The sequence below is a fragment of the Pseudomonas sp. CYM-20-01 genome, assembly GCF_023169845.1.
GTDB lineage: Bacteria > Pseudomonadota > Gammaproteobacteria > Pseudomonadales > Pseudomonadaceae > Aquipseudomonas > Aquipseudomonas azotoformans.
Genome location: NZ_AP025169.1, coordinates 3,384,802 through 3,613,390, shown reverse-complemented (window position 1 = coordinate 3,613,390; position 228,589 = coordinate 3,384,802). Strand labels below are relative to the sequence as shown.

General features: G+C 61.1%; 208 protein-coding genes, 2 tRNA genes and 1 pseudogene (1 of these 211 cut by a window edge). 119 read left to right on the top strand and 92 right to left on the bottom strand.

Annotation, left to right across the window (positions count from 1 at the left end; translation table 11 throughout):
• Positions 1-18 precede the first annotated feature (18 nt).
• Both M2497_RS16140 and M2497_RS30685 read left to right on the top strand, forming a co-directional pair.
• A complete protein-coding gene (locus M2497_RS16140; protein ID WP_248481554.1) occupies positions 19-507 on the top strand; it encodes a helix-turn-helix domain-containing protein in 489 nt (162 codons plus the stop codon).
• Between the two features lie 115 nt (positions 508-622).
• On the top strand, positions 623-1,978 hold the full coding sequence (locus M2497_RS30685) for a PAS domain-containing methyl-accepting chemotaxis protein (protein WP_282578161.1): 1,356 nt from the start codon (positions 623-625) through the stop codon (positions 1,976-1,978).
• A 50-nt stretch (positions 1,979-2,028) separates the two neighbouring features.
• Here M2497_RS30685 and M2497_RS16125 read toward each other — a convergent pair whose 3' ends face one another.
• Entirely contained in the window at positions 2,029-3,351 is a 1,323-nt protein-coding gene (locus tag M2497_RS16125; RefSeq protein ID WP_248481552.1) for an OprD family porin, read from the bottom strand.
• 493 nt (positions 3,352-3,844) lie between these two features.
• Between M2497_RS16125 and M2497_RS30680 the strand changes: the two genes are divergently transcribed.
• Positions 3,845-6,844, top strand: a complete 3,000-nt coding sequence (locus tag M2497_RS30680; protein ID WP_282578160.1) for a type III effector HrpK domain-containing protein — start codon at positions 3,845-3,847, stop codon at positions 6,842-6,844.
• A gap of 58 nt (positions 6,845-6,902) precedes the next feature.
• Here the strand turns inward: M2497_RS30680 and M2497_RS16110 are convergent, their stop codons facing one another.
• From M2497_RS16110 to M2497_RS16060, 11 genes are all read right to left on the bottom strand, one after another.
• Positions 6,903-7,898, bottom strand: a complete 996-nt coding sequence (locus tag M2497_RS16110) for a glycosyltransferase family 2 protein (protein ID WP_248481550.1) — start codon at positions 7,896-7,898, stop codon at positions 6,903-6,905.
• Positions 7,865-8,605, bottom strand: a complete 741-nt coding sequence (locus M2497_RS16105; RefSeq protein WP_248481548.1) for a glycosyl transferase — start codon at positions 8,603-8,605, stop codon at positions 7,865-7,867. The genes M2497_RS16110 and M2497_RS16105 overlap by 34 nt, the downstream gene beginning before the upstream one ends.
• Before the next feature lie 338 nt (positions 8,606-8,943).
• Positions 8,944-10,068 carry a UDP-N-acetylglucosamine 2-epimerase (non-hydrolyzing) gene (gene wecB / locus M2497_RS16100; RefSeq protein WP_248481547.1) on the bottom strand — a complete coding sequence of 375 codons (1,125 nt, stop codon included), beginning with the start codon at positions 10,066-10,068 and terminating at the stop codon, positions 8,944-8,946.
• Positions 10,061-12,097, bottom strand: coding sequence for a glycosyltransferase (locus M2497_RS16095; RefSeq protein ID WP_248481546.1), 2,037 nt, complete (start codon positions 12,095-12,097; stop codon positions 10,061-10,063). The genes wecB and M2497_RS16095 overlap by 8 nt, the downstream gene beginning before the upstream one ends.
• Positions 12,084-12,794, bottom strand: a complete 711-nt coding sequence (locus M2497_RS16090; RefSeq protein ID WP_248481545.1) for a 2OG-Fe(II) oxygenase — start codon at positions 12,792-12,794, stop codon at positions 12,084-12,086. Before M2497_RS16090 ends, M2497_RS16095 begins: the two co-directional genes overlap by 14 nt.
• On the bottom strand, positions 12,791-14,068 hold the full coding sequence (locus M2497_RS16085) for a polysaccharide pyruvyl transferase family protein (RefSeq protein WP_248481544.1): 1,278 nt from the start codon (positions 14,066-14,068) through the stop codon (positions 12,791-12,793). The genes M2497_RS16090 and M2497_RS16085 overlap by 4 nt, the downstream gene beginning before the upstream one ends.
• Complete coding sequence (locus M2497_RS16080) at positions 14,061-15,257, bottom strand: ABC transporter ATP-binding protein (protein ID WP_248481543.1); 1,197 nt, start codon at positions 15,255-15,257, stop codon at positions 14,061-14,063. The genes M2497_RS16085 and M2497_RS16080 overlap by 8 nt, the downstream gene beginning before the upstream one ends.
• A 64-nt stretch (positions 15,258-15,321) precedes the next feature.
• Positions 15,322-16,068 (bottom strand): ABC transporter permease, encoded by a 747-nt coding sequence (locus M2497_RS16075; RefSeq protein ID WP_248488215.1) that lies wholly within the window; start codon positions 16,066-16,068, stop codon positions 15,322-15,324.
• A 428-nt stretch (positions 16,069-16,496) separates the two neighbouring features.
• The gene (locus M2497_RS16070) at positions 16,497-17,366 is read right to left on the bottom strand and encodes an oxaloacetate decarboxylase (RefSeq protein ID WP_248481542.1); all 870 of its coding nucleotides are present in this window, start codon (positions 17,364-17,366) and stop codon (positions 16,497-16,499) included.
• Between the two features lie 181 nt (positions 17,367-17,547).
• On the bottom strand, positions 17,548-23,007 hold the full coding sequence (locus M2497_RS16065; RefSeq protein ID WP_248481541.1) for a WGR domain-containing protein: 5,460 nt from the start codon (positions 23,005-23,007) through the stop codon (positions 17,548-17,550).
• Positions 22,995-24,197, bottom strand: coding sequence for a M48 family metalloprotease (locus M2497_RS16060; protein ID WP_248481540.1), 1,203 nt, complete (start codon positions 24,195-24,197; stop codon positions 22,995-22,997). The genes M2497_RS16065 and M2497_RS16060 overlap by 13 nt, the downstream gene beginning before the upstream one ends.
• A 204-nt stretch (positions 24,198-24,401) precedes the next feature.
• Here M2497_RS16060 and M2497_RS16055 point away from each other — a divergent pair, with 204 nt between their 5' ends.
• Positions 24,402-25,016, top strand: coding sequence for a dTMP kinase (locus M2497_RS16055; protein ID WP_248481538.1), 615 nt, complete (start codon positions 24,402-24,404; stop codon positions 25,014-25,016).
• Positions 25,017-25,124: 108 nt separating this feature from the next.
• On the opposite strand, the gene M2497_RS16050 is transcribed toward M2497_RS16055, so the two are convergent.
• Entirely contained in the window at positions 25,125-25,874 is a 750-nt protein-coding gene (locus M2497_RS16050; protein ID WP_248481537.1) for a glucose 1-dehydrogenase, read from the bottom strand.
• A 100-nt stretch (positions 25,875-25,974) separates the two neighbouring features.
• Between M2497_RS16050 and M2497_RS16045 the strand changes: the two genes are divergently transcribed.
• Positions 25,975-26,334, top strand: a complete 360-nt coding sequence (locus M2497_RS16045; RefSeq protein ID WP_248481535.1) for a helix-turn-helix domain-containing protein — start codon at positions 25,975-25,977, stop codon at positions 26,332-26,334.
• Positions 26,335-26,393: 59 nt separating this feature from the next.
• Here the strand turns inward: M2497_RS16045 and M2497_RS16040 are convergent, their stop codons facing one another.
• The gene (locus M2497_RS16040) at positions 26,394-28,007 is read right to left on the bottom strand and encodes a methyl-accepting chemotaxis protein (protein WP_248481533.1); all 1,614 of its coding nucleotides are present in this window, start codon (positions 28,005-28,007) and stop codon (positions 26,394-26,396) included.
• 259 nt (positions 28,008-28,266) lie between these two features.
• On the opposite strand from M2497_RS16040, the gene M2497_RS16035 reads away from it, so the two are divergent.
• Positions 28,267-29,475 (top strand): multidrug effflux MFS transporter, encoded by a 1,209-nt coding sequence (locus M2497_RS16035; RefSeq protein ID WP_248481531.1) that lies wholly within the window; start codon positions 28,267-28,269, stop codon positions 29,473-29,475.
• A gap of 4 nt (positions 29,476-29,479) precedes the next feature.
• Here M2497_RS16035 and M2497_RS16030 read toward each other — a convergent pair whose 3' ends face one another.
• Positions 29,480-30,394 carry a tyrosine-type recombinase/integrase gene (locus M2497_RS16030; protein WP_093513243.1) on the bottom strand — a complete coding sequence of 305 codons (915 nt, stop codon included), beginning with the start codon at positions 30,392-30,394 and terminating at the stop codon, positions 29,480-29,482.
• Between the two features lie 108 nt (positions 30,395-30,502).
• Positions 30,503-31,315 carry a hypothetical protein gene (locus tag M2497_RS16025; RefSeq protein ID WP_248481529.1) on the bottom strand — a complete coding sequence of 271 codons (813 nt, stop codon included), beginning with the start codon at positions 31,313-31,315 and terminating at the stop codon, positions 30,503-30,505.
• A 458-nt stretch (positions 31,316-31,773) separates the two neighbouring features.
• Here M2497_RS16025 and arnC point away from each other — a divergent pair, with 458 nt between their 5' ends.
• From arnC to M2497_RS15965, 12 genes are all read left to right on the top strand, one after another.
• Positions 31,774-32,799, top strand: a complete 1,026-nt coding sequence (arnC, locus tag M2497_RS16020; RefSeq protein WP_248481527.1) for an undecaprenyl-phosphate 4-deoxy-4-formamido-L-arabinose transferase — start codon at positions 31,774-31,776, stop codon at positions 32,797-32,799.
• A gap of 2 nt (positions 32,800-32,801) precedes the next feature.
• Positions 32,802-34,793, top strand: coding sequence for a bifunctional UDP-4-amino-4-deoxy-L-arabinose formyltransferase/UDP-glucuronic acid oxidase ArnA (gene arnA / locus M2497_RS16015; RefSeq protein WP_058425883.1), 1,992 nt, complete (start codon positions 32,802-32,804; stop codon positions 34,791-34,793).
• A complete protein-coding gene (arnD, locus tag M2497_RS16010) occupies positions 34,793-35,677 on the top strand; it encodes a 4-deoxy-4-formamido-L-arabinose-phosphoundecaprenol deformylase (protein ID WP_248481525.1) in 885 nt (294 codons plus the stop codon). The genes arnA and arnD overlap by 1 nt, the downstream gene beginning before the upstream one ends.
• Positions 35,674-37,329 (top strand): lipid IV(A) 4-amino-4-deoxy-L-arabinosyltransferase, encoded by a 1,656-nt coding sequence (arnT, locus tag M2497_RS16005; protein WP_248481523.1) that lies wholly within the window; start codon positions 35,674-35,676, stop codon positions 37,327-37,329. The genes arnD and arnT overlap by 4 nt, the downstream gene beginning before the upstream one ends.
• Positions 37,326-37,673 carry a 4-amino-4-deoxy-L-arabinose-phosphoundecaprenol flippase subunit ArnE gene (gene arnE, locus M2497_RS16000; protein WP_248481521.1) on the top strand — a complete coding sequence of 116 codons (348 nt, stop codon included), beginning with the start codon at positions 37,326-37,328 and terminating at the stop codon, positions 37,671-37,673. Before arnT ends, arnE begins: the two co-directional genes overlap by 4 nt.
• Positions 37,670-38,083: a 4-amino-4-deoxy-L-arabinose-phosphoundecaprenol flippase subunit ArnF gene (gene arnF / locus M2497_RS15995; RefSeq protein WP_248481519.1), complete on the top strand. Its 414-nt coding sequence runs from the start codon at positions 37,670-37,672 to the stop codon at positions 38,081-38,083. Before arnE ends, arnF begins: the two co-directional genes overlap by 4 nt.
• Positions 38,080-39,471: a UDP-glucose/GDP-mannose dehydrogenase family protein gene (locus M2497_RS15990; RefSeq protein ID WP_248481517.1), complete on the top strand. Its 1,392-nt coding sequence runs from the start codon at positions 38,080-38,082 to the stop codon at positions 39,469-39,471. Before arnF ends, M2497_RS15990 begins: the two co-directional genes overlap by 4 nt.
• A gap of 3 nt (positions 39,472-39,474) precedes the next feature.
• The gene (locus M2497_RS15985) at positions 39,475-41,097 is read left to right on the top strand and encodes a glycosyltransferase family 39 protein (RefSeq protein WP_248481515.1); all 1,623 of its coding nucleotides are present in this window, start codon (positions 39,475-39,477) and stop codon (positions 41,095-41,097) included.
• A gap of 168 nt (positions 41,098-41,265) precedes the next feature.
• Entirely contained in the window at positions 41,266-41,499 is a 234-nt protein-coding gene (locus M2497_RS15980) for a hypothetical protein (protein ID WP_348984781.1), read from the top strand.
• A 175-nt stretch (positions 41,500-41,674) separates the two neighbouring features.
• Positions 41,675-42,385 carry an HPP family protein gene (locus M2497_RS15975; protein ID WP_248481513.1) on the top strand — a complete coding sequence of 237 codons (711 nt, stop codon included), beginning with the start codon at positions 41,675-41,677 and terminating at the stop codon, positions 42,383-42,385.
• 141 nt (positions 42,386-42,526) lie between these two features.
• On the top strand, positions 42,527-43,630 hold the full coding sequence (locus M2497_RS15970; protein ID WP_248481511.1) for an enoyl-CoA hydratase/isomerase family protein: 1,104 nt from the start codon (positions 42,527-42,529) through the stop codon (positions 43,628-43,630).
• 3 nt (positions 43,631-43,633) lie between these two features.
• Positions 43,634-44,785: an acyl-CoA dehydrogenase family protein gene (locus tag M2497_RS15965; RefSeq protein WP_248481509.1), complete on the top strand. Its 1,152-nt coding sequence runs from the start codon at positions 43,634-43,636 to the stop codon at positions 44,783-44,785.
• Positions 44,786-44,896: 111 nt separating this feature from the next.
• Here the strand turns inward: M2497_RS15965 and M2497_RS15960 are convergent, their stop codons facing one another.
• From M2497_RS15960 to M2497_RS15945, 4 genes are read right to left on the bottom strand one after another with little or no spacing between them, the layout of a single operon-like run.
• Complete coding sequence (locus tag M2497_RS15960) at positions 44,897-45,670, bottom strand: enoyl-CoA hydratase (RefSeq protein ID WP_017738134.1); 774 nt, start codon at positions 45,668-45,670, stop codon at positions 44,897-44,899.
• 11 nt (positions 45,671-45,681) lie between these two features.
• On the bottom strand, positions 45,682-46,809 hold the full coding sequence (locus M2497_RS15955; protein WP_248481507.1) for an acyl-CoA dehydrogenase family protein: 1,128 nt from the start codon (positions 46,807-46,809) through the stop codon (positions 45,682-45,684).
• 9 nt (positions 46,810-46,818) lie between these two features.
• On the bottom strand, positions 46,819-48,003 hold the full coding sequence (locus tag M2497_RS15950; RefSeq protein ID WP_248481505.1) for an acetyl-CoA C-acyltransferase: 1,185 nt from the start codon (positions 48,001-48,003) through the stop codon (positions 46,819-46,821).
• Between the two features lie 12 nt (positions 48,004-48,015).
• Positions 48,016-48,783 (bottom strand): SDR family NAD(P)-dependent oxidoreductase, encoded by a 768-nt coding sequence (locus M2497_RS15945; RefSeq protein WP_248481503.1) that lies wholly within the window; start codon positions 48,781-48,783, stop codon positions 48,016-48,018.
• A 198-nt stretch (positions 48,784-48,981) separates the two neighbouring features.
• On the opposite strand from M2497_RS15945, the gene M2497_RS15940 reads away from it, so the two are divergent.
• The 5 genes from M2497_RS15940 (at position 48,982) to M2497_RS15920 (ending at position 57,539) form a co-directional block, all read left to right on the top strand.
• The gene (locus tag M2497_RS15940; protein WP_248481502.1) at positions 48,982-49,875 is read left to right on the top strand and encodes a bestrophin family protein; all 894 of its coding nucleotides are present in this window, start codon (positions 48,982-48,984) and stop codon (positions 49,873-49,875) included.
• 70 nt (positions 49,876-49,945) lie between these two features.
• A complete protein-coding gene (locus M2497_RS15935; RefSeq protein ID WP_248481501.1) occupies positions 49,946-51,004 on the top strand; it encodes a tetratricopeptide repeat protein in 1,059 nt (352 codons plus the stop codon).
• A gap of 106 nt (positions 51,005-51,110) precedes the next feature.
• Positions 51,111-52,613, top strand: coding sequence for an ATPase domain-containing protein (locus M2497_RS15930; protein ID WP_248481500.1), 1,503 nt, complete (start codon positions 51,111-51,113; stop codon positions 52,611-52,613).
• Positions 52,610-54,280, top strand: a complete 1,671-nt coding sequence (locus tag M2497_RS15925; RefSeq protein WP_248481499.1) for an ATP-binding protein — start codon at positions 52,610-52,612, stop codon at positions 54,278-54,280. Before M2497_RS15930 ends, M2497_RS15925 begins: the two co-directional genes overlap by 4 nt.
• 184 nt (positions 54,281-54,464) lie before the next feature.
• Positions 54,465-57,539: a hypothetical protein gene (locus M2497_RS15920; RefSeq protein WP_248481498.1), complete on the top strand. Its 3,075-nt coding sequence runs from the start codon at positions 54,465-54,467 to the stop codon at positions 57,537-57,539.
• Positions 57,540-57,626: 87 nt separating this feature from the next.
• On the opposite strand, the gene M2497_RS15915 is transcribed toward M2497_RS15920, so the two are convergent.
• The 5 genes from M2497_RS15915 to M2497_RS15895 all read right to left on the bottom strand — a co-directional run bounded on the left by M2497_RS15915 (position 57,627) and on the right by M2497_RS15895 (position 64,200).
• A complete protein-coding gene (locus M2497_RS15915) occupies positions 57,627-58,004 on the bottom strand; it encodes a response regulator (protein ID WP_071488289.1) in 378 nt (125 codons plus the stop codon).
• 78 nt (positions 58,005-58,082) lie between these two features.
• A complete protein-coding gene (locus M2497_RS15910) occupies positions 58,083-59,276 on the bottom strand; it encodes a hybrid sensor histidine kinase/response regulator (RefSeq protein WP_248481497.1) in 1,194 nt (397 codons plus the stop codon).
• Positions 59,270-59,875 (bottom strand): chemotaxis protein CheB, encoded by a 606-nt coding sequence (locus tag M2497_RS15905; RefSeq protein ID WP_071495601.1) that lies wholly within the window; start codon positions 59,873-59,875, stop codon positions 59,270-59,272. The genes M2497_RS15910 and M2497_RS15905 overlap by 7 nt, the downstream gene beginning before the upstream one ends.
• Entirely contained in the window at positions 59,872-60,687 is an 816-nt protein-coding gene (locus M2497_RS15900; protein WP_028616189.1) for a protein-glutamate O-methyltransferase CheR, read from the bottom strand. Before M2497_RS15900 ends, M2497_RS15905 begins: the two co-directional genes overlap by 4 nt.
• Positions 60,688-60,702: 15 nt before the next feature.
• Positions 60,703-64,200 (bottom strand): response regulator, encoded by a 3,498-nt coding sequence (locus tag M2497_RS15895; RefSeq protein ID WP_248481495.1) that lies wholly within the window; start codon positions 64,198-64,200, stop codon positions 60,703-60,705.
• A gap of 195 nt (positions 64,201-64,395) precedes the next feature.
• Between M2497_RS15895 and M2497_RS15890 the strand changes: the two genes are divergently transcribed.
• The 3 genes from M2497_RS15890 (at position 64,396) to M2497_RS15880 (ending at position 70,409) form a co-directional block, all read left to right on the top strand.
• Positions 64,396-68,277 (top strand): hypothetical protein, encoded by a 3,882-nt coding sequence (locus M2497_RS15890; protein WP_248481493.1) that lies wholly within the window; start codon positions 64,396-64,398, stop codon positions 68,275-68,277.
• A gap of 218 nt (positions 68,278-68,495) precedes the next feature.
• Positions 68,496-68,861, top strand: a complete 366-nt coding sequence (locus M2497_RS15885; protein ID WP_248481491.1) for a response regulator — start codon at positions 68,496-68,498, stop codon at positions 68,859-68,861.
• Between the two features lie 147 nt (positions 68,862-69,008).
• Positions 69,009-70,409: a DUF1254 domain-containing protein gene (locus tag M2497_RS15880; RefSeq protein WP_248481489.1), complete on the top strand. Its 1,401-nt coding sequence runs from the start codon at positions 69,009-69,011 to the stop codon at positions 70,407-70,409.
• 59 nt (positions 70,410-70,468) lie between these two features.
• Here M2497_RS15880 and M2497_RS15875 read toward each other — a convergent pair whose 3' ends face one another.
• The gene (locus M2497_RS15875) at positions 70,469-71,137 is read right to left on the bottom strand and encodes a DUF3313 family protein (protein ID WP_248481487.1); all 669 of its coding nucleotides are present in this window, start codon (positions 71,135-71,137) and stop codon (positions 70,469-70,471) included.
• Positions 71,138-71,227: 90 nt separating this feature from the next.
• Positions 71,228-71,722 (bottom strand): hypothetical protein, encoded by a 495-nt coding sequence (locus tag M2497_RS15870; RefSeq protein WP_248481485.1) that lies wholly within the window; start codon positions 71,720-71,722, stop codon positions 71,228-71,230.
• A 166-nt stretch (positions 71,723-71,888) separates the two neighbouring features.
• Between M2497_RS15870 and ccoN the strand changes: the two genes are divergently transcribed.
• The 3 genes from ccoN (at position 71,889) to M2497_RS15855 (ending at position 74,310) form a co-directional block, all read left to right on the top strand.
• Complete coding sequence (gene ccoN / locus M2497_RS15865; RefSeq protein ID WP_248481483.1) at positions 71,889-73,316, top strand: cytochrome-c oxidase, cbb3-type subunit I; 1,428 nt, start codon at positions 71,889-71,891, stop codon at positions 73,314-73,316.
• A 1-nt stretch (position 73,317) separates the two neighbouring features.
• Positions 73,318-73,527 carry a cbb3-type cytochrome c oxidase subunit 3 gene (locus M2497_RS15860; RefSeq protein WP_248488213.1) on the top strand — a complete coding sequence of 70 codons (210 nt, stop codon included), beginning with the start codon at positions 73,318-73,320 and terminating at the stop codon, positions 73,525-73,527.
• A 90-nt stretch (positions 73,528-73,617) separates the two neighbouring features.
• The gene (locus M2497_RS15855; RefSeq protein WP_248481481.1) at positions 73,618-74,310 is read left to right on the top strand and encodes an aspartate/glutamate racemase family protein; all 693 of its coding nucleotides are present in this window, start codon (positions 73,618-73,620) and stop codon (positions 74,308-74,310) included.
• Here the strand turns inward: M2497_RS15855 and M2497_RS15850 are convergent.
• The 4 genes from M2497_RS15850 to M2497_RS15835 all read right to left on the bottom strand — a co-directional run bounded on the left by M2497_RS15850 (position 74,307) and on the right by M2497_RS15835 (position 78,336).
• Positions 74,307-74,819 (bottom strand): GNAT family N-acetyltransferase, encoded by a 513-nt coding sequence (locus M2497_RS15850; RefSeq protein WP_248481479.1) that lies wholly within the window; start codon positions 74,817-74,819, stop codon positions 74,307-74,309. The two genes, M2497_RS15855 and M2497_RS15850, sit on opposite strands and share 4 nt — an antisense overlap.
• A 61-nt stretch (positions 74,820-74,880) precedes the next feature.
• Entirely contained in the window at positions 74,881-75,945 is a 1,065-nt protein-coding gene (locus M2497_RS15845; protein ID WP_248481477.1) for a DUF1176 domain-containing protein, read from the bottom strand.
• 53 nt (positions 75,946-75,998) lie between these two features.
• Positions 75,999-77,138, bottom strand: coding sequence for a glycerate kinase (locus M2497_RS15840; RefSeq protein ID WP_248481475.1), 1,140 nt, complete (start codon positions 77,136-77,138; stop codon positions 75,999-76,001).
• Between the two features lie 91 nt (positions 77,139-77,229).
• Entirely contained in the window at positions 77,230-78,336 is a 1,107-nt protein-coding gene (locus M2497_RS15835; RefSeq protein WP_248481473.1) for a sugar diacid recognition domain-containing protein, read from the bottom strand.
• Between the two features lie 161 nt (positions 78,337-78,497).
• Between M2497_RS15835 and M2497_RS15830 the strand changes: the two genes are divergently transcribed.
• Entirely contained in the window at positions 78,498-79,808 is a 1,311-nt protein-coding gene (locus M2497_RS15830) for an MFS transporter (protein ID WP_248481472.1), read from the top strand.
• A gap of 13 nt (positions 79,809-79,821) precedes the next feature.
• Here the strand turns inward: M2497_RS15830 and M2497_RS15825 are convergent, their stop codons facing one another.
• Positions 79,822-80,526 (bottom strand): SDR family oxidoreductase, encoded by a 705-nt coding sequence (locus tag M2497_RS15825; protein ID WP_248481470.1) that lies wholly within the window; start codon positions 80,524-80,526, stop codon positions 79,822-79,824.
• A gap of 100 nt (positions 80,527-80,626) precedes the next feature.
• On the opposite strand from M2497_RS15825, the gene M2497_RS15820 reads away from it, so the two are divergent.
• The 3 genes from M2497_RS15820 to rarD all read left to right on the top strand — a co-directional run bounded on the left by M2497_RS15820 (position 80,627) and on the right by rarD (position 83,688).
• Positions 80,627-81,529 carry a LysR family transcriptional regulator gene (locus tag M2497_RS15820; protein WP_248481469.1) on the top strand — a complete coding sequence of 301 codons (903 nt, stop codon included), beginning with the start codon at positions 80,627-80,629 and terminating at the stop codon, positions 81,527-81,529.
• Positions 81,530-81,610: 81 nt separating this feature from the next.
• Positions 81,611-82,624, top strand: a complete 1,014-nt coding sequence (locus M2497_RS15815; protein ID WP_248481468.1) for an aldo/keto reductase — start codon at positions 81,611-81,613, stop codon at positions 82,622-82,624.
• Positions 82,625-82,806: 182 nt separating this feature from the next.
• Positions 82,807-83,688: an EamA family transporter RarD gene (gene rarD, locus M2497_RS15810; protein ID WP_248481467.1), complete on the top strand. Its 882-nt coding sequence runs from the start codon at positions 82,807-82,809 to the stop codon at positions 83,686-83,688.
• Positions 83,689-83,745: 57 nt separating this feature from the next.
• Here rarD and hppD read toward each other — a convergent pair whose 3' ends face one another.
• Entirely contained in the window at positions 83,746-84,822 is a 1,077-nt protein-coding gene (gene hppD / locus M2497_RS15805; RefSeq protein ID WP_071495569.1) for a 4-hydroxyphenylpyruvate dioxygenase, read from the bottom strand.
• A 246-nt stretch (positions 84,823-85,068) separates the two neighbouring features.
• Positions 85,069-85,992 (bottom strand): DMT family transporter, encoded by a 924-nt coding sequence (locus M2497_RS15800; RefSeq protein ID WP_248481466.1) that lies wholly within the window; start codon positions 85,990-85,992, stop codon positions 85,069-85,071.
• Between the two features lie 78 nt (positions 85,993-86,070).
• On the opposite strand from M2497_RS15800, the gene M2497_RS15795 reads away from it, so the two are divergent.
• Positions 86,071-86,958, top strand: coding sequence for a LysR family transcriptional regulator (locus M2497_RS15795; RefSeq protein WP_248481465.1), 888 nt, complete (start codon positions 86,071-86,073; stop codon positions 86,956-86,958).
• Here the strand turns inward: M2497_RS15795 and M2497_RS15790 are convergent.
• Genes M2497_RS15790 through M2497_RS15770 form a run of 5 tightly spaced genes read right to left on the bottom strand, consistent with a single transcriptional unit; the run spans position 86,953 to position 92,655 of the window.
• A complete protein-coding gene (locus M2497_RS15790) occupies positions 86,953-87,690 on the bottom strand; it encodes a molecular chaperone (RefSeq protein ID WP_248481464.1) in 738 nt (245 codons plus the stop codon). The two genes, M2497_RS15795 and M2497_RS15790, sit on opposite strands and share 6 nt — an antisense overlap.
• On the bottom strand, positions 87,687-88,715 hold the full coding sequence (locus tag M2497_RS15785) for a fimbrial protein (protein ID WP_248481463.1): 1,029 nt from the start codon (positions 88,713-88,715) through the stop codon (positions 87,687-87,689). Before M2497_RS15785 ends, M2497_RS15790 begins: the two co-directional genes overlap by 4 nt.
• Complete coding sequence (locus tag M2497_RS15780) at positions 88,712-91,285, bottom strand: fimbria/pilus outer membrane usher protein (RefSeq protein WP_248481460.1); 2,574 nt, start codon at positions 91,283-91,285, stop codon at positions 88,712-88,714. The genes M2497_RS15785 and M2497_RS15780 overlap by 4 nt, the downstream gene beginning before the upstream one ends.
• A 2-nt stretch (positions 91,286-91,287) precedes the next feature.
• On the bottom strand, positions 91,288-92,070 hold the full coding sequence (locus M2497_RS15775; protein WP_248481458.1) for a molecular chaperone: 783 nt from the start codon (positions 92,068-92,070) through the stop codon (positions 91,288-91,290).
• 27 nt (positions 92,071-92,097) lie between these two features.
• Positions 92,098-92,655, bottom strand: coding sequence for a fimbrial protein (locus M2497_RS15770; protein ID WP_248481456.1), 558 nt, complete (start codon positions 92,653-92,655; stop codon positions 92,098-92,100).
• 175 nt (positions 92,656-92,830) lie between these two features.
• Between M2497_RS15770 and M2497_RS15765 the strand changes: the two genes are divergently transcribed.
• Together M2497_RS15765 and M2497_RS15760 are read left to right on the top strand one after the other, a co-directional pair.
• Positions 92,831-94,372 (top strand): EAL domain-containing protein, encoded by a 1,542-nt coding sequence (locus M2497_RS15765; protein ID WP_248481454.1) that lies wholly within the window; start codon positions 92,831-92,833, stop codon positions 94,370-94,372.
• Between the two features lie 198 nt (positions 94,373-94,570).
• Positions 94,571-94,933, top strand: a complete 363-nt coding sequence (locus M2497_RS15760) for a histone-like nucleoid-structuring protein, MvaT/MvaU family (protein WP_248481451.1) — start codon at positions 94,571-94,573, stop codon at positions 94,931-94,933.
• Positions 94,934-95,045: 112 nt separating this feature from the next.
• Here the strand turns inward: M2497_RS15760 and M2497_RS15755 are convergent, their stop codons facing one another.
• A complete protein-coding gene (locus M2497_RS15755; protein ID WP_248481449.1) occupies positions 95,046-95,582 on the bottom strand; it encodes a DUF4946 domain-containing protein in 537 nt (178 codons plus the stop codon).
• Between the two features lie 195 nt (positions 95,583-95,777).
• On the opposite strand from M2497_RS15755, the gene gloA reads away from it, so the two are divergent.
• Entirely contained in the window at positions 95,778-96,299 is a 522-nt protein-coding gene (gene gloA, locus M2497_RS15750; RefSeq protein ID WP_012724171.1) for a lactoylglutathione lyase, read from the top strand.
• Between the two features lie 50 nt (positions 96,300-96,349).
• Here the strand turns inward: gloA and ahpF are convergent, their stop codons facing one another.
• The 3 genes from ahpF to M2497_RS15735 all read right to left on the bottom strand — a co-directional run bounded on the left by ahpF (position 96,350) and on the right by M2497_RS15735 (position 99,683).
• Entirely contained in the window at positions 96,350-97,915 is a 1,566-nt protein-coding gene (gene ahpF / locus M2497_RS15745) for an alkyl hydroperoxide reductase subunit F (protein WP_248481447.1), read from the bottom strand.
• A gap of 127 nt (positions 97,916-98,042) precedes the next feature.
• Complete coding sequence (ahpC, locus tag M2497_RS15740; RefSeq protein WP_010210361.1) at positions 98,043-98,606, bottom strand: alkyl hydroperoxide reductase subunit C; 564 nt, start codon at positions 98,604-98,606, stop codon at positions 98,043-98,045.
• Between the two features lie 144 nt (positions 98,607-98,750).
• A complete protein-coding gene (locus M2497_RS15735; RefSeq protein ID WP_248481445.1) occupies positions 98,751-99,683 on the bottom strand; it encodes a site-specific integrase in 933 nt (310 codons plus the stop codon).
• Positions 99,684-99,852: 169 nt separating this feature from the next.
• Between M2497_RS15735 and M2497_RS15730 the strand changes: the two genes are divergently transcribed.
• Positions 99,853-100,860, top strand: coding sequence for a DNA-binding protein (locus M2497_RS15730; RefSeq protein WP_248481444.1), 1,008 nt, complete (start codon positions 99,853-99,855; stop codon positions 100,858-100,860).
• Here M2497_RS15730 and gorA read toward each other — a convergent pair whose 3' ends face one another.
• Positions 100,861-102,219: a glutathione-disulfide reductase gene (gene gorA, locus M2497_RS15725; RefSeq protein ID WP_248481443.1), complete on the bottom strand. Its 1,359-nt coding sequence runs from the start codon at positions 102,217-102,219 to the stop codon at positions 100,861-100,863.
• A gap of 105 nt (positions 102,220-102,324) precedes the next feature.
• Complete coding sequence (gene galU, locus M2497_RS15720; protein WP_003212579.1) at positions 102,325-103,164, bottom strand: UTP--glucose-1-phosphate uridylyltransferase GalU; 840 nt, start codon at positions 103,162-103,164, stop codon at positions 102,325-102,327.
• Between the two features lie 310 nt (positions 103,165-103,474).
• On the opposite strand from galU, the gene M2497_RS15715 reads away from it, so the two are divergent.
• Together M2497_RS15715 and M2497_RS15710 are read left to right on the top strand one after the other, a co-directional pair.
• Positions 103,475-103,660 carry a hypothetical protein gene (locus tag M2497_RS15715; protein WP_012724166.1) on the top strand — a complete coding sequence of 62 codons (186 nt, stop codon included), beginning with the start codon at positions 103,475-103,477 and terminating at the stop codon, positions 103,658-103,660.
• 143 nt (positions 103,661-103,803) lie between these two features.
• A complete protein-coding gene (locus M2497_RS15710; RefSeq protein ID WP_058427877.1) occupies positions 103,804-104,085 on the top strand; it encodes a hypothetical protein in 282 nt (93 codons plus the stop codon).
• Between the two features lie 9 nt (positions 104,086-104,094).
• On the opposite strand, the gene M2497_RS15705 is transcribed toward M2497_RS15710, so the two are convergent.
• From M2497_RS15705 to M2497_RS15690, 4 genes are all read right to left on the bottom strand, one after another.
• Complete coding sequence (locus M2497_RS15705; protein ID WP_058427876.1) at positions 104,095-104,325, bottom strand: hypothetical protein; 231 nt, start codon at positions 104,323-104,325, stop codon at positions 104,095-104,097.
• A 76-nt stretch (positions 104,326-104,401) separates the two neighbouring features.
• Complete coding sequence (locus tag M2497_RS15700) at positions 104,402-105,253, bottom strand: c-type cytochrome (protein WP_248488212.1); 852 nt, start codon at positions 105,251-105,253, stop codon at positions 104,402-104,404.
• Positions 105,254-105,315: 62 nt separating this feature from the next.
• Positions 105,316-105,963 carry a c-type cytochrome gene (locus M2497_RS15695; protein ID WP_248481442.1) on the bottom strand — a complete coding sequence of 216 codons (648 nt, stop codon included), beginning with the start codon at positions 105,961-105,963 and terminating at the stop codon, positions 105,316-105,318.
• Between the two features lie 174 nt (positions 105,964-106,137).
• A complete protein-coding gene (locus tag M2497_RS15690) occupies positions 106,138-106,491 on the bottom strand; it encodes a hypothetical protein (protein WP_058427873.1) in 354 nt (117 codons plus the stop codon).
• Positions 106,492-106,704: 213 nt separating this feature from the next.
• On the opposite strand from M2497_RS15690, the gene M2497_RS15685 reads away from it, so the two are divergent.
• The 4 genes from M2497_RS15685 to ada all read left to right on the top strand — a co-directional run bounded on the left by M2497_RS15685 (position 106,705) and on the right by ada (position 108,998).
• Positions 106,705-107,007 (top strand): DUF1883 domain-containing protein, encoded by a 303-nt coding sequence (locus M2497_RS15685; protein ID WP_003191319.1) that lies wholly within the window; start codon positions 106,705-106,707, stop codon positions 107,005-107,007.
• 25 nt (positions 107,008-107,032) lie between these two features.
• Positions 107,033-107,200 carry a hypothetical protein gene (locus tag M2497_RS15680; protein WP_012724160.1) on the top strand — a complete coding sequence of 56 codons (168 nt, stop codon included), beginning with the start codon at positions 107,033-107,035 and terminating at the stop codon, positions 107,198-107,200.
• A 4-nt stretch (positions 107,201-107,204) separates the two neighbouring features.
• Positions 107,205-107,870 carry a DNA oxidative demethylase AlkB gene (gene alkB, locus M2497_RS15675; protein WP_248481441.1) on the top strand — a complete coding sequence of 222 codons (666 nt, stop codon included), beginning with the start codon at positions 107,205-107,207 and terminating at the stop codon, positions 107,868-107,870.
• 75 nt (positions 107,871-107,945) lie between these two features.
• Positions 107,946-108,998 (top strand): bifunctional DNA-binding transcriptional regulator/O6-methylguanine-DNA methyltransferase Ada, encoded by a 1,053-nt coding sequence (gene ada / locus M2497_RS15670; RefSeq protein ID WP_248481440.1) that lies wholly within the window; start codon positions 107,946-107,948, stop codon positions 108,996-108,998.
• On the opposite strand, the gene M2497_RS15665 is transcribed toward ada, so the two are convergent.
• Complete coding sequence (locus M2497_RS15665; protein WP_248481439.1) at positions 108,995-109,462, bottom strand: GyrI-like domain-containing protein; 468 nt, start codon at positions 109,460-109,462, stop codon at positions 108,995-108,997. The two genes, ada and M2497_RS15665, sit on opposite strands and share 4 nt — an antisense overlap.
• Positions 109,463-109,467: 5 nt before the next feature.
• Positions 109,468-110,061, bottom strand: coding sequence for an ABATE domain-containing protein (locus tag M2497_RS15660; RefSeq protein ID WP_248481437.1), 594 nt, complete (start codon positions 110,059-110,061; stop codon positions 109,468-109,470).
• A 174-nt stretch (positions 110,062-110,235) separates the two neighbouring features.
• Between M2497_RS15660 and M2497_RS15655 the strand changes: the two genes are divergently transcribed.
• Complete coding sequence (locus M2497_RS15655; RefSeq protein ID WP_248481435.1) at positions 110,236-111,114, top strand: alpha/beta hydrolase; 879 nt, start codon at positions 110,236-110,238, stop codon at positions 111,112-111,114.
• Positions 111,115-111,223: 109 nt separating this feature from the next.
• Positions 111,224-112,294: a nitronate monooxygenase gene (locus M2497_RS15650; RefSeq protein WP_248481433.1), complete on the top strand. Its 1,071-nt coding sequence runs from the start codon at positions 111,224-111,226 to the stop codon at positions 112,292-112,294.
• Here M2497_RS15650 and M2497_RS15645 read toward each other — a convergent pair.
• Complete coding sequence (locus M2497_RS15645) at positions 112,291-116,046, bottom strand: hypothetical protein (RefSeq protein ID WP_248481432.1); 3,756 nt, start codon at positions 116,044-116,046, stop codon at positions 112,291-112,293. The genes M2497_RS15650 and M2497_RS15645 overlap by 4 nt on opposite strands.
• 262 nt (positions 116,047-116,308) lie before the next feature.
• On the opposite strand from M2497_RS15645, the gene modA reads away from it, so the two are divergent.
• From modA to M2497_RS15615, 6 genes are all read left to right on the top strand, one after another.
• Complete coding sequence (gene modA, locus M2497_RS15640; protein WP_248488211.1) at positions 116,309-117,022, top strand: molybdate ABC transporter substrate-binding protein; 714 nt, start codon at positions 116,309-116,311, stop codon at positions 117,020-117,022.
• Positions 117,023-117,703 carry a molybdate ABC transporter permease subunit gene (gene modB / locus M2497_RS15635; RefSeq protein ID WP_248481431.1) on the top strand — a complete coding sequence of 227 codons (681 nt, stop codon included), beginning with the start codon at positions 117,023-117,025 and terminating at the stop codon, positions 117,701-117,703. It abuts the gene before it with no gap.
• 5 nt (positions 117,704-117,708) lie between these two features.
• Entirely contained in the window at positions 117,709-118,788 is a 1,080-nt protein-coding gene (modC, locus tag M2497_RS15630; RefSeq protein WP_248481430.1) for a molybdenum ABC transporter ATP-binding protein, read from the top strand.
• A gap of 78 nt (positions 118,789-118,866) precedes the next feature.
• Complete coding sequence (locus M2497_RS15625; RefSeq protein ID WP_248481429.1) at positions 118,867-119,904, top strand: DNA topoisomerase IB; 1,038 nt, start codon at positions 118,867-118,869, stop codon at positions 119,902-119,904.
• Between the two features lie 124 nt (positions 119,905-120,028).
• On the top strand, positions 120,029-121,651 hold the full coding sequence (locus M2497_RS15620; protein WP_248481428.1) for an ABC-F family ATP-binding cassette domain-containing protein: 1,623 nt from the start codon (positions 120,029-120,031) through the stop codon (positions 121,649-121,651).
• A 69-nt stretch (positions 121,652-121,720) separates the two neighbouring features.
• The gene (locus M2497_RS15615) at positions 121,721-122,425 is read left to right on the top strand and encodes a YoaK family protein (RefSeq protein WP_248481427.1); all 705 of its coding nucleotides are present in this window, start codon (positions 121,721-121,723) and stop codon (positions 122,423-122,425) included.
• A 145-nt stretch (positions 122,426-122,570) separates the two neighbouring features.
• On the opposite strand, the gene M2497_RS15610 is transcribed toward M2497_RS15615, so the two are convergent.
• The 4 genes from M2497_RS15610 to M2497_RS15595 form a co-directional block, all read right to left on the bottom strand.
• The gene (locus tag M2497_RS15610; RefSeq protein ID WP_058427861.1) at positions 122,571-122,924 is read right to left on the bottom strand and encodes a hypothetical protein; all 354 of its coding nucleotides are present in this window, start codon (positions 122,922-122,924) and stop codon (positions 122,571-122,573) included.
• Between the two features lie 176 nt (positions 122,925-123,100).
• Entirely contained in the window at positions 123,101-123,412 is a 312-nt protein-coding gene (locus M2497_RS15605; RefSeq protein ID WP_071488226.1) for an AzlD domain-containing protein, read from the bottom strand.
• Positions 123,409-124,104: an AzlC family ABC transporter permease gene (locus M2497_RS15600; protein WP_248481425.1), complete on the bottom strand. Its 696-nt coding sequence runs from the start codon at positions 124,102-124,104 to the stop codon at positions 123,409-123,411. The genes M2497_RS15605 and M2497_RS15600 overlap by 4 nt, the downstream gene beginning before the upstream one ends.
• A 71-nt stretch (positions 124,105-124,175) precedes the next feature.
• Positions 124,176-124,391, bottom strand: coding sequence for a hypothetical protein (locus M2497_RS15595; RefSeq protein WP_025856028.1), 216 nt, complete (start codon positions 124,389-124,391; stop codon positions 124,176-124,178).
• 177 nt (positions 124,392-124,568) lie between these two features.
• On the opposite strand from M2497_RS15595, the gene M2497_RS15590 reads away from it, so the two are divergent.
• The 6 genes from M2497_RS15590 (at position 124,569) to M2497_RS15565 (ending at position 128,939) form a co-directional block, all read left to right on the top strand.
• The gene (locus tag M2497_RS15590) at positions 124,569-124,925 is read left to right on the top strand and encodes a metalloregulator ArsR/SmtB family transcription factor (protein ID WP_058427858.1); all 357 of its coding nucleotides are present in this window, start codon (positions 124,569-124,571) and stop codon (positions 124,923-124,925) included.
• Positions 124,926-124,944: 19 nt separating this feature from the next.
• On the top strand, positions 124,945-126,228 hold the full coding sequence (locus M2497_RS15585; RefSeq protein ID WP_248481423.1) for an arsenic transporter: 1,284 nt from the start codon (positions 124,945-124,947) through the stop codon (positions 126,226-126,228).
• A 13-nt stretch (positions 126,229-126,241) separates the two neighbouring features.
• On the top strand, positions 126,242-126,712 hold the full coding sequence (locus M2497_RS15580) for an arsenate reductase ArsC (protein WP_248481422.1): 471 nt from the start codon (positions 126,242-126,244) through the stop codon (positions 126,710-126,712).
• 11 nt (positions 126,713-126,723) lie between these two features.
• Positions 126,724-127,410 carry an arsenical resistance protein ArsH gene (gene arsH / locus M2497_RS15575; protein ID WP_248481421.1) on the top strand — a complete coding sequence of 229 codons (687 nt, stop codon included), beginning with the start codon at positions 126,724-126,726 and terminating at the stop codon, positions 127,408-127,410.
• A gap of 50 nt (positions 127,411-127,460) precedes the next feature.
• Positions 127,461-128,252: an AraC family transcriptional regulator gene (locus tag M2497_RS15570; protein ID WP_248481420.1), complete on the top strand. Its 792-nt coding sequence runs from the start codon at positions 127,461-127,463 to the stop codon at positions 128,250-128,252.
• Between the two features lie 75 nt (positions 128,253-128,327).
• Positions 128,328-128,939 (top strand): LysE family transporter, encoded by a 612-nt coding sequence (locus tag M2497_RS15565; protein ID WP_248481419.1) that lies wholly within the window; start codon positions 128,328-128,330, stop codon positions 128,937-128,939.
• On the opposite strand, the gene M2497_RS15560 is transcribed toward M2497_RS15565, so the two are convergent.
• Positions 128,940-130,247: an MFS transporter gene (locus tag M2497_RS15560; protein ID WP_248481418.1), complete on the bottom strand. Its 1,308-nt coding sequence runs from the start codon at positions 130,245-130,247 to the stop codon at positions 128,940-128,942.
• Positions 130,248-130,268: 21 nt separating this feature from the next.
• Positions 130,269-130,535 carry a metal-sensing transcriptional repressor gene (locus M2497_RS15555; RefSeq protein WP_248481416.1) on the bottom strand — a complete coding sequence of 89 codons (267 nt, stop codon included), beginning with the start codon at positions 130,533-130,535 and terminating at the stop codon, positions 130,269-130,271.
• Positions 130,536-130,975: 440 nt separating this feature from the next.
• Between M2497_RS15555 and M2497_RS15550 the strand changes: the two genes are divergently transcribed.
• The 4 genes from M2497_RS15550 (at position 130,976) to M2497_RS15535 (ending at position 135,473) form a co-directional block, all read left to right on the top strand.
• The gene (locus tag M2497_RS15550; protein ID WP_248481414.1) at positions 130,976-131,269 is read left to right on the top strand and encodes a hypothetical protein; all 294 of its coding nucleotides are present in this window, start codon (positions 130,976-130,978) and stop codon (positions 131,267-131,269) included.
• Between the two features lie 236 nt (positions 131,270-131,505).
• Positions 131,506-134,220, top strand: a complete 2,715-nt coding sequence (gene mgtA, locus M2497_RS15545; RefSeq protein WP_248481412.1) for a magnesium-translocating P-type ATPase — start codon at positions 131,506-131,508, stop codon at positions 134,218-134,220.
• Positions 134,221-134,285: 65 nt separating this feature from the next.
• Complete coding sequence (locus M2497_RS15540) at positions 134,286-134,633, top strand: DUF2493 domain-containing protein (RefSeq protein ID WP_025999705.1); 348 nt, start codon at positions 134,286-134,288, stop codon at positions 134,631-134,633.
• Positions 134,634-134,651: 18 nt separating this feature from the next.
• Entirely contained in the window at positions 134,652-135,473 is an 822-nt protein-coding gene (locus tag M2497_RS15535; protein WP_248481410.1) for a hypothetical protein, read from the top strand.
• Here the strand turns inward: M2497_RS15535 and M2497_RS15530 are convergent.
• On the bottom strand, positions 135,470-136,162 hold the full coding sequence (locus M2497_RS15530) for a tellurite resistance TerB family protein (RefSeq protein WP_248481409.1): 693 nt from the start codon (positions 136,160-136,162) through the stop codon (positions 135,470-135,472). The genes M2497_RS15535 and M2497_RS15530 overlap by 4 nt on opposite strands.
• A gap of 125 nt (positions 136,163-136,287) precedes the next feature.
• Here M2497_RS15530 and M2497_RS15525 point away from each other — a divergent pair, with 125 nt between their 5' ends.
• Positions 136,288-136,815, top strand: a complete 528-nt coding sequence (locus M2497_RS15525) for a DinB family protein (protein WP_248481407.1) — start codon at positions 136,288-136,290, stop codon at positions 136,813-136,815.
• Here the strand turns inward: M2497_RS15525 and M2497_RS15520 are convergent.
• Positions 136,787-137,260, bottom strand: a complete 474-nt coding sequence (locus tag M2497_RS15520; protein WP_248481406.1) for a GFA family protein — start codon at positions 137,258-137,260, stop codon at positions 136,787-136,789. The genes M2497_RS15525 and M2497_RS15520 overlap by 29 nt on opposite strands.
• Positions 137,261-137,454: 194 nt before the next feature.
• Here M2497_RS15520 and M2497_RS15515 point away from each other — a divergent pair, with 194 nt between their 5' ends.
• Positions 137,455-137,736: a hypothetical protein gene (locus M2497_RS15515; protein ID WP_248481405.1), complete on the top strand. Its 282-nt coding sequence runs from the start codon at positions 137,455-137,457 to the stop codon at positions 137,734-137,736.
• Positions 137,737-137,836: 100 nt separating this feature from the next.
• On the opposite strand, the gene M2497_RS15510 is transcribed toward M2497_RS15515, so the two are convergent.
• Positions 137,837-137,923: transfer RNA gene (locus M2497_RS15510), tRNA-Leu, on the bottom strand.
• Between the two features lie 212 nt (positions 137,924-138,135).
• Between M2497_RS15510 and M2497_RS15505 the strand changes: the two genes are divergently transcribed.
• Both M2497_RS15505 and M2497_RS15500 read left to right on the top strand, forming a co-directional pair.
• Positions 138,136-138,462, top strand: coding sequence for a DUF2388 domain-containing protein (locus M2497_RS15505; protein ID WP_248481404.1), 327 nt, complete (start codon positions 138,136-138,138; stop codon positions 138,460-138,462).
• Positions 138,463-138,492: 30 nt separating this feature from the next.
• Positions 138,493-138,762: a hypothetical protein gene (locus tag M2497_RS15500; RefSeq protein WP_248481403.1), complete on the top strand. Its 270-nt coding sequence runs from the start codon at positions 138,493-138,495 to the stop codon at positions 138,760-138,762.
• Here M2497_RS15500 and M2497_RS15495 read toward each other — a convergent pair whose 3' ends face one another.
• Positions 138,763-139,092 carry a hypothetical protein gene (locus M2497_RS15495; protein WP_058427841.1) on the bottom strand — a complete coding sequence of 110 codons (330 nt, stop codon included), beginning with the start codon at positions 139,090-139,092 and terminating at the stop codon, positions 138,763-138,765.
• Between the two features lie 230 nt (positions 139,093-139,322).
• Here M2497_RS15495 and M2497_RS15490 point away from each other — a divergent pair, with 230 nt between their 5' ends.
• The gene (locus tag M2497_RS15490) at positions 139,323-139,928 is read left to right on the top strand and encodes a cysteine hydrolase (protein ID WP_248481402.1); all 606 of its coding nucleotides are present in this window, start codon (positions 139,323-139,325) and stop codon (positions 139,926-139,928) included.
• A 59-nt stretch (positions 139,929-139,987) separates the two neighbouring features.
• On the opposite strand, the gene M2497_RS15485 is transcribed toward M2497_RS15490, so the two are convergent.
• The 6 genes from M2497_RS15485 to pstS all read right to left on the bottom strand — a co-directional run bounded on the left by M2497_RS15485 (position 139,988) and on the right by pstS (position 145,106).
• Positions 139,988-140,578 (bottom strand): hypothetical protein, encoded by a 591-nt coding sequence (locus tag M2497_RS15485; protein WP_058427839.1) that lies wholly within the window; start codon positions 140,576-140,578, stop codon positions 139,988-139,990.
• On the bottom strand, positions 140,578-141,276 hold the full coding sequence (locus M2497_RS15480; protein ID WP_248481401.1) for a hypothetical protein: 699 nt from the start codon (positions 141,274-141,276) through the stop codon (positions 140,578-140,580). The genes M2497_RS15485 and M2497_RS15480 overlap by 1 nt, the downstream gene beginning before the upstream one ends.
• A 30-nt stretch (positions 141,277-141,306) precedes the next feature.
• Positions 141,307-142,068, bottom strand: a complete 762-nt coding sequence (gene pstB / locus M2497_RS15475) for a phosphate ABC transporter ATP-binding protein PstB (protein WP_217649954.1) — start codon at positions 142,066-142,068, stop codon at positions 141,307-141,309.
• Between the two features lie 76 nt (positions 142,069-142,144).
• Complete coding sequence (pstA, locus tag M2497_RS15470) at positions 142,145-143,038, bottom strand: phosphate ABC transporter permease PstA (RefSeq protein WP_058427836.1); 894 nt, start codon at positions 143,036-143,038, stop codon at positions 142,145-142,147.
• On the bottom strand, positions 143,038-144,003 hold the full coding sequence (gene pstC / locus M2497_RS15465) for a phosphate ABC transporter permease subunit PstC (protein WP_248481400.1): 966 nt from the start codon (positions 144,001-144,003) through the stop codon (positions 143,038-143,040). Before pstC ends, pstA begins: the two co-directional genes overlap by 1 nt.
• Positions 144,004-144,077: 74 nt before the next feature.
• Positions 144,078-145,106, bottom strand: a complete 1,029-nt coding sequence (pstS, locus tag M2497_RS15460) for a phosphate ABC transporter substrate-binding protein PstS (protein ID WP_058427834.1) — start codon at positions 145,104-145,106, stop codon at positions 144,078-144,080.
• 186 nt (positions 145,107-145,292) lie between these two features.
• Here pstS and ppk2 point away from each other — a divergent pair, with 186 nt between their 5' ends.
• Positions 145,293-146,210 carry a polyphosphate kinase 2 gene (gene ppk2, locus M2497_RS15455; RefSeq protein ID WP_058427833.1) on the top strand — a complete coding sequence of 306 codons (918 nt, stop codon included), beginning with the start codon at positions 145,293-145,295 and terminating at the stop codon, positions 146,208-146,210.
• A 25-nt stretch (positions 146,211-146,235) separates the two neighbouring features.
• Here ppk2 and treS read toward each other — a convergent pair whose 3' ends face one another.
• The 3 genes from treS to M2497_RS15440 all read right to left on the bottom strand — a co-directional run bounded on the left by treS (position 146,236) and on the right by M2497_RS15440 (position 152,562).
• Complete coding sequence (gene treS, locus M2497_RS15450) at positions 146,236-148,299, bottom strand: maltose alpha-D-glucosyltransferase (protein ID WP_248481398.1); 2,064 nt, start codon at positions 148,297-148,299, stop codon at positions 146,236-146,238.
• A 43-nt stretch (positions 148,300-148,342) separates the two neighbouring features.
• Complete coding sequence (locus tag M2497_RS15445; RefSeq protein ID WP_248481396.1) at positions 148,343-151,552, bottom strand: hypothetical protein; 3,210 nt, start codon at positions 151,550-151,552, stop codon at positions 148,343-148,345.
• A gap of 242 nt (positions 151,553-151,794) precedes the next feature.
• Positions 151,795-152,562 carry an AraC family transcriptional regulator gene (locus M2497_RS15440; protein WP_248481394.1) on the bottom strand — a complete coding sequence of 256 codons (768 nt, stop codon included), beginning with the start codon at positions 152,560-152,562 and terminating at the stop codon, positions 151,795-151,797.
• Between the two features lie 187 nt (positions 152,563-152,749).
• Here M2497_RS15440 and M2497_RS15435 point away from each other — a divergent pair, with 187 nt between their 5' ends.
• Genes M2497_RS15435 through M2497_RS15415 form a run of 5 tightly spaced genes read left to right on the top strand, consistent with a single transcriptional unit; the run spans position 152,750 to position 159,165 of the window.
• Entirely contained in the window at positions 152,750-154,369 is a 1,620-nt protein-coding gene (locus M2497_RS15435; protein WP_248481392.1) for an APC family permease, read from the top strand.
• A 14-nt stretch (positions 154,370-154,383) separates the two neighbouring features.
• Positions 154,384-155,310 carry a 4-hydroxyproline epimerase gene (locus tag M2497_RS15430; protein ID WP_248481390.1) on the top strand — a complete coding sequence of 309 codons (927 nt, stop codon included), beginning with the start codon at positions 154,384-154,386 and terminating at the stop codon, positions 155,308-155,310.
• Between the two features lie 33 nt (positions 155,311-155,343).
• On the top strand, positions 155,344-156,291 hold the full coding sequence (locus tag M2497_RS15425) for a dihydrodipicolinate synthase family protein (protein WP_248481388.1): 948 nt from the start codon (positions 155,344-155,346) through the stop codon (positions 156,289-156,291).
• A 60-nt stretch (positions 156,292-156,351) separates the two neighbouring features.
• Positions 156,352-157,923 carry an aldehyde dehydrogenase (NADP(+)) gene (locus tag M2497_RS15420; RefSeq protein ID WP_248481387.1) on the top strand — a complete coding sequence of 524 codons (1,572 nt, stop codon included), beginning with the start codon at positions 156,352-156,354 and terminating at the stop codon, positions 157,921-157,923.
• Positions 157,924-157,926: 3 nt separating this feature from the next.
• Positions 157,927-159,165, top strand: coding sequence for an FAD-dependent oxidoreductase (locus tag M2497_RS15415; protein WP_248481386.1), 1,239 nt, complete (start codon positions 157,927-157,929; stop codon positions 159,163-159,165).
• 133 nt (positions 159,166-159,298) lie between these two features.
• On the opposite strand, the gene M2497_RS15410 is transcribed toward M2497_RS15415, so the two are convergent.
• The 5 genes from M2497_RS15410 to M2497_RS15390 form a co-directional block, all read right to left on the bottom strand.
• Entirely contained in the window at positions 159,299-160,213 is a 915-nt protein-coding gene (locus M2497_RS15410; RefSeq protein ID WP_248481385.1) for an ADP-ribosylglycohydrolase family protein, read from the bottom strand.
• A gap of 36 nt (positions 160,214-160,249) precedes the next feature.
• The gene (locus M2497_RS15405) at positions 160,250-161,230 is read right to left on the bottom strand and encodes a GlxA family transcriptional regulator (protein ID WP_248488210.1); all 981 of its coding nucleotides are present in this window, start codon (positions 161,228-161,230) and stop codon (positions 160,250-160,252) included.
• A gap of 514 nt (positions 161,231-161,744) precedes the next feature.
• Positions 161,745-162,353, bottom strand: coding sequence for a LysE family translocator (locus M2497_RS15400; RefSeq protein ID WP_248481384.1), 609 nt, complete (start codon positions 162,351-162,353; stop codon positions 161,745-161,747).
• 269 nt (positions 162,354-162,622) lie between these two features.
• Positions 162,623-162,781, bottom strand: coding sequence for a hypothetical protein (locus tag M2497_RS15395; RefSeq protein ID WP_248481383.1), 159 nt, complete (start codon positions 162,779-162,781; stop codon positions 162,623-162,625).
• A 125-nt stretch (positions 162,782-162,906) separates the two neighbouring features.
• Positions 162,907-163,371 carry a hypothetical protein gene (locus M2497_RS15390; RefSeq protein WP_071495510.1) on the bottom strand — a complete coding sequence of 155 codons (465 nt, stop codon included), beginning with the start codon at positions 163,369-163,371 and terminating at the stop codon, positions 162,907-162,909.
• A gap of 207 nt (positions 163,372-163,578) precedes the next feature.
• Between M2497_RS15390 and gcvA the strand changes: the two genes are divergently transcribed.
• From gcvA to M2497_RS15375, 3 genes are all read left to right on the top strand, one after another.
• Entirely contained in the window at positions 163,579-164,484 is a 906-nt protein-coding gene (gcvA, locus tag M2497_RS15385) for a transcriptional regulator GcvA (protein WP_248481382.1), read from the top strand.
• Between the two features lie 75 nt (positions 164,485-164,559).
• Positions 164,560-165,387, top strand: a complete 828-nt coding sequence (locus tag M2497_RS15380) for a DMT family transporter (RefSeq protein WP_248481380.1) — start codon at positions 164,560-164,562, stop codon at positions 165,385-165,387.
• 29 nt (positions 165,388-165,416) lie between these two features.
• On the top strand, positions 165,417-166,178 hold the full coding sequence (locus M2497_RS15375) for an SDR family oxidoreductase (RefSeq protein WP_248481379.1): 762 nt from the start codon (positions 165,417-165,419) through the stop codon (positions 166,176-166,178).
• A gap of 14 nt (positions 166,179-166,192) precedes the next feature.
• On the opposite strand, the gene M2497_RS15370 is transcribed toward M2497_RS15375, so the two are convergent.
• Positions 166,193-166,906 carry a CerR family C-terminal domain-containing protein gene (locus M2497_RS15370; protein WP_248481378.1) on the bottom strand — a complete coding sequence of 238 codons (714 nt, stop codon included), beginning with the start codon at positions 166,904-166,906 and terminating at the stop codon, positions 166,193-166,195.
• A 99-nt stretch (positions 166,907-167,005) separates the two neighbouring features.
• On the opposite strand from M2497_RS15370, the gene M2497_RS15365 reads away from it, so the two are divergent.
• From M2497_RS15365 to M2497_RS15330, 8 genes and pseudogenes are all read left to right on the top strand, one after another.
• Positions 167,006-168,115, top strand: a complete 1,110-nt coding sequence (locus M2497_RS15365; protein ID WP_248481377.1) for an HlyD family secretion protein — start codon at positions 167,006-167,008, stop codon at positions 168,113-168,115.
• Positions 168,108-169,676 (top strand): DHA2 family efflux MFS transporter permease subunit, encoded by a 1,569-nt coding sequence (locus M2497_RS15360; protein ID WP_248481376.1) that lies wholly within the window; start codon positions 168,108-168,110, stop codon positions 169,674-169,676. Before M2497_RS15365 ends, M2497_RS15360 begins: the two co-directional genes overlap by 8 nt.
• Positions 169,673-171,074: pseudogene (locus tag M2497_RS15355) on the top strand (efflux transporter outer membrane subunit). Before M2497_RS15360 ends, M2497_RS15355 begins: the two are co-directional and overlap by 4 nt.
• A 39-nt stretch (positions 171,075-171,113) precedes the next feature.
• Positions 171,114-171,644: a GNAT family N-acetyltransferase gene (locus M2497_RS15350; RefSeq protein ID WP_248481375.1), complete on the top strand. Its 531-nt coding sequence runs from the start codon at positions 171,114-171,116 to the stop codon at positions 171,642-171,644.
• Entirely contained in the window at positions 171,645-171,899 is a 255-nt protein-coding gene (locus M2497_RS15345) for a hypothetical protein (RefSeq protein WP_248481374.1), read from the top strand.
• 530 nt (positions 171,900-172,429) lie between these two features.
• Complete coding sequence (locus tag M2497_RS15340; RefSeq protein ID WP_248481373.1) at positions 172,430-172,687, top strand: DUF3077 domain-containing protein; 258 nt, start codon at positions 172,430-172,432, stop codon at positions 172,685-172,687.
• A gap of 214 nt (positions 172,688-172,901) precedes the next feature.
• Complete coding sequence (locus tag M2497_RS15335; RefSeq protein WP_248481372.1) at positions 172,902-173,156, top strand: hypothetical protein; 255 nt, start codon at positions 172,902-172,904, stop codon at positions 173,154-173,156.
• Between the two features lie 261 nt (positions 173,157-173,417).
• Positions 173,418-173,690 (top strand): pepsin-like aspartyl protease, encoded by a 273-nt coding sequence (locus M2497_RS15330; RefSeq protein ID WP_248481371.1) that lies wholly within the window; start codon positions 173,418-173,420, stop codon positions 173,688-173,690.
• Between the two features lie 241 nt (positions 173,691-173,931).
• Here M2497_RS15330 and M2497_RS15325 read toward each other — a convergent pair.
• Both M2497_RS15325 and M2497_RS15320 read right to left on the bottom strand, forming a co-directional pair.
• Positions 173,932-174,005: transfer RNA gene (locus M2497_RS15325), tRNA-Cys, on the bottom strand.
• Between the two features lie 212 nt (positions 174,006-174,217).
• Positions 174,218-176,503, bottom strand: a complete 2,286-nt coding sequence (locus M2497_RS15320) for an acylase (protein ID WP_248481369.1) — start codon at positions 176,501-176,503, stop codon at positions 174,218-174,220.
• A gap of 237 nt (positions 176,504-176,740) precedes the next feature.
• Here M2497_RS15320 and M2497_RS15315 point away from each other — a divergent pair, with 237 nt between their 5' ends.
• On the top strand, positions 176,741-177,121 hold the full coding sequence (locus tag M2497_RS15315; protein ID WP_248481367.1) for a fe2+ zn2+ uptake regulation protein: 381 nt from the start codon (positions 176,741-176,743) through the stop codon (positions 177,119-177,121).
• A 6-nt stretch (positions 177,122-177,127) separates the two neighbouring features.
• Here the strand turns inward: M2497_RS15315 and M2497_RS15310 are convergent, their stop codons facing one another.
• From M2497_RS15310 to M2497_RS15285, 6 genes are all read right to left on the bottom strand, one after another.
• Positions 177,128-177,316 carry a hypothetical protein gene (locus M2497_RS15310; protein WP_248481366.1) on the bottom strand — a complete coding sequence of 63 codons (189 nt, stop codon included), beginning with the start codon at positions 177,314-177,316 and terminating at the stop codon, positions 177,128-177,130.
• Between the two features lie 122 nt (positions 177,317-177,438).
• Positions 177,439-178,185 (bottom strand): ABC transporter permease, encoded by a 747-nt coding sequence (locus tag M2497_RS15305; protein WP_248488209.1) that lies wholly within the window; start codon positions 178,183-178,185, stop codon positions 177,439-177,441.
• An 11-nt stretch (positions 178,186-178,196) separates the two neighbouring features.
• Positions 178,197-179,396, bottom strand: coding sequence for an ABC transporter substrate-binding protein (locus M2497_RS15300; protein WP_248481364.1), 1,200 nt, complete (start codon positions 179,394-179,396; stop codon positions 178,197-178,199).
• A complete protein-coding gene (locus M2497_RS15295; RefSeq protein WP_248481363.1) occupies positions 179,383-180,186 on the bottom strand; it encodes an ABC transporter ATP-binding protein in 804 nt (267 codons plus the stop codon). Before M2497_RS15295 ends, M2497_RS15300 begins: the two co-directional genes overlap by 14 nt.
• Positions 180,183-181,244 (bottom strand): acyl-CoA dehydrogenase family protein, encoded by a 1,062-nt coding sequence (locus M2497_RS15290; RefSeq protein ID WP_248481362.1) that lies wholly within the window; start codon positions 181,242-181,244, stop codon positions 180,183-180,185. Before M2497_RS15290 ends, M2497_RS15295 begins: the two co-directional genes overlap by 4 nt.
• Before the next feature lie 35 nt (positions 181,245-181,279).
• The gene (locus tag M2497_RS15285) at positions 181,280-181,840 is read right to left on the bottom strand and encodes a carboxymuconolactone decarboxylase family protein (RefSeq protein ID WP_248481361.1); all 561 of its coding nucleotides are present in this window, start codon (positions 181,838-181,840) and stop codon (positions 181,280-181,282) included.
• Between the two features lie 102 nt (positions 181,841-181,942).
• On the opposite strand from M2497_RS15285, the gene M2497_RS15280 reads away from it, so the two are divergent.
• Positions 181,943-182,848: an AraC family transcriptional regulator gene (locus tag M2497_RS15280; RefSeq protein ID WP_248481360.1), complete on the top strand. Its 906-nt coding sequence runs from the start codon at positions 181,943-181,945 to the stop codon at positions 182,846-182,848.
• On the opposite strand, the gene M2497_RS15275 is transcribed toward M2497_RS15280, so the two are convergent.
• Positions 182,845-183,756, bottom strand: a complete 912-nt coding sequence (locus tag M2497_RS15275; protein WP_248481359.1) for a LysR family transcriptional regulator — start codon at positions 183,754-183,756, stop codon at positions 182,845-182,847. The two genes, M2497_RS15280 and M2497_RS15275, sit on opposite strands and share 4 nt — an antisense overlap.
• A gap of 119 nt (positions 183,757-183,875) precedes the next feature.
• Between M2497_RS15275 and M2497_RS15270 the strand changes: the two genes are divergently transcribed.
• The 21 genes from M2497_RS15270 to M2497_RS15170 all read left to right on the top strand — a co-directional run bounded on the left by M2497_RS15270 (position 183,876) and on the right by M2497_RS15170 (position 210,151).
• Complete coding sequence (locus tag M2497_RS15270) at positions 183,876-184,871, top strand: aldo/keto reductase (RefSeq protein ID WP_248481358.1); 996 nt, start codon at positions 183,876-183,878, stop codon at positions 184,869-184,871.
• A 134-nt stretch (positions 184,872-185,005) separates the two neighbouring features.
• On the top strand, positions 185,006-187,000 hold the full coding sequence (locus M2497_RS15265) for a methyl-accepting chemotaxis protein (protein WP_248481357.1): 1,995 nt from the start codon (positions 185,006-185,008) through the stop codon (positions 186,998-187,000).
• 78 nt (positions 187,001-187,078) lie between these two features.
• On the top strand, positions 187,079-187,537 hold the full coding sequence (locus M2497_RS15260; RefSeq protein ID WP_248481356.1) for an SRPBCC family protein: 459 nt from the start codon (positions 187,079-187,081) through the stop codon (positions 187,535-187,537).
• A 97-nt stretch (positions 187,538-187,634) separates the two neighbouring features.
• Complete coding sequence (locus M2497_RS15255) at positions 187,635-188,081, top strand: DUF411 domain-containing protein (protein ID WP_058426721.1); 447 nt, start codon at positions 187,635-187,637, stop codon at positions 188,079-188,081.
• Positions 188,078-188,521: a YqaA family protein gene (locus M2497_RS15250; protein ID WP_248481354.1), complete on the top strand. Its 444-nt coding sequence runs from the start codon at positions 188,078-188,080 to the stop codon at positions 188,519-188,521. The genes M2497_RS15255 and M2497_RS15250 overlap by 4 nt, the downstream gene beginning before the upstream one ends.
• 56 nt (positions 188,522-188,577) lie before the next feature.
• Positions 188,578-189,579: an alpha/beta hydrolase gene (locus M2497_RS15245; protein WP_248481352.1), complete on the top strand. Its 1,002-nt coding sequence runs from the start codon at positions 188,578-188,580 to the stop codon at positions 189,577-189,579.
• Between the two features lie 26 nt (positions 189,580-189,605).
• Positions 189,606-190,559, top strand: a complete 954-nt coding sequence (locus M2497_RS15240; RefSeq protein WP_248481351.1) for a D-2-hydroxyacid dehydrogenase family protein — start codon at positions 189,606-189,608, stop codon at positions 190,557-190,559.
• Positions 190,560-191,080: 521 nt separating this feature from the next.
• Positions 191,081-192,634 carry a glycogen synthase GlgA gene (glgA, locus tag M2497_RS15235; RefSeq protein WP_248481349.1) on the top strand — a complete coding sequence of 518 codons (1,554 nt, stop codon included), beginning with the start codon at positions 191,081-191,083 and terminating at the stop codon, positions 192,632-192,634.
• Between the two features lie 20 nt (positions 192,635-192,654).
• Positions 192,655-194,400 (top strand): malto-oligosyltrehalose trehalohydrolase, encoded by a 1,746-nt coding sequence (treZ, locus tag M2497_RS15230; protein ID WP_248481347.1) that lies wholly within the window; start codon positions 192,655-192,657, stop codon positions 194,398-194,400.
• Entirely contained in the window at positions 194,397-196,481 is a 2,085-nt protein-coding gene (gene malQ, locus M2497_RS15225) for a 4-alpha-glucanotransferase (RefSeq protein ID WP_248481345.1), read from the top strand. The genes treZ and malQ overlap by 4 nt, the downstream gene beginning before the upstream one ends.
• On the top strand, positions 196,478-199,228 hold the full coding sequence (locus tag M2497_RS15220; RefSeq protein WP_248481343.1) for a malto-oligosyltrehalose synthase: 2,751 nt from the start codon (positions 196,478-196,480) through the stop codon (positions 199,226-199,228). Before malQ ends, M2497_RS15220 begins: the two co-directional genes overlap by 4 nt.
• A 24-nt stretch (positions 199,229-199,252) precedes the next feature.
• Positions 199,253-199,501: a DUF2934 domain-containing protein gene (locus M2497_RS15215; protein WP_248481341.1), complete on the top strand. Its 249-nt coding sequence runs from the start codon at positions 199,253-199,255 to the stop codon at positions 199,499-199,501.
• 119 nt (positions 199,502-199,620) lie between these two features.
• Positions 199,621-201,780 (top strand): glycogen debranching protein GlgX, encoded by a 2,160-nt coding sequence (gene glgX, locus M2497_RS15210; RefSeq protein WP_248481339.1) that lies wholly within the window; start codon positions 199,621-199,623, stop codon positions 201,778-201,780.
• A gap of 1 nt (position 201,781) precedes the next feature.
• Entirely contained in the window at positions 201,782-202,780 is a 999-nt protein-coding gene (locus tag M2497_RS15205; RefSeq protein ID WP_248481337.1) for an acyl-CoA dehydrogenase family protein, read from the top strand.
• Positions 202,777-203,535: a PIG-L family deacetylase gene (locus M2497_RS15200; RefSeq protein WP_248481336.1), complete on the top strand. Its 759-nt coding sequence runs from the start codon at positions 202,777-202,779 to the stop codon at positions 203,533-203,535. Before M2497_RS15205 ends, M2497_RS15200 begins: the two co-directional genes overlap by 4 nt.
• Positions 203,532-204,131, top strand: a complete 600-nt coding sequence (locus M2497_RS15195) for an SAM-dependent methyltransferase (protein ID WP_248481335.1) — start codon at positions 203,532-203,534, stop codon at positions 204,129-204,131. The genes M2497_RS15200 and M2497_RS15195 overlap by 4 nt, the downstream gene beginning before the upstream one ends.
• Positions 204,128-204,787 (top strand): glycosyltransferase, encoded by a 660-nt coding sequence (locus M2497_RS15190; protein ID WP_248481334.1) that lies wholly within the window; start codon positions 204,128-204,130, stop codon positions 204,785-204,787. Before M2497_RS15195 ends, M2497_RS15190 begins: the two co-directional genes overlap by 4 nt.
• A 178-nt stretch (positions 204,788-204,965) precedes the next feature.
• A complete protein-coding gene (locus M2497_RS15185) occupies positions 204,966-205,727 on the top strand; it encodes a PIG-L family deacetylase (protein WP_248481333.1) in 762 nt (253 codons plus the stop codon).
• A gap of 249 nt (positions 205,728-205,976) precedes the next feature.
• Positions 205,977-208,511, top strand: a complete 2,535-nt coding sequence (locus M2497_RS15180) for an autotransporter outer membrane beta-barrel domain-containing protein (RefSeq protein WP_248481332.1) — start codon at positions 205,977-205,979, stop codon at positions 208,509-208,511.
• A gap of 132 nt (positions 208,512-208,643) precedes the next feature.
• The gene (locus M2497_RS15175; RefSeq protein ID WP_248481331.1) at positions 208,644-209,672 is read left to right on the top strand and encodes an alpha/beta hydrolase; all 1,029 of its coding nucleotides are present in this window, start codon (positions 208,644-208,646) and stop codon (positions 209,670-209,672) included.
• Positions 209,672-210,151 (top strand): cytochrome P460 family protein, encoded by a 480-nt coding sequence (locus M2497_RS15170; protein ID WP_248481330.1) that lies wholly within the window; start codon positions 209,672-209,674, stop codon positions 210,149-210,151. The genes M2497_RS15175 and M2497_RS15170 overlap by 1 nt, the downstream gene beginning before the upstream one ends.
• 233 nt (positions 210,152-210,384) lie before the next feature.
• On the opposite strand, the gene M2497_RS15165 is transcribed toward M2497_RS15170, so the two are convergent.
• Positions 210,385-211,782, bottom strand: a complete 1,398-nt coding sequence (locus tag M2497_RS15165; protein ID WP_248481328.1) for an amino acid permease — start codon at positions 211,780-211,782, stop codon at positions 210,385-210,387.
• Between the two features lie 58 nt (positions 211,783-211,840).
• Entirely contained in the window at positions 211,841-212,875 is a 1,035-nt protein-coding gene (locus M2497_RS15160) for a histone deacetylase family protein (protein ID WP_248481326.1), read from the bottom strand.
• Positions 212,876-212,996: 121 nt separating this feature from the next.
• Here M2497_RS15160 and M2497_RS15155 point away from each other — a divergent pair, with 121 nt between their 5' ends.
• The 3 genes from M2497_RS15155 to M2497_RS30675 all read left to right on the top strand — a co-directional run bounded on the left by M2497_RS15155 (position 212,997) and on the right by M2497_RS30675 (position 217,488).
• Positions 212,997-213,488, top strand: a complete 492-nt coding sequence (locus tag M2497_RS15155; RefSeq protein WP_058426187.1) for an Lrp/AsnC family transcriptional regulator — start codon at positions 212,997-212,999, stop codon at positions 213,486-213,488.
• A gap of 172 nt (positions 213,489-213,660) precedes the next feature.
• Positions 213,661-215,823: a TonB-dependent siderophore receptor gene (locus M2497_RS15150; protein ID WP_248481324.1), complete on the top strand. Its 2,163-nt coding sequence runs from the start codon at positions 213,661-213,663 to the stop codon at positions 215,821-215,823.
• Positions 215,824-215,991: 168 nt separating this feature from the next.
• Complete coding sequence (locus tag M2497_RS30675; RefSeq protein WP_282578159.1) at positions 215,992-217,488, top strand: methyl-accepting chemotaxis protein; 1,497 nt, start codon at positions 215,992-215,994, stop codon at positions 217,486-217,488.
• Here the strand turns inward: M2497_RS30675 and M2497_RS15140 are convergent.
• Positions 217,485-218,249 (bottom strand): sulfite exporter TauE/SafE family protein, encoded by a 765-nt coding sequence (locus M2497_RS15140; protein ID WP_248481322.1) that lies wholly within the window; start codon positions 218,247-218,249, stop codon positions 217,485-217,487. The genes M2497_RS30675 and M2497_RS15140 overlap by 4 nt on opposite strands.
• Complete coding sequence (locus M2497_RS15135) at positions 218,234-218,896, bottom strand: FMN-binding negative transcriptional regulator (protein WP_248481321.1); 663 nt, start codon at positions 218,894-218,896, stop codon at positions 218,234-218,236. The genes M2497_RS15140 and M2497_RS15135 overlap by 16 nt, the downstream gene beginning before the upstream one ends.
• An 85-nt stretch (positions 218,897-218,981) precedes the next feature.
• Between M2497_RS15135 and M2497_RS15130 the strand changes: the two genes are divergently transcribed.
• Together M2497_RS15130 and M2497_RS15125 are read left to right on the top strand one after the other, a co-directional pair.
• Positions 218,982-220,442: a PLP-dependent aminotransferase family protein gene (locus M2497_RS15130; RefSeq protein WP_248481320.1), complete on the top strand. Its 1,461-nt coding sequence runs from the start codon at positions 218,982-218,984 to the stop codon at positions 220,440-220,442.
• Positions 220,443-220,565: 123 nt separating this feature from the next.
• Positions 220,566-221,903: an MFS transporter gene (locus M2497_RS15125; protein ID WP_248481319.1), complete on the top strand. Its 1,338-nt coding sequence runs from the start codon at positions 220,566-220,568 to the stop codon at positions 221,901-221,903.
• Between the two features lie 123 nt (positions 221,904-222,026).
• Here M2497_RS15125 and M2497_RS15120 read toward each other — a convergent pair whose 3' ends face one another.
• On the bottom strand, positions 222,027-223,193 hold the full coding sequence (locus M2497_RS15120; RefSeq protein ID WP_248481318.1) for an MFS transporter: 1,167 nt from the start codon (positions 223,191-223,193) through the stop codon (positions 222,027-222,029).
• A 94-nt stretch (positions 223,194-223,287) separates the two neighbouring features.
• On the opposite strand from M2497_RS15120, the gene M2497_RS15115 reads away from it, so the two are divergent.
• Positions 223,288-224,181: a LysR family transcriptional regulator gene (locus tag M2497_RS15115; protein WP_076955256.1), complete on the top strand. Its 894-nt coding sequence runs from the start codon at positions 223,288-223,290 to the stop codon at positions 224,179-224,181.
• On the opposite strand, the gene M2497_RS15110 is transcribed toward M2497_RS15115, so the two are convergent.
• Positions 224,176-224,949: an NAD(P)-binding domain-containing protein gene (locus M2497_RS15110; protein WP_248481317.1), complete on the bottom strand. Its 774-nt coding sequence runs from the start codon at positions 224,947-224,949 to the stop codon at positions 224,176-224,178. The genes M2497_RS15115 and M2497_RS15110 overlap by 6 nt on opposite strands.
• Before the next feature lie 116 nt (positions 224,950-225,065).
• On the opposite strand from M2497_RS15110, the gene M2497_RS15105 reads away from it, so the two are divergent.
• The 6 genes from M2497_RS15105 to M2497_RS15080 all read left to right on the top strand — a co-directional run.
• A complete protein-coding gene (locus M2497_RS15105) occupies positions 225,066-225,422 on the top strand; it encodes a VOC family protein (protein WP_248481316.1) in 357 nt (118 codons plus the stop codon).
• Between the two features lie 77 nt (positions 225,423-225,499).
• Entirely contained in the window at positions 225,500-226,138 is a 639-nt protein-coding gene (locus M2497_RS15100; protein WP_248481315.1) for a hypothetical protein, read from the top strand.
• A gap of 83 nt (positions 226,139-226,221) precedes the next feature.
• Entirely contained in the window at positions 226,222-226,770 is a 549-nt protein-coding gene (locus M2497_RS15095) for an adenylate kinase (protein ID WP_248481314.1), read from the top strand.
• Positions 226,771-226,836: 66 nt separating this feature from the next.
• Positions 226,837-227,457: a LysE family translocator gene (locus M2497_RS15090; RefSeq protein ID WP_248481313.1), complete on the top strand. Its 621-nt coding sequence runs from the start codon at positions 226,837-226,839 to the stop codon at positions 227,455-227,457.
• 30 nt (positions 227,458-227,487) lie between these two features.
• Positions 227,488-228,207, top strand: a complete 720-nt coding sequence (locus M2497_RS15085; protein WP_248481311.1) for an SDR family oxidoreductase — start codon at positions 227,488-227,490, stop codon at positions 228,205-228,207.
• 17 nt (positions 228,208-228,224) lie between these two features.
• Positions 228,225-228,589: the 5' portion of an ester cyclase gene (locus M2497_RS15080; RefSeq protein WP_248481309.1), read on the top strand. The gene runs 28 nt beyond the window's last position; the window shows 365 of its 393 coding nt (coding positions 1-365); its start codon is at positions 228,225-228,227; its stop codon lies off the right edge, out of view.

Below are 228,589 nucleotides of genomic sequence, written 5' to 3'. Positions count from 1 at the left end.
TGACCCACAGGAATCCCCATGCAACGCAAGTCCCTCACCAGCGACGAATGCCCCATTGCCCGCAGCCTTGAGCGGGTAGGGGAGTGGTGGAGCATCCTGATCATGCGCGACGCATTGCAGGGCTTGCGTCGGTTCGATGAGTTCTCGCGCAGCCTGGGCATCGCGCCGAATATGCTCACGCGTCGCCTGAGTGCCTTGGTGGAGGCGGGGATGCTGGAGCGCCGCGCCTACAGCGAACGACCGCCGCGCTACGAATATGTGCCGACGGCCAAAGGCGAGGATTTCCGTATGGTGTTGATGTCACTGGTGGCCTGGGGCAATCGGCATTACGCCGAGGAGGGCACCAGTGTCGAGTTGGTGGAGCGTGAAACAGGCAAGCCGGTGCAGCCCATGTTGGCCAGCGCGGATGGCCAAGTGGTGGGGTTTGACCAGTGCACGCTACAGGCCGGTCCGGCGGCCAGTGCCGGCATGCGCGAGCGCCTCGCTTTGCTAGGCGCAAAACCCTGATTGCGCAAGTATTTGACGCCAGAAAATAATCCCCTCAAGGCCTGTAAAGTCGCGTATTTCACAGCCGATAGCCCTCTATAAGACACGGGTTTTTTCGCGCCGCTGAGGGTACGTCATGTTCAATACAACACTGAAAACAGAACTGGCGGCCAGGACGGCCGAAGTCACCGAGTACAAAGGACTGATCAGTGCACTGGAGCGCTCCATGGCCGTGGTCGAATTCGACCTGAACGGCAAAGTGCTGCGGGCCAACGACAACTTCCTCAAGATCCTGGGCTACAGCGCCAGTCAACTGGCCGGCAAGTCCCATCGCGACTTTTGCCCGCCGGCGCTGACCAGCAGCCCGGCCTACAGCCAGTTCTGGAGTGATTTGAAAGCCGGCAAGTTTGTCTCCGGCACGTTCAAGCGCGTGGATGCCAACGGCCGGACCCTTTGGTTGGAAGCCAGCTACAACCCAGTGCTGGACGAGCGCGGCCAGGTGCTGAAAGTGGTCAAGTACGCGCTGGACGTCACCGCCCAGGTGGAGCAGGACGCGGCCACCCGCAGCAAGTTGACGGCCGTGGACCGTGCGATGGCCGTTATCGAGTTCGACTTGAGTGGCCAGGTGCTGGACGCCAACGCGAACTTCCTCAACGTAATGGGCTATTCCCTGGCGGAAATCAAAGGCAAGCACCACCGGCTGTTTTGCGAGCCTGCGCTGGTCAACAGCCATGAATATGCCGACTTCTGGCGCCGCTTGAACAATGGTGAGTTCTTCACCGGGCAATTCAAGCGCCTGGGCAAGCACGGGCGTGTGGTGTGGCTGGAGGCCAGTTACAACCCGGTGTACGACGGCGACGGCAAACTGATCAAGATCGCCAAGTTCGCCAGCGACATCACCGAGCGCGTGGAAAAATTCGAAGAGGACTCTCGTGGCGCCTCACGCGCCTACCATATTTCCTCCGAGACCGAGCGGTTTGCCGAGCATGGCACCCAGGTGATCCAGGAGACCGCCACGGAAATGCGCCGCATCGCCGAGAACATTGGCGCGTCTGCGCGGCTGGTGGGGCAACTGGGCGACCGTTCCGAACAGATCACGGCCATCGTCAATACCATTCGCGGCATTGCCGACCAGACCAACCTGTTGGCGCTCAACGCCGCCATCGAGGCGGCGCGCGCCGGGGACCAGGGGCGTGGTTTCGCGGTGGTGGCCGATGAGGTGCGGCAACTGGCCGGACGCACCAGCCGCTCCACGGCGGAAATCGCCGAGATGATCGGCATGATCCTCTCGGAAACCCGCGACGCGGTGACCAGCATGAACGCGACCCAGGAAGGCGCGCAACGCGGCGTCAGCCTGGCTGATCAGGCGGGTTCGGTGATCCTGCAGATTCGCACCAGCACCAGCGATGCGGTGCAGGCGGTGAGCATGTTCGCGTCGAAACTGGATGAGTCGGAAGTCATACCCAAGACTGCGGTCGGCTGGGTAGGCTGACGCTCTCCATTTGGAGGAGCGAGCAAGCTCGCTCCTCCAGTGGGCCTTGTTTAGAGCAGGGTAAACGGATAGTCGACGATCAACCGCAGCTCGTTCAGGTCACCATCGCGCTGGTCGGCATTCGACGCCACGATCGCATCACGCACACGCAACGACAGATTCTTCGCCGGGCCACTCTGGATTACGTACTTGGCTTCCAGGTCGGTCTCGTGGTGTGCGCCATCCGCACCGTAATTACCGACATAGGCGCTATGGGCCGGCGTGTGGGTGCCATCGATATCCGAGCCGTTGATATAGCGGCCCATGAAACTCAACCCCGGCACGCCATAACTGGCCATGTTCAGGTCATAGCGGATACCCCAGGACTGCTCGCCCGGGCCGTTGAAGTCGTTCCATTGCACCGAGTTGGCCAGGTACACCGAATCGCCGCCTTCGCCGGCGCCGTTGTTGCCGGTGCCGATGTAGTCGAACGGCGTGTCGCCATGCACCTTCTGGAACGACAGCGTCAGGGTGTGCGCCTGCAGGAACGAATACGCCGCCGCCACCGAGTAGGTGGTGTTGTTGATCGCCCCGGCCTTGGCGCTGCCAGTGTCGAGGGTGCGGTACAGGTTGCCGTCCAGCGTCAGGGACTGGTCATGCGCCAACGGGATCACGTAGTTGAGGTTGGTGTAGTACTGGCGCCAGATGTCTTCCAGTTCACCGGCATACAGCGTCGCGCTCAGGGACGGGCTGAAGCTGTACTTGCCGCCGACAAAACTTGCGCTGTTGGCGGCGATGTTGGCGTAGGTGGCGTAGATATCGTGGTCATGGTTGCTGGTCATGCCACTGTTGGTGCTGGTGAAATGCCCGGCTTCCAGGTCCAGGCCGGCGATTTCGCTGCTGGTCAGGTCAAACCCGGTGGCGGTCTGCGGCAACAGGCGAGTGCCGCCGGTGGCGAAGACCGGGGCGGTGGGCTGCATGTCGCCGAATTTGAGCTGGGTCTTGGAGACTTTGATCTTCACTGCGGCGCCGACTGAGCCGTAGGCGTCTTCGGGATCGCCATGGCGGTCGGTCGGCAGGTTGCCGGTGCCGGCGTCCGCATGGGTGGCATCGAGTTTCAGCCCGCCGTAGGCATAGGCGTCCACGCCGAAGCCGAGGGTGCCCTGGGTGAAACCCGAGGCGTAGTTGAGCATTGCGCCCTGGGTCCAGTCGATATTATCGGCCCGGCCGCCTTCACGGTTGCGGTTCATGTAGTAGTTGCGCAACAACCCGGTGACGCTGCTGCCCTCGACAAATCCCTTGGCATCCGCCTGGTCGCTGACCGACTCGGCAAAGGCCATCTGGCTGATACCGGCACACACCGCCAGTGCCAATAGGCTCGACTGTTTAATCATGTTGTGACTTCCCCGGAATAATGAACGCGCGCACAGAAACACCGCACTTATCGAATGGCGCATAACGTTGTTTGGGCAGATGTTTGCAGGTGAGCTGTTACGGTTTTTTATTGTGTTCGGCGTGGTTGCCGAGGTGGATTCCAGGCACAGTCTGCGCGGCCGCCAGCGGGCCAAGGGATGAAACTCAATTAATTAAACTTCACGCTGTTTAATTTCTTTCGGGTGTACGTTGAACCTGTCTTAGCCGCTCTGCTTCGACAACATCCTTTGGTTGCCGCCGCAGGCTCTGCGGCGGATTTTTTCACAACATTTCACAAGCCGGGTTTCATCCCTTCGGCATCGGTGCATCAGTGGCTTGCAAGGCGCGCGACGTCGACCCGATAGGTCGGCCTGTCATCTTTCAGTAACCCTCAAGGTCTTTGCTCTCCTGACCGGCCCGACATGATCGCCCATGACGATCATGCACTGGCCCCCGTCATCAAGGAGCACGCGCATGTCAGCACCGGTCAGCAATGCACCCGCGATCAAGACTGTCACGAATAACGATTCCAGCGCCGAATGGGGTAACGCGGTCGATCGGGCCAAGGCCAAGGACGCCGGTATCGAATGGCAGCGCCCCAAGGATGACCACCGCTCGGCCCAAGACATCATCGACGATAGCCCGCTGCTGAAGAACCTCGGCAACCAGAGCGGAGTGAAGGACAAGTTGCGCGAACGTGTCGGTGATTTTGAGCACGATGCGGACGCGGCTTATCGCGCCAACCAGGTGCTGGGCCACGTCGAGCGCTTCGATGAAAACGGTTCGCGCCTGGCTGGCAACACGATCGACAATGGTCGCGTGGACGGTTTCACCAAGGGCGGCGATGCCAAGCACGGCACCGAGGCCGGGCGCCTTCAAGACTTCGGCAAGTATGGCTGGGAGAACCTCAAGGGCGAGCTGCCGCACGCGGACACGGTGGGCCAGGACGATAAGCGCCGTGAGGCGGCGGACAAGGCTGGCATCGTCTGGGTGCTGCCGGAGGGCGACAAGCGTTCGGCGCAGGACATCATCAATGACAACCCGTTGCTGAAGAACCTTGGCAACCAGAGTGGGGTGAAGGATGCGTTGAAAGAGCAGGTCGGGGACTTCGACAAGGACCCGAACGCGGCCTTCCGTGCCAGCCAGGTGCTCGACCGGGTGGTGGGTTATGACGAGAAAGGCAACGCGTTGACAGGCAAGGATGTGGCCAACAGCAGTGTCGACGGCTTTACCAAGAGCGGTGAAGCGCGCCATGGCACCGAAGCGGGGCGCTTGCAGGATTTCGGCAAGTACGGTTACGAAGCGCTGGGCAAGCCCCCGTCCAACGACCAGATCGGTAGCTACAAAGACTTTCTCAAGACCCATCCGGAGGCCGACGCAGGCTCCAGGCAGATCGCTCAGTACGGCGCGATCCTGGATGCCAAGTTCGATTCGATCCGCGGCAAGACCGGCGGCGATGGCGCTGTCACCGAACAGAATATCAAGGACTACCTCAAGCAAAACCCGCAACTGAGCAAGGACGAGAAAGAGGCGCTCAACTTCTTCGCCCAGCCTGGCGCCTTCCGCAAGCTCGACACCGCCGGCAACAGTATCGGTGATAAGCCCGACGGCAAGGTCAGCCGCGACGACGTGCAGGCCTGGCTGAAGACATCCGCACCCACCGATGCCCGGAGTCTGGCCAGCCTGATCACCGACGTGGCCACCGGTAACCTCACGGGCAAGGTCGCCACCAGCAAGCTGGACAAGGACATCTTCGAGCATCCGGAAAAGTACTCGGCCGAGCAGAAGGCCGCAGTGCTGCTGGAACTGCAGGAGACGCAGAAACTTGTGGTCGACGGCGCCAACGCCGGGGTCTGGAACAGCGACTATGGCAAGGTTTCCATCGCCAACCGCTCGGGCGCGATCTGGGAGCCGCAAAAGCTGCTGCAAGACATCAACGACCACATGGCCATCTTGCAGGGCGACAAGCCAACTGCCGAGTACATCAAGAACGCCGGCGACCAGGCGGTGAAGACCCTGTTTGAAGAGAATCCCGGCCTGAAGGACGCCGTTACCAAGACCTATGAGGACCAGGTCAAGTCCGGCAAGGCCCTGGACGCCGCGTGGGACGCCAACACCAAGGACGGCAAGACCGACCAGCACACAGCGCTAGCCGGTTTCTACGCCACCGCCACCAGCCTGCAGTCGATTCTGGGTATCGACGATGCCAAGGCGATCCAGGGCGCGGTCGCCAAATCCACGCATAACGAAGACTTCAAGACCTTCTACAAGGATCAGTTGGCCAGTGGCGACCGCCTGCGTGAGTTGCTCAAGCACAACACGCCCGAGCAGGCCGCCTCGGAGTTCAGCCTGGAAGTAGCGCTTTATAACGCCGCGCTCGATCCGGCCTTCACGGCCCAGCACGACCAACAGCTCAACGAGAATTTCTCCAGCATCGCCCAGGAGAACCTGTTCAAGGGGGCTGGCTTCGACGACATCAAGACCGCTTTCGGCAAGGACGGCGGCGCGGAGTTGGACGAAGACAAGGTCCGCACGTTGATCGACCAAATGCGCAAGGAAAGTCCCGAGCTGCTGCTGAACCAGGACGGCACCGTGGCCACCACCGACCAGGTCCTGGCGGGTTTCCGTGGCAACTGGGACCTGCTCCGCCAGGGCACCAAGGCCCTGGACAAGATGGGCAAGTTGTCGGACTTCGACCCCAATGGCGGCGCCAAAGGCGCCTACGGCAGCGGTGTACTGCATGGTGTAAGCGGCCTGTTCCTGGCGGGTGTCACCATTGCACGCGGGGCGCAGAGCGGTGGAAAGCTGACCACGCGCAACATCGTCGACATCACCACCGGCTCCGTGCAGACCACCACCGTGCTGATCGAGGGCGGCACCAAGGGCTACCAGGAACACCTCGCCAAGTCGATCAAGAACGGTGAGCAGACCCTCAAGGATATGAAAGACGGCAAGGTCATGCTCGACCTGCTCGATGAGGTCAAGGACAACGTCAAGGATGGCAAGCACGCCAAGGTCGTGGCGAAGAACTTCGAGGAAGCCGCCAAAGGTATCGGCGGCCTGGCCGGCATCGTCGTCGGGGCGTATGGCATTTTTGATGGCGTCAACGCGTTGCGTCGTGGCGACAAGCTGAGCGGTGGCTTCGGCATTACCGCAGGCTCGCTGGGTGTGCTGGCCGGCAGCGCCTCGGCCGCGGAGGGCGGCCTGGGTTTACTCGGGGCGAACCTGCCACGGTTTCTCCCGGGCCTGGCGGCCACGGCGGGCGTGCTGGGCTTCCTGGCGGCTGGCGTGGCGGTACTGGCGGCCATCGTGCCCGGCCTGGTCAAGGAAGGACAGGCACAGGCCAAGTCGGATAAGTTCGGCGAAGTGCTGGGGGATTCAATCCAGCGTTATGGCATTGATGGCGTCAAGGATGGAACGATTGCCGATATTCCTACCAAGGATTGGCCAGGCGGGGAGCAATGGACTTCGTGAGATAGGCTCGCCCACCGGTGCCGGTGACCCGACATCGGTGGGCGTTCTGATTCTGGAGTCACTTGAACGTCACCCGCCATAGCCGCGTGACCAGGTGATACGTCACCACCAGGCTGAACCGGAACCAAACACCCACCGCCACCATCACCCATAACAGAAAGGGGTACTTGCGACGAAAGAACTTCCGATAGAAGTGCAATATGCCCCTGTGCTTATGCCATTCGACGAAGTAAGGCCGATGTTGGCTGCAGCCGCCCAATGCGTGGGTTACCCGGGCGTCCGGCACAAACAGGACGACCCATCCAGCCTGGCGCAAACGCATACACCAATCCAGGTCTTCGCAATGCAGGAAGTAGCGTTCGTCCCATAAGCCGATGTGCTCGATGGTTTCCCGCTTGATCAGCATACAGGCGCCGGAGATGGCTTCCACGGCAATGGGCGTGGAGGGCAATGGCTCCTGGTGCAATAAAAAATCAGAGAACAGCGACGGCATTACCCGCGCAAGGCGCGACAGGCCAAAGGCCCGCATGAATGCGCGCCGTGGGGTTGGGAATACCCGCCGCCCGCCCGGTTGCTCACGGCCGTCCAGGCCGCACAGTAACCCACCGACGGCGCCGACGTGCGGGGTGCTACGCAGTACGGCGAGTAAACGGGCTATCGCATCGGCGGCGATCACGGTGTCGGGATTGAGGAAGAGCAGGTTCGCCGCCGTGGAAAGGCGCGCGCCCTGGTTGCAGGCCACGGCGAAACCGAGGTTGGCCTCATTGCGCATGATGTGCAGTGAATCGCTGAGGAGAGGCTCGCCCTCCAACAGGCCCAGGCTATCATCGTGGGAAGCGTTATCAATGACGATGATCCGCGTCGCCCCCGCGTTGAAAACCGATGTGACACAGGCCAACAGCATCTGCCCTGCGTTGTAGTTGACGATAATGACATCGCACTCAGCCTGGGCTTGCGAGGTGAGCAACACGTGCTTTTGAGGTGTTTCCAGTACAGCCAACGTCGCCACTCCCTGTGTACTCAAGGTATTGCCGTAGAAAAACGAACCGTCCACGAGTTATCACGACGAAAACTCCGGGTCTGCTCATCTGATGGATTGAAACGCAGGGCTTTTTCCATCGCCGCGCCGACCCCTTCGGGGCCGTCCAGCAAAAACGTGCCAGGGCAAGCGCCCCGGTGCGCCATCTCGCCAAACACGGTGCTGATCACCGGCAGGCCGAGTGCGCGGTACTCGTAGTATTTGATGGGGTCGACAAACTGTGTCAGCGCGTCGCATTTGAAGGGGATCAGCCCGATATCGAAGCCAGCCATGGCGGCCATGGCATCCGGGTGCGAGAGCTCCCCGATCAATTGGATATTGCTAGGCAGATCCCCAGGCGGGCGTGTGTGTATTGGCCCGACCAAGCGTATTTGCGCCAGGGGAAATGCCTCGGCAAGCGCCACGACGATTTCCCAGGCGAACCACTTCGCAATAGTGCCGACATAGCCCACCACCAGCGGGTTGGCGTTTCCTGCGTGCCTGGTGATGCGGTAAGGAAGACGCTCTGTGGCACAGGCGTTGCCGAGTAATGTCACCCTGTCGCAATACGTCGACAATTGCGCGTGCAGCGCGGAGGAGGATGTCAGCACGGTGGAGACGGTTTGCGCTGTTGTCCGCTGGCGCCGAGCCATGGCCCGACGCGATAAGCCGGTATAAAACTCGCAGAAGTTGTCCATGGCGTCGTAGAAACTTGCTTCAAACAACGGTTCTCGCAGCAGCATTGACGCTAGGCAAGAGGGTTTTCCAATGCCCAGCATCGTGGGCTGCAGTGCCAATTGCCGCACGCGCGTGAACAGGGGTTGCCAGAGTAGTCGGTTGACCCACCCTGAACCCGCAATAGGCTCGATGGGTAGGGCGAGGGCCCGGTACACCGTGAGCCAGGGGGGGATTTCGGTGTGCCCGGGTGCTGGCTGGGGACGACGTAGATCGCTCAGAGCAGGGAGACGCGTGGGGTAGGGGTCTATCCAAAGCACGGGTTGTTGGTGTTTCTCATGGAAACATCGAACCAGCTCATGGGGACGCTGGCTGAAACTGTGCCAGGGGGTTGGGGAAAGGTAGATCAGGCGCATATGAAAAAATGCTCCACCAGCACCTGGACGATGCGCTCTGCAGCCCTGCCATCCCCATAGGGGGAGTGATCCTTGATCATCGCCGCGTAAAGGCTGTCGTTGTCGAGGAGCGACTGCACCGACTCGACGATGTCATCGGTGCGGGTGCCAATCAGTTGGACCATGCCATGTGCCACGGCCTCCTGGCGTTCGGTTTCATTGCGCAATACCAGTACAGGCACTCCCAGAGCCGGCGCCTCCTCTTGAATGCCGCCGGAATCACTCACGACCAGGTAGGCGCTTTTCATCACGCGGATAAACCTGTGGTAGCCCATGGGCGAGCACAGGTCGACGCGTGCATGCCGGCCCAAGGCAGTCTCTATCGGAACTTTCACATTCGGATTCGGGTGGACGGGAAGTATCACCCGAAGGTCCTCATTACGCTCCACCAGCGTATGAAGCGCCGTGCAGATGTCACGCAAGGGGGCGCCAAAACTCTCCCTGCGGTGCAAGGTCACCAGCAATACGCGCTGTCCATCAGACGGCCGCTCGCAGGCCACGTCGTCGCGGCTGAGGCTAAGGTGCAAAGCATCGATCACCGTGTTTCCCACGACATGGATACGGTGCTCGGCAATACGTTCGCCAAGCAGGTTGCTGCGTGCTGCCTGGGTGGGCGCGAAGTGCCATTTCGCGATTGTGCTGGCCAGGGTTCGGTTGAGCTCTTCCGGGAACGGGTTGCCAAGGTCGCCTGTGCGCAGTCCTGCTTCCACATGGCCAAAGGGTATTTGCAGGTAAAAGCAGGCGAGTGCGGTTGCGAACACCGTCGTGGTGTCTCCTTGCGCCAGTACGGCGTCGGGGCGCCACTCGATCAGTAACTGTTCAAGTTGGGTCAGCAGGCGGCTGGTGAGCGCGCTCAGCGATTGGTCGGCGCGCATCAGGTCAAGGTCCATATCCGGCACGAGGCCGAATTCGTGCAGCGCCTGGTCCATCAATTCACGATGCTGAGCCGTCGCTACCACACGGCAGTCGAACAGCGTCGAGCGCTTGAGCGCCTGGATGACCGGCGCCATCTTGATGACTTCCGGGCGCGTGCCCACCACGACCATCACTTTGCATGTCTGCATGACGTCATCCATGGCGATGGGGTATCCAGGTTCCCCACTTGCTTTCATAAATCGCTTTGTTGCGTTCAAACAGCGCTTGGCGTGCCTGCGTTCCCATCAGCTTGAAGCTGGCGGACAAGTGATGGTGAATGAATACATCCCGTGCGCAGGCGTTGAAATAGCCCGCTTGTTCGACCCGCCGACAGTAGTCGTCATCCTCGAAGAAGCCACAGCCAAACGCTTCATCCAGCGGCCCCACCTGAGCATAGGTGCTGCGACGCAACATGACGCAAAAGAATGCCAGGGTAGGCAGGGCAAACCATTCGCCCAAGTGCCTGTAGGTGTAAAGACGAGCGTGTCGCGGCATTTCGGCAAGCGAGTATTCGATGTTCACCTTCGCCTGGTTACCGATATTGTTCGTGACCGGGCCGATCAGCCCTATGCCGGGGTTATGGTCCAGGTGATTGCGCAGTGTATGCGCCCACCCCGGCGTGACCTGGGTGTCGTTGTTGAGCAGCACGAGGTAGTCACCGGTGGCGGCCGCGAGTCCCTGGTTGTTCGCCGCGGAAAAGCCGCGATTGTCCGGGTTGAGGATGACGTGGTGCCCGTGGACGCGGGCCCAGTGTTCGAGAAATGCGGGCGTGCCATCGCTGGAGCCGTTGTCGACCACGATAATTTCCAGTGCCGCGCTCTTGGGATCGGCAAGCAAACTACCGAGGCACGCCTGGGTGAGCGCCAGGTTGTTGTAAGTCACCACAATCACGCTGATATCACGGGCACGTCGTGCGGGCTCAGTGGCGCCCAGTAACGCCTCAAGTCGATGGGCCCAGGACTGGGACGCAGCGAATGCCCTGCGTTGGTTGCCTTGTATGCCTGGCGGTTCTGCGAGCGCCTGGGCGACGCCGTCGATGAACGCCCCGGGTGTTCGGGCGCGATAGACCCACTCGCCAAACTGGTGGGCCTCAGGGAGATCCACGGTCACCACGGGTTTCCCGGCGCTGAGGTACTCGTAGACTTTCAGTGGGTTGGTGGCGAGCGTCAGCGGTGTAACCCGAAAGGGCAACAGGCACACATCCATGGCATGCAGGTAGTCGGGAAGGGCGCTGTAGGCGACCTCGCCAGTGAACACGACATTGGGGTATTGGCCGAGCTTGTGTTGGACGTGGGCGGTGTCGGCACCGATCAGCAGTATCACATGGTGTGCAAAGGCTTGGGCCGTCGCTGCAACGAGGTCGCTGTCGAACCAGTCGGCGATTGCGCCGTAGTAGCCAATGATCTTGCGACCTTGCGGGTCTTGGTAGACCGAGGCGGGACGCCGCGAGAAGAACTCGTAGTCGGCCGCGTTCCGTACCACGATGCGTTGTTGCGACGCCACCTGTTCCCATTGTTGGGCAAGCCAGTCAGAGGTGAAAATAATGGCCTGGGCTTCGCGGACCAATTGTTGCTCAAGCCCTAGAATCCGAGCGTCGTTGTTGCCGAAACCTTGGTGATGATCGATGCAGTCATACACCAGTCGGTTGTTCGGCGCGGCCTTGGCCACTTCGAGCCAGAAAGGATGATGAACCAGTGAGACTGTCTCGGTGGGCTGAGTAGAGAGCAACAGCTCGCCGAGGCCTGTTCGCAATTGCGTCACCTGGGCCGGGGACGGCGCTGTCGAGTAGATGGAAGGTACTTTGCTGAGGCGCAGGCGAATTTCGAACAGGCTCCCCCGTTCATCAAGCGGGCGTATGGAAAACCCGGGGGACTGGGACTCTTGCAGGCTGCTCCCCACGTAGAAAACCCGCCGCCCGCTGGCACTGAGCGTACGTGCGAGCTGTTGTGGCCGCTGATGACGAAAATCCCAGTCGATCACCCCCCAGATGATGTAGTCGGGACCATTGGGGGCCGCTAGCATCACCTTGAGTTGCCGACGTGAGACGCTGCCATGCAGCGGTCGGCGTAACCACGTGAACAACCGGTTGTGGAGGCGCGCAGACAGCCACCGGCGAAGCGCCCTGGGTAACGGCAGCTGGCGATAACAAGTGCGCAGGCGCTCGATCAGCGTGGCTTTAGCGCCCGTCATGGCCGCGCACCTCGTATTCCGGGTAGTCATGTAACGGTGTGGTATCGCCCTGCGGCCACATGGAGCTGCTGGAGCCCGGTCGGTAGAACGTGACGGTGACACTGCGCCGGGACGTGGGGCTACTGTCTATCACTCGGGAAACCGCATGCCAGGAGTTATCGCTGCGAACCAGCACCGCTGAGTTACCGATCAAGGGCTGGACCTCCTCGATGATGTGGGTGGGGTCTTGGGAACCGAGAATTTGCAAGCATCCGCCCCGGCATGGGTGCCATGATTCATTGAAATAGAGAATATGGGTGACGACCTTGTCGGGCAGGTCGGGGTGGGGGCCGAGGTTGGCGCCCGGGCCATAGTGAAACAGGTTGGCTTCCATGGGGGCGTCGTGCAGATCGATACCGGTCAACAGCCCGAGTGCCCGTCGATAGGCCGGTAAAGTCAGGGTTTGTGCGAGCTGCAGCCACTGCGCGCTGAGCGCCTGGGGGTTAGCCACTTGGCCATTAGTCATTGAAACCAATTGCCTGGCTTCGTATTCGTAGTTTTTCTCGCCGCCATAGCCCTTGACCACTTTGAAGTGATCGCGAGGGTAGGTTTCAGCCAGCGCCGTGGCATTTTCGTGGCTATACAGGTTGCCGATTTGTGCCCAGTGGAACGGCTGGAGCTGTAACGGATGGTGGGCAATTTTTTCCAAGTCGATCATTGAGCATTCCTTGCCATAAACTTTTTGAATCGGTGAAAAACACCACGCCCATCTGCCTGGGCGAGTTGGCGTCTGGCGTCCCTGAGCTCACCTTGTTGTGTTTGCATGTTTTCGAATACTGCGGGCAAGGACTGCAAGACGCGGTTCATCACCTGCGGCTCACCCGCTCGACGGGTGACAATGAGTTCGGCCACCTGGTCCCAGTGCTCGTGTAGCTGTTTCACCGCAAGTTGGGTGGCTGGGGACAATGGCTGCCTGCCAAGTTGCGCAAAAAACCACTGCGGGTCGAGCGGATGGTCATGACGCAACTGGAAGACACGCCCGTAAGCCGGTAACGCTGTGAATTTCCCCGTATCCAGGTGCGCCGAACAAAACACCGGTAGACCAAAGGCGATGGCACTGATGGCTAAATGATAACTGTGGCCTATCACCCCAACCGAATGAGCGATCAGCTCAGCGAGCAGTAAAGGTGAGGGCCAGAACGGTAACGTCATCGAGCGATCAGGCGTCGGCCCTAGTGCCGACGCATGATCGCCAAGCACCGGGCCGATCGGCAGGATCAGCAACTGCACATGCGCCAACGCGGGACTGGCGCTGCGCCAAAGATCGAGGAATGTATGCAGGCCGTCTGCGGCGTGTACGACGAGGTAAGGTTTATCCAGCTCGTATTGGCTCAAGAGGTCGCGCAGTTGCGCAGATGGCCGCTGTACATCCACCAGTTGGGCCAGGCCGAACGCTGTATCCGGCAGCACCTCGATGCGCGCGTGTTGGCTCACTGACTGCAAGGCCGTTTGAGTCAAGGCATCACGCACTTTGACATGCGGGCTGTGTTCGATGGCAAGTGCCAGTAGCGGCCTGGCCCAGTCAGGGACGTCGTTGCAATGCATGCCTGGCGCGTTCCAGATCAAGGGAACGCCGTGTTGCAATGCCATCAGGGCGGGAACCAGCCAATAGCCGGTTGGGTGATGAATAGCGGGATCGGGCGGCAGGTAGCCGTCAGCGACAAATTTATCGAAGCGGATGATGAAGCCGCCGCCGATCAGCGTGGCATCCAGGCTATGCGCGATTGCTGGCAGTTCGGTCAGGGAGGTGACTGCATAGGGCCATTCTCCGACGGTTTTCCCGTGATAGGAAAACCGGTGCATCCTGACCGCGCCCAAGCGGCGCGACAGTTCCGCCTCGGCGATGATGGGAAACAACAGGTCGCCATAATTGGCCACGTCGAATGTGCCGTGGATCGCAATCTGCCAGGTTCTGGTCTTATCGTTAGCCAAGTGAAGTGCCATCCTTGAGATGCTGGCCCTGGGGTAGCCGTTCGACGCCGAGGTCGACGATGCCGAGAAAGTCGTTGCCGAGTACCAACGTATCGAACGACAAGAGCGCGACCTGTTTTTCGATCAGTTGGGCGCTCTCCTCGGTATGGCCATTCATGAGTTTCAAGGTGATGTGATATCGGCCGGCGGCAAAGCGCGAACGGAACCGAGCGGTAAGGGAGGCTTTGCACCAGCCGTCATGCGGCGGTTCGCGCAACAACTTCAGGTTGGCCCCGCCGATCACCAGTAAACGCGGTTCCTGAATAGTCAGGCTGATACTTGGCAAGGTGATCGATTCACGCACCATGGCCTCCACCCGCACCTCAATCATGTCGTCGTGCACAAAGGTGGAATGCACTTCCTGGGTATTAACGAAGTACGCCGTGAGAATGCGACCTTCGTCAGTACCAAAGGCGATCCCGTCTTTGTTCGCCAGGTGCGCCTTTGGCACCACGGCCACAGCATCAGCACTGGACTCGCGACGTTGCTCATCACGCACATCCAGCAAGTAGCGCTCGGCAACCTCCTCGGGCGGCCCGCTGGCGCGGATTTCCCCGGCGCGCAGGTAAACCGCCCGTTTGCAGAAGCGCTTGACCATGTTCAGGTCGTGGGACACGAAAAGTAGCGTGGTACCGCGTGCCGTGAGCGCCTCCAAACGTTGCAGGCACTTGAACTGGAACGAGGCATCCCCCACGGCGAGTGCTTCGTCGACGATCAGGATGTCGGGGTCCACCCAGACGGACACCGCGAAGGCAAGGCGCATAAGCATGCCACTGGAATAGGTCCTGGTGGGCTGTTCGATAAAGTCGCCGATGCCGGCAAAGTCGGTGATGTCGTTGAAGCGGCGTTCGATTTCGGCGCGGCTCAGCCCCAGGATGGCACCATTGAGGAATACATTTTCCCGACCACTGAAGTCGGGGTTAAAGCCGGAGCCCAACTCCAGCAACGCCGCGATCCGACCTTGGCACACAACGTTGCCGGTGGACGCGCTGAGCGTCCCGCAGATCAATTGCAGGAGCGTGGATTTACCGCTGCCATTGCGGCCGATGAGGCCTATTGCTTCACCTTTTTCGATGGTCAGTGTGACGTCCCTTACCGCCCAGAGTTCGCGGTAATGCGGGGCCTTTCCAGGCAACAGCAGTTGTTTCAATCGGTCCTGGGGCCGATCATAAATCCGAAAAAATTTCCCTAGGCCGGTGAGCTGCACCGCGATATCAGAGGACATCGGCAAACCCGCTGCGCATTCGCTGGAAACCCTGAAAGCCAAGCCACGCCACGCAGCAGGACATCGACAAACCCAGCGACCAGGTCAGCGGGTCGATCAACTTGCCCCAGAACAGGACATCCCGGACCTGCTCGATGATCAACGCGATGGGGTTGAGTAACAGGACCGCCTGGTAGGCCTCAGGCAATACGTTGATGGGGTAAAACACCGCCGAAACAAACAGCAGGGCCGTCGTCAGTGCCGTGGTCACTTGGCTGATATCGCGCAGATAAACGCCAAGCCCGGCCAAAAGCCAGGAAACCCCTAGGGAAAACAACACCAGAGGCAACAGTACCAACGGCAGGAGGAGGGCGGTGAGCGGGGGCGGACCGAGCAGAAACAGGTGGAAAACCAACCAGATGACCAAGCTCGCGGTTGTGTGAGCCAGGACGGAACCCAGCGATACCCAGGGCAGTATCTCCAGGGGGAATATCACCTTCTTCACGTAGTTTGCGTTCTGAACGATCAGGGTAGGTGCGCGCTGCATGCACTCTGCAAAGATATTGAAGACCAACAGGCCGGCAAATACCAGCAACGCAAATTCCCCTCGGGATTCGCTCGCCCCCAACCACTTCTGTTTGAACATCACGCTGAACACCAAGGTGTAGACCAGCAACATCAACAGCGGATTCAGGAACGACCACGCCAGGCCTATCACCGATCCCCTGTAACGTCCCAGGATGTCGCGCTTAATCATCGAACTCAGCAGTTCACGGTGTGCCCAGGGGCTGGAAAAAATCCCGTTCGATGCCTTCGCCACATCCCGTGATTGGCCTCGGATCGCGATTTTCATTTTGGCTTGCAAGTGTCATCCCTGATAAGTCGAGTACTGTTCATAGCGTGTGCCAACGAAACCTTGACTCTCAACCGAGGTGTGGGCTGTTACCGTTGGCACATGACTGAAAGTAGTTCAAAAAGGGGAATTTACAAATGGCGTGCGCAGCGGACGAAACCTTTGAAGAGAGGCTGGTCCCATTGAAGCACTGGGGGAGGGGGCGGGGGATAGCTGTGTATCGAGCCGTTCCCAAGGCTCTTCATTGCCTTATTCGGCGTCAATGCGGCACGAGCAGAGCCCTGTAGATCAATGGCTTACAGGGCTGCCGTGAGTGATGAACTGTGTCAGGGTTATTCTTTTACATCCATGAACTCTTCCGCCCACGCCACGTAGCTTTCCGGCAACGTGTACGTGTGCGTCAGTTCGGTGGCACTGAGGTTATCCGTGCTGTGGGTCAACTGACGTTGGGCACGCAGGCTGTCATACGTCGCCTTGATCGCGGCGAAGTAAGCCCCATGACCGGCAACCACTATGCGCACGCCAAGGCTGGCCAGACGCTGGGCGTCATTCAGTTTGGGGTTGGCGTAGGTCACCAGCATCAGTGGCACCGTCAGGTTTTCCGCGATCTTCTCCAGGTGCACGAAATCGGCCACACCGACCATGCAAATCCCGTCGGCGCCGGCTTTCTGGTAGGCCTGGGTGCGTTCGATAACGGCTTCGGTCGGCAACACGCCGGCATTGGTCCGGGCAATGATCGACAACTCCGGATCGACACGTGCTTCCAGCGCCGCGCGGACCTTGCCAATGCCTTCTTCAATGGAGATCAGGTCGGTGGACTTGCGCCCGAACTGCGCCGGCAGCAACGTGTCTTCAATGGTCAACGCGGCCACACCGGCACGCTCGAGCTCTTCGACGGTACGCATCACGTTCAGGGCGTTACCGTAGCCGTGGTCGGCGTCGGCGATGAACGGCAACTGGGCAACGCGGCCGATGCGGGTGGCTTGCTCAACGAACTCACTCAGGGTGATCAACGCAAAATCGGGTGCGGCCAATACCTGCAACGAGGCGACGGAGCCACCGAGGATGCCGACTTCAAAACCTAGGTCAGCGGCGATACGCGCCGACATCGGGTCGAAGACGGAAGCGGTTTCAACGCAGGTTGGGGTGGCAAGCAATTCACGGAATTTGCGGCGCAGGGCTGAGTGAGAAATCTTTGGCATGGGCTTTCCTGGTTCTGGGCATCGTCTTGTGACGATCAATGTCTATTCGTGGTGGGGCGAGATTAACATGCGGGCGGGGGGGAGATGATGACGTTTCAGCATTAGGGCAGGGGCTGGTGCATGGAGCGTGGGTTTACGGTTTGGGGGGGACAGGCGCCCGGGGCGGGCGCCGTCCTTTCCTTCATGCCTGTTCTTGATAGCCTTTTCGCAGTTTCTCCGCGATCAGTTTCTCTGCTTCACGCAACGCGCGTTCGGGACTCTCCAGGGATTTGATCAAGGTCTGGCCCTTGGTGCCGATGCGGCCGAAACTCACCACCACCTCAGCCTCCGTGACGCCGATACGCCAGAATTTATTAGAGTTGCCTTCGCCATAGGTGAACTCGCGCATCGACGGCGCCGCTTCAGGGGTTACCGCAGGCTCGGCTTCGATCTCGACGGTTTCCACGACCTGTTCCAGCGCTGGCAGTGCAGGCGCTTCTTCACCCCGAAGCAGCGCTTCGATGCGCTTGAGCACTTCCTCCGGATCGCGCAGCCAGTCATGGCTGAGCACGTCGATGATCCTCCAGCCGAAGCTGCGCAATACCGTCGGGCGAAAGATATAACGCTCACGCACGTCAGTCGCGGCTGCCGTGTCGCTGTCGAGCAGCACCCCCAGACTGAAGTATTCACCGCTGGCGTCACTGATCGCCAGGTCACAGCGGAACTGTGAACGCCCGACATATTCCTGCACCGAGTGCCCGCGTTGGCGCAACGCGACGGCGAGGGCGCTGCGCAGTTTGTCCCTGGGCAGGCTGACGGCAAAGGACTGCTTGGCGCCCGGGTTGAGGTTGGCCAGGATGCCCTGGGAGCGCGGTGCATCGCCGCTGGCACTGGCCTGGGCAAATTGCAGGAACGCGCGCAATGCAGCAGCGCCGTCGTTGTGGGTATTGGTGATGGCCTCGGACTCAATGCTGGAGACAATCGCCATGCGCTTGCGCGCACGACTGAAGATCACGTTAAGGCGTTTTTCCCCGCCGCGCTGGTTGATCGGGCCGAAGTTCATCAGCATCTTGCCGTTCGGTCCCGGCGCATAGCAGATGCTCAGGATGATCACATCGCGCTCATCACCCTGCACGTTCTCCAGGTTCTTGACGAACAGGCCATTGAACTGCCCGGCATCTTCACGCACGTACTCGCGCTCAAGGCGTGTGGCAAAGGCCGAATCATTGCTGGCCAGGTCTTCCAGAGCCTGCTCGATGGCGCCTTGCTGGGCCTCGGAAAAGGCCACGATGCCCAGGCTCAGGCCGGTCTCGCGTTGCAGCAGTTCACGCACGAGGTTGGCGATGTAGCGGGCTTCGGCCAGGTTGCTGCGGCTGAGGTAGACGCCATCGCTCATCTTCAAGAAGCTGATCGGGCTGTCGAGCAGCGTGTCGGCGCCCTGGATCACGGCCTGGGCGTCGCTGGAGTCCAGCGCGGCGTGGGCTGGGGCAGGGCGCTCGATACGCCGGTCGGGAATGGTGATCAGCCGCCCTTCGTAGAACGCTGCGTTGGAGAAACTGATCAGCGCCTCGTGGCGACTGCGGTAGTGCCAGGCCAGCAGGGTCGCCGGCAAGTTGCGTGCGGCCTGGCTCAGCAGGCTGTCGGCATCGAGGTTGATTGCGATCTGTTCCCCGTCCTCCATGGCAATCAGGTCGTTATCGTCCTGGTCACCGGCACTGGAGAAGAAGTTGGTCGGTGGCAACTGCATCTCGTCGCCCACCACAATCACCTGCTGCGCACGGCTCAGGGCGGGCACGGCTTCTTCGCTGGGGATCTGGCTGGCCTCGTCGAAAATCACCACGTCAAACAGGTCCGGGGTCAACGGCAGGGTGTCGGACACCGACAACGGGCTCATCAGCCAGATGGGCTTGAGGTCGTTGATCACCCGGCCACTGTCGCCACTGGCCATTTCGCGAATGGAGCGATAGCGCATGGTCTTGCCCAGCTCATGTTCCAGTTCGCGGCGGCCCTTGGCATAGGCTTTCTTGAACTCGCGGGCCTGGGCGTCCAGCTGGGTCACTGACATCGCCGATTGCTTCACATGCTCCAGAAATCGCTGGTGCAGGGTGGCGCTGAGCACGTGAGCGTTGCTCTTGAGCAGGTTGCTTTCGGCCTGGCTGACCTGGCGCGCGGCCAGGCTCAAGGCCGGACCGTCAAAGCGTGCCATCTGCGGATTGGCACGGTACAGGCGGGTCAGGTTTTCCTGGGCAATCAACCCGTCCAGCACGGGTTGTGGCAAAGCATACTGTTGCACGACCGCCAGGCAGCCGGGATCGGCCTGGTGCAGCTCGTTGAGCAGGGGCAGGGTGTCGGGTAGTTCGTCGAGTTCTTCACGCAGGTCGCGCAGGTATTCGGCCAGCTCGGCCAGGCTTGGCGCGGCGTCGAACACACACTGTTGGGCAACCAGCTCGGCCAGGCGCGCGATGGGTTGGCGCAGGCTGGCTTCCTGGCGCACAACGGGCAAGTTGCTCGGGTTGCCCCGCAGGCCTTCGACCCACTTGCGCAACAGCGGTGATGCGCTCAGTTGCTGCAGCAAGGCTTGCAGGTTGTGCACGAACAGGTCGATATCCTGGATGCCGTAGCGACCTTGCAGGCGTTGCTGCTCGGCGTGCAGCTCGGCGGTGGCGCGGTGTTCACCGGCCAGGTTGTCGAGCACACTGCGCAGGCTGGGGCGAATCGCGTGCTGACTGAAGTCGTAACGGCGTTGAAGTTCGCCACGCAGGCGCCACCAGCCGGGTTGCAACCAGCGCAGCAGCGAGCCTTCCTGGCGCTGTACCTGCTCCAGGGCCGCCTGGGTGTCCTGGGGCTCAAGTTTCTCGCGCCAGTGGCGGGTGGTTTCACGGGCGTTGTGTTGCTGCACGGCCAGTGCCTGCAAGCCGGCCTGTTCGGCGTGCAGCGCTTGGGAACCCGTTGAACCAGGTTCCAGCAGGTCGAGGTGAGCCGCCAGGTTGGCGCCGGTCAGTTGCTCGGCGGCTTGAGTCAGCACGCACGCATCCGTCAGGCGCGTGTCACCGGACAGCAGGCTGGAGGATGACTCCAGGAACGACTCGACGCTGTCCATCAGCCCACTGGCTTGCTCCAGAAACGCCTTGAGCTGGCCGTAGGCATGCTCGTGGGTGACCAGGCTTGAGGCCAGGTGGCTGAAGGGGTGACGCGCAAAACTGTCGAGGCCGAAGCGTTCCTTGATGGTCTGATACAATCGGCCGGTCAGCTCCTGTTGTGCCTGCCAGTGCCGCCATTCGGGCAAGCGTTCCAGCGCTTCGGGCGGCAGCTGTGCAGTAACGGGCGGCAGCTGTGCAGTAACGGGTGGCAGCTCGATCAAATGACGGACCAACTCACGCACCGAACAGGCCAAGGACTGCGGCACGCCGGCCATCGCCTGTTCAAAGCGCTCTATCAGGCCCAGTTGCTGGCTCAGGGTCGCCAGCGTGGCGTCACGCCGAGCTTGTAACTGCGATGATTGGGCATCACCGGCGATCCAGCGCTCATAACACTCACGCAGGTTGCCCACGAAGGCTTTCTTGTCGGTCTGGGAGTCGTGAATCAGGCAGCACAATTCGCCCAGTTCACTCTGTTGCAAGCGATGGAACACCACGTCCAGCGCCGCACGCTTTTCACACACAAACAATACGCGCAGGCCGCGCGCGGCGTAGTCGGCGATCAGGTTGGTGATGGTCTGGGACTTGCCGGTGCCCGGCGGCCCCTGAATGATGAAGTGACGCCCGGTTCGGGCCAGGCTGACAGCGGCGTTCTGCGTCGCATCACCGGCCACCACGTTCCACTGGTCGGGCAGCGGGATCGGGTCTGGAGTCTGGACTTCGACGTCTCGCGGCTCAATCGAGAACATCCGGTCAAACGCTTCGTTTTGCGCGGGCTCATCGATCAGCTGTGCGTAGTCACGCACCAGCGACATCTTGCGATAGTTGAAGTTGGCCAGGGTCACCTGGGTCAGGTCGATGTCCCAGGCGTAGCGGTGCCCCTGATTCTCGGGCATGGCGAAGGTGCTGTTCTCGGTGCTGCTGGCGACCATCTGCGGATGCTGGTTGCGCAGCACAGGTTTGGCGCCGACGGCCAGGCGCAACGGTAACTCGCTGGGCAGCACCTTTTGCTGGAACAATTGCAGGCCCAGCGGGCGGTAGTCTTCGCGGTCGTAGCTGAAATCCGGCCTGACCAAGGGCATCGCCGAACGCTGACGGGCGCGACGACGCTGGAAGTGGTGCAGATGCTGCACGGCCTTCTGGTGGATCAGTTCGATTTGCGGTTTGCTTTGCAGGCGCAACTCGACGCCGGGCTCGGTCAGTTTGATCTGGCGCGCAATATCGGCGTGGATTTCCTCCAGGGACGTCTTTTGCAGGTCGACGGTTTCCGGCAACTGGATATCGTAGAGCTGGCGCAGTTGATGCCGCAGTACCGGGTTGAACTCGGCTTCGGTCTCATCGCACTGCAACATGAACTGGTCGCGCACACCCTTTTTGCGGCTCAGTTCCACCGGCAGCCAGAGCAGGGGAGTGACGATGCGTTCTTCCGGCGTGTCCTTGAGGTTGTGCCAGCGCATGAAGGCCACGACCAGGCGCAGGTTGCTGAAGCCGAACTCGGCGCGGTCGCGGCGGGTTTCCTGGATGATGCGTTCCAGCGACGCCTGCAACCAGGTCTGGTCTTCAAACCGCAACCATTGCTGCAGGCCAACCGGTTTGCCGCTCAACACCTGCTCGGAGAAGCCACCGAAGGTAGGCTGCCAGGTGCACAAGGCTTCGGGGCGGATACTTTCAACGCGCATCACCAAGGGCACGCTGGCCACGGTCAAGTTGACGTTGGCTTGCGTTGGCCGGAAGTACAGCAGGCGATTGCGTCGCGAAAGGTCAAACAAGCGGTTACGCAGATGCTCCAGCACCACGGTGCGCCGTGAAGCCGGGCCTTCGGCCTGGGCCAATACACGCTCGACATCCAGGCTGGCCGGCTGTTCGCGCCAGGATTCCAGGCGCCGCACCAGTGAGCCGACATCCGTGGCGCGTTCATGGCGGTTCAGCTCGGTCATTTCAACGATCAAATTGGCCAGCACCGGGTTGAGCCGGCCGTTGAGCTGGAACAGGTTACGGCGATGCCGGGCAAAGGCCTTGAGGTCGTTGATATCGGCAAAATCCAACCCGCACGCCAGGCAGGCCAGCAACTGGCCGAGCTGGAAAATATCGGTTATCTCGTCGTGGTGCCCGAGGCGATGCTCCCAACTGTGCAGGTCGGTGAGGAACACCGGGTGGTCAATGGTCTGATGCGGGTCCTCCTGGACTTGCAGGTCGGTCACGGCCACGCCACTTTCCGAATCCCGGGTCAGGCGGACCTTGCCGACAATATTCAGTGCCGACTCCGGATTAGGCTGCACCTGCTTGATCGCTTCCAATGCCAGCCGTGGCGAGACGCCTTCGGGATTGCGCAGTTGCAGCGTGCGTTCCGGCCCTTGCAGCACATCGAGATAACTGAGTTGGGCGACACGTCCCAGTTCATGCAATTGCGCAACCTGGCGCAGTAACGGCAGCGCCAGGAACAGCACATCGTCGATGGGGACGGCGACGCCATCGTGGGTCTGCAGCAATTGCGTGAAATTGATGGGTTGGGTTATCGGGTCCATGTGTCGACCTCCGCTTTGAGCGCGCGAACGATCGGGTCGAGCTCACGTTTGGGTAATTTGATATCGCGCTTGAGCACGTTGATAAAGTCGTCGCTACTGCCGAGCTTCTTGGCGGTGCGCGCCGCGTGCAACAAGGCCTCATCCCGCAGGTCGCGGTCCACCAGGCTCAGGTCGAGCATGATGAAGTGCAGGTATTCGTGGATGCTTGCGTCGACACACTCGGCATTCAGCGTGCCCAGGTCCAGCGTGGTTTCGTTGTCTTTCCAGTCGGGAAAGAATCCACGTACCTGATTGAGCACCACCTCCGATTGCAGCACGGAGGTGCCGATGAAGCTGGCGATAAAGCTGCGGGTGAGGGCGGTCAGCTCGACTTGGCCGATCACATCCAAACGACTGAGCGCCAGCGGCCCGCGCAACCGGCCATGCAGCCAATTGTCGGTATCCGGCACCTGCCGCCACCAGCTGTCCACCGCCTGGGAGCGCAGAAACGTCTCCGGGTGCGAAACGCCTTGGGACAACGGTGCATCCTTGCCATCCAGCTCCTGGGCCTGCTTCAGGTAACTGGCGGCATCGACGCTGACGATCCCGGTGTGAATCTTGACCAGCGAGGTAATCGACGCTTCCGGCCCGCCGGCCACCAGGGCCGCGCCTCGGTCGGCATAGATTTCGGTGTGCAGGCTATATAAACGCGCGGTCTGTTCCAGGCTCGGAGGCGTATTCATATCAGCCATGGCGTGATTGAGAATCCGCTCGGCGGTGAGATAGTCACCACCGTGCTCAGACCATAAGCGGTAATGGGCCAGCTCATGCCCGAGCAGCGCCAGTAACTCCTGAGCGTCGAGCCGTTCAAGAATCGGTCCGTAGAACACCACATGCACTTCACCGGCCAGGTAATACAGACTGGCATTCATCGCGCCGTCGCCAGCCTGGTAAAGCGTCGCGGGCGCCTGGATCTGCAAGCATTGCAGCGCCTTCTCGCAGGCCTGATAGGCCTGCGGGTGGGTCTCGGGGCTCAGGCGATAGGTGTCCCGCAGCAACTGTGCGCGCACATCCTGGGCATGTTCCTGCTGAACGCCCAGAGACGAAGCCCATTCCCACACGACGGGTTCGTGGGTCTTCAGGTAATCGACCACACGCTGGTGGTAAGGCAAGGGGGTCAGGCCGCTGATATCCAGCGCGGGGGTACTCATCGTTCAAACGTCCTTGAGAGGATACGGCTCCATACACTGCGACTGTGCAGCAGAGACTTGGGCGGGCATCCCGGTATCAGTGATCGGCAATAAAGGCGGAGCATACCTAGGGGGTAGGAAAATTACTTGTGAAAGTGCTTGGATGCGTGGCCAGCTGCAAATGCAGTTAGAGTGGTGATGATTATCTTGATCGCTGTGTGAAAAATGAATGTTCCACTTTTTATTTCTCTAGATGGCCCCAAAGGCACCGGCAAAACCACGTTGTTGGAGGCTGTAACGGCGGCACTGAGGGCGGAAAACAAGAAAGTCATTCGGCTTTGCGAGCGAAAAAGCGACCCCTACAGAGGTGAAACCATGGCCCTGGTCAATGAACTTGCCAGAAATCCTTCACGGGATTTGGAATGGGCTGTGTGTGAGCGCTTTGCCGAGAGTCGCCGCTGGATATCCCGGAATGTCCTGACTCGGCAGCCGTTGGGCAGCATTATCCTGATTGATCGCTGGTATCCCTCTGAGGCTGCGTTTCGACACACGATACCGTTTGCAGAGATTCTGCAGTTGAACCTGGAGCGAAGCGTGCGAGTGCCGGATCTGCATGTCGGCGTTGTCACCGCGCCGGATATTTCATGGGCGAGAGCAACGGCACGATCACGAGGATTGGGCGGCACAGTGATTCAGAAGTATGCAGAGCATGTTGCGTGCACAGAGATGTTCGAGCGTGCGGTTACGGAGCATGGCTGGGTGATGTGTCGTAATGAAGGTGCGATTGAAGAGGCTGTGAAGCAGGTGGTTGCTGAGATCCATAAAGTAGCTGAGCGATAAGCATAGAGTAATACACGATTTAACATAATATACATTATGCGTAACATAATATTGCGTAATCAGGGGCAGTGCCCGTCAGATTTCAACAGGCAAAACCCCCTGTCAGGTTCAAACCTGAGCAAAGCCTCCATCGACAAACATTTCACTGCCCGTCATGAAGCTGCTCTCATCCGATGCCAGGAACAACGCGGCGGCTGCCACTTCTTCAGGCTGACCGATACGGCCCAGTGGCACCTGCGCCGTCATGTCGTCGATGATCGCCTCCTTCTGGCCTGTACCTGACAACGCCGAGTCCAGGCCTGGTGTCGAGATCGGTCCGGGTGAAAGTACGTTCACGCGAATGCCGGTGCCTTTGAGATCCAGCGCCCAGCTTCTGGCGAAATTACGCAACGCCGCTTTGGTGGCGCTGTACACGCTGAACGCCGCGGTGCCCATTGTCCCGGTGGTCGAGCCAGTCAGGATCACGGAACCGCCGGCCTGCATCAGTGGCAAGGCTTTTTGCACGGTGAACAGCGTGCCTTTGACGTTGATGCCGAACGTGCGGTCGAACGATTCTTCGGTTATTGACCCGATCGGTTGGAAATCCCCCAGGCCTGCGTTGGCAAACAGTATGTCAACACGACCCTTGGCGGCTTTGACCTGGGTGAACACACGGTCCAGGTCGTCCAGCTTGGCAATGTCGGCCTGGATGGCGATGGCGTCAGGCCCGATCAGCTCCAGCGCCTTGTCCAGCTCTGACTGTCTACGGCCTACAATCACCACCTGTGCGCCTTCAGCTGCAAAGCGAATCGCGGTGGCCAGGCCGATGCCGCTGTTGCCGCCGGTAACCACTGCAACTTTTCCGTTGAGCTTGCTCATGATGACTCCAAAAAAGAATGTTGAGGCGCAACTCTAGATCCGCTCTATTCTTTTGAATAGTATGCACCTTTTGGTAAGTACCCTTGGAGGCACCTCAATCATGGCCAATAACTCATTCAATTGCGGGCTCGAGGCGGCCCTGGCGGTGATTGGCGGCAAATGGAAGCCGCTGGTGCTGTTCAACCTGGCGCAGAATGTTCATCGATATGGAGAATTAAAGCGCGCGATTGGCGGTGTGACCGATAAAGTGCTGATCCAGCAACTCAAGGAGTTGGAGCGCGATGAGATTATTTTTCGCGTGGACTTCCAGGAAATACCGCCCAAAGTCGAGTATTCCCTGACGCCGTTCGGGGAGTCCCTGGCGTCGGCGTTGGGTGGGTTGTGCCAATGGGGTACGCAGCATATGCAAACGGTAGAGCGCATCGCCGCACGGCGGACGTCTGCCCTCTCCCAATCCTGAGTCCCTGCCCTGATGCCTAACTCAACTAAATGACTATTTAGTTGAGTTAAATCAATGGTTTACAACTGAAATCGATCAACCGACTGCGACAGCTTGCCGGCCAGGCTGGACAATTCGTCCGTTGTTGACGCTGTCTGGCCAATGACCCGGCTGTTGTTTTCCGACATGCCGGCAATCATCTCCACCTGGTGCGCAATTTCATTGCTGGCCAGGCTCTGTTCACCGATAGTGCGCGAGATATCGTTGACCATCTCCGTGGTGTTCAGGGTCGCTTGCAAAATCTCGCGAATCGCCCGCTCCACCTCGGTGGTTACCGCCATGCCCTTGTCCACCTGAGCCACGCCCTCCTCCATGCTGGTCACCGCTTCGCGGGTACTTTGCTGGATACGCTCGACCATGCTGGCGATTTCCAGGGTTGAGGCACTGGTACGGCCGGCCAGGCTGCGAACTTCATCGGCGACCACTGCGAACCCCCGCCCCTGTTCACCGGCGCGGGCGGCTTCGATCGCGGCATTCAGGGCCAGCAGGTTGGTCTGGTCGGCGATCCCCTTGATTACCTGGATAATGCTGAAAATTGCTTCGGACTCTTTGTCCAGCGTGCGGATCACCTGGGCCGACTGCTGCGCGGAGCGGGCAATGCCGCCCATGTCGTTGACCACCTGATGAATCACCCGGCCACCGTCCTTGGCCAAGGTTTCGGCCTGGTTGGCCATGTCCAACGCTCGCCCGGCATGCCGAGTGATTTCCTCGATACTGGCGGTCATTTCACTCGCAGCCGCGGCCATGGTGCTGGCCGCCGCACTTTGTTGCTGGCTGCTGCCGGCCACTTCATGGCAGCCGTGGCTCAGTTGCTCGCTCATGCCATTGACCCCGTGGGCGTTGCTGCGCACCACTTCGATCATGCCGCGCAGATCCCGTTGCATGGTGGCGAGGCTGCGAATCAATGTGCTGGCTTCATCTTTGCGCTGGGGTTCGACAATCATTTCGCTCAAGTTGCCCCGCGCAATGCTGGCGGCAATACGGCTGGCAGCCTGCAACGGCCCCATGATGCTGAGCATGACCCAGCGGCCCTGAGCCAACAGCAGTAAAAGGCTGGCGAGCAACACCACGCCGAGGGTTAAATTGGCGTTGCTGATGGTCTGCTGTGTACCGAGGCTGGTCTGCTGGGTGTTGGTCTCGATCAGCTCGCTCAGCGCGGCCATTTGATCTTCAAGCTGGGTGAAGGCGGTGTTGAACGTTCCCAGTTCATTGCGTGCGGCGTCGGGATTGTCCAGCGCCAAGGCGACAATGCGCTCACCGGCGGCAATGTAGTTGTCCAGGCTCGGTTTGATTTTTTCCAGGTTCGCCTTGAGCGTGTCGTCCAACGGCAGCTTGAGGTTGTCTGCCAGCACCTGCCGAAAGTGCTCAGCGTGATCCTTCAGGGAGCTGTTCACCTGCGCTTTGCTGCTGGTGCTTTTGCCCAGGCCCACCAGCATGGCTGACAGTACATCGGCACGCAGGGCGTCGTGCATCATGTCGGCTTCCATGTGATTGCGCAGCACCGTCATGCTCAACTCGTTGTCCTGCACGGCATTGCCCATCCGGGTATTTCCCAGGTAGCCGGCAAGGCTCATGATCAAGGCGGTCAGCAATCCGGTCGCAATCAACAACATCAAGCGCAGTTTGATCGTCATGCAGGTATCCCCATAGCCTGGACAGCCGGTTGGGAACCCAACCGCTTGAGCGTCTAGTACCGTTATCGGCAGCCGTTGCTTATTAGTGAAGCCCAAGTCAGGGAATCTGCGCGATTCCCTTGTGCTCGCGTGCAAGGGCAGCTCTTTGCCTCGGCGTTATCAGGGCTACATCGAAGTTGTAATGACTCTGTAAGCGTCATCTTGTACAGCCGCAGGCGGACCACTAAGCTGGCCGATCCCTTGAAGGTACCGGAATTCCATGTCTCGAAGCATTGCCCACCTCGCCCTCCTCCTGGGCTTGATCACCGCCGTCGGCCCGTTCGCCATCGACATCTACCTACCCGCGCTGCCAACCCTGGGCGCCAGCCTGCAGGCCTCGCCGGCGCTGGTGCAGATGAGCCTCACGGTGTTCTTCGTCATCGTCGGCCTGTGCCAATTGTTCTACGGGCCGATCAGTGATGTGTTCGGGCGCAAGCCGCCAATCTATGCCGGCCTGGTGATTTTTATCGTGGGCAGTGTGGGGTGTGCCTTGGCGCCGACCATCGAGACACTGATCGCGTTTCGTGCCCTGCAGGCGTTCGGCGCCTGCGCGGGCATGGTAATTCCCCGTGCCATCGTGCGGGACCTGTACACCGGGCATGAGGCCGCCAGGCTGATGGCGTTGCTGATGCTGGTGATGAGCGTCTCGCCGATCCTTGCGCCGTTGGCCGGCAGCCTGGTGATTGCGCTGTGGAGCTGGCGTGAAGTGTTTGCCGTGCTGGCGGTGCTGGCGGCGGCGTGCCTGGTGATGACCATTGTGCAACTGCCGGAAACCCACCCGGCCGAACGCCGGTTGGGCAAGACCCTGGGCAACGCCTTCAGCAGCTATGGCGCATTGCTGCGTGACCCGGTATTCATCGGCCTGTCAGTGGTCTGCGGTTTTGGCCTGGCGACCTTCTTCGTGTTTATCGGCAGCGCGCCGTTCGTGTACATCGAGTACTACGGCCTCACACCCACGCAGTTCAGCCTCGGCTTTGCGTTGAATGCTGCGTCGTTTTTTGCCATGAGCCAACTCACTGCACGCCTCAGTGCGCGCTTTGGCCTGGCGCCGCTGATTCGTTGGTCGGTAACGGCCGTGGCCGCCGTGATGGCCGTCCTGGCGGCCACAACACTGTGGCTCGACAGCCTGGCCCTGACCATGACCCTGCTGTTTATCGGCTTCGGCTTTCTCGGCTTGCTGCTGCCGGCCGCCGGGGTACTGTCCCTGGAGGATCATGGCGCGGTAGCCGGGTCTGCTTCAGCCCTGCTCGGCGCGATCCAGATGATCATCGGTGCCGTGTCCATGACCCTGATCGGCGTGTTCGCCGATCACACGCCGGCGCCGATGCTGATCGGCATAGCGCTGTGCGCTATTGCGGCGCTGTTGACCACGCTGTGGACCTTGCGTCGTTTGCCAGCGCATTTGGCCAACAACCCGCCCTCCCCCTGATTCATCACAAGTCAAACCGATCCACCGCCCGCCGCCGCTCATTGTCGTCACGCACGTCATAACTGGCGGTGGTCTGGATATTGGTGTGGTGCGCGAGCTTCTGCGCGATCGACAGGTCATGCTCCTCGATCACCCGGGTGATGAACGAGCGACGGAAGTCATGGGGCATGATCTTCACCCCCACCTGTTCGCCGCGCTGGCGGGCGATGTAGTAGATGGCATGTTTGGTGATGCGCTCGCGAGTGATGTGGCTGCCACGGCGGATACGGTTGAACAGGAAGCTGTCATCCTGCTCGCCCTCCTTGAGCTGCTCGCGCCGAAACGCCAGCCACGCCTGCAATTTGGCGAACGCCCAGTCCGGCGCGTACTTGATCAACTCCTTGTTGCCCTTGCCGATCACCCGCAGGCTGCGTTCTTCAAAGTTGATTTGCGCCAGGTCGAGGTTGACCGATTCCGACTTGCGCATGCCGGAGCCGTAGAGTATGCCGATCACCGCGGCATCCCGCAGGCCCTGGGGGCGTGGGTCGGCGGCGCAGACTTCCATCATTTCGCGGATCAGGCTGCGCCGCAGGTTGCGGCCCTGGCCCAGGCGCGTACCGGGTGCAGCCTTGACGGTGCGCATGCGCAGCAGGTGCTCCTGGCTGATCAGGTTCAGACGCCAGGCTTCATTCATCACCCCGCGCACCGCGTTCACATACAACGAGGAGGTATTCGGTGCATAACCGTCCTCGCGCAGGGCGGCGACCAGGGCGATGACGTGTTCGGGTTGCAGCAAGTGCCAGTCGATGTCTTCGAGGTTGATATCCTCGAAGCCCAGGCGGTCGGCCGCATCTTGCAGCACGTAGCGCATGGTCAATTGGCTGGAGGGGGCCAGGCGGGTGAGGTATAGGGTCAGTGGGTTGCGGATAGACTCAGTCAAGGTAGATCAGCCTTTGGATTAAATACCTCGAACAAGCCTTTGTTTAATCGAGGTATTTAGTGAATTGGCGAGGGCCGAGTCTAACCCAGGACCAGCCCCGGCACAAAATCACGGGGCCGTATCGTCGTCCTCGGTGGGCTCCTGAGGCTGGACCTGGGTCTGGCTCCACTCGCTGTCCTGCTTCTGCATCAATGCGAACCAGTGCTGGCGCATGAACGTCAGGTACGCCTCCGGCGCCTTGGCAAAGTCCTTCTCATCGCCATAACACCCCGGCAACGGCAACTCGGTGCCCTGCTCCTTGTACTGGCTGACCAGCGCCTGCTGAGCGGCCACGCTGCAGTCCTTTGGCAGCGGCATGCCGCGCAGGGCGCCGGCCTCTTCGTCCCACCAGGCCGCACCGACGCGGTCGACCCCACGCAGGCGGTACTTCTGCGACTTGCCGACGTGCATGATCAACTTGAATTCGTTGGGGCTGACATCACTGGTGCAGGTGCGCGAATAGCCCACGGTGGCCTGGGTGATGCCGTCGCCAGTGAGGTCGGTGACTTTGGTTGCAGCCCTGTCAAAGCGCAGGGACGCATCGAATTCGCAGTGCTGCACATCGTCGTAGAGCATCCACACGCGCTTGGGGCGGTTGCCGTCGATCAGGTACTGGGCCGCATACACGAATGCCGACTGGGTGCCGTCGTCATCGCGCTCGCTGACTTGTTCGGCGAGCACCAGCAGGTTCTTGCCTTGTTTATCGTCCCAGGTATACGCGGCGATCTGCTTGCCGCGCACTTCCACGCCGTCCGGCACCTGGTCGATGCTGGTCAGCGCCACCCCATCATCGGCGCATACGGTGGTGATGCACGCGACGCTCATCAACAACCCCATCAACACTGGCCGCAATTGGCCGCGTAAAAGCTGCACGCTATTCATCCGTTCACCCTGGCAAGAGACGGCTTACTTTACCGGCACTTGCAGGGCATTGCAGAGAATATTCTTCACTGAAAACAGGATTGAATAACATTGCGTCGCGATCCCCCCCGGCGCCTTGTGCAGCACCGCGTCCGCTTAGCTGAACCCTAGCTGTCTACCTGTCAAATAAACGAGTTTTTCATCTGCGTTTCATATTCGTACTACATTTTTACGCTTAATCTTGCCCTTGTTGACTTGAGGGCCATCCGCGCTTCTCCAACTAACCCATTGATTCCGCTTTACCTTTACGCAATATCGTCTTTACTGCAGTTCACCAGGAAGAACACACGGCCAGCGCTCAGGAATGTCGAATGAACACCACGCACACCACTGCCTTTTAATCAGTTGCCTGTACTTTCGCCCACTGATTGCTGCTGTTTCAGCGCTCCAAGTTGCTCTAACCCCGAGGTCATGAATCTTTGAAACCCTACCCTATTCATTGCGTGTCGATCGTTATCCCGGTCTACAACGAACAAGAGAGCCTGCCTGAATTGCTGCGCCGTACCACCGCAGCCTGCAAGCAACTGGCCTACGAATACGAAATCATCCTGGTGGATGACGGTAGCCGCGACAATTCGGCCCAACTGCTGGAAGACGCCGCCGCTGAAGACGGCAGCAACGTGGTCGCGGTGATCCTCAACCGCAACTATGGCCAGCATGCGGCGATCATGGCCGGTTTCGAGCAGTGCCGGGGCGAAGTGGTGATCACACTCGACGCCGACCTGCAAAACCCGCCGGAAGAAATCCCGCGCCTGGTCGAACAGGCCGCCCTCGGTTACGACGTGGTTGCCACCGTGCGCAACAATCGCCAGGACTCGGCCTTCCGCCGCTGGCCGTCGCGCCTGATCAACCTGGCCGTGCAGCGCTCCACCGGCGTGGCCATGACTGACTACGGCTGCATGCTGCGTGCGTATCGCCGCACCATCGTCGACGCGATGCTCGCCTGCCGTGAGCGCAGCACTTTTATCCCGATCCTGGCCAACGGTTTTGCCCGGCACACCACGGAAATCCTGGTGCACCACGCCGAGCGTGAGCACGGCGAATCCAAATACAGCGCCATGCGCCTGATCAGCCTGATGTTTGACCTGCTGACGTGCATGACCACCACCCCGCTGCGCCTGCTATCGATTGTCGGCTTCAGCCTGGCGGCGCTGGGCATGTTGTTCGCCTTTGCATTGATCATCCTGCGCCTGGCCTTTGGTGCCGAATGGGCCGGCGAAGGCATGTTCGTGCTGTTCGCGGTGCTGTTCGTGTTCACCGGCGGCCAGTTCATCGGCATGGGCCTCCTGGGTGAATACCTGGGCCGCATGTACAGCGACGTGCGCGCCCGTCCGCGCTTCTTTATCGAAAAAGTGCTGCGCAACCAACCGGCAGCACCGGCACCCGTGGTCGTCGTCGACGGCCTGGTGTCCTCCCATACCTCTACTTCTGCTGATCAGGTCTAATCATGAGTTCAAAAGCTGTTGTATTCGCGTACCACGATATTGGTTGTGCAGGCATTGAAGCGCTGCTCAGCACCGGTTACGAAATTGCTGCCGTGTTCACCCATGCCGATGACCCCAAGGAAAACAACTTCTACGGTTCCGTCGCGCAACTGTGCGCCCGCAACGGCATCCCGGTGCATGCCCCGGAAGACGCCAACCACCCGTTGTGGATCGAGCGCATCGCCAAGCTGAACCCGGACTACATCTTCTCGTTCTACTACCGCAACCTGCTCAGCGAGCCGCTGCTGGCCACCGCCGGCAAAGGCGCGTTCAACCTGCATGGCTCGTTGCTGCCGAAATACCGTGGCCGCGCCCCAGCCAACTGGGTGCTGGTCAACGGCGAGACCGAAACCGGCGTGACCCTGCACCGCATGGTCAAGCGTGCCGATGCCGGTGCGATCCTGGCCCAGCAGAAAGTCATCATCGAGCGCAGTGACACCGGCCTGACCCTGCACGCCAAACTGCGCGACGCCGCCATTACCCTGCTGCGCGACGCCCTGCCGCAACTGGCCCAGGGCAAACTGGCCGAAACCGCCCAGGACGAAAGCCAGGCCACCTACTTCGGCCGCCGCACCGCCGCCGATGGCAAGTTGGAGTGGAAAAAGCCGGCTGAAGAACTGTTCAACCTGGTACGTGCCGTGACCCAACCTTACCCGGGTGCTTTCTGCGCCGTGGGCGAGCACAAACTGATCGTGTGGCAGGCCGAAGTGGTCAAGGGCAACGAAGGCCTGGCCCCTGGCCGCGTGATCAGCGTCAACCCGCTGCGCATCGCCTGCGGTGAAGACTCCCTGGTGGTCAAGTTCGGCCAGCGTAACGCCGACGGCCTGTTCCTGGCCGGCCCCGCCCTGGCGGACGCACTGGGCCTGGTCGACGGTTCCGTACTGCGCGGCGCCGAGTCCGGCCGCAAGCCTCGTCGTACCCGCGTGCTGATCCTGGGCGTGAACGGTTTTATCGGTAACCACCTGTCCGAGCGCCTGCTGCGTGACGACCGTTACGAAGTCTACGGCCTGGACATCGGCTCCGACGCCATCGAGCGCCTGCGCAGCCACCCGAACTTCCATTACGTGGAAGGCGACATCAGCATCCACACCGAGTGGATCGAGTACCACATCAAGAAGTGCGACGTGGTCTTGCCGCTGGTGGCCATCGCCACGCCAATCGAATACACCCGCAACCCGCTGCGCGTGTTCGAACTGGACTTTGAAGAAAACCTCAAGCTGGTGCGCTACTGCGTCAAGTACAACAAGCGCGTGATCTTCCCGTCGACCTCCGAAGTCTATGGCATGTGCCAGGACCAGTACTTCGACGAAGACACCTCCAACCTGGTGGTGGGTCCGGTCAACAAACAGCGCTGGATCTACTCGGTTTCCAAGCAGCTGCTGGACCGTGTGATCTGGGCGTACGGTGACAAGGGCCTGAAATTCACCCTGTTCCGTCCGTTCAACTGGATGGGCCCACGCCTGGACCGCCTGGATTCGGCGCGTATCGGCAGTTCTCGCGCAATCACCCAATTGATCCTGAACCTGGTGGAAGGCACGCCGATCCGCCTGTTCGACGGCGGCGAGCAGAAGCGTTGCTTCACCGACATCGCCGACGGCATCGAAGCCCTGGCACGCATCATTGACAACGAAAATGGCGTGTGCGACGGCCAGATCGTCAACATCGGCAACCCGGAAAACGAAGCCAGCATCCGTCAGTTGGGCGAAGAACTGCTGCGTCAGTTCGAGGCGCACCCACTGCGTGGCAACTTCCCACCGTTTGCCGGTTTCCGCGACGTCGAAAGCAAGGCGTTCTACGGCACCGGTTACCAAGACGTGGCGCACCGCAAGCCAAGCATCGAAAACGCCAAGCGCCTGCTGAACTGGGAGCCGACCGTGGAGATGAGCGAAACCATCGGCAACACCCTGGACTTCTTCCTGCGTGAAGCCATGCTCGAAATCGCGGACAAGAAATAATGCAGGCAGGCCTCCGCATCGACGTCGATACCTACCGTGGCACCCGTGAGGGTGTACCACGATTGCTCGAGTCCCTGGATGAAGCTGGGGTGAAAGCGACGTTCTTCTTCAGTGTCGGACCGGACAACATGGGGCGCCACTTGTGGCGTCTCATCCGCCCGCAATTCCTGTGGAAAATGCTGCGTTCCAATGCGGTCGGCCTGTATGGCCTGGACATCTTGCTCGCCGGCACTGCCTGGCCGGGCAAACCGATCGGCCGCGACCTGGGGCACTTGATGCGCCAGGCCAAGGCCGCCGGGCACGAAGTGGGCCTGCACGCCTGGGATCACCATGGCTGGCAGGCCAATACCGGGCGCTGGAGCGAGGCGCAGTTGATCGAGCAGATCCGCCGTGGCGTCGACACCCTCAGCGACATACTCGGTGAGCGCATCGACTGTTCCGCCGCCGCCGGTTGGCGCGCGGATGAACGTGTGGTGCAAGCCAAGCAAGCTTTTAACTTTCGCTACAACAGCGATTGCCGGGGCACCAGCCTGTTTCGTCCAACCCTGGCCGATGGCAGTGCGGGCACCCCACAAATTCCGGTAGACCTGCCGACCTTCGACGAAGTCGTCGGGCCGGTGGTGGCTGCCAAAGACTTCAATGGGTTCATCCTCGACCGTTTTGCCGCGTCGAAACTCAACGTTTATACGATTCATGCCGAAGTAGAAGGGATTCTGATGGCCAACGATTTTCGCCAGTTGCTCGCCCAGGCCGGGCAGCGCGGCATCGACTTCAAACCACTGGGCGAGCTGTTGCCAGCGGACGTGACCACCCTGCCCCAGCAACAGCTGGTGCGCGGTGCGTTGCCGGGCCGCGAGGGTTGGCTCGGAGTGCAGCAGGCATGATCCGCCGTTGGGCCTTGCCCCTTCTGCTGTTGGCGTTTGGTGTGTTCTACCTGCTGCCGCTGGCTACCCATGGCCTGTGGATTCCGGATGAAACCCGCTACGCGCAGATCAGCCAGGAAATGCTGCTGACCGGCAAGTGGGCTTCGCCGCACTTCATGGGCATCCGCTACTTCGAAAAACCGGCGGCGGGCTACTGGATGATCGCGCTGGGCCAGGCGATCTTCGGGCAGAACCTGTTCGGCGTGCGGTTTGCCTCGGCCCTGAGCACGGGCTTGAGCATTCTGCTGGTGTACGGGGTGTCGCGCCGGCTGTGGAATGACCCGCGCAAAACCCTGGTCAGCACCGTGCTGTACATGAGTTTTGTCAGCGTGGCCTTGCTCGGTGGCTACGCCAACCTGGATCCGCAGTTCACCTTCTGGGTCAACCTGACCGGTGCTGCCCTGTGGTTCTGCTTCGACAGCACCACCCGCAACGGGCGCCTGGGGGCCTGGGCGTTGCTCGGCCTCGCCTGCGGCATGGGCTTCATGACCAAAGGCTTTCTTGCGTGGTTGCTGCCGGTGTTGATCGCCCTGCCCTATGCGATCTGGCAGAAGCGTGTGCGTGAGCTGCTGGGCTACGGTGTGGTCGCCGTGGTGGTGGCGATTGTCGTCAGCTTGCCGTGGGCGCTGGCGGTGCACCTGCAAGAGCCGGACTACTGGAATTTCTTCTTCTGGCACGAGCATATCCAGCGCTTCGCCGGTGACGATGCCCAGCATGCCGAGCCGTTCTGGTATTACCTGCCGCTGTTGGTTGCGTTCTGCCTGCCGTGGGTGGCGCTGTTGCCGTCCACCGTCAAACAGGCGTGGCGCGACAAACGCAGCGCAAAAATCGGTTTTATCGTGCTGTGGCTACTGATGCCCCTGGCCTTCTTCAGCCTGGCCAAAGGCAAGCTGCCGTCCTACATCATGCCGTGCCTGCTGCCCCTGGCCTTGTTGATGGGCAATACCCTGGCCGACAAACTGGCCCAGGGACGCAGCCGTGCGCTGCGCATCAACGGCTGGCTGAACCTGATCATCGGCGTAGTGGCATTGCTCGCGCTGACCTGGGTGCAATTGAAGAAACCGGTGTACGAGCACGGCCAGGAAACCCTAAGCCTGGTGCTGGTGTTCACCTTTCTGTTTGCCTGGATCCTCGTCAACCTGTTGCAGGCGGCCCGGCCGTTGCACCTGTGGGCCGCGCCGGTCCTCGGCAGTTGGCTGATGGTGGCATTGCTGCCCGCCGCGTTGCCGCACTCGGTGGTGTACAACAAGACTCCGGACCAATTCATCATCGACCACCTGCAGGAACTGCAACCGGCCACGGCCCTGTTGAGCAATGACCTGGGCGCAGCGTCGGCACTGTCGTGGCGCCTGGCGCGCCCGGACGTGACGCTCTACAACACCGTCGGCGAAGTCAAATACGGCCTGGCCTACGCGGACGCCACGCACCACAAGGTGGATACCACCCAAGTCCAGCAATGGATGAGCATTGCGCGCCAAAAGGGCCCGGTCGGCGTGGTCATGCGGGTCAAGGGCGATGACGAAATCGCAGAAGTCGACTTACTGCCCAAGGACGGCAAGCGCTACGAACAAGGCAACATCGTGATCCTGATCTTCCCGCAGGCTGCGCAATGATCACCTTGCTGCTGTTACTGGCCGCCTGCCTGTTCACCTGCATGGGCCAGGTTTCCCAGAAGTTCGCCGTGGAAAGCTGGCGCGACCTGCCGGATGGCTGGGCGCTGAAACTGCGCTCGCCCTGGTTGTGGTCGGCGCTGGTGTGCCTGGGCCTCGGCCTGCTGGTGTGGCTGCTGGTGTTGCAACGCCTGGAAGTCGGCATTGCCTACCCGATGCTCAGCCTCAACTTCGTGTTGGTCACGCTGGTCGCGCGTTTTGTATTCAAGGAACACATCGACACCCGCCATTGGCTGGGTGTGGCGCTGGTGATCGGTGGCGTCGTGTTGCTGGGGCGTCAGGTATGAGCCGGGTTCAGGGGTTTGCCCTGGCCCTGGGCAGCGTCGGCCTGGTCAGTGCCGCCCAACTGGGCATGCGCTGGAGCATGACGCGCCTGCCGCTGCCCAGCGAATGGCTGGACGCCTTCAGCCAGAACAGCATCGACCTGGGCGCCCTCGGCGTCGTGACCCTGGCGATCCTGGCCTACGCGCTGTCGATGCTCTGCTGGCTTGGCGCGCTCAAGCATTTGCCGCTGGGCCGCGCCTATTCGCTGCTGAGCATCAGCTACGCCTTGGTATACCTGCTGGCCGCCAGCCTGCCGGTGTTCAACGAACATTTTTCCGTTTCAAAAACCCTGGGGGTGGCGCTGGTCATCCTCGGTGTTCTGGTTATCAACTCTCGTCGTGCTAGCGCCACAAGTCCCAGGAATGCCCCATGAAAATCAGTGTATTTGGTAGCGGTTACGTCGGTCTGGTGCAGGCCACCGTGTTGGCTGAAGTCGGCCACGATGTCATTTGCATGGACGTTGACAAGAACAAGGTCGAGTCACTGCAAAAAGGCCATGTGACCATCTTCGAGCCGGGGCTGGCTGCGATGGTCAAGGAAAACCTGGAGAGTGGGAGGCTGCACTTCACCCATGATGAAAAGTTGGCGGTGGAACACGGCGAAGTCCTGTTCATTGCCGTGGGCACCCCTTCGGACGAAGACGGCTCGGCCGACCTGAAATACGTGCTGTCGGTAGGCGACGCCGTGGCCCGCCACCGCATAGAGCCGGTGATCCTGGTGGAAAAATCCACCGTGCCGGTCGGCACCGGCGACACCCTGCGCGCCCACATCGAAAAAGCCCTGCACCTGGCCGGCCGGCACCTTGAGTTCGATATCGTCTCCAACCCGGAATTCCTCAAGGAAGGCTCGGCCGTTGCCGACTGCCGCCGCCCGGACCGCATCATCATCGGTTGTGAGCGCGAAGAAGTGCGCGACGTGATGCGCGACCTGTACGCACCGTTCAACCGCAACCATGACCGCATCATTTTCATGGACCTGCGCAGCGCCGAACTGACCAAGTATGCCGCCAACTGCATGCTGGCGACCAAGATCAGCTTTATCAACCAGATCGCCGAGCTGGCCGAGCACCTGGGGGCGGACATCGAAGCCGTGCGCCTGGGCATCGGTGCTGACTCGCGTATTGGCTACCACTTTATCTACCCCGGCTGCGGCTACGGCGGTTCGTGTTTCCCCAAGGACATGCGCGCCCTGATCCACAGCGCCAAGCAAGCCAACTGCTCCAGCGACCTGCTGGAAGCGGTGGAAGCCATCAACCAGCGTCAGAAGAGCAAGTTGTTCGAACGGATCAATGCGTTCTTCAAGGGCGACCTGCGCGGCAAGACCTTTGCCCTGTGGGGCCTGGCATTCAAACCCAACACCGACGACATGCGCGATGCCCCCAGCCGCGTGCTGATGGAAGCCCTCTGGGCCGCCGGCGCCAACGTACGTGCATTCGACCCGGAAGCCATGCAGGAAACCCAACGCATCTACGGCGATGACCCACGGCTGATGCTCATGGGCACCCCGGAATCGACCCTGGGCGGTGCGGATGCGCTGATCGTCTGCACAGAATGGCAGCAGTTCAAGGCGCCGGACTTCGACCTGATCCACCAGCGCCTGAAAACCCCGGTGATCTTCGACGGGCGCAACCTCTACGACGGCGAGCGCCTGGCGCGCAAAGGCTTCCAGTACTACCCGATCGGCCGAGGCGATTCCTGCCAACTGCCGATTCCCCAGCAGCAATGGGTAGCCCTGGGTGCAGGCCAGGTCGTGGAAGCCTGAGACGTGAACAGAGTTCAACCGTCCCCGCTGAATGCGACGATTCGCCGCCAATCCCTCGGTTTGGGATTGCTGGCGTTGTTGCTGTTTATCGCCGGCAACTGGCACCAGGCGATCATTGGCTTCGACTCGCGCTTCGTGTTGTTTGCCCAGGAAATGCTGCGGCATGGCCCCAGCGTCTTCCCCACCACCTATGGGCAGCCTTACGCGGATTACCTGGCCACCTCGACACTGTTGACCTGGCTGGTTTCATTGCCCCTGGGCCAGGTCACCAGCCTCACGGCCTGGTTGCCCACGGCGATCGCCTCGGCGTTTATCGTCACCCTGGTTTATCGCCTGACGGCGCCCTACTCCCCGCGCTGGGGGCTGCTGAGCATTGCGCTGCTGTTGTTGAGCAGCAACTTCATCAGCGAAACCCGTGCGGTGTCCCTCGACCAGATGCTGGCCGCCATCGCCCTGGCGGTGTTCTACCTGGGTTATGCCCATGATCACTTCGGGGCGGCTAAACGCCTGCATTGGCTGTACCTGATGCTGATCCTGGGGTTTGCCGTGCGCGGGCCGATTGGCCTGGTGATTCCTACGGGCGTGCTCTGCAGCTACTACCTGATCAACCGACAATGGCGCCAGCTGTTCAGTTTCGGCTTGCTGGCCCTGGCGCTGCTGGTGGCATGCGTGGGCCTGCTGTTGCTGATGGCCAAGTTGAGCGGTGGCGAAAGCTTCATGCAGGACGTGATCCGCATGCAGTTCCTCGGTCGCATGGATGGCAGCGAAGGCTCGAGCGGCACGCTGTACTACTTCACCAGTTCGCTGGGCAACTACGCCTTGGCGTATCCGATGGCGCTGCTGGTATTGCTGGCCATGCTGCTCAGCGGGCGCCGCGCGCCGGGACCGGCATTGCAGTTGGTGTGGTATTGCGCCGCCGCGGGCTTGCTGGTGATGGTCGGCCTGTCGATTCCCCAGGCGAAAAAAGCACGTTACGTGCTGCCAATGTTGCCCATGGCGGCGATCATTGCGGCGTACCCGTTCCAGGTCGCACACGGACGGCTCTTCGCCGGGCTGCGTGGGCTGCTGCTGGTGATCTGGACGCTGCTGCCGACGCTGTTGATCATCGGCCTTTTATTGGCACGACCGCGCTACCCTGAGCAGTTGAGCCATCTGGGCTGGGTGTTCGGCGTGCTGGCGGGCCTGCAGGTGGTGGCCTTGGTGACACTCTTCAAGCGCCGCCTGCGTCCGGTCGGCCCGGCCTTTGCCGCGGTACTGGCGGTTTGGGCCACCTATATCCTGGTGGTCGAGCCGCTGGAGCGCAGTATCTACGACACCCGCACCTTTACCTTGCAGGTTCATGAGCAGGTGATGCAGCAGCGCGCGCCGGTGGTGCTGCATGGCTTGGGCAAAGACGCCAAGGCCATCAAGTACATGGTCAACCTCGACTGCGACCAGGTGCCGTTGTTCACTCAGCAAGCCGCCGACCTCAAGCCACTCCAGGGACCCGCCTGGCTGGTGATGAGCCAAGTGGATTACGAAGGTTTGCAAGACCCGCGCTTTCGGTCCATCACGCCGACCCTGACCGGCGAATTCGACCGTAACCCTTACGTGCTGCTGCACCTGGCCAAACCTGTGCAACCTTGAGCCTGCGCCGGCACTGCCGGCGCGGAAACTTCCCACACAGCTTTACGTAATAACTGCTGCCGTTTCTCTTTCCTGCGCCCAAAACCCGACGGTAAACTCGCTTGCCTGGTGCGGTATTCATGTACCGCCACAGGTCATGGGTGACCACAAGGACGAGAGGACAACGCCGTGCCAGATGATGCTTCGCTTGATAACCCAGCCTTGACCAGCACCGAAGTGCATGTCGGCTACGTTCCCCTGCCACCGCTGGACCGGCTGATGGGATTGCGCGACGCGTTGGTGGCGTTGAAAGGCCCGCTGGCCAGTGAACCCGGTTTGCAGGAGAACCTGCGCAAGCGTTTTTTCGATGAAGAACTCACTAATCGGGTGCTGGGTAAAGTCTGCTGTTCGATAGCCGTCTGAACGTATTCCAATTCATTATTTTTGCATTCAACCCTCATTAATATGCATTGGCGCCTCTGTTCCACGCGCGGCACACTGCATGGGTTCCTTCCCCCAAATGTTGGAACTTTCAAAGGGCTTTTCCGGGCAACCAGACAAGCCTTTTTTTTGCCCGCTGTTTATGGACTGCCTTCCAATGCTCGCTCGCTGGTTCCCCGCTGCTATCAACACCCGCCCCACCGAATGGAGCCGTGCCGCGATCGGTATGGCGCTTGGCACCTTGTTCAGCGTCTGGTTGTGCTCTCAGGTGTTTGGCATGGATGTCGCGCTGCACCTGCTTGGCCCGCTGGGTGCGTCGGCCGTCTTGTTGTTCGCCGTGTCATCGGGTGCCTTGGCGCAGCCCTGGTCGATTATCGGCAGCTACCTGTGCGCAGGCGTGATTGCCTTGCTGGTGACGCGTGTCCTCGGCCCGTCCCTGGGCTGCGCCTGCCTGGCGGCTGGCATGACCGTGGTGCTGATGTGCTGGTTGCGCTGCCTGCACCCGCCCGCCGGCGGCCTGGCCATGACGCTGGTCCTGGCAGACCCGGCGTCAGCGGCGCTGGGTTGGTATGAATTGGGCGCGGTATTGCTCGGCGCAGGTGCGCTGCTGGCCTGCGCACTGGCGTACAACAACGCCACGCGCACGCGTTACCCCAAAGGCGCGGCGCCAGCGCCGGCACCTCTCCCGTTCAACCCCAGAGCCGGCCGAGACCCTGCCATTACCGCCGCTGATTTGAAACTGGCACTGGCGGACATGGAGCAGTTCTACGATGTGGAGCCCAGCGAACTGGAAGAGCTGATCCACGCCGCGGAAACCCACGCCAGGCGCCGCAGCATCGGTGAAACACTGGCCAGCCGGGTGCCTTGAGCCCGGCGCGTGCCTACTGCATAAATGCAAAAACGACCTGCAGGATTGAAGGTTGTACTGGGCAAATTTGCACTGGTACGATCGCGAGAAGGTTCATCCGTGAACATCTTGATAAAGAACAATAAAAGCAGGGAGTTATCGATGACTGCTCAGGTTTCATCCGAAGCAAGCCACGCCGAAATACTTCAGGACGAAGTCCTCGCCGAGGTCCGCAACCACATCGGCCACCTCACCCTCAATCGCCCCGCCGGCTTGAACGCCATCACCCTGGACATGGTGCGCAGCCTGGCGTCCCACTTGCAGGCATGGGCCGATGACCCGCAGGTGTATGCCGTAGTCCTGCGTGGCGCCGGTGAAAAAGCCTTCTGTGCCGGTGGCGATATCCGCTCGCTGTACGACAGTTTCAAGAACGGCGACACCCTGCATCAGGACTTTTTCGTCGAGGAATACGCACTCGATCTGGCCATCCACCACTACCGCAAGCCCGTCGTGGCACTGATGGACGGGTTTGTCCTGGGCGGCGGCATGGGCCTGGTGCAAGGCGCTGATCTGCGCGTGGTCACCGAGCGCAGTCGCCTGGCGATGCCGGAAGTAGCCATCGGTTACTTCCCTGACGTGGGCGGCAGCTACTTCCTGCCGCGTATCCCCGGCGAACTGGGGATCTACCTGGGCGTGACCGGGGTACAGATCCGCGCGGCCGACGCGCTGTATTGCGGGTTGGCCGATTGGTACCTGGATAGCCACAAGCTCGCCGACCTGGACCAGAAGCTCGACCGCCTGCAATGGCACGACTCGCCGCTCAAGGACCTGCAAGGCGTGCTCGCCAAACTGGCCGTGCAACAATTGCCCGATGCGCCGCTGGCCGCTCTGCGCCCCGCCATCGACCACTTTTTCGCGCTGCCGGATGTACCGAGCATCGTCGAGCAACTGCAGCAAGTCACGGTTGCCGACAGCCATGAATGGGCGCTGACCACCGCCAACCTGATGCTGACCCGCTCGCCCCTGGCCATGGCGGTCACGCTGGAGATGTTGCGCCGCGGCCGCCGCCTGCCTCTGGAAGACTGTTTTGCCCTGGAGCTGCACCTCGATCGCCAATGGTTCGAGCGCGGCGACCTGATTGAAGGTGTGCGTGCCCTGATCATCGACAAAGACAAAAGCCCACGCTGGAACCCGCCCACCCTGCACGGGCTGGCCCTCAGCCACGTCGAGAGCTTCTTTCATCACTTCGAGAAGGTTGCGAAATAAGCCATGCAAGACATTGAATACACAGAAGAACAAGTGATGATCCGCGACATGGCGCGTGACTTCGCCCGGGGTGAAATCGCACCGCATGCCCAAGCCTGGGAAAAAGCCGGCTGGATCGACGACGCCCTGGTCGCCAAGATGGGCGAACTGGGCCTGCTGGGCATGGTGGTGCCGGAAGAATGGGGCGGCACTTATGTCGATTACGTCGCCTATGCCCTCGCCGTCGAAGAAATTTCTGCGGGTGACGGTGCCACTGGTGCACTGATGAGTATCCATAATTCAGTGGGTTGCGGGCCGATTCTCAACTACGGCACAGATGCACAAAAACAGACCTGGCTGGCCGACCTCGCCAGCGGCCAGGCGATTGGCTGCTTCTGCCTGACCGAACCCCAGGCCGGTTCCGAAGCGCACAACCTGCGTACCCGTGCCGAACTGCGCGACGGCCAGTGGGTGATCAACGGGGCCAAACAGTTCGTCAGTAATGGTAAACGCGCCAAACTGGCAATCGTATTCGCGGTGACTGATCCCGACCTGGGCAAGAAAGGTATCTCGGCGTTCTTGGTGCCCACCGCAACCCCAGGATTCGTGGTGGATCGTACCGAGCACAAGATGGGTATCCGTGCGTCCGACACCTGCGCCGTGACCCTGAACCAGTGCAGCGTGCCCGAGGCCAACCTTCTGGGTGAGCGTGGCAAAGGCCTGGCCATCGCGCTGTCCAACTTGGAGGGTGGCCGCATCGGTATTGCCGCCCAGGCGTTGGGCATCGCCCGTGCGGCGTTTGAAGCCGCGCTGGCCTATGCCCGTGATCGGGTGCAGTTCAACAAGGCAATCATCGAGCACCAGAGCGTGGCCAACCTGCTGGCCGACATGCAAACCCAACTCAACGCCGCACGCTTGCTGATCCTGCACGCCGCACGGCTGCGCAGTGCCGGCAAACCCTGCTTGTCGGAAGCGTCCCAGGCCAAGCTGTTTGCCTCGGAAATGGCCGAGAAGGTTTGCTCATCGGCGATGCAGATTCACGGAGGGTACGGATACCTGGAGGATTACCCGGTGGAGCGTTACTACCGGGATGCGCGGATCACGCAGATTTACGAAGGAACCAGCGAGATTCAGCGGATGGTGATTGCGAGGGAGTTGAAGAACTATCAGCTCTAGCAATGTGAGAGGGGGCTTGCCCCCGATAGCAGTGGGTCAGTAACAGGTAAGCTGACTGATCCACCGTCATCGGGGGCAAGCCCCCTCCCACATTTAGTACTGAGTGTCGGTTTATTTGTCTTTGAACTCCGGCGCGCGCTTGGCCACGAACGCCGCCATGCCTTCCTTCTGATCCTGCGTGGCAAATGCCGCATGGAACACCCGGCGCTCAAAGCGCACGCCTTCGGACAGGCTCACTTCAAACGCGCGGTTCACGCTTTCCTTGACCATCATGCTGATCGGCACTGACTTGCCAGCAATCAGCGTCGCGACTTTCAGCGCTTCTTCCAGCAATTCATCGGCCGGCACGATGCGCGCGACGATTCCGCAACGCTCCGCTTCCACTGCATCGATAAAGCGCCCGGTCAGGCACATTTCCATGGCCTTGGCCTTGCCCACCGCGCGGGTCAGGCGTTGGGTGCCGCCCATACCCGGCAGTACGCCGAGGTTGATTTCCGGCTGGCCGAACTTGGCGCCGTCACCGGCCAGGATGAAGTCGCACATCAACGCCAGTTCGCAACCGCCGCCCAGGGCGAAGCCGTTCACGGCGGCGATGATCGGCTTGCGGCGGTTGGCCACGCGGTCGCTGTCGCTGAACAGGTCGTCGAGGTAGATCTGCGGGTAGGTCAGCTCGGCCATTTCCTTGATGTCGGCACCGGCGGCGAAGGCTTTTTTCGAGCCGGTCAATACGATGCAGCCGATTTCCGGGTTGGCCTCCAGGCCGTCCAGTGCCTGGTTCAGCTCGCTGACAAGTTGCGCATTCAGAGCGTTCAGGGCTTGCGGACGGTTGAGGGTAATCAGCCCGACGCGGCCCTGGACTTCGAGCAAAATGGTTTCGTAACTCATGTATCGGCTCCTTAGAGATTGCGTGAGATGACCATGCGCTGGATATCGCTGGTGCCTTCGTAAATCTGGCAGACCCGCACGTCGCGGTAGATCCGCTCCAGTGGGAAGTCGCTCAGGTAACCGTAACCGCCCAGGGTTTGCAAGGCGGCCGAACAGACTTTCTCGGCCATTTCCGAAGCAAACAGCTTGGCCATCGAGGCTTCCACCAGGGCGGGCTTGCCGCTGTCGCGCAGTGCGGCGGCGTAATGCACCATCTGCCGGGCAACCGCGATTTGCGTGGCCATATCCGCCAGGCGGAAAGCGACGGCCTGGTGCTCGATGAGTGGTTTGCCGAAGCTTTCGCGTTCCCTTGCGTAATCACGAGCCGCTTCAAAAGCGGCGCGGGCCATGCCCACCGATTGCGAGGCGATGCCCACGCGGCCACCTTCGAGGTTGGCCAGGGCAATCCTATAGCCTTCGCCCTCCTCCCCCAGACGGTTGGCAACAGGCACCTTTACGTCTTCAAACAGGATCTGGCAGGTATCGGAGGCATGCTGGCCGAGCTTGTCTTCAACGCGCAACACGCTGTAGCCCGGCGAATCAGTCGGCACGATAAACGCGCTGATCCCGCGCTTGCCCGCCGCCGGGTCGGTCACGGCAAACACAATTACCACACCGGCGTTCTGCCCGGAGGTGATGAACTGTTTGCAGCCGTTCAGCACGTAATGGTCGCCTTCAAGGCGTGCGCGGGTTTTCAGGCTGCTGGCATCGGAGCCGGCCTGCGGCTCGGTCAGTGCGAACGCGCCGAGCATGGCGCCGCTGGCCAGGGGCTTGAGGAACTGCTCTTTCTGCTGGTCGTTACCGAATGTGAGAATCGGCACGCAACCCACCGAGTTGTGCACGCTCATGATGGTCGAGCAGGCGCCATCACCGGCGGCGATTTCTTCCAGCGCCATGGCGTAGGCCAGGTAGCCAGTGTCGCAACCGCCCCACTGTTCCGGCACCAGCATGCCGAAAAAGCCCAGCTCGGCCATTTCACCGATGGCTTCCTTGGGGAAGCGGTGCTCGCGATCCCATTCGGCGGCAAAGGGTTTCAGGCGCTCCTGGGCAAATTGCCGGGCGGCGTCGCTGATTTGCAGTTGTTCGTCATTGGGCAGCATGGTGATTCCTTAATACAGGCATTCGACAGCCATGGCCGTGGCTTCACCACCGCCGATGCAGATGGCGGCAACGCCACGCTTGAGGCCCTTCTGGCGCAGGGCCGAGATCAAGGTCACCAGGATCCGCGCACCGGAGGCACCGATCGGATGGCCCAGGGCGCAGGCACCGCCATGCACATTGACCTTGGCATGGGGGATCTCCAGCTTGCTCATGGTCACCAGGCTGACCACGGCGAAGGCTTCGTTGATCTCGAACAGATCGACTTCATCCAGGCTCCAGCCGGTCTTGCTCATCAGCTTGCGGATCGCCCCCACCGGTGCCACCGGGAACAGCCCCGGTTCGTCGGCGAAAGCCGCATGCCCATGGATCACCGCCAAGGGCCTGAGGCCACGTTTCTGCGCCTCGGACTGGCGCATCAGCAACAAGGCCGCCGCACCGTCGGAAATCGAGCTGGAATTGGCCGCCGTCACAGTGCCGCCTTCGCGGAACGCCGGTGTCAGGCTGGTGATCTTGTCCAGCTTGGCCTTGGGTGGCTGTTCGTCATGCAGGATGGTTTTCTGCTCTTTGCCCACGGTGACCTGCACCGGGACGATTTCTGCGGCAAAGCTGCCATGGGTAATGGCTTCTTGCGCCCGGGTCAGCGAAGCGATGGCGAACGCATCCTGGGCCTCACGGGTAAACCCGTTATGCAGGGCGCAGTCTTCGGCAAAGGTGCCCATCAGGCGTCCCTTGTCGTAGGCATCTTCCAGGCCGTCAAGGAACATGTGATCAAGCACCTTGCCGTGGCCCATGCGGTAGCCGCTGCGCGCACGGTCGAGCAAATACGGCGCGTTGGACATGCTTTCCATGCCACCGGCAATCACCACGTCGACGCTGCCGGCCAGCAGTGAATCATGGGCCAGGATCGCCGCCTCCATGCCCGAGCCGCACATCTTGTTGAGTGTGGTGCAGCGCGTGCCCTTGTCGAGCCCGGCACCCAGCGCGGCCTGACGTGCCGGCGCCTGGCCGAGGCCTGCAGGCAGTACGCAGCCGAACAGCACTTCATCCACGGCATCGGGGGCAATACCGGCACGCTCGACGGCGGCGCGAATCGCCGCGGCGCCCAGCTGAGGCGCGGTCAGGCCCTTGAGGTCACCCTGGAAGCCGCCCATGGGCGTGCGCACGGCGCTGACGATAACGATAGGATCGGTCATGGCAAATCCTCCTTACTTGGCCGCCATGCGCAAGGCACCGTCGAGACGGATCACCTCGCCATTGAGCATGCTGTTTTCAATGATGTGCCGCACCAGCGCGGCGTATTCGGCGGGTTTGCCCAGGCGCGGCGGGAACGGCACACCGGCGGCCAGGGAGTCGCGAACTTCAGGGGTCATGCCGGCCATCATCGGGGTTTCGAAGATGCCGGGGGCGATGGTCATTACACGAATGCCAAAGCGGGCCAGTTCGCGTGCGGCAGGCAGCGTCAGGCTGGCAATGGCGCCCTTGGACGCGGCATACGCCGCCTGGCCGATCTGCCCGTCAAACGCCGCCACCGAAGCGGTATTGATGATCACGCCGCGTTCGCCGTCGGCATTCGCTTCGGTTTCGGCGATGGCGGCGGCGGCCAGGCGCAGCAGGTTGAAGCTGCCGATCAGGTTGACGTTGATCACCTGGGCAAAACTCGCCAGCCCATGGGGGCCGTTCTTGCCGAGGATTTTCTCGCCACGCACCACACCGGCGCAGTTCACCAGCCCGTGCAAACCGCCAAACGCCGCAAGCGTCGCCTGCACCGCCGCTTCGGCAGCCGCTTCCTGGCTGATATCGGCCACGCAGCTGCGAGCGTTGTCGCCAAGTTGCCTGGCCTTGGCCGCCACGGCGTCGGCATTCAGGTCCACCAGCATGACCCTGGCACCGGCGCCAATCAGCATCTCGGCAGTCGCCGCGCCGAGGCCCGATGCACCGCCGCTGACCAGGAAGCTCTTGTTTTCAATCTGCATTGTTGTTTCCTTGAACGGTCCGAATTGTCGGAATAGTCGCCCCGCAGCCGCCACGCGGCAATGGTCAAAGCCTTCAACCTGCCTGACTGTTTTGGCCAGTCATCGACCGCACTGATCATCCGGTCGGCCCAAGCGATTGGACGCTGGCGACGCTTGCTTCTAACCTGATGGCCTGCGCCACCAAAGAAGCCCCCCTGCATGATAGTCCGCCCCAAACCCAATCTCCTTGGCATCCTGTTCTCGCTCAAGGGTTCGATTGCCAAGCGTATCGCCCTGCGCAGCCTGCTGGTCACGCTGCTGGCGTCGGTGATCGTGCTGGTGGAAACCCTGCACCCGGCGTACTTCTCCAAGGTCAATGCCACGCCGTTCACCTTGCTCGGGCTGTCGCTGTCGATCTTCATGAGTTTTCGCAACAACGCCTGCTATGACCGCTGGTGGGAAGGCCGCAAGCAATTGGGACAGATGATCATCGATGTGCGTTCGCTGATCCGCGAAACCCAGGTGCTCACTGACCCGGCTGAGCGTGCAGGCCTGCTGCGCAGCCTGTGCGGCTTCGCCCACGGCCTGGTTGCACGCTTGCGCCATGAGGATGAAGCCCGGGCCATCAAGCCGTGGGGCACGTTCCAGGCCAACCACCCCAACCTCCCCGATAGCCTGCTACAACAGCTGGGCGCGCGGTTTTCGATGCTCGCCGAGCAAGGTGTGATCAGCGAGTGGCGCTACACCCAATGGGAAACCCGACTGGTGAGCCTCAGCCAGGTGCAGGCGTCCTGCGAGCGCATCAAGAGCACGCCGCTGCCCTTCCCCTACACCCTGCTGCTGCATCGCACCATTTACCTGTTCTGCATTTTGCTGCCGTTTGCCATGGCCGAGCCGCTGGGCTGGTTGACGCCGGTGTTCACGGCCATTGTCAGCTACACGTTCTTCGGCCTTGATGAAATCGGCGATGACCTGGAGGACCCGTTCGGTTTCGATGAAAACGACCTGCCCTGCAATGCCCTCCTGCGCACCCTGGAACGCGAAGTATTGGCCGCCCTCGGCGAAACCGATCTGCCGCCGCCTCTGGAACCGGTGGACTACGTGCTCACCTGACGCGGGTTTGACACCCGCCGTGGTCTGACCGAAGCTGACGGCTTTGCTGCCCTCGCTTTCGGACGCCTGCATGTCAAAGTCACGCCGTTACTCCATCGTCGGCCTGTGCGCCCTGCTGTTGATTGTGCTGATCACCTGGTATTTCTCCCGCGCCACCCCGGTGGCCGTGCCTGCGGCCATTGCCCATGGGTATTCAAAAGCCTTGAAACAGGCGCGCAACGGTGAGCCCGGAGCGGCTCGCGTGCTGTATCAGCAACTTGGCCGGCCGGACCTGTCCCCCGAGCGTCGCGCTGCGTTGCATGCCGAACTGCCGAACTACCCAAGCCCCCAGGCCCTGAAACTGGCAGACAAGGACCTGGCCAGCGAATCACCGCTGGTACGCGAGGCCGCCATCCACAGTATTGTCGGCCTGGTGCCAACCGGCCAACGCACGCTGCTGCTCGGCCCGGTGCTGGATGACCCCGAGCAGGATGTGCGGTTTGCCGCCGCCAACGCCTTGCTTGGCCTGTCGCCCGACACCCTGGGCCTGTACTTCGGGCCGTTGCAGCAGGTGCTGGATGAATTCGTGAAAAAGCTCAAGGCCCAACCCGAAACGGCCGAAGGCTGGATTCAACTGGCGCGCCTGTATATCCACAGCGCCCTGTTGCCGGAGGCGCAAAACGCGCTTGAGCAGGCCATGCGCCTGCAACCGGATAACTTGCAAGCCGTGGTCGCGCAGATCGAGTTGCTGGACAAACAAGGCAAGACCGAGGAGTCGCGCCAACTGTTGGCACGCCAATTGGCCGCGCATCCGGAGTCAGCCTACCTGCAGCATGCGCTGGGCATGTGGCTGCTGCATCATGGCGAACGTCCGTACGCCCTGCTCGGCCTGTCCAAGGCCGTGGAGCTGGAGCCGGACAACCAGGATTACCGCTACGACCTCGCGACCACGCTGCATGCGCAAGAGGAACTGGAGGCTGCGCAACGCCAGTTGGAAGAAATCATCCAACGCCACCCGGCCAATCGCAAAGCCCGGGTTTTGCTGGTCAATTACTGGAAAGAGAGCGGCCAACTGCAGAACGTCCAGGTACTGCTCGCGCAGCTTGAGCAACAGAATCCGGACGACCCTGCATTGCAGCAAGGCCTGTAGGCCGACTCAGAATTTGTTGAACCGCCACAAAGCGCTACGGTCAAGAGAATATGGCACGTCCACATGGGCGTGCATCCTCTACTCGTATGTGACCTGAGGGCACTTCTTGTCTACATCCAAAGCGCAGTTATCCGAAAAAGCGGCCATCGGCATTGAAGGTCTTGATGACATTCTTGCCGGAGGGCTCTCGCGCAGCCACCTGTTCCTGCTGGAAGGTGAGCCCGGCACGGGTAAAACCACGGTCGCCCTGCATTTCCTGCAGGCTGGCGCCCGCAACGGCGAGCGATCGCTGTACATCACCCTGTCGGAAACCGAACGCGAATTGCGGCAAGGCGCCAAGTCCCACGGTTGGGACCTGGATGACAACATTCATATCTTCGAACTCACACCACCGGAGAGCCTGCTCAACGCTGACCACCAGCAGAGCCTGCTGTACTCCTCCGACCTCGAACTGGGCGAAGCGACCCGACAAATCTTCGAAGTGGTGGAACGGGTCAAGCCGACCCGGGTAGTGATCGACAGCCTCTCGGAAATCCGCCTGCTTGCGCAAAGCTCCCTGCGTTATCGCCGGCAGATCCTGGCGATCAAACACTATTTTGTGCGCTACGACGCTACTGTCCTGTTGCTGGACGACCTGACCACCGAGTCCCTCGACAAGACCGTGCACAGTGTTGCCCATGGTGTTATCCGCCTCGAAGAACTGACCCCCAACTACGGCGCCGAACGCCGGCGTGTACGGGTGGTGAAGTACCGCGGCCAGAAATACCGTGGTGGCTTCCACGACTTCACCATCATGCAGGACGGCGTCCATGTGTTCCCACGCCTGGTGGCGGCTGAGCATCGTGGCGGTTACAAGCGCGAGACCCTGAGCAGTGGCATCAAGGCATTGGATGCCCTCATGGGCGGCGGCGTCGAGACCGGCTCCAGCAGCCTGATCCTCGGCCCGGCCGGTACCGGCAAATCGCTGATCTCGATGATTTTCGCCGCCGCCGCCGTGGCGCGGGGCGAGAAAGCCGCGCTGTTTATCTTCGATGAAGAGCTGGGTCTGTTGTTCGAACGCATGAAGAACATGGGTATCGACCTGGCGGCCCTGCAGGCAACCGGTAACTTGCTGATCGAACAGGTCGATGCTGCCGAGTTGTCGCCGGGCGAGTTTTCGCACCGTGTAAGACGCTGCGTGGATGAGCGCGGGATCAAGACCGTGGTCATTGACAGCATCAACGGCTACCAGGCTGCCATGCCTGAAGAGAACGCGCTGATCCTGCACATGCACGAATTGCTGCTGTACCTCAACCGCAGGGGCGCGGCCACGTTCATGACCGTCGCGCAACACGGGCTGGTCGGCGACATGCAGGCCCCCGTCGACATCACTTACCTGGCGGATACCGTGATCCTGCTGCGTTACTTCGAGGCATTGGGCAAGGTGCGCCGGGCGATTTCAATCATCAAGAAACGCACCGGCTCCCATGAGGCCACTATTCGCGAATACCGGATCGGCAGCCAGGGCATGACCGTCGGCGAACCGCTGGATAACTTCCAGGGCGTACTGCGCGGCATCCCGACCTACATGGGCGCCGGCTCTCCCCTACTCAAGGATGAGGACGCGTGACGGGCCTCTCTCCAGTCTCCGAGCGAGCAATTGTATTGGCGCCGATGGGGCGTGACGGCTCATTGGCGCTGATGATGCTTAACGAAGCCGGCTACAGCGGTATCGTCGCCAGCAACCTGGGGGCGTTGTGCGAGGCGCTGGAAGACGGTGCAGGGCTGCTGATCATTGCCGCGGAGGCCCTGCGCGGGGTGGACCTGGAACCACTGTTGGAGTACCTGCATCAACAGCCGGCATGGTCGGATCTACCCATCGTACTGATGACCCATCATGGCGGCAGCGAGCAGAATGGCTCATCCCACCTGAGCGGCATGCTCGGCAACGTGACCTTCCTGGAGCGGCCGTTCCATCCGGTGACCCTGATCAGCCTGGTCAGCGCCGCCCTGCGCGGCCGCCGCCGGCAATACGAAGCTCGCGACCGCTTGATCGACCTCAGCGAAAGTGAACTGCGCCTGCAACGCACGCTGGAGACCCTTGAACAGCAAGTCGAGGAACGTACCGCCCAACTGCGCAGCAATGAAGAGGCACTGCGCCAATCACAAAAAATGGAAGCGGTCGGCCAATTGACCGGCGGTATCGCCCATGACTTCAACAATATGCTCACCGGCATCATCGGCAGCCTGGAGCTGCTGCGCAGGCGCGTGGCCCGTGGCAAGTTGGACGATCTCGACAGCCTGATCGACCTCGGGGTGACCTCGGCCAACCGTGCCGCCGGCCTTACCCACCGCCTGCTGGCTTTTTCCCGCCGCCAATCCCTCGATTCCAAACCCGTGGAGATCAACCGACTGGTGACCTCGATGGGCGAACTGCTGCAACGCAGCATCAACGAAAGCATCCACCTGGACATGCGCCTCGCGGACGCCCTATGGACGGCCGAGGCCGATCCCAACCAATTGGAAAGCGCCCTGCTCAACCTGGTCATCAATGCCCGCGACGCCATGCCCGGTGGCGGCAGCCTGTCCGTGGAGACCACCAACCGCCACCTCGACAGCGTGTTCACCGCCGCCTACGGCACCTTGAAACCCGGTGACTACGTTGAGTTGAGTGTCAGCGACACCGGCTGTGGCATCCCGGAAAGTGTGATGGGTCGCGTGTTCGACCCGTTTTTCACCACCAAGCCCATCGGCCAGGGTACCGGTCTTGGACTCTCGATGATCTATGGCTTTGCCCGCCAGTCCCATGGACATGTGACCATCCACAGTGAAGTGGGAAAAGGCACCACCGTGAGCTTGTTCCTGCCACGCTTCCTGGGTGAAATGGGCACTGCCAAGCCCCCTGACCCCGCGATGCCGCCGTTCGCCATTGCAGGGGAAACGGTATTGATCGTCGAGGACGACCCAGCGGTGCGCATATTGGTCAGCGCGGTGCTCAAGGAACTGGGGTATGCCTTTGTCGAAGCGGGCGATGCCGATACAGCCGTGCCTATCATTGAATCAGACCAGCGTATCGACCTGATGATCAGCGATGTCGGCCTGCCCGGCATGAACGGCCGCCAATTGGCGGAAATCGGCCGGCAGATCCGCCCCGCGTTGAAAGTGTTGTTCATTACCGGCTACGCCGAACATGCGGCGGTGCGCGGTGGGTTCCTCGACCCGGGGATGCAATTGATCACCAAGCCATTTACGTTTGATTTATTGACCACCAAGGTCAAGGAGATGATTCAGGCCTAGACAGGTCCATCTGATGCACAAGAAACAGGCAGTCGTAACAGGGTCTACAAAAGAGATCCCCTGGAAACAATGCGACATTCATAAGTAAGAAAACTTTGGAACGAAGTGGGGTGTTTTTCTCACGCAGTGCTGGCGCAAAGCGTACGAATAAACACCCGATCACTAGTTTTCACGGATCTTTCTTATGACTGTTACTTCTTATCTGCCCCGATCTCCCCATCCTGTCTACCCGCCGGTAACGCAGAGTGCATCGCCAATTGCCATGAGCCAGGCCCCGACAGCCGCTGCCACGCCACTTGCTGGCGAAACACCCCAGGCCAAAGGCGATGGGGAGTTAAAAAATGAGATTATCAAATCGTTAATTCAATATCAGTCGTCCTCTACTCCCAAACCCGTTCAGAGCATAGATGTAACCAACATCCCATCGCGCTCTTCCTACGGGCAACAGCTAGCACTGCACGACGGTATCGTTAATAGCAAGGCCTTCAAACGGTGGAAGATCGATAACCAACTGGATCAGGCAGACACGTTAACCATTGACACCCAAAAAGGGACCATCACTGGCATCACTTACGGTAAGAATTATCAGGTCAAAACCGTTGACCTTCACACCTTCGCCGGGTGGCCTTTGCTCCTGTCCGCCACCAAGGCACTGATGCCTGAAGAAGGCCGTTTGACGCTAAGTGGCGCAGGTGATGCAAAAACAACAACGGCCACTAAGTTGCATAACATAGCGCGCTTTTATGGCATAGAGTTCCCCTCTTTGGAGGAATATCTAAAAGAAGGCCCGGGCGCTCAGCTGAAGGCAGTCAGACTCCTGACCTCAAAACTCTCAACGGAAACTATCACACCCGCCAATGCCTCCGATCCCTTTAAGGAAGACTTGAGCCACCAAAAGACCCAGCTAGCGGACCTGAACAACCGTTTTCGAATGAGTACGGCGTTGGCTTCCCTGCCTCACACTACTCGCCGGTCCTCGGCAAACGATATATACGAAGATATGGTCGCAAGCAGAGTCTACGTAGAACCTGAATCGTCCTATGCTCCCAAGGTCAACCAGCCGTACACCCCGCAAGTGGACCTGGTCTCGTTGATGGAAGGTTATGGCATAACCCCTCCCAAATCGTATGAAGAGGTAGACACATTAACGAAAGCACTGCAAAGCCCACCCCTGAGAACGCCCGCTCATGGCAATTTGGCAGGTGCGCTGACGCACTTGAGCATTGAAGATCAGCGCGTGTTTCACCAGGTCATCAAGGAGGCCCTGAGCCCCGAGGAAGAAACGTCCTTACTGGACCAGTTGACCCGTGGTATTGAATGGGATGAGAAGGCGTTCAGCGACAGTCCTCGTCTCGCCATCGATGCAATGCTTAAGTCACCTTCCGCTCAAAAGTTAGCAAAAGCGGCTGAAGAGCGTCTGGGTAAACTTGCCTCGCCCGACGCTATCAGCGACTGGGTTTTGGCAGCGATTCACAGGGTGCTGGGTCCGCTTGAAGATTTGGAAAAATATACGACCCCCAAAACCCTCGGACCTGCAACGTTCATTATGTCCTCGCGTAAGTCCCCGGAAAGCCTGGTCAAGAATAAACCTGAGTTCTTGACCAAGGGCACTCATTCCGGGGTCAGCTTTGCCACCGCATTTGCACGTACCGAAGCCCAGGCTCCCGGAGCTACAAGCGACATGACGTATGCCGAGATCATGAAGCGCGCTGATCTCCCCCCCGTCACACTCGCAGACCGAATGATTGAGCAACAGGCCCAAAACACTGCCTTGAAAGACTGGGGTGTGATTAACGGTGTCCTCGTGGCGAATGATCAGGGCGAATATACCGAGTCGCAAATGGAACAGGTGCGCGATAGTTTCAGTCAACAAGTCTCCGAGTTGAACGCCGCTTCTGAGACGTTTTCAAAAGAAATCCCCGACCTTCATAAACGGGCCGTGGACGCAATAAAAAAATGGAACCCACACTTGACGGAAGAGCAAATCCTGAGCAAGTCGCTGGATGCAACCGACCCCGAATTACTGGCCTTTCCAGGACCGTATTCGCTTGTGGACGTGTTCCTCCAGAAGACTGATCGTTACGATACATACAGGAGGGACAAGTTTACCTCCCGCGAACCAAGCATTGATCTCGATACAGTTGTCATCCATGCCGATCAGGCATCCGTCATGAAAGGCAGCTTTAACACAGATATTAAATCCTACAGTGAAGAGCATGAGTCAGCGACACGTGCACAGACTAAATATTTGATTTCAAATTTAAGCCTGGACGACCGGCGCATTATTGAAAATGGAAAAATAACAGTCTCAAGAGAAGTCCAGGTCAGCACGAACAATTTTGGCGCCAGCGATGTAAAGCGTGTGTCACACAGCAGCGTGATCGTGCGCAGCGAAGTTCAGGAAGAAGGTCGCACTCGCGTCTACTCCTATGAAATCGACGGGGCCACCAATACCGTCCGAAAACGTGATGATTTGAAGGATATTACACCTGGATCGCTACCTGGCGAGTTCCCTACCGGCCTCACGTCGACTTACTTGGAGTCCATCATTCCTGATGGCGACTATACAACGGGTTTGCTCGACCAGCATCCGTCTGGCGCTTCTGACGGTGTACCCAATAGCTACTTTAGCGAACGGTCGAAGTACATCGCGGACGCCATGGTAAAAAGTGTCGATATAAAGGGTTATGAGGACTATTTGAGAGGGCAAACAACGTTTGATACTGAAGTTCCCTTTTATCAGAAGATCGTTGATTTTTTAAAAGGACTTATTCCGGGTTACAACGCCGTTGAAAACTTCGTTGCCGGCAAGTGGCAGGAAGGCCTTGTCGACCTGGCATGGGATGCATTCGGCTTTCTGCTCGCCGGGGCGACGGCGACGGTAAAAGCGGGTGCATCCGCAGCTGGCGGTGCTTCCAATACATTGCTCAAAGGGGGTAAGAAACTGGCGCGTGGCGCTATAGGCGCGCTCAACCCCTTGGATCCGCAAGGCTTGGGTTTGGCCGGTGTACAAGAAGTCATAAAAACAGTGCAAAGGCCAGGTGTCGCGGGCAGCAAGAGCTTGCCCTTCAGTGGCTTCAAATTTGACGTCGCGAACACTTTCAAGAACGTTTCCCACGCCACGATAGGAACTGCCGATCGTGGAGGTGAAAAACAAGAGGTCGCGGCGACTCAGTGGAATGGCAACTGGTATGCCCTCGACCCCGTCACCTATAAACCGTATGGTCTTCCCCTGAAGGATTTCGCAGCCAGTTCATGATGAACTCCGCCAAGGTTGTTCACTGCTCCCGGGGACAACCTTGGCGGTCAATGCACGGACCGAGCACATACGCATTGACTACTTTCATCACGCCAGTAACCGTTGGATATGCTCCTGCAGTGTATCCAGATCAAACGGCTTGGCCAGGATCGGCGCATTGCGCGTGATCGGGCTGTTGCAGTCGAGGATCTCCTGCGGGTAACCGCTGATAAAGATCACTTTCAGCTCCGGGCGCAACAGCAGCGCTGGCTCGGCGATCTGCACACCAGAGATCCCTCCCGGCAAGCGGTAATCGGTGACCATCAGGTCCAGGTGCGGCTTGGTGGCGAGGATTTCGAAGGCCTGCTCCCCGTCGATCGCCTTCAACACCCGATAGCCCAGGCCGGCCAGGTATTCACCCAGCACAAACATAATGGATTCGTCGTCCTCGACGATCAGAACGACATCTTGTGCATCTTCACTCATGGGAAGCCTTTGTCCGGTCAATAGCTGCAATTACGACCATGGGGTCACGCAGAGGTTGCGTCGAGGTGACGATTGAGTTCATGCCGTCGCTTGCAGCGGCAGGCACACCCTGAACAAGGCGCCCTCGCCTATCCGGCTCTCGACTTCGATGGTGCCGCCATGGGCCGCAACGATCTGTTCGGAAATAAACAGCCCCAGGCCCAGGCCCGCTGCGACCTGGCTGGCGGACACTCGCTCGAATTGCTGGAAAATACGCTTCTGGTTGTCTTCGCTGATCCCGATTCCGTGATCGCGCACCTCTACGCGGGCTTCGTCATGCTCGCTGTACACGCGCACTTCCACCGGGCTCTTGGCCCCGTAGCGCAGGGCATTGGTCAACAGGTTGGTGACCACTTGCTCGATACGGAACTCATCCCAGTGCCCCTCTACCGGGCCGTCGGCAACCAGCGTCATGGATGAGTCCGCCGCCGCGACCTGGGGCGCGAAGTTCTGCACCAGGCTGCTGACAAGCTGTGTCAGGTCAAAACGTGCCGGACGGATCGACAGTTTGCCGGTACGAATGCGTGACACGTCGAGCATGTCTTCAATCAGGCGGATCAGGCTCTGGATCTGTCGCTCGTCCCGGTCGACCATGGCGTGCATCTTCTCCAGGGTGAACGCGGCGGCGTTGTCCCGGGCCAGGTGCATCTTGCGCAACTGAGTTTCGAGGATCAGCCCATTGAGCGGCGTACGCACTTCGTGGGCGACGATAGACATGAAGTCGTCACGCATGCGTACGGCCTGTTCCAGCTCAGCCTGGGTGGCCTGCAGGCGCGTCAGCAGCAGTTCCTGCTCGCGCCGGCTGCGTTCCAAGGCTTCGACCTGCAGCTTCATGGCCTTGCTTTGGCGGTACAGGTCGACGAACACGTTGACCTTGCTCTTCACCGCATGGATATCCAGGGGTTTGTGCAGGAAGTCCACGGCGCCGCTTTCGTAGCCCTTGAAGGCATAATTGAGTTCGCGGCCGGCGGCGCTGACGAACACAATCGGGATGTTCTTGGTTTTCTCGGTACCGCGCATCAGTTCGGCCAGTTCGAACCCGTTCATCCCGGGCATCTGCACGTCGAGAATCGCCATGGCGAACTCGTGTTCCAGCAACAGGGACAAGGCCTCGTCGGCGCTCAATGCCTTGAATACCTGGCGGTCCTCGCGCTTGATCAGCGCTTCAAGGGCCAGCAGGTTTTCCGGCAGATCGTCGACGATCAGCAGTTTGGCCTGGACAGTACTTAACATGGGGAATATTCCAGCGAAGCCAGCAGTGAGCCAATGCGGCTCAACGTCAGAATGTGATCGGGTGTGTGCAGTGCCAGGGCCGCACGGGGCATGACGGCGACACGTGCTTCAGTGGGCTCTTGCACCACAGTGGTTCCGCCCTGCTGCTTGACGTGGGCCAGGCCACGGGCGCCGTCCTGGTTGGCGCCGGTCAAGAGGATGGCGAGCAAGCCCGTGCCGTAGGCATCGGCGGCGGATTGAAACAGGAAGTCGATTGCCGGTCGCGAATGGTGCACGCGGTCCTCCTGACTCAGGGACAGGCTGCGATCATGCTCCACCGACAGGTGATAACCAGGCCCGGCGAAATACAGCGTGCCTGGCTTGAGCACTTCCTTGTCGCGCGCCTCCACCACCGGCATGGCAACGCGGCGATCAAACACCTCGGCCAACTGGCTGCGGCGCTCGTCGGGCAGGTGCAGCACGGTGATGATTGGCAGGCCGAAGTCTGCAGGCAATTGGGCAAATACCGTCAGCAACGCCTCTACGCCACCGGCGGAGGCGCCGATGACAATAGCCTCTATGCCCCGGACCTGTGCCGGGCTGGCAGCCTCTTGATTCATAGCTTTCGGTAGATCCGTTCCTGTTTGACCAGCGGTTCGAATTGCTTGCCATACGCGGAGAAGTCCAGGGTCTCCTTGCTGCCCAGCACCAGGAAACCGCGATGACACAGCGACTCATGGAACAATCCAAACGCTCGATCTTGCAATTTTTTATTGAAATAAATCAGTACGTTACGGCACGAAATTAATTGAGTTTCTGAGAATACACTATCGGTTGCCAGGCTGTGATCGGCGAAGGTCACATTCTCACGCAGCGTTTTATCGAAGATCGCGTAATCGTAAGCCGCAGTGTAGTAGTCGGCAAATGAACGTTGCCCACCGGCCTGCTGATAGTTGGCTGTATAAGCGCGTACGTTCTCCAGCGAGAAGATCCCCTGCTTTGCCTTGTCCAGCGACGCCGGATTGATATCGGTGGCGTAGATGATCGTACGCTCCAGCAACCCCTCTTCCCGCAGCAGGATGGCCATGGAGTAGACCTCCTCGCCGGTGCTGCAGCCGGCGATCCAGATCTTGATCGACGGGTAGGTCTTGAGCAGCGGCACCACTTCCTGGCGGATCGCGAGGAAGTGCGACGGGTCGCGAAACATCTCGCTGACCGGGATCGTCAGGAACTGCAGCAACTGCATGAACGCCGCCGGGTCGTGCAACACGCGCTCCTGCAAGGCGGAAATGGTCGCGCAATCAAACTGACGCAAGGCATGCGCCACGCGGCGCTTGACCGACGCCCCGGAGTAATCCCGGAAGTCATAGCTGTACTTGAGGTAAATCGCCTCGATCAACAGGCGCAGCTCAATATCGCTGCTTTTTTCCAAGAAACTTCGCTCCACTTAAATGCGTTCCATCTTCGGTAGCCACACGCGGATCAGTGAGAACAGGCGATCCAGGTCGATCGGCTTGGCCAGGTAGTCGTTGGAACCGGCCGCGAGGCAGCGCTCCTGATCGTCTTTCATGGCCTTGGCCGTCACCGCGATGATCGGCAGCTTTTTCCAGCGCGGGTCCTGGCGAATCAAGGCAGTGGCCTCGTAACCGTCCATTTCCGGCATCATCACGTCCATCAGCACCAGGTCGATATCCTCGACTTCATTGAGTTTGTCGATGGCCTCACGGCCGTTACGCCCGATGACCACTACCGCGCCTTTGTGCTCCAGGGCGCTGGTCAGGGCGAAGATATTGCGCACATCGTCGTCCACCAGCAGGATCTTGCGCCCCTCAAAGACCTTGTCGCGGCTGCGGGCGGTCTTGAGCATCTTCTGGCGATCATGGGACAGCTGGGATTCGACTTTGTGCAGAAAGAGTGTGACCTCATCCAGCAGGCGCTCCGGCGAGCGGGCGCCCTTGATGATGATCGAGCGCGAATACTTGCGCAGTTCGGCTTCTTCATCGCGGGTCAGGTTGCGCCCGGTGTAGACGATCACCGGCGGGAACGAGCAGATGTCCTCGGTGGCCATGCGCTTGAGCAACTCGTTGCCGAGCATGTCCGGCAGCTTGAGGTCGATGATCATGCAGTCATAGACATTAGTGCGCAGCAGGTCCAGGGCGGCCTGAGCATAGCCAACGTCGGTGATCTCAATGTCATCGTCGCCGATCAGGCGGGCAATGCTGTCGCGTTGCAGGTCATCGTCCTCCACCAGCAGCACACGCTTGACCTTCTGGGTCAGCTTGGCTTCCAGGCGCGCGAACACGTCCTTGAGCTCTTCGCGGGTGGTGGGTTTGACCGCATAGCCGATGGCGCCCATGTGCATGGCGGCTTCCACGCGGTCTTCCACGGAAATCACATGCACCGGGATGTGCCGGGTATTGGCGTGTTCCTTGAGACGTTGCAGCACGGTCAACCCGGAATGGTCCGGCAGGCGCATGTCCAGCAGGATGGCATCGGGGACATATTCCTCTGCCAGGCTGTAGCCTTCGTCCGCGCCGTGGGCTACCAGGCAGTGGTAGCCCAATTCGTGGGCCAGGTCGAAGAGGATACGCGCAAAATTAGGCTCATCTTCCACCACCAGGATGCAACGCGTGGTAAACGGGGCCTTGTCGCGGTCATCGGCGAAGCGCGGGATCAGGCTGGCATCGGCCACCGGCAGCGGCGACACCTTGGCCGGAGCCGGTGCGGGTGCCACCACCACTTGGCGCGGCTGCTCGATCGGTGCCACGTCTTCCCCCGGCTCTGCATAATGTTCCGGCAGTACCAGCGTAAAGGTGCTGCCTTTGCCTGGGGCACTGGTCACGCTGATATAGCCACCCAGCAGGGCCGCCAGGTCACGGGAAATCGACAGGCCCAGGCCGGTGCCGCCGTAGCGGCGATTGGTGGTGCCGTCGGCCTGGCGGAACGCTTCGAAGATGCTTTCCTGCTGGTCCGGCGCAATGCCGATGCCGGAGTCGCGCACGGTAAAGGCAATCCCCTCCTCCGATGCACGCGACACCGACAGGCTGACCTCGCCCTGTTCGGTGAACTTGACCGCGTTGGACAGCAGGTTCTTGAGGATCTGCTCCAGGCGCTGGCGGTCGGTATACAGCATAGTCGGCGTGCCTTCCTGCACCTCGACCTGGAAGCCGAGCTTGCGATCAGCCGCCAGCGGCTCGAACATGCCGCGCAGGCCGTCGACAAGCCGTGCCACGCTGGAGTTTTCCGGGCGCATCTCCAGCTTGCCGGCCTCCACCTTGGAGATATCCAGGATGTCGTTGATCAAGTTGAGCAGGTCGTTGCCGGCGGAATAGATCGATTCGGCAAACTTGACCTGTTCGGCGCTGAGGTTTTCCTGGGGGTTCTCGGCCAGCAACTTGGCCAGGATCAACGAGCTGTTCAGCGGCGTGCGCAACTCGTGGGACATGTTGGCGAGGAATTCAGATTTGTATTTGCTGGAGCGCTGCAATTCTTCGGCGCGTTCCTCCAGTTCCAGCTGGGCCTGGTTGAGCTCGATGTTCTTGCGGTCCATGGCGTCGCGTTGTTCGGCCAGGGTCTCGGTCTGTTCGGCCAGTTGCTCGTTGGTCTGCTCCAGTTCGGCCTGCTGGGTTTCCAGGTGGGCCTGGGACTCCTTGAGGATGCGCGACTGTTCTTCCAGCTCTTCGTTGGCGGTCTTGAGTTCTTCCTGCTGCACTTGCAGCTCTTCGTTGAGCTGCTGGGTCTCGGCCAGCACTTCCTGCAGGCGCTGGCGGTAACGCGCGGCTTCGATGGAAGTGCCGATATTGCCGGCAATCAGCTCCAACAGCTCTTCATCGCGCTCTTCCAGCGGGCGCAGGAAGCCCAGTTCGACCACGCCATTGACGCGGTCATCATCACTGGTGGGCATGACCAGTACGCTGCGCGTCGGCCCTTCACCCAGGCCGGAACTGACCTTGAAGTAGTCCACCGGCACATCATCCAGGCGAATCAGGCGATCCAGCTGGGCCGCCTGGCCGACGATGCCTTCGTCGCTGTAGATCGCTTGTTCCCGCTGTTCCTGTTCGCGGGAGAAACCATAGGTGGCCACGCGCTTGAGACCGCCGTGTTCTTCACGCACATACAGCGCCGCAACGGCGGAGCCCATGTACTGGGCAAAGAACTGCAGGATATTGCGCCCGAGCATATTCAGGGTCAGTTGGCCGAGCACCTGTTCGGCCAGTTCGGTCTGGCCGTTTCGCAACCAGGCTTGTTGCTCAAGGCGTCGCGCAATCTTCTGTTGTGACGCGAGGTTTGAACTGTAACTATTTGATAATGAAACAAGATTTTTACGACCGATGTAGGCCAGAAAGCCACTCAATCCCAATACAAATGCCAAGTACAGGGTGACGCTGATCACCGTGGTGCGGGTGACGTCTTCATTGCGGGTGATGCGAAACTGCTGCTCCATCGCCACCGCGTCGTCGTATTCCTTGCGGATTTCATCGGTCAGGCGCTTGCCGCGGCCGGCCTTGACTGCGCCGCGGTAGTCACCACTGTTGCGCTGCATATCAATCATCGACTGGGCGTAGTTGTTCCACTCGGCCTGCAGGGCTTCCAGGCGCTTGAGGCGATCCACCTGCTGTGGGTTGTCCGCCACCAGCTCCTGCAGGTTACGCAGGTCGGCGATGATGCGCGGCTTGGCCACTTCATACGGGTCGAGGAAATGCTCGTCGCCGGTGATCAGGAAGCCACGCATGCCGGTTTCCAGGTCCACGGTCAGCTTGGACGATTCATTGAGGTTATTGATAACCCGGTCGGTGTGTTCAACCCATTGGATCACCGACAACAGGTAAGTGATCAGGCACACGAAAAACACCGCGCTGAGCACGCCCACACCCAGGGGCAATGCAACGTTTCGGCTCAGCAGATTACGAAAGCTCTTTTCATCGACGGACGAAGCGGGAGTCATGGGCATGCCTTGGCCAAGTGCAGAAAACCCAGGAGTTTGCCCCAAACTTGGGGTTGAACGCTATTTTTATGCCAAATACTGTCAGGTGACTCACTGCCGATTGTGAGACCCCACGTCAAATCAAGCCACTGTTTTGGCTGCTTACATTAGTGAACGCGGAGGCACAGGAACGCAGGTCGCAGGGCATTGCACTCAATGATGCGCCTTGAAAAAGGCAGCCTTGCGCAAGCAAATGCGCGGATAACGTCCAACTTCAAAGGGTATCCAGCCATGACCAGTCTCTACGCGGTGTCCACATCAGCCCTCAACCCACCCACGCATGCGGCCAATCAACTCTATCGACTGTCCCAACCCACCTCGTCCGAAAGCGTCGCAGAACAACAGGCCAACCCGGCGCCACAACCGACTTCTCTCACAACAGCCGACCTCTCCAACAAAACCCTGATTGGTAATGCCCGCAACCTGCATACCCTGTCGCAAGCGCTGCACAAAATTGCCAGGACACTGGGACACAACGCGTCTCCCCCGGCGGTGCTGAACGCACTCAAGACCACCGCAATGGACATCCACCCGCATTCATCCTTTCCAACGCAGCCTGACACCCTTGTCACACTGGAGAGCTTCATCCGCGGCATTGGCCTGGGTCTACCCACCAACCATTTTTCCTTGACCGCGTTAGCGGATGCCGTCAGTGAGAGAGCGGTGGCGAACCCGTTTGGGAACTTCGGGGGGGCACTGTCCTGGCCTGTACCTTTGAGTACTGACGATCAGCGAACGCTGCAGGCAGCGGCTCTCCAATACATCAAGGATCACGCGGAATCACCGGAGACGGGCCACAGCCTGGGAATCCTTGAGTTGCTCAATGACAACAAACCCTTGACGGATGAGGCCAAGGCAGACCCCATCAAAGCGTTGGAGTCGATCCTGAACAGCCCCCGAGGGCAGGCGTTTGGTCGGGCAATGCAAGCGCATATGAAGGGTATCGACACCGCCACCAGCGCCCATGACTACGCCCTGCCGGCGATCTACCTGGCCCTGAACCCCGAAGCTATTACCAACCCGCAGCGAAAAAGGGTTGAACCGCACCTTTGGGGCGCTAGCCCGTCAGCGGTGGTCGATGCGCAGGTCAAACCCCTGATAGACGATGGCCGGGTTAGCCCGGAGATGGCCGACGTTGCCGCAACGATAATATTCGGACTGACAGCGCCTGCGTTTAAGGTAAAAGGCCTTCCCGACAATATCACTTATGGCAGCCCGGCCTCGGCCCGCCTGCAGATCGCAGTGGATATCCAGGAAGCGCTGTCACCCGGGTCGGCGATGACCATGGGCTTCGACGAAATCATGATCAAGGCCGAAAAGGCCGCCCAGGTCGATCCAGCGGTAACCGAGCTCGCTCAGAAAACCGCACTGGTCGATTGGGGGGTTGTCAACGGCCTGATCGAGAGAAAGGATGACAAACACTACACGGACCTGGAACTGGATGAGCTGAGAACCCAATACAACCGCGAGTTCGCAGAGCAGATCGACGCACAGACGTTAGCCAATGCTGAAATACCCAGCCGTAAGGACATCGCCCTCGCCAAACTGAAAGAACGTTTTGGTGAAGGAATTCCGTTTGAAAAACCCCTGTTGAAACTCCAGACATCCGGCCATCAATCCCCCGCAATGCCGATCTACAATCCAAACTTGCGGCCTGAAGGGTATTTTTCGATGCTCGACATCGCGATGATGGAAAACCGTGGTTACACCTGGACGACCGCTGACCCGCGTATCCCCCTCGCCGCGATCAACGAAAATCCTGTTCTCGGTGTGAATGCAGCATTCAAGCAACAATTCGACGAGGCTATTGTTTCGCGAAAGAAAGGTCTGAGTGCGACCGTCAGGCACCTCATATCCAAACTCCCCTTGGATCAACGCAAAGACTTGGAATATGGAAAGCTGCGCTTCTTTCATGATTCGGCGTACAGAATAAATTTCATAGACAAAACACTGCTACACAAATACCTCACCTTTTCGATAAAAACCGAGCGTGACGGCGTGTCGTCTGTTTATGAGGTCGACATCAAGAAAGGCACCATCACCAAGCAACGCAGCGGCAAAAATTACGATGAGAGCACCTATGGCCCAGGCTCACGGCAAATTCATACAACCGAGTTCCGGCCGTCCCGCTATAGCCAGGCAAACCAGAAGGAAAACACGGGCGACAGCGCAGTCACGCCAAAAAGCTTCAGCAGCGACCGCAGCCAATACATTGCCGATGCGTTCGTTGAGCACCTGGATATCGATAACGCCGATGTTGTGAAAGCGGCCAAAGGCTCTACGCAGTTGGACAAACAGTTCGAAGCACAGGATCGCGCGGCCAACTTTTTCCTGGACCTGATCCCGTTCAGATCGGCCATTGTCAACTTCATAAACGGCAACTATGTGGCGGGCGGTCTTGATCTGACGATGGATGTCATGGGGTTCCTGACCGCTGGCGCAGCGACTGCGGCCAAGCTGGTCAAGGTGGGGGCGATCGCCGGCTCTGCTGCCACAAAGCTGGCCAAGGGCGCGCGCGTTATTGGAGCGGCGACCCTCAGTGCATTCAACCCGCTGGGGGGCGCAGACGACCTGGTATTTGGCGGCGCAAGGCTACTGGGCAAAAGCCCTCGGGCACTGGAGAAAGGCATACAAATGCTACGTGGCACATCAGACAGTTATGGGCTGCTGAAAAACCTCAGCCAGCAGTACGACATAGCCGCAATAGGCAGCTACAAGGTCGGCGAAACAAAGATCCAGACGGCTGCCGTATTCAACGATGGACAATGGTACCGCTACGACCCGATCAAGGCTCAACCCTACGGAGCCCCGCTGGAGAACTTCACGCCCTCTGTCGCGGCCTCCGCGGGGGAAATCAAAGGGTTGACTGAGTCGAGGAGCATCGAGTGGTTCACCAGTTGGTGGAGTTCCTCCCGTCCCGACGCCAACCCCGATTTCGCAAAGGAATTCGAGGACTTGCGGTTAAGCGCCTTGAAAACGGACGCCGAAGGATTCAACCATGGTTATAACAGCCAGACACCGCCGTCGATTACCGGGTACTCAACATCCCTGAGCGTTGAACAGCTCAAGACACTTTCACTGCAAGCCGGTCCAAGTGCGCAACAGTTGGGAAGCCTGATTCGCCGTATCGAAGACTTGGAAGAACTGCCGAATACGTTCTATACCAAAATGGAAAACCTCAAAACGCTGGATGCGGACAGTTTCAAGCAGGGTTACAAGTACGGAACGCCCGACTCGATAAAGGGGTACAAGGAGGGGTTGAGAGTCCCTGAACTCCAGGAGCTGGCTTTGCAACGTGGATTGACGACGCAACAAATGGGCTGTCTGTACCGACAGGTTGAAAAGCGTGCGATCACGCTCAACCTGTCCCTGGCCAAAAAATTCGGCGATAACATCAAGGCCGCGGGCGGAGCGTTCGTCCCGATGCCACAAGGTTTGTACCTCAGCCAAGTCAGTCCTATCTCGGGAGGGCAGTGCGCGGTGTTTGCTAACTCGATGGCCTATGCCATTCAGGAGGGCAAGCAAACCACGCTGTTGGAGAATCTTTTCACGGTAATGGCTCATCCCGAGCATCCCGCCACCCAGACATTTCAAAAGACTATGCAAAGTTTCCAGGCCAAGCTCAGGCATGACTTTCATGTAGGCCAATACAAACAGCAGCGGACGGCTGCGCAAATCATCGAGCAACTGGCGAATGCCAACACGTCGACCCGCCTGATGATAGGTAATACAACACACGGTATTACCGCAGGCGTTGTCGTAAAGGGCGGCGAAAAAGAATGGTTCTACTTCGATCCCAACTTCGGGTTGGCAACATTCAAGTCCGAGGCGTCTATGCGCGCCGGTGTGGAAAGTGCAATGAGCACCGGTTCAACGAGCGCATTATTCCGTCCGAATCCGGGGACCTTGACCTATTCTGTCTCGGACTTCAGTGAATTGAACCTGATGAACACCGTCGGCAGCATCAACGGCGTGCATGACCTAGTGGCCATCCCGCTATCAATTTCCTCCCCCAGATTGGCCTCAAGTGTCGCCTGACGTTTGACGGGGAGTACCGGCATCATCCGATTCCTGGAGATGCCGCAGTCCCTTGTGAGCCCGGTAGAAACCCGACCACAGACTCATACGGGACATTCCTTCCCAACACCGGCACAATACCGACCTCGGTGAGGGAACTTGCCGAGATCGCCGCGACTCATTAGAGGATGGCCTTTCCACCGCTCACGGCCAATCCTTTCACTCTCGGGAATTTTTTTATGTCCGCCACCGCCTCCACCATCCTTGTCGTCGAAGACGATGCCATCGTGCGCATGCTTATCGTCGACGTCCTGGAGGAGTTGGAATTCAACGTGCTGGAGGCCGGCGATGCTGAAGAAGCGCTGGCACTGGTGCAAAACACTGGCCAAGTGATCGACCTGATGATGACCGATGTCGGCTTGCCGGACATGGACGGCAAGCAACTGGCTGCCAAGGTCCGCGAACTGCGTGCGGACCTGCCGATTCTGTTCGCCAGCGGTTATGCGGAAAACATTGACGTGCCGGCCGGCATGCAAGTGATCGCCAAGCCGTTCTCGATCGATCAATTACGCGACAAAGTCAAATCGATGCTGCCCGCACTTTAATTTCGACCTGTACACGGTGCCGCCTGCATGGGCGGCATTTTTGCGTCAGGTGTTCAGAGATTAACGTGACCTTCGGTCAATAACATCGGAAACTCAACGCTATTCAGACGCTACCCTACAAAACGCACTCAGGAAGGACGCAACAACATGATTGGAAAACCGACGCGCCTGCTGTTGGCGAGCCTCTCGATACTCATGAGTACCGGCGCCTGGGCCGACTTCACGGCAACCCCGGCCGAAGCCCGGGCCATTGCCAAGGAAGCCTACCTGTATGGGTTTCCGGTGGTGGACATGTACAAGACGCTCTATACCCAGGCCGTTGACAAAGGCGGTGCCAACTTCAAGGCGCCGTTCAACCAGATCGGCAATACCGCGCAAGTGTTCACGCCCAAGGACACGGCCTTCGTCACGCCCAACGCCGACACGCCCTACTCGTTCGTCTGGATGGACCTGCGCCGCGAACCGCTGGTGCTGACCCTGCCCAGGATCGAAGACGACCGCTACTACTCGGTGCAGTTGATCGACCTTTATACGCAGAACTTCGCTTACCTGGGCACCCGCAGCACTGGTAACAACGGCGGCCACTACATGATCGCCGGCCCCGACTGGAAGGGTCAGCAGCCGGTGAATGTCGACCGCGTGATCTACAGCGAAAGCAATATTGCCTACGCCCTGTACCGCACGCAGTTGTTTGATGAAAAGGACCTGGGCAAGGTCAAGCAGATCCAGGCCGGCTATAAAGTGCAGCCACTGAGCAGCTACGTGAAACAACCCGCGCCAGCCAAGGCGGCCAAGGTCGAATGGCCAAAGCCCACGGCGACCATGACCGAAGGCCCGCAATTGTTTCGCTACCTGAACTTCATGCTGGCCTTCGCCGCGCCGCAGGACAGCGAAAAAGAGCTGCTGGCCCGCTTTGCCAAGATCGGTATCGCCCCGGGCGCGCCGTTCAAGGTCAAGGAGCTGACCACCGAACAGCGCAAGGCCCTGGATGAAGGCATTGCCGACGCCCATGCCGAATTTGCCGCGTTCAAGAAAGACAAAGTCGACACTCACCAGATCACCAGCGGTGATCTGTTCGGCAGCCGCGACCACCTGAACAACAATTACCTGTACCGCTATGCCGGCGCCAACATGGGCATTTTCGGTAACTCCTCCGACGAAGCCACCTACATGAGCTACTTCGTCGACAGCGAAGGCAAACCCGCCAACGGCGCACGCCACAGCTACACCGTGCATTTTGCCAAGGACCAACTGCCGCCGGCCGATGCGTTCTGGTCGCTGACCATGTACGACGCCAAGACCAAGCTTTTGGTGCCCAACCACAAGAAGCGCTACCTGATCAATTCGCGGATGCTGCCCAACCTCAAGCGTGACGCCGATGGCGGCCTGACATTGGCCTTGCAGCACCACGAGCCACCGAAGGCCGAGCAAAGCAACTGGTTGCCGGCGCCACCGGGTCCGTTCTACGCGGTATTGCGCATTTACCTGCCCAAGCCTGAGGTGGGTAACGGCCAATGGAAGCTGCCGCCGTTGACGCCGCTCAAGTAACGCCACGCGCCCGGTCGCAACAATGGTGAGGGCACCGCAGCCCTCACCTCTCGCAAGTTCTAGCGCGTAAGTTTCACGTACGACTGATGCAGGTCCGACGCCCAGCCATCAATCACGCTTTTCACGTCACCGGCCTTCATCACCTGCGAATCGTTGGACAGCGGCTTGCCTGTGCCTTTGCGCACCACCTGGGCGAGCACCTTGCCATTGGCGCCATCGAGGAACTGCGCCTCGGTGCCCAGGGTGGTTTCCTGATCACGGATCCCGGTGCCGGTGCTTACCGCCGCCACGACGAAGGCCACCGGAATATACTCATAGGGTTTGAGGCCTTCGGTCTTGCTGCTCACGGCGGTGATTGCTGCACGCACCACGATCACGCCTGGACCTGGCGCATTGGCCAGGGGCAGGGATTTTTCCAGCTCACGCTTGAGTGCCTGGTTGTAGTAGGTGTTGATGCCGTTGAGGGTGGTTAGCGGAATTTTCGCGGTGGCCTGGGGCTTAGGGTAGAACTGGGTCGGTTCGACGTACACCGCGTGATAGCGGCTCAGATCCAGCTCGGGATCGACCCAGCGCATCACCTCGGCCCCCGATGGAGACTTGGCTTCCTTGAGCCGGCTGTAGTCCGAGAGAAAGCCGGAATACTCATCCGGCGCGGTGATCTTGCTGGCACACCCCGCCAGCCCGAGCGAAGCGATGCACAACGTGCAGAGCAAATGCCTAAGTGTCATGTTTGAACTCCCTGGCGGTCGACGTTGGAACACTGAGTTGTAGGTATAGCCAATCCTGGCAAAATAACCCTGTTCCCATCATTCGACGTTTCAGCTGCGTTCGCGGGGGATCAGGCTTTGCAACTGCGAGGCCAGGAAGTTGGCGTCGAAACCAAAGGTGTCCGGGTCTTTGAGGCCATTGGTCTTCTTCCACAACCAGTCGTTCTTATCCACGGGTAATACCAACGACACACTGCCGTGACGTGCCGCGGTCAGGCCCATGACCGACACAGAGATCAAGCCACCCGCGCCCATGACATCCGGCACGAACTCCACCGGTTTGCCAGTGATCTGTACGGTCAGTTTCTCGGTCTTGAATGTCGAGGTCTCCACCGGCACGCTCGGGCCGCTGGCTACGTAAGCTTCACGGTGGACTTCAAGCAACCCCACCGTCTTCACCGGCTCAAGCCACTGCTCGATCTGCCCGAACAGCTCATCGAGCTTCTGCGCCCAACGGGCCGACTGCACGTCGAACTGCTGCTTCTTGTGCGCTTCGCTGTCGGCGTAATGACGAAGCATCTCGCCCAGTTGCTGTACATCGTCCATTGCGGAGTTCCTTGGGTGAGCCTGGTTGCGAAGCCTGATCATGGCAGATGCAGCCATTCGACGTACGGCTTAAAACTGATCCGCAACAATGAGGTTTTTCTGAGCCTGTTTTGTTTTACCCATGCTTCCTACAGTGCCGCCACTTGGAACCGTGGGAGGACTGAGCATGAGCAGCACAACAATCGGACAGGCGTATAACTATAAAGTCGTCCGCCAATTCGTTATCGCCACGATCGCCTGGGGCGTGGTGGGCATGGCCATGGGCGTGTGGATTGCCTCGCAACTGGTCTGGCCCGAGATGAATCTCGATCTACCCTGGACCACTTTTGGTCGGTTACGCCCCCTGCACACCAGCCTGGTGATTTTCGGTTTTGCCGGCAGCGCGCAGTTTGCCGCCAGCTATTACGCGGTACAGCGTACTTGCCAGGTGCGGCTGTTTTCCAACCGCCTCGCGGCGTTTACCTTTTGGGGTTGGCAGTCGGTGATCGTGATCATGCTGGTCAGCTTGCCGCTGGGTTACACCACCACCAAGGAGTACGCCGAGATCGAATTCTCCGGCGCGGTGTGGATGGCAGTGGTCTGGGTGGCGTACGCCATTGTGTTTTTCACCACCGTGGTGCGGCGCAAAACCCGGCACATCTACGTGGGCAACTGGTTCTTCGGCGCGTTTATTCTGGTGATTGCCATGCTGCATGTGGTCAACCACCTGGCGATCCCGGTGGACTGGTTCAAGTCCTACCCGGTGTATTCCGGGGCGACCGATGCCATGGTGCAGTGGTGGTATGGGCATAACGCCGTGGGGTTTTTCCTGACTACCGGTTTCCTGGGCATGATGTATTACTTCGTGCCGAAACAGGTCGGACGCCCGGTGTACTCCTATCGTTTATCCATCGTGCACTTCTGGGCGCTGATCACCCTGTACATCTGGGCCGGTCCGCACCATTTGCACTACACCGCCCTGCCCGACTGGGCGCAGTCACTGGGCATGGCCATGTCGCTGATCCTGCTGGCGCCGAGTTGGGGTGGGATGATCAACGGCATGATGACCTTGTCCGGCGCCTGGCATCAGTTGCGCACCGACCCGATCCTGCGATTCCTGGTGCTGTCCCTGGCGTTCTACGGCATGTCGACGTTCGAGGGGCCGATGATGGCGATCAAGACCGTCAACGCCCTCTCCCACTACACCGACTGGACCATCGGCCACGTACACGCCGGAGCCCTGGGCTGGGTGGCGATGATCACCTTCGGTGCGCTGTATCACATGATTCCCAAGGTGTTCGGCCGCGAGCAGATGCACAGCGTGGGGCTGATCAACCTGCACTTCTGGCTGGCCACCATTGGCACCGTGCTCTACATCGCGTCAATGTGGGTCAACGGCATTACCCAGGGCTTGATGTGGCGCGCGGTCAACGATGACGGCACCCTCACCTATTCGTTTGTCGAGGCCTTGCAGGCCAGCCACCCGGGGTTTGTGGTGCGGTTTGCCGGTGGTGTGTTCTTTCTGACCGGTATGCTGCTGATGGCCTACAACACCTGGCGCACGGTGCGTGTCGCGGACCTGAAAGTGGCGCAGCTTGATGCGCGGATCGCCTGAGATGTGGGGCCTGCTGATGGTGGTATGCCTGTATGGCGCGGTGGAGTATTGCTTGCGCGGTCAATCGGACAAAAGCCTGGACGACGCCAGCCTGATGCCCTTCGCCGATGACCCGGAAGTGGCTCGGCGGGTGGAGTTGGCGACCGGCAAGCAGGTGAACGCAGTGGCACCGGAAGAGGCCAAACCCGGGTGGACCAACCTGGACATGTGAAACTGCACCGGTCATTTCGTGGGCAACTGCGTATGACTAATCAATGGTCGATGGGTAAGGTGAAGCGACTTTCCTTGTCAGGAGCATCGCATGCGCACCATCGGCCTTATCGGCGGCATGAGCTGGGAGTCCAGCGCCGAGTACTATCGCATCATCAACCAACGTGTACGCGACCAGCTCGGCCCGCTGCGCTCGGCGCAACTGTTGATGTACAGCGTGGACTTCGGCCCGGTGGAACAGGCGCAACATGCCGGGCGCTGGGATGACACCGCACTGATCCTCGAAGACGCCGCGCGCCGTTTGCAAGCCGGTGGCGCCGACTGTGTGGTGCTGTGTACCAACACCATGCATTTGGTGGCACCGCGTATCGAGGCGGCGGTGTCGATTCCGTTCCTGCATATCGCCGATGCGGCGGGTGCGGCTGCCGTGGAGGCCGGCACGCTGACGGTCGGCCTGCTCGGTACGGCGTTTACCATGGAGCAGGATTTCCTCAAGTCGCGCCTGGCCGCCCAAGGCCTGACCGTGCTGGTGCCGGAGGCCGACGAGCGTCAGGCCGTGCACAGGATCATCTATGAGGAGTTGTGCGTCGGCGTGATCAGCGAAGCGTCACGCAAGGTCTACCAAGGAGTGATCAAGTCCCTGGCCGCACGCGGCGCCCAGGCCATCATCCTCGGCTGCACGGAAATCGGGCTGCTGATCAAGCCCGAACACAGCGAGCTGCCGCTGCTGGACACCACCGAGCTGCATGCGCAGGCTGCGGTGGCGTTCGCTTTGCAGGGCTAAGCCGACTGGCGCAGGCGCGCCATGCTCACGGTGTCGACAAACCGGCCGTCACGCAGGGCGTAATCACGCAATACGCCTTCGACCTCAAAGCCGAACTTGCGATACAACCGCTGCGCCGACTCGTTGTCGGCGTACACCGTGAGCTCCACCCGATGCAGGTTCATCCAGTTGTCGGCCACGTCCAGCGCGGCCGTCAACAGCCGCGAACCGACTCCCTTGCCCTGCCACGCCGTTGCCACGCCCATGCCGAACGAACCGACATGGGCCTGGCGCACACGCAGGTACTGTTCCAGGCCCAGCTGGCCGATCACCTCACCCCCATGCATCGCTACCAGTTGCAGGCGCCGCTCGTTGTCCATCACCAGGCGTTTGCGCCACATCTCGACCGACTGGAAAGGCATTTGCAGCACCTGACGGCACACGGCCGGTTCGTTGTAGAGCGCTGCGACGCCTTCAAGGTGGGCCTCGGTGAAGCGCTGGATCACGATATGGGGTTCAGGCGTGTGCATGGTGTTTCATCCTTTGAAAGACACGTGGTCGACCAGTGTAGGGGCGACATTAAGCCGATGGCTAGGGGGCTGGCACGGTTGACCACAACGATGGCCAGTCACCGTAGCCGACCCCGGTGCAACGCGGCATCCGGTGGAACTCACTGAGCTGAAAGCGCTTGCCGTCGAACACCCAAGTGGCCCCGCCGCCGCAGTCACCGATGCCACGCTGCTTGTAGAAATAACTCAGGGACCCGGAAGCCTCGTCATAGCCGACCGCGCCTTGCAATGCGGCGTCTTCCAAGGGCAGCGGCTGCAGGTCCATCAGGGTTTCCGTATAGGGCGCCTGGCGCTCACGGCTGCTGACATTGAACTCGCAGTTGTAGGCCGCACAGTCATAACGTGTCACGGTCATGGCCTGGCGCGCCGTCAGCGCCCCTGCTTTTGCCTCGGGCTCCCCCTCTTCCGGCGTGACGGCCTGCAAGGCGGCAGCCACCAGCCCGGCCTGCTCCTGCGCGGTCAACGGCGGTGCCGGCGAAAACTTGCGCAGTACCGGCGTTGGCGCCCGTGGCGGCACCTCGCTGGCCGCGCCCTTGCCGGGTCGAGCCAGGGCCGTCAGGTTGTCCACGCGACCCTGCACTGCATCCATCAACAGCAGCGCAGCACTCAACCCGCTCAGCGATACATGCGCCTGTTCATCACCCGGCAACTGCAGGCGCTGGCCATTGCGCAGACGCTGCAACCAGCGCCGCGCCCCTGCGTCATCAATCACCCCATACGAATGCACCTCGGGATCACCGCCCTGGTCATCCAGTTCAACGTGCAATTCCCGCGTCAGCTCCAGGCCCAGGGGCTGGCCGTCCAGCAGCAAGGTGGAAAGGTCCACCTCCTGGCCTCGATAATCAAAGCGCAGACGCGGATACCCTTGCGGACCCGCCTGATGCCAGATGTGCAACGTCAATGAGCTGTAGTCCTCTTCATCCACGCCGCTGGGTGCGCTGAGGACGTGACAATTGCGCAGGTTGTCGCAACCGACCACCCACTGCTTGATCTCACGCAGCAGCGGTACCGTTTCGGAGGGGGGTTGGGCGAAGACCGGGGTGGTGGCGCCGGTGAGCAACAGGGCCAGGAATGCGGGGCGCAGCATGGGGACTCTCCGTGTCGAAAAGGCGCGGATTGTCCCATGTTCGGGGTTGTTCGTCAGTGCTTGCCTGCGGTGCGCCACAGCCGCGCAATATCTGCTGCCCGTTCGCTGAGCAGACGCGGCGCCTCAGCGCAGGCCTGTTCCAGGCTCATCGGACCGCTAGGCAAGGCAAATGCCGCATCCACGCCATGGGCATACATCTGCTCGTAGCCCTCACCCAAGGTGCCGGCGATCACAATAACGGGCACGTTGTGCTGCCGGGCGATGCGCGCCACGCCGAACGGGGTTTTGCCGCGCAGGGTCTGGGCGTCGAAACGGCCTTCGCCGGTGATCACCAGGTCGGCGCCGCGTACGGCGGCGTCCAGGCCAACCAGTTCGGCCACTACCTCTACGCCAGCGCGGAACTGCGCGCCCAGGAAGGCCTTGGCCGCAAAGCCCAAGCCACCTGCGGCGCCGCTGCCGGGTTCGTCGCGCACATCTTTGGATAGCACGTTGGCGCAATGATCGGCGAAGTGGCCAAGGGCGGCGTCGAGTTGTTGGACTTGCTCGGGATTCGCGCCTTTTTGCGGGCCGAAAATCGCCGAGGCGCCATGGGGGCCGCACAGCGGGTTGTTGACGTCTGCGGCGATTTCAAAGCGTACCTGCGCAAGGCGTGGGTCAAGCTGTTCCAGGCTGACCCGCGCCAGGCGGGCCAGGGCCAGGCCACCAGGTGCCAGCGGTTGGTCGTCGGCGTCGAACAGTTGCACACCGAGTGCCTGCATCGCGCCAGCGCCGCCATCGTTGGTGGCACTGCCGCCAATCGCCAGGATGATGCGTTCAGCGCCGGCATCCAGTGCGGCGCGGATCAGTTCGCCGGTGCCATGGGTGGTGGTGGTGCATGCGTCGCGCAGGCCCGACGACACCAATTGCAGGCCGCTGGCCTCGGCCATTTCGATGATTGCGGTGTGGCTGTCGGCCAACCAGCCCCAACGCGCCTCAACCGCTGTACCAAGCGGACCGCGCACGCTGTGGCGGCGCAATTGGCCCTTGCACGCCGCCAGCACCGCATCCACTGTACCTTCACCACCGTCCGCCATTGGGCATTGGACCAACTCGGCATCGGGCCACACCTGGGTCAGCCCTTCGGCAATGGCCTGGGCGACGCCTTCGGCACTCAGGCTGTCCTTGAACGAGTCGGGGGCGATGATGATTTTCATGGGCTTTCTCCGGTTTTTATGACGCCCATGCTGCCAGTTGCCACCGCCGCTGACGCCGGTCCGATGCACAACTGCGGCGGTGCTTTGTTGTTCATTCCGACAAAGGCTGGGGCAGCAGCTGAACGCCGAGGTACAGGGCGAGCATGCCGTCCAGGGTCAACGGGTCGACGCCACTGAGCTCGGCAATGCGCTCCATGCGGTAGCGCAGGCTGTTGCGGTGAATACCCAAGGCGTCGGCACAGGCCTGGCTTTGCCCGTCGTGTTCGCACCAACTGCGCAAGGTGGCCAGCAGTTGACCATTGCCGTCCTTGGCCAACACTTTGCGCAGCGGGTTGAGCAGTTCATCGAGGGCGTCGTCGTTGCGATGGCGCCAGAGCATCACCGGCAGGCGATAGCGGTTGAGCGTGAGCAGCCGTGACTGCGGCAGCACATCGCGACCATAGGCGAGCAAATCACCGACGCGCCGATAGCAGCGGCGCAGCCCCGCCAGCCCATCCGCTTGCCCGCCCACGGCGACGCGCAGGATGCTCCAGCCAAGGCCTTCGAGTTTTTCCAGCAGGCGTGGGTTGTCGACCGGCACCGTGGCCGGCCGGCACCACAACAATGAATACTGCGCCGAGCTGACGCACCAGCTGTCCGGATAACGCGAGGTCAGCCAGGCACTCAAGGCCTCTGCCGATTGCCCCGCGCCGAGTTCGAACAGATACGGCGTGCGCGCCATCTGCGGCTTGAGCCCCAGTTGCTGGGCTTCGTCCACCAGCCGCGGCGAGTCGCCGCTTTCTGCCAGCAGCAGAGCCAGCAGGTCATCGCAACGCTGGCGCCGCCACTGTTGCTCGGCCTGCTGGTGGCGGTGGCTCACCAGCATCTCGGCGGTCATACGTACCAGTTCGGCGTAGGTGCGCAGGCCCTCCGGCTCGCCAGTGATGCCCAGCACACCGATCAGGCGGCCGTCATGCAGCAGCGGCAGATTGATGCCCGGTTGCACGCCCTTGAGGTGCTTGGCGGTCTGGCCATCGATTTCCACCACGCGGCCATTGGCGAGCACCAGTTGCGCGCCTTCATGGCGGGTGTTGATACGCTCGGGTTCGCCGCTGCCGAGAATCAGGCCCTGGCTGTCCATGACGTTGACGTTGTGGGGCAGGATCGCCATGGTCCGATCGACGATATCCTGCGCCAGGTCATGATCCAGCTCGAACATGCGGCTAAATTCCTTGAAAGGGGTGGTTGTTCATCGGCACAGCGCAAAGCAGGGTTCGCTGTGCGCAAGCACAAAGACAGCGGCCCGCCGGAGGGCCGAGACTCTTCAGGCGATCAACGTTACCCTCGCATCGCGAAAAATCATAATAAAGAGAGACTCCCATGTCACAGAGCGCCGCAGCCACACTGGCCACCGATGACGATAAAAACGCCATCTACAAGCGCATTACCCTGCGCCTGATCCCCTTCATCTTCATCTGCTATCTGTTCAACTACCTCGACCGGGTAAACGTCGGCTTTGCCAAGTTGCAGATGCTCGACGCGTTGAAATTCAGCGAAACCGTGTACGGCCTCGGTGCCGGGATCTTCTTTATCGGCTACGTGCTGTGCGGCGTGCCGAGCAACCTGGCGTTGACCAAATTCGGTCCACGCCGCTGGATTGCGTTGATGATGATCGTCTGGGGCACGCTGTCCACCTGCCTGCTGTTCGTCACCACGCCGACGCACTTCTACACCCTGCGCCTGTTCACCGGTGCCGCTGAAGCGGGCTTCTTCCCCGGCGTGGTGCTGTACCTCTCGCAGTGGTTCCCGACCTTCCGCCGTGGGCGGATCATGGCGCTGTTCATGTCGGCTATCCCGGTCTCCGGCTTGCTCGGCAGCCCGTTCTCGGGCTGGATCCTCAACCACTTTGCTGCCGGCCAAGGCGGCCTTGCCGGCTGGCAGTGGATGTTCCTGCTGCAAGGCATCCCGACCGTGATCCTGGGCGCCCTCGCCTACTTCCTGCTCAGCGACAGCTTTGCCCACGCCAAGTGGCTCAAGCCCCACGAACGCGCGGTGCTGGAAGCCGACCAGGCGACCGACCTGGCCAACAAGCCGAAAACCACCAGCGATTCGCTGGCCGAAGTGTTCAAGAACCCCGCAATCTGGGCGTTCGGTTTGATCTACTTCTGCATCCAGAGCGGCGTGTACGCCATCAATTTCTGGCTGCCGTCGATTATCAAGAACCTGGGGTTCAGCGATAACCTGGTGATCGGCTGGCTCAGTGCAATCCCCTACTTGCTGGCAGCGGTATTCATGCTGCTGGTGGGTCGCTCCGCCGACTTGCGCAAGGAGCGCCGCTGGCACTTGGTGATACCGATGTTGATGGGCGCTATTGGCCTGGTGATTGCGGTGAACTTCGCCACGACACCGGCGATTGCGATCCTCGGCCTGACCATCGCGACCATGGGTGCGCTGACCGGCCTACCGATGTTCTGGCCGGTGCCCACCGCCATGCTCAGTGCGGGCGCGGCGGCAGGCGGCCTGGCGTTGATCAACTCCATGGGCCAGATGGCCGGCTTCCTCAGCCCCTACATCGTGGGCTTTGTGAAGGATGCCACCGGGTCCACGGATGTGGCGCTGTACTTACTGGCGGCGGTGATTGTCGCCGGTAGCGTATTGGCGTTGCGGATGACGCGTACCCTGAAGGCTTAGGTCGCTGCGGCAATCAGAGCAGACCGCCGCCGTCGATATCGATCACGGCGCCGGTCATAAAGCCATTTTCCATGGCCAGCACATACCCCGCCGCCACTTCCTCTGCTTGCCCTACTCGCCCGACAGGCAACGCGGCGCCGGCCTTGGCAAACATCGCCAGGCGCTGCTCCTCTGCAAGGCCGGCATACGCCGGTGTATCGATCACCCCTGGGCTGACCACGTTGACCCGGCGCGGTGCCAACTCCTTCGCCAACTGTTTACCCAGCGCTTCGGTGGCGGCGTTGATGCCGGTCTTGATGAACTGGCCCGGCGCCAATTTACGTCCCAGTTGCCCGGAGGTCAGGCTGATGCTGCCCTGCTCATCCAGGAATGGCAGTGCCAGTTGGATCGCCCGCAGCGAGCCCCAGAGTTTTACGTTGAAGTTGTCCTGGGCCTCGCTCAGATCGGTTTCGATCAAGGTCTTGGCACGCACGGTGGGCCCTGAGGTGTAGACCAGGTGGTCGAACCGCCCCACGCGTTCGAACAAGTGTTGCAAGGACCCTGCGTCAGTGACGTCCACCGGTTCGCTGCGCAGGCCGTTTACCACGCCGCTGGTCAAGCGCCGCCCGGCCAGCACCACCTGCGCCCCGCGCGCAGCAGCGGCCTTGGCCACGGCCGCGCCAATTCCGCTGCTGCCGCCAATCACGATGACGGTTTTGCCGTTGAGGGAAGAAGTCATGGGGAAATTCCTGATTGAGAAAGTGAGGGTTCATCTTCCCAGCTTGGCAATCGACGAAAAATCCCGGTAAAACGACAAGATCTTTAAAGGATTTTTACAAATGAGCTCGACCCTCGACCTTGAAGTCTTCGTGCGCACCGCCGACACCGGCAGCCTTTCTGCCGCCGCCCGCAGCCTCGGCTTGACCCCGGCCGCCGCCAGCATTGCCCTCAAGCGCCTGGAAACCCGCCTGGGCATTCGCCTGCTGGCACGTTCCACCCGCAGCATGCGCCTGACCGAAGAAGGTCGCCGCTACCTGGAGAGCGTGCGCGTCGCACTGGAGGCGCTGTCCGAGGGCGAGCAGGCGATCAAGCAGCAGGGCCAGAGCCTCAGTGGCCTGCTGCAACTGGCGGCGCCCTCGGACTTCGGGCGCAATGTGCTATTGGGCTGGCTGGACGCGTTCAAGCTCGAACACCCGAATATCCGCCTGCAATTGCTGCTCAACGACACCAATGCCGACCTGTTCCGCGACACCGTGGACATTGCCCTGCGCTTTGGCGTGCCCCGGGACTCCAGCCTGGTGGCGCTGCCAGTGGTGCCCGACCACCACCGCATCGCCTGTGCCAGCCCGGATTACCTGGCGCGTCACGGCACGCCCCGGGTTCCGAGCGATTTAGCGCAGCACAACACGCTGCGCTACATGCGTCAGGGCCGCGCCAACAGCATCTGGTATTTCCGCCAGGGCGCGGTGTTGCAGGAGGTCGAGGTGTCGGGCGATTACTTGAGCGATGACGGTGAAATCGTGCGGCGCTGGGCGTTGGCCGGTCACGGCATCGCCTACAAAGCCAACCTGGATATCGCCCAGGACATCCAGGCCGGACGGCTGGTGCCGTTGCTGCCTGACTGGCAAGGCGAGCCGACGCCGTTCAACCTGATGTGCCCTCACCGTCTTCAAGTATCGGAACGGGTGAAGGTGCTGCATCGTTTTTTACAAGCGCGCTGCAAGACCCTGCTGAGTCCATGAAGAAACGCGCCCAGGGCTTGTCCCAGAGCGGCCGAGTCTGGTATTGCATGGGGTACGTTCCCCCGCCTTGAGGAGTTATCCATGATTTACCGCACATTGGGCCAGTCCGGGTTGAAGGTCAGCGCCTTGACCCTGGGCACCATGATGTTTGGCGAACAGACCAACACCGAGGACTCGCTGCGCATCATCGACAAGGCCTGGGACCAGGGCATCAATTTTATCGACACGGCAGACGTCTACACCGGCGGACGTTCCGAGGAAATCGTCGGCGAAGCCATCGTGCGCAATCGCCAGGATTGGGTGGTGGCGTCCAAGGTCGGCATCGGCCCGCTGGACGGTTTGCCCAACCGCAGCGGCTTGAGCCGCAAGCGCATATTCAACGCGCTGGACGCCAGCCTGACCCGGCTAGATACCGATTACCTGGACATCTACTACCTGCACCGCGAAGACCACAACACGCCGCTGGAAGTGACGGTGTCAGCGATTGGCGACCTGATCCGCCAGGGCAAGATCCGCTACTGGGGCTTGTCGAACTATCGCGGTTGGCGCATTGCCGAGGTGATTCGCGTGGCCGAACGCCTGGGTGTCGACAAGCCGATCATCAGCCAGCCGCTGTACAACATCGTCAACCGCCAGGCCGAAGTCGAGCAGATCACCGCGGCGGCCGCTTACGGCCTGGGTGTGGTGCCTTACAGCCCATTGGCCCGTGGCGTGCTCAGTGGCAAATACGCGCCGGACGTCACTCCCGAGGCCGGCAGCCGTGCGGCGCGCCAGGACAAACGCATCCTGGAAACCGAATGGCGCGTGGAATCGCTGCGCATCGCCCAGCAGATCCAGCAATACACCCAAGGGCGTGGCGTGGGGATCGTGGAGTTTGCGATTGCCTGGGTATTGAACAATTCGGCGGTGAGCTCGGCGATTGTCGGACCGCGCACCGAGGCGCAATGGGATGCCTACCTTGGGGCGTTGGAGGTGAAGGTCACGGCGGAGGATGAAGCGTTCATCGATTCGCTGGTGACGCCGGGGCATTCGTCGACGCCGGGGTTCAATGATGTCGGGCATTTTGTGTCGGGGCGCATCGCCCGCGGTTATTGAGCTAGACCGTTCATTGTGGCGAGCGGGCCCGCTCGCCACAGTTAGCCCGCCCCCGCAGCGGACTAACGCGAAATTTTGCTGAAAAATGCCCCAAAACAGCGCAACCCTCTCGCGGTAAAAGCACCATAATCCCCTGTTCAAATCCCCCTCTTTTCGTATCAATGGTTTTTCGCGAGGACAGCGTGTCTAAAGGTGTCGTGTTATCGGTCTTGGCCTCGGTGTTGTTTGCCGTGATGTATTACTTCACGTCGCTGCTCACACCCTTGAGCGGCCTGGAAATTTTCGGCTGGCGCATGTTGCTCACCGTGCCGTGCATGACGGTGTTCATGATGGTCAGTGGCGAATGGCGACGAGTGTGGGAACTGCTGCGGATGCTGGCTGCCAGGCCCGCATTGATTGGTGGTGTGCTGGTGTCTTCCGCCCTGCTGGGCGTGCAGCTGTGGCTGTTCATGTGGGCACCGCTGAATGGGCGTAGCCTGGATGTGTCGGTGGGTTACTTCCTGTTGCCGCTGACCATGGTCCTGACCGGCCGCCTGGTATGGGGCGAACAGTTGTCGTACTTGCAACAGATCGCTGTCTTTTTTGCAGGCCTGGGGGTGCTCAACGAGTTGTACCAGGCTGGTGGGTTTTCCTGGGCCACGCTGGTGGTGATCATCGGCTACCCGGTCTATTTCATCGTGCGCAAGTACCTCAAGACCGACCACCTGGGCGGCCTCTGGCTGGACATGGCGTTGATGCTGCCGGTGGCCTGGTGGTTTGTGCAAAGCGGCGAGCAAGGCTTTGCGGTGCTGGATGCGCACCCCAAGCTGTACGCGCTGATTCCGATGCTGGGCCTGATCAGCGCTTCGGCGCTGGTGAGCTACATCATCGCCAGCCGCTTGCTGGCGTTCAGCCTGTTCGGCTTGCTCAGCTACGTTGAGCCGGTGCTCTTGCTGGGCGTGGCGTTGATCCTGGGTGAGGGGATCAAGGGCGGCGAATGGTTGACCTATATCCCGATCTGGCTGGCGGTGATGGTGCTGGTATTCGAAGGCTTCAAACACCTGGTACGCCAGCGTAGAGCCTGATCGGCAGGCAGCAAAAAGCCCGGCCAGGTTACCCTCGGCCGGGCTTTTTTGTGTGCGTCAGTCGGTGGTCAATACACCACGACGCACCTGGTCGCGTTCGATCGACTCGAACAGCGCCTTGAAGTTGCCCTCGCCAAACCCATCATCGCCCTTGCGCTGGATGAATTCGAAGAACACCGGCCCCATCAAGGTTTCCGAGAAGATCTGCAGCAGCAGGCGCTTGTCGCCTTCAACCGAGGAACCGTCCAGCAGAATGCCGCGTGCCTGCAGCTGATCCACCGGCTCGCCGTGGTTCGGCAAGCGGCCTTCGAGCATTTCGTAGTAGGTGTCCGGCGGCGCGGTCATGAAGCGCATGCCAATCTTCTTCAGCGCGTCCCAGGTCTTGACCAGGTCGTCGGTGAGGAACGCCACGTGCTGGATGCCCTCGCCGTTGAACTGCATCAGGAACTCTTCGATCTGCCCGGCGCCCTTGGACGACTCTTCGTTCAGCGGGATGCGGATCATGCCATCCGGCGCGCTCATGGCCTTGGACGTCAGGCCGGTGTACTCGCCCTTGATATCGAAGTAACGCGCTTCACGGAAGTTGAACAGCTTCTCGTAGAAGTTGGCCCAATAGACCATGCGACCGCGATAGACGTTGTGGGTCAGGTGGTCGATGACCTTCAGGCCGGCGCCCACCGGGTTGCGCTCCACGCCGTCGAGGTAGACGAAGTCGATATCGTAAATCGAACTGCCTTCGCCGAAACGGTCGATCAGGTACAGCGGCGCGCCGCCGATGCCCTTGATGGCCGGCAGGTTCAGTTCCATCGGGCCGGTTTCGATATGGATCGGCTGGGCGCCCAGTTCCAGGGCGCGGTTGTAGGCTTTTTGCGAGTCCTTGACGCGGAACGCCATGCCGCACACCGACGGACCATGTTCGGCCGCGAAGTAGGAGGCAATGCTGTTGGGTTCGTTGTTGAGGATCAGGTTGATCTCGCCCTGGCGGTACAGGTGCACGTTCTTGGAACGGTGGGTCGCAACCTTGGTGAAGCCCATGATCTCGAAGATCGGCTCCAGGGTACCCGGCGTCGGCGACGCGAATTCGATGAATTCAAAGCCCATCAGGCCCATTGGGTTTTCGTATAGATCTGCCATGATTTGGCGCCTCATCATTCTTGTGTTTTGAAGGTTTCAATTGCCAGCAAGGATGAGGAGCACGGGCGGCGCACAGGAAAGGCCTCGCACACTGCGGGCGAGGAAGTCACCAAAGATGAGGGGGGAGCCGAGTAGCTTCATGGTGTCATCGGTCTCTGACGGCTTAGGCTTGCGTGAGCGCAAGTCCATATTCTTGTATGCGTAAATCGATTCTACACAGCGTAACCACGTTTGTCCGTACTCTTATCAAATCCCCATTACCCGTACCCGTGCAAGGGGTTTATTGCACAGGTAGATGCCCGCCAGGATCACGGCCCCGCCCAGCAGCATCGGCTGGGTGAAAGGCTCGTCCAGCAGCAAGGCGCCGCAGATCACCGCCGTCAGCGGATTGAGCGCGATGAATACACCACTGCGGGTCGCGCCAATACGCCGGATGCCATCGTAATAGCCGATATACGCCAGGGCCGAGCCCAGTACACCGAGGTAAAGCAGGCTGTACAACTGCGGCAGGTGGATAGCAGTGAGCGCATCCAGCGTCAGCCGTCCGCTCAGCAACGTGGTGGCCGCGAGCATCAGCGTTCCCAGCCACACCGACCAGGTGACGGTCTGCAAGGGGCCCAGGCTCTGGTTCAGCGTGCGTGAGCCCAATGAATAGATGCCCCACCCCGCCACACAGCCGGCGATCAACAGATCGCCGCGCCAGGCGTCGGTCGCGCCCTGCAGCCCCAGTGGGTCGCGGTTGACAATGACAACCGCCGCGCCCGCCAGGCACAACGCGATTCCCAGCGCCTTGCCAGGCCCCAGGCGCTCCTTGAATAACAGGCAGGATGCCAGGCCAATCACCGCTGGGTTCAAGGCGACGATCAGCGATGCCCGCGACGCGCCGATGTACTGCAAGCCATAGAAAAAGCACAGGTTGTAGAAAAAGATGCCGAAGAATCCCAGCAATGCCAGTCGCCCCAACTGCGGCAGGTTTGGACGGGCCAGGGGAATGCGCGCGAACGCCATGAACAGCAACAGCGCGACGCTGGCCAGCACAAAACGCAGGCTGGCCGCCAGCAGCGGGTCGACGGCACCGGACAAAGAACGCCCGGCGACGAAGGTGCCGCCCCAGATCATGGAGACGGCAGCGAGCTTCAGGTAGGTCAAACAATCGGTTGAAGGTTTCATCGGGGTATTGCTCTGGCGTTGGACGGGTTAGCCTAGTGTTTGCCCAATACCTGATCATCGTAAAATGAGTAAACACTCATGACCCTGACCCAACTGGAAATTTTCTCCCTGGTCGCTGAGCTGCAAGGCTTTACCCATGCCGCCAACCGCCTGGGTATCAGCCAATCGGCGGTGTCCCATGCCATCAAGGGTCTGGAGCAGGAACTGGGGGTGGAGTTGTTCCGTCGGCATCAAGCCCATGTGGCGTTGACCGACATCGGCGAACAATTGCTGTTGCGCGCCCGCGCCATGCTCGGCCTGGCCAACACCCTGGAGCAGGAGGCCGCCGATGCCCGGGGCTTGAAGCGCGGCACGCTGCGTATCGGCTCCTTCGGGCCAACGTCGTCCAATCGGCTGTTGCCGCAGATCCTGCAACCGTTTCGCCAGGCCTACCCTGACATTGAGGTGCATGTCGATGAAGGCCCGGACCGCCAGGTCATCCAATGGCTGGATGAGCGGCGCATCGACGTGGGCTTCGTGGTGCTGGAGCAGGAGCGGTTCGACACCTTCGCGTTGTTCACCGATCAGATGGTTGCGCTGTTGCCGGCCAACCATCCCCTGGCCGAACACCCTGCCCTGCGCCTTGAAGACCTGTGCGAGACGACCTTCATCCTGACCGAGGCCGGCTCGTCGGAGCTGGTCTCACGCCTGTTCGCCAGCGCCCGGCTGACGCCGAAGGTGCGTTATCGTTGCGCGCAACTGCTCAGCACGCTGGAAGCGGTAAGCCGTGGCGATGGCCTCAGCGTGGTGGCCCAGGGTTCCCTGCCGGTTACGCCAGATCCGCGTTATGTGGCGCGCCCACTGGCACCGGCCATTACCCGTTCGATCGGCCTGGCAGTACTGGATCGCCGCCAGGCGTCCCCTGCGACCCTGGCGTTCATACGCGTGGCGCAGGGCCTGGACTATGGGCATGTCTCACCGCTATAGCGACTGGCGATGATGGCGCAGCGCGCCGTTGTCATCCACGGTACTGAATCGCAGGCTGGCCGCACCGGATGGCGCCTTCAGGACCGTGTCGAAGGACAGGTGAGTGGCGGACCGTGGGGCAACCATGGGTGGGTTGTGATGGGGGTATTCGACGCCTTCGACAACCAGTACCACCGACGCCAGCGTCACGTGAAACGCGCTGGGGTTGCGCACTTGCACAACGGTTCGCTGCCCGCCGACCAGGCGCCAGGCCAATCCGCTCGCGGCATCCGCTGCGCCGTTGGCAAGCGCCAGCGGTCGCAGGAACAGTTTGATCCGCGTCCGAATCGCCCATTGCAAGGTATTGCCGCCCGTGGCGTCGGTGGCAGAGGGTCGAACACTCAGCACGTTGAGCCAGTACAGGGCTTCCTGGTCGGCAACCGGCACAGGAGCTTCGCTTGGCTGGTAGACAATACGCAACGCTGCACCTTTGCCCGCGTCAATGCGTTTGATCGGCGGCGTGAGGGTGAAGGGCACATCGCTGTATTCCGGTGGCAACTGCGCGTCACCCTTATCGATCCAAGCCTGGACCAGCCTCGGGCTGTCGGCTTGATTGGTCAGTTGCAGGCTCACTTCACGGCTACCCATGGGGTAGATGATGCGTGTACGGTCCAACACCACGTCACCACTGGCGATGGTAGCCCACAACATGCTGAAACACGCCGCCTTCCAGCAGAGCAAGCCCGTACTCATCGATAACTCAGGGTGAACGTCGCCTGCCCATTGGCCGTTCCGGACTGGATGCGTGCGGCCGTTTGCACGTAGCGTGCCGTGAGTGGAATGGTAAAGGTGCCATTATCGGTGGTGCCCGCCAGCCACTGGTTGGGCGTGCCGATTGCGCTGGAGTCGGGGCCGTAGCTCAGCAGCCGGTCCTGGTGCAGCAACTGCAGGGCCACGCCCCGAGCATTCGAATCGCTGGTAAGAGACAGGCGATTGCTACGGTTGGCTGGCGCGGTCTGGTCGGTCAGGGTCACCAGCACATCGAGGCTGGCACCGGTACCGCCGGCACATTGCAACACGATGGTCTCGGTGACGGCCCCTGCGGTGCTGCCGATGCCACTGAAATCACGCGCCGACACCGTCCCCAGGCGCATTGCCAGGCTGGGTGTCGAGACGGAACACGTCGGTTTGCGCGGCGGCCCGATCAACGTGCTGCCCAGGGTGATCATGTGCTCGCCCGTCGCCGAGCGCACGGCGAAGCGGGCGATCGGGCGGGAGGCAATAAGGCCGCCCTGGATAGGACCGGTGACAAAGAAAAACAACCGCCCCCGCAAGCCCCAGCTCGGTATCCCCGGGTATATGGGTGGATGCAAAACGTTGATACCGGTACTGACCGCCTGGGGTGACCTGTTGTCGCGATCTTCGGCAATCATACCCATCCCGACCCCCGCGACGCCGGTCCGGTAAATCGGCATCCGCACCCCATAATGAAAATAAAAGCTCCCTGTGAAGCTCAGGTCACTGCTCAGGGATATGTAGCTCCAATACTCACTGAATACATCGTCATATCGGCAAACCATCGCGTTGGGGACGTCGAACGTATAGCCATCCGGGTTGCCCAATACTTGCCCTGGACTGGGGTTAACGGGCAGCGGGTCGATGGCGGGCACGTTGATCAGTGTCGGGGCGGCGGCATCGCAGTCGCCACCCGCCCGGGCCACGGGTAATGTCAGTGCCGTCAACAGCAGCGCCAGGACACAGGCGGCAAGGCGCTTCATGGGATGGCCACGCATCGACCTTCCCACACCTGCGCGCTGCGCTGGCGCTCGGCGGAAGGTCTGGACGGCAATTGGTAGACAATGACGCAACGTCCATCCGCCGCAGCGCTCCAACGCACAGTCAGCCGGCCGCTGTCGCTGATACCCCTGACAAATGCCTTGCTCGCCTGCCCCACTACCCCGACTTCGCGCCCTTGTTCATCGAACACCTGCGCGGCAAACGGCAAGGGCTTGCCGTTGTCCCGGCGCGCCTTGACGATCACGGCGCGACCGCTGGCGACCTTGAAGCGCAACAGCGTCAATGCGCCCAGGGTGGGCACGACACTTTGGCTGGACTCCAGCAGCTCGACGTCCACGGGCATGCCATTGGGATCAAGCGTCACCACATTGCGCCGGAATGCTTGCAGGTTGGGCGCCACCGCATAACCACCCGCGCCGATACGCGCGTGGCCGTTGTTGAGTGCTGCCCCCTGCGCGTTTGGGGCGTGTACCAGGGCGGCGGATTCGCCCAGGCTCTGGGACAGGATCAATCCGTCGGAATGAGCGACCAGCGCGCCATCTGCGCTGAATGCCAGTTGCGCACCCTGGTTGGATTGGCCATAACCCAGGCGCATCGCCACTGCCTCACCGCGATAGCCGGTGTAAGCATTCACTGCGCTGGCCCGTGAACCTGCTGCTGCGCTACGGTTGGCCCAAACGCCATAATGAGCGCTGGCATCCTCCCCCAGCAGACCATTGAGACCCAGTTGCTGTTGGCTACCGCGCCGGTCGCCACGGTCCCAATGCTGGGTGCTGGTCAATGTGGGGGCGCGCAGTCCCGCACCCACCGGCATCGACAAGGTCAGGGTGATGCGGTTATCCAGCCGCCCGCGCTGGCCAACATCACCAAAGAAGAGCGCGTCGCTGTGTTCCCTCGGGCTGCGCCGCTGCTCGTCGCGCAGGCGAGTGTCTTCGACACGTGAACGCTGCATCGAGACATTCCAGCCCAGGCGTTTCCAGGTAGCCCCGTAGCTCACTGAAAAGGTGGTCTGGCGCCCCTGCTGCCGCCGCCAATAGGCGGTGGAACTGCCGGACAGAGTTAACGTTCCGCCGCCCAATTGCTGGCTGACATTCAGATCGATGCGGCTTTTCTGCCTGGCCAATCGCTCCGCGCCATAGCCTTTTCTCAGGCCTTCCTGTGCGCTCAAGGCATCGTACAAACTGAAATACCCCGGCGTGGAGTAACGGTACATGCCCAGTGCGAAGTGAGTACCGGAGGTCGGCACGCTTTTGTAATAACCCAGGCCCAGGCTGTGCCCCGAGCGGTTGCCCTGCCCGTCCAGCCGTGTGCGGGAGCCGGTGGCATCCAGGGACCATACGCCCAACGCAGTGCTTGCCGCGACGCCCAATTTGCCCTGGTGATAGCCCTGGGTGCCGGTGCCGCCACCGTACACCGTCAACCCGTCCGCCACACCGTGGGCAAGCGTGCCCTGCACCATCGCTGGCATGCCTGCGGACACGCCGAGCTGGTTCACCTGGCCCAGGCTCACCTGATAGTGGCGAGCCCCGCTGCGCAATAACAGCGGTGTTGCGGAGTACGGCACCGTGAACGTGTTCCGCCGCCCATCCACCTCGGTCACGCTGACGGTCAAGTCACCGCCATACCCGGTGGCTGGCAGGTCATTGATCTCGAACGGACCTGGCGCCACCGTCGTCTCGTAGAGCGTGTAGCCATTCTGGCGAATGGTAACGGTGGCATTGCCTTCTGCCACGCCACGCACCAGGGGCGCATAACCTTGACGGGACGGGGCCAGCATCCGCTCATCGCTGGCCAGGGTCACGCCCCGTACGCGTACGCCTTCCAGGATCTGCCCGCTGCTGAAACTGTCGCCGACTCGCAACTGCGCCTGCCATACCGGGAGGCTGCGTTGCGCAAAGGTCGAGGTGTTTTGATAGGGCGGCTGGCCGGTCGCCGAATCCCAGGTCTGCGCGCCTTGGTGCCGCAGGCGCCAGCGGCCGAGGTTGAGGCCCGCATTCAGGCCCAGATAAGCACGGTCGGTGCCCGCGCCCGCCATCATGCGGGTAGTGCTGAAGGTGTAATTGAGCAGGCCGGCGTTGATGCCTTCATCCCAGTAAGACGGGTCGATAAAGCCACGGGGGAGTTGTCTGACGTACACCTGGGGCAGGCTCACCGTCCACTCCAGCGCGGCGGCGTCTACACGGCTTGTCGCCGCAGGCAGCCAATCCGCCAGCGCGGGACACTCGGAAGCCGTGCGCAGCGTGCCGATGCGCTCCGGTGCGACACCAAGTTGCAGCAGCAAGTCATGGTCGACACAGGGCACAGCATCGGCTTGTGCGTCAGTGGTCATGAACGTTACTTCACGGCGGCCCATGGGCTGGCCGTTGACAATGATCTCCATAAGATGAGTGCCAGGGCTCATCAGGTCGTAGCGACTGAACCGAGACACATCGACGGCCGCGCCCTCGCTGGAAAAGGCTTGCAGGTCAAACACCGGCTCCGCGGCTGTCGCATGTTCAATCGACGTCAATGCTGCACTGATCAGCCCGGCAAGCATCGACTGCCTGTTCACGGTCAAAGCCTCAGCGCAGCACGCTGCGGCGGTGAGAACGCGCCATAGTCGTTGATGTATTGGAAATGCACCTGGGCATCGGCCGGAATGTGCGGGGCGGCTTCGTGGACCGCCAGGCGCAAGGTATCGCCCGGCGCAACCATCCCGGTGTCGCTGCGCAAGAGGCGAGCATCGGCCCGTGGCCCCAAGGCCAGCGCAACCTCTTGGAACGTGACATGAAAGGCCGACGGATTATGCACCTCCAGCCCCTGTCCCGTCGCCGTCTTGTAGAGCGACCAACGTAATTGCCCCGGAGCGTCATCGGGCTTTCCCGGCAGCTGGTCAGGACGGAAGAACACTTTGGTGCGGATGCGGAACGCAAACCGCAGTTGATTGCCTTGCTCGTCGTCCAGCGGAGCCGATGAGTGAAACCTTGGCGGTACCTCCAGCACATTGAGCCAGAACAGTGTTTCGCGGTCTTTGGGCAATAGCTCTCGGGAATACACCAGGCGCATGGCGTGGCCCTTGCCCGCGTCGATACGGAACACCGGCGGCGAAAGGCTGAACGGCACGTTGCTGTCTTCCGGACCGACCCGCCGATCACCGGGTTCGAGCCACGCTTGGACCAGGCGCGGTGCTGCGGCGTCTTCGTTGGTCAATTGGATGGTGATCTCAGCCTGGCGCTCAGGGTAGATATGGCGCGTTCCGTTGATAATCACGCCGGCATCGACCGTCACCGGTGCGCCGGGCAACAGTGCGGCCAGCAGAAATCCCAGGCAGCGCCGGGCCTTTGTCAAACACCCCATGGCTGCGCACTCCTGTTCCCGGCTCGCTCAGGGAAAGGTCACGGAGTACTGCACCGCCGCCTGGACTGGCCCATTACCGGCCGCGCCAGTAGCGATGTACCGCGCCGCAAATGGCAACGTTGCAATGCCATCGTCCGGAATTGCGGGGGTGGATGTCGTCCCCAGCCGCAGGTCGATGGGCCGGTTCACGGCCCCATCGATGATTTGCACCTCCACATTCGCCGCGCCGGAGGCGGCCGTGTTGAGCAGATTCCCCGTCAGCGGGTTGACCCCGGGGCTGGTGCTCTCGAACAACACCGCCACCGAAGACGCCGCACAAGGGGATGCCGTACCGCCCACGTAGATGAAAAAGGGCTTGCTGCCGGCCGTATCACCGACCGCCTTCAACGCGGAGGCCTGCACTTTGTCCAGCGCTACCGGAAAGCTCGCCCCGGTGCCCGGCCCTGATCCGGTCCCCCCGGTAATCGGGCACGTGCTGCCAACAATATCGCCACTGAGGGTGATGATGCCGTCTGCTGCCATGGCAGGCCCGACGATGATACCCATGAATGTGAGAAACGCCGCTGTCCGCCTTTTGCTTTTCATGATGCGTCCACCTTAGAAAAACCGACGTTTTGATCATAAGTAACGTGCGCAAGGCTGCCTACTGACCGAACGGCTAGGTATCCCGAGCTTATTGCGGCGACTGCAACTATCATCGAGACAAGTCCGACCTGCCGTGCCGGCGCCTCTCTCATCTCTCGTAACAGGCTTACATCCCATGCCCTTGACCGTCAAAGGCCCGCGCAGCCGTGCCACCCGCAACCTGATCAGCGTGTTCTGCGCCATGGTGCCGCTTGCATTGGGCGTGGTGATCCTCCATTGGCAAGCCGAACGTACCCTTGAACAAAGCACCGCCCAGACCGCACAGGAAGCCGTACGCCAATTCGACTTGATGCTCGATAACACCGCGCTCGCCGCCCAGGCATTGCTGCCGTTGGCAGGACAGCCGTGTGATAACGCCGCACAGCTGGCCTTGCGTGAACAGGTCACACGCCGCCCGTTCGTGCGGGCAACCACCTTGTCCTGGCAGAGAAACATCTATTGCAGCTCGCTGTTTGGCGACCAATACGCGTCACCGGTCAACCCGGATGATTACGTGGACGGCAAGTTATGGCTAATGAATGGCAACCCGGTGACGCCGGATACCGCTCTGCTGGTGTACCGGCTGGTCGAGGGCGACAAGGCCGCTTTTGCGTCGATCGACGGCTACCACCTGACCAACGCCCTGCGGCTGATCAGCCCCTACGCCGACCTGGTGCTGCAAGTGGGGACCCATTGGCTGGGGGCCGATGGAAAAGTGCATGACACAGCGGTTCCGGTATTTGCCGTGGCCCACCATCATCTTGTATCCGCGCGTTATCACTACAGCGTCGACGCGGGCATGCCGGCTGGCGAAGTCTGGCGCTACATGCAGGCACGATACCCGGCATTGTTCAGCCTGCTGGTGTTTTTTGGCGTGGCGGCGGGAGTGCTTGCGCATTGGCTGCAAAAGCGTTCTTCGGCCCCTACCCATGAACTGCGACGGGCCTTGGGCGCCAACGAATTCATTCCGTACTTCCAGCCCGTGGTGCGCGGCGATACCCGTGAATGGGCAGGCTGCGAAGTACTGATGCGTTGGCAACACCCCAAGGAAGGGCTGGTGCGACCCGATCTGTTTATCCCCCTCGCCGAGCATTCGGGCCTGATCGTGCCGATGACTCGTGCCCTCCTGCGCCAGACCGCCGCGCAACTGGCGCCTCATGCCACGCGTTTCAGCCCCGGATTCCATATTGGTGTGAATATCACCGCACGCCACTGCCAGGACCTGGCACTGGTGGAGGACTGCCGCGAGTTTCTCGCCGCCTTTCCCGTGGGCCAGGTGACCCTGGTGCTGGAGCTGACCGAGCGCGAGCTGATCGAACCCACCGACATTGCCCGCCGCTTGTTCGACGCGTTGCATCAATTGGGAGTGATGATTGCCATTGATGATTTCGGCACCGGTCATTCCAGCCTCGGGTATTTACGCAACTTCAATGTGGACTACTTGAAGATCGACCAGAGTTTTGTCGCCATGATCGGTGCAGATGCACTATCGGGGCATATTCTGGACAGCATCATAGCGCTGTCGGGCAAGCTCGACTTGGGCATCGTTGCAGAAGGTGTGGAAACGCGCGAACAGTGTGAATATCTGGCCGCTCAAGGGGTGGACTTCCTGCAAGGTTACCTGTTTGGAAAACCTTTACCCTGTGATGAATTTATTAAATCGCTGGCGCGTCATTGAATAGCCATGCACTACCTGCACTGAAATAGTTGGGTCTAGAGAAAAGACATGATTTACTCGTGACGCATTAACTACTACAATTTTTCCTGCCTGTGCAGAACTCGCGGGATGACTTCTTTCCTGGGTCGCCTTAAAGCGCTTGGCTTATAGCTTTGTCTGCAGTTGATATCAGCCAACTACACTATTGGAGTACAGATTTTGTCCAGACTCGCCGAATTTCGCGCAGCAGAAAAAGCCCTTCAAGAGCAGCTTGCCCAGCTGGAATCCCTGAAGAACGATGCTGGCCTGAAGAAAGAAATCGAATTCGAAGAAAAGCTTCAAGCCCTGATGAAGAGCTATGGCAAAGGCCTGCGCGACATCATTTCCATCCTTGATCCAAACCTGGGCAAGTCCAGCGCTGTTGCCGCCGCACCTAAACAGCGCCGTGCGCGTGTGGTCAAGGTTTACCAGAACCCGCACACCGGTGAACTGATCGAAACCAAAGGCGGTAACCACCGTGGCCTCAAGGCCTGGAAAGAACAGTACGGCGCTGCCACTGTAGATTCCTGGCTTCGCGGCTGATCGTACTGCACTTATAAAGAGCCCCGCTGACGCGGGGCTTTTTTATTTTATCGGTTCGAAATCGAACTTAAATAACATTTCACTTTGTTCAAAATCGACAGGCCTCACGCACTTAAAGTTTCAGGCTGTCGCGCACCGAACTGACTTCTTCCTTGCTTGCTTCGTACGCCTCGGCCTGACCTGCGTATGAAAAAACATACGCCTTATCGGTATCAACCGCGCCCACCAATGTTTGCGAGAGCACGTGCCGCCCGTTCTCGGTTATCACGCAAGTAGTTTCCAACGCGTCAAGACGGCTCAATGTTGTAGGGTGCATCTTGCTGCACACGCTTTGATAACCACCCTGGGCGAAATCCTTCTGGATGGATTTGCGCATCTCCAGCAGTACGCCTTGAAGATTAACCTTATGACCAACTTCAATCGGCGTCCCGGTCAACTCCATGACCATCAGGGTCGTACCGTTTTCATCATTCTTGATTGCCCGCTGCCGCGACACTGCCTGGGGCTTGGCAGGCGCCTGGTCATCCGCCATCACTTCTTCAACCTGCCACCCGCTAGGCCAATGAATTTCGGGCTCAGCGGCTACTACGCAGGAACTGCCCAACCACAAGCACAGCATGCTCAACAACGGTTTACGAAATTCGGTCATTACGAAAAACACCCAAGGTCCAAGGACCAAAGTTTGAGCCCCGGCACCCACAGGCCGCAAGGCCTGCGTGGCTTTTTCATATGGCGACCGGGCCGAGCCTTGCGTATCATGGCCCGGCTGCACGGATGCCAGCCGCAAGCCAAGGAACCGCTCACATTTCAGAGCCGCGTTTGCCCCATTTTTTCTGGAGGGCCCATGAGCCTGCACGAACTGAACACCTTCCCGGGCGTCACTGCCCAACCTGATACCGCCACCGCCAACTTCGTGTTCAACCACACCATGCTGCGGGTCAAGGACATTACCAAGTCGCTGGACTTCTACACTCGCGTCCTGGGCTTTTCCCTGGTTGAAAAACGCGACTTCCCGGAAGCCGAGTTCAGCCTGTACTTCCTCGCCCTGGTCGATAAATCCCAGATCCCGGCCGATGCTGCCGAGCGCACCCAGTGGATGAAGTCGATTCCAGGCATCCTGGAACTGACCCACAACCACGGCACCGAAAACGACGCCGACTTCGCCTATCACAACGGCAATACCGATCCGCGTGGTTTCGGCCATATCTGCATCTCGGTGCCGGATATCGTCGCCGCCTGCGAGCGCTTCGAAGCCCTGGGCTGCGATTTCCAGAAGCGCCTGAGCGATGGCCGCATGAAGAGTCTGGCGTTCATCAAGGACCCGGATGCGTACTGGGTCGAAATTATCCAGCCCGCGCCGCTGTAACGAAAAAACCCCATGATCGCTCATGGGGTTTTTCATTTGCGCGGCCGTCCTTACGCCGGGGCGGAAGTTCGAATCAGGTGGTCGAACGCACTCAGGGAAGCCTTGGCACCCTCGCCCACCGCAATCACGATCTGCTTGTAGGGCACAGTCGTGACGTCACCGGCAGCAAATACACCCGGCAGTGACGTCTCGCCACGCGCATCGACGATGATCTCGCCACGCGGCGTCAGTTCCACGGTGCCTTTGAGCCAGTCGGTGTTGGGCAACAAGCCGATCTGGACAAAGATCCCTTCCAGGTCGATGGTCTTGAACTCGCCGCTGTCGCGGTCCTTGTACGCCAGGCCGGTGACTTTCTGGCCATCGCCTTTGACTTCGCTGGTCAGCGCGCTGGTGATCACGTCGACGTTCGGCAGGCTGTAGAGCTTGCGCTGCAACACAGCGTCGGCGCGCAACTTGCTGTCGAACTCGAGCAAAGTTACGTGGCTGACGATACCAGCCAGGTCGATCGCGGCTTCCACGCCGGAGTTACCCCCGCCGATCACCGCCACACGCTTGCCCTTGAACAACGGACCGTCACAGTGCGGGCAGAAGCACACGCCCTTGGCCTTGTATTCCTGCTCGCCCGGCACACCCATTTCTCTCCAGCGAGCGCCGGTCGCCAGGATCACGGTCTTGGACTTGAGGGTCGCACCGCTTTCGAAGCGAATTTCGTGCAGGTCACCGGCGTTTTTCGCCGGGATCAAGGCACTGGCGCGCTGCAGGTTCATGATGTCCACATCGTACTGACGCACGTGGGCTTCCAGGGCGCTGGCCAGTTTCGGCCCCTCGGTTTCCTGTACCGAGATAAAGTTCTCGATGGACATGGTGTCCAGCACTTGCCCGCCGAAACGCTCGGCGGCGACGCCGGTGCGAATACCTTTGCGTGCCGCGTAGATCGCAGCCGACGAACCGGCTGGGCCGCCGCCGACGACGAGCACATCGAAGGCGTCTTTGGCGCTGATTTTCTCGGCGGCTTTTTCGATGCCGCTGGTGTCGAGCTTGGCAAGAATCTCTTCCAGGCCCATGCGGCCCTGACCGAAGTTCACACCATTGAGGTACACGCTGGGCACCGCCATAACCTGGCGCTCGTCAACCTCAGCCTGAAACAGTGCACCGTCGATGGCGACGTGGCGGATGTTCGGGTTGAGCACGGCCATCAGATTCAACGCCTGGACCACATCCGGGCAGTTCTGGCAGGACAGCGAGAAGTAAGTCTCGAAGCTGAACTCGCCTTTGAGGGCGCGGATCTGTTCAATCACTTCGACACTGGCCTTCGACGGGTGGCCACCCACTTGCAGCAGGGCCAGCACCAGCGAAGTGAATTCATGGCCCATGGGGATGCCGGCGAAACGCAGGCTGATATCGGCACCCGGGCGGTTGATGGAGAACGAAGGCTTGCGCGCATCGTTGCCATCAGTCTTCAGGGTAATCAGCGTCGTAAGGCTGACCACGTCCTGCAAAAGGGCAAGCATTTCCTGGGATTTCGCGCCGTCGTCGAGGGAGGCGACGATCTCGATCGGCTGGGTGACCCGTTCCAGGTATGACTTCAACTGAGCTTTAAGATTGGCGTCCAACATACGGGCGATTTCCTGTTCATTCGGTTTATTGCAGACAAAAAAACGCCCGAGCGAACCTCGCCCGGGCGTTTTGAGGGCGGATGCAGCTTACTTAAGTGCGGATTCCCGCCCTTGAGACTTCACAGACTTAGATCTTGCCGACCAGGTCCAGGGACGGAGCCAGGGTGGCCTCGCCTTCTTTCCACTTGGCTGGGCACACTTCGCCTGGGTGGGCAGCAACGTACTGAGCGGCCTTGATTTTGCGCAGCAGCTCGGAAGCATCACGGCCAACGCCACCGTCGTTCAGTTCAACGATCTTGATCTGACCTTCCGGGTTGATCACGAACGTACCGCGGTCTGCCAGGCCAGCTTCTTCGATCAGTACGTCGAAGTTGCGGGAGATGGTCAGGGTTGGGTCGCCGATCATGGTGTACTGGATCTTGCCAATGGCTGGCGAAGTGTTGTGCCAGGCCGCATGGGCAAAGTGGGTGTCGGTGGAAACGCTGTAGATTTCGACGCCCAGTTTCTGGAATTCGGCGTAGTTGTCAGCCAGGTCTTCCAGCTCGGTTGGGCAAACGAAGGTGAAGTCGGCTGGGTAGAAGAACACAACAGACCACTTGCCTTTCAGGTCAGCGTCGGACACATCTACGAAGTTGCCGTTTTTGTAGGCGGTAGCTTTGAACGGTTTTACTTGGCTGTTGATGATAGGCATCGTTGACTCTCCGTCAGGTTTGTAGAAGGGCTTAGTAAGTTGATGAGGTGAATCCTACCCACTCTCTACGCCGATGGCTCATTGGCAAACCTGATGCTGACGATTGGTTTTCCCTATCAGGTGACTGTATTAATAGAAGAAATCTCAAAGCAGCGGCTGGCTCGCCAGGCTCATGCCGAGAAAGGGCGTCGCTTCAACATAGCGCATGGCGGATTTCATGTCGCTCCAGCCGACGTAACTCATCAACGACTTCAAATCCCAGCCGCTGCGATGAGCCCAGGTGGCAAAGCCCCGGCGCAGCGAGTGGCTGGTGTAGTGCTCGGCGGGAATGCCGGCACGCTCCAGCGCCTGGCGCAGCAGCGGGATCACACTGTTGGGGTGCAAGCCCTCCTCCCCCAGGTTGCCCCAGCGATCAATCCCGCGAAACACCGGGCCACGTACCAAAGCCGAGGCACTGAGCCACTCGCTATAGGCCTGCACCGGGCACAGGCGCAACAGTGCCGGGGTGTGATAGGTCTTGCCGAGATTGTCGCGGTCGCTTTTGCTGCGGGGTAGGTACAGGCTGATCCCTGCACCGGGCATCGCTTGCACATGCTCGATAGAGAGACGACACAACTCGTCGCTGCGAAAGCCACGCCAGAATCCCAGCAGGATCAATGCGGTATCACGCTTGGCACGCAGCAATCGGGGCCGGTTCTGTGTTTGCGCCGCTTCTATCGCTTCAGCGTCAAGAGAAGCAACCACTAGCTCCAGATGCTTGAGCTGCAACGGTTCGGCTTGCTTCTCCCGCGCCGGGTGCACTGCACGAATGCCCTTGAGCACCTTGCGCACCACGGACGCCTTGGTTGGGTCAGGAAACCCCTGGCTCGTATGCCATTGCGCCAGTGCCGAGAGCCGCGACTTCAGCGTGTTGACCGCCAGCACACCGGCATGGGCGACCAGATACCGCGCCACGCTGTCGCTGGTCGCCGGCAGGAACCCGCCCCAGCTCACTTCGAAATGCTCGATCGCTGCGCGATAGCTACGCCGCGTGTTGTCGCGGGTGGCAGCGTTGAGATAACGATCCAGATCGCTCATGGGAGGCCTATTCGTACTGTTGACTGACGCATTAGCGGATTAAACCGTAATGACACGGGATAATACGCCAATATCCCATCTGTTAAATGATGAATTTAAACAAGTTTTATATGTGATATAGTATGTATATACATACCACGTACCACATTACGAAATCGACGGAGACCCCATGGCTCGCGGCGGCATCAACAAAGCAGTAGTTCAAACGGCCCGCTTGGCAATCCTCGCCCGCGGCGAGAACCCCAGCATCGACGCAGTGCGTATCGAGATGGGCAATACCGGCTCGAAAACCACCATTCATCGTTATTTGAAAGAGCTGGATGAAAGCGAAACCCGCACCACCATCACCGAAGCGCCAATCGACGACGAGCTTGGCGAACTGGTGGCGCGACTGGCCCAGCGCCTGAAAGAGAAAGCCCAGGAACCAATCGACCTGGCCCTGGCGCAGTTCGAACAGCAGAAGGCCGCCCTGCTCGCCGAGGTGCGAGCCCTTGAGGAGGCCCATGGCCAACTCCAGCAGCAGTTCGATATCCAGGCCGCCGCCCTGGCAGAAGAAAGCGCCGCCCTGCAAACCGCCAGCACCAGCCTGCAAACCGAGCAAACCCGCAACGCCGGGCTGAGCCAGGCGTGCAGTGACTACGAGCTAAGGATCAACGACAAGGACGAGCAGATTCGTTCATTGGAAGAAAAGCACCTGCATGCCCGGGACGCGCTGGAGCATTACCGCAATGCCATCAAGGAGCAGCGCGAACAGGAACAGCGCCGCCATGAAGGCCAGTTGCAACAGGTACAGGCAGAACTGCGCCAGGCCCAACAGAGCGCCATGGTGCGCCAGGATGAAATCACCCAACTGCATCGCGACAATGAGCGGCTGTTGATCGAGCATCGGGTGACAGCGAAGGAATTGACCGCACTGCAGGAGCAATCCCGCAAAGATCAGGCCCAGCAGCTCAAACTGACGGAACAGGTGAGCCTGATTGACAGCGAACGCACCCTGCTTCAGGAGCGCCTGCGGGTAGCGGCGCTGGAGAGCCAGTCACGCCAGGAAGCACTGGACGAGCACCAGCGCACCAATAAAACGCTTGAGCTGGCGCTGATCAAGGCTCAGGCCAGTGTCGAGGCGTTGCGCCTGGCTGCCGCCGTTGCAGCGGCGCCAGAGGCAACGCCCAAGGCCTGATCAACCCGCTACGGGCGTGCGCATGGTGACGAACTCTTCCGCCGCCGTCGGGTGCACGCCAATGGTTTCATCGAAATGCTGCTTGGTCGCGCCCGCCTTGAGCGCGATCGCCAGGCCCTGCACGATTTCCCCCGCATCCGGGCCGACCATGTGGCAACCCAGCACTTTGTCGGTGTCGGCGTCGACCACCAGCTTCATCAGGGTCTTTTCCTGGCACTCGGTCAGGGTCAGCTTCATCGGCCGGAAACGGCTTTCGAAGACCTGCACCTTGTGACCCTTCTCTTTCGCCTCTTCTTCGGAGAGCCCCACGGTGCCAATGTTCGGCAGACTGAACACCGCCGTCGGGATCATCTTGTAATCCACCGGGCGATACTGCTCAGGCTTGAACAGGCGACGCGCCACGGCCATGCCTTCGGCCAGGGCAACCGGGGTCAATTGCACACGACCGATCACGTCGCCGATGGCCAGGATCGAGGGCTCGGCGGTCTGGTACAGGTCATCCACCTCAACGAAACCACGCTTGTCGAGTTTGACGCCGGTGTTCTCCAGCCCCAGGTTGTCCAGCATCGGACGTCGCCCCGTGGCGTAGAACACGCAATCAGCCTCCAGCACCCGGCCGTCTTTCAGGGTGGCCTTGAGGCTGCCATCGGCCTGTTTGTCGATGCGCTCGATGTCGGCATTGAACTGCAGGTCCAGGCCGCGCTTGGTCAGTTCTTCCTTCAAGTGCGTGCGTACCGAACCGTCGAAGCCGCGCAGGAACAAGTCGCCGCGATACAGCAACGAGGTCTGGGCACCCAGGCCGTGGAAAATACCGGCAAACTCAACGGCAATGTAACCGCCGCCGACCACCAGAACACGCTTGGGCAATTCCTTGAGGAAAAACGCTTCATTGGAGCCAATGGCATGTTCGCGCCCCGGAATCTCCGGAATCTGCGGCCAACCACCTGTTGCAATCAGGATGTGCCTGGCGGTAAAGCGCTGGCCATTGATTTCGACCTGATGCGGGTCCACCAGGCGCGCATGCCCTTCATGCAGGGTCACGCCGCTGTTGACCAGCAGGTTGCGATAGATGCCATTGAGGCGATTGATCTCGCGGTCCTTGTTGGCGATCAAAGTGGCCCAATCAAAATTCGCCTCGCCCAACGACCAGCCAAAACCGCCGGCCTGCTCAAAATCCTCGGCAAAATGTGCGCCGTACACCAACAGTTTTTTCGGCACGCAGCCGACGTTGACACAGGTGCCTCCCAGGTAGCGGCTTTCCGCCACGGCCACCTTGGCACCAAAGCCTGCGGCAAAACGTGCCGCACGCACACCGCCGGAACCGGCGCCAATTACATACAGGTCAAAATCGTAGGCCATTTCACTCTCCTCGGCAGGACATCAGCATACCGACTTAGATGGGGCTGAAAAACGAAAAAGCCACCCGAAGGTGGCTTTTTTGGAACAGGCTGCCTACAGCGTGAATCAGTAAGCCTTGCCAGTCTTGTAGAAGTGCTCGTAGCAGAAGTTAGTCGCCTCGATGTAACCCTCGGCACCACCGCAGTCGAAACGACGGCCTTTGAACTTGTAGGCAATCACGCAGCCGTCTTTGGCTTGCTTCAACAGAGCGTCGGTGATCTGGATCTCGCCACCCTTGCCTGGCTCGGTTTCCTCGATCAACTTGAAGATGTCCGGAGTCAGAATGTAACGACCGATGATCGCCAGGTTCGACGGAGCATCTTCCGGCGCCGGCTTCTCGACCATGTCACGAACGCGGATCAGGCCATCACCGATGTCGTCGCCGGCAATCACGCCGTACTTGTTGGTTTCCTGAGGGTCAACCTCCTGGACCGCAACGATGGTGCAACGGTACTTCTGGTACAGCTTGACCATCTGGGTCAGTACGCCGTCGCCTTCCAGGTTCACGCACAGGTCATCCGCCAGGACCACGGCGAACGGTTCGTCACCGATCAGCGGGCGGCCGGTCAGGATCGCATGGCCGAGGCCTTTCATCTGGGTCTGGCGGGTGTAGGAGAACGAGCACTCGTCCAGCAGTTTGCGGATGCCGACCAGGTATTTTTCCTTGTCGGTGCCCTTGATCTGGTTTTCCAGCTCGTAGCTGATGTCGAAGTGGTCTTCCAGCGCGCGCTTACCACGGCCGGTCACGATGGAGATTTCGTTCAGGCCGGCATCCAGTGCCTCTTCGACGCCGTACTGAATCAGTGGCTTGTTCACCACCGGCAGCATCTCTTTGGGCATGGCCTTGGTCGCTGGCAAGAAGCGAGTGCCGTAACCGGCTGCTGGGAACAAGCATTTCTTGATCATATAAGTCCTTACAAAGGGCTGTGCGTACGGAATTCGGCGCAGTCTAATCAGGCCGCAGTCACCTTACAATGGGTCCTGCTGGCGTTGCGATGTCATCATAGAGAAAAAATGTCGGCGTAAGTTCCGCGCATCTTGCGAAGCGCATTTGCACCGGCACGGCCAAAAAAGCCTGCACCTCAGTATTTCCAAGGGCTACGACCTTTTTAGCATGCTTTTACGGCTGCAACACTGACCTAGAATAACTTGCGCGTTCCCGCGACATTTGGCGCTATCATTAGGCCCTTGAACCAGACCACGAGATACTTGATAGATGTCAGAACCAAAAGGCGTGAACGGCTACCTGATCACCAAGCGAGCGGACGGTTGGCACCTGATCAACTTCCACGGCGACAGCGTCGCCGGCGCATTCGCCAGCGAAAGCCAGGCTATCGCTGTAGCCGAAGTGTTTGTCGATGAAGCAGGCCACGCTTCGAGCAAGCGGCCCAAGGGCAAGTAAACGTCAACGCCCTGTGCAAAAGGCCCCGCTGAATGGGGCTTTTTTGTGTTTGTCTGTACGTAGATGGCAGTTCGCTATAATCTCGCCAGAACGCCCCACGACAGTGTCAGCGCGCCCTCCAACACCCTCGATGATGAACCTACATGAACAAGATTCTGGCACTGACTGCAGCACTGGCGCTCGCCGGATGCACCACCACCTCTGATGTCTACCTGAAAAACGGTGAGCAAGGCCTGACCATCGACTGCTCGGGCGAAGCCAACTCCTGGGCGAGTTGCTATGAGAAGGCTGATGCCTCTTGCGCAGGCACTGGCTACCGTATCGTCGGCACCGAAGGCACACCTTCGCTCAAGGAAAGTGAAAAGACCCTGGGCCAGGACGTCGGCAACTTCAAAAGCCGCAGTGTCGTGGTGGTCTGCAAGTAAGCGTCGCGGCTACAGCTGGATATCGGCGAACTTGATACCCAGGCCACGAATGGTCTCCACCAAGTCATCCAGCCGTGGGAACGACTCGACTTCATCCTGATCGTCCACCAGGAAAAAGCTGCGGCCGCCGCTTTTCTTGAAGAATACGATCCACTCCCCCAAGTCGGCCGGATTCTGAATGATATGAGTGGCCGATATCTGGCCTTCGGCCTGGCGAGCCCTGACGTGTTCACGCTTCATAAAAGACTTCCCGAAAAAACAAATGCCGCACAAACCGAGGGTTTGCGCGGCATTTTTGCATTGAATGGCCGAGAGTTTAACGGATGCCCTGCCCAATCAGCACGCCTTCTACGGTTTGGCCGTAGAGATTGATGCCGTCATTGGCGTGGAATTTAACCCGGGTCTTCTCCACCGAACCGTCAACTAGCCGCGGGTCCTGCGGTCGTTCGTGGCTGTTGACGTAGGCCGCAACGTCCCACGCTTGCTGGTCGCTCAGGCTGCCGCCCTTGCCCAATGGCATGTTGTGCTTGATGAAGGACGCCGCCGTATTGATGCGGTGCATGCCGGCCCCCCAATTGTAAGAATCCTTACCCCACAACGGTGGCATCACGTAGCTGTCACCGACCTTCTGGCCCTGACCTTCGACGCCATGGCAGACCGCGCATTGCCCTTTGTACACCTCGGCGCCTTGGGCGATGTCGTAACCCTTGGCCGGCTGTGCCACGTCGGGATAACCCCGGCCCGGCAATTCAACGCCTAACGGCGCCTTGCTGGCCAGCCAGTAGGCATACACCGAAAGCGCAGTAATTTCCGGGCTGTCAGCAGCCGGCGGCGTACCGCCATTCATGCTGAATTGGAAACACCCCTGCAATCGCTCGGCAAAGGTATTGACCTTGTCGTTCTTCTTTCGGTACGCCGGGTACATAGGGTAAGCCGCCCATAACGGCGCCGAATTGGCCAGGCGTCCCTGGTCCAGGTGGCAATTGCTGCAATTGAGCCCGTTGCCGACAAATTTCGGCGCCAGGCGCCGGGTATCCACGAACAGCGCATAGCCATCCTTGACCAACTTGCCGTAGGCGTTGTCGGGCAGCTCACTTTCCTGAGGTGGCTGGAATTGACTGACCGGTGCGTGGCCGGCGACAGGTTGCAACTGCGATTGGTCTTCCATAGCAATCGTCGCCGCCTGGGCTGACGATATGCCCAACAGGCCCAAGGCCAATATCAGCGGGCTCATGGCTTGACCTCCAACTTCAACGCTGCGAAATACTGGGCGACACCCTGCACTTCTTCCGGGGTCAGGGCTTTGGCGATATGCCCCATCAAGTCATTCGGATCATTGTGACGGGTTCCGTTTTGCCAAGCCGTCAACTGGGCAGCCAAGTAAGCGGCAGGCTGACCGGCCAACGGTGGAAACGCATCGCCGACACCCGTACCGGCCGGGCCGTGACAACTGGCACACGCTGGAATCTGGCGCTCCCACGCCCCCTGCTGCGCAAGTTTTTGCGCAGCGCCGACAGGCATCTCGCTGCGATGAACCATTTGCGGGACCGCGCCAGGCATCGCCGCCAGCGCCTGACTGACCGCGTCGATTTCAGCGTCGGTGAGCGCAGTCGCCAAGGGTTGCATCACCGGGTTGGCGCGACTGCCGTGCTTGAAGTCTTCCAGCTGTTTACGCAGGTAGGGTGCAGGCAAGCCCGCCAACCGGGGAAAACCCGCTGCGGCCAGCCCTCCACCATCGGCACCGTGGCAGGCGACACAGGGCATGGCGCCGGGCTGCGAACCGCCTTCGGTGAAGATCTTCTTCCCATCCAACGCGCAGGCATTGCCCAGTAGCAACATCAGCGCACTGCCCACCAGTACTCGTTCCAGAGACATCATCACGACTCCATTTTTATAGTTATATGCTTAGGCGTTTATGGCATAAGCCTACAAATGGTAGGGGAATGAGCCCCTCGCGACAACTCCCAAAACGCGCCATCAAAAAAAGCCCGGTCCCACAATGGCGGGGCCAGGCTTTTTGATCGGATTCGAAGTGGCTGGGTGAAACGGCGCTTATGAGCCGGAAATACACTCTTCGCCGGCCTTCTTCACATCACCGGGACGGATCGGCACATTGGACATGCTCTCGTAGAGCTTGATACTGCTACCACTGGAACGGTCTTCGATCTCGAAAATCGCCGACGGGTCAGCCGAGAATTTCTGCGGCACGATCACCTGCACACCGTCCTTATGGGGCTCGATCTGCGGCGGGCGGCGCGTGGCGGATAGTTTGCGCACGACACAGGCAGCATATTCCTGCGGCTTCTTCCCGGAAATGACCGCTAGGGTCGGCGGGGTCTGCTTGATATCTGCAACCGAAGCACACCCACCAATCGCCAAGGCCAGAACCAACACACTCCACTTCATACAAAACCTCCGATAAAGATCCTACGACAGCGGGGATGGTATTTTTCTCCCGCCCACGTAGGATTTATCCCTGATAACTCGGTAAATAACTGTTTTAAATTGTCGACGTCGTTGAAGACGGGCCGATAATAAACGCGCTGGGGCTGATAAACTCCATCTTAACCTACGTATCGTTCTGATTTTTCAGAAAAAGCCCTTCTGGAGACACCCCCCATGAAATTCATCCACCAGCGCGAGCACCTCAACGAGGGAGACATTGTTGTCATCGAATGCTCGCAGACTTGTAATATCCGTCTGATGAGCGATGCGAATTTTCGCAGCTTTAAGAATGGCGGCCGTCACACTTACCACGGTGGCGCATTCGACAAGTTCCCCGCCAAAATCACCGCACCGAGCACTGGGTTCTGGAACATCACCCTGGACGTGGTCACGCGCCGAGCCATCAGCGTGACCCGCAAACCTGCGCTGTCCCACAAGATCCGCATTGTGCGCCGTACCAGTTCCAAGCTGAGCTGACCCGAACACCCCACAGGAAATGACCGTGACCGCCACTACCAAATACGTGATCAAGTACAAGCTCAATGGCGAACGCCGCTTTGAGTTCGCACAACTGCAGACCAACAGCGTCGAAGAAGCCAAGCAAGCGCTGGCGAAAATTCACGATGCCAGTGATGAAATCACCGATATCAATGTGAGCAAGGCGCTGTAAGCCGATGTCCGGCCCCACCGAAGATCTGTTCGCCGACGACGCCTTGCAGCAACCCGCCGGGCGCGAGCAAATTGGCGAACAGTCCTGTGTATTGAAAGGCTACGCCCTGCCCTGGATTGAGCGTCTTCTGCCGGAACTGCGACGGGTATTGGCTCAATCACCGTTTCGGCAAATGGTCACACCGGGTGGTTTCACCATGTCGGCGGCATTGAGCAGTTGTGGCGACCTGGGCTGGACTACCGACACCTCCGGTTACCGTTACTCACCCGTGGACCCACGTAGCCAGCAACCCTGGCCGCAGATGCCGGATACCCTGCGCCAATTGGCCGTGCAGGCGGCTGCAGAGGCCGGTTTCCCTGACTTTGCCCCGGACGCCTGCCTGATCAACCGCTATGTACCCGGCGCAAAAATGTCGCTGCATCAAGACAAGAATGAGCGTCGCTACAGCGAACCGGTGGTGTCCGTCTCGCTCGGCCTGCCGGCGATTTTTCTGTTTGGTGGGCACGCGCGTAACGACAAGACCCGCAAAGTCTCGCTGTTCCATGGCGACGTGGTGGTCTGGGGCGGCGTGGACCGCCTGCGCTTTCATGGTGTGATGCCGATCAAGGAAGGCATGCACCCGGTAATGGGTGCGCAACGCATCAACCTGACCTTTCGCACCGCCGGCTGATTTGACCGCAAGCTTCAGAGTGCCAGGTGTTCGCGACCCGGCTAATCTGGCCGGGATCCGTCAAGAGTGCCCACCATGACTACCGAACAAGACCCGCGCTGGGCAGCCATACTGGCCCGCGACCCCAAGGCCGATGCGCTGTTCGTCTACGGCGTGAAGACCACCGGCGTGTACTGCCGCCCCAGTAGCGCGTCACGCTTGCCACGTCCGGAAAACATCGAGTTCTTCGACACCCCGGCGAAGGCCGAAGCCGCCGGTTATCGCGCCAGCAAACGCGCGGCCGGCGACCAGACCCAGCTCGCAGCGCAGCATGCACAACTGGTGGCCGACGCTTGTCGGCATATCGAACAGGCCGACACCTCGCCCAGCCTGAACACGTTGGCGCAGCACGCCAACCTCAGCCCTTTTCATTTTCACCGCGTGTTCAAAGCCGTTACCGGCCTGACACCCAAGGGCTATGCCAGCGCCCATCGCTCGCGCAAGGTGCGCGACGGTCTCAAGGGCGCGCACTCGGTGACGGATGCCCTGTATGACGCAGGCTTCAACTCCAACAGTCGCTTTTATGAGTCCGCTGACCAACTGCTTGGCATGAAGCCCAGCGACTACAAGGCCGGCGGCACCAATACGGCGATCCTGTTCGCCGTCGGGCAGTGCTCACTGGGAGCGATCCTGGTGGCGCAGAGCGCTCGCGGCGTCTGCGCGATTCTGCTGGGGAATGATCCGGACCAACTGGTGCGCGATCTACAGGATCAATTTCCCAACGCCGAACTGGTGGGCGCCGACCCGGGTTTCGAGCAATTGATTGCGCAGGTCGTAGGGTTTGTCGAAGCGCCCGCACTTGGCCTGGACCTGCCGCTGGACCTGCGCGGCACGGCATTCCAGGAGCGGGTATGGCAAGCCTTGCGCGAGATTCCAGCGGGCAGCACCGCCAGCTACGCACAGATCGCCGAGCGTATCGGCGCACCGAAGTCGTTCCGTGCGGTGGCCCAGGCCTGTGGCGCCAACAGCCTGGCAGTGGCCATTCCTTGCCACCGCGTGGTGCGCAGTAATGGCCAGCTGTCGGGCTACCGCTGGGGCGTGGAACGCAAGCAGCAGCTACTCGCCCGAGAACAGGCGTCGAAGACCTAGCGGATCCCGATGTGGATCAACGCCAGGTCGTCCGCCTGGTAAGCCTCGAAATCAGTGACAAAGGCACGGACCTGCGCGCCAGGCTGCTGGAAGTAGGTCCAGATCTGTTGCCAGGCGTTGATGATCGCCTCCGGCATGGGGCCTCGGGCTTCGAACACCAGGTAGCGTCCGGCTTCTATTACAAGGCTTTCAAACCCGTCCGCCGGCCCAGCGGTGGCAACACCCGCCGTTACGTCAAATTCGCTATGCGCGTCCGACTCATAGCCGCTGTACACCCCATAAATGGGAGACTCAGGCAGTTTTCCCGGGATGCCCTCGTACAGTCCCTCACTGAAAAATCGCTGCCACATCGGGCCGATCTTCGCACTTGACGGTGTCATCTCATCCGCGTTGCGCGTACGTACTTTCAAGCCCGATACGCGGATTGCCGCGATGTGTTGCTCCTGAATGTTGTGCAAAGCCATCTCCTTTAAAGCTTCAGTTTGCGTTTACGAAATTCAGCGACCTTATGCCGATTGCCACATAACGCCATGCTGCACCAACGGCGCTTGTGGGCCTTGGTGCGATCATAAAACCACAAGATGCATTCCGGATGCTCGCAGCGCCGGATCAGATTGAAATCCCCTTCCACCAACAGCGTGGCGGCCGCCTCGGCAATCGGCGCCAGGAACTGTTCCGCCGTCTGCTGCTTGCGCTGGCGCTCAAGCGTTGGCGTCTCGCCAGCACGCCACACCAGCTGCGGATGGCTCACTGCCTTGCGTAAAAAGCTGTTCAGCGCCGCCGGATTGCCGGGTTGTTGCGCCTTGCGTGCAGCCACCAATTCACGAATCACCTCGCGCAGCTCTCGCGCGGCGCTGAGCAAGGCGCCCGGTTCAAACAACGGGATGCCGTTCTGTTCAACCCACTGCAGGCGCACCAGCCAGGCGGCTACGTCGGCATCGGTCTGCCAGAAATCCCACGGCACGCCGTCGATATTCGCAAGAGTGTTGAGCATGTCCAGCACCGGATCGTCGGCCAGGACGTAAGGTTCCGAGGGGGCGGCAGTGGGTGGGGAAAGGGTCATGGGGCAATCCTCTAGTGAGCGGCCACATCGTAACCGCTGTTTCGACACCAGGATAGTTACAAAAAGCACAACGCTAACCTGAATAAATAGTTTGACAGGTTACAATATTCGGCGCAGCTTTTTAAAACGGTAACCCGTAAATCACCTCAATCAAGTTACAAAAGGCTCTCCATCATGACCACTCCAACCCCTGTCGTTCACTACCGCCACGTCGATGCCGATGGTGTGCGCATGTTCTACCGCGAAGCCGGCGCTGCAACGGCACCGGTCATCTTGCTGCTGCACGGCTTTCCCAGTTCGTCGCACATGTACCGCGACCTGATCCCCCTGCTCGCCACGCGCTTCCGGGTCATTGCGCCGGACCTGCCAGGCTTTGGTTTCACCGAGGTGCCGGCCGAGCGCGATTACGCCTACAGCTTCGACAACCTGGCAATCACGGTCGGGCATTTTGTCGATGCACTGCAGTTGACCCGCTACGCCCTGTATGTCTTCGACTATGGTGCGCCGGTGGGGCTGCGCCTGGCCGTGGCGCATCCGGAACGGGTCAGCGCGCTGGTGTCGCAGAACGGTAACGCCTACCTGGAAGGTCTGGGTGATGCCTGGGCGCCCATTCGCACCTATTGGGCCGAGCCGAGCCAGGCCAACCGCGAGGTGATCCGCAACGCAGTGATCAGCCTGGAAGGCACGCGCTACCAGTACCTGCACGGCGTAAAGCAGCCAGAGCGAGTAGCCCCGGAATCCTACATGCTCGATGTACTGCTCATGCAGCGCCCCGGCAATGACGAGATCCAACTGGACCTGTTCCTCGACTATCGCAACAACCTTGCGCTTTACCCGGCGTTCCAGGCGTTCTTCAAGGCCACGCACGTACCGACGCTGGTGATCTGGGGCCAGAACGACCCGTTCTTTATCCCGCCAGGCGCCCATGCCTATACAACCGACAACCCGAACGCGGTGGTAGAACTGCTCGACACCGGCCACTTCGCCCTGGAAACCCATGCAACCCATATCGCCGAACGCATTCACGCCGTGCTGGGCGACGCCATCGATTGATGATGCACCACGAAACGACGCGTTCCTCCAGTGAATAAAACAGAGTGGCCGGGGGCCATGGGCCCTGCTAAAACAGCGAAAAGCCTCACTAACGCTGGAGACGCATCCCATGAGCACCTGGCCAGACACCCGCCTTCTCGACCTGCTGGGCATTGAATTGCCCATCATCCAGGCTCCCATGGCGGTGGGCACGACCACCGCCATGGTTATCGCCGCCAACCAGGCGGGTGCGCTGGGCTCATTGCCGGCAGCTGCACTGAGTATCGAGCAATTGCGCGATGCACTGACCGCCATCCGCCAGGCCAGCCCGCGTCCGATCAACGTCAATTTCTTCTGCCACCAACCGCCCGCGCCAGACCCTGAGCGTGATCGTCGTTGGAAGGCACTGCTGGAGCCCTACTACCGCGAACTGGGCGCCGACTTTGATGCGCCAACCCCGGTTTCCAATCGCGAACCGTTCAATGACGCGGCGTGCCAGGTCGTCGAAGAATTGCGCCCCGAGGTGGTCAGCTTTCACTTTGGCCTGCCGGAAAAGTCCCTGCTGGACCGGGTTAAAGCCACCGGTGCCAAAGTGCTGTCCTCGGCGACCACTGTTGAGGAAGCCATCTGGCTGGAACAGCACGGTTGCGATGCGATCATCGCCATGGGCAGTGAAGCCGGCGGGCACCGTGGTTTGTTCCTCAGTGAGGACCTCAATACCCAGATCGGCCTGTTCGCGCTGTTGCCGCAAGTCGTCGACGCCGTCAGCGTGCCGGTGATTGCCGCCGGCGGCATCGGTGATGCGCGGGGGATTGTCGCGGCCTTTGCGCTTGGCGCCTCGGCGGTGCAGATTGGCACGGCGTATCTGTTTACTCCCGAAGCCAACGTCACGGCTTCACATCACTATGCATTGCGCCATGCCCAGGCCAGCGAAACCGCGCTGACCAATCTGTTCACCGGTCGCCCGGCACGGGGCATCGTCAACCGGGTGATGCGCGAGTTGGGCGCGATCAACCCGGCCGCACCGGCGTTCCCCACCTCCGGCGGTGCGCTGATACCGCTCAAGGCCAAGGATGAAGCGGGCTTCAGCAACCTATGGTCCGGCCAGGCACTGCGCCTGGGCAAAGACACCACGACCTATGAACTGACCCGCGAATTGGCGGAGCAAACGCTACAGCGCCTTGCCCGCTTCGGCCGCTAGGCCAGCACCGCGTCAACCGGCTCGAACCCACTGAGCCGGCTTTCGTGGGCCGGGCTCAGCACCGCAAAACGGTTCTGGCGCAGTGCGCTGATGCCATACACCACCCGCGCAAAGTGCTCGTTGTCATGGGCATAGGGCTGGCTGCGCAGGATCAGGGCAAAAAAGCACTCGGGCTGACGAGCAAGGTCCGCGCCGCGAATGGACGCCAGCCCTGTGGCGAACAACGCGCGGCCACTGGCGGCTGACAAGCGCCCGTAACTCACCGAACGGGAATGATGAAAGGCAAGCTCGGCGTCCGTCTTGGCCTGCTCGTACAACAGGTCCAGTGCTTCTATCGCGAAAAGACTGACGGAGGCCTTGTCGCCAGTGACATACCGCTGCACAAGTTGGCGCACGCCTTCGCGCCACTTGTCATCTTCCTGCTCGGCGCGCATGGCGATCCAATCAATGCAGTCCACTAACGCGTCACCGCCTGCGGTGAGGTTCGCCGGCAATCCTGATTGCAGCATTTCCAGGTGCATCAGCGCGTGTTGCACCATGGCAGCTTCTGCGCTCATGACCTCGCTCATCAGGTCGAGAATCTCCGGCTTCGGCTCCCCTTGCCAGGTTTGCAGGAGGCCCAACAGTTGCGCCCTGAGGTCGCGAACGGCTTCGACGCCAAGGGTACGGCGCAACAACTCCTCCGACTCGTTCACCAGGCTGGTAAGGTTACTGACCTGGCTCAACAGGTCAGCCTGGCTGAACGAATGGAGCGTTTCACGCCCGGGGGCGGAGGCATCGAACGGGCTGGGGCCGAACTGGTGGAACACCTCGTTCCACAACCGCTGGATCTGCCGGTGGATCTGTTCCGTATAACGCGACGGCAAGTTGATCACGCTGCAACTGCCTTCGTTGAAAAACCCTGCCCAACTGATGCCCAGTGCGAAGACGCCATCGACCTCATGACTGGCGTGTGCCATCGACTCATAGAACTTGTAGCAGACCACTTTATTCTGCAATCCAGGCAGCGCCTTGAGGTACTGCTCCCAACTACCCAGCGTGCCGAAATAGATGCGCTTGTCGGCGTCCGGATCAAGGTGGCTGAGGGCGCTGTCCATGATGGCGGTATCACCCTCGTGACGCAGGCAGAGTGCAAAGTGCTGTTGCGGTTGGCTGTCGTGAAGGTCGGAAAACACCAGCACACCAATGCCCTGGACCTCCCAACCATTCTTCAGCAGGTGTTCGGCGCAACGGCTGGCCTCGGTATAACCGCAGGTGGTGGAAACCTCACGGTAGCCTGTCAGCTCGGCCAACTCATTGTCACTGCGCAAAGTCTTGCGCAAACGCTCACGCATCGCTGCCAGCCAGGTGGGCGTAAGCAGGAACACACCCTGGCTGTCGTCATTGAGCGCTACGCTTACCGGTGTCTCGGCGGGCAGCGGTACGTTGAGCACGGGCACGGCAAACTTGGCGGCCAGGGTTGACTGCTTGAGCAGGACACGCAGCTTGCGGCTGGCGATAGTCACGTCCACCCCCAGATCGACCAAGCCGAGCAGTACCCCCAATTTGCACTCATGGATGTAGGCCGCGTACTCCTCCGGGCGATCACTGTTCTGCGCCAGTGCATAGTCAAAGCTCACGTCGCTGATGTTGGCGACGAACCGGATCATCCCTGACAGTAACAGCGCGCCCAATCCACCGGTGGGGCCAATGGACGCGATGACCAATGCCGACACCACCCGCACAAGGCTTTTGAACATGCCTGTTTTCGCGCGGCGCCGCTCTTCGTCGGAAGAAAATACGGCGTAGTCCATCTGCTGTTTGATTTCCGCGATGGCCGCCTGGCGTAACTCGAGCGCAAGGTCTTCGGTGGTTCGAAACGTAATCGGTTGCGGTGGAAAACGCCGGTAGTGATAGCCGTAGCGTTTTTTCCGGGGGTGGAAATCCTTGCGCGTCAGGCTGAATTTATCCACCGGCGGCAAGTGCGCACCGATGAAGGTCATCAGCTTCTCACTGGGCTGACCTGGCGCCGTGCTGGGCTGCCACTCAACCCACTTGGGGCCTGCGATGTTAAGCGATACCAGCAACGCTTTGTTCGACGAAAACGCCACGACCAAGGCGTTCGGTACCACCTTCTCCTTGAACAGCAACGCCTGTGGCTTGAGGTCGCCCTTCAGGTATCGAAAGGCGACTGCGCGCAATTCAACATCCTGCTCTTGGGTATCCGCCATGAACTGGCCAACTCGCACCCGGGCAACGGCGTCGCAGGTGTCATCGAACAACTTCTTGAAGTCCGCGCTATTGGAAAGGCTGTCGACATCGGCCAGGAATTCCGCGACCAGGGTATCCCTCAAACCGGACACCGCTTTGATTTCTGAGGGTGACAGCGGCTCGCCGTCCAAGTGTATTTCGCCGACTTTTTCCCGGTAAAACGCACTGCGCTGTGGCTCGCCGATCATCACCTGGGCGAAGGAAAAATATTTGTAGCGCGGTGGACTGTAGGCCGACATGCCCGACGAATGCATGGGGTAACCCACCAGGTACTTGTAGCGAAAACGTTTACCGGTCTCTATCCGCTCGGTAGTTCCGTTCGGCAGGCCGGTCTTGGCCAGGCAACGTTTGACCAGCGATTGAATGTAGGTCTTGGTGAGCTGGGCGTTGCCCACGCTTCGGGCCAAGCCATCCCACTTCTGCCAGGCTTTGGGAGCTCTCGGCAGTTGATCGACGGGCGGAAGGCGTTGTGGCCATTGTGTAGTGTCCCGGGCGACGATCTGTACAGTAATCAATGCCTGCGCCGCATCATTTCGCACATACCAGCGGTTTTCCTGATCGCTGCTGACCGAGATCAATTGGTCGTCGGCCAGCACGCCACAGTTGACCCATTGGCAGCGATGATTCATGTAGACGCTCAAGTAATAGCCCCATTTGGCTCGCGACCAATAGGCCTGCGGGATATTGACGGTGTAGGTCTGTTCCGCAGGTGTTCCTGGCAGTCGCCGTAGGGTCACGACCACGCATTGATCGACGCCGATATCGATGTCGGGCAGCACCACTGAACCGGAGACCCAGCGGGGCAGAATCATAAAGTCGACATCGGCGACGGGCTCGTCGAAGGGTACGAGCCAAACCTGGTTCTTTGTCGGGTCCCTGGAATAGTCGATGTAGTCCCCCGACCGCGCGCCAATCCGCAAACCGGGCCACGCGGTACTGATTGCCTTGGGCCAATCCTTTAACGACAACGCGATCAACGGCACATCGAACCAGATCTTCGCCAGCAACCGGTTGGTGGTACTCCAGACACTGCACAGCACTACTTCGGTCTTCACCAGGTTCCTCTCGGGCAACACCAGGGTATAGGACGTGCCGGTGGTAACCCTGGATTGACTGGCGGTACGGATGCTGTCGAGAAAGAATCGGGTGAACGTCAGTTGCTCGGCGACGGCCCCGTAATAGCGTGGCATCCGGGGTTCAACCCGTACCGAGCTTTTTTGCCATTTGCCAACGAAATTCTTCCAGTCATAACGATCATTAAGCAAGTGCCACAACGGCACTTCCTCCCAGGCCTCAATAATCGGCGCTTGGTCGGTGTCGTCAGGGTCGGCGTAGACCGAGAACTTCACCGGCACCCTGGAAGTGGTCTTGATCAGCGCCTTGGCCTCTGGCGCCAGCCTGGACCGTTGCAGGACACGGTCATCGATCCAGTGCTGTATCTGGCTCTCGGACGAGGCAAGGCTGGTCGCCCCGACGCTCACATAGGCGTAGCTTTTCTCCATGGGTTGTTCCTTCCCGAAAGCGCCTCACTATCCTTGCATCGGCTGCCCATGGATGTAGGCCGCCCATCGAGTGATGCAGAGAAATCTCGGCGCATCGACGACGGCTTTTTTTCTGCTTGCCATTTATTCGCTATATACCTATACATACAGCGTTTTGCAGCCCTCCAGCACTTCTCCAACTACACAGGCATCGGAGCCGTATATGACTTTCAGCACCACCCCGCGTTTAGTATCGACCTGCCTGGCGACGTGGATCGCCCTGATGGCCACCGCCGCCCACGCCGATGAAGTCCAGGTGGCCGTGGCCGCCAACTTCACCGCGCCGATCCAGGCGATTGCCGCCGACTTCGAAAAAGACACCGGGCATAAGCTGGTCGCGGCCTACGGTGCTACCGGCCAGTTCTACACCCAGATCAAGAACGGCGCGCCATTCGAAGTGTTCCTGAGCGCCGACGACACCACCCCGCAGAAGCTGGAAAGCGAAGGCGACACCGTCAAGGGGTCGCGTTTCACCTACGCCGTCGGCACCTTGGCGCTGTGGTCGGCGAAGGACGGTTACGTCGACGCCAAAGGCGACGTGCTGAAGAAAAACCAGTTCAAGCACCTGTCGATTGCCAACCCGAAAGCCGCACCCTATGGCCTGGCCGCCACCCAGGTATTGGCCAGGGAAGGTCTGACCGACAAGGTCAAGGACAAGCTCGTCGAAGGCCAGAACATCACCCAGGCCTATCAGTTCGTGTCCACCGGCAACGCCGATCTGGGCTTCGTGGCCTTGTCGCAGATCTACAAAGACGGCAAAGTCACCAGCGGTTCGGCGTGGATCGTTCCGGCGTCCATGCACGACCCGATCAAACAGGACGCGGTGATCCTCAACAAGGGCAAAGACAGCGCCGCTGCCAAGGCACTGGTCGAATACCTCAAGGGGCCTAAAGCCGCTGCCGTCATCAAGTCCTATGGTTACGAGCTGGCCAAGTAAATGCCGTTATCGAGTGCCGATTTTTCCGCTATCTGGTTGACCATCAAACTGGCCTCACTGACCACCGTGATCCTGCTGGTCATCGGCACTCCGATTGCCTTGTGGCTGTCGCGCACCCGTTCCTGGTGGCGCGGCCCCATCGGCGCGGTCGTCGCCTTGCCGTTGGTGTTGCCACCCACGGTGATCGGTTTTTACCTGTTGTTGACCATGGGCCCCAATGGCTACTTCGGCCAGTTCACCCAATGGTTGGGCCTGGGCACCCTCACCTTCAGCTTCGCCGGGCTGGTGATTGGCTCGGTGATCTATTCCATGCCGTTTGTGGTGCAACCGTTGCAAAACGCCTTCTCCGCCATCGGCACACGCCCGCTGGAAGTGGCCGCGACCTTGCGCGCCAATCCTTGGGACACCTTCTTCACGGTGATTTTGCCCCTGGCCCGGCCCGGCTTTATCACCGCCTCGATCCTGGGCTTTGCGCACACCGTCGGCGAATTCGGCGTGGTGCTGATGATCGGCGGCAATATCCCGGACAAGACCCGCGTGGTCTCCGTGCAGATCTACGACCATGTGGAAGCCATGGAATACGCCCAGGCCCACTGGCTGGCCGGCTCCATGGTGGTGTTCGCGTTCCTGGTGTTGCTGGCGCTCTACTCCAGCCGTAAAACCAGGATGGGCTGGAGCTGATGTCGATGATCAATGTACGCCTTAACCTCAAGTACGCAGGTTTTGCCCTCGACGTGGACCTGCACCTGCCCGGCCGTGGCGTGACCGCGCTGTATGGGCATTCCGGTTCCGGCAAGACCACCTGCCTGCGTTGCATCGCCGGGCTGGAGCGCGCCGAAGACGGCTTCATCCAGATCAATGATGAAGTCTGGCAAGACAGTCGTAACGGGCTGTTCGTGCCGCCGCATAAGCGTGCGCTGGGCTACGTGTTTCAGGAGGCCAGCCTGTTCCCGCACCTGTCAGTGCGCGCCAACCTGGAGTTCGGCCTCAAGCGCATCCCGCGCCAACAGCGCCGGGTGGATATGGCCCAGGCCACTGAGTTGCTGGGCATCGGCCATCTGCTTGAGCGCCACCCCCAGCACCTCTCCGGCGGCGAGCGCCAGCGCATCGGTATCGCCCGCGCCTTGCTCACCAGCCCGAGCCTGCTGCTGATGGACGAGCCGCTGGCTGCCCTCGACAGCCAGCGCAAGGGTGAAATCCTGCCGTACCTCGAACGCCTGCACGATGAACTGGATATCCCGGTGCTGTACGTCAGCCATGCGCAGGATGAAGTGGCACGCCTGGCCGATCACATCGTACTGCTCAGCGACGGCAAGGCCCTGGCCAGCGGCCCCATCGGTGAAACGTTGGCGCGGCTCGACCTGCCCCTGGCGCGGGGTGATGATGCAGGTGTGGTCATCAACGGCACGGTCAGTGCCTACGACGACCACTACCAATTGCTCACCCTGCAACTGCCCGCCAGCGCCCTGCACATGCGCGTGGCCCACGCACCGCTGGCGTTGGGCAAGGCGCTGCGCATCAAGGTGCAGGCGCGGGACGTGAGCCTCAGCCTGCAAGCCGAGGAGCACAGCAGTATCCTCAACCGCCTGCCAGTCACCGTCACCCAGGAAATTGCCGCGGACAACAGCGCCCACGTGCTGGTGCGCTTGGACGCAGGAGGCACGCCGTTGCTGGCGCGCATCACGCGATTCTCCCGCGACCAGTTGCAACTGCACCCCGGCCAGGCGCTGTGGGCGCAGATCAAGGCGGTCGCCGTGCTGGCTTGAGCAATCTTTTGGCACGACCACACACGGCTGCGGTCAATCAGACATACCGGCCTGATGTGTTGCCAAGGAACCCGCCCCATGTCCGACTCTGCGCTGCCCCGCGACCTGCATTACGTTGACGACACCCAGCCCGGCATCCGTCGCAAGACGCTGCGGGGCAAGTTCCAGTACTTCGACCCCAAGGGCGAGCGCATCCGCGATGCCGACGAGATCAAGCGCCTGAATGCCCTCGCCGTACCGCCGGCCTACACCGATGTGTGGATCTGCGCCGACCCGCAAGGTCATCTGCAAGCCACTGGCCGCGATGCACGTGGGCGCAAGCAGTACCGCTATCACCCGCGTTGGCGTGAGGTGCGCGACAGCGACAAGTACTCGCGCCTGCAGGAATTCGGCAACGCCTTGCCGAAGCTGCGCAAACAGCTGGAAGCGCAAATCGCCGAACCCGGTTTTACCCGCGAAAAAGTATTGGCCACCGTGGTGATGCTGCTGGACGCCACCCTGATCCGGGTCGGCAATACCCAATATGCGCGGGACAACAAATCCTACGGGCTGACCACCCTGCGCACCCGCCATGTGGACGTCAAAGGCAGCGAGATCCAGTTCCAGTTTCGCGGCAAGAGCGGCGTCGAGCATCAGATCAGCGTCAAGGACCGGCGCCTGGCCACGGTGGTCAAGCGCTGTATGGAGCTGCCGGGACAGAACCTGTTCCAGTACCTGGACGAAGACGGTGAGCGGCACACCGTCAGTTCCCAGGACGTCAATGACTACCTGCATCGCCTGACCGGTGCGGACTTCACCGCCAAGGACTACCGCACCTGGGCCGGCACCGCCATGGCGCTGGCGGTGTTGCGCGAGCTGGAATGGCAGCCTGAGTCGGATGCCAAGCGGCATGTGGTGGCGATGGTCAAGGATGTCGCCAGGCAACTGGGCAACACCCCGGCGGTGTGCCGCAAGTGTTACATCCACCCCGCCGTGCTGGAGCATTTCAGCCTCGGTGAACTCTCCAAATTGCCCAAGCCGAGGCTGCGCAAAGGGCTCAAGGCCGAAGAAGTGGCGTTGGCGATGTTCCTTGAGCAACTGGCGGCGGACTTGCCGAAAAAAGCCAAGGCGGGTTAGGCTTTGCCTCCCTTCTGATACGCAGGACGACCGCCGACGTGAACCACTAAGCCTTCCAAAATGTATCTGCAACGAGCCGCCTGGCGCGCTTGTTGGCCTGTCCGACATTTTTTTGGAGGTGCTGATGACTGACGTCAACCGGCTGCCCGTGCTTGTTTCCCTGCAACACTTATCCTTCCAGTTCGCCAATGGCGACACGCTGCTGGATGACCTGAACCTGTCCATCGATTACACCCCCACCGGCATCGTGGGGCGCAATGGTCGAGGTAAAAGCGTACTCGCCAAATTGATCGCGGGGCTGCTGTCGCCCTCCTCCGGCTCGTTGAACTGCCCGAACAGCGTGATCTATGTCGCGCAGAACGTCGTGGTAGCACCAGGCGATACCGTCGCCGATCTTACCGGCACGGCTGCGATATTGACCGCCCTTGAGCGTATGGCCGCAGGCGCCGCACAGATCGATGACCTTGAATTGATTGATGATCGCTGGGACTTGGCCGAGCGCTTGCGTAGTCGCTTGGATGCCGCAGGGTTGTCGCGGCTTTCTGTTGATACCCCCACCCGTCAACTCAGCGGAGGCCAGTTGGCCAGGGTCGCCGTCATCGGCGCGCTGCTAGCCGCGCCACAGTTGCTGGTGCTCGATGAGCCCACCAACCACCTCGACAGCGATGGCCGCGCCTGGCTGCTGCGTGTCCTCGACGAATGGCGTGGCGGCCTGGTGGTGGTCAGCCATGATCGGCAATTACTCAACGCCATGGGGCGCATCATTGAACTGTCGCCGCTCGGCGTAAACGTATATGGCGGCAACTACGACGCCTATCGACAACAGCGCGAGGCTGAACAACACGCCGCCGTCGCCGCGCTGGAACACGCCCGCCTGGAACGCAGCCGCGAAAAACGGCGCCTGCAAAAAGACCACGACAACCTGCAACGCCATGCCGCCCGCTCACGCAAACATGCGGAAACGGCCAACATCGATCGCTTCACCAAAGCGCGCTGGAAAGGCGCTGCCACGCAGATCGTCAGCACGGTGTGCAGCGCGCATGAGCAACACAAACAGGCGCTGGATGCCCAGGTGCGCCAAGCCCATGCACGAGTCGAGGATGAAACGCCGACGCTGTTGGCATTACCTGCTTCAGCGGTGCCCAACGGCCGACAGGTGCTGTCGTTGATCGACGCGCAATTACCCTGGCTGCCGTCGACCTGCCTCAACGTGCACCTCGCCGGCCCGGTGCGGGTGGCTGTGCATGGGCCCAACGGTTGCGGCAAATCCACGCTGCTCAAAGTGTTGGCGGGAGAATGGCGTGCAGAACGCGGCGAATGCCACGTGCACGTACCCAGCGCCTACATCGATCAGCACATCGCGCTGCTCGACGACCATCGCTCCATCGTCGAACAACTTAACCTGTTGGACACACCGCTGGCGCAAGGCGAATTACGCACGCGCCTGGCCCTGCTGCAACTGGATGCCCTGCGCGTGAACCAACCCGCCGAGCAACTCAGCGGCGGCGAACGTTTGAAAGCCGCGATGGCGGTAGCCCTGTGGCGTGCAGTGCCGGCGCAATTGCTGTTGCTGGACGAGCCGACCAACCACTTGGACCTGGAGTCGGTGATGGCTTTTGAGCAGGCGCTGCAGTGTTTCACCGGGGCCATGCTGGTGGTGTCCCATGACGCAGCGTTTGTGCAGGCGATCAAACCGACACATTTCCTGGACTGGCAGCACACGGGCTGGACCCTGGACCCTGCCTGAGGTCATTGCATGCGCGCTGAAAGCGTCCTACCGTAGTGGCCGGATAATCTCACCGAGGAACCCGGTCCTATGCTGCCTTCGCCGCGCAAGCCCTCTGCCAATGCTGCACTGGCCCATCGACAGCGTTGGCGTGGCCGCGTCGGCCTGATGCTGGTGGCCAGCCTGTCGGTGCTGGCGGGCATGACCGATGCCATCGGCTTCATGGCGAGCGGCGACTTTGTGTCGTTCATGAGCGGGAACACCACGCGCCTGGCAGTGGCGATCAGCGCGGGTGACCTGGGCCTGACCGGGCGGCTGCTGTTGCTGGTGGCGACCTTTGTGGTGGGTAACGCGCTGGGCGTGGTGGTCAGCCGACTCAGCCGTCGCCATGCCCTGCCCTTACTGCTGTGTATTGCCGCCTTGCTGTGCGGCGGTGCACTGCTGCCCTTCGCCGACACCTTGCCCGCGCTGCTGGCGGCGATCATCGCAATGGGCATGCTCAATGCTGCGGTGGAAGAGGTCAACGGGCTGCCGGTGGGTCTGACTTACGTCACCGGCGCACTGTCACGCTTTGGCCGTGGGCTGGGGCGCTGGCTGCTCGGCGAGCGCCGCAATGGCTGGCGCGTGCAGTTGATCCCTTGGGCCGGGATGTTCGTGGGGGCAGTAATCGGTGCGCTGCTGGAGCAGCAACTGGGGCTCAAGGCGCTGATCGTCAGCGGTGGATTGGCGGGGTTGCTGGGGCTGGTATCGCTGAAGATCCCTCGGCGCTGGCACCTGGGTTTCATGCCGCGCTGAGGGCTAAAAAGGAGCTCGCCCGACGTTTAGGCCTCGACGTCCGTGTACTAGTAAAGAGCCATCATGTCGGGCGAGCGGGTGAATCATAAGCGAATGCCTTGCGGCTGTCGTGCCAGGCATTTCCTAAATCGACTAAGGCAACGGATTACAGGCAGGTCGCCAGTGCGGCCAAACGACGCTTGGCCGGCATATTGTCTTCGATGGCGTAGTACTTGATGGTGGAACCGCTGCCCGCGCTCTGCACATCGACAAAGTAATCGCCGGCGGTGGTGTACACCGTGAAGCCACCCGCGCCGATTGGCTCCTTGAAGCCGCCGGCGTCAACGCCGAACACACTTTCGTCCTGCCAGCCGAACTGTACGCACTCGGCAACGACCAGGGTGGCCTTGTCCGAAGCCAGGGTCTTGTAAGGCGTGCCTGCGCGCGCCTCTTTCATCTTCGAACCCGCGCAACCGGCCAGGGCCGCCAGTACCAGTGCGCCAATTACCACCTTGTGCATGCCATTGCTCCGTTGGAAAAAAACGCGACTGTACCATTGCCACTGGCCGGACTGATGGCCGCATGAACTTTGTTTCACTGTAAAGGGGCAAGGCGCGACCTATAGTGGTCACGCTCATTTTTAGAAGTCTCCCTTCGGCCCGCTCTCCCGCGGGCTTTTTTTCGTCCCGGTTGTGCTCAGAGCAGCCAGCGGAACAGATAGAACAACGCCATGCTCAGCAGCACCGTCATCAGCACATTGCGCGTCCAGAACATCAACGCCACGGCGCTGATACCCGCCAGCAGGTAAGGGTTGGCCGGGCTCAGGTTGAGCTGGTGGTCGGCCAGGAAAATGATCGGCCCGCAAATCGCCGTGAGCATGCCCGGCACCGCGAATCCCAAAAACTCGCGCGCGCCACGGTTAAGGCGCACCGGCAGGCGTGGCTCGATAAACAGGTAACGGTTGAGAAACACCACCAGGCCCATGGCCACAATCATGATGTAGATCATTGCTGCCCTACTCCCAGTCGCTTGCAGGCATACCCTGCGCTCATGCCCAGCAGGCCGGACACCACCACCGCCGACTCCCAATGCAGGAAGCTCAGCCACACCGAGAACAGCAATGACACGGCCACACAGACCACCGTGGGGATGTCACGCACCACCGGCGTAATCAACGCGATGAAAGTAGCGGCGATGGAGAATTCCAGGCCCAGTTGGTCGAGACCGGGAATGCTCTTGCCGAGCACGATGCCGGCCAGGGTGAACAGGTTCCAGGCGATGTAGAACGTCAGACCCACGCCCAAGGCATACCAGCGATTGAAGGTCTCGCGGTCATAGTGACTGACCAGCGCAAAGAATTCGTCGGTCAGCAGAAAGCCCAGGCTCATGCGCCAGCGAGTTTTAAGGGGAGAAAGGACCGGCCGCAAATGCATGCCATACAGCAAATGCTGGGAGGTCAGCAGCAAAGTGGTCAGCACGATGGAAATCAGGCTGGCGCCACTCTTGACCATGCCGATGGCAACCAGTTGCGCCGCACCGGCGAATACGATGGCAGAAAGGCCTTGGGCTTCCAACGGACTGAATTGCGCATCGATGGCCATGGAACCGGCCAACAGTCCCCAGGGCGCGCAGGCCAGGGACAAGGGAATGACGGCGATGGCGCCGCGAGCGAAGGCGTAATGAGGTAAGGCAGTAGGCATGGAAACGGCTCATCGACAGACAGTCGACAAGCATGCCAGCGCAACAGTGGGGTTGTCTTGAACGATCTTGCTCAGGCGAGCCGCACCGACACCTGCTCCACCGAATCACGCGCTTCGCGCAGTTCGTGGGCATCCTGGTTAAGTCGGTGAATGGTATTGAGCAGGCGCTGGCGCAGCACTTCATCGCCGAGTTTCTCGACGGCGCGCATCAGGTCGAACGCCGCGGTTTCGTTATTTTCCGCAACGGAATCCAGGGTCTTGCGCAGGTTGCGAGTGGCACGGGTCACGCGGGTTCTTCCTTCATCAGCAATGGGCAGGCACTTTAGGACATTCGTGTTTCATTTTAATTTCAAACACTTGTGGTGATTTTCGAGACATATGATCCAAGTCAATTGAAACGGGATTTGACCTACACATATGGAAATACGTATATTCGGATAACCATATATACGAAGGCCTTGACCATGTCGGACCTCATCTCGCCCCCCACCCTATTCAAATGTCTGGCCGATGCCACCCGGGCACGCCTGACGTTATTGATCCTGCGCGAAGGCGAACTTTGCGTGTGCGAACTGATCCATGCCTTGGACGACAGCCAGCCAAAAATCTCCCGGCACCTGGCGCAACTGCGCAGTTGCGGGTTGCTGCAGGACCGTCGTCAGGGTCAATGGATCTACTACCGCATCAATCCTGCGCTGCCCGAGTGGGTGACGCAGGTGCTGCACACCACCCTGCAAGCCAACCAGCCCTGGTTGCACAACGACGCACTGCGTCTGGATGCAATGGGCGACCGACCACAACGGGCCAGCAGCTGCTGCTGAGCCATCGGAGCGTTTATCCATGCTTGTCGCCATTGCGATTTTTATCTTCACCATTGTCCTGGTCATCTGGCAGCCCAAGGGCCTGGGCGTCGGCTGGAGCGCAACCTTGGGCGCGATCCTGGCCCTGGCCTTCGGCGTGATCAGCCTGGCTGACATTCCGGTGGTGTGGCACATCATCTGGAATGCCACCGGCACTTTTGTCGCGCTGATCATCATCAGCCTGCTGCTGGATGAGGCTGGTTTTTTCGCCTGGACCGCCTTGCATGTGGCGCGCTGGGGACGCGGGCGCGGACGGCGTTTGTTTGCCTACATGGTGCTGCTCGGCGCGCTGGTGTCGGCGCTGTTTGCCAATGACGGCGCGGCGCTGATCTTGACACCCATTGTGATGTCGATGCTGCTGGCCCTGCGCTTCTCCCCGGCGGCGACCCTGGCCTTTGTCATGGGCGCCGGATTTATCGCCGATACCGCGAGCCTGCCGCTGGTAGTGTCGAACCTGGTGAACATCGTCTCGGCCGACTACTTCAAGATCGGTTTCAACGAATACGCCGCCGTGATGGTGCCGGTGAACTTCGTCAGCGTCGCGGCCACCCTGGCGGTGCTGCTGTGGTTCTTCCGCCGCGATATTCCACAAACCTACGACCCGGCCGACCTGGAAGACCCTGCCAGCGCCATCCACGACCGCGCCACCTTCCGCGCCGGCTGGTGGGTGCTGGGTATCCTGTTGGTGGGGTGCTTTGCCCTGGAGCCGCTGGGCATTCCGATCAGTGCTATTTCCGCCGCCTGCGCCCTGCTGTTGCTGGTGATCGCCGCCAAGGGGCACAAGATTTCCACGCGCAAAGTGCTGAAGGAAGCACCGTGGCAGATCGTGATCTTTTCCCTGGGCATGTACCTGGTGGTCTACGGCCTGCGCAACGCCGGCCTCACCACTTACCTGGCGACCTGGCTCGATACGTTCGCCACCTACGGCGTGTGGGGCGCGGCCATGGGCACCGGTGTGCTGACGGCGTTGCTGTCGTCGGCGATGAACAACTTGCCGACCGTGTTGATCGGTGCGCTGTCCATCGAGTCCAGCCATGCCGTGGGCGTGGTCAAGGACGCGATGATCTACGCCAACGTGATCGGCAGCGACCTCGGCCCGAAGATCACCCCTATCGGCAGCCTGGCCACCTTGCTGTGGCTGCACATCCTGGCGCGCAAAGGCATCAGCATCACCTGGGGCTACTACTTCAAGGTCGGCATCGTGCTGACCCTGCCGGTGCTGTTGATCACCCTCGCCGCCCTCGCCCTGCGCCTGAGTTTCTAACGGAGATACCCCGATGAAAGTCCTGTTCATGTGTACCGCCAACAGCTGCCGCAGCATTTTGTCCGAAGCGATGTTCAACCACCTGGCGCCGGAAGGTTTCGAGGCGATCAGTTCGGGCAGCTTTCCCAAGGGCCAGGTGCTGCCACGCAGCTTGAGTACGTTGCAGGCGGCCGGCATCAGTACCGAAGGGCTGTACAGCAAGGGCAACGACGCCTTTGAAGGCAGCCCGCCGGATGTGGTGATTACCGTGTGCGACAAGGCCGCCGGTGAAGCCTGTCCGGTGTATTTCGGGCCGGCGGTGAAGGCGCACTGGGGGTTGGAAGACCCGTCGGACGTCCAGGGTGACGACGCCAGTGTGCAAGCGGCATTCGACGCCACGCTGAAGACCATCGCCACACGTTGCCGGGCGTTTTTCGTCCTGCCCTTCGACGAACTCAGCCCTGCCGACCTCAAGGCGGAACTTGCGCGTATTGCGCAGTTGTAATCGGAGGCCCTATGACCACCCTGCCCAACCTGGACCTGTCCCTGGTCGACTCAAAACTCGGCGGCGCGGACCAGCCGCCGCGCATCCTGCTGCTCTACGGCTCGACCCGCGAACGCTCGTTCAGCCGCCAGCTGGTGGAAGAAGCCGCACGCCTGTTGCAGCACTTCGGCGCACACACCCGCATCTTCAATCCCAGTGGCCTGCCGTTGCCCGATGACGCGCCCAGCGATCACCCCAAGGTGCAGGAACTGCTGGAACTGATGCAGTGGTCCGAAGGCCAGGTGTGGTGCTCGCCCGAGCGGCATGGCTCGATGTCGGCGGTGTTCAAGGCGCAACTGGACTGGGTGCCCTTGACCCTGGGCGCGGTGCGCCCGACTCAAGGCAAGACCCTGGCGGTGATGCAAGTGTCCGGCGGCTCCCAGTCCTTCAACACCGTCAACCAACTGCGGGTGCTGGGGCGCTGGATGCGCATGTTCACCATCCCCAACCAGTCCTCGGTGCCCAAGGCCTTCATGGAGTTCGATGAACAGGACCGCATGAAGCCCTCGGCGCTTTATGATCGGGTCGTCGATGTAATGGAGGAACTGGTGCGCTTCACCCTGCTGCTGCGCGACCGTCCGGACCTGGTGGACCGTTACTCGGAGCGCAAGGAAAGCGCCGATGAACTGGCGCGCCGGGTCAATCAACGGTCGATTTGATCCCCCCGGCCAGCGTATGCTCGTGCCTGTCCCCCGACTGAGTGAAATCGATGAGCGCCGTGCAACACGCCTGGCTGGGCAACTATGAAGTCAGTAGCACGGCCTGCAACGGGCTGACCTTTGCCCGCCATAGCCATGATGAATGTGTGATCGGCGTGAACCTGGTAGGCGAGGAAAAAGTCTGGCTGGATCGTCGCGAGTTCCACGCCGGCCCCGGTGCCATCACCTTGTACAATCCCGGCCAGATTCAAGGCGGCGGTGCGGCCGATGGTGCGCCCTGGCACTTTGTGAGCTTGTACGCCACGGCGGAACAATTGGCGGCGGACCTGGGGCTGGTGCACCTGGAATTTGACCGTGCTTTATGTGTTCAGCCCGAGCTTGCCCTGCGACTGGCCGCCGCGATCAAGGGAGCGCTAAGCGGTGACGCGCTGGTTCGCGACGTGAATGAAGACGCCTTGGTGCTGCTGTTGGGTGAAGTGGTGAACATCAGCGGGGTACGCCTGCCCGGCAGCGCCAATCCCGGCAAACCCCTGGTCAGCCGCGCCCAGGAATTGCTCGCCGAACACCTGCATCAACCCCTGACCCTGGACCACCTGGGCGGCGAACTGGGGCTGTCCAAATTCCACCTGCTGCGTGCCTTCCAGAAAGAAACCGGGCTGACGCCCCGGGAGTGGGCCATGCAGTTGCGTACCCGTCGCGCCAAAGGCCTGTTGCGCAAGGGCGTCCCCGCTGGCGAGGCGGCCCACGACCTGGGCTTCGCCGACCAGAGTCACCTGAACCGGCATTTCCGGGCGGCCTACGGCATCACCCCTGGCCACTACCAAAGCACCGTAAAACGCTGAACAGAGCAATCTGGTCCAAGACACCGCGCCTGCACATCCTCACACTGCCCCGCCTCACTTGAAGGAAATGCAGGCATGCTGACGATCTTTTTTTATGCACTGATATTCGGTTTTGTGTTTTGCCTCTCCCCCGGCGCCGTGCTCGCGGAGACCCTGCGCCGTGGCTTGCTGCATGGCTTTACACCAGCCCTGCTGGTGCAGTTCGGCTCACTGGTGGGCGATGCCGTGTGGGCAGTGATCGGCCTGACCGGGATCGCCCTGCTGATCCAGCATGACGCGGTGCGTGTGCCGTTGACGGTGGTGTGTGCGTTGTACCTGGCCTGGCTGGGCGTACGCAGCCTGGTCGATGCCTGGCACCTGCCACAACCGGACAGCGCGCCCGCCAGCACCCGGCAAAATGCCCTGGCGGTAGGCGCCGCAATTTCCCTGGCCAACCCGAAGAACATCGTCTACTGGGGCGCACTGGGCAGTGCGCTGTCGGGGATTGTCGGCACCACGCCCAGCCACGGGCAGACGCTGATGTTCTTTGCCGGGTTCATGCTCGCGTCGATCTTGTCATGCTTTCTGATTGCCGCTCTGGTGAACCTGTTGCGTCAGAACGCCTCGCCTATTTGGCAGCGCATCAGTTATGCCGCCTGTGGACTGGTGCTGATCTACCTGGCGCTGCTGGCCTGGCAAGGCCTCTGATCAGGCCGGCCAGCGGCGGTGCAGGTCGTCGATCACATACACGTGTCGGTGCACACCGGCTGCCGGGTGGACCAGGTGCGGGTGGCCGGCTGGCAGGTCAGGGTGCTCATGCAGCACCATCGCTTGCTCATGCTCCGGTCGCCACAGGCTGGCGCACGCGATCAATGCCAGGGTGGCCACAAAGGCCAGGCTGGCAAACGTCTGCGACATGCCGAAGTTGGCACCGAGCCAGCCGGCCAGCGGGTACGTCAGCAGCCAGCAGATGTGCGACAACGCAAATTGCGCGGCAAACAGCGCCGGCCGGTCCTCGGCATGGGCGGAGCGGCGCAGCAAGCGCCCGCCCGGGGTTTGCGCCAGGGAATAGCCCAGCCCCAGCACCCACCACAGCACCAGCAGTTGCCGGTAATCCGATAGATACACGCCTACACTGAGCCCCAGGATCAGCAGCCCACCGCCCGACAGCATGGCCACACGGTCGCTGAGACGCGCCAGCAACCTCGGCAACACCAGCGCCGCCATCATCGAACCGGCGCCGAACGCGGCCAGCGCAAATGCCGTGAAGCGTTGCGGCAAGGCAAACCCGGCTTGCACCAGCACCACGCTGTTGACGATGACCATCGCACTGGCCGCCGCCACCGCCAGGTTGAGTGCCAGCAGACCGCGCAGGCGCGGCGTTGCCAGGAATATCCGCAGGCCACGGGTGGTGCGGTCATAGATACCGCGCCGCAGCTTCACCTGGGCTTGCGGCAAAAGCACCGACGACACCAGCAAGGCCGAAACCAAAAAACCCATCGAGGTCCCGGCGAACAGGCTGTGGAAGCTGATGACGCTCAACAGCATCGCCGCCAGGATCGGGCTGGCCACACTTTCCAGGTCGTAGGCCAGACGCGCCAGGGACAGTGCCTTGGTGTACTGCGCCTCGTCGGGGAGGATGTCGGGGATGGTCGCCTGGAACGTCGGCGTGAACGCCGCCGACGCCGACTGCAGCACAAAAATCAGTAGATAGACCTGCCACACCTCGGTGACGAAGGGCAACGCCAGTGCGACCAGCGCGCGTGTCAGATCCAGGCCCACCAGCATCGCCCTGCGCGGCAAGCGCTCGGCAAAGGCGGCCGCCACCGGCGCAACCCCGATGTAGGCCAGCATCTTGATCGCCAACGCGGTCCCCAACACGGTGCCGGCCTGATCACCTGCCAGCTCGAACGCCAGCAGCCCCAGGGCGACGGTGGTCAAGCCGGTGCCGAGCAGGGCCATCACCTGGGCGAAAAACAGGCGACGGTAGGTTTTATCGCTGAGCACATCGAACATGGGCGCTCCCTGGCGTGCTGCCTATAGGTATTTTGTCAGTTGCTTGAGCTCAGCCAGCGAAGCCTGGCCATCCAGCGTCACACTGCCTTCGAGGCAATGGTCGATATGGTCCTGGATCAGCGTGCGCTTGGCCTGGCAGACCGCCTTCTCCACCGCGTGCAGTTGCTGGGCGATATCCACGCACGGGCGCTGCGCCTCGATCATGCTGGTGATGCTGCGCAAATGACCTTCGGCACGCTTGAGGCGTTTGACGATGGCTTCATGGGTTTGGTGGGCGTGTTCGCTCATTGAGAGGCTCCTTCGACGAAGCCTGATCGTATCCCCCCTGGGAGGATGCAGGCAAGCCCGTTCATCTCCATCGTCAAAACAATTAGCTCCCTGCTCACAACGCTGACTTAGTGCAAGTAACGATACAGCCGAAGCAGAACTGAAACAGGCCTTCTATCTGAACGAACTCTGAACTTGTAATGAATTAATACATTAAGCGTTGACATCCTGCATCGCCCTGAGTAGATTGCCCGTGCCTGCAACTGGGGCCTTTTTTAAACCTCACAAAAGAAGCCAATGGACACAGTATCTAGTCGCTGTCCGAGCACCGCCTTGGCGGGCATCGGGCGCCAAACCCAGAACATGACAGGACTCGCCTCCCCGGTCCGGTAAGCTGCGCTAGAGCTTGATGCTCCACCGTAACTGCCTCGCCGGTCGCCCGTCCGGTCCCGAGGTGTGTTATGACCTTGCTAACCCTTGCTTTGCCCGATGTACGCACACTCGCGGCCGCCCTGCGCGCCAAGCTGTGCCGCGAGCCCGTAGGTTTTTCGCCTACCCGCTCTGCCTTTGCTGCACCCTCCCCTCAAATGCGCCCGGCTCACCCGCTGGCGCATTGGCGTATCTGCCCTGACAGCGGCCAACTGGTCCAGCACTGGGATCACGCCGACCCTCAAGACCCACAGAGACCCAAGGTTTCCAGCCTGGCCCAGGCCAGCTTGATGCTCGGTCTGTATGTGAGCGCTCGCGCCGCCTGACCCGGCTGGAAACAGCAACTTCCTGATTATTGTTCTGGAGTTCTTTATGAACACGTCCAGTAGTAGCCCGCTGCGCGTTAGTTAATTAACGCGCTGTTAGCGGGCGCTGTAGAAGTTATGTGAACACCTTATTTAAACCGATCGCGAAGTTAGCGACTCGGCATGCTTTCGCTCGCCTGTCATCAGGCCGGTAACGGGTATGTTTTGTCGAAAAATTGGCGACAGGAGCACACACCATGAGCGCCGTAAAAAACGCCCCACTGAACAAAAAGAGCAGCAGCCACACCGACGCCAAACTGTCGATGCGTGCCGCCCGCGAAGCCCAGAACGGATTGTCGGCCACCTTGGCCAACGTCCGCGCCACCAAAGACGGCCTCACCGAGCTGGACGCCCAGGCGCGCCTGCAACGCGAAGGCTACAACGAAGTGGCGCATGACAAGCCGCCTCACGCCATCGTGCAGTTCCTGCAGGCACTGAACAACCCGTTCATCTATGTACTGCTGACCCTGGGCGGCATCAGTTTCTTCACTGACTGCTGGCTGCCGATGCAGGAAGGCGAAGACGCCGACCCGACCAAAGTCATCATCATCATGACCATGGTATTGCTCAGCAGCCTGCTGCGCTTCTGGCAGGAACACCGCTCGGCCAAATCCGCCGAAGCCCTCAAGGCCATGGTCCGCACCACCGCCACCGTGCTACGCCGTGAGCAAGTGGGTTCCCAGCCGACCCTGCGTGAGGTGCCGATGCGCGAGTTGGTAGCCGGCGATATCGTGCAGCTGTCGGCCGGCGACATGATCCCGGCCGATATCCGCCTGATCGAGTCCCGTGACCTGTTCATCAGCCAGGCGGTGCTGACCGGCGAAGCCTTGCCGGTCGAAAAGTACGACACCCTCGGCGATGTCACGCAGAAATCCGCCAGTTCCATGGCCGCCGACCAGGGCAACCTGCTGGACCTGCCCAACATCTGCTTCATGGGCACCAACGTGGTCAGCGGGCGTGCGCAGGCTGTCGTCGTGGCCACCGGGGCACGCACCTACTTTGGCTCCCTGGCCAAGGCGATTGTCGGCTCGCGGGTGCAAACCGCCTTCGACCGGGGCGTGAACAGCGTCAGCTGGTTGCTGATCCGCTTCATGCTGGTGATGGTGCCGATCGTGTTCCTGCTCAATGGCTTCTCCAAGGGTGACTGGGGCGATGCGTTCCTGTTTGCCCTGGCGGTGGCCGTAGGCCTCACCCCGGAAATGCTGCCGATGATCGTCAGCGCCAACCTGGCCAAGGGCGCCACGGCCATGGCCAAGCGCAAAGTGGTGGTCAAGCGCCTCAACGCGATCCAGAACTTCGGCTCGATGGACGTACTGTGCACCGACAAGACCGGCACGCTGACCCAGGACAAGATCATCCTCGAACACCACGTCAACGCCTTCGGCCAACGTGATGATGCGGTGCTGTCCCTGGCCTGGCTCAACAGCCATCACCAGAGCGGCATGAAAAACCTGATGGACCAGGCCGTGGTGGAGTTCTCGGAACGTAATCCGAAGTTCCAGGTGCCGTTTGCCTACAGCAAGGTCGATGAGTTGCCGTTCGACTTCGTCCGCCGTCGCCTGTCAATCGTGGTCAAGGATGCCGCCGACGATCAACTGCTGGTGTGCAAAGGCGCCGTGGAAGAGATGCTGGGCATCTCCACCCATGTGATGGAAGCCGGCGCTGCGGTGCCACTGGATGAGCGTCGCCGCGAGGAGTTGCTGGCGATTGCCAACGACTACAACGAAGACGGTTTCCGTGTGCTGGTGGTGGCGACCCGTCACATCCCTAAATCCCTGGCGCGTCAGCAATACACCACGGCCGATGAGCGCAACCTGGTGATCCAGGGCTTCCTGACCTTCCTCGATCCACCGAAGGAAACCGCCGGCCCTGCGATTGCCGCGCTGCAACAGATTGGCGTTGCGATCAAAGTGCTCACCGGCGACAACGCGGTGGTCACCAGCAAGATCTGCCGCCAGGTCGGCCTCGATCCAGGCCAGCCGCTGCTGGGCACCGAAATCGAAGCGATGGACGACGCGACACTGCTGCGCCGCGTGGAAGAACGCACGGTATTTGCCAAGCTGACACCGCTGCAGAAATCCCGGGTGCTCAAGGCGCTGCAAGCCAACGGCCACACCGTGGGCTTCCTCGGTGACGGGATCAACGATGCACCGGCGCTGCGCGATGCCGACGTGGGGATCTCGGTCGACACCGCCACCGATATCGCCAAGGAATCAGCCGACATCATCCTGCTGGAAAAGAGCCTGATGGTGCTGGAAGAAGGCGTGCTCAAGGGTCGCGAGACCTTCGGCAACATCATGAAGTACCTGAACATGACTGCCAGCTCCAACTTCGGCAACGTGTTCTCGGTGCTGGTGGCCAGTGCGTTCATTCCGTTCCTGCCGATGCTGTCGATCCACCTGCTGCTGCAGAACCTGATGTACGACATCTCCCAGCTGGCGCTGCCGTGGGACAAGATGGACAAGGAATACCTGGCCAAGCCGCGCAAGTGGGATGCGAAAAACATCGGCCGCTTCATGATCTGGATCGGGCCGACCTCGTCGATCTTCGACATCACCACGTTTGCGCTGATGTGGTACGTGTTCGCCGCCAACAGCGTCGAGATGCAGACCCTGTTCCAGTCCGGCTGGTTTATCGAGGGCCTGCTTTCGCAAACCCTGGTGGTGCACATGCTGCGTACCCGCAAGATCCCGTTCTTCCAGAGTACCGCCGCGTGGCCGGTGTTGATGATGACCTGCGTGGTGATCGTGCTGGGGATCTACGTGCCGTTCTCGCCGCTGGGCACCCTGGTGGGCCTGCAACCGCTGCCGATGGCCTACTTCCCATGGCTGGTGGGCACCTTGCTCAGCTACTGCTGCGTGGCCCAACTGATGAAGACGATCTACATCCGCCGCTTCAAGCAGTGGTACTGATCTCTCCCGCCGTTTAAACGGTGGCGGTCGCCCGGCCGCCACCGTGCACTACAAGGAAACACCCTATGCGCGTCTTGATCTGTGCAGGTCGTCATTACGCCGACACCAAAATGTCCCGCCAGGTGCTGGACGCTTACCACCGCCTGCGCCCGGTGCAGGTATTGATCCACGGCGGCAATCAATTCCTCGGCAGTGACGTCGAGGAATGGGCACGGGAACTGGGCATCGATGTGGTGCGCTACCCGCCCAACTGGCAACGCCACGGCAAACAGGCGGAACGCCAGCGCAACCATTTCATGCTGACCGACAGCCGCCCCGATGTGGTCATCGCCCTGCCCGGCGGGGACGACACCAGCGAGCTGGTGTGCCAGGCCAAAGCCAGCGGCATTTCGGTACTGACCGTAGAAAGCTGAATTCATGCGAGGTGCATCATGCACAAAAAACACACCCCAGCCCGTCAGGACGGGTTTGCCAAATACCGTGCGCGTCACTACCGCGGTGCACGCCACACGTTACTGCTGCTGCCACCGGCCAAACGCCGCGCATTGCAGCGCAATTTGATCTTCATCGGCCTGACCCTGGGCATCCTGCTGGCGATTGCCTTGCTGTCAAAAGCCCACGCGGCCGGCGGCTCCTATGTGGTCGACGACGGTGCGATCAACGCGCCAGGCGAATGCAACGTCGACGCCTGGTACACCACCAACCGCCACGACGGCAGTACCCACACAGAAACGCTGTCACCGGCCTGCACCTTCGCCGCGCTGCCTTCGGTGCAATGGGGCGCGGCCCTGTCGCGTGCAACCAGCACAGACAAGGGCGAAACCCAGGTGAACCCGCAGCTAAAGGCCCAGGTGTGGTCGCGGGAGGATCTGGGCCTGGAACTGGCCCTGTCCGCCGGCGCGCACTTTGCCCTGGATCGTCATCACGGGTTTGATGGCGCGGACTTCAATATTCCGTTGACCTGGCAACCGCTGACACCCCTGCGGCTGAACCTGAATGCCGGCTGGTCCCATGCCTACAACGATGGTGACCAGAAACACCGCCTGACCTGGGGCACCGGTTTTGAATACCAGGTGGCGCCGTTGCTGACGCTGATCGCCGAACGCTACGGCCAGGAAGGCGGCGACCAGGCCTGGCAGGCCGGGCCCCGGTTGCATTTGGGCGAATTCGTCGACGTGGACCTGGTGGTCGGCCGCAGCCTGATCGGTGATCGGGCGCAGTGGTTGACCACCGGCGCCACGCTGCGTTTCTAGGCCTTGGCTTGTTGTTCCAGGTGCAGTTGCAATTGCGGGTCGATTTGCAGCTGCCCTGCCAGGTCGTCCAGGTAATTGCGTTCGGCGTCCTGCTGATCGTCCACCAGCATCACACTGGCCAGGTACACCTCGGCCGCCACGGCCGGGTCGCTGGCAAACTCGGCGAAATCCGCGGCATCCAGCGGCTTGGCCACTTCGGCGTCGAGCCACTCTTGCAGTTGCGGGTCGTCGGTATGCCGGCCCAGCTCATTGGAGATCAACTGCTGCTCTTGCTCATCGATGCGCCCGTCTGCCTTGGCCGCCGCGATCAAGGCACGCAGTACCGCGTGGCTATGGGCTTCGGCGGCGGAGCCGTCGAGCTGGTCCACCGTCTGGAAGGCTTGCTGCGGCGCGCTGGCCTGCTGGCGTTGCCAGGCTTGATAGGCCTGGAATGCGGCCATGCCCAGGGAGGCCAGTGCCGCGTAGTTCATCCCGCCGGAGCGCCCTTGGGCAGGACGAGCGCCCGTCGCACCGCCCAGCATGCCGCCAAGGCCACCCAATAGATCACCCAGGCCGCCACCGGTTGAAGCATTGCCGGTGCTGGTGCCTTTCAATAAACCGCCCAATAGCCCACCGAGGCCACCGCCCGAAGAAGCACTGCCACCTTGCCCGGCGCGCAAGAGTTGTTCCAGTAAGTCGCTGGTGTTCATGGTGCTACCCTCCCAGGGCGCAGTGTTGGCGTTTAACAAACATAGCCCGGCCTTGCCGGAACACCATGACCGCCGGGCGGGCGCGACTTATCATTGCGTCACCGCGCCTTCGAGAGAACAGCCACGTGAACCGGATTGAACACATCGCATTGATGGCCAACTACAACCAGTGGATGAACCGCAAGCTCTACGACGCGGCCAACACGTTGTCGGACGCGCAGTTGTCGATGGATCGCCAGGCGTTTTTCGGCTCGATCCTCGGCACGCTGAACCATGTGGCGCTGGGCGACACCGTGTGGCTCAAGCGCTTTGCCGGGCATCCCGCCGGGTACACAGCGCTGGCGCCGCTGGAGGCGATTGCCGCACCGCTCGACCTGAGGCAGTTGGCATTTGCCGATATCCGCGAACTGGCCACCCACCGCGCCTGGCTGGACCAACTGATCATCGACTGGGCCCACACCGTGCGCGAGCCCGACCTGGATCAGCGCCTGCACTACAGCAACATGCGCGGCGTCGCAGCCGACAAGCCGTTCTTCGGCCTGCTGGTGCACTTCTTCAATCACCAGACCCATCATCGCGGCCAGGCCACCACCCTGCTGAGCCAGGTGGGGCTGGATGTGGGCACTACGGATTTGCTGGCGCTGATCGAATGAACTCAGCGTACGCCTGCAGCAAGCGCGGAAATTCCTGAGGTTCGGGCAATTGCGCAAAGCTTTCAACGGCGGGCGTGGACACCCAGGGCAATTTTTCGCGGGTCCAGGTTTCCATGAAAGGTACGTAATCGCCGGCGTTATCCAGCAACGTCGCACGCACGTTGACGAACTCATCGATGCCATGGGGACGGGTGAACAGCCAGCTCATGCAGTGCGGGCAAAAGTAATGCCGGTCCACGCCCTGCAGGCCGCCGATCACCGGGCAGCCCTGGGTCACCGTAAAACCGCTGGCGGGAATCAACGCGCTCAGGGAGAACGCGCTTGAGGACATCTTCTGGCAACCGGTGCAGTGACAGGCCATGGTGATCACTGGGGCGGCACTCACGCTGAAACGTACACGTTCACAACGGCAGCTACCCTCTTGCGGCGGGGTGTCGGCGCTCATCATTGCTTCCTTTTCATGGATGGGGTGGGTGGCAGGTTAACGTCCGACCCCGACCTTGAACAGCCCAGGCACCCAACCGAACGCTCAGCTGCACCTGGGGTCGTAACCTTAGGTGCCGGGGTTTTACTACCCCGCCCTCCCCGCGTGCATCGTGGGTCTACCGATGCGCGTACCCCCAAGAAGGAGACGCTTACATGGTCATTCACTTCAAGGTCGCCGGCCACCTCGCCTGTGGTCACCACGGCAACAACCTGCCTTCCAGCAACGAGCTGAACCGGGTCAAATGCCGTACCTGCCGCAATACCGAAGCCTACAAGGAAGCGCGCCGCACCCAGCGCAATGCCGCCCGCCGTGCCAATCGCAAGGCCAAGAGCCACACCGCCGTCGACTGGCGCAGTGCATGGACACAACGGTTGACGGACTTGCCAGGGTTGCAGCGTTTGCCACGGGGATTTAGTGGTCAGCCGTTTGTATAAGCCGCACATGCAAAAAAGCCCCGGATGATCCGGGGCTTTTTTTGTTCTTAAAAAAGATAAGGGCCTGCGTCAGGTTTCCCCGGCAAGCCCTTGATATCTATGGTGCCCGAACCCGGAATCGAACCGGGACGCCCTTACGAGCGGGGGATTTTAAGTCCCATGCGTCTACCAGTTTCGCCATTCGGGCGGCAGCGCGTGTTGCAGGGTTGGGAATATATAGATCCCTTCGCCTCGATGCAAGGTCGCAAGACAGCTTTATCGCACAACTGGACGGGTGAAAAAAGCTTGTTAGATCAGTGATCTAGATTAGCTTTTGGAAGCCAGTCCAAGAGACCTGTTGCTCGGCAACCCGCCAGCTCTGGTACTGTGACGCCCCCAACGGAATGGACACATCGCAGAATGGACTCACGCAAGGTATTTACAATCATTGCCCTGGCAGTGCTCGGCAACTCAGCCGTGGCCGCCGAGAACAACAACCCGTTTCAGGCCGCGCTGATGCTCACGTCGGTCGCTCCGTTTGTGCTGACCTCCGGCGCCCTGGCGTTAACCTCCGCTATTCCTGACCTGTTCAAATCCTCCAAAAGCGATGCACTTGCGTATATCGGCTCAGGGGGAGAGATCCGTGGGGCGCAGTTTGAACAGGCATCGCGCTACTACCGTTCAAACTACACTGCCCCCCTAATGTCTGACATGCAGTTGGCCCAGGCCATTGCCACGACTCTCTGACCCTTCAGCCCAACAAGGAAGTCATCGCTGATGCACAAGTCCCCTACCTGGCTACACACAACCCTGTCGATGCCGGTCTACGCGACTGCGGTCGTGTTTTGGATGTTGACCGTCTACCTGATCGTCACTGCGTCGGTGAAGATGCTTTCCCGATTTGTGACGCCCGAGCAGATTGGCGAAGGGGTGGCCAACTTGCTCGTAGCCGTTGCCCTGGCCGCATTGGGTAGTGGCCTGTGGAAACTGGCCAGGTATGTCCGGACGTCATCCTTCAAAAAGCCGGCGAAGGCGACTTTGACGTAACTATTCTGTAACAGACGCAGCGTCTGGCGCTGGCTTCTTGAGCGCCAGCGCTGGATCGGGCACCTCGACCCAGCCCTTCTTCAGATACTCACCTGCCACGATTTTACGTATCAGGAAACAGTAGATGATGGGCAATACTGCAATCGGTATCGCCGCCCAGGGCGGGCCTGCCAAGAGGCCCAGTCCGAGGGCGGCCCCCCAGATCAGCAAGTGGCGCCAAAGGCCCGCGAAGAGCAGGTAGAGAGGGCCGAGAAACAGTACGGCCAGGACCTGAAAGGCGTCGACCTCTTCAACCTGGTCACTGTCCGGATGTTTGAAATAGCGGGTCATTGCACTGTCCTTGTGGGGTGAGAAGCCCGAAGAATCTAACACTGGAGGCCTTGTATTCCTACTGAACCATCAGCCTTTCCTGACGAGCCTGCGGGTCGCTGCCCATTGATGTTGAAGCCGACTATGCTAAGGCGATGTGCCTGATCCGAGACGTCAGGCTCGCCCGCCTCTGGTTCCCCAGCGGCTGGTAGCGGAATACCCGCAGTGACCCCCCCTATCGGAGACCCGAGATGAATCCCAACGCCACCGCCCTTGTCCTGATCGAATTCCAGAACGACTTCACCACCCCGGGTGGTGTGTTCCATGACGCGGTCAAAGACGTGATGCATCAGTCCGACATGCTGGCCAACACCGCCACCACCGTGCAACAAGCGCGCACACTGGGCGTAAAGATCATTCACCTGCCCATCCAGTTCGCCGAAGGCTATCCGGAGCTGGCATTGCGCGACTATGGGATTCTCAAAGGTGTAGCCGACGGCAGCGCGTTTCGTACCGGCAGTTGGGGGGCCGAGATCAGCGAGTCGATTACCCGTGAACCCGGGGATATTCTCGTGGAAGGCAAGCGCGGGCTGGATGGTTTTGCCACCACGGGCCTGGACCTGGTGCTGCGCAACAATGGTGTCCAGAACCTGGTGGTGGCAGGCTTTCTGACCAACTGCTGCGTCGAAGGCACGGTGCGATCAGGGTATGAGAAGGGTTACAACGTGGTGACCTTGAGCGACTGCACCGCCACCTTCACCGACGAACAACAAAAGGCCGCCGAAAACTTCACGCTGCCGATGTTTTCGAAGGTGTTGCGCCATACCGAGTTTCTTGGGGCGTTGAGCGCCCAGTAAGAGAAAAGGGAGCGACTGATCACTCAGTCGCTCCCTTTTATTTCATCCGTCGAGTGATTTTATCCGTTGAGCGTCAACCCCGGATACGCCCGCACTGGCACCTTGTGCCGCTGCGGTTGCTGCCGGGCAAGCTGCGCCTGGACCTGCGCAACCGCATCCAGCACGCGTTGCGCCCACTGCTCGTCTTCCGGGTCGACGACCACCACGCGAAAACCATGGTCGACGCCTTCAAGCTGCACACCCTCGGAATCATCGACATGCAAGTCAATGTCGAAGGCCGGCGGGAATTTCGACGGTGTGCTCGTCAGCCCACGCTCGGTGAGAGCCTGGTTGTGTCGCACGCTGTTGACCACGCCATCCACATGAATGCCGTACAACAACAACCAACGACGGATGTAGGACGGCGTGCGGCCCGACGAGGTGTAGACCCACACGCTGCAGCCCTGGCGGCGCAGCTCGCGGGTCAGCTTGCGGGTGCCGCTGCGCAGCGGCTCACCCAGCCAACGGTGCACACACGCCGGCAAGCGACTATGTTCGGTCGCGCTGTGGTGCAACTGGCAGGCCAGCGTGTCATCGATATCGAACGAGATACGAATGCGTTGACGCTTGAACACCCGCTTGATTGTGTCGAGCACTGGGTACCTTCCCATCATTGATTTCCCTGATACACAGGCACAGGTGTGTCGCTCAGGAAAAACTCCATTGGATCAGGGGCCTTATCTTCCAGGAACGCGGCATATTTTTTCTTGATCTTGGGCAATTCGTACAAGGCCATGACGCCATGCTTGGCGGAGTTGCGTATGACCGAGGACGGGTTGAAGTAGCCCTCGGCGTTGTCCAGCGTCAGTACAAATGGGGCCAACCCCTCGCGCATTAACATGTAGCTGACGATCAGCGAGCCACTGCGGTGGTTGCCTTCAATGAACAACTGCGGCTTGCTGAGGACCCGCACATACACCCCGGCTGCACGCTTCCACACCGACTCGTTGTGGTGCTTGCAGTACCAGTTGTACAAGTCCTTGATGCCACCTTCGACATTGTTGAAAAAATGCACTTCGGTGGCCGCCAGGTGCTGGGCGTATTCACGCCTGCGTACCGGGTCCGTGCCGCACAGCACGGTGGCGTTGATCTCCAGCATCAGGTTCAGCTGCTGAAGGTCGAACAGATCGACACCGCGCGCCACATAGTCGTCAATCAGCGCGTAGCCTTCAAGCACATTCTGCAGCACTTCGTCCGTCAGCGGGTCGCGTGGCTCGGTAAAGTCCCGGCTGAGCTGGGCAAAACGGCTCTGGACCTCACGCAGGGCGCGTTCGATGGCGAGCAAATCAAGACGACGTGTTGCGGTCATTGGCAATCCTGAAAAACGATGAATGGCGGGTCAGCTGAACTTGCCGCTGATGTAGTCCCCGGTCATTTGTTCGCGCGGGTTTTCGAAGATCTGCGTGGTCGCGCCCATTTCCACCAGGTAACCGGTACGGGTGCCCTGGGAGATGTCCACCGAGAAAAACGCGGTGGTATCGGCCACACGGATCGCCTGCTGCATGTTGTGGGTGACCAGTGCGATGGTGTAGTCCTTCTTCAACTCGACCATCAGCTCTTCCACCCTGCGCGTGGCAATCGGGTCGAGTGCCGAGCAGGGTTCGTCCAGCAACAGCACTTCCGGCTCGGTGGCGATGGCGCGGGCGATGCACAGGCGTTGCTGCTGACCGCCGGACAGCGACAGGCCGCTGACCTTGAGTTTGTCCTTGACCTCATCCCACAACGCAGCGCCTTGCAGGGCGTGCTTGACGCGGTCGCCGAGGTCGCCCTTGTAGCGGTTCAGGCGCAGGCCAAAGGCCACGTTGTCGAAAATACTCATCGAGAACGGGTTCGGCTGCTGGAAGACCATGCCGATGTAGCGACGTACGACCACCGGGTCAACGCCTTTACCGTATACGTCCTGGCCGAGGAAGTGCACATGGCCTTCGAAACGGAAGCCCTTCACCAGGTCGTTCATGCGGTTGAGGCTACGCAGCACCGTGGACTTGCCGCAGCCGGACGGGCCGATGAAACCGGTGATCTTGTTTTTCTCGATCGGCACATGGCTGTCACGCACCGCCATGAAATTACCGTAGAAAATCTTGTCCAGCTTGCAGTCCATGACCACAGGCGACTGAGTGATAAACGGAGCGGCTACTTGCGCAGTTGACATGTTCAAAATTCAGATGCTCCCGTTCTTAGTACTTGGGCTTGCCGAAAATACGGCTCACGATATTCACGACCAGCACGATCATCACCAGCACCAACGAAGCCGCCCAGGCGAGCTCGAGCTGGTTGTCGAACGGCATGCCGGAGAAGTTGTAGATCAGCACGGCCAGGGACGCGGTCGGATTCATCACCGCCAGGCTGCCGTCGTGGTAGATCCAGTAGTTGCTGAACAGCGCGGTGAACAACAGCGGTGCGGTTTCGCCGGCGGCGCGGGCCACGGCGAGCATGACGCCCGTGAGGATCGCGGGCATGCCGGTGGGCAAGACGATTTTCCAGATCACCTGCGAGCGGGTGCAGCCCATGCCGTAGGCGGCGTCCTTCATGATCTTGGGCACCATCTTCATCGACTCTTCCGCCGTCAGCACCACGATCGGCAGCATCAGCACGGCCAACGCCACGCCACCGGCCGGGGCCGAGTATGTGCCGGTGGTCATCACCACCAGGGCGTAGGCGAACACACCCGCCAGGATCGATGGCAAGCCGGTGAGCATCTTGGCGGCAAAGCGCGAGGCGTTGGCCAGCTTGCTGTCCGGCCCCAATTCCGCGAGGAAAATCGCCGCCAGGATGCCGACCGGCACCGCGATGGCGGCAGCGATACCGACCATCACGAAGGTACCGGCCATGGCGTTGCCGAAGCCGCCGCCAGTCTCGAAACCGGTAGGCGGCAGTTCGGTGAACACTTCCAGGCTCAGGCGCGCACCGCCACGGGTGATCAGCATGTAGAGCACGGAAATCAGCGGCACGCTGGCCAGCAGTGCGCCGAACCACACCAGGGTGGTCAGCACCAGGCTGCGCAGGGCACGGCCCTCGAACCGGCGCTGCAGGCTCGGCATGGCCGTCATCGGCGTAGAAAGGTCAGTCATTATTTAGTCCCCCGCTGGGCGTAGACCATGATCATCGAACCGATGATGTTCACCAGCAGCGTGATGAACATCAGCACCAGGGCGGCGTACATCAACACTTCGATCTCGTTGGGCCCGGCTTCGGGGAAGTTCAGCGCCAACAGGGCCGCCAAGGTGTTGGCCGGTGCAAACAGCGACAGCGAGATGTTATTGGCGTTACCCACCAGCATGGCCAGGGCCATGGTTTCACCCAGGGCACGACCGAGGCCGAGCACCAGGGAACCGAAGATGCCGGTCGCAGCGGACGGCACCATCACCTTGAGAATCGCTTCCCAGTGGGTGGTGCCCATGCCGTAGGCGGCTTGCTTGGTTTTCATCGGTACACCCGTGAGGGCGTCCTGGGAAACGGCAGCGATGGTCGGCAGGATCATGATCGCCAGTACCAATGCGGCCGGTAACAGGCCCGGCCCGCTGAGGGACGTGCCAAAAAAAGGAATCCAGCCCAGTTCAGTGTTCAGCCACGCAGTCAGTGGGCGGATGGCCGGGATCACCACGTAGATGCCCCACAGGCCGTAGACCACGCTGGGGATGGCGGCGAGCAATTCGACGATGGTGCGAAACACCGCCGCCAGTTTGGCTGGCAGGAAATCCTGGGTGAGAAAAATCGCCATGCTGACGCCGAAGAAACCTGCGATCAGCAACGCGATAAGGGCGCTGTAAAGCGTGCCCCAAATAGCTGGCAAAATGCCGTATTTGCCTTGGTTAACGTCCCAGACACTGCCGAACAGCACATCAAAACCGTGCTTTTCCATGCCGGGAAGTGCCTTGCGCCCTACTTCGAAGACCAGCGCGAAGACCAGCGCCAGCACCAACACCACGCCTATGCGTGCAAGCGCACGGAAGGTACGGTCAACCACAAAATCCTTGGTAGAGGGTGGCTGGCACGCAGAATCCGGGTTGACCGGTACGACAAAGGGTTTGTTCATTGGTTGATTCCGGAACAAGGGGGGATCGCTCCCGACATGGCTGACCGCCCATGCCGGGAGTGGCGTGGCGAGCCTTACTGGATGTTGGCGGAAGCTTTGCGAACTTGGTCGACTACCGATTTAGGCAGCGGGATGTAGCCCATCGAGTCGGCGATTTTCTGGCCTTCGGTCAGGCTGTACTCGACCATTTCACGCATGGCCTTGGCCTTGGCCGGGTTGCCGTTGTCCTTGCGGAAGATCATCCAGGTGTAGGAGGTGATCGGATAGGACTTGGCGCCATCCGGATCCGGCAGCCAAGCCACCAGGCTTTCCGGCATCTTCACCGCAGCCAGGGCTTCGGCACCGCTTTCGGCGTTTGGTACCACGTACTTGCCGGCCTTGTTCTGCAACTGGGCAAAGTCAACCTTGGCCAGTTTGGCGAAGCCGTACTCGATGTAACCGATGGCGCCCGGGGTCTGGCGCACGGTGGCGGTCACGCCGTCGTTCTTCGGCGACTTGATGAACTTGTCGCTGGCAGGCCAGTTGACGGTGTTGCCTTCGCCCAGGTCTTTCTGGAACTCAGGGTTGATCGCCGACAGGTGCTTGGTGAATACCGCTGTGGTGCCGCTGGAGTCTGCGCGCACCACCACGGTGATCGGCAGCTCTGGCAGTTTCAGGCCAGGGTTGGCGGCAGCGATCTTCGGATCGTTCCACTTGGTGATCTTGCCCAGGAAGATGTTGGAGTACACGTCGCGCGGCAACTTGAGCTCTTTAGGGTTGCCCGGCAGGTTGAAGGCCAGCACGATTTCACCAGCGGTCATCGGCAGCAGTTGCACGCCTTCGGCCACCTTGGCGATGTCTTCGTCTTTCATGGCCGAGTCGCTGGCGGCGAAATCGACGGTTTTGTTCAGGAAGTCCTGTACACCCGCACCGCTACCCTTGGACTGGTAGTCAACGGTGACGCCCTCGGTTTTCTTGCTGAAATCCTTGAACCAGGTGAGGTAGATCGGCGCGGGGAAGCTCGCACCGGAACCGGTCAGACGGATGCTCTCGGCAGCAAACACCGAGGTGGCACTGAGAGAAACCGCAACGGCGAGTGCAGCAGACTTCATCAGACGTTTCATTCAGGAAAATCCTTGTGAATTACGGGCTGGGGAACTCTGCAACAATCTTGTTACGGTTTTATGAACGTGGAGTGGCAAAACGCCTGGTTGTCCCCCTCTCCCCCCGCAATCAGGCATTTTGACGTCATTGGTTCGTAACAAATTGAGACTAAGACTTTGCCATCTCCCACCACGCGAGCTCCGTCCATGTCCTCGATCGAAGACGCCTTGATGCAACGCATCCACCGTGAACTGCTGGATCACAGTGACGAAGAGCTGGAACTGGAATTGTCCGAAGACGGGCACGACCTCAATGCGCTGTTTGACGAACATGTGGGTGAAAGCGCCGAAAAAACCGCACGCCGCATCTACTTCAGCGAGCTGTTCCGCCTGCAAGGCGAACTGGTGAAGTTGCAGAGCTGGGTGGTCAAGACCGGCCACAAGGTAGTGATCCTGTTCGAAGGGCGGGATGCCGCCGGCAAAGGCGGTGTGATCAAGCGCATCACGCAGCGCCTGAACCCCAGGGTCTGCCGGGTGGCCGCCCTGCCCGCGCCGAACGACCGCGAACAGACCCAGTGGTACTTCCAGCGCTACGTCTCACACCTGCCGGCCGCCGGTGAAATCGTGCTGTTCGACCGCAGTTGGTACAACCGCGCCGGCGTCGAGCAGGTCATGGGGTTCTGCAATGCCGACCAGTACGAAGAGTTCTTCCGCAGTGTGCCGGAGTTCGAACGCATGCTCGCCCGCTCCGGCATCCAGCTGATCAAGTACTGGTTTTCCATCTCCGACCAGGAACAGCACCTGCGTTTTCTCAGCCGCATTCACGACCCGCTCAAGCAGTGGAAACTCAGCCCCATGGACCTGGAATCCCGTCGGCGCTGGGAAGCCTATACCAAGGCCAAGGAAATCATGCTTGAGCGCACCCACATCGCCGAAGCGCCATGGTGGGTGGTGCAAGCCGATGACAAGAAGAAAGCCCGCCTCAACTGCATCCACCATTTGCTCGGGCAGATGCCGTATGAAGAAGTGCAATTGCCGGTAATCGAGTTGCCACAGCGTGTGCGGCAGGAAGATTATTCCCGCAGCCCCACGCCGCCGGAGTTGATCGTGCCGCAGCTCTACTGAGTCAGCTGCAAGCTCGCCCCCGCAATTACAGGGGCGAGTTGCTCACCACCCGCAGCGCCAGGCCCTCATAGGCATCCAGCGTGATCGTAAACTCGCCTTCCGCCGTCAAGTCACCCTCGACCCGCTCATTGATGATGTCCACCACCATGCCCGCGCCAATATCCGGCAAATGCAGGGTTTCGGTGATGGGCGTGGCACCGAAGTTCAGCGCGGTGATTTGTATGCCTTTACCGGCCGGCAATTCATGGACCATCACCAGCAGCCCCGGGTTTTCCACTTCCGGCACCTGGATCTGGCGGCTGGCGGCGATGTCATAGGCACGGCGTACCGCGAGGATTTTTTGCAGCTGCGAGGCAAACGACTCAGGGTCCTGCAACTGGCTGTTGAGGCTGCCATACAAGCTTTTCGAGCGCGGCATCTGGCCGGCGGACAATTCGGCATCCGGGTTCAAATCCACCAGGTCATAAGCACCGCGATGAATCCAGCGCGTATCGCCGTCCTGCATCAAGTGCTCGACCTCTTCCGCCGCCAGCGGCAGCGCCCCCACCAGGTCCCAGCCCGACAAGGCAAACACCCCCGGTTGCATGGCGTTGTACATCACCAACAGCAAATGGATCTGGCGTATCTGCTGGATATCCGCTTGGGTGATGGCGTCCAGGTCGCGAATCCCCAGCGCCGCCGTGATGATACTGACGGTGGTGCAGGACACGCCGTTGGTGACGAACTTGAGGTTGTACGGTGCCTGTTCGCCGGCCAGGCGCTCGTACATCTGTTCGCGAATGTGCTCGCGCAGGATGTTCCCGGGAAAGGTCTGGCCCTGGTACAGGAAAGTGTCATGGGCATGCAGGGTCCAGAAGTGCACCAGTTCCAGGGTCAGTTCATCGTGGTTCTGCAACGCGTGGATCAGCGAGCCAGGGTCGATGCCCTGGCGGTGCATTTCGCGCAGCATCAGGCGCAGGAACTCGGCGTCGCCCATCAGCAACGCGTGCTGGTAAGCGGGACGGGTGATGAAGTCATAGGACAGGTCGGCGCCGCCATGGGACATGGACGCGATGTCGTCCACGGTGAGGTTCAACTCCTGGAAACTGAAGCCGCCGGCCTTGCGAATCGCCCCGCCGAGCAACTGGTTGCCGGTGATCGACAGCGGATGGCTCTCGGACCAGGCCGTGCCGTCCAGCTTGCGCTCCACGCCGAGGAAACCATTGGCGTCCAGGCGCAGGATCTTCGCCCCCATCACGTCGATGGCGTGCAATGCATCGCCGATGATCATCTGCTGCGCGGCGAAAGTCGGGTCCAGCCAGTTCAGCGATGGCTGGCCTTCCTTGAAGTAATGCAGGTAGACCCAGCGACGCGGCTTGCCATCCACGCCCAGCACCACGTCGGTGGCGCTCCAGTCGGTTTCCTTGACGCCGGGCTCGAAGAAGATCACCCGCTGCAGCTGGCCGACGATGTAGTGCTTGTCACGCAATGCATCGACCTGCGCCGGGCTGAGGTTCTGCGCATCGCGGCCCTCGGCGACGTCGGGCAGCAACGACCAGTCTTCTTCGCGGATTTCCACCATGTGGTACAGGCCGGGGTAGTCCTCGTACGCCATCTCGGCCAGGCGGAAGTCCGCGCCCTTGCCGGTGTGGGACGGGATCACATCGTCGATGATCACCGCATTGTGCGCCGCGGCCATGCGCGTCAACGCCTGCAACTGCGCCTCGGTGCCCAGTTGCGGGTCGATCTCGAAACTGATGCGGTCGAAATTGCCGTCGATGGTCGGCGTGTGCTGTGTACCGCTCAAACCGCCGGATTTTTTCAGCGGACCGTTATGGATGCCCTGGATGCCGATCTTCGACAGCGCATGCCACAACGCCTCATCCCCCAGCGCCTCCAACACCGTGCCGCCTTCGCGGGTCACGATTGACGCTGGGTACGCCGTAAACCATACCGACGACAACGCCGAAGCATCCCGGGGCCGGGTCTGCGCGTAAGGCTGCTGCCACAACCGGCCCTGGCCCGAATAGAGCTTGGCGCGCTGGCGGGCCGCGTGCAGCATCGATTGTTCCACCAGCCAGTTCACATGGTTGTTTTCAGCCGCAGTCATAAGCGTGGTACCTGTCGTCGTGGATGAGTCCAACGCGGCAGTATCAAGTCTCGATAACACCGGGTGTAGTCATATGAGGCGTCGAGGGGCTATTCGTTGCATTGAATGTGGGGTTGCGTCGTTCGAAATACGCAGCGTGCTCCGGACTCGCATGGAGATGGACGAACTCCCTCATCATCTCGGAATGCGGCAGAAAACTTGAAGCGACAAGCATGCCCCAGCGTTCGCTCGGGATCGTGTTCAACATTTCAGTGGATTTCAGTGTGGTCGTCGAAAACAACCTCAACAACACTTCATCAGAAATCACAGCCTGTTTTAGTAAATACAGTTGTAGTTTGTGATGGTCATCGGGATGGAGTTGCCAGAGAGAATCCCCCAAGACCTCCAGGTTCAGGAGGATGAAGTTGTTCAGGGCAGCTCTTTTCTCCCTGTTGTGACGCTCCGCCTTGGTGTGAAAACGCGGCGTGAGGATATCGGTATTCGCTCGAAAATATGTCCAGACGGCTTCAGCTTTGTCACTGACCCTATCGGCAGCCATCAGCCGCACCCACAGACTCATGGAGGCGCTTTCAAGTGTCGCGAATTCGCAGTCTGTGCGATCCAGCAAGGATCTGACCCACTCAGGCTCGGCATAAATAGCAGTAAGCAACGCGGCCAAAGACTCTGCTGACTCATCCAACATGCCAGTCTGGCTGAGTAATTGCTGGACCAGTCTCTGTGGGTCACGCTCCAACAACGTTTCGATCCCCTCCAGTCGCAACGCTGTCAGCCGACGGTAAGTTACAGGCGACTCCTGTTCCGAGCCCAACTCAAATGACGCGCATATCAAACGAAGCATTTTCAGTTCAGGCGCGATAAACCCCCAGCTCACCAACTGCTTGAGGTCATCCGCCGCGACGGCATCACTGAGGTTATAAAATTGCACAGGATGTTGACGCAACCAGCCCCATGTGGCCTCGCCCTTGGCAAGCAGCGACACGACATCGCTGACATCCTGCAACCCTTCAAGGCTTTCTAGCACGCCGTGGTCGCAGTCTTCCAGTGCGCTGATTTGCTCAGGAGCCAAGCTGCTGACTATTGCGCAGACCAACGCCTGCTTTGGACCGCTGTCCACAAAACGTTTTGACGAGAACAGCCCCTCAAGAGACTCAGGGTCGGTGTCGTAGATAGCTTGAATCAAGGCGGGGGCGTTTTCACTTGTCAGGATGGAATCCACCACACTGGCAAAGCGTGGCATGAATTGCGCTGCCGTGCTGAGGATCGCGTTCAGCTTCCACCCATGGGTACCGTGGTCCGCAGCCGTGTATTGACTGCACAGGTAATCGACCAACCCTGCAATCAAGCCGCGCCCCTCCCCCAACGCTTTTTGGTCAAGTTTGCCGAGCACCCTCTCCGGGTTATTGACGACTGTCATCACCTCTGGTGACTCACCACCGCGCAGGGCCAGGATCAGGTTCTTGTCATCCTGCGTGAGCGACCCTTCGTAGAAAAACCCTTGGTAATCGTAGTAGTCGGTGTCGAAATATCCTTCACGCATCAGATAAATCAACGCTTTTATAGACCCGAGCTTCTGAGTCAGTACTTCGCCATACTCGGCCCTTGCAGCCTCTCTGAAGGACATGCGCTGGATGCGGATGCTCTGATTGTTCAGCGCTTCGATTTTCCTGGTAAAAACCTCCCGCTCAGCCGTCAGTCCCGAAGCGCGTTCCCGGTATGACGTCAAGTGCAAGACGCGCTCACTCTCAACCGTTTTTACCTGAGTGTTAAAGTTGATGTGATGGCGACTTTCCATGGACAGCGTCCGGTTTTTCTTGATCATTTCATCAAAAAACTCGTCTTGTACAAACTCCGTCAACGTCATTGTCACTTCGTTGTCGTACGTGAGATCAGTGGTGTCCACGGGATTGATCAGCTTGACGACCTGATACCAAACGCAAACCCTCAGTTCTTCCAGACTCGCAAGGTGTTCGCGCTCCACAATCGCCAGTTGCTCTCGCACGTCAGATATCTGCGCATCAATCTCTTTTGCCTGGGCAATACGCCAAGCACCAAACTCATTGAAGACAGAAAAAATCGGCCCGCGTCGCTTGAGCAGCTCGGCACAGGCCTCCGGGTACAGGTTGCGCACGGCCACCATCGCCAACAGTTTGTTAACGTCCAGTTTCACGCCGCGACCACCCAGCAGGCTGGAGAACAGGTCCAGCTCGTTGATGATGTTCTTGATCAACCGCATATCGTCGATGTAGTAACACACCGTCTCGATCAGCACAGGGTCGAAACGGCGAATTGAATCAAAGCGTTTTGCCTTGAGCAGGTCCATCATCTTTTCCTGCGAGTTCTCCGAGTTGACTACGGGTACCACGGGAATGATCAGGTCAAAGAACTTTGCCTGGTCGTCAGCGAAGAACAGTTCATCGCGTATTGCATAGATGAAGTGCACGGGACGCTTGATTTGTGGTGATTGCTTGATGGTGAAGTTGATTTCGCGCAGGCGAAAAAACACGTCCTGAATGCCAAATCGATCAAGGTCCTCGATCACGACGACGTTGATATCACTGCGTTCGAAACAGTAGATGATCTCGTCGACATGCTTGTGCAGCACTGAACCATGGTGAAGGGATTCCAGTTTCCCGCCTTTGAGGGTCAGCCCGTCGATGCTGAAAAGCGACAAGTACTTCAAGGCGCAATACAGCAAGTACACACCCGCAGCCAGGACGAACGCCAGGGTCCAACTATCCGGCACCCACAACAGTTGAGTGATAAGCCAATCGGGAACGTATTTGGGCATAGGATCGACGAAAGGCAGGTACAGCCGCACACCACAGGCAACCAACAGGGCGAAGAACACCGTATGAAAGAGGTTGCGGGCATTCGAGGCGTGTACGATGCGTTTCAACCGCGTTTTTGGCACCTTACGCGCAGGTACGGCGTAGAGCAGCTGCTGGACGATGGTCTCCTCAATGCGTGGCATCAGATCATCGTTTTTGGCCGGCGGTTCAGCCGGCGATACTGCACGCTCTGCCGGGTTGTCTTGACTGAACGTGGCAAGGGAGACGAATACAGGCTCGTATTCGGGGTGACGATCAAAAAAAGTCCTGATCACGCTGCTCTTGCCTGCGCCGTACCCACCCGTTATCGCAATGTTGCGAACCTGCTCGTTTTCGAGCGCGTGCAGCAACTCACTGACATAGCGATCAGCCTGCGCCCCCTCGAGCAATACAGGCGTCAAGTCTACGAAACCCTCTTCACTCAAGGGTATCGCCTTGTGCGCTCTCCATACCTTGAGGAAGGCGCTGATGCTCCGTTTAAACCTGATCACTATTCCTTGAGTCACTGAATCATCCTTTAACAATCTGAGGTGCGGCATGAAAGCGCCCACCATGATAGCTCAATGCCATCCTCGCAGTCCTGCAATCCATCTCAACGTACTCGCTGGGTTCCACACACAGCGGTGTTGCCATCGCCAGCAAGCCGGCTCCTACAGAAACGCTTCATTCAGCGAGTGTCCCGATACTGCCTCGGCGTAAACCCCGTCGAGGCCTTGAACTGCCGAGTGAACGCACTGTGGTCGGTGTACCCGCACTGCAGTGCCACCTCGGTGATCGGCAGGTCGCTGTGCAATAACCGGTGGGCGTGTTCCAGCCGCACTTTCTGGATCATCTGCCGGGGCGTGAGGTGGAACACGCGCTTGCAGTAACGCTCCAGCTGCGCCACGGAAATCCCGGCGATGCGGGTCAACTCACCGAGGGTGACGCGGCGGTTGAAGTGCGCACGGATATGCGCGTCCACGGCGGCCAGGCGTTGGTAGGCGGGGTGGCTTTCGCTGGCGGTTTGCAAATCGACCGAGATGCCGGCCAGGCCGATGATTGCGCCGAGGTGGTTGTACAGCGGCCACTTGTGGGTCAGGCACCAGCCGGGTTCACGGGTGCCGTACAGGTGCAGTTCAAGCTGGTCTTCCAGCACAAACCCCTGCTCCAGCACGCGGCGGTCCTGCTCGGTGTAGCCCGGCCCCAGTTGTGCGGGGAAGACCTGGGCGCTGGTCTTGCCCAGCAGCGGTTGCAGTTGCCTGAGACCGCAGCGGTGTACCAGCGTGCGATTGGCGAGGAGGTAGCGGGCCTGGGTGTCCTTGATGAAAATCGCCGCATTGGGGATCACATCCAGCATCGGCAACAGCTGCACCACACTGGCCAGGAGCTGCTCGATGCTGTGGGGTCGATTCGCTTCATCCCCTTGGCACAGGGCCGCAAAAGCAGTCTGCAACATGACTTTCGATCCCCCGTTGAGTGCCTCGACGCACGCAGATTGCCCGATGGCTTGAGCGCTGTCGAGCCACGAAAACTGTGCCGATTTCGTCATCGATGTCGGCAAAAAACATCAATCGCGCCGCCGCCTGTGAGTTCACTGTATGGCCACTGCATGCCTATCCAATAACTCACAAGAAGGCGACGCTATGTCAGGTCAAGGCAAGTTCAAGAAACAACTTTCATTGGTGGACCTCACGTTTATCGGGCTGGGGGCCATCTTCGGTTCGGGCTGGTTGTTCGCCGCCAGTCATGTGTCGGCCATTGCCGGCCCGGCGGGGATCATTTCCTGGCTGATTGGCGGCTTCGCGGTGTTGCTGCTGGGTATTGTGTACTGCGAGTTGGGCGCCGCACTGCCCCGCGCCGGTGGCGTGGTGCGCTACCCGGTTTATTCCCACGGCCCGTTGCTGGGCTACCTGATGGGCTTTATCACGCTGATCGCGTTTTCCAGCCTGGTCGCCATCGAAGTGGTCGCCTCGCGCCAATACGCAGCGGCCTGGTTTCCCGAGCTGACCAAGGTCGGCTCCAGCGACCCGACCACCCTCGGTTGGCTGGTGCAGTTCGCCCTGTTGTGCCTGTTCTTCGTGCTCAATTACCGCAGCGTAAAGACCTTCGCCATCGCCAATAACCTGGTCAGCGTGTTCAAGTTCATCGTGCCGTTGCTGGTGATCGGTGTGCTGTTCACCTTCTTCAAGCCGGCGAATTTTCAGGTACAGGGTTTTGCGCCGTTCGGCCTATCCGGGATCGAGATGGCGGTGTCGGCCGGTGGGGTGATTTTTGCCTACCTGGGGCTCACACCGATCATCTCGGTGGCCAGTGAGGTGAAGAACCCGCAGCGCACGATTCCGATTGCTTTGATCCTCTCGGTGCTGCTGTCTACGGCGATCTACGTGCTGCTGCAAACCGCCTTCCTGGGCGGCGTGCCCACCGACATGCTCGCCAACGGCTGGGCCGGGATCAGCAAGGAACTGGCGCTGCCTTACCGGGATATAGCCTTGGCATTGGGCGTGGGCTGGCTGGCCTACCTGGTGGTCGCCGACGCGGTGATCTCCCCCAGCGGCTGCGGCAACATCTACATGAACGCCACGCCGCGGGTGGTGTATGGCTGGGCGCAGACCGGCACGTTCTTCAAGATCTTCACGCGTATCGACGAGAAGTCCGGCATCCCGCGCCCGGCGCTGTGGCTGACGTTTGGCTTGTCGGTATTCTGGACCCTGCCGTTCCCCTCCTGGGAAGCGCTGATCAATGTGGTGTCCGCTGCGTTGATCCTCAGCTATGCCGTGGCCCCGGTGACCGTCGCCGCACTGCGCCGCAATGCACCGCAGATGGCGCGGCCGTTCCGGGTCAAGGGCATGGCCGTGCTCGGTCCGCTGTCGTTCATCATCGCTGCGCTGATCGTGTACTGGTCCGGCTGGGGCACGGTGTCCTGGCTGCTCGGCCTGCAAATCCTGATGTTCGTGGTGTACCTGTTGTGCGCGCGCTGGGTGCCGACCGAGCACCTCGACCTCAAGCAGCAAGTGCGTTCTTCAGCCTGGCTGATCGGTTTCTACGCGGTGACCATCCTGCTGTCCAAGCTCGGCAGTTTTGGTGGCATCGGTGTGCTCAGCCATCCGCTCGACACCCTTGTGGTCGCGGCTTGCGCACTCGGCATTTACTACTGGGGCGCAGCCACTGGCGTGCCAGCTCACTTGGTTCGGCTGGAACACGAAGCCGATGAAAGCGAAGCGGTTGACGAGTCTCACGCCCCGCTGACGCCCGCCACTTACTGATTCAGGAGCGTTTTATGAAGCGATTGCATGTGATCGACTCCCATACCGGCGGCGAACCGACGCGCCTGGTGATGAGCGGTTTTCCGGCGCTGGAGGGCGTCACGATTGCCGATCAGCTGCACCACCTGCGCAACGAGCACGACCAGTGGCGCCGCGCCTGCATCCTGGAACCGCGAGGCAATGATGTGCTGGTCGGCGCGCTGTACTGCGCGCCGGTCACGCCGGGCGCCATTTGCGGGGTGATCTTCTTCAACAACGCCGGCTACCTTGGCATGTGTGGCCACGGCACTATCGGGCTGGTGGCTTCGCTGCATCACCTGGGCCGCATCGCGCCTGGCGTGCACACCATCGACACACCCGTCGGGCCGGTCGCGGCTACCTTGCACGAAGACGGCGCGGTGACCTTGCGCAATGTGCCTGCCTACCGCTATCGCGAGCAGATCGCAGTGCGCGTGCCGGGTCACGGCATAGTCCATGGCGATATCGCCTGGGGCGGCAACTGGTTTTTCCTGGTGTCGGAGCATGGCCAGCGCCTACAGATGGACAACGTCGACGCCCTCACCGACTACACCTGGGCAATGCTCAAGGCCCTGGAAGACCAAGGCATCCACGGCGCCGACGGTGCACTGATCGACCACATCGAACTGTTCGCCGACGACGACCACGCCGACAGCCGCAACTTCGTGATGTGCCCCGGCAAAGCCTACGACCGCTCGCCCTGCGGCACCGGCACCAGCGCCAAGCTGGCCTGCCTGGCCGCCGATGGAAAACTCGCGCCCGGCGAAACCTGGGTGCAAGCCAGCATCACCGGCAGCCAATTCGAAGGCCGCTATGAATGGGACGGCGAACGTGTGCGCCCCTTCATCACCGGCCGTGCCCACATGACCGCCGACAGCACCTTGCTGATCGACCCGCAAGACCCTTTTGCCTGGGGCATCTGAGCCCTCCCCCTACTGGAAACTGGAGTGAACACCATGAACGACAACATCTTCACCGGCTGCATCCCTGCCCTGATGACCCCGTGCACGCCTGAGCGCAAGCCGGACTTCGACGCCCTGGTCGCCAAAGGCCGCGAGCTGATCGATATCGGCATGAGCGCGGTGGTGTACTGCGGCTCCATGGGCGACTGGCCGTTACTCACCGAGGCCGAACGCCAGGAAGGCGTGGCGCGGCTGGTGGCGGCCGGTGTACCGACCATCGTCGGCACCGGCGCGGTGAACAGCCGCGAAGCCGTGGCCCATGCGGCCCACGCCGCCAAGGTCGGTGCCCATGGCTTGATGGTGATTCCGCGTGTGCTGTCCCGGGGTGCCTCCGCCACCGCACAAAAGGCGCACTTCTCGGCGATCCTCAAGGCTGCGCCAGGCCTGCCGGCGGTGATCTACAACAGCCCGTACTACGGCTTCGCGACCCGCGCCGAGCTGTTCTTCGAATTGCGCCGCGAACACCCGAACCTGATCGGCTTCAAGGAGTTCGGTGGCGGTGCCGACCTGCGCTACGCCGCCGAACACATCACCTCCCAGGACGACAGCGTGACCCTCATGGTCGGGGTCGACACCCAGGTGGTGCACGGTTTCGTCAACTGCAATGCCACCGGCGCCATCACCGGCATCGGCAACGCACTGCCTCGGGAAGTGCTGCAACTGGTGGCCCTGAGTAAAAAAGCCGCCAAGGGCGATGCCAAGGCCCGTCGCCAGGCGCGTGACCTGGAAGCTGCGCTGGCGGTGCTGTCGTCCTTCGACGAGGGCTGCGACCTGGTGCTGTATTACAAACACTTGATGGTGCTGAACGGTGACAAGGGCTACGCCCTGCACTTCAACGAAACCGATGCCCTCAGCGATGCCCAGCGTCGTTACGCAGAGAACCAGTACGCCCTGTTCCGCCAGTGGTACGCCAGCTGGTCGGCGGAACAGAACGTCGCCTGACCCTTCGCGCGCCGCTGCGACGCTCGCAGCGGCCAACCCTCTTTTTTCCAGGAAATACCCATGACTCTGACGGGCAAGATGCTGATCGGTCAGCACGCCACTGCCGGCAATCGCAAAGCGATCCGGGCGATCAATCCCGCCACCGATGCCGCCTTGGAACCGGCCTACCTCGGCGGCAACGGCGAGCATGTCGCACAGGCCTGTGCCTTGGCGTGGGCGGCATTGGATGCCTATCGCGAAACCTCTTTGGAGGCGCGCGCCACTTTCCTTGAGACCATCGCCGCGCACATCGAGGCCCTCGGCGATGAACTGATCGACCGCGCCGTTGCCGAAACCGGCCTGCCCCGCCCACGTATCCAGGGCGAACGTGGGCGCACCTGCGGGCAACTGCGCACCTTTGCCCGCACCGTGCGTGCCGGGGAATGGCTGGATGTGCGGGTTGATAACGCACAACCGCAACGCCAGCCCCTGCCCCGTCCAGACCTGCGGCAACGCCATATCGCGCTCGGCCCGGTCGCGGTGTTTGGCGCCAGCAACTTCCCATTGGCCTTTTCCGTGGCCGGTGGGGATACCGCCTCTGCGCTGGCTGCCGGTTGCCCGGTCATCGTCAAAGCCCACGGCGCGCACCCTGGCACCAGTGAACTGGTGGGTCGTGCGGTGGCGCAGGCGGTCAAGGCGTGCGGTCTGCCGGAGGGCGTTTTTTCGCTGCTGTACGGTTCGGGCCGCGAGGTGGGCATTGCGCTGGTCACCGACCCGCGCATCAAGGCCGTCGGGTTTACCGGCTCGCGCAGCGGTGGCCTGGCGTTGATCCAGGCAGCGCAGGCACGGCCAGAGCCGATTCCGGTCTACGCGGAGATGAGTTCGATCAACCCGGTGTACCTGTTTCCGGCAGCGTTGGCGGCCAGGGGTGAAGCATTGGCCCAGGGTTTTGTGGCGTCGTTGACCCAGGGCGCCGGGCAGTTCTGTACCAACCCGGGGTTGGTCATTGCGGTGCAAGGCCCAGCCCTGGATCGCTTCATCAGCCTGGCCAGTGGCTTGCTGCCGACCTGTGGGGCACAGACCATGCTCACGCCGGGCATTGCCAGTGCCTACGCTGCAGGCGTAGGCGAACTCGCTGAACATGCAAAGGTGGCCGCAAAGGGTTTGCCGGTGACAGGCCCCAACCAGGGCCAGGCCCAGCTGTTCGTGACCCAGGCGCAGGCGTTCCTGGCCAATGAGCATCTGCAAGCGGAAGTGTTCGGCGCGGCGTCACTGCTAGTCGTTTGCACCGACAGTGAAGAAGTGCGCCAAGTATCCGAGCATCTCGAAGGCCAGCTCACCGCCACGTTACACATGGATGAGAACGACCTTCCCGAGGCCAAGGCACTGCTGCCGGTGTTGGAGCGCAAGGCCGGTCGCTTGCTCGTCAATGGCTGGCCGACTGGCGTTGAGGTGTGTGATGCCATGGTCCACGGTGGCCCCTTCCCGGCCACCTCGGATGCGCGCAGCACATCGGTGGGTACGGCGGCGATCCAGCGTTTCCTGCGGCCAGTGTGTTATCAGGATTTCCCCGATGCATTGCTGCCGGCCGCGCTCCAGCACGGCAACCCGTTGCTGCTGCGACGCCTGCTTGACGGCCAGAGAGAGGCATAAGCGATGTCCGATCCCGATATCGTCGTAGTTGGCGCCGGCATCATTGGCGTCGCCTGCGCCCTGCAACTGGCGCGTCAGGGCCGGCACGTGGTGGTGGTCGATCAACAGGAACCCGGCATGGGCGCGTCCTATGGCAACGCCGGGCACCTGGCGACCGAACAGGTGTTCCCGATTGCCGACGTGTCGATCCTCAAGCGCTTGCCCGGCATGCTGCTGGACCCCATGGGCCCGCTGCGCCTGGATTGGAAATACCTGCCGCGCGCCCTGCCCTGGTTTGCGCGGCTGCTGTTGAACCTGCGTCCGGCGCGCTATCAGCGTACCGTCGCGGGTATTCGTGCGCTTAACGAAGGCAGCCTGGACGCCTGGCAGCGCCTGCTGCACAGCATCGGACGTGCGCACCTGCTGCGTGAAGACGGGTCATTGTTGGTGTACGAACGAGCGGACTCACGCGACGCACTCCAGGCCTTGCAGCAGCGCATGCAAGCGCAGCAGGTGCCCGTGGCGTTCTGGACCGGCGATGCCATTCGCCAGGCTGCGCCGCAGTTGAGCGAGCGCATCCAGGGCGGGCTGTTTTTCCCGAGCACCGGGCACTTCCTCGACCCGTACCAGGTGGTGTGCGAACTGGTCCAGGCTGCCAAGGCCAGTGGCGTAGAGTTCTTCAAGCGCCAGGTACTGGATGGACGGGTTGAGGAACACGGCGTCTCCCTCACCACCGATCAGGGCACCCTGAGCGCACGCCAGGTGTTGATTGCGTGCGGCGCCCACTCGGCCAAATTGACCGCTGCCCTGACCGGCAAAAAGGTCCCGCTGGACACGGAACGCGGCTATCATCTGATGCTGCCCCATGAGCTGCATCGCCTGCCGTTTGCGGTGACGTCCCTGGAACGCAAATTCATCATGACCCCCATGACCGACGGCCTGCGCCTGGCTGGCACGGTGGAATTCGCCGGCCTGAAGCGCCCGGCAAATATGCAGCGTGCCTGGCAGTTGCATCGGTTGAGCAAGGGGTTGTTTCGGGATGACCTCAACGCAGAGGGTGCCACACCGTGGATGGGGTTCCGGCCGTCACTGCCGGACTCGTTGCCGGTGATTGACCGGGTGTGTGACGGGAAGGTGCTGCTTGCGTTCGGGCACCAGCATCTGGGGTTGACGCAGGCGGCGGTGACGGCGGAGATGATTGGGGAATTGGCGAGCAAGGGTCAAACACCGTTACTCACGCCTTATCGCCTGGACCGCTTCTGACCAACGCGTTTTTTTGCGGTGAGTTGCCTGTTGTGGCGAGCGGGCTTGCCCCGCGTTGGGCTGCGAAGCAGCCCTGAAAACAAACACCGCGCTCTGTCTGACAGGCGGCGGTGTTTTCTATTGGGGGGCTTAATCATGGGGTTTGAGCAGCCGTGCTGTAGAGTGCGTCAGCCATTTCCTCAATTTCATCACGCATACAAAGCTTGTTCAGCCAGCCCGTCGGGATGCCTTGCACGCCGTAATATGCACCCGCCAACTGACCAACGATGGCGGCAGTAGTGTCAGCGTCGTCACCCAGGTTCGCGGCAGCCAACACCGCGTCGGCGAAGCTGTCAGTATGTTTTACGCACCACAGCGCCGCCTCCAATGACGCCACGGCGTAACCGGAACCCGTTATCTGCGCACGGGTCTTGTTGCAATACTCCCCCTGGGCAATCGCTACGACTTTGGGCGCAGAAAGACCCGCGCAAGAGATATTCAACAGGCGCTCCTTCGTTGCTCCACTCAACGCGTTACCGATGGCTCTCGCCAACACCACGCAACACTCGATTGCCTCTTGGGCTCCGTGAGTCGTACGGGAGCTTTCTCGGGAAAAGTCATCAACGCTTTGCAGGTTTGGAAAGTAAAACAGTACCAGCGGCGCGAGGCGCATCATCGAACCGTTGCCTGCGGAAAAAGGCTCTGTCGAACCTGCAAACGGATCACCTTGCGACTCAAACGCCGTGAGCGCCGTGCGCACGGTCATGCCTATATCAAAGCAATCACCGGTAGAGCTCAGGTAACCCCACTTCCACCAGTTCAGGTATCGCCCCATCTGGTCAGCTGCATCAAAACCACCTTTACGCAGCAAGCTTTCCGCAAGGCACAACGCCATCGAGGTGTCGTCCGTCCATTGGCCCGCTTTCAGGTTGAACGGTCCTCCTCCAACCATGTCGGTGACCGCTGGGAATGTGCCGCGAGGCATGAATTCAACAGTGGTGCCCACGGCGTCGCCACAGGCCAAGCCCAACAGGCTGCCACGGTAACGATCCAAAAGCGTGAGAGACATTTGTCATCCTTTAAAGAAAGTGAGTCAGTCAGCACTTTACTTGACCAAGCGCTTCTCCTTCGAGGGGCGATAGCCGAAGTACGAGCTATAGCACTTGCTGAAATGGCTCGGCGACACAAACCCGCAGGCTACCAGCACCTCCACCTGCGACAGCTCGGTGTGCTGCAACAGCCGCCGCGCCTCGGTCACCCGCAGCTCCATGTAGTACCGCTGCGGGGTGGTGCCCAGTTGCTCCTTGAACAAGCGCTCCAGCTGGCGCCGCGAGCGGCCGGCGTACACCGCCAGTTGGTCCAGCTCCAAAGGTTCTTCGAGGTTGGCGTCCATCAGTTTCACCACTTCACGCAACGGCGCACTGACGCTGACGTTTTCGGTGGGTTTGATGCGGCGGTAGCGCGACTCCTCGAAGGCCAGGATGTCCTCGATGCCTTCGACGAGTGCCTTGTCATGCAGGCCCTTGATCCAGTCCAGCGCCATGTGGAAGGCGCCGGACGGGCTTGAAGCGGTGAGGCGGTCGCGGTCGATCACGTAGGGTTCGCTGGTAACGTGAGTGGCCTTGGAGACTTCTGCCAGCGCCGGACGGTGTTCTGGGTGAATGGCGCAGCGATAGCCCTGCAACAGGCCGGCGCGCCCAAGGAACCAGGCGCCGTTCCACAAGCCCGCAAGGCTGATGCCCTGTTCGGCGGCGGTGTGCAGCAGGTGGATGAAGGCTTCGCCGGCCTTGAGTTCGGTACGGAATCCGCCGCAGATCACCAGCAGGTCCAGGTCGTGCAATGCCCCGGCATCCAGGCGCGCATCGGGGCGAATCACCAGGCCCAGGTCACTGATGACTTCGCCATCGTCACAGCCGAAGGTGCGCGAAGCGAACAGTTCGGGGCGCAGCAGGTTGGCGGTGACGAAGGTGTCGAGGGTCTGGGTGAATGCTGGCAGGGAGAAATGTTCAAGCAACAGGAAGCCGACGCGGGTGACCGACGCCGGTTGTTGGGTTTCGTTGAGGTAGCGCAGGTTCTTGCCTTTCATGCCACCGCTGAATTGACGTCTTTCCATCGAGGGTTGGCCCACTCTTATTGTTGAGGTCTTTGAAAAACCGGCCATTAAGGGCGAACACTGTAGCTGTGGCGAGCGGGCTTGTCCCGCGTTGGGTTGCGAAGCGACCCTGGAAGGGGGAATGCGGTGAATCAGGCACTCTGTGGCTGCTGGTTTTGGGGCTGCTTCGCAGCCCAACGCGGGGCAAGCCCGCTCGCCACAGCGTATTTATCGCCTGTTGTGCCTAGAGACCTGGCTGCCGCAGGCGCTGATCCTGAGAAAGCCACACGCACTGCAAGCCCCCGGCTGAACAGCGGCAAGCGCATCTGATACGGTTTTTTCTTTGCTATCTGCGTCTGTATCGAAACGCCGTCTGGGCGGACAATGACCCCATCCCCACTCCCTTCCCTTCGGAGGCCTTATGACCAAGATGGCACTTTTCCTGTTCGGCTTTTTGGTGCTGACCATCGGCATCGGCCTGCTGGCCACGATCTCGCCGGTCTGACGCTCAGCCGGCAAACAGCATCGGGTACAGCGACAGCACCAACAGCCCGGCCATCGTCCAGTTGAACAGGCGCAACCAGCGCGGCTCACGCAGCACATTGCGCAAGCCGCTGCCACACCCCACCCATACACACACACTGGGCAGGTTGACCACGGCGAACACCAGTGCAATCACCAGCACATTGGTGACGTAGCCTTCGGCCGGCGTGTAAGTGGTGATAGCGCCCAGCGCCATGATCCAGGCCTTGGGGTTCACCCATTGGAATGCCGCCGCGCCGAAGAAAGTCATGGGCTTGCCCTGCTCGTCCGCGCTGTCGGACATGCCGCCCGCTGTCGCGATCTTCCACGCCAGGTACAGCAAGTACGCCGCCCCCACGTAGCGCAACACCGTGTACGCCCACGGGAACACCTTGAACACTTCGCCCAGCCCCAGCCCCACCGAAATCACCAGCAGCATGAACCCGATGCTGATCCCCAATGCATGGGGCATCGAGCGGCGAAAGCCGAAGTTCACCCCGGAGGCAAGCAGCATGGTGTTATTGGGTCCGGGCGTGATCGAGGACACGAAGGCGAACAGCACAAAGGCGGACAACAGGCTGGTAGACATGAACATGACGCGGCATCCAAACGGCGGGGGTGTGCCTGCGACAGTAGAGGGTTATCGGCTGCCCTGCCCCGTACAGCCAGGGCCGGATTGAGGCATACACTTTTTTGCCATGGTTTTCACAAACCTTTCACAGACAGGCGCCTAGGGTGGCCTCAGCTCCTAATGAACATCCCTTTAGCCCGCGCTCCCCACGCGGGCTTTTCTTTGCCCTGGGTTTATCGCAGGCAAAAAAACAGGCAAGCCGTGCTTCACGGCTTGCCTGCCTGGCCTATCGGTTAACGCGGTCCGCCGCCAGGGCCAGGGCCGCCGCCCTGACCATGCCCGCCACCGCCGTGACCACCGCCACCACCCGGTGGCATGAACATCAAGCAGCCGGACAAGGTCGATAACAGCGCGACCACCACAGCCGCCTTGGTTAGATAACTCAACTTCATGACTACACTCTCTTACTTGACGAGATTGACTTCTCGCTGGGTATGACAGTGCAAACCGAAGTGCGTCACGGCTATCGTGTAACCCGTTGGTAGGGTTTGTAGGGCCAACGGTACAAACTGCTGTTTTAGTTCTGCGGCCGCTGCTTGGTCGAATCCAGCTCGGCTTTTTTACCCGTGGAAATCTCAGTGATCTGCGCAGACTTGGCAATCGCGAAATCGAAGGTGTCCTGCATTTTTGCAATCGCGTCGGTCGACGTGCCGTTCAGCCCACCGTTGGCGGCCCAATCGAAGTTCCACACACCGGAGAGGTTATCGGCACCCGGCACATCGTGGGTTTCGATGGCGGTGAAGACGTCAGGATGACGCTCCATGTACTTGGCCGCATCGGAGACTTCGGCCGGCACCTTGCCCGAGGCGTTGTTGGCCAGTTGGGTCAGTTCCTGCTTGGTAATGGCTGACTTGCCGGTCTGGCGCATGTAGTCGGCGATCACTTTGCTGGACTTGGCGATGTTCAACTTGTCATCGAACACCGACGGTGACGCTTTAGGCGTGTTTGCCCCGCTGCCGGCGGGCGTTACGGTGGTAGACATCGGCGCTGCTCCCCTGATGGTACGAATGAAATCGTCGTGCTGACGATAGCCAGGAGCAGACGTTAGCATGGGCAATGGGCCATTAATCTGTGCTTCACAACAATTCACAAGGCCAGGGTCTGCGGCTTCTGTGAAAGCCTGCGAATCCATTACCATGAGCCGGTATTCATGCTGATTGATTGCCAGCCCCCTACCCGGACCCCAGTCATGAGAGACCTACCACCCACCGCCACCCTGCGTGCCTTCGAAGTGGCGACCCGGCACGCGACGTTCACATCGGCTTCAGAAGAGCTGCATGTGACCCAGAGCGCGGTCAGCCACCAACTCAAGCACCTCGAAGACCTGTGGGGCCTGCAGTTGTTCCAGCGCGGCAAAGCGTTGCGGCTAACCCCGGCCGGGGCCGCACTGGCGCCCATTGTGCGCGAGTTTTTCATGAACCTTGAGGCCACGCTGGCTGACCTCAGGGAACAAAAAGGCCGGGTTCGCCTGAAGGTCAGCACCACGTATTCGTTCGCCTTGAAATGGCTGCTGCCCAGGTTGCCCAGCCTGTCGCAGCAACATCCGCAAATCCTGATCACGCTGGAGACCAGCGACAAGGCCATCAAATTCTCCAGCGCAGACGCGGATGTGGCCATCCGCCTGGGCAACGGCAATTACCCCGGCCTGCACTCGGAGTTCATGCTCCGCGAGCAGATCTTCCCGGTGGCCAGCCCCGACCTGCTCAAGCGTTTCGGCGCTCCCCACGAGCCCGCCGAGCTGCTGCGTTACCCGTTGCTGACGCGCGACGGCGCAGACCTGGTGCCCAAGTGGGAAGCCTGGTTCGAGCATATCGGCGTCAGCATTGCCCCCCTCAAGGAAAGCGTCAGGTTCGCTGACACCAACATGACCATCGAGGCGGCGCTGCTGGGCCAAGGTATTGCGCTGGCGCGAAGCGGCCACGTCGAAGCGGAAATCAACGACGGCCGCCTGGTCAGGCTGTTTGAGCTGCCGTTCGCGTCGCCGGTGGGCTACTACTTTGTGTGCCCGAAAGGGATCGAAACCCAGCCGCATATCATCAGCTTTCGTAACTGGTTGTTGGCCGAGTCGATGCAGGCACAGCAGAATTATCGGTGATGCATGAAGAATTACTCATGACCGGATGAAAAGACTTCGCTGTTAGACACGCCCTTGTGGTGTTTACCATGGCGCATGCCTTTATCCATCGTTCTACTCATCCTCTTCGCCGCCCTCTTGCATGCAAGCTGGAACGCATTGTTGCGCGTCGGCGCCGACAGGCTGTGGTCAATGACCATGATGTGCGTGGCGGTGGCCATCGCCAGCAGTGTCATCGCCTTGTTTCTCGCCCCTCCCGCGCCCGCCAGCTGGCCCTACGCCGTGCTGTCGGGCGTGTTGCACGTGGGCTATAACCTGTTCCTGGTGCGAAGCTACAAGGTGGGCGACCTGGGGCAGACCTACCCGATTGCCCGCGGCTCCTCGCCCATTCTGATCACGCTGTGCGCATTGGTGTTTGCCGGGGAAACGGTCAGCACAAACGCCCTGATCGGCATCGTGCTGGTATCGGGCGGCATTATTTCACTGGCCTTCAGACAGCGCCGGCTGGCGGTGCCCAGCCTGCCCTACGCCCTGGGCACAGGTTTTTTCATTGCGGCCTACAGCGTCACGGACGGTATTGGCGCGAGGCTGTCCGGCGCACCGCTGGCCTACACGGTATGGATGTGTGCGCTCTGGGGCGTATTGATGCCACTGGTGTACATCGGCCTGCGCGACACACGCAGCCTCTTCGCACCACGCCCCGGCGTCATCACGGCCTTGATCGGGGGGCTGGTGTCCCTGCTGGCCTACGGCATCGTTATTTATGCCATGTCCCACGCGCCGATGGGCGCTGTTTCAGCCCTGCGCGAAACCAGCGTGCTGTTTGCGGCATTGATCGGTTATTGCTTCCTGGGCGAGTCACTGACTGTGCGCAAAGTGTTGGCGTGCCTGGTCATTGCGATCGGCACGATGCTTATAGGTTGATCTTTCACCCCTCACAGGAGGTTCAAGCAATGGATACGGTCTCTTCAACCCCGCTGATTCTGATCACCGGCGGCAGCCGCGGTGTCGGCGCAGCAACCGCACGGCTTGCGGCGGCGCAAGGCTACGATGTCGCCATCAGCTACGTCAGCAACGAAGCAGCCGCACTCGGCGTGGTGACGGATGTGCAAGCGATGGGGCGGCGTGCCCTGGCCATTCGTGCCGACAGTGCGGACCCTGAACAGGTCGCGCAGTTGTTCGCTGCCATTGACCAGACGTTTGGCCGTCTCGACGTGCTGGTCAATAACGCCGCGATCATTGCCCTGCAATCGCGCTTTGAAGACCTCGACTTCGCCCGCATGCAGCGCGTCTTCGCGATCAATGCCATCGGCCCGATGCTGTGCGCGCAGCACGCGGTGAAACGCATGTCGCTGCGCCACAACGGCACGGGTGGCAGCGTGATCAACGTGTCCTCCGCCTCCGCCCGGCTGGGCAGCCCGAACGAGTATGTCGATTACGCTGCCTCCAAGGGCGCCCTGGAGACATTCACCATCGGCTTGTCCAAAGAGGTCGCCCGTGAAGGCATACGCGTCAACTGCGTACGGCCTGGGCATATCTACACCGACATGCATGCCAGCGGCGGCGAGCCGGGTCGCGTGGATCGGGTCAAGGACAGCATTCCCATGGGCCGCGGTGGCGAGCCCGAAGAGGTGGCGCGCGCCATCCTGTGGCTGGCCGGTAAGGAAGCGTCGTTCATCACCGGGACCTTCCTGGATGTGACAGGCGGCAAGTAAGCGGCAACCACCGATTATCGGGAGGCCAGTTGGTCCCGGCGCCGGGCCAGCCCTTCCAGGGTGAACCGCGCCTGCATCAGCACCACCTCCCGCACCAGTTCCATCTCCTTCTGGTTCACTTCGCTCCACTTCAAGGCTTCCAGCAGCTTGGGCTTCTGGATGCGGAAGGCCAGGCCCTGGGTAAACAGCGCCATGGAATGGATCACCGTGCGCTCATCCTCCAGCGCCAGGCCGGCCACGCGCGCGATCAGCTGGCGGATGACCCGCGCAATACGTGCCTTGAACCGCTCCTCGAAGGCCATCGTCGCGCTTTGCGGGCACAACCCAGCCTGGTGGCGATCCATGAACGCACGCCATGCCGTGGTTTGCGGGCTGTCCTGGATGGTTGAAACCACGGTGCCGAGAATGCCCAGCGAGGCGTCGATCAGCGCGCTGTCGCCGCAATCGGCATCGGCCAACACGCTTTCCGCTGCCTCCACCGGCGGCGACATCTTGCGCCACAGCAGCGTGATCAAGTGCTCGACGCACGCCAGGTACACGCCTTCCTTGCCATCGAAGTAGTACTGGATCGCAGGTGCGTTGACGCCCGCGGCCGTGGCGATATCGCGGGTCGACGCGCCATTGTAGCCCCGTGCGCCAAACACCTCGACGGCGGCCTCGATGATGCGTGCGCGGGTTTCTTCGCCGCGCTGGTAACCACCCTCGGCGGCAGGTTTGTGTCGTGCCATGTGCAGCTCCCTTCGAATACCGGACCAAAATATACCAGTTGACAAAAATTCGCGAAAAAACGAATTTATTCCACCCGTTATAAATCTGGAGTGACCTCGATGTCGGCTGCACCTCCCTCCCCTCAGGTCATGCCTGAAGAAACTGTCAACGGTCAACGCGGCAAGGCCCGGCGCATCCTGCTCAGCGTGGCCGGCGTTGCCTTGTTGGCGGGCGTGTCGTGGGGCGCCTGGTGGTGGATCACCGGGCGGTTTATCGAGACCACCGACGACGCCTACCTGCAAGCCGACAGCATCAGCGTGGCGCCAAAGATCAACGGCTACGTGGCCGACGTGCTGGTGAGCGACAACCAGAACGTCAAGCGTGGCGACGTGCTGGTGCGCCTGGATGCGCGCAAGTACCAGGCCGTGAGCGATGAAGCCTCGGCGACCATCGCCGCACGCAATGCCGACTTCGCCAAGGCCCAGGCCGACCTGGTGCAACAGGACTCGACCATCGCCGAAGCCCGCGCCCAATTGCAGGGCGCCGAGGCCGATGCCCGGCATGCGCAGACCGAAGTCGCCCGCTACGCGCCGCTGGCCCGCTCGGGCGCCGAACCGGAAGAGCGCCTGGCCCAACTGAACAACCAACTGGCACAGGCCCGCAGCACCGTGGCGGCCAAACAGGCGGCGCTGCGGTCCAGCCAGACTCGCTACGGCACGTTGCAGGCCCAGCTCAAGCAGGCCCAGGCGCAACTGGGCGTAGCCAGGGCCAGCGAGGCGCAAAGCCAACTGGACGTCGACGACGCGGTCATCCGCAGCCCGCTGGACGGCCGTGTGGCTGACCGTGGCGTACGCGTGGGGCAGTACGTGCAACCTGGTACGCGTTTGCTGACCGTGGTGCCGATCAGCGCGATCTACCTCACCGCCAACTACAAGGAAACCCAGATCGGTGGCATGCGCCCCGGCCAGACCGTCACCGTGCATGTCGACGCCCTACCCGGCCGCGACCTGCAAGGCCACATCGACAGCCTGGCGCCCGGCACCGGCGCGCAGTTCGCCTTGCTGCCGCCGTCGAATGCCACCGGCAACTTCACCAAAATCGTGCAGCGCGTGCCGGTGCGCATTGCACTGGACGTGCCGGACGACCTGCGCGCCGCACTGATGCCGGGCCTGTCGGCCACCGTGGAAGTCGACACCCGCACCCACGCCGCAGACGCCAACCATGGCTGAGGTGATCATGGCCGAGGCAGCCGCCGAGAAACCGCGCAACGCCTCGCTGACCGACTGGATCGCCGTCGCCGCCGGCGCGCTGGGTGCCCTGCTGGCGACCCTGGATGTGTCGATCACCAACTCGGCGTTGCCGCAGATCCAGGGCCAGATCGGCGCCACCGGCACCGAAGGCACCTGGATCGCCACCGGCTACCTGATGTCGGAAATCGTCATGATCCCCCTCGCGGCCTGGCTGACCCGAGTCTTCGGCCTGCGCCGGTTCCTGATCGGCACCGCACTCACCTTCACGCTGTTCTCGATGTTCTGCGGCCTGTCCACCAGCCTCGGCGCGATGATCGCCGGGCGCATTGGCCAGGGCTTCGCCGGCGGTGCGATGATTCCGACCGCGCAGACCATCGTGCGCACGCGCCTGCCGCCCCACCAACTGGCCATCGGCACCACGATGTTCGGCATGACCGTGATCCTCGGTCCCTTGCTCGGCCCGGTGATCGGCGGCTGGTTGACGGAGAACATCAACTGGCGCTGGTGCTTCTTTCTCAACCTCCCCATCAGCATCGCGCTGATCACCCTGCTGATCACCGGCCTGCCCAGCGAACGCATGAACCTGCAGCGCTTTATCAGCGCCGACTGGCTGGGCATTCTCGGACTGGCGATGGGCTTGAGCTCGCTGACCGTGGTGCTGGAAGAAGGCCAGCGTGAACACTGGTTCGACTCGCTGCTGATCGTGTGGCTGAGCATTGCCACGGTCACCGGGTTTTTCCTGATTGCCGTGGGGCAATTGCGTTCCAGTACACCGATCCTGCGCCTGCCACTGGTGCTCAACAAAAGCTTTGGCAGCGTGTTGCTGATCGGTACGGCGGTGGGCGCAGGGCTGTATGGCACGGCCTATCTGGTGCCGCAATTTCTCGGGATTTTGTCCGGCTATAACGCGCAGCAGTCCGGCGCGATCATGCTGCTGTCGGGGATTCCGGCGTTTTTGCTGATGCCGATCCTGCCGCGGATGCTCGGCCGCTACGACCTGCGCTGGATGGTCGGCGCAGGCCTGCTGCTGTACTGGGCCAGTTGTTTTGTGGACACCCTGTTGACCGCCGACAGCGTCGGCCATGATTTTGTCTGGTCTCAGTTGCTGCGCGGCTTCGGGCAGATCCTGGTGATGATGCCCCTCAGCCAACTGTCCATGCGTTCGGTCGAGACCAAGGACGCCGGCGATGCGGCCGGGCTCTACAACATGTCACGCAACCTCGGCGGCACCATCGGCCTGGCGCTGCTCGGCGTGTTGATGGACCGGCGCAGCCACTTCCATGACGACCGGCTGCGCGAAGGGATCCTGGCCAACAGCCAATTGACCCAGGATCACATGGCCAGCAACACCGCCAGCTACCTGGCACAGACCGGCGACGCCTCCACCGCCTCGTTGCAAGCCATGGCCCAACTGGCCAATGACATCGCCCGCCAAGCCTCGGTGATGGCCTACAACGACTCGTTCTACGTATTGGGACTCGCAATGCTGGCGTGCCTGCCCCTGATCTTCATCCTTAAAAAGCGCACGGTACAGCCATGATTGCTCGCTCGTTTCCTCTGCTCCTGACCGTTGGGCTGCTATCGGCCTGCACCGTGGGCCCGGACTACTCGGGCGCCCCCGATGCCGCGCCGAAAACCCTGGCCGCCGGGCACCTGCCCCACGCCGACCACAAAGCGCCCAGCGCACCGGCCGTGGCGCAGTGGTGGCGAACGTTGAATGACCCGCAACTCAATGAACTGGTCGACCTGGCGCTGAACAACAGCCCCGATATCGCCACCGCCCAGGCCCGCCTGAAACAGTCGCGCGCCAGCCTCAGCGGTGCACGGGCCGACGCCCTGCCCAAGGTCACCGGCGACGCCGCGATGCTCAAACTGCGCTCGCCCGACACCTCCGCACTGGGTGGCGGCGGTGGCGGTCGCGGGCCATTGACGCTCTACCTGGCCGGCTTCGATGCCAGTTGGGAGGCCGACCTGTTCGGCGGCACGCGCCGTGCGGTCGAAGCGGCGCAGGCGGAGGCCGACGCTGCCCAGGCGCAACTGGCGGACGGCCAGGTGCAACTGGCCGCCGAAGTGGTGCAGGCCTACACCGACCTGCGCGACCAACAGGCACGCCTGGCCCTGGTCGACGCGAGTGTCGACATCGAAAACCAGGCCCTCGACCTGACCCAGCAACGTCGCAGCCGTGGTGTGGCCTCACAGCTGCAACTGGAACAAGTCCTCACCCAGGCAGAAAACACCCAGGCCCAACGCCTGCCGTTGCAAGCCGCCATCGTTGAATCCCTGGACCAACTCGGCCTGCTTTGCGGCCAGGAACCCGGTGAACTGGACGGCCGTCTCGCCACCGCCAAAGCCCTGCCCGCCATCCCCGGCGTGGTGCCCGTGGCAGACCCCGCCGCCCTGCTCAAGGCCCGCCCCGACATCCGTGTCGCCGAACGCAAACTGGCCTCCAGCAACGCACAGATCGGCGAGAAAACCGCCGACTGGTTTCCCAAGCTTAGCCTGATGGGCGACCTGTCGTTCTCCGCCGGCGACCCCGGCCACCTCGCCCGCAAAGACAACGGCACCTGGCTGATCCTGCCGCGCTTGACCTGGAACGCCCTGGACTTCGGCCGCGTGGCCGCCAGTGTCAAAGGCGCCGAAGCCGGTCGCGACGAAGCGCTCGCACAGTACAAAAGTGTCGTACTGAGCGCGCTGCGCGACGCCGATGTGGCCCTGGCGCGGTACGGCCATCAACGCCAGAACGTGGTGCTGTTGCGCAATGTGGAATCCTCGGCAGTGCGTGCGGCAGACCTGACCCGCCAACGCTACCGTGCGGGCACCGCCGGATGCGGAACGCACCCGCTACCAGGCCCAGGAGAGCCGGATTTCCGGGGACGCGGAGTTACTCAAGGATTTTGCTTCGTTGCACAAGGCATTGGGGCTGGGCTGGACGTTATGACACACTGCCTCGCCAAGCGCCGCCTGACACGAGGACAGCATGCTCCGTATTCATCCAGCAACCCACGCCGACCTTGAAGCCCTGCGCGACGTCGGCTGCACCACCTACCGAGAACACTTCACACACATCTGGTCGCCTGCCGGCTTGCAGGCCTTCCTCGACCGCGACTTCTCCCCTGCCTCGCTGAACCAATCACTCGAATCATCCGACAGCCAAACGTGGCTGCTCGCGTCGGACGAAAGCGAGCGGCCCGTAGGCCTCGCCAAGATCAACTGGTCAGCCCCTGCCCCGGTCACGGGTGAAGTGGGCGCAGAACTGCGCAAGATCTACTTTCTCAAATCGGCGGCTGGGCGTGGGTATGGGAAACGACTGGTGCAATACATCTGTGAACAGGCCGTGGAACGTGGAGACAGCTTGCTGTGGCTGACGGTACTCAAGTCCAATCCGGATGCGCGGCGGTTTTATCAGGCGTTTGGCTTCCAGGTGATGGGGGAAATTCCATTCAAGACCGATCTGGCGGAGATTGGGATGGATGTCATGGGGTTTGACCTGAAACGGTTGGGGCAATAAATGGAAGAATTGATCCAGGGGCTCGACGGGCCCAGGACGGCCCAGCAGGAGTTGTTCTACGACCTGGAAGATGCGGCGGCGGTGATTGGCTGGTCGGTGGTTGAGTTGACCGCCTTGGCCGCCAGCGGTCGGACGCCGGATGATGCAGTGGCGCTGATGAAGATCTGTGCGTTGCTGGCGGCGCAACAGGAGAAGATCCGCGCGTATGCGGGTGAGGTTAAGGATCAGCGGATTGTCAGGGCTGACGTCCTGTAAATACGCATGTTCGCGGATTCAAAAAGGAATTTAGGGCTGCCGTTTTCAAAAGCATTGAGCAGTCCCCAGCGTGCTCAATTGCTTTCTATTTTCAGGACACGAGGCCGTCCTGCTTGGCTTCGGACATTTCCCACAACTTGGTGCGGTTGAGCCATAGGAAGCCACTTGGCTAGGATTGGCCGTCGCAGTAAATCCTGTGGCCGGGTGTCGCAACCTGAAGTAGTCTGAGGCGCGGTAGCGCCATAGCTCTGTAGCAGGCGCTTTTTTTATGCCTGCTTACCGCATCTATGGTGGACCGTGTGAGGCGGGCTTTTGCCCGGCCGGTACCCTCGGACGCCGGTTTGCGACCCTCGCACGGTCCACCACCCACCCGTGTCGCAACGGCGGTGGTGGCCTCTTAACTTTCCGAGGGTGTAGAGGATGTTGTTTACAGATCGAAGCTACCCAATCCCTGAAGTAAACATGCCAACGAGCAGTCGACATGCCGCTGTGATTCGTCACTCAATGAGTGGCGCGCTGAGGTATTACTCATGAAAAGACACGAACTTGATGACATTTTTTCAAACAGCGTATTCAGCGTGAAGCCTGGCTTGAGTTCCGAGGAGGCGCTAGTAAACGCAAGTGAGCTTTTGGCTTCAGCTTCAGCGATGGCTAATGAGCAGGCGTTCGCGTCGAGTGGAACGCAGCGTCTTCAAACGTTTGGTTTGGCGCAGATCATTGAGAGCGCGATGCTTCTCGTAAACGCTGCGCTTGATGAGCGGGTTCCGACGAGTAATCCATCGACTTGAAGACGCTGAAAAAGAGGGGGCGGACCATTGGTATCGGATATCGTGGTCTGACCCCTTTTTCTTCCTCAAGTCCAATCCGAAGTCCAATCCGGATGCGCGGCGGTTTTATCAGGCGTTTGGCTTCCAGGTGATGGGGGAAATTCCATTCAAGACCGATCTGGCGGAGATTGGGATGGATGTCATGGGGTTTGACCTGAAACGGTTGGGGCAATAAATGAAAGAATTGATCCAGGGGCTCGACGGGCCCAGGACAGCTCAGCAGGAATTGTTCTACGACCTGGAAGATGCGGCGGCGGTGATTGGCTGGTCGGTGGTTGAGTTGACCACTTTGGCCGCCAACGGTCGGACGCCGGATGATGCAGTGGCATTAATGAAAATCTGCGCGTTGCTGGCGGTGCAGCAGGAAAAGATGGGGGCGTATGCGGGTGAGGTTAAGGAACAGCGGATCGTAAGATCTGAGGCCCCGTAAACATGCATAGCCAGCAGATGCCAATGCCACGAATATCAACAGTGACGCGACGCGCACCTTCAGCGAAGGTCGAAGTTTCCGGTTTCCAGTAGGCTTACATATTTTTGTCGCCTGCCGTCACGAGATATAACCTTTCGTCCCCTAACCAAAAGCAAATCAAACTAACGACCTGTGAGAATTGACAGGAGATAAGTCAATCCCACGGAGTGACAATTAAATTTCCGATCGACTTTCAATAACACTCGAGAAAGGAAATGAAAAATGGCACTTGACACCACACAAATCCTTGTTGAAAACATGGAAAGCATGCATAGCATCATCAAGACCATCTTGATGGAAAATTTATCCGCCGAAGACAAAGCCGTATTTTCTCAATCGCAATTCTACGCAGCGAGATTCGATGGGATATTAGGAATGGCATTGCCACAGATCAGCACACTTGGGGTAACTCAAGCATTCACAAACCTAAACAAAAATCTATTTTTGCAGCTATCAAGTGAAAAATTGCTGTTTGATAAGGTCACTCCGCGCTAATGGTCGTCTTGGCTAGTGAAAAAACAAGTTTGGCACTCGCAAGGACCTTTGTAGGCGCTGGAAGCTCAGGCGCACCGCCAGCGCACTATTGGACGAGCCGGCGTTCTTGGCACCAGCACCGACAAATACGATGTCGCTGTACAGCCCGTGGGGATCAACACATACCACAGGTCTCAGAAGGGTTCTTAATGGCAGACAATAAAAAAGCCCCGTAGATCATTGATCTACGGGGCTTTAAGAGTGGAGGCCGAGGTCGGAATCGAACCGGCGTAGGCGGATTTGCAATCCGCTGCATAACCATTTTGCTACTCGGCCTCAAACGATCAATGCCCTGACTGCTGACACTCACCGCATAAAAACTTGAGTGGGCTATAAAACCCTGCCTCTACTCTAACTCATTGAATACATTGAAGTTTTTAATGCTTCGTTGCGTTCGATGGGCGCCATTATGTACGTATTTGCCTAGGCGTGCAACCCCTTGATTTCAAAAATATTTCGTATTGGCATCAAGGGGTTGCGGGCCTGCCCTACTCCTTGATGCGCAGTTGCTGGTACTGCGGGTCGGCCTTGATTTGGGCTTCAGTGAAGGGCAGCGGGCGCAGTTGTTTTTGGGAGAAGGCTTGGGTCTGGTCCTTGGCGTGTGGGGAAGCCGGGTTGGTCGACTCGGAGAACGCGAGGATGCCTTGGGCATGGGGGCCCTGGTCGTCGAAGGTGACGATTTGCAGGTAGCTGGTGCCGCTGACCACTTCGCGCTTGCCGTCGGCGCGCGGCACGGTTTGCATGGCGTTGTAGATGCCGAGTTCCTGTGGGCCGCCGTGGATCGGGGTTTGCCCGGAGACTTGGATGTCGCCCCAGGTGCTGTTGGCGGTCAGGCCCAATTTTGCGACGTCGGCGGTGGAGGCCAGCATGGCTTCGCGCAGGGCTTTGGCGACGTCGGCGCGGTCGATGGCCAGGCCACGTGGCGTGGTGAGGGGTTGGGCCGGGTCGAAGGCCACGCGCCAGGCGTCGGGGATCTGCTGCAGGTGCTGCACCAGATTGATGAAGTGCACCAGGCCAAGGCCGCTGTCGAGGTTGGCGCGCTGGTCCCAGGTTTTCAGGCTGGTGCACAGGGGTTGCAAGGCGGTGGCGTCGGCGCCGAGGTGTTTGGCACAGAACGCGAGCAGGTCGGGCATGACTTGGCCAGCCAGGTATACCTCGTTGTCCATCACCATGTTGTGCAGGTCGCTGACGCTGATCGGTTTAGCCAGCGATTGCAGACGTTGCAAGGCGAAACGCGCACGCGCGCCCAGGCCGATGTGGTCCTGGCTGATCACCGGGGAGAACCCGGTGAGCGGCGCCTGGGGGTTGGCCAGCCATGCCGAGTCGTTGGAGTGCTGCACGTAGTCGGTGCGTTGCAATTGCGGCAGTTGCTCGGCCACGAAGATGCCGGCCTGGGCGGCGCGTGGGTCAACGTCCCAGGCACAGGCGCTGTGGGCGCCGTCGAGCACGATCATCTGCAAGCCGGCGCGTGGGTCGCTGCACTGCGCCAGTTTTGCCGCGCTGACGTTGGGCACCACCGACAGGTTCATGTACAGGCTCTGGCCCTGGTCATCGGCGGCCAGGGTGTTGACCCACGGGATGCCCTGTAGAGTGTGCACCGAGGTTTTCAGTTGGTCGAGGCTGCCGGCACGGTTCATCGCGTACCACTGTTGCAGCACGCGGTCGTTGCCCAGGTTGGCGTCGCGCAGGCTGAAGGCGTAATGGCTGTCCCAATCGAGCTTGCCCGGCCACTGCACCACCGGGCCGAATTGCGAGCTATAGACCGTGTGCGATTGGTCCTTGAGGCTGCCGTCGGCTTGTTTGACCTGCACCGTCACCGTGGTTTTATCCAGGGCGACCGATTTGCCGTCGAGCAGGTAGCGCGTGGAGTCCTTGGGGTCGAGGGTCAGGCGGTACAAGGTGAAGTGCTTGGACGTGTCCACCGTATGGGTCCACGCCACATGCTGGTTAAAACCGATATTGATCACCGGCAGGCCCGGCAGCGCAGCGCCCATCACATCCAGCTGGCCGGGGATGGTCAGGTGCATCTCGTAAAACCGCATGCCGCCCACCCATGGGAAGTGCGGGTTGGCCAGCAACATGCCGCGCCCGTTGAACGAGCGGTCACGGCCTACTGCCACGGCGTTACTGCCGCGATCGAAAGCGAAGCGCTGTTGGTTGGCGGCAGCCATTTCAAAGGCCTTGGCGGTGGTCGCAACGTTGGCCGTTGCTTGAGGCGGCATCGCACCCACCAGGGCTTCGGCGAATTGGCCGACACCACCTTCGACCAATAGCCTGCGGGTCAGCTTGACCAGGTCTTCAGCCACCAGCGGCCGTACCCACGCCGCCTGACACTGTGCAGGCGCGCCCTGCTCTTTCAGATAACGGTTGTAGCCGGCCACATAACCTTCAATACGCTGCTGGATCTGCGGGCTCTGCGCCCTCCAGAACGCAGCGACCGCGTCCGGCGTATTGAGCCAGCCAAAGAACAGGTCACTGGCCAGGTTGTTGCGCTCCTCCAGGGTCGCCTGTTCGGGGCCGAAGAAGCGGGCGCGCTGACCATTTACGGTGACCACTTCATTGGCCAGCAGGCACAGGTTGTCCTGGGCGTAGGCGTAGCCAATGCCGAAGCCCAGGCCCCGCTCATCGTTGGCGCGGATATGCGGCACGCCGTAACTGGTGCGCCGGATCTCCGCCGATGCTTGCGTCACCTGCTCCCGCGCAGCGGCAGCCAGGCTCACGCCCAGCAACACCCCGGCCACACACACCCTGGACAACCCATTGGAAATAATCACGCAGACTCCACCGTCAGATTTAACCGCCTCACAAGGGGCAATAAGCCCACCGTAAGAACGCAAACCACCAGGAATAATTTAGCGCGCAGGGTCGTTTATTTAAGGCGATGCGCAGGTGACAAAACCGATACTGACGAAATTTCTACATCCGACACTTCATGATTTTGCTCGCTCGTTCGTCTTATCAACTAAGAGCACTCATTTTTTCCTGATCAGGCTCTGATAAGGAGTTTTTGCATGTACAACCCGCAAGTGCCCACGGATGGACATTCACAAATGGCCGAGGCCAGTTTCGGCAGCGGCCCGCAAGCGTTCGGCAAAGCGCCCGAACAGCACGGCAACCAGCGCATCCGCCATCTGCTCAAGTGTTTTGGCTTGCGTACCAGCCTGATCCGGCTGAAGGTCATCGACGCCCTGCTCACCGCTGCCGACAACCAACGCACCCTCGGCGTGCGCGGCGTGCACAGCCATTTGCTGGAGCTGGGCATTCCGTTGTCGTTTCTCAGCGTGCGCGAAGTGCTCAAGCGCCTGTGCAGCGAGGGCGTGATCACCCTCAATGCGGACAAAAGCTACAGCCTCCATGAAGAGGCTGCCAAGGTACTCGAAGGCCGCGCCTGATCGCCTTTAGAGCTTGACCTTGCGGCGCATGATGCCGTTGATCACCACCACGACCACTGCGACGGCAATGGCGATGGTCTGGAATGTCTTCTCACTGATGACGCCGGTGTTCTGCAAGTAGGACAGGCCAAACATCGTCGCCAATACGGTCAGGGCAATCAGAATCGAATATTTCAAACGCTGCTTTTGGGTCATGACGGGTTCCTGAACCTGAAAAATGTAGCCACTGTGAATCGCCGGACCTGCCTTACGCACGATGGCGAGCAGGTCCGACAGGCGCTCATGTTACAGGCGCGGGAATACTTTGGCTCGGTCAATCAGCCAGCATGCACCCAGCGCTGGTGCAGCCACCGCGCAAACGCATCGAGCGCAAACCCCAGCAAACCGATCAGCACCACCATCGCCATCAGCTCCGAATAAGCCAGCCGATCACGGGTATCGAGGATGTAATACCCAAGCCCCGCACTGACCCCCAGCATCTCGCAAGGCACCAGCACGATCCACAAAATGCCGATGGCCAGGCGCACACCCGTCAGCACATGCCCGACCACGCCGGGAATGATCACCCGGCGCAAGGTCTCCCAGCGGGTCGCGCTCAAACTGGCACTCAATTGCAACCAGCGTGGGTCGAGCTGACGCACACCGGCAGCGGTATTGAGCATGATCGGCCACACAGCGGCAAAGGCCAGCAGGAAATAAATCGGCTGGTCGCCTACGCCCATCAGCATCACCACGATAGGCATCCACGACAGCGGCGAGATCATGCGCAGAAACTGGAACGCCGGCGTGGTCGCTGCCTCCAGCTTGCGCGAGCTACCCACTAGCAGCCCCAACGGCACGCCCACCAGCAAGGCCAGGAACAGTCCGACAAAGATGCGCTTGAGGCTCACGGCAATGTGTAGATACAACTCCCCGCGCCCGAGCAATTCCCATAGGCTCGCGGCCGTGGCAGCCAGGGAAAAGCGTGCCGACAAGCCGTCCGCCGCGCCAAACACTGTCACCCCTAGCCACCAAAGCAACAGCAAGCCCGCCAAGCCACTCAACCCGAGCAACCAGCCCGGGATTTCACGCGTGTTCAAACGCCAATCTCCTCATGCCGCTCAAAGCCATCAGGCAAACCAAAGGTCTTCATGCCGCCCACGGACTCGATGGCGTTGCGCACGAAGCGGTCGTCCACCAGGTCCTTGGCGACAAATGCCGGGTCCAGGTCGGCGAGGAATTTCTTGTCGCCCTCGATAAGCGTGTCCTTCAGGCGACGTACCAGTTCCTCGGTGTAACTGGGGAATGGGTAGGGTTGGAAATCGATACGGTGTTCATCCCAATTGGCGTGCCGGATCGCGCCGTCCGCCAGGTAGGCCGCGCGGTCGGCGGCGGCCGGTGCCAGCACCTTGCTCAACACCGGCTCGGCGTGTGGGGTGTAGCGGTTCGGACCGTCCTTGGACAGCAGCTTGACTGCCTCTTCGCGGTTGTCGCGGGTCCAGACCTGCGCCTTGACGATGGCATTCACCACCTTCTGCGACCACTCCGGGCGATTCGTCAGGTCGTGCTCGTGCATGAACACCACGCAGCACGCATGGTTGCGCCACACGTCGCCGGTGAAGCGCTGCACGCGACCGACCTTGAGGTTTTCCGCCAGGGCGTTGAACGGCTCGGCGACGATGTAGCCATCGATGCGCTGGCTGGCCAGGGCCGGTGGCATGTCCGACGGTGGCAACACGATCAGGTTGACCTCATTGGCCGCAATCGCACTGCCCGCCGCCCGCGCCACCGGCGTGAGGCCGTTGTCACGGAACAGCTGCTGCACCACCACGTTATGGATCGAATACCAGAACGGAATCGCCACCGACTTGCCGCCCAGTTGCTTCACGTCAGTGATGCCCGGCGCCACGGTCAAGCCCGAGCCGCCCACATGGTTCCACGCCACCACTTTGGCCGGCACCTTGCTGCCATAGCGTGCCCATACGGTCATCGGTGACAACAAGTGAATCACGTTGACCTGGCCCGAGATGAACGCCTCGATCACCTGCGCCCAACTGCGCAGCAGCACCGGGCGCTCGGCCTTGATGCCTTCGGCTTCGAACAGGCCATTGTTATGCGCCACCAGCAACGGCGTGGCGTCGGTGATCGGCAGGTAACCGATGCGTACGGGGGCGTCCGGCTCGCTGGCGGCGCGGGCCTGCAGACTGCTCAGCAGCGGCAAGGCTCCGGCGGCACTGAGCACGGCGGAGAGTTTGAGAAAGTCGCGACGCGAGTGGGTCAGGTCATCCAGGCACATGGGCAGGCTCCAGCAGGTCAAGTGAGTTGGGTTGGGGGCGGCTCGCCTGCCGTAGGGTTTTAAGGATATCGATGCGCAGCGCGCCGATGGCTTCCACCTGTTCTTCGCGCGGTTGCGGCAGGTCGATCAGCCACTCGCCCAACGTCCGCGCCGGGCGGTTGCCCAGTAGCAGGATGCGGTCCGACAACAGCAGCGCCTCGTCAATGTCATGGGTAATCAGCACGGCCGCCGAGCCTTGCTCGCGGTTGACTTTGAGCAGCAGGTGCTGCATGTCGGCGCGGGTCACCTCGTCGAGGGCGCCGAAGGGCTCGTCCAGCAACAGCACCTGGGGCTGGCGCGCCAGGCAACGGGCCAGTGCCGTACGCTGGGCCATGCCGCCGGAGAGCTGCGCCGGGAAGTGCTGGCGCGCATGCTCCAGGCCGACGGCGGCGATGGCGTGGTCGACACGCTGGCGGCGTTGCTCAACGCTCAAGTGGGGTTGACGAGCGAAGTCCAAGCCGAAGGCGACGTTCTTTTCCAGGCTCAGCCAGGGCAACAGGCTGGGGTCCTGGAAGGCCACCGCCACGCGCGGATGAGGCCCATCCACGGGTTCTCCGAGCACCCGCACACTGCCGCCCTGCGGCGCCTGCAAACCGGCGAGCACCCGCAACAGGCTGGACTTGCCCACCCCGCTGGGGCCAAGGATCGACACCACTTCACCGGGCTGCAGTTGCAGGTCAAAGCCCTGCAACACCGGCCCGCCGGCATACCCCAGGCAAATCCCCCGGGCGTTCAATACGGCGTTCGTCATAGGTTGGCCTGGCGCTGCAACTCGGTGCGCAACTGCACCAGGCTCGGGGTCACGATGGGCACAAACGCGGACTCACGCCAGCGCCGCGCAAAGCCACTGCCGTGGGCGGTGAGGTAGGCCTTGCCGCCGCTGGCCTGCAACTCCAGTTGCACGGCGCTGGCAGCCGTTTCGGCCAGGGCGATGCGCAGCTTGAACAACGGCACCGGTTCGGCCGCAAAGCGTCCGGCCAACAGGCCGTTCTTCAGCTCGGTGACCAGGTGATCCAGCGTCACGCGCAGCGTTTCCAGTTCTTCGCGCAACACTGTACGGGTCGCGCCCAAATGGTTGGCCACTTCCGCCAGGGAACGCCGGGCCAGGCCGATGGACATGCCGCACTGCAACCCCAGGAACGCCGGGCGCACTGCCGGCAAAAACTTGCGCGCATCCTCATGCAGCAACCAGTCGCGACTCAACTCCACGCCTTCCAGCCCCAGGGCCGCGGTATTGCTGGACTGCAACCCCAGCAGTTCCAGGTCGCGGGAGCGCTGCAAGCCGGCCACCGCGTCCGGAATCGCCAGGATAAACGGCGCACCACCGCCGACCTGCTCGATGGCAGCCGCAGCGACAAAACCGCTTTTGCGCAGGTTGGTCACCCAATGCAGCCGGCCGTTGAGGGTCCAGCCGTTGTCGGTGGGCTCGGCGCTGATCTGCAAGGCCTCGATACCGGACAAAAACTTCATCGCGTTGGACAGCCCCGTGGCCCCCGCCAACTTGCCGCTGAGCAGGTCCGGCAACAGTCGCTCACGCAGCTGCGCATTCGGGCTTTGCAGCAAATATTCGATAAACGAACGCTGGCCCCAGCACACAAACGCCGCCGCCAGGGAATGGCTGGCAACATTGGCGATGGCCTCCACTGCACCCGCCACATCCCCGCCCAGGCCACCGAGTTGAGCCGGTACGCCGATACGCAATACATTGGCCTCTGCCAGCCGTGGCAGCACTTCCTGTGGATCGCAACTGCCCACGTCCAGGGCCTGCGCTTGAACATCGAGCCAACGGCTCAAGATTGGGTCAAGCATTGATGTTTCTCCTTTTCACAGCAGGTGGGCCATCTTCAGCTTGCCGGTTTTTCCCAGCGGTATTGCGCCAGCTCCGGGTTCAACGGGGTGCGCGCAAACACGTTAGCGAAGTTGCACAGGGTTGCCAGGCTCACGCCCAAAATAACTTCCAGCGCCTGGCCCTGGGTATAACCGGCGGCGAGGAACGCGTCAAAACCGGCATCGCTGACATCGCCACGGGTGGCGATCACTTCGCGGGTAAACGCAGCCAGTGTTTCGTAGCGGGCATTCGGCAGTTCGCCGCGTTGGCGCAGGGCGTCGATGACTTCTTCCGGCAATTTGGCCTTGTTGCGTGCCACGGCAGTATGGCCGGCCACACAGAAATCGCAGCCGTGGGTGGTGGCGGCGATCAGTTGCACCACTTCGCGATCAGCCAGGCTGAGTTCGGCCTTGGCGTTCAGCCCGGACACGGTGATGTAGGTCTCCAGCGCCGCCGGGGCGTTGGCCAGTACTGCCAGCAGGTTGGGGATGAAACCCGAGCCTTTCAGCGCGTTTTCCAGGAAGGGCTTGGCCGCTTCCGGCGCGGTTTCAGGGGTGAGCAAGGGTACACGGGACATGGAGTGGTCTCCTGATGGGTTCGTGTATCCAGTCTGTTGGTTATAAAAAATCGTCTCAATAGTCTAAAGTAGCGATTACTTGCTCTTGAGTCTTTCCATTAGATGAATTCGTCCAGTGCACTTGTCGATTGGTTATTAGACAGCCTCGAACTCGACACCAGCTTGTTCCATGTGGGCCGCTATTGCGGCGACTGGCATGCGAGTACCCATGGCCTGGCAAGCGCGAGTTTCCACCTGATTGTGCAGGGCCAGTGCTGGCTGCATATCGACGGCGACGCCACGCCGCATCGGCTGGATAACGGCGACGCGGTGTTCCTGTTGCGGGATTTGGAGTATCGCCTGTCCGGTGAGCCCACGGCTGCCGGCGCCCAGGAATGCCCCCGTGTACCGATGGAGCCCCTGGACAGCGCCGCCCACGACGGCGTCGGCCTGGTCTGCGGGTTCTTCCATTTTCAGTCAGGCCTATCGGCGATGATCGTCGACAGCCTGCCCGCCTGGATCATCCTGCGCGCAGGCGACCCTTCGCTTACCGCCGCGCGCAACCTGTTCGAACTGATCCTGCAAGAGTGCGAGCGCGTGCCGGCGCCCTCTTCGGCCCTGCTTGAACGGCTGTGCCACCTGCTGTTCCTGTATGTCCTGCGCCAACAGGTGCTGGACAACCGTGAACTCGGCGGCCTCGCGGCGCTGGCCCGGCAACCGGCGTTCGCCAACCTGCTGGAACAGTTGATCGCCCATCCCGCCGACGCCTGGACCCTGGAAAGCATGGCCGCCTGTACCGGGCTGTCACGCTCGGCGTTTTTCAAGCGCTTCAATGAACTGTGCGGACAGTCGCCGGGCCAGGTGCTGCTGATGATGCGCATGCGCCATGCCTGCCAGCTGTTCAAGCAGGACCAGACCGTGGCGGATGTGTCGCTGGCCGTGGGGTATCAGTCGGTGGCGGCGTTTACCCGTGCGTTTCACAAGGTCACCGGGCAGCAGCCTGGGGCGTATCGCAAGGCCCAGGCCTAGCGCTGCAAACCAGTGCCGGGCCGGGCGCAAAGCTCGATCAGCCAGTCTACAAATACGCGTACTCGCTGGGACAGTTGGCGGTGTGGCGGATACAGCGCCGACAGGGCCATTTTCGGCACCGCCAGGCTGGGCAATACCTGCACCAGGGTACCTTCTGCCAGTTGACGCGTCGCGTGGTAAGCCGGCGCCTGGATCAAGCCGAACCCGGCTTCACAGGCAGCGAAGTAGCCGTCGGAACTGTTCACCGCCAAGCCTTTTGACAGGTTGAACGTGCGCAATTGGCCGTCGACTTCAAACTCCAGGCCAAAGCGTTTGCCCGTGACGCTGGAGACGTACTCGACCATCTGATGGTTGGCCAGGTCCTCCAACGATGCCGGAACGCCCCGGCGCGCCAGATATACCGGGCTCGCCAACGTCAGTTGATCCATCATCGCCAGAGGCCGTGCCACCAGCGATTCATCCAGGGCCAGACCACCGCGCAGCACGCAATCCACGCCTTCACGGATCAAGTCCACCGGGCGGTCGTTGAGACTGATCTCCAGTTCGATCTGGGGATAGCGGGCCGTGAATGTCGGCAATGCAGGGATCACGATCAAGCGCCCGATGCCTGACGGCATGTCAACACTCAAGGTGCCGCGCGGGTTCTGGCGTTGCGTGGAAAATACCGCCTCGGTTTCCTCAAGGTCCGACAGTAATTGCACACAGCGCTGGTAATACGCTGCGCCATCCAGCGTCGGGCTGACTTGCCGCGTGGTGCGCTGCAACAGTTGCACGCCTAGGTGTGCCTCCAATTGCTTGATCAACACCGTCACCGAGGCGCGGGGTAGTTGCAGGCTGTCGGCGGCCTTGGCAAAGCCACGCAGTTCGACGATACGGGTGAACACGCGCATCGCGTTGAAACGGTCCAAGGGGCGGTTCCTTGCGCTGATTATTTAGATATTACGAATAGTGTTAGTGCTTTTAGCCGGTTTATCCAGGTTTTGTCGAGCGTGACAATGCAGGCCTTCCCATCCAAGGAGCAACACCCATGCATACCCGCCAACTCGGTACCCACGGCCCACTCGTCTCAGCCATCGGCCTCGGCTGCATGGGCATGAGCGATTTCTACACCCCCGGCAGCGACACCCGCGAAGCCATCGCCACCTTGCACCGTGCGCTGGAACTGGGCATCAACTTCCTCGACACCGCCGATATCTATGGCCCGCACACCAACGAAGCACTGATCGGCAAGGCCATCGTCGGCAAGCGCGACCTGGTGTTCCTGGCCAGCAAGTTCGGCATCGTGCGTGACCCGGCCAACCCTGCCCTGCGTGGCGTGAACGGCCGCCCTGAATACATCCGCAACGCCATCGACGGCACCCTGCGCCGCCTGGGTGTGGAGACCCTCGACCTGTACTACCAGCACCGCATCGACCCGGACGTCGCCATCGAAGAAACCGTCGGCGCCATGGCCGAGCTGGTGCACCAGGGCAAGGTGCGTTACCTGGGCCTGAGCGAAGCCTCCGCCGCCACCCTGGAACGTGCCCACAAGGTGCACCCGATCAGCGCCCTGCAAAGCGAATACTCGTTGTGGAGCCGCGACCAGGAACACAACGGCTGCCTCGCCACCTGCCAGCGCCTGGGCATCGCCTTTGTGCCCTATAGCCCGCTGGGCCGTGGCTTTCTGACGGGTGCGCTGCAAAGCCCGGACGACTTCGGCGCCGATGACTACCGCCGCTTCAGCCCACGTTTCCAGGGCGAGAACTTCGCCAAGAACCTCGAACTGGTCAAACAGGTGCAGGCGCTGGCCGCCGACAAAGGCATCAGCGCCGGGCAACTCGCCTTGGCCTGGGTGCTGGCGCAGGGTGATTTCATCATTCCGATTCCCGGCACCAAGCAGCGCAAATACCTGGAGGAGAATGTCGCCGCGCTGTCGGTCAGCCTCAGCCCGAGCGAACTGGCGGCCCTGGAGGCGATCTTTCCCGCCGAGGCCCCCGCTGGCTTGCGCTACCCCGAGGCGGTGATGGCCATGCTGGATATCTGAATCGAAACCGCGCCGCTCACCGGCGCGGTTTTTTCTTGCACGATAGTACCTAAAGCTCCGCCCTGCCAAGCCGATAGCCCTACGAAGCTCTAACAAAGCCGCGTCGATAATAAACGCTTCGTAAGGACGACCCCATGCCCCCACTGCGCTCCATCCAAGCCCGCTATACCCTGTTCCTGGTGCTGTTCGTCCTGGTGTTATTTGTGTTGACCGTAGTGGGTATCGGCCAGTTGGTCGCGCCCAAGCTGCAGCACACCGAAGAACAGGTAGTGCTCAACCGTATCGCCGAGGTCGCCGAGCAGATCCAGGGCGAACTCAACAAGGTCCAGTCCCAGCAACGCAGCATCACCCAGACCATTCCATTGCTCGACAGCGATGCCATCGACAAGGTCCTGCCGGGCCTGGTCGACCAGTATGGCGAGCTGAAAGTCTTCGGCGGCGGTATCTGGCCGCTGCCCAACCAGCGCACTCCGGGGCGCAACAAGCACAGTACGTTCTGGCACCGCGATGCGTCAGGCAAGCTGGCCGTGAACACCTTCTGGAACAGCGACCCAGCGCCCAACTATTACGACCAGAGCTGGTACAAGGGCGGCCTCGCCTCGCCTCGTGGTCAATGTGCCTGGGCCGCCGCCTACAAGGACGACGCCAGCCAGGAGCCGCGTACCAACTGCGCCATGGCCATCCAGCGCGACGGCGTGCCTTATGGCGTCGCCACCATCGACGTGACCCTGGGCTTCTTCAATGACTTGGTCGCCAGTAAAGAGAAAGACATCGGCGGGCAAATGCTGATCGTCGAAGGCGACGGCAAGATCATCAGCAACAGCTCGCGCATCAGTGGCCCGGTGGTGTTGAAAAACATCAGCGAACTCACCGGCACCTCGGCATTTGCCGCCCAGGTCAGCAAAGCCCTGGCCCACCGCGACCAGGCGCTGCAACGTAGTGAGTTCGACAACCAGGGCGTGTCCAGCACCTTCTACATGCGTCCCATCGAAGGCACGCCGTGGTTCCTTGCCACTGCCCTGCCGACGTCGCTGATCACCGCCCAGCGCAATGACGTGCTCGGCACCCTGGCGCTGTTGCAGATCCCGATGGTGGTGCTGCTGGTGCTGCTCGCGGCGTATGCGATCCGCCAACTGGTGCAGCGCATGAAGACGCTGAAGGCCAATATCGACGCGCTTTCCGCCGGCGACGCCGACCTCACGCGACGCATCACCATCCGTGCCGAAGACGAACTGGGTGCCATCGGCCATTCGGTGAACCGCTTTATCGTCTACCTGCAAAACATGATCGGCGAAGTGACCCAGGCCACCGGCGCCATGTCGTCGAGCCTGGCGCAGTTGCAACAGACCTCGGCGCATACCAACCAGATCCTGGTGCGGCATGCCTCGGAGACTGACCAGACGGTGACCGCCATCACCGAAATGAGCTCCACCGCCGACACCGTGGCGCAAAACGCCGCCGAAACCGCCGCATTCACCCAGCGTGCCAACGAGCACGCCGACCGTTCCCGCGTGGTGGTCGGTGAGGCGTCCAACAGCGTCAGCGCGTTGATCGGTGAAGTCTCCAGCGCCACCCACAGCGTGGAGAACATGCGCCAGGACGCCGCGCGCATCACCGAAACCCTCGGCGTGATCGGCGCAATTGCCGGGCAGACCAACCTGCTGGCCCTCAACGCCGCCATCGAAGCGGCGCGGGCCGGCGAACAAGGCCGTGGGTTTGCGGTGGTGGCCGATGAAGTCCGTGCGCTCGCGGCACGCACCCAGGCCAGTACCTCGCAAATCAACGACATGCTCACGCGCCTGACGGCAGGCGTGAGTTCCTCGGTGGCGGCCATGGAAAACACCCAGGCCAGCTGCCAGTCGGCGGCGGACGCCACGGCGCGGGTGAACACCGGGCTGGATGAAATGGCCGGCTCCGTCAGCCATATCAACAACCTCAGCACCCAGATCGCCACGGCCGCCGAGCAGCAAAGCGCGGTGACCGAGGAGATCAACCGCAGCATGGTGCAGATCCGACAAATGGTCGAAGAGCTGGTACAGAGCGGCCACGCCACCGAAAACAATACCCAGAGCCTGCTCGAGGCGAATGGGCGGGTGATTACCCTGATGAGTCGTTTCAAGGTGTGCTGATAAACGGCTGAAACACTCCCGTGCAATGTGCGGGAGTGGGACTATTCTGACAGTTCGAAGACGCACAGGAGGTGTGCCATGCGCGCAGCCGAGCAGTCGGTCCGCTTGGAGCGGATCAGTCAGGAACGCTTTATCCAGGCGCCCATCGATGCCGTTTATGACTATGTGACCCAGCCGGATCGCTGGCACGAATGGCATCCCACGTCCCTCGGTGCCGACACCGGCACCACCGGCTCACTCCCCGCCGGCGCCCGCTTCACCGAAATGATCGACCTGCTGGGGGTACGCGTACCCATGAGCTACCGCGTGCAGATCGCCCGGCGCCCCGGCGAGTTCAAGACCGTGTTTACGTCCCTGGCCGTGGATGGTTCGATTCATTACTTTCTCATGCCCCATCAGGGCGGCACGCTGTTCAAGCGGGTGCTGACCTATGAAACCGAACTGCAACTGGCCACCCTGCATGAACGCATGATCGAGCTGTCGGCGATTGCCCTGGACCAGCTCAAGCACCGGCTGGAAAACCCACCGCTCGTATAATCTTGAAACATTCTCGCCCTGCAGGCGCTGGCTTGCCCGCGATGACGTCGTCATGATCGCCGCCATCCCAATAGTCACCTCCTGCACGCGAGATCCTATGAAAACCCCATTGCGCCTGGCCCTGCTGTCCACCCTGTTCACCGCCACCCTGGCCCAGGCCGCCGACCTGATCCCCATCGACGTGCACCGCGACGCCAACTGCGGTTGCTGTAAAAAATGGATCAGTCACCTGGAAAGCAACGGCTTCAAGGTCAATGACCATGTCGAAGCCGACATGAGCGCCGTCAAGCAACGCCTGGGCGTAGCGCCGCGCCTGGGTTCGTGCCACACCGCCGTGATCGACGGCAAATTCGTCGAAGGCCACGTGCCCGCCGAACAGGTGCTGGCCCTGCGCAAACGCGACGACCTGCTGGGCGTCGCCGCGCCGGGCATGCCCATGGGCTCGCCGGGCATGGAAGTGGAAGGCCGCAGCGAGGCCTATCAGGTCATCGGCCTGACCCGTGAGGGTAAAGACGTGGTGGTGGCTGAATACCCGGCGCAATGATCGCGGGTTACCTCGGGCTATTCTTCGCGGCGTTCGGCGCCGCGACCTTGCTGCCCCTGCAATCGGAAGCCGTGCTGGTCGGCCTGCTGCTCAGCGGGCATTACAGCCTGTGGCTGTTGCTGGGTATCGCCACCCTGGGCAATGTGCTGGGCTCGGTGGTGAACTGGTGGCTGGGGCGTTGGGTGGAGCACTTCAAGGGGCGGCGCTGGTTTCCGGTGAATGACCAGCAACTGGAAAAAGCCCGCAAGCATTACCAGCGCTGGGGGCATTGGACGCTGTTGCTCAGTTGGGTGCCGATCATTGGCGACCCGCTGACGTTGGTGGCCGGGGTGATGCGCGAGCCGTTGTGGCGATTCCTGTTGCTGGTGACCCTGGCCAAAGGCCTGCGTTATGGCGTGCTGGCCGCCGTGACCTTGCAATGGGTGTTAATCCCCACTTAATCGCTAGTTAATCCTTGGGCAACAGCATCCGAACCCTCTTTCTCGGAGCCCTGCCCATGCCTCTGTTCCGCGCTTTTTGCATCGCTGGCCTGCTCACGGCCACCGCCGCCCCGGTATTTGCCGCCACCTACGGTCCTGAACTGCAAGGCTTTGAATACCCCTATCCGCTCAAGCATTTCGAGTTTCAGTCCCAAGGCGAATCCCTGCAAATGGGCTACATGGACGTGCCGGCCAAGGGCAAGCCCAACGGTCGCAGCGTGGTGCTGATGCACGGCAAGAACTTCTGCGGCGCCACTTGGGAAGGCTCGATCAAGGCCCTGAGTGACGCCGGCTACCGGGTGATCGCACCGGACCAGATCGGCTTCTGCAGCTCCAGCAAGCCTGATCATTACCAGTACAGCTTCCAGCAACTGGCGCTCAATACCCACCAACTGCTGGAAAAGCTCGGTGTTCAGAAGGCCACCCTTATCGGCCATTCCACCGGCGGCATGCTTGCCACGCGCTACGCCCTGATGTACCCCGCGCAAACCGAACAGTTGGCGCTGGTCAATCCGATCGGCCTGGAAGACTGGAAAGCGTTGGGGGTGCCGTCGCTCAGCGTCGACCAGTGGTACGCGCGTGAGCTGAACGTCAGCGCCGAGGGCATCCGCAAGTACCAACTCAATACCTACTACGTGGGGCGCTGGAAGCCGGAGTACGAGCGCTGGGTGGACATGTACGCCGGCCTCAGCAACGGCCCCGGGCATACGCGGGTCGCATGGAACTCGGCGCTGATTTACGACATGATCTTCACCCAGCCGGTGTACTACGAGTTCAAGGACCTGAAGATGCCGACGCTGCTGCTGATCGGCACATCGGACAACACCGCCATCGGCAAGGACGTCGCGCCACCAGCCGTCAAAGCCAAGCTCGGCAACTATGCCGTGCTGGGTAAACAGGTGGCCAAGCTGATCCCCCGCGCTACCCTGGTGGAATTCCCGGGCCTGGGGCATGCGCCGCAGATGGAAGAACCGGAGCAGTTCCACAAAACGCTGTTGCAGGGGCTGAATGCCCTTTAATCCAAACTTTTTCGAGGCACTCGTGAATGTCGGTACAGATTGCAGTCATTGATGATTGGCAGGACGTGGCCAGGGGCGTGGTGGATTGGTCAGTCCTTGAAGCGGTGGGCCAGGTGCACTTCCTGCACGATTACCCGGCGGATACCGCCACGATGATCGAGCGTTTGCGGGAGTTCGAGGTGATTTGCGTGATGCGCGAGCGCTCCAGCTTCGACAAGGCCCTGCTGCAAGGCCTGCCCAAGCTCAAATTGCTGGTGACCGGCGGCATGCGCAACGCCGCCATCGACATTCCCGCCGCCAAGACCCTGGGCATCCAGGTCTGCGGCACCGACAGCTATAAACACGCAGCCCCCGAGCTGACCTGGGCGTTGATCATGGCCTCCACCCGCAATCTGGTGGCCGAAGCCAACTCGTTGCGTGCCGGCGACTGGCAGGTGGGCCTCGGCGGCGACCTGCACGGCAAGACCCTGGGGATTCTCGGCCTGGGCAGCATTGGCCAGAAGATCGCGCAGTTTGCCCAGGTGTTCGGCATGCGCGTGATTGCCTGGAGTGAAAACCTCACGCCGGAACGGGCAGCCGAGGCTGGTGTGACGTGGGTCAGCAAGCAAGCGCTGTTTGAACAGGCGGACATTCTTACCGTGCACTTGGTACTCAGCGACCGCAGCCGTGGGCTGGTGGATGCCCAGGCGCTGGGCTGGATGAAACCCGGCGCGCGCCTGGTCAACACTGCACGCGGGCCGATTGTGGATGAACAGGCACTGGTGCAGGCCCTGGAAAGCGGCCGCCTGGCCGGGGCGGCGCTGGATGTGTATGCCGAGGAGCCATTGCCGGCGGATCACCCGTTTCGCAGGTTGCCAAATGTGCTGGCCACCCCGCACGTGGGCTATGTGAGCGAGCAGAATTACCGGCAGTTCTATTCACAGATGATCGAAGACATTCAAGCCTGGGCCAAAGGAGCGCCCATTCGCGTGCTGGGCTGATGCACCATCCCAGGGCGCTCCGCACAAGCGCGGCGCCCACCCGACCTTGTAGTGAGCAGGCTTGCCCTGCGCTGGGGCGCGCAGCGGCCCTGAATATCGGTTCAATCTTCGAAAGTCCCGGTTGGGAGCGCTTCGCACTCCAGCGCAGGGCAAGCCTGCTCACCACAGGAACCGGCGGTTTCTGCAAGAGCATATGGTTACAATTTTTTTGTCCTACAAAATCTTCCTAGAAACCCTACAGGCTCTGGGATCTGTCCTAGACTCATGACCGATGGGTCCGTTCCAAAACAAAAACCCCGCAGAAAATCTAAACTTTTCAACTCGGCCATTGGTCAAGTTTTAAGGTACGACGAGCACACACGGTTCCAGCCCGATGCCCGTCCATCCAATCTATATCTGCCAACCGTGCAACTGGCATAAGCCTTGCCAGATCTGTACAGCGCTTGTGCGCGTGGCCGCAGGATGCGGTCGACGGAGTTAATGGCAGCCGGCCATTAGCCGACCAACACGTGGAGAGAACTATGATCAGTGCCGCAGCAAGTATTCAGGGAGAGCGTGTTAGTCAGACCGTTGGCGGGGCAACCGCGTTGGCTGACCTCACCACGGTGCGGCCGGTTCCCACCTACAACCCCAACCGCAAGAAAGTCCTGTTTGTGACCTCCGAGTTCGCCGACCTGGTGAAGACCGGCGGCCTGGGCGACGTCTCCGCCGCCCTGCCCCGCGCCATGGCCCACCTGCACGATGTGCGGGTGCTGATCCCCGGTTATCCGCAGGTGATGGAAAGCGACAACCCGATCCATATCATCGGTGAGCTGGGTGGCCACGCCGCGCTGCCGCCGTGCAAGATCGGGCGCATGGACCTCAAGGATGGCCTGGTCATCTATGTACTGATCTGCCCCGAGCTCTACGAGCGCGAAGGCACGCCGTACGGCGCCAACAACGGCCGCGACTGGCCGGACAACCATATTCGCTTCGCCCGCCTGGGCCTGGCCGCCGCCGACATGGCCGCCAACCTGGCGCAGATCCACTGGTGCCCGGACCTGGTGCACGCCCACGACTGGCCTGCCGGCCTGGCCCCGGCGTACATGCACTGGCGTGGGTCACGCACGCCAACCCTGTTCACCATTCATAACCTGGCCTATCAAGGCGTGATCAGCCTGGCGTCGACGCCAGAGCTGGGCATTCCACCCCACGCCCTGCAACAGGAAGGCATGGAGTTCTACGGCAAGATGTCGTTCCTCAAGGCCGGCATGGCGTATTCCAGCCACATCACCACAGTGAGCGCCACCTACGCCCGGGAAATCACCACACCCGAGTTCGGCTGCGGCCTCGATGGCTTCCTGGCCAGCAAGACCCAGCAAGGGTTGCTCAGCGGTATTCCCAACGGCATCGAAGACAGTTGGGAAACCTCCACCGACCCGCACCTGACGCACAACTTCAACATTGGCGACTGGGACGGCAAGGCGGTCAACGCCGCCCAGGTGCGTAACCTGTTCGGCCTGCATGACTCGACCGGCCCGCTGTTCGCCGTGGTCTCGCGCCTGGTGTTCCAGAAAGGCCTGGACCTCACCGAAGCGGTGGCCAGTTTTATCGTCGAGCAAGGTGGGCAGATCGCGATTATCGGTCGTGGCGAGCCGGAAGAAGAAAATGCCATGCGTGAACTGGCCCTGCGCTTTCCCGGCCAGATCGGTGTGCGCATCGGCTTCAACGAGACCGATGCGCGCCGCATGTTCGCCGGCAGCGATTTCCTGCTGATGCCGTCGCGCTACGAGCCCTGCGGCCTGAGCCAGATGTACGCCCAGCGCTTCGGCTCGCTGCCCGTCGCCCGCAACACCGGCGGCCTGGCCGACACCATCGAAAACGGCGTGACCGGCTTTCTGTTCAATGAATCCACGGTCGACAGTTACAAAGAAGCCTTGAGCCGCGCGTTCAAGGTGTTTGCCTTCCCTGGCCTGCTCAATGCCATGCGCAGCCGGGCGATGACCCAACCGTTCAACTGGAGCCAGGCGGTGGAACCCTACGCCGAACTGTACGAGCAGCTGGTGGCTAAAGCACTGGGGAAATCCGCTAAATAATCAACGGGAGGTCTCTATAGATGCCGTTACGGACTCTGGAAACCTGGCCCCACGGCGCAATCATGCTGGACGCGCAACACACGCGTTTCGCCTTGTGGGCGCCAGACGCGTTTTATGTCAGCGTTGAATTGGAACACGGCAAGTCCATTGCCATGCTGCCCCAGGCAGATGGCTGGTTTGAAACCGAAATAGCGTGCCCGGCGGGCACGCGCTACCGCTTCAATATCGATGGGGAAATGGATGTACCCGACCCCGCGTCCCGCGCCCAGGCCGCCGATGTGCACGGCTGGAGCGTGGTGGTCGACTCCCTCGCTTATCACTGGCGCCACAGCACCTGGCAAGGCCGCCCCTGGCACGAGGCGGTCATCTATGAACTGCATGTCGGCGCCATGGGCGGTTATGCCGCCATCGAAAAGCACTTGCCACGCCTGGCCGAGCTGGGCGTTACCGCAATTGAATTGATGCCGCTGGCGCAATTCCCCGGTGATCGCAACTGGGGCTATGACGGGGTCCTGCCCTACGCGCCCCAAGCTTCCTACGGCACGCCCGAACAGCTCAAGCACCTGATCGACAGCGCCCATGAGCACGGCCTGGCGGTGATCCTCGACGTGGTCTACAACCACTTCGGCCCGGACGGCAACTACCTGGGCCAGTACGCCAAGGGTTTCTTCCAGGAGGACGTGCACACGCCCTGGGGCGCCGGCATCGATTTCAATCGGCGCGAGGTGCGCGACTTTTTCCTGGATAACGCCTTGATGTGGTTGCTCGAATACCGCTTCGACGGCCTGCGCCTGGACGCCGTCCACGCCATCGACAACCCGGACTTTCTCAAGGAACTGGCACACCGCGTGCGCGAGCAGGTGGATACCGGCCGGCACGTCTGGCTGATGCTGGAAAACGAACTCAACCAGGCCAGCCTCCTGCAACAGGATTTCGACGCGCAATGGAACGATGACTTCCATAACGTCCTGCATGTGCTGCTGACCGGCGAAACCGACGCCTATTACAGCGACTTCGCCAAGGAGCCCACGGCCAAACTGGCGCGCTGCCTGGGCGAAGGTTTTATTTATCAGGGGCACACCACCCGGCACGGGCATGAGCGTGGCGAACCCAGTGGGCATCTGCCGCCGAGCGCGTTTGTGGCGTTCCTGCAGAACCATGATCAGATCGGCAACCGCGCCCTGGGCGAGCGCCTGCATCAACTGTGCTCGCCACAGGCACTGAGGGCGGCGACCGCACTGCTGTTGCTCTCTCCGATGATCCCGCTGATGTTCATGGGCGATGAGTCGAATGCCAGCGAGCCATTCCTGTTTTTCACCGATCACCATGGTGAACTGGCAGAAGCGGTGCGCGAAGGCCGTCGCAATGAGTTCAAGGATTTCGCCGCGTTCCAGGACCCGGAACGACGCGAGCGCATCCCCGACCCGAATGCCCTGCCGACCTTTTTGCAGACCACGCCGAACTTTGACGACAACGAACACACCCAGCTCTATCGCCAGTTACTCAGCCTGCGTCACCGTCATATCGTGCCGCATCTACCCGGCAGCATGGCCCTGGGTGCCGAGGTATTGGCCGAAGGCGCCGTGAGCGCCCGTTGGCGCCTGGGCGATGGCAGCCTGTTGCAGATTGACCTCAACCTGAGTGCCACGCCGCTGGATCAGCCGGCGACGGCGCCTGTCCTGTTTGAAACGCCTGCCAGTACCGGCGCACACCTGCCGCCGTACAGCGCACGCGTCACCCTATCCCCTGTTGGAGAGCACCCTTGAGCGAAGCGAACCTGGAAATCCTCGCCAGCCGAGCGGGCCTGGCCGTCGATTGGATCGACGCAAACGGCCGCCCGCAACGAGTGAAACCCGACGCCCTGCGCGCCGTCCTCAAAGGCCTGGGCCACCCCGCCGACACCGATGCCGAAGTCAACGCTAGCCTGCTGGAACTGGAACAGGTGCAACAAGACAAACACCTGCCGCCCCTGCTGACCATCGACAGCGGCGCAGGCCTCGACCTGGCGCGCTACTTCGAACCGGACACATTGTGCCGGGTCAGCCTTGAAGACGGCGAAACCCTGGAGCTGCGCCTGGATGGCGACGCGGTCATGCCCGGCGTCATCGCCCTCGGCTACCACCAGGTGCACATTGCCGACCAGACCTTCACCCTGGCCGTCGCCCCCACCCACTGCTACAGCGTGGCCGCAGCGGTCGACAACCGCCCTGCCCGCGCCTGGGGCCTCAGCGCGCAACTGTACAGCTTGCGCCGCCTGGGCGATGGCGGCTTCGGCGACACCCTGGCCCTGGAGCACCTGGCCCGCTCGGCGGCCGAGCGCGGCGCCGACGCCCTGGCGATCAGCCCGATGCATGCGATGTTCAGCGCCGACACCGCGCGCTACAGCCCGTACTCGCCCTCCAGCCGCTTGTTCCTCAACAGCCTCTACGCGTCGCCGGGTTGCATCCTCGGTGAGCGCGAAGTGCGCAACGCCATCGAGGCCTGCGGCCTAGCGGATGAACTGCACGACCTGGAGCAACACAGCCTGATCGACTGGCCCACTGCCGCCAAGGCCAAACAGCGCCTGCTGCGTGCGCTGTACGAAGACTTCCGCCACGGCCACCACCCGCAACACGCCGACTTCCAGAGTTTCCGCCAGGCCGGCGGTGAGGCCCTGGAAAACCACTGCCGTTTCGAAGCCGTGCAAGCGACCCGCGCCGCTGCCGGTGAAGACCTCGACTGGCGCCACTGGCCAGAAGACTGGCGCACCCCACAGAGCCCGGCATTGGCGCGGTTCGCCGAAGACCACCGTGACGAAATCGGCTACTTCGCCTTTTGCCAATGGCTGATCGCCCGTTGCCTGGAGCGCGCGCAACAAGCCGCACGCGGCAGCGGCATGGGCGTCGGCCTGATCGCCGACCTGGCGGTGGGTGCGGACGGCGGCGGCAGCCAGGCCTGGAGCCGCCAGGATGAATTGCTCGCCGACCTGACCGTGGGCGCGCCTCCCGACATCCTCAACCGCGCCGGCCAGGGCTGGGGCATTTCCGCGTTCTCCCCCGAAGGCCTCAAGCGCCACGGTTTTCGCGCCTTCATCGAAATGCTGCGCGCCAACTTCGCCCATGCCGGCGGCTTGCGCATCGACCATGTGATGGGCCTGCAACGCCTGTGGGTGATCCCCATGGACGCCTCGCCGCGTGACGGCGCCTACCTGTATTACCCGGTGGACGACCTGCTGCGCCTGTTGGCCCTGGAATCCCACCGTCACCAGGCCATCGTGCTCGGTGAAGACCTGGGCACCGTGCCGGACGGCCTGCGCGAAAAACTCATCGCCCGCTCGATCCTGGGCATGCGCGTGTTGCTGTTCGAGCAGAACCACGAAGGTCAGTTCAAGCCGATCCTCGACTGGCCGGACAACGCCCTGGCCACCACCAGCACCCACGACTTGCCGACCCTCAACGGTTGGTGGCACAGCCGCGATATCGAGTGGAACATCCAACTCGGCCTGATCGATGCGCCGACCGTGGAGCAATGGAGTGAACACCGCCTGCGCGAACGCCAGGCACTGCGCCAGGCCTTGAGCCAGGACCCGCAGAACTTTGTCGAAGAGATCCGCAATGAAACCGACCACATGATCGACGCCAGCGTGCGCTACCTCGGCCACACCCGCGCACCGCTGGTGCTGCTGCCGCTGGAGGACGCCCTCGGCGTGGAGGAACAAGCCAACCTGCCCGGCACCACCGACACCCACCCCAACTGGCGCCGTCGCCTGCCGGGTGAGGCGTCTAGCCTGCTCGACAATGCCGGCGCCGCCCGCCGCCTCGAACTGTTGGCCGTCGCGCGCAACCAAGCCTATGAGCGTGACCGATGAAAGCCCTGCCCCTGCGCGCCACCCAGCGCCTGCAATTCCATAAAGGTTTTACCCTCAATGACGCGGTGCCGCTGGTGCCGTATTTCGCCCGACTGGGCATCAGCCACCTGTATGCCTCGCCGCTGCTCAGCGCCCGCGCCGGTTCCATGCACGGCTATGATGTGGTCGACCCCACCACGGTCAACCCGGAACTCGGTGGCGAGCCGGCGCTGCGTCGCCTGGTCGCTGCGTTGCGTGAACACGACATGGGGCTGATCCTCGATATTGTCTCCAACCACATGGCCGTCGGCGGTGCCGATAACCCCTGGTGGCTGGACCTGTTGGAGTGGGGCCGCCTGAGCCCCTACAGCGAATTCTTCGACATTCAGTGGCACTCGCCGGACCCCTTGCTCAAAGGCCAATTGCTGATGCCGTTCCTCGGCAGTGACTACGGCGAAGCCCTGCAGACCGGCACCCTGACCCTGCACTTCGATGCCGACCACGGCGCGTTCTACGTGGAGCATTACGAACACCGCTTCCCCATCTGCCCCAAGGATTACGCCGCGATCCTGGGCACCGATGAATCGCTCAAGCCCCTGGCCGAGCGCTTCAGCGCCCTCGCCTACCAGGACGACGCCTACCACGAGGCCGCGTGGCTCAAGCAAGCGCTGGCCGAGCGCGCCACCGAGGTGCTCCCGGCAATCGAACAACGTTTGACGGCCTTCGACGGGCGTCAGCCCGATGGCTTCAAACGCCTGCATCAATTGCTCGAACAACAGGCCTACCGCCTGGCCAGTTGGCGCACGGCGGCGGACGATATCAACTGGCGGCGCTTCTTCGATGTGAATGAACTCGGCGGCCTGCGCGTCGAGCGCAGCGCTGTTTTCGAAGCCACCCACGGCAAGATCTTCGAACTGATCGGCGAAGGCTTGGTGGATGGCTTGCGCATCGACCATATCGACGGCCTGGCCGACCCACGCGGTTATTGCCGCAAACTGCGGCGCCGCGTGGACTCGCTGTCGCCTGAGCGGCACTTGCCGATCTTCGTCGAGAAGATCCTCGGCGAAGGCGAAACCCTGCGCGACGACTGGCAGGTGGACGGCACCACCGGCTACGAGTTCATGAACCAGTTGTCACTGCTGCAACATCACCCGGACGGCTTTGCGCCACTGGCTGCGTTGTGGACCCGTCACAGCGAACGGCCTGCGGCGTTTATCGAAGAAGCGCAATTGGCCCGTCAGCAGATCCTCAACGGCTCCCTCGGCGGCGACTTCGAAAGCGTGGCCCAGGCCTTGCTGCAAGTGGCCCGCGACGATGTGATGACCCGCGACCTGACCCTCGGCGCCATCCGCCGGGCCTTGCAGGAACTGATTGTGCATTTCCCGGTGTACCGCACCTATATCAGCGCCCGTGGCCGCAGTGCCGCCGACGACAGGCTGTTCCAGCAGGCCATGGACGGCGCCCGCACGACCCTGGGCGAAGGCGACTGGCCGGTGCTCGACCACCTGGCCAACTGGCTGGGTGGCCAGCCGTGGCGCAATCGCCCGGTGGGCCGTGAACGCAAGATCCTCAAGCACGCCTGCGTGCGCTTCCAGCAACTCACTTCGCCCGCCGCGGCCAAGGCCGTGGAAGACACCGCGTTCTATCGCTCGGCGGTATTGCTGTCGCGCAACGACGTGGGCTTCAGCACCGAGCAGTTCAGCGCACCCTTGGCCGACTTTCATGGGGTCAACCAGCAACGCCTGCAGAGCTTTCCCGACAACCTGCTGGCCACCGCTACCCATGACCACAAGCGCGGCGAAGATACCCGCGCGCGCCTGGCGGTATTGAGTGAATGTGCGCCCTGGTACGTCGAGCAGGTCGAGCAGTGGCGCGCCCTCGCCGCACCGCTGAAGGCGGAGGCAAACACGCCATCGGCGGGCGACGAGTTGATCCTCTATCAGGTGCTGCTGGGCAGTTGGCCCCTGGACCAGACCGACGACTTCGAGGGCTACCGGCAGCGCCTGTGGCAATGGCAACAAAAAGCCCTGCGCGAAGCCAAATTGCAAAGCAGCTGGAGCGCGCCCAACGAGGCCTATGAGCAAGGCGTCGAAGCCTTCCTGTCGCGGCTGCTGCTCAGCGATGAAGGCCACACGTTACGCACTGCCATCGGCGCCGCTGCCCAGGCCATCGCGCCGGCCGGTGCGCTCAATGGCCTGGCGCAATCCTTGCTTCGCATGACGGTGCCGGGTGTACCGGACCTGTACCAGGGCGATGAGTTCTGGGACTTCAGCCTGGTCGACCCGGACAACCGCCGTCCAGTGGATTTCAACGCCCGGCAACAGGCACTGGATACCCCACCGGACATCGGCGAACTGTTGTTCAACTGGCGCGACGGGCGTATCAAACAGGCGTTGATTGCCCAGGTGCTGGGCTTGCGCAAGGCCTGTCCCGAGCTGTTCCGCAACGGCACCTACACACCGCTGCAAGTGCACGGCAAACACGCCGAACGGGTGGTCGCGTTCGCGCGTGAATACCAGGGCAAACACCTGTTGGTGATGGTGCCGAGGTGGCCGCAGCACCTGCTTGAAAACGGTGTGCATCCAATGATCAATGCGCAGGTTTGGGGCGATACACGGGTGAAATTACCGTTCGCCGCGTCAACCAAAAACTGGAAGGGACTTTTTCATACAGGCGCAGTCACACCAGACAAGGAGCTGTTGATCAGCACTGCCCTGGGGGATTTCCCGGTCAATGTCTTTATCAATCCTGATGATCAAGAAAGCTGAAAATTCTCTGTGAGGAGCATTGCGATGAGTACTGACGAAAAACGCATAAAAGAGTTGGCGCACCAGATCTGGGAGTCCGAAGGCAAGCCCCATGGGCAAGACGCGCGGCACTGGGAGATGGCGCGCAAACTGGCCGAAGCCGAAGCGCTGACGCCGAGCAAACCCAAGGCCCCCGCCAAGCCCAAGCCACCGGTCAAAGCCAAGCCGGCCGCGAGCAAGCCGGCGCCACCGGCCGCTAAAAAACCACCCGCCGCGAAGAAACCCAAGCCTTAATCCCCCACCTCTTGTCGGCGCTGTCGGCAAGAGGTGATTCCACCTACCAGACTCTCAGCTGAAATTTCGTCGGCACGGCCGCGTTCGGCCTGAAGAAAGACCCTTGCAGGAGCAACTCAATGAGCAAACCCGATAAAACCCCATCGACGCCGGGCAACGAACCGTCGCGAATCCGTGAAGGTTTGCCCTTCCCGCTCGGCGCCACCTGGGATGGCCTGGGCGTCAACTTCGCCCTGTTTTCGGCCAACGCGACCAAGGTCGAGCTGTGCCTGTTCGACGATACCGGCGAGGTCGAGCTGGAACGTATCGAACTCCCCGAATACACCGACGAGACCTTCCACGGCTACCTGCCCGATGCCCATCCCGGGCTGATCTACGGCTACCGCGTGTACGGTGCGTACGACCCGGCCAACGGCCACCGCTTCAACCACAACAAATTGCTGATCGACCCCTACGCCAAGCAACTGGTGGGCGAACTCAAATGGTCGGAGGCGCTGTTCGGCTACACCATCGGCCACCCGGACGACGACCTCAGCTTCGACGAACGCGACAGTGCGCCCTTCGTGCCCAAGTGCAAGGTGATCGACCCGGCGCACACCTGGGGCAACGACCAACCGGTACGCGTGCCGTGGGACCGTACGATCATCTACGAAACCCACCTGCGCGGCATCAGCATGCGCCACCCGTCCGTGGGTGAAGCTGTGCGCGGCACCTGCGCCGGGCTGATGGAAGACGACGTGCTCAAACACATTCGTCAGTTGGGCGTGTCGTCGGTGGAGCTGCTGCCGGTGCATGCGTTCGTCAATGACCAGCACCTGCTGCAAAAAGGCATGACCAACTATTGGGGCTACAACAGCATCGCGTTTTTTGCCCCCGACCCACGCTACCTGGCCAGCGGCAAGATCGCCGAGTTCAAGGAGATGGTCGCGCACCTGCATGAGCAGAAGCTCGAAGTGATCCTCGACGTGGTCTACAACCACACCGCCGAAGGCAACGAGCGCGGCCCGACCCTGTCCATGCGCGGCATCGACAACGCCTCGTACTACCGCCTGATGCCGGACGACAAGCGTTTCTACATCAACGACTCCGGCACCGGTAACACCCTGGACCTGAGCCACCCCTGCGTGCTGCAGATGGTCACTGACTCGCTGCGTTACTGGGCGACAGAGATGCACGTCGACGGCTTCCGCTTCGACCTGGCGACGATTCTTGGCCGCTACCGCGATGGTTTCGACGAACGCCACAGCTTCCTCGTCGCCTGTCGCCAGGACCCGGTGCTGCGCCAGTTGAAAATGATCGCCGAACCCTGGGACTGCGGCCCCGGCGGCTATCAGGTGGGCAACTTCCCGCCGGGCTGGGTGGAATGGAATGACCGCTTCCGCGACACCGTGCGTGCCTTCTGGAAAGGCGATGACGGCCAATTGGCCGACTTCGCGGCACGCATGACCGCCTCCGGCGAGATGTTCAACCATCGTGGGCGCCGTCCCTACAGCTCGGTGAACTTCATCACCGCGCATGATGGTTTCACGCTGCATGACCTAGTGTCGTACAACGACAAGCACAACGAAGCCAACGACGAAAACAATCAGGACGGCAGCAACAACAACCTGTCCTGGAACCACGGTGTCGAAGGCCCGACCGACGACCCGCAAATCAACGCCCTGCGCCTGCGTCAGATGCGCAACTTCTTCGCCACATTGCTCCTGTCCCAAGGCACACCGATGCTGGTGGCCGGCGATGAATTTGCGCGCACCCAGCACGGCAACAACAACGCCTACTGCCAGGACAGTGAGATCGGCTGGATCAACTGGGACCTGGACGAAGACGGCAAGGCCCTGCTCAAATTTGTGAAGCGTTTGATCAAGCTGCGCCTGGCCTACCCGATCCTGCGTCGTGGACGCTTCCTGGTGGGCGACTACAACGAAGACATCGGCGTGAAGGATGTCACCTGGCTCGCGCCGGATGGCAACGAGATGACCACCGAACAGTGGCAGGACAGCCACGGTCGCTGCCTGGGCATGTTGATGGATGGCCGCGCCCAGGAAACCGGGATTCGCCGTCCCGGCGCCGACGCTACCTTGCTGCTGGTGGTCAACGCCCATCACGACATGGTCAACTTCCGCTTGCCGCCGGTGCCCGAAGGTGAGTTCTGGACCTGCATGCTCGACACCAACGAGCCCGCCGTACGCGGCCAGGAACGCTTTGAGTTCGATCACGAGTACGCCGTGACCGGCCGTTCGCTGTTGCTTTTCGAGCTGCAGCGCGAAGACGAGGTGTGAGATGGCTCTGCATGGATTCCTTCAAGGCTTCCGGGGCTATGCGGACACGCAAGCCCTGGGCGACGCCCTGAAGGCGCTTCAGGAAGAAGGCCTGGACCACCTACCGCTGCCCGGCGGCGGTCAGACCCTGGCGCGGTTCAGTCGCCTGGCGCAGGTGGCGGGTCATGACCTGCGCTTGTGCAAGCTGTTCGAAGGCCACACCGATGCCCTGGCAATCATTGCCGAGCTCAACTCCCCACTGCCGCCCTTGGGCAGCACGTGGGGCATGTGGGCCGCCGAGCCGCCAACGGCCAAGGTGCGCGTGAACCAGGAGGGCCATCGCCTGCGGGTGCAAGGCCGCAAGGCCTGGTGCTCCGGCGCGGCGGTGGTGAGCCATGGGTTGTTGACCGCCTGGGACGAAGACGATCGCCAGCAGTTGGTGGCCGTGCACATGGATCAACCCGGCATCGTGGTCACCGACGAGGGATGGAACGCCGTGGGCATGGCAGCCACCGGCAGTGTGGAGGTCGTGTTCGACGGGGCCTGGGGGCTGGCGGTGGGCGGACCGGGGGACTACCTCGCCCGCCCAGGCTTCTGGCAAGGCGGTATCGGTATCGCCGCCTGCTGGTACGGCGCCGCGCAGCGCCTGGCTGAGGTCTTGCGCGCGCAGTGCAGTAAACGCCCGGAACCCCACGCCCTGGCTCATCTAGGCGCCGTCGACAGCGCACTGAACAGCGCCGCCTGTGTGCTGCGTGCCAGCGCGGCACAGATCGACCTTGAGCCCAAGGCTGATGCCCGGCAATTGGCCCAGCAGACGCGGGCCTGTATCGAAGACACCGTTGAGCAGGTGCTGCGCCACGTCGGGCGCGCCGTCGGCGCCGGTCCTTACTGCAAGGACCCGCACTTTGCCCAGTTGATGGCAGACCTGCCGGTGTATGTACGCCAGAGTCATGCCGAACGCGACCTGGCCGGGCTCGGAGAGCTGGTGGTCGGTGAACCCACAGGGAGGTGGCAGTTATGAGATCCAATCCGATCGTTGGCCAGGGCACGCCGCTGCATCACTGGCAGGCCTCGCCGAAAATGGCCGACTTGCCGTCGATCAGCGTCGAGCAGTTGGTGCCCGCCGGCCACCGTGCGGTGATCATTGCACCGCATCCGGACGATGAAATCCTCGGCTGCGGCGGCCTGATGCAGGGCCTGGCGGCGCTGGGTCGGCCGATCCAATTGATTTCGGTGACCGATGGCAGCGCCAGCCACCCCGGCTCGCAGCGCTGGCCAGTGGAGCGTTTGAGCGTAGTGCGCCCGCAGGAATCCGCCCAGGCCCTGCACCGCCTGGGGTTGCCGCTGCACAGCCTGAAATGGCTGCGCGCCGGTTTTACCGACAGCCAGGTGGCGGCGCGGGAACAGGAACTTGTAGGGTTTATCCAACGCTACCTCAAGCCTACCGACGTGGTGTTCACCACCTGGCGCGAAGACGGCCATTGCGACCATGAGGCCGTTGGGCGTGCCAGCGCCCAGGCCTGCGCGGCGGTCGGCGCCACCCTGTATGAGCTGCCGGTGTGGACCTGGCATTGGGCAACACCCGAAGACAGCGTGGTGCCCTGGCACCGTGCACGCAAGATCCCGCTGACCTGTGAAGCCGTCGCGCGCAAACGGCATGCGATCCACGCCTTCGCCAGCCAACTGGAAGGCGACCCACAGATCGGCCTCGCGCCGGTGCTGGCGCCCTACGTGGTGGAGCGTCTGTTGCAACCCTTTGAAGTGGTATTCGTATGAGTGTGGCCACGCCTTATTTCGACCAGCTGTTCGCCAATAACGATGATCCCTGGGCCTTTCGCCAACGCTGGTATGAGCGGCGCAAACGCGCACTGACCCTGGCGATCCTCACGCGGCCACGCTATGCCTCGGTGTTCGAACCCGGTTGCGCCAATGGCGAGCTGAGTTTCGAACTGGCACCGCGTTGTGACCGCCTGCTGTGCTGCGACACCGCCGCGGCCGCCGTTGACCTGGCGCGCACTCGCTTGCTGGGGTTCCCCCAGGCCCAGGTGCAGCAGTGCCGCTTGCCCGAACAGTGGCCTGCGGGCCAGTTCGAGCTGATCGTATTGAGTGAGTGGTGCTACTACCTCGACGCCGATGACCTGGGCCAATTGATCGATCACGCCCGCACCGCACTGACCGCCGACGGCCAATTGCTGGCCTGCCACTGGCGCGCGCCTATCGACGGTTGCCCGCAAACGGCTGAGCAAGTGCACGCCCTGCTCCAGCAACGCCTGGACATGCCCCGCATCGCCAGCCACCACGAACCTGATTTCCTGCTCGACCTGTGGAGCCGCGACGGCACCTCGGTCGCCACCCTTGAGGGCCTGCGATGATCGGCATTCTGATCCCGGTACATAACGAAGAGGCGTTGCTCGGCGACTGCCTGAAAGCTGCGATGATCGCGGCCAGCCATCCCGGGTTGCTCGGCGAAGCGGTGACTATTCTGGTGGTGCTCGACAGCTGCAGCGATGCCAGCGCCGCCATTGCCCAGGCCTACCCGGTGCAGTGCCTGGAAGCCCAGGTACGCAACGTGGGGCATGTGCGTGGCGTGGGTGCGCGGCATTTGCTCAATCAGGGCGCACGCTGGATCTCCTGCACCGATGCTGACAGCCGGGTAGCCCCCGATTGGTTGGTGGCCCAATTGGCGTTGGGCGTGGACGCCGTGTGCGGCACCGTCACGGTGGATGCGTGGAGCGAGGGTTTTGATCCCGCCGCGCAGATTCGCTACCTCCAGGGCTACGAGGCTCGCGACGGTCATCGGCATATCCACGGGGCCAACCTGGGGGTGAGCGCTGGCGCGTACGTGCGTGCCGGTGGTTTCGAGCCGCTGGCGTGCCACGAGGATGTGCAATTGGTGCGCAACCTGGAGCTGTGCGGCGCCTCCATCGCCTGGAGCCACGGCCCGCAGGTGATTACCAGTGCGCGCCTGGACGCCCGTGCACAAGGGGGATTCGGCGATTACTTGAAGAGCCTGATGCATGCCACGTAAAAAAACGCCGTTACCGAATGTGAAACCGCGCAATCCTTGTCTATGCTGAGAACGCCTTGCTGGCATTCCAGGGTTGGGGTGCCATGCAGCCACTACGGCGGAGCCTGTGGTGGAAACAAGAGAGTCGTCCCGTCAACGGGGCACGACCCCGCATCAACCGACAAGGATGTGACACCCCATGAAGCTTGCTTCCTTAAGCGACGGCCGCCGCGGCCCCGCGCAAGTCTGGAACAGCGCCCCGCAGTTGGCGCAAATCCCCCCCATTACGCCCTCCTCATTAGTGCCGCCTGGCGCACGCGTGGTGATCATCGCACCTCATCCGGGCGATGAGGTGCTGGCCTGCGGCGGCTTGCTGCAATTGCTCAGCACGCTGGAACACCCGCTGCAGCTGATCTCCATCACCGATGGCAGCGCCAGCCACCCGGGCTCCAACGTCTGGCCGGCGAGCCGCTTGAGCGTGGTCCGCCCCCAGGAAAGCGCCGAAGCCCTGCGCCGCCTGGGCATGCCGCTGCACAGCCTGAAGTGGATTCGCGGGGGGTTTTGCGACAACGCCCTCGCCGCCCGCGAGCCGCAACTGAGCCAATTCATTGCGCGTTACCTGCAGCCCGGCGATGTGGTGTTCAGCACCTGGCGCAACGACGGCAATGACGACCATGACGCGGTGGGCCGTGCCAGTGCCAAGGCGTGCAGCCTGGTGGGCGCGCAGCTGCATGAACTGCCGATCTGGGCCTGGCACTGGCCGGCCCGCGAAGGCGCGATCATCCCCTGGCAACGCGCGCGCAAGGTACGCCTGGACACCTGGACCGTGGCGCGCAAACTCCACGCCGCCCACGCCTATGCCAGCCAGCTGGCCGGGGACCCACAGATCGGCCTGCCGCCGATACTGGCCCAGGTGCTGCTTGAGAGAATGCGCGAACCGTATGAGATCGTGCTGTCCTGACACCCGACTCGTCCGTACCTGTTAATTCTGACAGTAGCGGCCTGGCGAATGTATGGCTAGGGTGGAAAAAGCGCTGCACCGCTTCAGGTGCAGTCGAGAAAGCCATGCCAACCCTTTGCATTGGCCGGTGTTTTCAGAAACGGGTAACCCGCTGTCCCTGCTCCGTATCGCGCATCACGTTGTCATGGTCTGGCCCGCACCTGCCTTCGCAGGTGCCGGGACAACTCTCCCCTCAAGTGAGGACGGATCATGCGCGCACGGACACTCTCCTGGTTGTACCTGATCGTCATGGCGGTGTGGCCGCCGGCCTCTTATGGCGCCTGCACCATCAACACTGGCGCCGGCGATGACACCTCCACCTGTGACAGCGGCACGGCGCCGGGCTTTACCGATAACGCGGGTAACAACACACTGAATATCACCGCGACGGGCCGGGTGACCGGCAATGTGACCTTTGGCGCGGGCAATGATCTTGTGGATGTGAATGGGCCAAGCGCCGGGATTGATGGGAACCTCAACCAGGGCGATGGCGCGAATATCTTTCGGCTCAATCTGGGCAGCATTACCGGGTCTGTCACTCAAGGTGCGGGCGCGGATGTGGCGCTGATTACCGGCGGTCAGGTCGGCACTATCAACCAGGGGGACGGTATCGACAGCTATGCCCAGAGCGGCGGCACTGTAGCGGCCGTGGCTCAAGGTGACGGTCGGGATATCTTCAGAATGAGCGGTGGCACCATCACCGGCGCCGTCGAAGACAGCGACGACGCCGCAGTGACCGGCGGCACCATCGGCCGCGTCGACATGAAACTCGATAACAACCTGTTCGACATGTCGGGAGGCCGCATCATCGGCAACCTGGTGACCGGCTTAGGCAACGACACCATCCGGATCTCGGGCACGGCGTTTGTGGGCGGCAATATCAGTGTCAGCGCCGGTGATGATCAGGTGACCGTCTCGGGCGGCGAGGTGAACGGGCAGATCCTGCTCAGTTTCGGCAACGACCACTTCATCTGGACCGGCGGCAACCTGCACTCGTTTGTGCGGATGGGTGAAGGGGACGACATGGCACTCGTGCAGAATCTGACGAGTGCTCAGTTGGCGGCAGCGCAATTGGTGGACGGCGGCCTGGGCAACGACAAGCTCACCCTGGACAACACCAAGGCCGGGGATCCGGGCCTATTGCCCAACTGGGAAGCCATCCAGCTGGACAATGGCTCCGAACTGACGCTGAGCGGTACGACCCTCAAGCTGGGTGACAGCAGCTCCGGTACTGGCACGCTGGCGCTGGATGGCACGAGCAAGCTGCTGGTCGGGACCGGCGTCATCGAAGCCTTTACCGCCGGCCAGTTGGTTACCGTCAGCAACAGCGGCGTGATCGACATGACCACCGGCAGCTCCAGCACCAGCGACTCATTGACCATCAGGGGCAATTACACCGGCAATGGTGGGCGGGTTGAACTGCAAAGTGTGTTGGGCGGCGACGGCTCGCCCAGCGACAAACTGGTGATTGACCAAGGTGCCATTGGGGGCAGTACAACGATCAGCGTGACCAACCTGGGGGGTGCGGGTGCAGCGACGCTGCAGGATGGTATCCAGGTTGTGCAGGCCCTTAATGGTGCCTCCGGCAGTGCCAACGCCTTCACCCTCGCCGGCCCGGTCTCCGCGGGTGCGTTCGACTACCGCCTGTTCAAGGGCGGTGTAACCGCAGGCACGGCAAAGAATTATTACCTGCGCTCCACTGTCCCGGTGCAGCCACCAGGCCCTGAGATCATCGTACCTTTACCGAGCCCGGGCGAGCCTCCCCCCCCTAAACCAGGGCCCGATCCAATCCCCATCTACCGCAAGGAAGTGCCGATCTATGCCGCAATGTTCCCGGCGGCCGACCAGATCGTGCGCGCCACGCTGGGCACTTATCACGAGCGCATGGGCGACCAGAACCTTCGACAGAGCAGCCATGCGCTGGACGGCTGGGGCCGGGTCTACGGCAGCAGCAGCCGTCAAGGGTTCGCCGGCACGGTGAGCCCGACGCTGGACAGCACGCTCAAGGGCTTCCAAGTGGGCAGTGATGTCTACACCACCACCGACGACAGCGGGCGCAACCAGCGCGTTGGGCTGTTTGTGGGCCACAGCACACTCAAAGGCAACGTCAAGGGCTTCAACGGTGGCTGGCAAGACCTGGACGCCGGCAAAACCACCTTGCGCGCCGATAGCCTGGGGATTTACTGGACACTGATCGGGGCTAATCAAGCGTATGTGGATCTGGTGCTGATGGGCAGCCGGTTCAACGGCAACAACGAATCAGACCGCGGCGTGAAGATGAAAACCCGAGGGCATAACATCACAGCCTCAGCTGAAGTCGGCTGGCCGCTCCGGGCCAGCCAAAACTGGACGCTGGAGCCGCAGGCCCAAGTGATCGTCGGCAAGACAAGGCTCGACAGCCAGAACGACGGCATTTCCGACGTCAAGTACGACGCCGATACCAGCGTGACCTCCCGCCTGGGCTTAAGGCTGCGCGGCGACTACAACATCCATGGCATGGCGTGGCAGCCCTATGCGCGCGCGAACGTCTGGCATGCCAGCGCCGGGGACAACAGTGTGATTTACAACCACACGACCCGGATCGATACCGAGCAGAAATCCACCATCCTTGAAGTCAGCCTGGGCGCCACCTTGCAGGTAGCGCCCGATGTGAGCCTGTATGGCGAAGTCGGCTACAACCGCAATCTGGACAGCAACACCTACAACGGCCGCGAAGGCACTGTGGGTCTGAGGGTGGCGTTCTAGGTTTGTATCGCAGTGTGTACACAGCCCACTGCGATACACAGCCTTTAACTCGGCGGGTTTCCTGAAACAGGCCAGATACAGCCCGGCGTTCAACTGAGCACCCGGCACACATCCAGCCGCAGGAGGCTCGCCATGCACGCTCAGTTGAACCGCCGTTCCACACCGCTTTTCCTGGCCTTTGCCCTGGCGCAATTCGGCATCCTGGGCATGGCCCACGCCGAAATGCCCGAGGCTGCGACCAAAGTTGTCGCCAGTACCCAAAGCGCCTTCGGTGCCCTCAAGCACGTCAAGGCTGGGCTGCTGGACGTGGCCTACGCCGAAGTCGGCCCCACCACCGGCCCGGCGGTGATCCTGCTGCATGGCTGGCCCTACGACATTGACAGCTACGCCCAGGTCGCGCCGTTACTGGCGGCCAAGGGCTATCGCGTGTTGATCCCTTACGCACGGGGTTATGGCGACACGCGTTTCCTCTCGAATGAGACCCTGCGCAACGGCCAGCCGGCGGCGCTGGCCAGCGATGTGATCGACTTCATGGACGCGCTGAAGATCCAGCAAGCGGTGCTCGGTGGCTATGACTGGGGCGCACGCTCGGCGGACATCGTGTCGGCATTGTGGCCGGAGCGGGTCAAGGCGCTGGTGTCGGTCAGCGGTTACCTGATCGGCAACCAGGCGGCCGGCAAGAACCCACTGCCGCCCAAGGCCGAGCTGCAATGGTGGTACCAGTTCTACTTCGCCACCGAGCGCGGCGCCGCCGGCTACCAGAAAAACACCCACGACTTCGCCAAGCTGATCTGGCAATTGGCCTCGCCGCAGTGGAAGTTCGATGACGCCACGTTCGATCGCAGTGCCAAAGGCCTGGAGAACCCGGATCACGTAGCGATCACTGTGTTCAACTACCGCTGGCGGTTGGGCCTGGTGCAGGGTGAAACGAAATACGACCCGCTGGAGCAGAAACTCGCCCAGGCGCCGTCCATTGGCGTGCCGACCATCACCCTCGAAGGCGACGCCAACGGCGCCCCGCACCCGCAGCCGGAGGATTACGCCAAGCGGTTTACCGGCAAGTACGAGTTCCGCCTGATCAACGGTGGCGTCGGCCACAACCTGCCGCAGGAAGCGCCCGAGGCGTTTGCCAAGGCGGTCATTGATGCGGATCACCTGTGATGAAGCGCCTGTACATGGCCGCATTGGCCCTCGCGAGTTCGGCTGGCGCCTTCGCCGACAGCGCACCCTCGCCGATCTACGGCGTGACTATTCCCGACGGCTACCGCCAATGGGAACTGGTGGCTCCGGCCCAGGAAGCCGACCCGTTGAACGAGCTGCGCGTGGTGCTGGGCAACAGCGCTGCGCTCAAGGCTTATCGGGAGGGCACGTTGCCTTTCCCGGATGGCACCGTCCTGGCCAAGTTGGCGTGGAAACACGAGCAGTCACCGGATTTCAAGACCGCGTCCATCCCTGGCGCGGCGACCACGGTGCAGTTCATGGTCAAGGACTCGAAAAAATACGCGTCCACCGGTGGCTGGGGGTTTGGACGCTTCATCAATGGCAAACCAGCCGATGAAGCGCAGCACCAGACGTGTTTTGCCTGCCACCAGGCGTTGGTGAAAGACCGGGATTATGTCTTCACCAGGCTGGCACCCTGAAAGCCAGCCCGTTCAAGGTCTCTGGTCAGAACTGGCGACAAATACCCTGTGGCGAGCGGGCTTGTTGTGGTGAGCGGGCTTGCCCCGCGCTGGGCTGCGAAGCAGCCCCAACACCAGCAGCCGAAGAGTACCTGATTCACCGCATGCCTCCTTCCAGGGTCGCTTCGCAACCCAACGCGGGGCAAGCCCGCTCACCACAAATGGGAGGGTATCAGCCAGATATGGCCGGTTTTTCAAAGACTTTGAAAGGGCTGACCCTGAAAGCGCGAAAACTGATAGGCGATTCCCAGCCAGATAAACCAGGCCGGCATCACACACAGCGCCAGGCGTGTGTCCGGCCGCAACGCCAGCAGGCCCAGCACGAAGGCGAGAAACGCCAGGGCAAACCAGGCCATCGGCACACCACCGGGCATCTTGTAGGTGGATTGGGCGTGCAGGTCCGGGCGTTTTTTGCGATAGGCGATGTAGGACGCGAGGATGGTCGACCAGGTGAAGATCACCAGGATCGCCGACACCGTCGACACGATGGTGAAGGCGGTCATCACCTCCGGCACCACAAACAGCAACACCAGCCCCAGCAACATCAGCAAGCTGGTAAACGCCAGGCTGATAAACGGCACGCTGCTGTTCGACAAGCGCCGGAAGATCCCCGGCGCATCACCCAGGTCGGCCAAACCAAATAACATGCGGCTGGCGGAAAACACCCCGCTGTTGGCAGACGACGCCGCCGAGGTCAGCACCACGAAATTCACGATGCCCGCTGCGGCGGGGAAACCGGCGACCAGGAACAATTCGACAAACGGGCTCTTGCTCGGTGACACCTGCTGCCAGGAGGTCACCGCGATAATGCACGCCAGGGCCAGCACGTAGAACAGGATGATGCGCAGCGGGATCGAGTTGATCGCCTTGGGCAAGGTCTTTTCCGGCGCACGGGTTTCGGCGGCGGCGGTACCGATCAGCTCGGTGCCGGCGAAGGAAAAGATCGCCATCTGGAACCCGGCAAAAAAGCCGAACAGGCCGTTGGGAAATGCCGCTTGTTTATCCAGGAGGTGGCTCAACGAAGCGGTGACGCCGGTGGGCGAAACGAAGGAACTGGCGATCAGCACCCCACTCACCCCGATCAAGGTCACAACGGCGATGATCTTGATGATCGCGAACCAGAACTCCACTTCGCCGAACAGCCTGACCGTCAGCACATTCAGCGCGAACAGGGTCAGCAACATCGCCACCGCCGGCATCCAGGCCGGTACATCGGGGAACCAGTACTGGAAGAAACCGCCGACCACAACGGCGTCGCCCACCACCGCTACGCTCCAGCTCAACCAGTACGACCAGCCGAGAAAGAACGCCGCGCGCGGCCCCAGGTAAGCACCGGCAAAGTCGGCGAAGCTCTTGAAGTTGAGGTTGGACAGCAGCAGCTCGCCCATGGCGCGCATCACGAAGTACACGAACAGCCCGATGATCATGTAGATCAGGATGATCGAGGTGCCGGACAGCGCGATGATCTTGCCGGAGCCCATGAACAGGCCGGTGCCGATCGCGCCGCCCATGGCCATCAACTGGATGTGGCGGTTGCTCAGGGTGCGTTGCAACGCAGGCTGTTCACACAGCCCGGGCGTGGTTGTTTTCATCACAAAACCTCTTGTTATGTTTTTGAGTTTTGGCAGAAGAAAAGTCGAGGGGTCGTTGTTATTGGCTGTGGCGTTCGAAACCGTGCAGCACGTTGACCGCATTGATGCCGATCTCATCAACCATGTAGCCGCCTTCCATCACGAACAGCGTGGGCACGCCGACGGTGGCGATGATCTCGCCCATGCCGAGGAAGTCTTCGCTGTCGAGGAGGAAGTGGCTGATGGGGTCGTCCTTGAAGGTGTCGACGCCCAGGGAGATCACCAGCACTTCAGGCGCAAAGCGGCGCAGTTGCTGGCAGGCGTCTATCAGGGCGGTTCGGTAATGGGTCCAGGTGGTGTTTTTCGGCAACGGGTAGTTCAGGTTGAAGCCCTCCCCAGCGCCGACGCCGCGCTCGCTGCTGGCACCGGAAAAGTACGGGTAGGACACCGCCGGGTCGCCATGCAGGGATATGAACATCACGTCCGAGCGGTCGTAAAAAATGTTCTGGGTGCCATTGCCATGGTGAAAATCCACATCCAGCACCGCCACACGCGTGGCGCCCTGGGTGATGGCGTGCTGTGCGGCAATCGCGGCGTTGTTGAGGTAGCAGTAACCGCCCATGTATTCACGGGCCGCGTGATGGCCCGGTGGGCGGCACAGGGCAAAGGCGCTGTGATGGCCTTCGTCGAGCAACGCCAGGCCGGTCAGTGCGATGTCGGCGCTGGTCTTCACCGCCTGCCAGGTGGTGCGGGTAATCGGCGAACCGGCGTCCATCGCGTAAAAACCGAGCTTGCCGTCGATGAACGCCGGCACCTGCTGGTTGGCCAGGTCGCGTACCGGCCACACCAGAGGCAAGGCGTCATGGCTGCGGCCGATGGCAGTCCATTCGGCCCAGGCGGCTTCGAGGAACGCCACGTAGCGTTCGCTGTGGGCGGCGACGTAGCAGGCCCGGTCAAAACGGCGCGGCGTGATGATATCGCCCAGGCCAACCTGACGGACCCGATCACGCACGGTGTCGGCGCGGCTGGGTTGTTCGAACGAGGGTTTGAGCACACCGTCCTTGAGTTCGGTGCCATGGTGCAAACGGTGGGCTTCGCTGAAAACAGTCAACATGTGAGGGCATCCGCCAGTAAAAGACAGGGTCTATTTTGTTCTGGCGGCAGTGGGCTTTCTTTGCTTTTACTTACGGCACTGTTAGGTTTATCGGGAATATTTACCTCATTGGCGCACGATTATGAAAAATAAAACCAAACAGGTCGTTCTTGATGATACCGATCTCGCCATCCTCGCCCTGCTGCAGCAGGACGCCAGTATTTCCAACGCTCAGCTGAGTGAGCGCCTGTCCCTGAGCCTCACGCCCTGCTGGCGCCGGCGCAAACGCCTGGAAGAAGAAGGCGTGATCAAGGACTACCAGGCCAACCTCGACCGCAAGATGCTCGGGCTGGACATCCTGGCGTTCGTGCATGTGCGTTTTGCGATCCACACCGACCATGCGCCCGACGCCTTCGAGGCGGTGGTGAAAGAACTGCCACAGGTGTTGTCGTGCCACAAGATCACCGGGGATGCCGATTATTTGTTGCAGGTACTGGCTGAAGACCTGGACAGCTACAGCGAGTTTGTCGAGAGCGTGTTGCGGCGGCAGTTGGGGATTGCCTCGATACAGTCGAGCCTGGCGCTGAGGGAGGTCAAGGCGACCAGTCGGGTGGCGATTCCACAGCGCGAATAACCGCGCTTTTCGCGGGGCGATGTGGCAAATCGCCGCCACTGAGATGTGAAAAATTCGTTAACTGTTTCTCCCTCAAGGCTTTTTCCTACAAGAACAATCTGCCAGACTAATGCGAATAATTATCAACAGATTTTTTATTCGCCAGGGACGGCGTTCGGGGAGAGTCAGTTCCATGTCTGTGCAACAACACGGCAGTAAAGGTTTTTCACCCAGTCTGATAGCGTTGGCGGTCTGTCTGGCCAGTTCATCCGCGGTCTTTGCCGCCGATACCCAGGCGCCGGCCACCACGCTTGAACTGGGCGCCACGCAAATCTCTGGCGAAGAGCAACTGGGCGAAACCACCGAGGGCACCCAGTCCTACACCACTGGCGCGATGAAAACCGCGACCAAACTGCCATTGACCATGCGCGAAACCCCGCAGGCCGTCACCGTGATTACGCGTCAGCGCATGGATGACCAGGCGATGACCAGCATCAACGATGTGGTCAAGGCCACGCCGGGGTTGTTCCTGAATTTCTCCAGCGGTCCGGGCCGGCAGTCCTATACGTCGCGCGGCTTCGACATCGACAACCTGATGTATGACGGCATCCCCAGTGGCTATAACGGTGTGTCAGTGGGCGCACAGCCGAACCTGGCGATGTTCGACCGCGTTGAAATCGTGCGCGGCGCCACCGGCCTGGTCACCGGCGCGGGCAACCCTTCCGCCGCCATCAACCTGGTCCGCAAGCGGCCACTGGACGAGCAGAAAGTCACCCTGACCGGCGCCGCCGGCAGCTGGGACGACTACCGGGGCGAACTCGACGCCTCCAGCCCACTCAACGACAGCGGCACCTGGCGCGGTCGCGTGGTCACCTCGTACCGCGATGCCAACAGCTTCATCGACAACGCCGAGGAGTATCACGGCCTGTTTTACGCCGTCACCGAAGCCGACCTGAGCGAAGACACCACCCTGACCCTTGGCTTCTCCAACCAAAAGGACAAGACCAATTACTTCTGGGGCTCGTCGATGGTCGGCCAGGATGGCCATCACCTGAACCTGCCGCGCTCCTACAACCCCGGCACCGACTGGGAAAACAAGGACCAGGAGATCAACACCGTATTCGCCGAGCTGCGTCAGCAACTGGCCAACGACTGGAAACTGCAAGTCAACGCCAACTATGCCGAACAGAACGCGCTGTTCTCCGGCTCCTACCAGTCGCGCTGGGTCGCCAACACACTGGCGCGCACCGTCTATCAAGCGGCCTACGATGAAAACCAGGCGGGTGTCGACGCGTTTGCCAGCGGCCCCTTCCAGGCGTTCGGGCGTACCCACGAGCTGGTGGTAGGCGCCAGCCGGCGCATCTACGACATGACCACCCACAACTACAGCCCCTACAACCTGAACTGGCCGCTCACGGCGGGCAAACCGAACTTCGTCCACACCACCAATGACCGCGACGTGACCACCCAGGACGGGGTGTACGTCACCACGCGCCTGAATCTGGCTGACCCGTTGAAGCTGATCCTCGGCGGGCGCCTGGACTGGTATGACTACGATGCCCACGGCAGCAACACCGGCGACTACAAGGTCACCCGCAACCTCACCCGCTACGCCGGCCTGATCTACGACCTGGACGACCATCACTCGGTCTACGTCAGCTACAGCGACATCTTCACGCCCCAGAGCGAAAAGGACACCTCCGGCACCCCGCTCAAGCCTATCGTCGGCAAGAACTATGAGGTGGGTATCAAGGGTGAATACCTGGGTGGCGCGCTGAACGCGAGCGTGGCGCTGTTTCGCGTCGACCAGGAAAACCGTGCCGTCGGCGTGACCGTCGCAAACTGCCCGCAGGCCTCCTGCTCCGTGGCCTCCGGCGAGATTCGCAGCCAGGGTATCGACTTCGAACTGCAAGGCGCCTTGACCGAGAACTGGCAGGTCGGCGGTGGCTACACTTATGCACGTACGCACACCATCAAGGACGCAGCCAACCCGCAGAACGTCAACAAGCAGTTCGACACCGACACCCCGGAGCACCTGTTCAAGCTGACCACCAACTACCACTTCCAGGGCTCGCTGGAAAAACTCCGCGTGGGCGGCAACGTGTCCTGGCAGAGCCGCATGTACAACGACTTCAAAGTCGCGGATGGCAGCACCTACCGCCTGCAGCAAGGCGCCTATGCCGTCACCGACCTGATGGCCGGCTACCAGGTCAACCAGCACCTGGACCTGCAGCTCAACGCCAACAACATCTTCGACCGCCGTTACTACCAGTCCATCTCCAATTCCGTGAGCTATGGCGGTGATTCCTATGGCAGCCCGCGCAATATGATGCTGACGGCAAAGTACAGCTTCTGACCGCCCTCCGAACCACGGCTATCCGCCCGGGTAGCCGCCCCTAAAGTCCCGCCTCCCGATGCCGATAAACGTTTGGCATCACTGAATCCAATAAAAACCAAAAAACCCCTGATTCGCTCCACCCTGCCCCTCGCTATGTCTCGGCCAGACCACATGGAGTAAGTGTGAATGCCCACCCGCACGCGTTTTTTCGAGCACTACCGCAAAGCCGACCGCATCATGCTGGCGCTGGTCTGGCTGATGTTCCTGTTTTCCCTGGGCCTGGCGTTCTGGCACGACACCCTGGTGCAGGCCGTGTTGGTCGGCGCAGGCACCAGCGTGGTGTTGACCGCGCTTTACCGTGCCATCGGCGGCACACGTGTGATGCGTTGCGCCCTCGGCGCGGGCCTGATGGTCATGGCGGCGCTGCATATCAACCAGGCCCAGGGCGTGATCGAAGCGCACTTCGGCATCTTCGCGCTGCTGGCGGTGCTGACGTTTTACCGTGACTGGCTGCCGATCCTGGTCGCCGCCGCCACCATTGCCGTGCATCACGTGGTGTTCCATGCCCTTCAACATCAGGGCTTTCCAGTGTTTGTGATGGCGCACCACGGTGGCTGGACCATGGTGTTTGTACATGCCTTTTACGTGGTGATGGAGACCGTCGCCCTGCTCTACCTGGCCGTGCACAGCCAGGCCGAGGCGGTCGAGAGTCAGGAAATGCTCGAGAAGATGCTGGCGGTCACCTCCCAGCTCACCGTTGAAACCGCCCAAGGCGACCAGGGCAAGACCCACGTCTCCCTCGCCAAGCGTTTCGACCATTTTCTGCATCAGTTGACCGGCCTGATCGACGGCGTCGCCCGTGACTCCCACGGCCTCGGCCAACTCGGCGAGGAACTGGCCAGCGCCAGCGGCACCCTGGAAAAAGGCGCGCGCCACCAACTGGCGGAAATCACCCAGATGACCGGCTCGATGCAGCGCATGGAAGACGCCATGGGCCATATTGCCGTGCACGTCGAGCAAGCGGTGGATCATGCCGGCAAGGCCAGCCAACAGATCCTGCGCGGCCAGGAAAGCGTCGGCCGCGCCCAGCAGGAAATCACCCAACTGGCCTCACGCCTCAACGGCACCCACGAGACAGTACAAGGCCTGGCCGTGCAAACCGAACAGATCGGCACCGTGCTTGAAGTGATCAGCAGCATCGCCAACCAGACCAACCTGCTGGCCCTCAACGCCGCCATCGAAGCCGCCCGCGCCGGCGAGCAAGGCCGTGGCTTCGCCGTGGTTGCCGACGAAGTGCGCAACCTGGCGCAACGCACGGCCGTGTCCACCCAGGAAATCAAAACCATCATCGAAGGCCTGCAACACGGCAGCCGCCAGGCCGTGCAAGCCATGCACGACAGCCGCCAAGGCGTCGACCGCTGCGTGGAAGACAGCCAGGTGGCCGTCGACATGCTGCGCGCAGTGGGCGACGACATCGCCCACATCGACGACCTCAATGGCCGGATCGTGACCACCACCCGCGAGCAGACCTCGGCCAACCTCGAGATTGTCGGGCGCCTGCAGTCGGTGCAGAGCATTGCGCAAAGCACCGCCGACAACGTGGAAACCCTGGCACGCAGCAGCGAGCGGTTGCCGCCGATCGCGGTGCGCCTGGAGGCGTTGGGGCGCAGGTTTCATCCCTAAGCCAGGTAGCCGCTGATGCCGTCCCATAACAGCTTGAGCGCCGTGATAATCAGCAAGCCATAGCACGCGCGATACAACTGGCGCTGATCCAACCGCGCATGCAGGCGCCAGCCCAGCCACACGCCACTCGGCACGGCAAGCAGGCAGATCAGCGCCAGGCCCAGCACATCACCGGTCGGCCTGGCCAGGATCAGCCAAGGGATGGCCTTGAGCAGGTTACCCACGGTGAAAAACAGGCTGGTGGTGCCGGCGTACACCTGCTTGCTCAGGCCCAGCGGCAACAGGTACATCGCCAACGGCGGCCCACCGGAATGCGCAACCATGGTGGTGATTCCGGAGGTGACCCCAGCGGCCACGGCCTTCGGTGCTGAACGCGGCTTCACACTGACATTTCCCCCGGCCCTGAACCACAGGCCGACAAACACCAGGGTGACCAGCGCCATCACGATGGCAATCGCACGGTGATCCAATACGCGAAAAAGCAGGTAGCCAACGCCAATCCCGACCACCAACCCAGGTACCAGTAAAGTGAGGTCGGGCTTTGACCAGGTCGACGGTTTCCAATAGCGCAGGCCGAACAGGTCCATGGCGATGAACAACGGGGCCAACAAACCACCGGCGGTGATCGGGTCCATCACCAGCGACAGCAGCGGAATGCCGACGATGGCAAAGCCACCGCCGAAGGCGCCTTTCATGAAGCAGATCAAGAACACCCCGGCGAACGTGACCAGGATCGTGGTGAGGCTCAGCTCCAGCTCCATGGCGCGGCCTCCGGATCCAACGGGCCGAGGTTTTCCAGCATGATCTGCGCAAGTGCCGTCTCACCGCGCTCGCGCAGGTGCACGATGGCTGACAATCGGTCGGCGTGATCCTTGTTCTGATTGAGTTTGCGCTTGCATTCAAAACGCAGCGGTTCGATTTCGATGCCGACGATTTTCGTCAACATGTCATCCAGAAAGGCCCGTGGCGCATCGCCCATTTTCCAGGGCTCGGGCTCAGAGGCCTCGTGCTGGCGCGTCAACAGGGCCAGGGTACGGCGCAGGCGTTTTGGGTCTTGCATCACCCGCATCACGCCGTGCACATGCACCACCTCGTAGTTCCAGGTTGGAACCTGGCGGTGAGTCTGGTGTTTGGACGCATAGCCGTTGGGCGACACGTAGGCCTGGGCGCCACGAAAGATCACCAGCACCGGCGCCCCCTGCGCGCAACGCTGCCACAACGGGTTGGCGCGGGCCACATGCGCGGTGAGCAGCCCACGGGGGCCGTGGCGCGGGTCAAAATCAAACGGCAGGTGATCGGCGTCCATGCCGCTGTCACCCGGCATCACCACGATGCCCAATGGGTTGTCATGGATGATTCTGTGCAGTTGTTGCGGGCGTTGTTCGGCAAAGTGATCAGGAATGTACATGGCGAGCATTCATTTTGGCGGGAAGAGAACCCATAATCTCGCCCATCACCTGCAGCGCAAAAAGCACCAGTTTCGAGGTTTTTCCATGGGCCAGTTGTCGAATCCTTCGCGCGGCGCTGAACGCCGAATCTACGCCAGGTTGCGTGCACAGATTGAAGACGGCACGCTTGCGCCCGACACCAAGCTGCTCTCGACCCGTGCGATGGCAGACACACTCGGGGTGTCACGCACCACCGTCACCGCCGCCTACGAGCAACTGGCCGCCGAGGGGTTTGTGGTGACTGCCGTGGGCAAGGCCGCCAGGGTTGCCGCCAGAGTCGGGGGGCGGCCGGCAACGGGCCCGGTGCCCGACGACCACCGTCCACCCTTGCTGTCCCTGTATGGACAGCGTGTGGCCAGCCTCAAGCCCTATAGCATGGCGTCGCCCTCGGCGCGTATCGACTTTCAGTATGGTGCGGTCGCCTCACGGGACTTCCCGGCACTTGGCTGGCATCGCGCCTATCGCGCCGAACTGGTCAAGCGTCAACCCAGTCGACCTTACGGCCAGCCCGAAGGTGAAGAACGCTTGCGCCATGCACTGCAAGGCTATCTGCGCCGTGCGCGAGGTTTGAGCTGCGATGCCGAGCAGATACTGGTGGTGCACGGCTCCCAGCAGGGGCTCGATCTGTGCGCTCGGGTGCTGCTCAACCCCGACGATGCGTTCGTGTTCGAGGACCCGGGCTACCGCATGGCCCGGTACTGTTTCGAGGCCACTGGCGCGACCGCGTTATCCATTCCGGTCGACGCCTGCGGCTTGCAGACACAACGCTTGCCGGACGACCCTCGCGCACGGCTGGCCTACGTGACACCGTCGCACCAGTTCCCCATGGGCGCAGTACTGCCCATCGCGCGGCGCCTCGAGTTGCTGGACTGGGCGAGCCGCCATCACGCCTGGATCATCGAAGACGATTACGGTGGCGAATTCCGCTACGGCCAGCGCCCCATCGACGCGCTGCAATCGATGGATACCGAAGCGCGGGTGATCTACGTGGGCACCTTCTCCAAGGCACTCTCGTCGCAATTGCGGCTGGGTTACCTGGTACTGCCCCGTGACCTGGTGGGCGTGTTTCGTGAAGCCAAGCGGCTGACCGACCGCCACTCCGCGCGCTGGGAGCAGAACGTACTCGCCTCGTTGATCGCCAGCGGCGCCTATGAACGCCACGTACGTCGCCTGCGCCGTGACAATGAAGGACGCCGTAAAGCGCTGCTGGATGCCGTCGACCGCCACCTGGCGGGGCTTGGCAAACTGCTGGGAATGGCCGCCGGGCTGCATGGGGTATTGCTGCTGCCGTCGCTTGGCTCGCGGGATGAGCCCGCCTTGCAGGCGCTTGCCCTTGAGCTCGGCGTGGGTGTGTATCCCCTGACGCCGTTGTTCACGTCGCAGGGCGACCGACCGGCAGGCCTGGTCATGGGCTACGCCGGGCTCACCGTGGAGCAGATTGATGAAGGGGTAAGGATACTGGCGAAGGTGGCCCGGCGCCTGATGAGCGCGACGCACTTGGCCTGATTCCTGCGTCTGCCCATCCCACCAAGTCGCTACTGACTACGCGGACGACTCTTTTGGGCCCCGCCGCCCAAGCGCCTGCGCCGATAATCGGTCATCCCCCCAGCTATCCCGAGGCCTTCCCCCATGACGAGCCCCTCCACCGAACAGGTCAGCCCGCAAACCCTGCGCAAGGTCATCATCGCCGCCGGCATCGGTAATTTCGTCGAGTGGTTTGACTTCGCCGTCTATGGCTTCCTCGCCACCACCATCGCCCAGCAATTCTTCCCCAGCGGCGACGCCAGCGCGGCGCTGCTCAAGACCTTCGCCGTATTTGCCGTGGCCTTCGCCTTCCGGCCCTTGGGCGGTATTTTTTTCGGCATGCTCGGCGACCGCATCGGCCGCAAGCGCACCCTGGCCATGACCATCCTGTTGATGGCCGCTGCCACCACGTTGATCGGCCTGCTGCCCACCTACGCCGCCATCGGCGTCACGGCGCCGATTCTGTTGTCGCTGATACGTTGCGCCCAGGGCTTCTCCGCCGGCGGTGAATACGCCGGTGCCTGTGCTTATCTGATGGAGCACGCGCCGAGTGACAAACGCGCCTGGTATGGCAGCTTCGTGCCGGTGTCGACGTTTTCCGCTTTCGCCGCCGCTGCGGTAGTGGCGTATGCCCTTGAGGCGTCATTGTCCGCCGAAGCCATGGGCAGTTGGGGCTGGCGCCTGCCGTTCCTGATCGCCGCGCCACTCGGCCTGGTGGGCCTCTACCTGCGCTGGAAGCTGGACGAGACGCCTGCCTTCCAGGCTGTGAAGGAAGAGCATGCCGTCGCCCACTCCCCGCTCAAGGAAACCTTGCGCAACCATGGTGCGGCGATCTGTTGCCTGGGCGCTTTTGTATCACTCACGGCGTTGTCGTTTTATATGTTCACCACCTACTTCGCGACGTACCTGCAAGTGGCGGGCGGGCTGAATCGGGCGATGGCGCTGCTGGTGTCGCTGATCGCGTTGATCTTCGCGGCGGCGATCTGCCCGCTGGCGGGGCTGTATTCGGACCGGGTCGGGCGGCGTGTCACCGTGATGACTGCCTGTGTGTTGTTGATCGTGGTGGTGTATCCGTCGTTCCTGATGGCCAGCTCCGGCTCGTTTGCGGCGTCGATTGTCGGCGTGATGTTGCTGGCGGTCGGCGCGGTGTTGTGCGGCGTGGTCACGGCGGCCTTGCTGTCGGAGACCTTCCCGACCCGTACGCGCTATACCGCTTCGGCGATCACCTACAACATGGCGTACACGATCTTCGGCGGCACCGCGCCGCTGGTGGCGACATGGTTGATCAGCACCACGGGCAGCAACCTGTCACCGGCGTTTTACCTGATTGCCGTGGCGTTGCTGGCACTGGCCGGAGGGTTGGCGTTGCCGGAGACGTCGCGGATTTCCTTGCACGACGTGGGTGGTGAGGAAACAAGCACTGCACCTTTGCTTTCACGGTAAACGGCAGGAGGGTGAACGCCGCTGGACGCAGGTAGAATCAATTAGACACCTGCCTGCTGCCGCATCCAGACCATGGACAGCGTTTTCTGAAGGCGCCGCAGTGAACCCTGTGGTGCGCATCGGCTAAATCGCCGCAGCCATGCGCGCTCTAGAACCCCAGGCAAACGTCACGACCATCAGCAACCCCAAGCCCGCCATCGCCGCGCCGGCCAGGGAAATCGCCGGGTAGCCCAACCCTGCGTTGATCACTGCACCCCCCACTGCTGCGCCAATCGCGTTGCCGAAGTTGAAGGCGCCGATGTTCACGGCCGAGGCCAGGTTCGGCGCATCTTTGGCCGCTTCCATCACACGCATCTGCAACGGCGGCACGACGGCGAAGCTGGCGATACCCCAGATGAGGATGCTCACCGCTGCCGGTATCGGCCAACGCATCAGGAATGCAAAGGCCAGCAGGACCAGAATCAGTGCGCTCAGCGAGACGATCAGGGTCCGGTCGATCGAGCGATCCGCCGCCTTGCCACCCCATATATTGCCCAGGGTCAACCCGACGCCGAACAGCACCAGCATGGCCGTGATAAAGGGGGTAGACGCATGGGTCTGGTTGCTCAGGATCGGCGCGATGTAGGTAAACACGGTGAACATAGCACCGGAACCCACCACGGTCAGGGCCAGTGCCGCCAGTACCGAACCACGCCCCAGCACCTTGATTTCGGCCAGCACACCGTCGCTTTTCGGCAGCGGCAGGTCAGGCAGCGCGAACCACAGCGCGACCATGGTCACCAGGCCCAGCCCGCCAATGCCCCAGAACGCTGTACGCCAGCCAAGCAGTTCACCCAACCAGGTCGCCAGTGGCACGCCACCAATGGTCGCCAGGGTCAGGCCCATAAACATCGCGGCGACGGCGCCGGCGCGCTTGTCCGGCGCAACCACACTGGCCGCAACGATGGAACCCACACCAAAAAACGCGCCGTGGTTGAGCGAAGTGATGACGCGGGCAATCAACAGGTCGTAATAGCCGGTTGCAAGCGCCGACATCACGTTACCCAGGGTGAAAATGGCCATAAGCCCGACCAGCAAGTGACGACGGGGAATCTTGCCAGTGGTCAGGATCATCAGTGGCGCACCGAGCAATACCCCCAGGGCGTAGGCGCTGACCAACAGCCCCGCAGTGGGAATCGAAACGCCAAGGTCATTGGCGATGGTGGGCAACATGCCCATGGGCGCGAACTCAGTGACGCCAATGCCAAAGGCACCGACAGCCAGGGCTACAAGGGGTGGATTGATACGCATGGAAGACTCCTCATTTATGCCGCAAATGCTACGATCAACGCTTTAACGGCACTAGACCGTTTAATTGGCAATCACCTTTGCGCGCGAGGCAAAAATGGATTTCAACGGCAGGTCGGGTGAGATGGCGGTATTCGCAATGGTGGCGCAGGAAGGCAGCCTGTCGGCCGCAGCGCGGGCATTACGCTTGACGCCCTCGGCCGTCAGCCGCGTCATCGCACGCACAGAACAACGCCTGGGCACCCGCCTGTTGATTCGCACGACCCGCGCCCTCGCCTTCACAGCCGAAGGCGAGGCGTACCTGCGCGGCGCCCGGCGCATCCTGGCCGACATGGCGGAAGTCGAAGAAGCCATCGCCGACCAGGGCGCGCCCAAAGGCCGGCTACGGGTCAGTGCGGCCCTGGGCCACGGCCGCATGGCCATCGTGCCGTTGGTGGCGGCGTTCAGCGCCCGCTACCCAAACATTGTGGTGGACCTGACCTTGGGCGACGAAGTGGTCGATATCCTCGGCGGCCAGGCTGACATCGCGATCCGCTTTGGCGACCTGCCAGACAGCCCGCTGACCGCGCGGCGCATCGGCGACACTGGCCAGGTCCTGGTGGCGTCGCCGGAGTACCTCGCGCAACACGGTACACCTCTGGAACCCAACGACTTGCTGCGCCACAACTGCCTGCGCTTCAACTTCCGCCGCGCCCAATCCGACTGGCCCTTCGCCCGTGACGGTAGGGAGTTCTCCCTGAAGATAAACGGCAATATCGAATGCAGCAGTGGCGAAGCCCTCGCTCAACTGGCGCGATTAGGCGCCGGTATTGCACGTATCGGCGAGTTCACGGTTGCACAAGACCTGCAACGCGGTGACCTGGTGCGCCTGCTGGAATCCTGGAACCCCGGCGACCGGGAGCCGATCCATGTGGTGTTTGTCGGCGGCGCGAGCATGCCGGCGCGGATCCGCGTGTTTGTGGACTTTTTGCTGGAGCATCACCGGCTATAAACGCGCAGGCTTGTGCAGCCGCTCAAGCACCTCGTCAGCCGCCTCGCGCCAAGCCTGCGTCGCGCCTGTGTTTCTCAACACCGCCAACCCAGCCGCCGTAAAGGTGCCCGGTGTCGCAATCGCGCGCCCCAATGCTTCCAGGCTCGCGGATGGCTGGTGGCGGGCGCTGGCCAGACAGTCTTGCAGGTTGCCCATCACCAGTTGGGCGGCCTGGTCCTTGGACAGGCCTTTGTCGGTAAACCACTGCTGAAGATCACTCAGGAAGAAATAGAACCAGCCGTTCATACAGGCCGCGACAGTGGCCAGTTCGAACGCCTCTTCCTCGTCTAATACAACCAATGAACCGAGAGCGCCCAGCAGCGTTGCATGGGGTTCGCCACCGGGCGTGACCACCACGGTCGTCTGGTTGATCTGCGCGGCGTAGGACAACATGGCGCGCACCACACGCGCTTGCGGGAAGCGGCGCTGCAACACGGCCAGCTTCAATCCTGCCACCAACGACACCAGCGATTGCTCAGGTCTGAGCTGCACTTCATTCGAAAGCTGATCGACCACCTCCGGGCGCACGCCCAGGACCAACAAGTCCGCCCCATCGACCACCTGTTGATTGTCAGCCATCACCTCACAGTCCCACTGTTCAGCGAGTTGCTGCGCACGTTGGTGGTTACGCGGAGACAGCAGCACCCGCCCGCCAAACCCGCTGCGCCGCAGGCCGATCACCACCTTCTCCGTCAGCTCACCGACGCCCAGGATTCCAATCTTCAGCACGCTGTCCGCTCCGATTAATTCTGTAGTCGAGTGCATCATAGGTACGATTGCTGTCTTCATGCAGGCAGGCGTTCACGCTACACTCGCCGCTCTTAACATCGGCCAGGAAGGCACGCATGAGCGCTCAAGGTAAAGATCGGCAAATCGACAATATCGAATTCAACGTCAGCGATATTGCCCGTAGCAAAGCCTTCTACGGCAGCGCGTTCGGCTGGACGTTTGTCGATTACGGCCCCACCTACACGGAGTTCAGCGATGGGCGCCTGACAGGCGGGTTCACCACGGGGGAGCCGGTTCGGCCGGGTGGGCCTCTGGTCATTTTGTACGCCGATGACCTCGATGCCACGCAGCAGCGGCTTAAAGCCCTGGGGGCTGTCATTACCCGCGAGACGTTTGCGTTTCCCGGTGGACGCAGATTCCACTTCACAGACCCGGATGGCTATGAACTGGCAGTTTGGAACGCCGGTCAATAGGCCTCGACCCGACGCCTAGGCGAAGGCATCAATCGCTCTCCCTCAAGCCCTACCCTCACAGGATATGAAGGTTACCCATGCGTTTTCTCTTTCCCCTGGCCCTCAGCCTGACGCTTATCGGCTGCGCCACCACTAAAACCGACGTTCGCAACGAAGCCCAAATCAGCCAATACGACCCGGCCAACTCAGCCCGAATCCGGTTTATTACGGGTGACACCACCAACGCGGGTTTCCTCAGCGGCCAGACGTGCGAGATGTTTTACAACAAGTCCCTGCTGACCCAAACACCCGAAGAAGCCGGGTGGCAAAAAGCCCATGTCGACTCGGCGGGGCTCTACCCGTTCAGGGCCACCGACAGCCAGAACAGCGTGATTGGTATGCCTGCCAGCAAGGCGAGCAAAGCCATCAACCAATCGCCCAAAGTGTTTGACGAGCATGTCATTCCAGCGGGTAAACCCTTTATTGCAGGGTTCGCCATGGGCGGTTCGCAAATGTCCTGCTTTCCCGCGCCTGTCACGCTTATTCCCGAGCCCGGCAAAGACTATGAAATGGAATTTCAGCTGGTCAAAATCAGCACGTTCAAGGCCGGTTGCGTGATTGCCGTTCGCCAACTCTCTGTTCAGGGCGACAACACGGTTGAAACACCGCTCAGGCCGCAGGTGTGTGCCAAAACCCCGTCGGGTTGGTACACCGTCACCCCGAAACCTATGCCCTGAAATGCCTGGGCAGGACGACAGAGTCGTCCTGCTTATCGGAAATATCCCTGACCTGGGACCCGGCTTGTGTTCATGGAGGAAAAATGCGGCTCTACATCACAGGTGCATCGTGCGCGGGCGTCACCACGCTGGGTCGCAACCTCGCCACACGGCTCGGTATACGCCACGTCGACGTCGATGACTTTTACTGGATGCCCACAAACCCTCCTTTCACAACCAAGCGACCTCCCAGCGACCGCGTTGCCCTGATGCAACAAGCACTCGGTAACGACGACTGGGTGCTGAGTGGTTCCTGCATGGTCTGGGGCGATGCGCTGATTGCTGATGCCGACCTGATTGTCTTTGTGGTCACACCCACACCCGTTCGCCTCGAACGCCTGGCTGCCCGCGAGAAGGCGCGTTTTGGCGAGCGGATCGCACCCGATGGTGATATGCATGCGATACACGTGGCCTTCCGGGAATGGGCTTCGCAATACGACGACCCGAATTTCTCAGGGCGCAACCGGGCGTGGCACGAATCATGGCTGTCACAGCAGACGGTACCGGTTTTACGTATTGATGGGATGCGAGGTGCTGAACAGATGGCCGCTGAAGTCGCAAACGCCGCGATAGCTCAAAACATGAACGGCTGAGGCTGTCCAACGACTTCCACTCCCCTTATCCTCACACCTCCCCGCCCCCGCGAACCCGGAGCCGCCATGGACCTCGCCACCCTCGCCCTTTTCCTCCCCGCCTGCTTCGCCCTGAATATGGCGCCGGGCCCGAACAACCTGCTGTCCGTGAGCAACTCCACCCGCTACGGCTACCGCACGTCATGCCTGGCGGGCATTGGCCGCCTGCTGGCCTTCGCCGGCATGATCGCCCTCGCCTCCGCAGGGTTGGCAGTGGTGCTGCAAACGTCGGAGTTGTTGTTCTACGGGATCAAGATTCTGGGGGCAGCGTATCTGTTTTATCTGGCGTTTCAGTTGTGGCGGGCTAATCCGGAAGCGGAGGCTGAGTCCGCGACGGCCAAGGTGGGATTGTGGGCGTTGGCGCGGCAGGAGTTTTTGGTGGCAGCGGGTAATCCGAAGGCAATCTTGATCTTCACCGCCTTCCTCCCGCAGTTCGTAGTGCCCGGTGAACCGATCACCCCACAGTTTGCCCTGCTCGGCGCGATGTTCCTGGTGTTGGAGTGGATTGCCATCAGCGCCTACGCCTATATGGGCCTGCATATGCGCCGCTGGTTTGCCGAACCAAGGGGCAAGCGGATTTTCAATCGGTGCTGCGCAGGGTTGTTGTCGGCGGCGGCGTCGGTGTTGTTGATGGCGCGCAGGGCTTGAATAACGGTTTGACTGTCAAGGAGACACATAATGAAAACCCTGGTGGTAGGTGCAAGCAAAGGATTGGGCAAAGCCCTGATCGAAGGGCTCGGTGAGCCTGGGGATACGCTGATCGGCGTGTCCCGCAGCCGCCCAAAACAGCTGGATCACAAGGACGGCGTCGAGGTGCAGTGGATCGAGGCCAATCTCGCCAAACCTACCCAGGCCGCGCACGTCATCGCCGAGGCGATTGCCGATAACGGCCTGGACACGTTGATCTACAACCTGGGCATCTGGGAAGAATTCGCCTTCGACCCGGCCTACAACTTCCTGGCCGACGACGATGACCAGATCGAAGCCATCGTCACCTGCAACATCACCTCCACCCTGCTGCTGATCAAGCGCCTGTTGCCGGTGCTGCTCAAGAGCCCCCACCCCAGGATCATTCTTACCGGCTCCACCTCCGGCCTGCCGCAAAGTGGTCGGCCGGAAGTCGCCTTCGGCGCCTCCAAGTTCGCCTTGCGCGGGATCGCCGATGCCCTGCGTGAAGGTTATCGCCGGCAGCGCCTGGCGGTAACCTGCCTGAACCTGGGTTATCTCAACACCGAAGATCCCTTGAGCACCCCACGTGCACAGGCCGAGCAAAGGGATGAAGGCCATTCGATTCCCGTGCACGATGTGGTGCAGGTGGTACGCATGGCGCTGAGCCTGTCTTCGGCCAGCTTCGTCAAGGAAATCACCTTGCCGGCGATACTGGACGAGCGCTTTTAACACCGGGAGAGCACGGCATGACCCGCGATGAACTCGCCACCTTCTACCAAGGCTATATCGACTGCCTCAACCGCCAGGACTGGGACCACCTGGGTCATTTCGTGCACCCGAACGTGACCTACAACGGCGAAGTCGTCGGCCTCACCGGCTACCGAGCCATGCTGGAGCGGGATTTTCGCGAGATACCGGACCTGGTGTTCCGCATCCAGCTGCTGGTGGCCGATCCGCCGACCGTGGCCAGTCGCCTGAACTTCAAGGTCACGCCCAGGGGCGAGTTCTTCGGGTTGCCGATCAATGGGCGCCAGGTGAGGTTCGACGAAAATGTGATCTATGAGCTGGTCGACGGCACATTCGCCCACGTCTGGTCGGTAATCGACAAAGC

What these genes read in the sequence shown, in the direction of transcription:
- M2497_RS16060 (WP_248481540.1), bottom strand. Translation starts at nt 24,197, where the DNA reads ATGAGTACCCCCGCGCTGGATATCAGCGGCCTGACCCCCTTGCCTTAC.
- ahpC (WP_010210361.1), bottom strand. Translation starts at nt 98,606, where the DNA reads ATGCCTATCATCAACAGCCAAGTAAAACCGTTCAAAGCTACCGCCTAC.
- M2497_RS15165 (WP_248481328.1), bottom strand. Translation starts at nt 211,782, where the DNA reads ATGAAAACAACCACGCCCGGGCTGTGTGAACAGCCTGCGTTGCAACGC.
- M2497_RS30675 (WP_282578159.1), top strand. Translation starts at nt 215,992, where the DNA reads ATGCCCACCCGCACGCGTTTTTTCGAGCACTACCGCAAAGCCGACCGC.
- M2497_RS15915 (WP_071488289.1), bottom strand. Translation starts at nt 58,004, where the DNA reads ATGAGTGAAGATGCACAAGATGTCGTTCTGATCGTCGAGGACGACGAA.
- M2497_RS15600 (WP_248481425.1), bottom strand. Translation starts at nt 124,104, where the DNA reads ATGCCTACTGCCTTACCTCATTACGCCTTCGCTCGCGGCGCCATCGCC.
- M2497_RS15245 (WP_248481352.1), top strand. Translation starts at nt 188,578, where the DNA reads ATGCCTCTGTTCCGCGCTTTTTGCATCGCTGGCCTGCTCACGGCCACC.
- M2497_RS16035 (WP_248481531.1), top strand. Translation starts at nt 28,267, where the DNA reads ATGTCTCGAAGCATTGCCCACCTCGCCCTCCTCCTGGGCTTGATCACC.
- M2497_RS15195 (WP_248481335.1), top strand. Translation starts at nt 203,532, where the DNA reads ATGAGTGTGGCCACGCCTTATTTCGACCAGCTGTTCGCCAATAACGAT.
- M2497_RS15135 (WP_248481321.1), bottom strand. Translation starts at nt 218,896, where the DNA reads ATGTACATTCCTGATCACTTTGCCGAACAACGCCCGCAACAACTGCAC.
- M2497_RS16055 (WP_248481538.1), top strand. Translation starts at nt 24,402, where the DNA reads ATGAATGTTCCACTTTTTATTTCTCTAGATGGCCCCAAAGGCACCGGC.
- M2497_RS15645 (WP_248481432.1), bottom strand. Translation starts at nt 116,046, where the DNA reads ATGGAGAAAAGCTACGCCTATGTGAGCGTCGGGGCGACCAGCCTTGCC.
- M2497_RS15960 (WP_017738134.1), bottom strand. Translation starts at nt 45,670, where the DNA reads ATGAGTTACGAAACCATTTTGCTCGAAGTCCAGGGCCGCGTCGGGCTG.
- hppD (WP_071495569.1), bottom strand. Translation starts at nt 84,822, where the DNA reads ATGGCAGATCTATACGAAAACCCAATGGGCCTGATGGGCTTTGAATTC.
- M2497_RS16065 (WP_248481541.1), bottom strand. Translation starts at nt 23,007, where the DNA reads ATGGACCCGATAACCCAACCCATCAATTTCACGCAATTGCTGCAGACC.
- glgA (WP_248481349.1), top strand. Translation starts at nt 191,081, where the DNA reads ATGATCAGTGCCGCAGCAAGTATTCAGGGAGAGCGTGTTAGTCAGACC.
- M2497_RS15500 (WP_248481403.1), top strand. Translation starts at nt 138,493, where the DNA reads ATGCACAAGTCCCCTACCTGGCTACACACAACCCTGTCGATGCCGGTC.
- M2497_RS15905 (WP_071495601.1), bottom strand. Translation starts at nt 59,875, where the DNA reads ATGAATCAAGAGGCTGCCAGCCCGGCACAGGTCCGGGGCATAGAGGCT.
- M2497_RS15945 (WP_248481503.1), bottom strand. Translation starts at nt 48,783, where the DNA reads ATGCAGATTGAAAACAAGAGCTTCCTGGTCAGCGGCGGTGCATCGGGC.
- M2497_RS30685 (WP_282578161.1), top strand. Translation starts at nt 623, where the DNA reads ATGTTCAATACAACACTGAAAACAGAACTGGCGGCCAGGACGGCCGAA.
- M2497_RS15115 (WP_076955256.1), top strand. Translation starts at nt 223,288, where the DNA reads ATGGATTTCAACGGCAGGTCGGGTGAGATGGCGGTATTCGCAATGGTG.
- M2497_RS15140 (WP_248481322.1), bottom strand. Translation starts at nt 218,249, where the DNA reads ATGGAGCTGGAGCTGAGCCTCACCACGATCCTGGTCACGTTCGCCGGG.
- M2497_RS15240 (WP_248481351.1), top strand. Translation starts at nt 189,606, where the DNA reads ATGTCGGTACAGATTGCAGTCATTGATGATTGGCAGGACGTGGCCAGG.
- ccoN (WP_248481483.1), top strand. Translation starts at nt 71,889, where the DNA reads ATGAGCAGCACAACAATCGGACAGGCGTATAACTATAAAGTCGTCCGC.
- M2497_RS15125 (WP_248481319.1), top strand. Translation starts at nt 220,566, where the DNA reads ATGACGAGCCCCTCCACCGAACAGGTCAGCCCGCAAACCCTGCGCAAG.
- M2497_RS15920 (WP_248481498.1), top strand. Translation starts at nt 54,465, where the DNA reads ATGACTGTTACTTCTTATCTGCCCCGATCTCCCCATCCTGTCTACCCG.
- M2497_RS15430 (WP_248481390.1), top strand. Translation starts at nt 154,384, where the DNA reads ATGAAGCGATTGCATGTGATCGACTCCCATACCGGCGGCGAACCGACG.
- M2497_RS15435 (WP_248481392.1), top strand. Translation starts at nt 152,750, where the DNA reads ATGTCAGGTCAAGGCAAGTTCAAGAAACAACTTTCATTGGTGGACCTC.
- M2497_RS15665 (WP_248481439.1), bottom strand. Translation starts at nt 109,462, where the DNA reads ATGGCTTTGCACAACATTCAGGAGCAACACATCGCGGCAATCCGCGTA.
- M2497_RS15800 (WP_248481466.1), bottom strand. Translation starts at nt 85,992, where the DNA reads ATGAAACCTTCAACCGATTGTTTGACCTACCTGAAGCTCGCTGCCGTC.
- M2497_RS15535 (WP_248481410.1), top strand. Translation starts at nt 134,652, where the DNA reads ATGCACAAAAAACACACCCCAGCCCGTCAGGACGGGTTTGCCAAATAC.
- M2497_RS15730 (WP_248481444.1), top strand. Translation starts at nt 99,853, where the DNA reads ATGGCTCGCGGCGGCATCAACAAAGCAGTAGTTCAAACGGCCCGCTTG.
- M2497_RS15555 (WP_248481416.1), bottom strand. Translation starts at nt 130,535, where the DNA reads ATGAGCGAACACGCCCACCAAACCCATGAAGCCATCGTCAAACGCCTC.
- M2497_RS15330 (WP_248481371.1), top strand. Translation starts at nt 173,418, where the DNA reads ATGGCACTTGACACCACACAAATCCTTGTTGAAAACATGGAAAGCATG.
- M2497_RS15350 (WP_248481375.1), top strand. Translation starts at nt 171,114, where the DNA reads ATGCTCCGTATTCATCCAGCAACCCACGCCGACCTTGAAGCCCTGCGC.
- M2497_RS16140 (WP_248481554.1), top strand. Translation starts at nt 19, where the DNA reads ATGCAACGCAAGTCCCTCACCAGCGACGAATGCCCCATTGCCCGCAGC.
- M2497_RS15415 (WP_248481386.1), top strand. Translation starts at nt 157,927, where the DNA reads ATGTCCGATCCCGATATCGTCGTAGTTGGCGCCGGCATCATTGGCGTC.
- M2497_RS15735 (WP_248481445.1), bottom strand. Translation starts at nt 99,683, where the DNA reads ATGAGCGATCTGGATCGTTATCTCAACGCTGCCACCCGCGACAACACG.
- M2497_RS15100 (WP_248481315.1), top strand. Translation starts at nt 225,500, where the DNA reads ATGCGTTTTCTCTTTCCCCTGGCCCTCAGCCTGACGCTTATCGGCTGC.
- ppk2 (WP_058427833.1), top strand. Translation starts at nt 145,293, where the DNA reads ATGTCCTCGATCGAAGACGCCTTGATGCAACGCATCCACCGTGAACTG.
- arnT (WP_248481523.1), top strand. Translation starts at nt 35,674, where the DNA reads ATGATCCGCCGTTGGGCCTTGCCCCTTCTGCTGTTGGCGTTTGGTGTG.
- pstS (WP_058427834.1), bottom strand. Translation starts at nt 145,106, where the DNA reads ATGAAACGTCTGATGAAGTCTGCTGCACTCGCCGTTGCGGTTTCTCTC.
- M2497_RS16070 (WP_248481542.1), bottom strand. Translation starts at nt 17,366, where the DNA reads ATGCCAAAGATTTCTCACTCAGCCCTGCGCCGCAAATTCCGTGAATTG.
- M2497_RS15170 (WP_248481330.1), top strand. Translation starts at nt 209,672, where the DNA reads ATGAAGCGCCTGTACATGGCCGCATTGGCCCTCGCGAGTTCGGCTGGC.
- M2497_RS15830 (WP_248481472.1), top strand. Translation starts at nt 78,498, where the DNA reads ATGTCACAGAGCGCCGCAGCCACACTGGCCACCGATGACGATAAAAAC.
- M2497_RS15380 (WP_248481380.1), top strand. Translation starts at nt 164,560, where the DNA reads ATGCCTTTATCCATCGTTCTACTCATCCTCTTCGCCGCCCTCTTGCAT.
- M2497_RS15585 (WP_248481423.1), top strand. Translation starts at nt 124,945, where the DNA reads ATGCTTGTCGCCATTGCGATTTTTATCTTCACCATTGTCCTGGTCATC.
- M2497_RS15345 (WP_248481374.1), top strand. Translation starts at nt 171,645, where the DNA reads ATGGAAGAATTGATCCAGGGGCTCGACGGGCCCAGGACGGCCCAGCAG.
- arnA (WP_058425883.1), top strand. Translation starts at nt 32,802, where the DNA reads ATGAGTTCAAAAGCTGTTGTATTCGCGTACCACGATATTGGTTGTGCA.
- M2497_RS15390 (WP_071495510.1), bottom strand. Translation starts at nt 163,371, where the DNA reads ATGTCTACCACCGTAACGCCCGCCGGCAGCGGGGCAAACACGCCTAAA.
- M2497_RS15480 (WP_248481401.1), bottom strand. Translation starts at nt 141,276, where the DNA reads ATGACCGCAACACGTCGTCTTGATTTGCTCGCCATCGAACGCGCCCTG.
- M2497_RS15485 (WP_058427839.1), bottom strand. Translation starts at nt 140,578, where the DNA reads ATGGGAAGGTACCCAGTGCTCGACACAATCAAGCGGGTGTTCAAGCGT.
- treS (WP_248481398.1), bottom strand. Translation starts at nt 148,299, where the DNA reads ATGACTGCGGCTGAAAACAACCATGTGAACTGGCTGGTGGAACAATCG.
- M2497_RS15560 (WP_248481418.1), bottom strand. Translation starts at nt 130,247, where the DNA reads ATGTTCGATGTGCTCAGCGATAAAACCTACCGTCGCCTGTTTTTCGCC.
- M2497_RS15520 (WP_248481406.1), bottom strand. Translation starts at nt 137,260, where the DNA reads ATGAGCGCCGACACCCCGCCGCAAGAGGGTAGCTGCCGTTGTGAACGT.
- M2497_RS15660 (WP_248481437.1), bottom strand. Translation starts at nt 110,061, where the DNA reads ATGACCCTTTCCCCACCCACTGCCGCCCCCTCGGAACCTTACGTCCTG.
- M2497_RS15820 (WP_248481469.1), top strand. Translation starts at nt 80,627, where the DNA reads ATGAGCTCGACCCTCGACCTTGAAGTCTTCGTGCGCACCGCCGACACC.
- pstB (WP_217649954.1), bottom strand. Translation starts at nt 142,068, where the DNA reads ATGGACTGCAAGCTGGACAAGATTTTCTACGGTAATTTCATGGCGGTG.
- M2497_RS15130 (WP_248481320.1), top strand. Translation starts at nt 218,982, where the DNA reads ATGGGCCAGTTGTCGAATCCTTCGCGCGGCGCTGAACGCCGAATCTAC.
- M2497_RS15850 (WP_248481479.1), bottom strand. Translation starts at nt 74,819, where the DNA reads ATGCACACGCCTGAACCCCATATCGTGATCCAGCGCTTCACCGAGGCC.
- M2497_RS15260 (WP_248481356.1), top strand. Translation starts at nt 187,079, where the DNA reads ATGCGCGCAGCCGAGCAGTCGGTCCGCTTGGAGCGGATCAGTCAGGAA.
- gloA (WP_012724171.1), top strand. Translation starts at nt 95,778, where the DNA reads ATGAGCCTGCACGAACTGAACACCTTCCCGGGCGTCACTGCCCAACCT.
- M2497_RS16095 (WP_248481546.1), bottom strand. Translation starts at nt 12,097, where the DNA reads ATGACGGGCGCTAAAGCCACGCTGATCGAGCGCCTGCGCACTTGTTAT.
- M2497_RS15120 (WP_248481318.1), bottom strand. Translation starts at nt 223,193, where the DNA reads ATGCGTATCAATCCACCCCTTGTAGCCCTGGCTGTCGGTGCCTTTGGC.
- M2497_RS15255 (WP_058426721.1), top strand. Translation starts at nt 187,635, where the DNA reads ATGAAAACCCCATTGCGCCTGGCCCTGCTGTCCACCCTGTTCACCGCC.
- M2497_RS15285 (WP_248481361.1), bottom strand. Translation starts at nt 181,840, where the DNA reads ATGTCCCGTGTACCCTTGCTCACCCCTGAAACCGCGCCGGAAGCGGCC.
- M2497_RS15270 (WP_248481358.1), top strand. Translation starts at nt 183,876, where the DNA reads ATGCATACCCGCCAACTCGGTACCCACGGCCCACTCGTCTCAGCCATC.
- M2497_RS15845 (WP_248481477.1), bottom strand. Translation starts at nt 75,945, where the DNA reads ATGCTGCGCCCCGCATTCCTGGCCCTGTTGCTCACCGGCGCCACCACC.
- M2497_RS15290 (WP_248481362.1), bottom strand. Translation starts at nt 181,244, where the DNA reads ATGCTTGACCCAATCTTGAGCCGTTGGCTCGATGTTCAAGCGCAGGCC.
- M2497_RS15755 (WP_248481449.1), bottom strand. Translation starts at nt 95,582, where the DNA reads ATGACCGAATTTCGTAAACCGTTGTTGAGCATGCTGTGCTTGTGGTTG.
- M2497_RS15875 (WP_248481487.1), bottom strand. Translation starts at nt 71,137, where the DNA reads ATGACACTTAGGCATTTGCTCTGCACGTTGTGCATCGCTTCGCTCGGG.
- M2497_RS15590 (WP_058427858.1), top strand. Translation starts at nt 124,569, where the DNA reads ATGTCGGACCTCATCTCGCCCCCCACCCTATTCAAATGTCTGGCCGAT.
- M2497_RS15505 (WP_248481404.1), top strand. Translation starts at nt 138,136, where the DNA reads ATGGACTCACGCAAGGTATTTACAATCATTGCCCTGGCAGTGCTCGGC.
- M2497_RS15175 (WP_248481331.1), top strand. Translation starts at nt 208,644, where the DNA reads ATGCACGCTCAGTTGAACCGCCGTTCCACACCGCTTTTCCTGGCCTTT.
- modC (WP_248481430.1), top strand. Translation starts at nt 117,709, where the DNA reads ATGATCAATGTACGCCTTAACCTCAAGTACGCAGGTTTTGCCCTCGAC.
- M2497_RS15870 (WP_248481485.1), bottom strand. Translation starts at nt 71,722, where the DNA reads ATGGACGATGTACAGCAACTGGGCGAGATGCTTCGTCATTACGCCGAC.
- M2497_RS15855 (WP_248481481.1), top strand. Translation starts at nt 73,618, where the DNA reads ATGCGCACCATCGGCCTTATCGGCGGCATGAGCTGGGAGTCCAGCGCC.
- M2497_RS15395 (WP_248481383.1), bottom strand. Translation starts at nt 162,781, where the DNA reads ATGAAGTTGAGTTATCTAACCAAGGCGGCTGTGGTGGTCGCGCTGTTA.
- M2497_RS15715 (WP_012724166.1), top strand. Translation starts at nt 103,475, where the DNA reads ATGTCAGAACCAAAAGGCGTGAACGGCTACCTGATCACCAAGCGAGCG.
- M2497_RS15495 (WP_058427841.1), bottom strand. Translation starts at nt 139,092, where the DNA reads ATGACCCGCTATTTCAAACATCCGGACAGTGACCAGGTTGAAGAGGTC.
- treZ (WP_248481347.1), top strand. Translation starts at nt 192,655, where the DNA reads ATGCCGTTACGGACTCTGGAAACCTGGCCCCACGGCGCAATCATGCTG.
- M2497_RS15420 (WP_248481387.1), top strand. Translation starts at nt 156,352, where the DNA reads ATGACTCTGACGGGCAAGATGCTGATCGGTCAGCACGCCACTGCCGGC.
- M2497_RS15440 (WP_248481394.1), bottom strand. Translation starts at nt 152,562, where the DNA reads ATGTTGCAGACTGCTTTTGCGGCCCTGTGCCAAGGGGATGAAGCGAAT.
- ada (WP_248481440.1), top strand. Translation starts at nt 107,946, where the DNA reads ATGACTACCGAACAAGACCCGCGCTGGGCAGCCATACTGGCCCGCGAC.
- M2497_RS15315 (WP_248481367.1), top strand. Translation starts at nt 176,741, where the DNA reads ATGTACAACCCGCAAGTGCCCACGGATGGACATTCACAAATGGCCGAG.
- pstA (WP_058427836.1), bottom strand. Translation starts at nt 143,038, where the DNA reads ATGACTGACCTTTCTACGCCGATGACGGCCATGCCGAGCCTGCAGCGC.
- M2497_RS15375 (WP_248481379.1), top strand. Translation starts at nt 165,417, where the DNA reads ATGGATACGGTCTCTTCAACCCCGCTGATTCTGATCACCGGCGGCAGC.
- M2497_RS15530 (WP_248481409.1), bottom strand. Translation starts at nt 136,162, where the DNA reads ATGAACACCAGCGACTTACTGGAACAACTCTTGCGCGCCGGGCAAGGT.
- pstC (WP_248481400.1), bottom strand. Translation starts at nt 144,003, where the DNA reads ATGAACAAACCCTTTGTCGTACCGGTCAACCCGGATTCTGCGTGCCAG.
- M2497_RS15250 (WP_248481354.1), top strand. Translation starts at nt 188,078, where the DNA reads ATGATCGCGGGTTACCTCGGGCTATTCTTCGCGGCGTTCGGCGCCGCG.
- M2497_RS15655 (WP_248481435.1), top strand. Translation starts at nt 110,236, where the DNA reads ATGACCACTCCAACCCCTGTCGTTCACTACCGCCACGTCGATGCCGAT.
- M2497_RS15410 (WP_248481385.1), bottom strand. Translation starts at nt 160,213, where the DNA reads ATGTCTCTCACGCTTTTGGATCGTTACCGTGGCAGCCTGTTGGGCTTG.
- M2497_RS30680 (WP_282578160.1), top strand. Translation starts at nt 3,845, where the DNA reads ATGTCAGCACCGGTCAGCAATGCACCCGCGATCAAGACTGTCACGAAT.
- M2497_RS15540 (WP_025999705.1), top strand. Translation starts at nt 134,286, where the DNA reads ATGCGCGTCTTGATCTGTGCAGGTCGTCATTACGCCGACACCAAAATG.
- M2497_RS15975 (WP_248481513.1), top strand. Translation starts at nt 41,675, where the DNA reads ATGCTCGCTCGCTGGTTCCCCGCTGCTATCAACACCCGCCCCACCGAA.
- M2497_RS15565 (WP_248481419.1), top strand. Translation starts at nt 128,328, where the DNA reads ATGCTGACGATCTTTTTTTATGCACTGATATTCGGTTTTGTGTTTTGC.
- M2497_RS15200 (WP_248481336.1), top strand. Translation starts at nt 202,777, where the DNA reads ATGAGATCCAATCCGATCGTTGGCCAGGGCACGCCGCTGCATCACTGG.
- M2497_RS15265 (WP_248481357.1), top strand. Translation starts at nt 185,006, where the DNA reads ATGCCCCCACTGCGCTCCATCCAAGCCCGCTATACCCTGTTCCTGGTG.
- M2497_RS15835 (WP_248481473.1), bottom strand. Translation starts at nt 78,336, where the DNA reads ATGTTCGAGCTGGATCATGACCTGGCGCAGGATATCGTCGATCGGACC.
- M2497_RS15650 (WP_248481433.1), top strand. Translation starts at nt 111,224, where the DNA reads ATGAGCACCTGGCCAGACACCCGCCTTCTCGACCTGCTGGGCATTGAA.
- wecB (WP_248481547.1), bottom strand. Translation starts at nt 10,068, where the DNA reads ATGGATGACGTCATGCAGACATGCAAAGTGATGGTCGTGGTGGGCACG.
- M2497_RS16075 (WP_248488215.1), bottom strand. Translation starts at nt 16,068, where the DNA reads ATGATTAAGCGCGACATCCTGGGACGTTACAGGGGATCGGTGATAGGC.
- M2497_RS15705 (WP_058427876.1), bottom strand. Translation starts at nt 104,325, where the DNA reads ATGAAGCGTGAACACGTCAGGGCTCGCCAGGCCGAAGGCCAGATATCG.
- M2497_RS15155 (WP_058426187.1), top strand. Translation starts at nt 212,997, where the DNA reads ATGAAAAATAAAACCAAACAGGTCGTTCTTGATGATACCGATCTCGCC.
- M2497_RS15815 (WP_248481468.1), top strand. Translation starts at nt 81,611, where the DNA reads ATGATTTACCGCACATTGGGCCAGTCCGGGTTGAAGGTCAGCGCCTTG.
- M2497_RS15965 (WP_248481509.1), top strand. Translation starts at nt 43,634, where the DNA reads ATGCAAGACATTGAATACACAGAAGAACAAGTGATGATCCGCGACATG.
- M2497_RS15990 (WP_248481517.1), top strand. Translation starts at nt 38,080, where the DNA reads ATGAAAATCAGTGTATTTGGTAGCGGTTACGTCGGTCTGGTGCAGGCC.
- M2497_RS15775 (WP_248481458.1), bottom strand. Translation starts at nt 92,070, where the DNA reads ATGGGGTGTTTGACAAAGGCCCGGCGCTGCCTGGGATTTCTGCTGGCC.
- M2497_RS15550 (WP_248481414.1), top strand. Translation starts at nt 130,976, where the DNA reads ATGACCTTGCTAACCCTTGCTTTGCCCGATGTACGCACACTCGCGGCC.
- alkB (WP_248481441.1), top strand. Translation starts at nt 107,205, where the DNA reads ATGTCCGGCCCCACCGAAGATCTGTTCGCCGACGACGCCTTGCAGCAA.
- M2497_RS15605 (WP_071488226.1), bottom strand. Translation starts at nt 123,412, where the DNA reads ATGATCTACATCATGATTGTGGCCATGGGCCTGGTGGTGTTTCTCAAC.
- M2497_RS15880 (WP_248481489.1), top strand. Translation starts at nt 69,009, where the DNA reads ATGATTGGAAAACCGACGCGCCTGCTGTTGGCGAGCCTCTCGATACTC.
- M2497_RS15095 (WP_248481314.1), top strand. Translation starts at nt 226,222, where the DNA reads ATGCGGCTCTACATCACAGGTGCATCGTGCGCGGGCGTCACCACGCTG.
- M2497_RS15970 (WP_248481511.1), top strand. Translation starts at nt 42,527, where the DNA reads ATGACTGCTCAGGTTTCATCCGAAGCAAGCCACGCCGAAATACTTCAG.
- gorA (WP_248481443.1), bottom strand. Translation starts at nt 102,219, where the DNA reads ATGGCCTACGATTTTGACCTGTATGTAATTGGCGCCGGTTCCGGCGGT.
- M2497_RS16090 (WP_248481545.1), bottom strand. Translation starts at nt 12,794, where the DNA reads ATGATCGACTTGGAAAAAATTGCCCACCATCCGTTACAGCTCCAGCCG.
- M2497_RS15840 (WP_248481475.1), bottom strand. Translation starts at nt 77,138, where the DNA reads ATGAAAATCATCATCGCCCCCGACTCGTTCAAGGACAGCCTGAGTGCC.
- M2497_RS15895 (WP_248481495.1), bottom strand. Translation starts at nt 64,200, where the DNA reads ATGACTCCCGCTTCGTCCGTCGATGAAAAGAGCTTTCGTAATCTGCTG.
- M2497_RS15300 (WP_248481364.1), bottom strand. Translation starts at nt 179,396, where the DNA reads ATGTGCCTGGATGACCTGACCCACTCGCGTCGCGACTTTCTCAAACTC.
- M2497_RS15340 (WP_248481373.1), top strand. Translation starts at nt 172,430, where the DNA reads ATGAAAAGACACGAACTTGATGACATTTTTTCAAACAGCGTATTCAGC.
- M2497_RS15515 (WP_248481405.1), top strand. Translation starts at nt 137,455, where the DNA reads ATGGTCATTCACTTCAAGGTCGCCGGCCACCTCGCCTGTGGTCACCAC.
- M2497_RS15860 (WP_248488213.1), top strand. Translation starts at nt 73,318, where the DNA reads ATGTGGGGCCTGCTGATGGTGGTATGCCTGTATGGCGCGGTGGAGTAT.
- M2497_RS15935 (WP_248481501.1), top strand. Translation starts at nt 49,946, where the DNA reads ATGTCAAAGTCACGCCGTTACTCCATCGTCGGCCTGTGCGCCCTGCTG.
- M2497_RS15185 (WP_248481333.1), top strand. Translation starts at nt 204,966, where the DNA reads ATGAAGCTTGCTTCCTTAAGCGACGGCCGCCGCGGCCCCGCGCAAGTC.
- M2497_RS15190 (WP_248481334.1), top strand. Translation starts at nt 204,128, where the DNA reads ATGATCGGCATTCTGATCCCGGTACATAACGAAGAGGCGTTGCTCGGC.
- M2497_RS15695 (WP_248481442.1), bottom strand. Translation starts at nt 105,963, where the DNA reads ATGATGTCTCTGGAACGAGTACTGGTGGGCAGTGCGCTGATGTTGCTA.
- M2497_RS15770 (WP_248481456.1), bottom strand. Translation starts at nt 92,655, where the DNA reads ATGAAAAGCAAAAGGCGGACAGCGGCGTTTCTCACATTCATGGGTATC.
- M2497_RS15910 (WP_248481497.1), bottom strand. Translation starts at nt 59,276, where the DNA reads ATGTTAAGTACTGTCCAGGCCAAACTGCTGATCGTCGACGATCTGCCG.
- M2497_RS16105 (WP_248481548.1), bottom strand. Translation starts at nt 8,605, where the DNA reads ATGCTGCTGCGAGAACCGTTGTTTGAAGCAAGTTTCTACGACGCCATG.
- arsH (WP_248481421.1), top strand. Translation starts at nt 126,724, where the DNA reads ATGACCACCCTGCCCAACCTGGACCTGTCCCTGGTCGACTCAAAACTC.
- arnE (WP_248481521.1), top strand. Translation starts at nt 37,326, where the DNA reads ATGATCACCTTGCTGCTGTTACTGGCCGCCTGCCTGTTCACCTGCATG.
- M2497_RS15295 (WP_248481363.1), bottom strand. Translation starts at nt 180,186, where the DNA reads ATGACGAACGCCGTATTGAACGCCCGGGGGATTTGCCTGGGGTATGCC.
- M2497_RS15580 (WP_248481422.1), top strand. Translation starts at nt 126,242, where the DNA reads ATGAAAGTCCTGTTCATGTGTACCGCCAACAGCTGCCGCAGCATTTTG.
- arnD (WP_248481525.1), top strand. Translation starts at nt 34,793, where the DNA reads ATGCAGGCAGGCCTCCGCATCGACGTCGATACCTACCGTGGCACCCGT.
- M2497_RS15615 (WP_248481427.1), top strand. Translation starts at nt 121,721, where the DNA reads ATGCTGCCTTCGCCGCGCAAGCCCTCTGCCAATGCTGCACTGGCCCAT.
- M2497_RS16025 (WP_248481529.1), bottom strand. Translation starts at nt 31,315, where the DNA reads ATGAATAGCGTGCAGCTTTTACGCGGCCAATTGCGGCCAGTGTTGATG.
- M2497_RS15220 (WP_248481343.1), top strand. Translation starts at nt 196,478, where the DNA reads ATGAAAGCCCTGCCCCTGCGCGCCACCCAGCGCCTGCAATTCCATAAA.
- M2497_RS15090 (WP_248481313.1), top strand. Translation starts at nt 226,837, where the DNA reads ATGGACCTCGCCACCCTCGCCCTTTTCCTCCCCGCCTGCTTCGCCCTG.
- M2497_RS16050 (WP_248481537.1), bottom strand. Translation starts at nt 25,874, where the DNA reads ATGAGCAAGCTCAACGGAAAAGTTGCAGTGGTTACCGGCGGCAACAGC.
- M2497_RS15085 (WP_248481311.1), top strand. Translation starts at nt 227,488, where the DNA reads ATGAAAACCCTGGTGGTAGGTGCAAGCAAAGGATTGGGCAAAGCCCTG.
- M2497_RS15215 (WP_248481341.1), top strand. Translation starts at nt 199,253, where the DNA reads ATGAGTACTGACGAAAAACGCATAAAAGAGTTGGCGCACCAGATCTGG.
- modA (WP_248488211.1), top strand. Translation starts at nt 116,309, where the DNA reads ATGGCCACCGCCGCCCACGCCGATGAAGTCCAGGTGGCCGTGGCCGCC.
- M2497_RS15310 (WP_248481366.1), bottom strand. Translation starts at nt 177,316, where the DNA reads ATGACCCAAAAGCAGCGTTTGAAATATTCGATTCTGATTGCCCTGACC.
- M2497_RS15105 (WP_248481316.1), top strand. Translation starts at nt 225,066, where the DNA reads ATGAGCGCTCAAGGTAAAGATCGGCAAATCGACAATATCGAATTCAAC.
- glgX (WP_248481339.1), top strand. Translation starts at nt 199,621, where the DNA reads ATGAGCAAACCCGATAAAACCCCATCGACGCCGGGCAACGAACCGTCG.
- M2497_RS15425 (WP_248481388.1), top strand. Translation starts at nt 155,344, where the DNA reads ATGAACGACAACATCTTCACCGGCTGCATCCCTGCCCTGATGACCCCG.
- M2497_RS15490 (WP_248481402.1), top strand. Translation starts at nt 139,323, where the DNA reads ATGAATCCCAACGCCACCGCCCTTGTCCTGATCGAATTCCAGAACGAC.
- M2497_RS15690 (WP_058427873.1), bottom strand. Translation starts at nt 106,491, where the DNA reads ATGAAGTGGAGTGTGTTGGTTCTGGCCTTGGCGATTGGTGGGTGTGCT.
- M2497_RS15180 (WP_248481332.1), top strand. Translation starts at nt 205,977, where the DNA reads ATGCGCGCACGGACACTCTCCTGGTTGTACCTGATCGTCATGGCGGTG.
- M2497_RS15280 (WP_248481360.1), top strand. Translation starts at nt 181,943, where the DNA reads ATGAATTCGTCCAGTGCACTTGTCGATTGGTTATTAGACAGCCTCGAA.
- M2497_RS15785 (WP_248481463.1), bottom strand. Translation starts at nt 88,715, where the DNA reads ATGAAGCGCCTTGCCGCCTGTGTCCTGGCGCTGCTGTTGACGGCACTG.
- modB (WP_248481431.1), top strand. Translation starts at nt 117,023, where the DNA reads ATGCCGTTATCGAGTGCCGATTTTTCCGCTATCTGGTTGACCATCAAA.
- M2497_RS15790 (WP_248481464.1), bottom strand. Translation starts at nt 87,690, where the DNA reads ATGAGTACGGGCTTGCTCTGCTGGAAGGCGGCGTGTTTCAGCATGTTG.
- M2497_RS15160 (WP_248481326.1), bottom strand. Translation starts at nt 212,875, where the DNA reads ATGTTGACTGTTTTCAGCGAAGCCCACCGTTTGCACCATGGCACCGAA.
- M2497_RS15370 (WP_248481378.1), bottom strand. Translation starts at nt 166,906, where the DNA reads ATGGCACGACACAAACCTGCCGCCGAGGGTGGTTACCAGCGCGGCGAA.
- M2497_RS15955 (WP_248481507.1), bottom strand. Translation starts at nt 46,809, where the DNA reads ATGCTGCCCAATGACGAACAACTGCAAATCAGCGACGCCGCCCGGCAA.
- M2497_RS15610 (WP_058427861.1), bottom strand. Translation starts at nt 122,924, where the DNA reads ATGCACAAGGTGGTAATTGGCGCACTGGTACTGGCGGCCCTGGCCGGT.
- M2497_RS16045 (WP_248481535.1), top strand. Translation starts at nt 25,975, where the DNA reads ATGGCCAATAACTCATTCAATTGCGGGCTCGAGGCGGCCCTGGCGGTG.
- M2497_RS15795 (WP_248481465.1), top strand. Translation starts at nt 86,071, where the DNA reads ATGACCCTGACCCAACTGGAAATTTTCTCCCTGGTCGCTGAGCTGCAA.
- M2497_RS15335 (WP_248481372.1), top strand. Translation starts at nt 172,902, where the DNA reads ATGAAAGAATTGATCCAGGGGCTCGACGGGCCCAGGACAGCTCAGCAG.
- M2497_RS15825 (WP_248481470.1), bottom strand. Translation starts at nt 80,526, where the DNA reads ATGACTTCTTCCCTCAACGGCAAAACCGTCATCGTGATTGGCGGCAGC.
- M2497_RS15150 (WP_248481324.1), top strand. Translation starts at nt 213,661, where the DNA reads ATGTCTGTGCAACAACACGGCAGTAAAGGTTTTTCACCCAGTCTGATA.
- M2497_RS15360 (WP_248481376.1), top strand. Translation starts at nt 168,108, where the DNA reads ATGGCTGAGGTGATCATGGCCGAGGCAGCCGCCGAGAAACCGCGCAAC.
- gcvA (WP_248481382.1), top strand. Translation starts at nt 163,579, where the DNA reads ATGAGAGACCTACCACCCACCGCCACCCTGCGTGCCTTCGAAGTGGCG.
- M2497_RS15625 (WP_248481429.1), top strand. Translation starts at nt 118,867, where the DNA reads ATGTCCGACTCTGCGCTGCCCCGCGACCTGCATTACGTTGACGACACC.
- M2497_RS15885 (WP_248481491.1), top strand. Translation starts at nt 68,496, where the DNA reads ATGTCCGCCACCGCCTCCACCATCCTTGTCGTCGAAGACGATGCCATC.
- ahpF (WP_248481447.1), bottom strand. Translation starts at nt 97,915, where the DNA reads ATGTTGGACGCCAATCTTAAAGCTCAGTTGAAGTCATACCTGGAACGG.
- M2497_RS15620 (WP_248481428.1), top strand. Translation starts at nt 120,029, where the DNA reads ATGACTGACGTCAACCGGCTGCCCGTGCTTGTTTCCCTGCAACACTTA.
- galU (WP_003212579.1), bottom strand. Translation starts at nt 103,164, where the DNA reads ATGATCAAGAAATGCTTGTTCCCAGCAGCCGGTTACGGCACTCGCTTC.
- M2497_RS15765 (WP_248481454.1), top strand. Translation starts at nt 92,831, where the DNA reads ATGCCCTTGACCGTCAAAGGCCCGCGCAGCCGTGCCACCCGCAACCTG.
- M2497_RS15400 (WP_248481384.1), bottom strand. Translation starts at nt 162,353, where the DNA reads ATGTTCATGTCTACCAGCCTGTTGTCCGCCTTTGTGCTGTTCGCCTTC.
- M2497_RS15405 (WP_248488210.1), bottom strand. Translation starts at nt 161,230, where the DNA reads ATGAAAGGCAAGAACCTGCGCTACCTCAACGAAACCCAACAACCGGCG.
- M2497_RS15570 (WP_248481420.1), top strand. Translation starts at nt 127,461, where the DNA reads ATGAGCGCCGTGCAACACGCCTGGCTGGGCAACTATGAAGTCAGTAGC.
- mgtA (WP_248481412.1), top strand. Translation starts at nt 131,506, where the DNA reads ATGAGCGCCGTAAAAAACGCCCCACTGAACAAAAAGAGCAGCAGCCAC.
- arnF (WP_248481519.1), top strand. Translation starts at nt 37,670, where the DNA reads ATGAGCCGGGTTCAGGGGTTTGCCCTGGCCCTGGGCAGCGTCGGCCTG.
- M2497_RS16040 (WP_248481533.1), bottom strand. Translation starts at nt 28,007, where the DNA reads ATGACGATCAAACTGCGCTTGATGTTGTTGATTGCGACCGGATTGCTG.
- M2497_RS15365 (WP_248481377.1), top strand. Translation starts at nt 167,006, where the DNA reads ATGTCGGCTGCACCTCCCTCCCCTCAGGTCATGCCTGAAGAAACTGTC.
- M2497_RS15710 (WP_058427877.1), top strand. Translation starts at nt 103,804, where the DNA reads ATGAACAAGATTCTGGCACTGACTGCAGCACTGGCGCTCGCCGGATGC.
- M2497_RS16125 (WP_248481552.1), bottom strand. Translation starts at nt 3,351, where the DNA reads ATGATTAAACAGTCGAGCCTATTGGCACTGGCGGTGTGTGCCGGTATC.
- M2497_RS15950 (WP_248481505.1), bottom strand. Translation starts at nt 48,003, where the DNA reads ATGACCGATCCTATCGTTATCGTCAGCGCCGTGCGCACGCCCATGGGC.
- M2497_RS15205 (WP_248481337.1), top strand. Translation starts at nt 201,782, where the DNA reads ATGGCTCTGCATGGATTCCTTCAAGGCTTCCGGGGCTATGCGGACACG.
- M2497_RS15940 (WP_248481502.1), top strand. Translation starts at nt 48,982, where the DNA reads ATGATAGTCCGCCCCAAACCCAATCTCCTTGGCATCCTGTTCTCGCTC.
- M2497_RS15890 (WP_248481493.1), top strand. Translation starts at nt 64,396, where the DNA reads ATGATGCGCCTTGAAAAAGGCAGCCTTGCGCAAGCAAATGCGCGGATA.
- M2497_RS15685 (WP_003191319.1), top strand. Translation starts at nt 106,705, where the DNA reads ATGAAATTCATCCACCAGCGCGAGCACCTCAACGAGGGAGACATTGTT.
- M2497_RS15700 (WP_248488212.1), bottom strand. Translation starts at nt 105,253, where the DNA reads ATGGAAGACCAATCGCAGTTGCAACCTGTCGCCGGCCACGCACCGGTC.